General features: G+C 53.7%; 155 protein-coding genes and 16 pseudogenes. 96 read left to right on the top strand and 75 right to left on the bottom strand.

Going from position 1 to position 171,915, the window contains the following annotated elements; genetic code table 11:
* Positions 1-381, top strand: a 381-nt coding sequence (locus JMJ04_RS47220; RefSeq protein WP_236038572.1) for a hypothetical protein, incomplete at its 5' end; no start/stop codon positions are given.
* Between the two features lie 221 nt (positions 382-602).
* Here JMJ04_RS47220 and JMJ04_RS47215 read toward each other — a convergent pair.
* The 4 genes from JMJ04_RS47215 to JMJ04_RS32325 form a co-directional block, all read right to left on the bottom strand.
* Positions 603-1,592 (bottom strand): hypothetical protein, encoded by a 990-nt coding sequence (locus JMJ04_RS47215; protein ID WP_236038571.1) that lies wholly within the window; start codon positions 1,590-1,592, stop codon positions 603-605.
* A 94-nt stretch (positions 1,593-1,686) separates the two neighbouring features.
* Complete coding sequence (locus tag JMJ04_RS47210; RefSeq protein ID WP_236038570.1) at positions 1,687-2,229, bottom strand: hypothetical protein; 543 nt, start codon at positions 2,227-2,229, stop codon at positions 1,687-1,689.
* The gene (locus JMJ04_RS47205; RefSeq protein ID WP_236038569.1) at positions 2,163-2,510 is read right to left on the bottom strand and encodes a hypothetical protein; all 348 of its coding nucleotides are present in this window, start codon (positions 2,508-2,510) and stop codon (positions 2,163-2,165) included. Before JMJ04_RS47205 ends, JMJ04_RS47210 begins: the two co-directional genes overlap by 67 nt.
* Positions 2,511-2,651: 141 nt before the next feature.
* The gene (locus tag JMJ04_RS32325; RefSeq protein ID WP_201374448.1) at positions 2,652-3,254 is read right to left on the bottom strand and encodes a dihydrofolate reductase family protein; all 603 of its coding nucleotides are present in this window, start codon (positions 3,252-3,254) and stop codon (positions 2,652-2,654) included.
* Between the two features lie 429 nt (positions 3,255-3,683).
* Here JMJ04_RS32325 and JMJ04_RS32320 point away from each other — a divergent pair, with 429 nt between their 5' ends.
* Entirely contained in the window at positions 3,684-3,872 is a 189-nt protein-coding gene (locus JMJ04_RS32320) for a hypothetical protein (protein ID WP_236038568.1), read from the top strand.
* 7 nt (positions 3,873-3,879) lie between these two features.
* On the opposite strand, the gene JMJ04_RS32315 is transcribed toward JMJ04_RS32320, so the two are convergent.
* The 4 genes and pseudogenes from JMJ04_RS32315 to JMJ04_RS32300 all read right to left on the bottom strand — a co-directional run bounded on the left by JMJ04_RS32315 (position 3,880) and on the right by JMJ04_RS32300 (position 7,190).
* A complete protein-coding gene (locus JMJ04_RS32315) occupies positions 3,880-4,620 on the bottom strand; it encodes a hypothetical protein (protein WP_201374447.1) in 741 nt (246 codons plus the stop codon).
* A gap of 528 nt (positions 4,621-5,148) precedes the next feature.
* Positions 5,149-5,971, bottom strand: a pseudogene (locus JMJ04_RS32310) (IS6 family transposase).
* A gap of 130 nt (positions 5,972-6,101) precedes the next feature.
* Positions 6,102-6,617, bottom strand: a complete 516-nt coding sequence (locus JMJ04_RS32305) for an AAA family ATPase (protein WP_201374446.1) — start codon at positions 6,615-6,617, stop codon at positions 6,102-6,104.
* A 195-nt stretch (positions 6,618-6,812) separates the two neighbouring features.
* Positions 6,813-7,190: a hypothetical protein gene (locus tag JMJ04_RS32300; protein ID WP_201374445.1), complete on the bottom strand. Its 378-nt coding sequence runs from the start codon at positions 7,188-7,190 to the stop codon at positions 6,813-6,815.
* Positions 7,191-7,929: 739 nt separating this feature from the next.
* On the opposite strand from JMJ04_RS32300, the gene JMJ04_RS32295 reads away from it, so the two are divergent.
* The gene (locus JMJ04_RS32295; RefSeq protein ID WP_201374444.1) at positions 7,930-9,171 is read left to right on the top strand and encodes an MFS transporter; all 1,242 of its coding nucleotides are present in this window, start codon (positions 7,930-7,932) and stop codon (positions 9,169-9,171) included.
* A 151-nt stretch (positions 9,172-9,322) separates the two neighbouring features.
* On the opposite strand, the gene JMJ04_RS32290 is transcribed toward JMJ04_RS32295, so the two are convergent.
* Positions 9,323-10,687 carry an ATP-binding protein gene (locus JMJ04_RS32290; protein WP_201374443.1) on the bottom strand — a complete coding sequence of 455 codons (1,365 nt, stop codon included), beginning with the start codon at positions 10,685-10,687 and terminating at the stop codon, positions 9,323-9,325.
* Complete coding sequence (locus JMJ04_RS32285) at positions 10,687-11,043, bottom strand: hypothetical protein (protein ID WP_201374442.1); 357 nt, start codon at positions 11,041-11,043, stop codon at positions 10,687-10,689. Before JMJ04_RS32285 ends, JMJ04_RS32290 begins: the two co-directional genes overlap by 1 nt.
* A gap of 37 nt (positions 11,044-11,080) precedes the next feature.
* Here JMJ04_RS32285 and JMJ04_RS32280 point away from each other — a divergent pair, with 37 nt between their 5' ends.
* Positions 11,081-12,025: an IS630 family transposase gene (locus tag JMJ04_RS32280; protein WP_201374441.1), complete on the top strand. Its 945-nt coding sequence runs from the start codon at positions 11,081-11,083 to the stop codon at positions 12,023-12,025.
* Between the two features lie 484 nt (positions 12,026-12,509).
* Here JMJ04_RS32280 and JMJ04_RS32275 read toward each other — a convergent pair whose 3' ends face one another.
* Together JMJ04_RS32275 and JMJ04_RS32270 are read right to left on the bottom strand one after the other, a co-directional pair.
* Positions 12,510-14,051 carry a DHA2 family efflux MFS transporter permease subunit gene (locus tag JMJ04_RS32275; protein WP_236038567.1) on the bottom strand — a complete coding sequence of 514 codons (1,542 nt, stop codon included), beginning with the start codon at positions 14,049-14,051 and terminating at the stop codon, positions 12,510-12,512.
* Positions 14,052-14,645: 594 nt separating this feature from the next.
* Positions 14,646-16,451 (bottom strand): FAD-linked oxidase C-terminal domain-containing protein, encoded by a 1,806-nt coding sequence (locus JMJ04_RS32270; RefSeq protein WP_201374440.1) that lies wholly within the window; start codon positions 16,449-16,451, stop codon positions 14,646-14,648.
* Positions 16,452-16,730: 279 nt separating this feature from the next.
* On the opposite strand from JMJ04_RS32270, the gene JMJ04_RS32265 reads away from it, so the two are divergent.
* Positions 16,731-17,324, top strand: coding sequence for a TetR/AcrR family transcriptional regulator (locus tag JMJ04_RS32265; RefSeq protein WP_201374439.1), 594 nt, complete (start codon positions 16,731-16,733; stop codon positions 17,322-17,324).
* 402 nt (positions 17,325-17,726) lie between these two features.
* Positions 17,727-19,607 carry an ATP-binding protein gene (locus JMJ04_RS32260; RefSeq protein WP_201374438.1) on the top strand — a complete coding sequence of 627 codons (1,881 nt, stop codon included), beginning with the start codon at positions 17,727-17,729 and terminating at the stop codon, positions 19,605-19,607.
* 395 nt (positions 19,608-20,002) lie between these two features.
* Here the strand turns inward: JMJ04_RS32260 and JMJ04_RS32255 are convergent, their stop codons facing one another.
* The 5 genes from JMJ04_RS32255 to JMJ04_RS32235 form a co-directional block, all read right to left on the bottom strand.
* Positions 20,003-20,239 carry a hypothetical protein gene (locus JMJ04_RS32255; RefSeq protein ID WP_201374437.1) on the bottom strand — a complete coding sequence of 79 codons (237 nt, stop codon included), beginning with the start codon at positions 20,237-20,239 and terminating at the stop codon, positions 20,003-20,005.
* A 378-nt stretch (positions 20,240-20,617) separates the two neighbouring features.
* Positions 20,618-20,827 (bottom strand): CGNR zinc finger domain-containing protein, encoded by a 210-nt coding sequence (locus JMJ04_RS49060; protein WP_420799518.1) that lies wholly within the window; start codon positions 20,825-20,827, stop codon positions 20,618-20,620.
* Between the two features lie 231 nt (positions 20,828-21,058).
* A complete protein-coding gene (locus JMJ04_RS32245; protein ID WP_201374435.1) occupies positions 21,059-22,012 on the bottom strand; it encodes an LLM class flavin-dependent oxidoreductase in 954 nt (317 codons plus the stop codon).
* Positions 22,013-22,138: 126 nt separating this feature from the next.
* Positions 22,139-23,644: an MDR family MFS transporter gene (locus JMJ04_RS32240; protein WP_201374434.1), complete on the bottom strand. Its 1,506-nt coding sequence runs from the start codon at positions 23,642-23,644 to the stop codon at positions 22,139-22,141.
* Positions 23,645-23,721: 77 nt separating this feature from the next.
* Positions 23,722-24,357, bottom strand: a complete 636-nt coding sequence (locus JMJ04_RS32235; RefSeq protein ID WP_201374433.1) for a TetR/AcrR family transcriptional regulator — start codon at positions 24,355-24,357, stop codon at positions 23,722-23,724.
* A gap of 658 nt (positions 24,358-25,015) precedes the next feature.
* On the opposite strand from JMJ04_RS32235, the gene JMJ04_RS32230 reads away from it, so the two are divergent.
* The 6 genes from JMJ04_RS32230 to JMJ04_RS32205 all read left to right on the top strand — a co-directional run bounded on the left by JMJ04_RS32230 (position 25,016) and on the right by JMJ04_RS32205 (position 28,017).
* The gene (locus JMJ04_RS32230; RefSeq protein ID WP_201374432.1) at positions 25,016-25,153 is read left to right on the top strand and encodes a hypothetical protein; all 138 of its coding nucleotides are present in this window, start codon (positions 25,016-25,018) and stop codon (positions 25,151-25,153) included.
* Positions 25,154-25,176: 23 nt separating this feature from the next.
* A complete protein-coding gene (locus tag JMJ04_RS32225) occupies positions 25,177-26,145 on the top strand; it encodes a helix-turn-helix domain-containing protein (protein ID WP_201374431.1) in 969 nt (322 codons plus the stop codon).
* Between the two features lie 8 nt (positions 26,146-26,153).
* Complete coding sequence (locus JMJ04_RS32220; RefSeq protein ID WP_236038566.1) at positions 26,154-26,306, top strand: hypothetical protein; 153 nt, start codon at positions 26,154-26,156, stop codon at positions 26,304-26,306.
* Between the two features lie 83 nt (positions 26,307-26,389).
* The gene (locus tag JMJ04_RS32215) at positions 26,390-26,590 is read left to right on the top strand and encodes a hypothetical protein (RefSeq protein ID WP_201374430.1); all 201 of its coding nucleotides are present in this window, start codon (positions 26,390-26,392) and stop codon (positions 26,588-26,590) included.
* A gap of 58 nt (positions 26,591-26,648) precedes the next feature.
* A complete protein-coding gene (locus JMJ04_RS49055) occupies positions 26,649-26,906 on the top strand; it encodes a GNAT family N-acetyltransferase (RefSeq protein WP_201374429.1) in 258 nt (85 codons plus the stop codon).
* Positions 26,907-27,141: 235 nt separating this feature from the next.
* Complete coding sequence (locus tag JMJ04_RS32205) at positions 27,142-28,017, top strand: IS5 family transposase (RefSeq protein ID WP_201374428.1); 876 nt, start codon at positions 27,142-27,144, stop codon at positions 28,015-28,017.
* A 127-nt stretch (positions 28,018-28,144) separates the two neighbouring features.
* Here JMJ04_RS32205 and JMJ04_RS32200 read toward each other — a convergent pair whose 3' ends face one another.
* Positions 28,145-29,530 (bottom strand): serine hydrolase domain-containing protein, encoded by a 1,386-nt coding sequence (locus JMJ04_RS32200; RefSeq protein ID WP_201374427.1) that lies wholly within the window; start codon positions 29,528-29,530, stop codon positions 28,145-28,147.
* A gap of 163 nt (positions 29,531-29,693) precedes the next feature.
* Between JMJ04_RS32200 and JMJ04_RS49050 the strand changes: the two are divergent.
* From JMJ04_RS49050 to JMJ04_RS32180, 5 genes and pseudogenes are all read left to right on the top strand, one after another.
* Positions 29,694-29,921: pseudogene (locus JMJ04_RS49050) on the top strand (DUF899 domain-containing protein); the annotation flags it as partial.
* Positions 29,922-30,184: 263 nt separating this feature from the next.
* Entirely contained in the window at positions 30,185-30,817 is a 633-nt protein-coding gene (locus tag JMJ04_RS32195) for a TetR/AcrR family transcriptional regulator (RefSeq protein ID WP_201374426.1), read from the top strand.
* A 298-nt stretch (positions 30,818-31,115) separates the two neighbouring features.
* The gene (locus JMJ04_RS32190) at positions 31,116-31,868 is read left to right on the top strand and encodes an ABC transporter ATP-binding protein (protein WP_201374425.1); all 753 of its coding nucleotides are present in this window, start codon (positions 31,116-31,118) and stop codon (positions 31,866-31,868) included.
* Positions 31,853-33,787 (top strand): ABC transporter permease, encoded by a 1,935-nt coding sequence (locus JMJ04_RS32185; RefSeq protein WP_201374424.1) that lies wholly within the window; start codon positions 31,853-31,855, stop codon positions 33,785-33,787. The genes JMJ04_RS32190 and JMJ04_RS32185 overlap by 16 nt, the downstream gene beginning before the upstream one ends.
* A 1,002-nt stretch (positions 33,788-34,789) precedes the next feature.
* Positions 34,790-35,602, top strand: a complete 813-nt coding sequence (locus JMJ04_RS32180; protein ID WP_201374423.1) for a class I SAM-dependent methyltransferase — start codon at positions 34,790-34,792, stop codon at positions 35,600-35,602.
* A 78-nt stretch (positions 35,603-35,680) separates the two neighbouring features.
* Here JMJ04_RS32180 and JMJ04_RS32175 read toward each other — a convergent pair whose 3' ends face one another.
* A complete protein-coding gene (locus JMJ04_RS32175) occupies positions 35,681-36,247 on the bottom strand; it encodes a transposase (RefSeq protein WP_201374422.1) in 567 nt (188 codons plus the stop codon).
* A 6-nt stretch (positions 36,248-36,253) separates the two neighbouring features.
* Positions 36,254-36,994, bottom strand: a pseudogene (locus tag JMJ04_RS32170) (ISAzo13-like element transposase-related protein); the annotation flags it as partial.
* An 80-nt stretch (positions 36,995-37,074) separates the two neighbouring features.
* Between JMJ04_RS32170 and JMJ04_RS32165 the strand changes: the two are divergent.
* The 3 genes and pseudogenes from JMJ04_RS32165 to JMJ04_RS32155 form a co-directional block, all read left to right on the top strand.
* Positions 37,075-38,247 (top strand): annotated as a pseudogene (locus JMJ04_RS32165) (IS3 family transposase).
* Between the two features lie 194 nt (positions 38,248-38,441).
* Positions 38,442-38,912: a hypothetical protein gene (locus tag JMJ04_RS32160; protein ID WP_201374421.1), complete on the top strand. Its 471-nt coding sequence runs from the start codon at positions 38,442-38,444 to the stop codon at positions 38,910-38,912.
* 999 nt (positions 38,913-39,911) lie between these two features.
* Positions 39,912-40,508 (top strand): annotated as a pseudogene (locus JMJ04_RS32155) (Type 1 glutamine amidotransferase-like domain-containing protein); the annotation flags it as partial.
* Here JMJ04_RS32155 and JMJ04_RS49045 read toward each other — a convergent pair.
* Positions 40,506-40,604 (bottom strand): annotated as a pseudogene (locus JMJ04_RS49045) (IS5/IS1182 family transposase); the annotation flags it as partial. The pseudogenes JMJ04_RS32155 and JMJ04_RS49045 sit on opposite strands and share 3 nt — an antisense overlap.
* A gap of 129 nt (positions 40,605-40,733) precedes the next feature.
* Between JMJ04_RS49045 and JMJ04_RS32150 the strand changes: the two are divergent.
* Together JMJ04_RS32150 and JMJ04_RS32145 are read left to right on the top strand one after the other, a co-directional pair.
* Positions 40,734-41,138 (top strand): annotated as a pseudogene (locus JMJ04_RS32150) (transposase); the annotation flags it as partial.
* Between the two features lie 18 nt (positions 41,139-41,156).
* A pseudogene (locus JMJ04_RS32145) lies at positions 41,157-41,381 on the top strand (DDE-type integrase/transposase/recombinase); the annotation flags it as partial.
* A gap of 158 nt (positions 41,382-41,539) precedes the next feature.
* Here JMJ04_RS32145 and JMJ04_RS32140 read toward each other — a convergent pair.
* Both JMJ04_RS32140 and JMJ04_RS32135 read right to left on the bottom strand, forming a co-directional pair.
* A complete protein-coding gene (locus JMJ04_RS32140) occupies positions 41,540-42,073 on the bottom strand; it encodes a hypothetical protein (protein WP_201374419.1) in 534 nt (177 codons plus the stop codon).
* Between the two features lie 102 nt (positions 42,074-42,175).
* Entirely contained in the window at positions 42,176-42,826 is a 651-nt protein-coding gene (locus tag JMJ04_RS32135) for a TetR/AcrR family transcriptional regulator (RefSeq protein ID WP_201374418.1), read from the bottom strand.
* Between the two features lie 137 nt (positions 42,827-42,963).
* Between JMJ04_RS32135 and JMJ04_RS32130 the strand changes: the two genes are divergently transcribed.
* Positions 42,964-43,200 carry a hypothetical protein gene (locus JMJ04_RS32130; RefSeq protein ID WP_201374546.1) on the top strand — a complete coding sequence of 79 codons (237 nt, stop codon included), beginning with the start codon at positions 42,964-42,966 and terminating at the stop codon, positions 43,198-43,200.
* Here JMJ04_RS32130 and JMJ04_RS32125 read toward each other — a convergent pair.
* From JMJ04_RS32125 to JMJ04_RS47200, 3 genes and pseudogenes are all read right to left on the bottom strand, one after another.
* Positions 43,128-43,853, bottom strand: a pseudogene (locus JMJ04_RS32125) (ABC transporter ATP-binding protein); the annotation flags it as partial. The gene JMJ04_RS32130 and the pseudogene JMJ04_RS32125 sit on opposite strands and share 73 nt — an antisense overlap.
* Before the next feature lie 47 nt (positions 43,854-43,900).
* On the bottom strand, positions 43,901-44,515 hold the full coding sequence (locus JMJ04_RS32120; RefSeq protein ID WP_201374417.1) for a TetR/AcrR family transcriptional regulator: 615 nt from the start codon (positions 44,513-44,515) through the stop codon (positions 43,901-43,903).
* A 124-nt stretch (positions 44,516-44,639) separates the two neighbouring features.
* A pseudogene (locus JMJ04_RS47200) lies at positions 44,640-45,467 on the bottom strand (SDR family NAD(P)-dependent oxidoreductase).
* A 254-nt stretch (positions 45,468-45,721) separates the two neighbouring features.
* Between JMJ04_RS47200 and JMJ04_RS32105 the strand changes: the two are divergent.
* The 5 genes and pseudogenes from JMJ04_RS32105 to JMJ04_RS32090 form a co-directional block, all read left to right on the top strand.
* A complete protein-coding gene (locus tag JMJ04_RS32105; protein ID WP_201374415.1) occupies positions 45,722-46,696 on the top strand; it encodes an MFS transporter in 975 nt (324 codons plus the stop codon).
* A gap of 237 nt (positions 46,697-46,933) precedes the next feature.
* Complete coding sequence (locus tag JMJ04_RS32100) at positions 46,934-47,650, top strand: IS6 family transposase (protein ID WP_201374414.1); 717 nt, start codon at positions 46,934-46,936, stop codon at positions 47,648-47,650.
* 89 nt (positions 47,651-47,739) lie between these two features.
* Positions 47,740-47,871: pseudogene (locus JMJ04_RS49040) on the top strand (IS6 family transposase); the annotation flags it as partial.
* Between the two features lie 663 nt (positions 47,872-48,534).
* Positions 48,535-49,173 (top strand): HD domain-containing protein, encoded by a 639-nt coding sequence (locus JMJ04_RS32095; protein WP_201374531.1) that lies wholly within the window; start codon positions 48,535-48,537, stop codon positions 49,171-49,173.
* Positions 49,174-49,293: 120 nt separating this feature from the next.
* Positions 49,294-49,564 (top strand): annotated as a pseudogene (locus tag JMJ04_RS32090) (DDE-type integrase/transposase/recombinase); the annotation flags it as partial.
* On the opposite strand, the pseudogene JMJ04_RS32085 reads toward JMJ04_RS32090, so the two are convergent.
* The 3 genes and pseudogenes from JMJ04_RS32085 to JMJ04_RS48215 all read right to left on the bottom strand — a co-directional run.
* Positions 49,549-51,003, bottom strand: a pseudogene (locus JMJ04_RS32085) (PAS domain-containing sensor histidine kinase); the annotation flags it as partial. The pseudogenes JMJ04_RS32090 and JMJ04_RS32085 overlap by 16 nt on opposite strands.
* Positions 51,004-51,456: 453 nt before the next feature.
* On the bottom strand, positions 51,457-52,434 hold the full coding sequence (locus tag JMJ04_RS32080; RefSeq protein WP_236038654.1) for a GlxA family transcriptional regulator: 978 nt from the start codon (positions 52,432-52,434) through the stop codon (positions 51,457-51,459).
* 1,003 nt (positions 52,435-53,437) lie between these two features.
* Positions 53,438-53,566 (bottom strand): hypothetical protein, encoded by a 129-nt coding sequence (locus JMJ04_RS48215; protein WP_268887391.1) that lies wholly within the window; start codon positions 53,564-53,566, stop codon positions 53,438-53,440.
* 314 nt (positions 53,567-53,880) lie between these two features.
* Here JMJ04_RS48215 and JMJ04_RS32070 point away from each other — a divergent pair, with 314 nt between their 5' ends.
* Together JMJ04_RS32070 and JMJ04_RS32065 are read left to right on the top strand one after the other, a co-directional pair.
* The gene (locus JMJ04_RS32070; RefSeq protein ID WP_201374411.1) at positions 53,881-54,756 is read left to right on the top strand and encodes an NmrA/HSCARG family protein; all 876 of its coding nucleotides are present in this window, start codon (positions 53,881-53,883) and stop codon (positions 54,754-54,756) included.
* Between the two features lie 18 nt (positions 54,757-54,774).
* Positions 54,775-55,776, top strand: coding sequence for an LLM class flavin-dependent oxidoreductase (locus JMJ04_RS32065; RefSeq protein ID WP_201374410.1), 1,002 nt, complete (start codon positions 54,775-54,777; stop codon positions 55,774-55,776).
* Positions 55,777-56,145: 369 nt separating this feature from the next.
* Here JMJ04_RS32065 and JMJ04_RS32060 read toward each other — a convergent pair whose 3' ends face one another.
* Both JMJ04_RS32060 and JMJ04_RS32055 read right to left on the bottom strand, forming a co-directional pair.
* Positions 56,146-57,480 (bottom strand): MFS transporter, encoded by a 1,335-nt coding sequence (locus tag JMJ04_RS32060; RefSeq protein ID WP_236038561.1) that lies wholly within the window; start codon positions 57,478-57,480, stop codon positions 56,146-56,148.
* 18 nt (positions 57,481-57,498) lie between these two features.
* The gene (locus tag JMJ04_RS32055) at positions 57,499-58,263 is read right to left on the bottom strand and encodes a PIG-L deacetylase family protein (RefSeq protein WP_201374409.1); all 765 of its coding nucleotides are present in this window, start codon (positions 58,261-58,263) and stop codon (positions 57,499-57,501) included.
* A 524-nt stretch (positions 58,264-58,787) separates the two neighbouring features.
* Between JMJ04_RS32055 and JMJ04_RS32050 the strand changes: the two genes are divergently transcribed.
* The 4 genes from JMJ04_RS32050 (at position 58,788) to JMJ04_RS32035 (ending at position 64,762) form a co-directional block, all read left to right on the top strand.
* Positions 58,788-61,556, top strand: a complete 2,769-nt coding sequence (locus tag JMJ04_RS32050; protein ID WP_201374408.1) for a winged helix-turn-helix domain-containing protein — start codon at positions 58,788-58,790, stop codon at positions 61,554-61,556.
* 266 nt (positions 61,557-61,822) lie between these two features.
* A complete protein-coding gene (locus JMJ04_RS32045) occupies positions 61,823-62,041 on the top strand; it encodes a hypothetical protein (protein ID WP_201374407.1) in 219 nt (72 codons plus the stop codon).
* A 116-nt stretch (positions 62,042-62,157) separates the two neighbouring features.
* Positions 62,158-63,069, top strand: a complete 912-nt coding sequence (locus tag JMJ04_RS32040) for an alpha/beta fold hydrolase (RefSeq protein WP_201374406.1) — start codon at positions 62,158-62,160, stop codon at positions 63,067-63,069.
* Between the two features lie 166 nt (positions 63,070-63,235).
* Positions 63,236-64,762 (top strand): MFS transporter, encoded by a 1,527-nt coding sequence (locus JMJ04_RS32035; protein WP_201374405.1) that lies wholly within the window; start codon positions 63,236-63,238, stop codon positions 64,760-64,762.
* 315 nt (positions 64,763-65,077) lie between these two features.
* On the opposite strand, the gene JMJ04_RS32030 is transcribed toward JMJ04_RS32035, so the two are convergent.
* From JMJ04_RS32030 to JMJ04_RS32015, 4 genes are all read right to left on the bottom strand, one after another.
* Positions 65,078-65,620 (bottom strand): SRPBCC family protein, encoded by a 543-nt coding sequence (locus tag JMJ04_RS32030; RefSeq protein ID WP_201374404.1) that lies wholly within the window; start codon positions 65,618-65,620, stop codon positions 65,078-65,080.
* Positions 65,617-65,961 carry an ArsR/SmtB family transcription factor gene (locus JMJ04_RS32025; RefSeq protein ID WP_201374403.1) on the bottom strand — a complete coding sequence of 115 codons (345 nt, stop codon included), beginning with the start codon at positions 65,959-65,961 and terminating at the stop codon, positions 65,617-65,619. Before JMJ04_RS32025 ends, JMJ04_RS32030 begins: the two co-directional genes overlap by 4 nt.
* A gap of 240 nt (positions 65,962-66,201) precedes the next feature.
* Complete coding sequence (locus JMJ04_RS32020) at positions 66,202-66,594, bottom strand: VOC family protein (RefSeq protein ID WP_201374402.1); 393 nt, start codon at positions 66,592-66,594, stop codon at positions 66,202-66,204.
* 279 nt (positions 66,595-66,873) lie between these two features.
* Positions 66,874-67,326 carry an NUDIX hydrolase gene (locus JMJ04_RS32015; RefSeq protein WP_201374401.1) on the bottom strand — a complete coding sequence of 151 codons (453 nt, stop codon included), beginning with the start codon at positions 67,324-67,326 and terminating at the stop codon, positions 66,874-66,876.
* Between the two features lie 263 nt (positions 67,327-67,589).
* Here JMJ04_RS32015 and JMJ04_RS32010 point away from each other — a divergent pair, with 263 nt between their 5' ends.
* The 4 genes from JMJ04_RS32010 to JMJ04_RS31995 all read left to right on the top strand — a co-directional run bounded on the left by JMJ04_RS32010 (position 67,590) and on the right by JMJ04_RS31995 (position 71,443).
* The gene (locus JMJ04_RS32010; RefSeq protein ID WP_201374400.1) at positions 67,590-67,832 is read left to right on the top strand and encodes a hypothetical protein; all 243 of its coding nucleotides are present in this window, start codon (positions 67,590-67,592) and stop codon (positions 67,830-67,832) included.
* A gap of 215 nt (positions 67,833-68,047) precedes the next feature.
* Positions 68,048-69,430, top strand: coding sequence for an ABC transporter substrate-binding protein (locus tag JMJ04_RS32005; RefSeq protein WP_201374399.1), 1,383 nt, complete (start codon positions 68,048-68,050; stop codon positions 69,428-69,430).
* A 126-nt stretch (positions 69,431-69,556) separates the two neighbouring features.
* Entirely contained in the window at positions 69,557-70,504 is a 948-nt protein-coding gene (locus tag JMJ04_RS32000) for a carbohydrate ABC transporter permease (protein WP_201374398.1), read from the top strand.
* Positions 70,505-70,534: 30 nt separating this feature from the next.
* On the top strand, positions 70,535-71,443 hold the full coding sequence (locus JMJ04_RS31995) for a carbohydrate ABC transporter permease (protein WP_201374397.1): 909 nt from the start codon (positions 70,535-70,537) through the stop codon (positions 71,441-71,443).
* Positions 71,444-71,578: 135 nt separating this feature from the next.
* Here JMJ04_RS31995 and JMJ04_RS31990 read toward each other — a convergent pair whose 3' ends face one another.
* Complete coding sequence (locus JMJ04_RS31990; RefSeq protein WP_201374396.1) at positions 71,579-72,610, bottom strand: LacI family DNA-binding transcriptional regulator; 1,032 nt, start codon at positions 72,608-72,610, stop codon at positions 71,579-71,581.
* A 350-nt stretch (positions 72,611-72,960) separates the two neighbouring features.
* Between JMJ04_RS31990 and JMJ04_RS47195 the strand changes: the two genes are divergently transcribed.
* Positions 72,961-74,685: a helix-turn-helix transcriptional regulator gene (locus JMJ04_RS47195; protein WP_236038560.1), complete on the top strand. Its 1,725-nt coding sequence runs from the start codon at positions 72,961-72,963 to the stop codon at positions 74,683-74,685.
* 107 nt (positions 74,686-74,792) lie between these two features.
* Here JMJ04_RS47195 and JMJ04_RS31980 read toward each other — a convergent pair whose 3' ends face one another.
* The 3 genes from JMJ04_RS31980 to JMJ04_RS31970 form a co-directional block, all read right to left on the bottom strand.
* The gene (locus JMJ04_RS31980; protein WP_201374395.1) at positions 74,793-75,740 is read right to left on the bottom strand and encodes an LLM class F420-dependent oxidoreductase; all 948 of its coding nucleotides are present in this window, start codon (positions 75,738-75,740) and stop codon (positions 74,793-74,795) included.
* 148 nt (positions 75,741-75,888) lie between these two features.
* Positions 75,889-79,026: a winged helix-turn-helix domain-containing protein gene (locus JMJ04_RS31975; RefSeq protein WP_201374394.1), complete on the bottom strand. Its 3,138-nt coding sequence runs from the start codon at positions 79,024-79,026 to the stop codon at positions 75,889-75,891.
* A gap of 171 nt (positions 79,027-79,197) precedes the next feature.
* Entirely contained in the window at positions 79,198-79,947 is a 750-nt protein-coding gene (locus JMJ04_RS31970; protein ID WP_201374393.1) for an arylamine N-acetyltransferase family protein, read from the bottom strand.
* 224 nt (positions 79,948-80,171) lie between these two features.
* On the opposite strand from JMJ04_RS31970, the gene JMJ04_RS31965 reads away from it, so the two are divergent.
* Positions 80,172-83,375, top strand: a complete 3,204-nt coding sequence (locus tag JMJ04_RS31965; protein WP_201374392.1) for a winged helix-turn-helix domain-containing protein — start codon at positions 80,172-80,174, stop codon at positions 83,373-83,375.
* A gap of 238 nt (positions 83,376-83,613) precedes the next feature.
* Entirely contained in the window at positions 83,614-84,339 is a 726-nt protein-coding gene (locus tag JMJ04_RS31960; protein ID WP_201374391.1) for a VC0807 family protein, read from the top strand.
* Positions 84,340-84,455: 116 nt separating this feature from the next.
* On the opposite strand, the gene JMJ04_RS31955 is transcribed toward JMJ04_RS31960, so the two are convergent.
* Positions 84,456-85,394 (bottom strand): zinc-binding dehydrogenase, encoded by a 939-nt coding sequence (locus JMJ04_RS31955; protein ID WP_201374390.1) that lies wholly within the window; start codon positions 85,392-85,394, stop codon positions 84,456-84,458.
* A gap of 208 nt (positions 85,395-85,602) precedes the next feature.
* Between JMJ04_RS31955 and JMJ04_RS31950 the strand changes: the two genes are divergently transcribed.
* Entirely contained in the window at positions 85,603-86,427 is an 825-nt protein-coding gene (locus tag JMJ04_RS31950) for a helix-turn-helix transcriptional regulator (RefSeq protein WP_201374389.1), read from the top strand.
* Between the two features lie 102 nt (positions 86,428-86,529).
* On the opposite strand, the gene JMJ04_RS31945 is transcribed toward JMJ04_RS31950, so the two are convergent.
* Positions 86,530-86,823: an aminoglycoside phosphotransferase family protein gene (locus JMJ04_RS31945; RefSeq protein ID WP_201374388.1), complete on the bottom strand. Its 294-nt coding sequence runs from the start codon at positions 86,821-86,823 to the stop codon at positions 86,530-86,532.
* Between the two features lie 140 nt (positions 86,824-86,963).
* Here JMJ04_RS31945 and JMJ04_RS31940 point away from each other — a divergent pair, with 140 nt between their 5' ends.
* Positions 86,964-87,185: a hypothetical protein gene (locus tag JMJ04_RS31940; RefSeq protein ID WP_201374387.1), complete on the top strand. Its 222-nt coding sequence runs from the start codon at positions 86,964-86,966 to the stop codon at positions 87,183-87,185.
* Between the two features lie 173 nt (positions 87,186-87,358).
* Here the strand turns inward: JMJ04_RS31940 and JMJ04_RS31935 are convergent, their stop codons facing one another.
* Positions 87,359-88,399, bottom strand: coding sequence for an aldo/keto reductase (locus tag JMJ04_RS31935; protein WP_201374386.1), 1,041 nt, complete (start codon positions 88,397-88,399; stop codon positions 87,359-87,361).
* A gap of 185 nt (positions 88,400-88,584) precedes the next feature.
* On the opposite strand from JMJ04_RS31935, the gene JMJ04_RS31930 reads away from it, so the two are divergent.
* Positions 88,585-89,184, top strand: a complete 600-nt coding sequence (locus tag JMJ04_RS31930; RefSeq protein ID WP_201374385.1) for a TetR/AcrR family transcriptional regulator — start codon at positions 88,585-88,587, stop codon at positions 89,182-89,184.
* Between the two features lie 75 nt (positions 89,185-89,259).
* Here JMJ04_RS31930 and JMJ04_RS31925 read toward each other — a convergent pair whose 3' ends face one another.
* Entirely contained in the window at positions 89,260-90,123 is an 864-nt protein-coding gene (locus JMJ04_RS31925) for a helix-turn-helix transcriptional regulator (protein ID WP_201374384.1), read from the bottom strand.
* A 210-nt stretch (positions 90,124-90,333) separates the two neighbouring features.
* On the opposite strand from JMJ04_RS31925, the gene JMJ04_RS31920 reads away from it, so the two are divergent.
* The 3 genes from JMJ04_RS31920 to JMJ04_RS31910 all read left to right on the top strand — a co-directional run bounded on the left by JMJ04_RS31920 (position 90,334) and on the right by JMJ04_RS31910 (position 93,821).
* Entirely contained in the window at positions 90,334-91,227 is an 894-nt protein-coding gene (locus tag JMJ04_RS31920) for an oxidoreductase (RefSeq protein WP_201374383.1), read from the top strand.
* 237 nt (positions 91,228-91,464) lie between these two features.
* Positions 91,465-92,829 (top strand): M20/M25/M40 family metallo-hydrolase, encoded by a 1,365-nt coding sequence (locus tag JMJ04_RS31915; protein ID WP_201374382.1) that lies wholly within the window; start codon positions 91,465-91,467, stop codon positions 92,827-92,829.
* Between the two features lie 137 nt (positions 92,830-92,966).
* The gene (locus tag JMJ04_RS31910; protein WP_201374381.1) at positions 92,967-93,821 is read left to right on the top strand and encodes a hypothetical protein; all 855 of its coding nucleotides are present in this window, start codon (positions 92,967-92,969) and stop codon (positions 93,819-93,821) included.
* Between the two features lie 66 nt (positions 93,822-93,887).
* Here JMJ04_RS31910 and JMJ04_RS31905 read toward each other — a convergent pair.
* The 3 genes and pseudogenes from JMJ04_RS31905 to JMJ04_RS31895 all read right to left on the bottom strand — a co-directional run bounded on the left by JMJ04_RS31905 (position 93,888) and on the right by JMJ04_RS31895 (position 96,801).
* Positions 93,888-95,104, bottom strand: a pseudogene (locus tag JMJ04_RS31905) (cytochrome P450).
* Positions 95,105-95,421: 317 nt separating this feature from the next.
* Positions 95,422-96,207, bottom strand: a complete 786-nt coding sequence (locus JMJ04_RS31900; RefSeq protein WP_201374379.1) for an alpha/beta fold hydrolase — start codon at positions 96,205-96,207, stop codon at positions 95,422-95,424.
* A gap of 39 nt (positions 96,208-96,246) precedes the next feature.
* Entirely contained in the window at positions 96,247-96,801 is a 555-nt protein-coding gene (locus JMJ04_RS31895) for a TetR/AcrR family transcriptional regulator (RefSeq protein WP_201374378.1), read from the bottom strand.
* A 314-nt stretch (positions 96,802-97,115) separates the two neighbouring features.
* On the opposite strand from JMJ04_RS31895, the gene JMJ04_RS31890 reads away from it, so the two are divergent.
* The 4 genes from JMJ04_RS31890 (at position 97,116) to JMJ04_RS31875 (ending at position 100,557) form a co-directional block, all read left to right on the top strand.
* Entirely contained in the window at positions 97,116-97,697 is a 582-nt protein-coding gene (locus JMJ04_RS31890; RefSeq protein ID WP_201374377.1) for a TetR/AcrR family transcriptional regulator, read from the top strand.
* 157 nt (positions 97,698-97,854) lie between these two features.
* Positions 97,855-98,289, top strand: a complete 435-nt coding sequence (locus tag JMJ04_RS31885; RefSeq protein WP_201374376.1) for a VOC family protein — start codon at positions 97,855-97,857, stop codon at positions 98,287-98,289.
* A gap of 557 nt (positions 98,290-98,846) precedes the next feature.
* Positions 98,847-99,995, top strand: coding sequence for a YncE family protein (locus JMJ04_RS31880; RefSeq protein ID WP_201374375.1), 1,149 nt, complete (start codon positions 98,847-98,849; stop codon positions 99,993-99,995).
* A gap of 112 nt (positions 99,996-100,107) precedes the next feature.
* Complete coding sequence (locus JMJ04_RS31875; RefSeq protein WP_201374374.1) at positions 100,108-100,557, top strand: GNAT family N-acetyltransferase; 450 nt, start codon at positions 100,108-100,110, stop codon at positions 100,555-100,557.
* Between the two features lie 121 nt (positions 100,558-100,678).
* On the opposite strand, the gene JMJ04_RS31870 is transcribed toward JMJ04_RS31875, so the two are convergent.
* Complete coding sequence (locus JMJ04_RS31870) at positions 100,679-101,143, bottom strand: macro domain-containing protein (RefSeq protein ID WP_201374373.1); 465 nt, start codon at positions 101,141-101,143, stop codon at positions 100,679-100,681.
* A gap of 268 nt (positions 101,144-101,411) precedes the next feature.
* Here JMJ04_RS31870 and JMJ04_RS31865 point away from each other — a divergent pair, with 268 nt between their 5' ends.
* The 3 genes from JMJ04_RS31865 to JMJ04_RS31855 all read left to right on the top strand — a co-directional run bounded on the left by JMJ04_RS31865 (position 101,412) and on the right by JMJ04_RS31855 (position 104,152).
* Positions 101,412-102,083: a hypothetical protein gene (locus JMJ04_RS31865; protein ID WP_201374372.1), complete on the top strand. Its 672-nt coding sequence runs from the start codon at positions 101,412-101,414 to the stop codon at positions 102,081-102,083.
* Positions 102,084-102,277: 194 nt separating this feature from the next.
* Complete coding sequence (locus JMJ04_RS48210; RefSeq protein WP_201374371.1) at positions 102,278-102,913, top strand: hypothetical protein; 636 nt, start codon at positions 102,278-102,280, stop codon at positions 102,911-102,913.
* Between the two features lie 39 nt (positions 102,914-102,952).
* On the top strand, positions 102,953-104,152 hold the full coding sequence (locus tag JMJ04_RS31855) for an MFS transporter (protein WP_201374370.1): 1,200 nt from the start codon (positions 102,953-102,955) through the stop codon (positions 104,150-104,152).
* Between the two features lie 200 nt (positions 104,153-104,352).
* Here the strand turns inward: JMJ04_RS31855 and leuD are convergent, their stop codons facing one another.
* Both leuD and leuC read right to left on the bottom strand, forming a co-directional pair.
* Positions 104,353-104,988, bottom strand: a complete 636-nt coding sequence (leuD, locus tag JMJ04_RS31850; RefSeq protein ID WP_201374369.1) for a 3-isopropylmalate dehydratase small subunit — start codon at positions 104,986-104,988, stop codon at positions 104,353-104,355.
* A gap of 15 nt (positions 104,989-105,003) precedes the next feature.
* Complete coding sequence (gene leuC, locus JMJ04_RS31845; protein WP_201374368.1) at positions 105,004-106,431, bottom strand: 3-isopropylmalate dehydratase large subunit; 1,428 nt, start codon at positions 106,429-106,431, stop codon at positions 105,004-105,006.
* Between the two features lie 324 nt (positions 106,432-106,755).
* On the opposite strand from leuC, the gene JMJ04_RS31840 reads away from it, so the two are divergent.
* Both JMJ04_RS31840 and JMJ04_RS31835 read left to right on the top strand, forming a co-directional pair.
* Positions 106,756-107,448 (top strand): chromate transporter, encoded by a 693-nt coding sequence (locus JMJ04_RS31840; protein WP_201374367.1) that lies wholly within the window; start codon positions 106,756-106,758, stop codon positions 107,446-107,448.
* Positions 107,449-107,450: 2 nt separating this feature from the next.
* Positions 107,451-107,966: a chromate transporter gene (locus tag JMJ04_RS31835; protein WP_201374366.1), complete on the top strand. Its 516-nt coding sequence runs from the start codon at positions 107,451-107,453 to the stop codon at positions 107,964-107,966.
* 317 nt (positions 107,967-108,283) lie between these two features.
* Here the strand turns inward: JMJ04_RS31835 and JMJ04_RS31830 are convergent, their stop codons facing one another.
* Positions 108,284-109,003 carry a metal-dependent hydrolase gene (locus JMJ04_RS31830; RefSeq protein WP_201374365.1) on the bottom strand — a complete coding sequence of 240 codons (720 nt, stop codon included), beginning with the start codon at positions 109,001-109,003 and terminating at the stop codon, positions 108,284-108,286.
* Between the two features lie 381 nt (positions 109,004-109,384).
* Here JMJ04_RS31830 and JMJ04_RS31825 point away from each other — a divergent pair, with 381 nt between their 5' ends.
* The 6 genes from JMJ04_RS31825 (at position 109,385) to JMJ04_RS31800 (ending at position 114,783) form a co-directional block, all read left to right on the top strand.
* On the top strand, positions 109,385-109,690 hold the full coding sequence (locus JMJ04_RS31825; RefSeq protein ID WP_201374364.1) for a hypothetical protein: 306 nt from the start codon (positions 109,385-109,387) through the stop codon (positions 109,688-109,690).
* 327 nt (positions 109,691-110,017) lie between these two features.
* Positions 110,018-111,532 (top strand): carbohydrate binding domain-containing protein, encoded by a 1,515-nt coding sequence (locus JMJ04_RS47185; protein WP_236038558.1) that lies wholly within the window; start codon positions 110,018-110,020, stop codon positions 111,530-111,532.
* A gap of 49 nt (positions 111,533-111,581) precedes the next feature.
* A complete protein-coding gene (locus JMJ04_RS31815; protein ID WP_201374363.1) occupies positions 111,582-111,824 on the top strand; it encodes a hypothetical protein in 243 nt (80 codons plus the stop codon).
* Positions 111,821-112,756 carry an LLM class F420-dependent oxidoreductase gene (locus JMJ04_RS31810; RefSeq protein ID WP_201374362.1) on the top strand — a complete coding sequence of 312 codons (936 nt, stop codon included), beginning with the start codon at positions 111,821-111,823 and terminating at the stop codon, positions 112,754-112,756. Before JMJ04_RS31815 ends, JMJ04_RS31810 begins: the two co-directional genes overlap by 4 nt.
* 245 nt (positions 112,757-113,001) lie before the next feature.
* On the top strand, positions 113,002-113,826 hold the full coding sequence (locus tag JMJ04_RS31805; protein ID WP_201374361.1) for a MerR family transcriptional regulator: 825 nt from the start codon (positions 113,002-113,004) through the stop codon (positions 113,824-113,826).
* 27 nt (positions 113,827-113,853) lie between these two features.
* Positions 113,854-114,783: a BtrH N-terminal domain-containing protein gene (locus JMJ04_RS31800; RefSeq protein WP_201374360.1), complete on the top strand. Its 930-nt coding sequence runs from the start codon at positions 113,854-113,856 to the stop codon at positions 114,781-114,783.
* 160 nt (positions 114,784-114,943) lie between these two features.
* On the opposite strand, the gene JMJ04_RS31795 is transcribed toward JMJ04_RS31800, so the two are convergent.
* Together JMJ04_RS31795 and JMJ04_RS31790 are read right to left on the bottom strand one after the other, a co-directional pair.
* On the bottom strand, positions 114,944-115,963 hold the full coding sequence (locus JMJ04_RS31795; protein WP_201374359.1) for a zinc-dependent alcohol dehydrogenase family protein: 1,020 nt from the start codon (positions 115,961-115,963) through the stop codon (positions 114,944-114,946).
* A complete protein-coding gene (locus tag JMJ04_RS31790; protein WP_236038652.1) occupies positions 115,960-116,271 on the bottom strand; it encodes a hypothetical protein in 312 nt (103 codons plus the stop codon). The genes JMJ04_RS31795 and JMJ04_RS31790 overlap by 4 nt, the downstream gene beginning before the upstream one ends.
* Before the next feature lie 127 nt (positions 116,272-116,398).
* Between JMJ04_RS31790 and JMJ04_RS31785 the strand changes: the two genes are divergently transcribed.
* Complete coding sequence (locus tag JMJ04_RS31785) at positions 116,399-117,367, top strand: helix-turn-helix transcriptional regulator (protein WP_201374357.1); 969 nt, start codon at positions 116,399-116,401, stop codon at positions 117,365-117,367.
* Between the two features lie 85 nt (positions 117,368-117,452).
* On the opposite strand, the gene JMJ04_RS31780 is transcribed toward JMJ04_RS31785, so the two are convergent.
* Positions 117,453-118,340 (bottom strand): haloalkane dehalogenase, encoded by an 888-nt coding sequence (locus JMJ04_RS31780; RefSeq protein WP_201374356.1) that lies wholly within the window; start codon positions 118,338-118,340, stop codon positions 117,453-117,455.
* A gap of 108 nt (positions 118,341-118,448) precedes the next feature.
* Between JMJ04_RS31780 and JMJ04_RS31775 the strand changes: the two genes are divergently transcribed.
* The 6 genes from JMJ04_RS31775 to JMJ04_RS31750 all read left to right on the top strand — a co-directional run bounded on the left by JMJ04_RS31775 (position 118,449) and on the right by JMJ04_RS31750 (position 123,347).
* Entirely contained in the window at positions 118,449-118,802 is a 354-nt protein-coding gene (locus JMJ04_RS31775) for a hypothetical protein (protein WP_201374355.1), read from the top strand.
* Between the two features lie 145 nt (positions 118,803-118,947).
* The gene (locus tag JMJ04_RS31770; RefSeq protein ID WP_307811786.1) at positions 118,948-119,571 is read left to right on the top strand and encodes a PadR family transcriptional regulator; all 624 of its coding nucleotides are present in this window, start codon (positions 118,948-118,950) and stop codon (positions 119,569-119,571) included.
* 46 nt (positions 119,572-119,617) lie between these two features.
* Complete coding sequence (locus JMJ04_RS31765; RefSeq protein ID WP_201374353.1) at positions 119,618-120,310, top strand: WD40 repeat domain-containing protein; 693 nt, start codon at positions 119,618-119,620, stop codon at positions 120,308-120,310.
* Positions 120,294-120,752, top strand: coding sequence for a WD40 repeat domain-containing protein (locus JMJ04_RS31760; protein WP_201374352.1), 459 nt, complete (start codon positions 120,294-120,296; stop codon positions 120,750-120,752). Before JMJ04_RS31765 ends, JMJ04_RS31760 begins: the two co-directional genes overlap by 17 nt.
* A 277-nt stretch (positions 120,753-121,029) precedes the next feature.
* Complete coding sequence (locus JMJ04_RS31755) at positions 121,030-122,334, top strand: TolB family protein (protein ID WP_201374351.1); 1,305 nt, start codon at positions 121,030-121,032, stop codon at positions 122,332-122,334.
* Complete coding sequence (locus JMJ04_RS31750; RefSeq protein ID WP_201374350.1) at positions 122,331-123,347, top strand: D-alanyl-D-alanine carboxypeptidase family protein; 1,017 nt, start codon at positions 122,331-122,333, stop codon at positions 123,345-123,347. Before JMJ04_RS31755 ends, JMJ04_RS31750 begins: the two co-directional genes overlap by 4 nt.
* A gap of 64 nt (positions 123,348-123,411) precedes the next feature.
* Here the strand turns inward: JMJ04_RS31750 and JMJ04_RS31745 are convergent, their stop codons facing one another.
* Positions 123,412-124,209: an AlkZ-related protein gene (locus JMJ04_RS31745; RefSeq protein ID WP_201374349.1), complete on the bottom strand. Its 798-nt coding sequence runs from the start codon at positions 124,207-124,209 to the stop codon at positions 123,412-123,414.
* Positions 124,210-124,372: 163 nt separating this feature from the next.
* Between JMJ04_RS31745 and JMJ04_RS31740 the strand changes: the two genes are divergently transcribed.
* Both JMJ04_RS31740 and JMJ04_RS31735 read left to right on the top strand, forming a co-directional pair.
* On the top strand, positions 124,373-125,197 hold the full coding sequence (locus JMJ04_RS31740) for an AraC family transcriptional regulator (protein WP_201374348.1): 825 nt from the start codon (positions 124,373-124,375) through the stop codon (positions 125,195-125,197).
* Positions 125,198-125,296: 99 nt separating this feature from the next.
* Entirely contained in the window at positions 125,297-125,683 is a 387-nt protein-coding gene (locus JMJ04_RS31735) for a VOC family protein (protein WP_201374347.1), read from the top strand.
* Between the two features lie 130 nt (positions 125,684-125,813).
* On the opposite strand, the gene JMJ04_RS31730 is transcribed toward JMJ04_RS31735, so the two are convergent.
* Positions 125,814-127,103, bottom strand: coding sequence for a serine hydrolase domain-containing protein (locus JMJ04_RS31730; protein WP_201374346.1), 1,290 nt, complete (start codon positions 127,101-127,103; stop codon positions 125,814-125,816).
* Between the two features lie 238 nt (positions 127,104-127,341).
* Here JMJ04_RS31730 and JMJ04_RS31725 point away from each other — a divergent pair, with 238 nt between their 5' ends.
* The 5 genes from JMJ04_RS31725 to JMJ04_RS31705 all read left to right on the top strand — a co-directional run bounded on the left by JMJ04_RS31725 (position 127,342) and on the right by JMJ04_RS31705 (position 130,903).
* Complete coding sequence (locus tag JMJ04_RS31725) at positions 127,342-128,601, top strand: hypothetical protein (RefSeq protein ID WP_201374345.1); 1,260 nt, start codon at positions 127,342-127,344, stop codon at positions 128,599-128,601.
* On the top strand, positions 128,577-128,987 hold the full coding sequence (locus JMJ04_RS31720; RefSeq protein WP_201374344.1) for a hypothetical protein: 411 nt from the start codon (positions 128,577-128,579) through the stop codon (positions 128,985-128,987). The genes JMJ04_RS31725 and JMJ04_RS31720 overlap by 25 nt, the downstream gene beginning before the upstream one ends.
* Positions 128,988-129,172: 185 nt before the next feature.
* Entirely contained in the window at positions 129,173-129,715 is a 543-nt protein-coding gene (locus JMJ04_RS31715; RefSeq protein ID WP_201374343.1) for an NUDIX hydrolase, read from the top strand.
* A gap of 107 nt (positions 129,716-129,822) precedes the next feature.
* Positions 129,823-130,329 (top strand): SgcJ/EcaC family oxidoreductase, encoded by a 507-nt coding sequence (locus JMJ04_RS31710; protein WP_201374342.1) that lies wholly within the window; start codon positions 129,823-129,825, stop codon positions 130,327-130,329.
* Positions 130,304-130,903, top strand: coding sequence for a GNAT family N-acetyltransferase (locus JMJ04_RS31705; protein WP_201374341.1), 600 nt, complete (start codon positions 130,304-130,306; stop codon positions 130,901-130,903). The genes JMJ04_RS31710 and JMJ04_RS31705 overlap by 26 nt, the downstream gene beginning before the upstream one ends.
* On the opposite strand, the gene JMJ04_RS31700 is transcribed toward JMJ04_RS31705, so the two are convergent.
* Both JMJ04_RS31700 and JMJ04_RS31695 read right to left on the bottom strand, forming a co-directional pair.
* Positions 130,900-131,802 (bottom strand): NAD(P)-dependent oxidoreductase, encoded by a 903-nt coding sequence (locus JMJ04_RS31700; protein ID WP_201374340.1) that lies wholly within the window; start codon positions 131,800-131,802, stop codon positions 130,900-130,902. The two genes, JMJ04_RS31705 and JMJ04_RS31700, sit on opposite strands and share 4 nt — an antisense overlap.
* A gap of 123 nt (positions 131,803-131,925) precedes the next feature.
* Positions 131,926-132,873 carry an AraC family transcriptional regulator gene (locus JMJ04_RS31695; protein WP_201374339.1) on the bottom strand — a complete coding sequence of 316 codons (948 nt, stop codon included), beginning with the start codon at positions 132,871-132,873 and terminating at the stop codon, positions 131,926-131,928.
* 413 nt (positions 132,874-133,286) lie between these two features.
* Here JMJ04_RS31695 and JMJ04_RS31690 point away from each other — a divergent pair, with 413 nt between their 5' ends.
* From JMJ04_RS31690 to JMJ04_RS31680, 3 genes are all read left to right on the top strand, one after another.
* Complete coding sequence (locus tag JMJ04_RS31690) at positions 133,287-134,276, top strand: aldo/keto reductase (protein ID WP_201374338.1); 990 nt, start codon at positions 133,287-133,289, stop codon at positions 134,274-134,276.
* 353 nt (positions 134,277-134,629) lie between these two features.
* Entirely contained in the window at positions 134,630-135,037 is a 408-nt protein-coding gene (locus JMJ04_RS31685; RefSeq protein WP_201374527.1) for a DUF2255 family protein, read from the top strand.
* Positions 135,038-135,066: 29 nt separating this feature from the next.
* Positions 135,067-136,050 carry an aldo/keto reductase gene (locus JMJ04_RS31680; protein WP_201374337.1) on the top strand — a complete coding sequence of 328 codons (984 nt, stop codon included), beginning with the start codon at positions 135,067-135,069 and terminating at the stop codon, positions 136,048-136,050.
* 285 nt (positions 136,051-136,335) lie between these two features.
* On the opposite strand, the gene JMJ04_RS31675 is transcribed toward JMJ04_RS31680, so the two are convergent.
* A complete protein-coding gene (locus tag JMJ04_RS31675; RefSeq protein WP_201374336.1) occupies positions 136,336-138,675 on the bottom strand; it encodes an RICIN domain-containing protein in 2,340 nt (779 codons plus the stop codon).
* A 303-nt stretch (positions 138,676-138,978) separates the two neighbouring features.
* A complete protein-coding gene (locus tag JMJ04_RS31670) occupies positions 138,979-140,157 on the bottom strand; it encodes an MFS transporter (RefSeq protein ID WP_201374335.1) in 1,179 nt (392 codons plus the stop codon).
* A 539-nt stretch (positions 140,158-140,696) separates the two neighbouring features.
* Between JMJ04_RS31670 and JMJ04_RS31665 the strand changes: the two genes are divergently transcribed.
* Positions 140,697-141,506: a class I SAM-dependent methyltransferase gene (locus JMJ04_RS31665; RefSeq protein ID WP_201374334.1), complete on the top strand. Its 810-nt coding sequence runs from the start codon at positions 140,697-140,699 to the stop codon at positions 141,504-141,506.
* 80 nt (positions 141,507-141,586) lie between these two features.
* On the opposite strand, the gene JMJ04_RS31660 is transcribed toward JMJ04_RS31665, so the two are convergent.
* On the bottom strand, positions 141,587-141,946 hold the full coding sequence (locus JMJ04_RS31660; protein ID WP_201374333.1) for a hypothetical protein: 360 nt from the start codon (positions 141,944-141,946) through the stop codon (positions 141,587-141,589).
* Between the two features lie 341 nt (positions 141,947-142,287).
* On the opposite strand from JMJ04_RS31660, the gene JMJ04_RS31655 reads away from it, so the two are divergent.
* Positions 142,288-142,980 (top strand): hypothetical protein, encoded by a 693-nt coding sequence (locus JMJ04_RS31655; protein ID WP_201374332.1) that lies wholly within the window; start codon positions 142,288-142,290, stop codon positions 142,978-142,980.
* Positions 142,981-142,992: 12 nt separating this feature from the next.
* Here the strand turns inward: JMJ04_RS31655 and JMJ04_RS31650 are convergent.
* The 6 genes and pseudogenes from JMJ04_RS31650 to JMJ04_RS31625 all read right to left on the bottom strand — a co-directional run bounded on the left by JMJ04_RS31650 (position 142,993) and on the right by JMJ04_RS31625 (position 148,526).
* Positions 142,993-143,780: pseudogene (locus JMJ04_RS31650) on the bottom strand (SDR family NAD(P)-dependent oxidoreductase).
* 595 nt (positions 143,781-144,375) lie between these two features.
* The gene (locus JMJ04_RS31645) at positions 144,376-146,589 is read right to left on the bottom strand and encodes a xanthine dehydrogenase family protein molybdopterin-binding subunit (protein ID WP_201374331.1); all 2,214 of its coding nucleotides are present in this window, start codon (positions 146,587-146,589) and stop codon (positions 144,376-144,378) included.
* On the bottom strand, positions 146,586-147,569 hold the full coding sequence (locus tag JMJ04_RS31640; protein WP_201374330.1) for an FAD binding domain-containing protein: 984 nt from the start codon (positions 147,567-147,569) through the stop codon (positions 146,586-146,588). The genes JMJ04_RS31645 and JMJ04_RS31640 overlap by 4 nt, the downstream gene beginning before the upstream one ends.
* Positions 147,556-148,068 carry a (2Fe-2S)-binding protein gene (locus JMJ04_RS31635; protein WP_201374329.1) on the bottom strand — a complete coding sequence of 171 codons (513 nt, stop codon included), beginning with the start codon at positions 148,066-148,068 and terminating at the stop codon, positions 147,556-147,558. The genes JMJ04_RS31640 and JMJ04_RS31635 overlap by 14 nt, the downstream gene beginning before the upstream one ends.
* 26 nt (positions 148,069-148,094) lie before the next feature.
* On the bottom strand, positions 148,095-148,343 hold the full coding sequence (locus JMJ04_RS31630; protein WP_201374328.1) for a MerR family transcriptional regulator: 249 nt from the start codon (positions 148,341-148,343) through the stop codon (positions 148,095-148,097).
* A gap of 45 nt (positions 148,344-148,388) precedes the next feature.
* Positions 148,389-148,526 (bottom strand): MerR family DNA-binding transcriptional regulator, encoded by a 138-nt coding sequence (locus JMJ04_RS31625; RefSeq protein ID WP_201374327.1) that lies wholly within the window; start codon positions 148,524-148,526, stop codon positions 148,389-148,391.
* A gap of 122 nt (positions 148,527-148,648) precedes the next feature.
* Between JMJ04_RS31625 and JMJ04_RS31620 the strand changes: the two genes are divergently transcribed.
* Positions 148,649-149,218 carry a WD40 repeat domain-containing protein gene (locus JMJ04_RS31620; RefSeq protein WP_307811768.1) on the top strand — a complete coding sequence of 190 codons (570 nt, stop codon included), beginning with the start codon at positions 148,649-148,651 and terminating at the stop codon, positions 149,216-149,218.
* An 84-nt stretch (positions 149,219-149,302) separates the two neighbouring features.
* Here the strand turns inward: JMJ04_RS31620 and JMJ04_RS31615 are convergent, their stop codons facing one another.
* Positions 149,303-149,722, bottom strand: coding sequence for an Lrp/AsnC family transcriptional regulator (locus tag JMJ04_RS31615; protein WP_201374325.1), 420 nt, complete (start codon positions 149,720-149,722; stop codon positions 149,303-149,305).
* A 178-nt stretch (positions 149,723-149,900) separates the two neighbouring features.
* Here JMJ04_RS31615 and JMJ04_RS31610 point away from each other — a divergent pair, with 178 nt between their 5' ends.
* Positions 149,901-150,668, top strand: coding sequence for an MBL fold metallo-hydrolase (locus JMJ04_RS31610; protein ID WP_201374324.1), 768 nt, complete (start codon positions 149,901-149,903; stop codon positions 150,666-150,668).
* A gap of 139 nt (positions 150,669-150,807) precedes the next feature.
* Entirely contained in the window at positions 150,808-152,073 is a 1,266-nt protein-coding gene (locus JMJ04_RS31605; protein WP_201374323.1) for an MFS transporter, read from the top strand.
* Between the two features lie 8 nt (positions 152,074-152,081).
* Here JMJ04_RS31605 and JMJ04_RS31600 read toward each other — a convergent pair whose 3' ends face one another.
* A complete protein-coding gene (locus JMJ04_RS31600) occupies positions 152,082-152,642 on the bottom strand; it encodes a cupin domain-containing protein (protein ID WP_201374322.1) in 561 nt (186 codons plus the stop codon).
* 167 nt (positions 152,643-152,809) lie between these two features.
* Here JMJ04_RS31600 and JMJ04_RS31595 point away from each other — a divergent pair, with 167 nt between their 5' ends.
* Positions 152,810-153,370, top strand: a complete 561-nt coding sequence (locus tag JMJ04_RS31595; protein WP_201374321.1) for a TetR/AcrR family transcriptional regulator — start codon at positions 152,810-152,812, stop codon at positions 153,368-153,370.
* 13 nt (positions 153,371-153,383) lie between these two features.
* Here the strand turns inward: JMJ04_RS31595 and JMJ04_RS31590 are convergent, their stop codons facing one another.
* The 7 genes and pseudogenes from JMJ04_RS31590 to JMJ04_RS31555 all read right to left on the bottom strand — a co-directional run bounded on the left by JMJ04_RS31590 (position 153,384) and on the right by JMJ04_RS31555 (position 158,274).
* Complete coding sequence (locus JMJ04_RS31590; protein WP_201374320.1) at positions 153,384-153,938, bottom strand: GNAT family N-acetyltransferase; 555 nt, start codon at positions 153,936-153,938, stop codon at positions 153,384-153,386.
* A 205-nt stretch (positions 153,939-154,143) separates the two neighbouring features.
* Entirely contained in the window at positions 154,144-154,803 is a 660-nt protein-coding gene (locus JMJ04_RS31585; protein WP_201374319.1) for an alpha/beta hydrolase, read from the bottom strand.
* Between the two features lie 21 nt (positions 154,804-154,824).
* A pseudogene (locus JMJ04_RS31575) lies at positions 154,825-155,798 on the bottom strand (ring-cleaving dioxygenase).
* A 73-nt stretch (positions 155,799-155,871) separates the two neighbouring features.
* Positions 155,872-156,150 carry a ubiquitin carboxyl-terminal hydrolase 14 gene (locus JMJ04_RS31570; protein ID WP_201374316.1) on the bottom strand — a complete coding sequence of 93 codons (279 nt, stop codon included), beginning with the start codon at positions 156,148-156,150 and terminating at the stop codon, positions 155,872-155,874.
* A gap of 72 nt (positions 156,151-156,222) precedes the next feature.
* Entirely contained in the window at positions 156,223-156,849 is a 627-nt protein-coding gene (gene wrbA / locus JMJ04_RS31565; RefSeq protein ID WP_201374315.1) for an NAD(P)H:quinone oxidoreductase, read from the bottom strand.
* A gap of 179 nt (positions 156,850-157,028) precedes the next feature.
* On the bottom strand, positions 157,029-157,856 hold the full coding sequence (locus tag JMJ04_RS31560) for an alpha/beta fold hydrolase (RefSeq protein ID WP_201374314.1): 828 nt from the start codon (positions 157,854-157,856) through the stop codon (positions 157,029-157,031).
* 244 nt (positions 157,857-158,100) lie between these two features.
* Positions 158,101-158,274: an alpha/beta hydrolase gene (locus JMJ04_RS31555; protein WP_201374313.1), complete on the bottom strand. Its 174-nt coding sequence runs from the start codon at positions 158,272-158,274 to the stop codon at positions 158,101-158,103.
* Positions 158,275-159,203: 929 nt separating this feature from the next.
* On the opposite strand from JMJ04_RS31555, the gene JMJ04_RS31550 reads away from it, so the two are divergent.
* The 11 genes from JMJ04_RS31550 to JMJ04_RS31500 all read left to right on the top strand — a co-directional run bounded on the left by JMJ04_RS31550 (position 159,204) and on the right by JMJ04_RS31500 (position 171,895).
* Entirely contained in the window at positions 159,204-159,812 is a 609-nt protein-coding gene (locus JMJ04_RS31550; RefSeq protein WP_201374312.1) for an HD-GYP domain-containing protein, read from the top strand.
* A gap of 226 nt (positions 159,813-160,038) precedes the next feature.
* Complete coding sequence (locus JMJ04_RS31545) at positions 160,039-160,653, top strand: TetR/AcrR family transcriptional regulator (protein ID WP_201374311.1); 615 nt, start codon at positions 160,039-160,041, stop codon at positions 160,651-160,653.
* Between the two features lie 325 nt (positions 160,654-160,978).
* Positions 160,979-163,723, top strand: coding sequence for a helix-turn-helix domain-containing protein (locus tag JMJ04_RS31540; protein ID WP_201374310.1), 2,745 nt, complete (start codon positions 160,979-160,981; stop codon positions 163,721-163,723).
* Entirely contained in the window at positions 163,720-164,034 is a 315-nt protein-coding gene (locus JMJ04_RS31535) for a tetratricopeptide repeat protein (RefSeq protein WP_201374526.1), read from the top strand. Before JMJ04_RS31540 ends, JMJ04_RS31535 begins: the two co-directional genes overlap by 4 nt.
* A gap of 480 nt (positions 164,035-164,514) precedes the next feature.
* On the top strand, positions 164,515-165,465 hold the full coding sequence (locus JMJ04_RS31530) for a ring-cleaving dioxygenase (protein WP_236038554.1): 951 nt from the start codon (positions 164,515-164,517) through the stop codon (positions 165,463-165,465).
* Positions 165,466-165,476: 11 nt separating this feature from the next.
* Complete coding sequence (locus JMJ04_RS31525; protein ID WP_201374309.1) at positions 165,477-165,653, top strand: hypothetical protein; 177 nt, start codon at positions 165,477-165,479, stop codon at positions 165,651-165,653.
* Between the two features lie 437 nt (positions 165,654-166,090).
* Positions 166,091-167,572 carry an MFS transporter gene (locus tag JMJ04_RS31520; RefSeq protein WP_201374308.1) on the top strand — a complete coding sequence of 494 codons (1,482 nt, stop codon included), beginning with the start codon at positions 166,091-166,093 and terminating at the stop codon, positions 167,570-167,572.
* 308 nt (positions 167,573-167,880) lie between these two features.
* On the top strand, positions 167,881-169,014 hold the full coding sequence (locus tag JMJ04_RS31515) for a hypothetical protein (protein WP_201374307.1): 1,134 nt from the start codon (positions 167,881-167,883) through the stop codon (positions 169,012-169,014).
* Between the two features lie 66 nt (positions 169,015-169,080).
* On the top strand, positions 169,081-169,413 hold the full coding sequence (locus JMJ04_RS31510; protein ID WP_236038552.1) for a COG4315 family predicted lipoprotein: 333 nt from the start codon (positions 169,081-169,083) through the stop codon (positions 169,411-169,413).
* A 268-nt stretch (positions 169,414-169,681) separates the two neighbouring features.
* Positions 169,682-171,058 carry a substrate-binding domain-containing protein gene (locus JMJ04_RS31505; protein ID WP_201374306.1) on the top strand — a complete coding sequence of 459 codons (1,377 nt, stop codon included), beginning with the start codon at positions 169,682-169,684 and terminating at the stop codon, positions 171,056-171,058.
* A 204-nt stretch (positions 171,059-171,262) separates the two neighbouring features.
* The gene (locus tag JMJ04_RS31500; protein WP_201374305.1) at positions 171,263-171,895 is read left to right on the top strand and encodes a hypothetical protein; all 633 of its coding nucleotides are present in this window, start codon (positions 171,263-171,265) and stop codon (positions 171,893-171,895) included.
* The last annotated feature ends 20 nt before the right edge of the window (positions 171,896-171,915 follow it).

The raw sequence follows: 171,915 nt of genomic DNA, 5'->3' as shown, positions 1-171,915 counted from the left end.
GGAGTGCCACAGGCGGAGAGAATAGCAAGCAGGATAAGGCAAAGCGGAATACACATCAGTGAAATTTTACGTAACATAATTGTTTTTCCTCATTTTCCAAGGAAGAGGTTTTTACGGGCTCTGGCTTCTAGCATAAGAACCCATCAATTTTTTGTTTCTCACTATATCTATCGTCGGCTCTCTCCTTTTTGTTCCATAGAAACAGAGATATGTGAGCAAGTTCACAAAACAAGCCAGTATGAGCAAGAGATGTGTGCTTTGACATGGATCTTAACCAGTCCTTTGACGCAAAAGCTGACCAGCACTTGGCTCCTATCCTCGCTTCAGCGCTTTGCAGAATCGTTTTACGGTTCAGTTTTTGAAACATATCATAGCCAGTAGTTCAAAAAGAGAAGCATAACCTGGAACTCCCCACGAGTTGCGCAACGAGATTGTTGCAGAGCTAAAGCTGATCTGAGGAGCGAAAGTGGCTCAAAACCGGACGCTCAGCCTGCTAGAGAAGGCAGAAACAGGAGGATAGAGAGGAAAAAAAGGCCATGAGGCCCCACGCGGAGAAGCAAGCTTCTCCGAGAAGAGGGAACCCACCAGTTGTCAAGACGATGTTAAGCCGTCGCCAAACCGAGCGAGGTGGCAAAGCTTTCTGGGACACCAAAGAGTCTGATCGTCACTTGCCCAGCTATTGAAACGCGAGCATTGCGAGCCAGCCGCTCTTGCCATGGGAGACGATAGTGCGCGCGTTGTGCGCGGGACAGGATCGCTTCCGCCTCGCCTGGCGAAGTAGTGGTAGGAGATAGCAGGCTCACCTCGATGCGTTGGTGTCGCACGAGTTGCAGACAGGCGCGCCAGTGTGCTCTGCGGCTCCAATCCCGCCAGAGCAGCGGGGCAGAACCCACCTGGAGAGGATGCAAGAGGACGCTGACCTGGCGCGGCTTTGCCGTGGCGTTGCCATTCCACTGGCACTGCTCACGCAGCGGACAGGGACGACAACTGCGAATGCTGGCTCCATACACGACACGTAGGCTTCCATCGTCTTCTCTACGTTGCTCATGCGGGATCAGTTTCTGATTAGCAGGACAACGCAACGTCCCATCGGGCTGGAGAACAAAGTCTTGTCCTGAGAAGCGACCTGCTTTCCAGGGCAGGCCCACGTGAGGGGGAGCATAGCCCGAGGGGGGAGCCGTGTGCGGTGAAGAAGGTGGAAGAGCAGGAGCAAATTCGGTCGTGCGCACAGGCGTTGGCTCCAGTTGATGCCCCAGTTCGAGTCGGATATTCCAGACCCATTGGCTGATGATCTGCCAGGCTTCCTGCCCCCAGGCCGCGTGGCTGCACCACCTGTCGGGGTCCTGCTCGATGTCTTCATCTGAGAGGATCGGTTCAAAGGCCCCGCGATGCAGATACAACTCAACAACGTCAGAAGCGGTGAATGCCTGCTGCGGAAGGTTGGTGAAGAAGAGTTCATAGACGATGCCCGCACGCGTGACGCCAACGGGACTCTTCTTTTGGGAAGCTTGATGAGTTGCCACCACCACGCGGTACAGCACCCCCTCAGGTCCAACCGGTACCTCTGGGCAGTCGTAGAGGCTGCGCACCATCTGGCTTTCCGGGCGCTGTTGGATCTGATCGGGGGCAGGTACAAACGTGCCTGGACGAGAGGATGATCGAGCACCGCGTACTCCTTGCCGCGTGTCACAAAGGCGAAGCCAGCCAGGTCTGCAAGCACGGCCCCCATGCCATATTGTCCGTCGAGCCGAAGCAGGCAGCGTTCGCGCGGGAGCTGATGGAAAGCCTGGTAACGACTGATGGCGGCTTTGCCCTGCCGCAGTTCCTCCCGGTAGAGCCCGTTGCCTCGGTTGCCAAAGGAGCCGAGCCACTGGAAACTGTGGGCTTGGCTGATGACCGTGCGAGTCCGCACCACTTGCCCACGTTTGCGCCCTCGGTAACCAGGAGCACAGATCTCATCGAGCCGACGAGAGGCAGGGGCAGTTCTTCGGTTTGGGGCAAGGCGCGTTGACGAGCCGCCTCACGCGTGCCATCGATATCAAAGACCATCCACTCACCTCTCTCTCGATCCACCAGGCTTCCAGTGGGGTTCTCGTGCGAGAGCGGGCGGCTGAGGAGATCATCGAGAAAGAGTGTGCGCAGAGCTTCGATGGGTGCCTCAGTCAGCGCTGCCAAAAAGCGTGAGAGCGTTGAACGGGCGGGCAACTGAGCACGCTCAAAGAGGGCCATGAAAGGCCCTGCAAAGGGCTGAAGTCTCTGGTAGAACCCTTCCAGGGTGCGTTCCCCGCTGATGGCATAGCCGAGCCGAAAAGAACTGCGAGAAAGTCGATGACCTCGTAGTGCCCGAAACGACGGCGCGCAAAGTGTACCTCCTCGTTGATCTTAGTCAGGACACCGTTCTTGTGCAAGTGCTTGGCAATCAGCACGACTTCGCCAAACCAGGAGGGAATCGAGGGAACAGACTCAGATGAGGTCTGGACGATTACTGATCCATCAGCGATACTGGTCATATGTGCCTCCTTGAGGAAAGATGTTTGATTCTTCCTCTCAAAAAGGCACTTTTTTATCCCCGCTCGCTACGGGTTAGCCGCTCGTTGCGCATCGCGTAGGATCTTCAGCTTATCTGGAGAATTAGTAACAGGTTAGCCGCCTTAAGCTCCAACAGTACCTGTCTTGACTTCTCCGGCTCGCTCATAATTGGCGAAAATCGCACCATTTGGCGTAACCAAACTGTCTGTTAATGTAAAGGCTGCAGGAAGAGTGCCCTCACTAAACAAACGCTTGCCGTTGCCAAGCGTGACGGGGAAAGTCTTCAACCACAGCTCATCAACCAGATCATGTTTGAGCAGTGTCTGGATCAGGTTGCCGCTGCCGTGAACTTGGATATCAGAGCCTTCTGAATTCTTGAGCTTTTTGATGTCATAGGTGCTTTTCAGAAAAACTGAGTTTTTCCAATCTGATTTGTCCATGGTATTACTCATCACATATTTTGTGACGTCATTGATGCCAGGCCACATGTCTGCATGCTCAGGCCAGTAGGAAGCAAAAAACTCAAATGTTTTCCTGCCTAAAAGAAGATCTGCAGGCTTCATATATTTTGCCATGAACTCACCAGCCGCTTCGTCAGCTTCGGCAAAATACGGCGCAGTCCAACCGCCATATTTGAAGCCGTCGGAAGTGTCTTCGTCAGGTCTACCAGGAGCTTGCATGACGCCATCAAGCGTGAGGAACATGTGGACGATAATTTTTCTCATGAAAAGCACTCCTTATCAATTGTTGGGTGATGGGAGAAAGGCGATGCCGCCAGGTCTCTCCTCTGGATCTCGTGTTCATGTGTCCGCGACAAAGCTCTGCGCGTTTCTTCTCTGCTCGGCTCCGCATGACGAACGTTGCTCGCTTTCGCGAGCATAGCATGAGAGCATGAAAAAAACTTCTCTCATCTTGCTCTCTTCTCAAAGAGACGATCTTCCGCAGAGGTCTGGATGCGGACCGATGTATCGGCGATATCGTTCATAGGTACCTCGCTTCTCGACGAAGGATGGGGTTCTTGCTCACCACCGAGAGCGTGTTTCAAGGCTGTAGCGGCCTTTTTCTCAACGGGTCATTCCCTCGACACGCTCGTTGCGCAACTCGTGGGAAAAAGAACGGCTAACCAGCAACAAGCTTGCACGGACCAAGCTGAAATGCGCATTATCCCGTGCTGGCTGCCTACCAAGAGTCCCTGGCTCAACCGCATTGAGCCCAAATGGGTTCATGGCAAACGCGCCATTGTTGAACCGGCTCGGCTGCTGATGGCAAGCGAGCTCAAGCAGCGCGTCTGCGATTCCTTCGCGTGCGAGTTGCTTGAGTTGCTTCTACAGCAGGTCTCTTGACCCAATGCTAGCTTCCGACAGCTATGATGCTCTGCCAGGAATCGCCAGACCAACTCACCTCCAGAGAGTAACAACCGGCAGTGGAGAAAACGGGGAAGAGCCCCCATTCCGACCAGCTGGGACCTGATGAGCCATGTGGAATGTCTGGTACGCCGGATACGGAGCCGACATCCCCTGTATCTGTGAGCGGGTTCAGGATCAGCGTCTGAGTGGCAGCTCTGGGGGGAGTCTGGCCATCGGTCCACCAGGCCAGTCTTTTCGTCTGTCTATCTCGCAGGCGCAACGTGACTGGCAGAGAAGTGTTTGGACCGACTTCAACGACCCATTTCGTCATTGGCCATCTCTGATCAGGGCCAAACTGACTCAGGTGGAGAACATTCTGATAGAAGCCGTCATAGGTCCAGAACGCTCCACCCCCGACTAAACGCACATTGGTATTGGAGCCCAGGCTGTCGAGGTGCTTCTGCTGCGGTGGGGGCTTGGTGGTGCAATCCTGGGGAGGCGGAGCCAGAGGTGTCGTCACCGGCGCGAGGCTCGTGATTACTGTTGAGGTTAGCTGTGGAATGCTCGCGGGGGCGGTGGCAGTGATGTGTGGACTTCCCGATGCCTCTGTTGAAGTGGCGTTTGGAATGCCCGTGTTGGGGGAAGAGCAACTTATGAACAACAGTGCGATCAGCAAGCAAGCCCAACGTGTTGAAAAGAGGGACGAGAGTCCAGCGAGATGAGGATATGGATGTCGGAAACACATCTATTTCTCCTTCTTTCTTTGGTCAAAGCAAGGCTTTCTTACCCAGATTACCAGCTTTTCCTGAAAGAGATCTGAACGTTTTGATAAAGAGATCTGAACGTTTTGATATGGAAGAGCCAAACTGGAGCAGCGTCTCCGATGTGGCTGTGTTTTTGGGGAGTGGGATACCATTTCATCGTAACGTGAACACAATCCGTTGATCCAGCCACAAGCTCGTATGGATCAATCGTGAGTGGGTATCACCTTACGCTGGCTGCCAGCAGAGAGTTCGTGGTTTAACCATATTGAGCCAACGGTCTGATTCAGAGCAGCGAGATCAAACAGCACGTCTGCGATTCCTTTGACGCTGAGTTCCTTGAGCTACTTACACAGCAGGTCTCTTGAACCTGCACTAGCGATGTGGCTTCTTTCCACTACGCCAAGATCGAGCATCCCTGTAGCAAGGCAACAAAAAAGGGGGTTCTGTCAGAACTGAGAACACAGAAGCTCATCGTGGAAATCGAATGCTGAGGATATTGCGGTCTCTTGCTAGGAGGTTGCTTGTACCGATGTCTTCAAGGCTGTCAGCCGATCAAGGAAAGCTCGCCGCTGTTCTGAGCGTAAGGATGGTTCTCCCTTGGTGGAGCGAGGGCAGAGATAGTTCCTTAATTCGTCAAAGGCAGAGCAGAAACGAGCAGCCGAGTCAAAATTTCCGAAGCCATGCATGGGGTAATATCGTTGCTTGACTCCCCGATGGTCTTGCTCCAGGCGATTATTGAGATATTTGTTGGTTCGATGGAGCACATGAGCGCCCAGCGTTTCACGCACTGCTCGTGGGTAGGAGGCGTGCCCATCCGTTGTCACCCGTTCAGGGGTATGGCCAACAACGGCGAGTGCCTGCTTGAAAAACTGTTGGGCGGCCTCCATATCCCGTTTCTCGCTGAGACGTGAATCAACCAGGTTGCCATTTGCGTCAATGGCGCGATAGAGGTAACACCATTTTCCTTTCACTTTGACGTAGGTGCGCATCCACGTACCACGACTGTCCTGCTTGTCCGTGCCGTTTGGTCCGCAATTGCTCAGTAATAAGCGGGGCAAATCGCCTTTCCCACTCCCGAACGGTCTCATAGGTGAACGTCAAGCCTCGATCAAGAAACATTTCAGCGAGATCTCGCAGGCTCAACTTATACCGGAGCCACCACAGGACAATTAGAAGGACCACATCGGTGGGATATTCCAGGAAGTTGAACGGGGTTCCTGTCCGCTCGTTGAAGAGGTGCTTACAAGTAGAGCAACGGAACATCCGATAGCCGAGCGTGGTCTTCTGGGTTTGTTCTTTGGTCGTGACTGAGGCGCAGTGTGGGCAAGGCATGAAGCACTCCTTCTCCGGTCGGTAATGGTTCTTATCATACCTCGCAAACGATCTCCAGGACAAGCCTCTCTCTGAGTTCTGACAGAACCTGCCCTCCCATATGAGCACAAAGCGTTTCGGTCTTTCGGAATCAAGCCGAAACTCGGACATGGCGAAGGATTTCGTCCACGACGCTGACAAGCGGCGGTGTTGCATCTATTACGATACCACTGCTGGGTATGTCTTCTTTCGTTTGATGCAAGCGCGCAATGATTTCCCGTTCCTCTGGTTTTCCGCCCCAGTCAGTTGGGTCCAGTGCCACTCGCTCATCAATCCGCCGGAGACAGGTGTCAAGGTCGACCTCAAGAATAAACACGCCATCTAATAACTCGATGAATTTGGAAAAATTCCTCGACCCACCGCAGAAAAAGGTGACCGCCTCATCCTTGTTAGCGATTAAGGCTTGTACTTTCTCTATATCCCAAAGGGGGGACTTGTAGCGATCAGACGTGAAGATATCCGTTGGCGTACCCGTTTCCAGATCGCCCTGATACCTCAATTCCCGGTCACCATGAATGGCCTGGTAGCCACGACGCTGTAATTCTGTGCAGACCGACGTTTTGCCCGTGCCGGAGACTCCCTCGATAAGATAATTTCTCTTACCCATTGTTTGTCCTTTTCTTGATACGTTTGAGGAACAGTATACCTGATGGGGAGCGGTTTTTCCAGGAAACGCGTGTGAAAGTCGCTCATATGGGAGGGCAAGTGCGCGAGGTCGGAGGGCAAAACCTGCTCACGCGCGGACGTCATTTCCCATTTGGTGGAGCAAGATCCCTTCAAAAAGGCCTTGCACCTTTTCTTGTTATCCAGTCGCGCCAAACAAAGGCAATGGGAGTTGTTGCGCGAAAGCCGTGATCTTGCTCACTTTCTTGCGCGGACTTGGCTCTGGCCTCCTCAAAGCAAGTAACCATTCAGTGTCGGAGAGCTGCCACAGATCCATTTGGGGACTGCGAAAGTGTGTCTCCAGACGGCATGCACTCTTGACCTCGGTGATCTCCTTATTGTAGTTGTTCCACCACGTCTGATGCGCCTGTTGGATCTCCGCCCAGTTGCGCGCGTTGGAAAAAGCGTGGTCCGCGAGACGTTTTTGGATCGAGAACAAGGTTTCTGCATAGTTCTGCCAGGGTTTGCCAGGGTCGATGCTGTTGACTGACCGTAAATCTTCGTTTTTCAGAACCATATCTTTCGTCAGATTCAAGTAAATGGGCCTGGGAAGCCAGGATAGAGGATATGAGGAAGAAGAGACTCCGCACCATAAATTTTCCAGTCCCTTCAAAAGAAAGAAATACTTTTCTGCCTTGCCACGCCAGAAGAAAAAGCGCAGCATAACCTTTCGTGGGCTCTTGTGGTGAGGTGCTCTGTAAATCCCAAATTTGGTGAAGCAATTTCAGCACAAGTATCTGAAGCAATAGCCTTCAAATTGCCTCAGATACTTGTGCCCATTTCCTTTCACAGAATGCTGCGATTTACAAGTAGAAGGCAGACACACCTCTCGCTTGCACCCAATCCGCGTTGCCAGAATACCCATGATGCTTACGCGTTGTCAGCACGCGCACCGAGCCAGCCGAGTCTTCCCATCCCCTTGCGCATGGATGGGAAGAGCGGATGGGTGGGGTGAGCAGTATTCATTGACACCGATGCGATCTCCATGCTATCATCTGGCTGATGAGTAAAAGATATCTGTTCCCCTCAGGCGGTGTGAAACCGCTTTTGACCGCGTAAGCCCGGCACTTTTGGCTTACGTGGCTGTTTGTGAATAGCGCCCTCCTCACGCGCAGCGCTGATCGCGTTGGTGAGAGGATATGCGTTGTCTTCATCCTGCGATGTATCTCAGCCCCGTGTTGATTGGACCGCGCCTCGGTTGCCGGGCTCCTTTTGCTTCCCTTCTTGCAGAAACAAGTCGAACGAAAGGATGTTTCATGACCAACACGGAAGTCATTCCACCACAGCCCGTTTCCCTTTGGCGCAATCGTGACTATCTTTTGCTTTGGCTCGGCAACGCCGTCTCCTCGCTCGGCACTTCATGCACACAGTTTGCGTTTCCACTGCTCATTGTGGGACTGACGCGTTCTATCGCTGCTGCCTCCCTCGCGTATAGCCTGGGACAGCTTCCCTACGTCCTGTTGAGCCTCCCCGCCGGGTCGCTGGTGGATCGCTGGCCGCGCAAACGCGTGATGCTGCTCTCTACCTTCTGCTTGATGGTGTGCGTGGCAAGTATTCCCCTGGTGCTGAGCCTTTCCAGCGGACTACTGCGGCTGCTTCTCCTCTACGCCATCGCCTTTGGCCTGGGAGCCATTTCGCTTTTCTACGAGCTGGCCGGATTTGCAGCACTGGCATGGATCGTGCCAAAGAGCCAGCTTACCACAGCCGTCGCACAGAACGAGGTGATTGTTGGCTCCAGCGCGCTTGTCGGACCCGCCCTGGGTAGCTGGCTCTTTAGCATCAGCAGGCTGCTCCCGTTCGTCACCGACGCGCTTTCCTCTCTGATCTTGCTCGGCTCACTCTTCTCCATACGCTCGCCCATGCAAGATGAACGGAGGACGCAGCGTCACCACCTGCTCCAAGAAGTGCGCGAGGGGCTCACCTGGCTGCGGGAGCATATGGTCATACGCTCGATCTTCCTAATTTCCAGCTATGTCAACCTCACCATCACAGCCAGTATGCTTCTCGTCCTGGACATTGTGCAACAGCAGCATATCCCGTCGGTGCTCTATGGCCTGATCGGAGCATGTGGCGGCGTCGGGAACCTGCTTGGCGCGGCGCTCTGCCCGCCGTTGCAGCGGCGCATACGCTTTGGCCTCACGCTTCGCTGTGCCCTGGTCGTGTTCGTGGTGCTCTTCCCTCTCTATGGCTTCATCACGACGCCACTGCTGTTGGGAGCCGTCTTCGCTGCCATCGCTCTCTCCGACTCGATCCGTGCTATCTTCATGGACAGTTATCGCTTCGCTGTCGTCCCCGATGTCCTGCAAGGCCGCGTCAATGGCGTCTCTCGCCTGATCTTGTTCAGCGTCCAAACCCTCGGCTCCTTTGCACTCGGGCTGAGCCTGGAGCATCTGGGCGTGTTGCCGACCGTGGGCATCGTGTGGAGTGGCCTGCTTCTGATCACCGGATGGCTGTTTCTCTCTCGGCACATGCGGCAAGCGACATTCCCACACGAGTAAATCCCACCATGCTGCTGCTGATACTCATGTATAAATCGCAGCATTCTGTGAAAGGAAATGGGCACAAGTATCTGAGGCAATTTGAAGGCTATTGCTTCAGATACTTGTGCTGAAATTGCTTCACCAAATTTGGGATTTACAGGTGCTCCAATCACTCTTTTCGCCTTGCACCCGAAATAATTTCCCACCTGGTTTCGCCTTGCACCCACCGTCGCTCTGTCTGAAGCGTCTGTGTCTTTCGCCTCTCATGGGCAGGATAACGGAGAATCCCATTGCGGAGTTGAAGTTGACGCAATGCTGCACATTCAGGGCATTCTCCACGCGCCACTCCGCTGTCCTGAAAGCGTCCTGGATCGATATCTAGCACATCAGAAAAGATGCATCTTAGCGTGTTTGCCGACGGTGCCTGATTGCCCACTGGATCACGGACAGCCGCTCGCTCGACCGGGTTTCCTTTACGTTCCCGCCCTCCTCCATTTGCGGCAGGATTGACTGTCTGAACTGACTTCCTCTCGTTGGCATGAGTATCTACTAATTGCTGGAGTTCTTGTTCACTTTGCACTTTGGCTCGTGCCACTCGATGCTCTCCTGTTCGAGCTTCCATCTCTAAACGAGCCCGTTGGTCGGGCTGTAAGGCAGAGCTAGTGAGCGCATCCACCGTCAGAACCGTCTTGTTCTCGCTCCAAAGCGCATCCACGGTCTCGACGATCCAATCGCCTAACACTCCTACACATCCCATACTCCATTCCCCAAACCAACGCCAGTGAGAGAGCAGTGCTGGCACATCGACCGTCAGAGGCACGTTTTCGAGCAAGCTTTGGAGAGCACCGACAAATTCTTCACACTCTTTCTGATTATCCAGATGGTAGCGAGGAAAATGATGATCGCGCATTCTCCGTGTTGTTTGGCCGTTGAGATGGCAGTACTCGTACAAATCAAAGTTGCCCACCAGGACGTGCAGCATATTGGTACGATTCGCGAGCGCCTTGAGCCAATCTAACTGCGCAGTCGGCTTGCACTGAGGATCTGGGGCCAGCAAGTGCTGACCTTCATCCACAAAGACCACTTTTACCTGAAACAACCTCAGAGCATACTCGACCACATTGCGGACCTCCAGCCATTCAGCAGGATCATTGCTCTTTTTCCCTCGATTGATATAGAGCGGCAGATTTTTCGTCCGATCTCGGATGGCCGGATGGTGCTGAAACTGGTCAAGCACGTGCTGGTAATAATCAAGGCGCGCCGCCGATCCCACATCTTCTGGTGATGCCTGCACGATCACCGCCGGGACCACAGCGGGATCTGTTTCCGCATCGCGTAACTGACGCACGATCTGCTCCACAACGGTCGATTTGCCCACTCCCCCTGCTCCATAGAGATCCAGCAGGGTGTAGCTTCGGTGTCCAGAAATAGCTCGGAGCAGGAACCGCTCTACTTCTTCGAGACGCGGGTGTTTCACCTTCAAGGTTCTAAAGCTCTCAAGGCGACTTGTTGGAAGCATGTCTGGTGTGGGCATCAGTGGTACACCTCGTAACGTGGTAGGTTCGACAAATCTATTTCGATCGGGGCATCACTCCTGGTTTGATCTTCCTGTACAGGACGAGGCCCCGCGAGCAAAAGCGCCTCGCGCAGTGGTTGCTCTTCCAGATCATGTTGACGTTGGAGCAAACACGCCTCATCCTTTTCCAGTTTCAGTAAAAACTCTGCCAGGCGGGGACCATCCAGTGTCACGCGTTTCATCTGGTGCTGTCGCTGGTCTTCACGCCACTCGTCGAGAATCACATTCCATTCGCGTTCTGAGCGCCCATGCACCTGAAGAAAAGCATCGGCAACACATTCAACCCATTGATCATCAATGTAGGCATACAGCACTCTTCACAAAAGTTGGGCCTGATGACAAAATGAGAGCATGCGAGCATATTCTCAAGATTTACGCCAGCGTATCCTGCGCGTGGTTGACCAGGGGAAGCCACGTGCAGAAATTGCTAAAACGTTTGCGGTTTCCCAATCCACGATCAAACGCTACCTCAAGTTAAGACGCGAAACCGGCGATGTGAAGCCCAAGGCCATTCCAGGTCGCCCATCAAAAAAGGGAGCGGCTCTGCACGCTGGATTGCTTGCTCAACTCGAAGCACTCCCCGATGCGACGCTTATCGAGCATTGCCAGTTCTGGCAAACTACACACGGCATCCAGGTCAGCTCCGCAACCACGAGTCGTGCGATCCACCGTCTGAACTGGACCCGTAAGAAGAAAACCTTGCGAGCAAGTGAGCAGAATGAAGCCGACCGCGCTGCCTGGCGTGAGCAGGCAAAAACGTTAGATGCCAGCAAACTGGTGTTCATTGATGAATGCGGCTCGAACATCGCCTTAACCAGCCTGTATGCTCGTTCTCCTTTTGGAGAACGAGCGTATGGTGCGGTTCCACACAATAGGCGCGCCAATATCACGCTTCTGGCTTCGCTCTCGCTTCAAGGCATGGGCGAAGCGCTTCTCCTGGAAGACTCGGCGGATACCACCGTGTTTGAACTCTACATCGAACAGATTTTGGCTCCGAGTCTACAAGCGGGGCAAATTGTCATCCTGGATAATTTGAATACGCATACCGGAGAAAAAGTTCGGCAAGCCATCGAAGCGCAAGGATGTCAGCTTCTGTTTTTGCCATCCTACTCCCCCGACTTGTCACCGATTGAGGAGGCATTCTCCAAACTGAAAGCGTTTTTACGTCGGGTAAGGGCACGCACTCCAGAGGAATCGCAAGAGGCCATTGGACAGGCTCTTCTGACGATTACCATGCAGGATGCTCACGGGTGGTTCAGACATTGTGGCTATCGACCTGTCGATATGGCAGGGTAAGGACGCTCGCTCCTTCCACCAATCGGAATGAGGATCGCGCCATGTCGCCAGAGGTTCTGTATGCTTCAATCACAGATCGCCTGATAGGTCAGTGTGACAAAATCCTCACCAACTTGCGTGTAGAACGGGTTGGCACTTCCGACCTGAAGGAGTAGGGTTGCCATCAAATCCTCTTTCGGGTCCGCAATCCAGGTTGTCCCAAACGCTCCTGGCCAGCCAAAGGAGCTAACGCTTGGTCCAAGACCGACTTGTCTGGTCCTGACCGCGACTTTCTCTGAGGCTACGACTGGCGGAAACAGCCGGAGTCATGAGGATCGAACATCATACACCAATATCACAGAGAAGCGACTTGTTTCGTCATTTGGTCGAACCTTCAGGTCAGTTACCAGGAGGCGGTGGTGGTCCCAATTGTCAACAACAATCGGGACCACCACCGCCTCTCTGCTTAAAGAACGATGCTAGCGATCTGCTTGCGAACGGCGTTTTACTCGCCAATCGGCATTTGGACCTCCGCTTGCACAACTTCGCCATTAGCGCGAGCCTTTTTGGCTGCCTCAAGCGCCGGATCACGTCCGAGCGCCAGCGTGATGAATATGCAGATAACACATCCAATCAGGACAAGCCAGAAGGTATTGTTGAGTCCTATAACCGTGACATGCTGGGTCACACAATGCTTCAGTGCCTCGGCGCGTGCTCCCACGGTTGCCGCGCAAGTCACCGCTATACCGCTCTGTGGAATCTTCTGTACTCCTTGCTTTGCCATTGTCGCGTATGAAACGGCCTGCTGACTCAAATAGCTGGTCAGGACCGCGACGCCGATCGCCGAGAAGACCATACGCATGACGTTGACGAGCGAGGAAGCGCGTGCCATCGCCTTATTACTGACTGCCGAAAGCGCGACTGTTTGCAGAGAGGTGTTGGTCAATCCCAGTCCCAGGCCGCGTAGCATCAGCCAACTCTGCAACGCACCTCCTGAGGTTGAGACATTCAGTTGCGTCAATCCATACGTGCCAACAGCCAGCAGAATTAATCCCACGAAAGCCAGAGGACGTGGCCCGACCCGATTGTACAGTCGACCTCCGAGCACCATACCAACCGCCGTCGCGATACCCTGGGCCATGAGCCACAGACCTGCGGTGAGCGGCGTATTCCCCTGTACGTTCTCGAAAAAGAAGGGCAATAGGAACAGGCTCCCAAAGAGTACAGCGCTGACGACCCACAACAAGAGATTAGAAATGGCGAATGTATATTGCGCGAAGAGGCGCAGATTGATTACCGGATCGCTGGCGATGAAAAGCTCAACGATGGCAAACGCGATCAGGATGACGCCTCCCGCCACCATAAAGCTGATGACGATAGGATCGATCCACCCTCGTGTACCAGCTTCGGTGATGCCATACACCAGCGTGGTAAAGCCCAGCATCGAGAGGAGCAGCCCGGCAATATCAACTCGTTGCCCTTCGCTGGCATGCTCTTCGCCTGCTGCCGCGCGTTCCTGGGCGCGATTGCGCAGGATGAACAGGCCCAGCACAAACGCGATCAGTCCAAGAGGCAGGTTGATTGTGAAAATGGCGCTCCAGTCGAAGGCGGTTGTCAGATAGCCACCAATGGTTGGGCCGAAGGCCGGAGCCAGGAAGACCGGAATACCAACAGTGGCCGTTACTGGCCCGCGCTCGGTTGGTCCGAAGAGACGGTAGATGAGCGTGAAAGCCGTTGGCATCATCGCACCCCCACCGAGACCCTGGATTACGCGGAAGACAATCAGCAGTTCCTCGTTAGGAGCGAAGACGCAGAGGGCGGACCCAAGCGTGAAAAGCCCCAATGCCGTGAGATAGACCACTTTGGTACCCAGGCGGTCGCTCAGGTAGCCAATGATTGGAATGACCGCCGCCTGGGAAAGGAAGTAACCAGTAGAGATCCAGGTAACCGTGTCAAAGCTTGTGTGAAATGCCTTCTGGATCTGCGGCAGAGCCACGCTCACAATCGTGTTGTCCAGGACCGCCATGAAGAGTCCCAAAACCAGCACGATTGTCGCCTGTCAGCGGTAGTTCAGTCGCATGTGTTGTCTCCTTAGAGGTCATAACGCCATGAAGCACCAGCATGACAATCTGCGCGCGAGCTTGCGCGAGTGCTTCTGGCGAGGAAAAATCTCACTCTGGAAAGTGTATCTGGTAGCGAAGGATAGAGAGCGCGTGAAAGACACATATATTCAGCACATGCGCGACCAGCAGTACAGGATCAATCTCTGGGCGAATGATTCCTTGCTCGCGCGCCTTTTCCAGGAAGCTACTGACAGTTCCAGGATGGCTGCCTTTGCCACCTGCGAATCACGTTCACGCTTTCGTTTCTGTGTCAAACTCGATCACAAAGCAATTTGCTCTATTCCAACAAAGGCAGTTGGGCTCTTTGTGATGAGCGCATCCACATCTTCGCGTACCGTTTTCAGGTTTGGATACACTGACCTTTAAAATGGTGAGGAATAGGTTCTCCCCATCCCCCTTGTTTGTTCCCTCGGCGTCTGAACCGGGTAGACCAAAGTGGGTGCTTCCGGCCTACCCGGCGGCGATCATGCCTGGACAGAGAGCTTGAAGATCAGAGTCGTTATGGTGCCAAATGTGCCCTAGCTCCCAGTGAAAAGGCGTTTGACATCGTAGCCGGCCACGTCTTTCATGCTCTCGCTTCCAAAGCGTGCGTGGGCGTCATTGTCGGGAAGGACCACGTCGAGTCCGAGAAGGGCATTAAGTACTGCGATGCGCTCCGCGCCGGTTGCGGCAGCAACCAGCTCGCCCACCGTGCGCCCGTCGGGGGTGGCAGGCAGGGCTGGGCACTGCACCCCATGGTTGGCAAGGTGGTGGGCAAAATCGGCAAGGGAAACCTCGGAACCAACGATTACACTGAGGTTAGCGATATTGATGGCGATGTCTTTTCCGCTTGCGCTCTTCGTTGTTTCGGTTGTCTTCGACGGCATGGAAAGGACGGTATGAGTGCGGTAGCTGTCGAGAGCTCTGCGCAGGGCAGCTTCGAAGGCGGGCGCGTCTGGCTCGTCAGGGGAGAAGTCCGGGAGCAAGACCCCTGGGTTCAACAGCCCGTCGGGATCGAAGACCCTTTTGATGGCACGTTGGACAGCGATCTCCACGGGCGTAAAGCGCCTGTTCATAAACTGGCGTTTCTCTGTTCCGACGCCGTGTTCGCCTGTGATGGTGCCTCCCATGCTGAGAGCTGCATCAATGATTTCGTTGTTGGCCTCCTCTAACGCACGAGCACTCTTGGGATTGGCCGGATCAAAGAAGGAAGTCGGGTGTAGGTCACCATCCCCAGCGTGTCCGGTCACAGCAATGAAGGACAGGCCGTCGTGGTGCCGTTGGGCTGCGGCCTGGATGGCCTGCTGCATCTCAGGAATTCGTTGGCGAGGGACAGTGACGTAGCCGATGAAGAATGCCAGTCCACTGCGCAACACCGCGTCAGGGGCATGCAGGCGACCGTACCAGAGCCTCGAGCGGGTTTGCTCATCATCGGCACGCCGAACCTCGGTAGCCGTGCGGCGCAGGATCTGTTCAACGACCGCCATATCGTGGTTGACCTGCTCGGCAGTGCCATCGATGTCGATCAGCAGGATCGCGTCAACATCGGTCGGATACCCAGTGCTGGTAAACTGCTCTAATTCAGCGATGCCAGCGCGATCGAGCCACTCCAGCGCGGCAGGCACGACCCCGGTTTCGATGATGGCAGCGACGGTGGCTGCTGCATCATGAGCCGTGGCGAAACCACCCATGAGACTACGAGTAACTGGAGCAATGGGACGGAGTGCGAGCGTCGCCTCGGTCACGATCCCGAGTGTTCCCTCGGAGCCGATGAGAATCCCTAGCAGATCGGGGCCCTCGTCGTTCGCGGTGAGGGTGATCACGGTCCCGTCAGCCAGGACTACCTCTATGGAGAGGATGTGGTTGAACGTCACACCATACTTCAAGGCATGTGAGCCACCAGCGTTCTCAATGATGTTGCCGCCAATTGTTGATAGTGGTTGCGACACGGGATCGGGCGAGAAGCACAATCCATAGGGGGCAAGTTGCTGCTGGAGCGCGGCGTTGATAACCCCAGGCTGGACACGGGCGCGGCGGGCAGCAACATCGATGTCCAGAACACGGTTCATGTTTCCCAGATCGAGCAGGATACGATCCTGGTTGGGCATCATTCCTGCACTGCAATTTGATGCGCCTCCCCGGGGAACCACGGGAATCTGATGTTTGGTGGCCAGCCGCATGACTGCTGCAACTTCGTCACGAGAGCGAGGTCGTAACAACAATCCCGGTGCGCCACCAAAACCCCAGAAATTATGTCCTGCGGTAGTCATAACATCGGAATTAGTGATCACTGCCTCTGGCTCTGACAGCACACAAGCAAATTGTTCGATGAGAGTGGTGTTCATATTTGTCTCCTCTTCTTCATGCTCTGGAAAGGGCCAGGCTCATCAGCTCAAACGTTGTCGCTTGGCCCTTGCAGTTTCTCGATGACGGTGACTCCCCCTTTCAGCCAGGAAGAGCGTCGTTCTCGGAAGAGACTTGACAAGCCGTTTATTAATAGACATAATGTATAATAGTGGCTATGCTTGGTGAAGAGCAAAGGTGTCAAGGAGATCGCCTTGGAGGCAGAAATCCTGAACATATGATGTCTACTAGTAGACATGTCTAGAAATCGAGTAAGGAATATGGAGGATCGTCGCGTCCAACGAACCCGTCAGCTGCTTGAGCGTGCATTGCTGGAGTTAATCGAGGAACACAACTACGAGAGTATCACTGTACAACAGATTACTGACCGGGCGAATATGGGCCGGGCAACGTTCTACTTGCATTATCACGACAAAGAACAGCTCCTCTCGAGCACGCTCCAGAAGCTGCAAAAAGATCTGGCGCAACGGCTTGAGCCACTGCGGCCCTCAGACTTGCTCACTGAAGAGCAGACGTTAAGTGAAAAGGTCTTCGAGCATGTGGGCCATTACCGCCATCTTTACCAAGTGCTGCTGAGTGAACGGGGAGCTGCCCTCGCCAAGAAGCAGCTTATAGACTACATGACCCAGCAGGCAGAACACTTCATAGTGAACCCGCTGCTCGAAATAGTGAGCGAACCAGCCGTCCCAGCCGGTTTTCTCGCCACCTATTTAAGTGGGACCCTCTATACGGCGATCAGTTGGTGGCTCAACCACCAGCAGCAGAAAACCCCAGAAGAGATGGGACTCCTCATGCGCAAACTCACGGTACCAGCGATGTTCTCGGCCCTTGGCATTGATCCAACGAGAAAATAGCGGGAATGTTCGATGACTTTTGAGGTTTTCCACCGTTTTTTAAACTCTTCCCAGGAGGCTCCCAATGGTCCTGATTAGAGAGTGCGGTAGCAATTTGCGAAGATGTCAGCAAGTCTGGAAGCGCTGAGCAATCGTAAATAAAAATCGCGTCACCAGATTGTGACGATTGCTCCAGGTGAACATCGGTTGGTCGCTACACAAGCGGGGGGAACTCTACAGCGGTGTTCGCAAAGGTTGAGTTACCGCATTCTTCAGCCTGTCTTTCAAACCAGAGGGCTCGCCCTGCCAATCTGCGTGTGATGAGATTGCCATCTCTTCTCCACGACGCATACAATAACGGTATGCGGGTGCTCTTTTTCTCAGCTTGCAACATGATTGAGCATTTCTAAAAGGAGCTTTCAGGTGGGGAAAAGATTGCAACATGTCACACAGTGCAAACCGAAACGGGGTAGAACGCCTGGAGGGAAGCCCATTCCTCACGCTCGCCCTCTAGGGGAAGCACGCAAGCGACTCAACCAATTGGAAGCCATCTGGGAGTCTTTCCCGGAGGGTCTCATTGCGTGTGATCGCAACCAGAAGATTGTCCAGATCAATGCCACTGCTCGTAAGCTCTTTGAAGTGGGTTCCGAAGCTCAATGTCAAGGAAGAGACTACCAGCAGTTTCTCAAGCACTACATCCGCTCTGATGAGCAGCCACCATGTGCTCCCTCAGAGCAATGGCTGATGAACCTCGCTCTTGCCGGGACAACAGGAGCCAGTTTGCCAGAACAGACACTGCTGCTGGATCTGCCTTCCGGGCGCAAGATCTCGGTCACGGTTCACACTTTTCCCGTGAGTGCTCAAGAGCGCGATACAGAAGAAACCGTCTCGATCTTCCATTGTGGGGATGAAATCTCCTATCTCCAACGTGTCCACGAGTCAATGTTGGATCTGCTCACCGCGATCGCGCAGATTCCCGAGCAGATGGAATGCGTCTTGCCGGAAGAAACTTTCCTCCTCTCGTCTCCGGTGCTCTTCGTGGCCCAGCAGGTGGTGGATGTTATCCGGTCTGTCCTGGATTGTCACCGGGTGAAAATGCTCGCGCTCGGTCATCGAACGGGCCATCTGTATTATGTCGCAGGAAGTGGCTTGACCGCTGAACAAGAACAGTACTGGCGGGACATCGGGGGACACTTCCATCCCTCAGAAGTGCTTGACGATGCGGCATGCGCTCGCCTGTGCGCCAACCAGGAGGTCGTGCTTGCATATGATCAGTTGCACACCATTGCACATCTTGGGAAACAACTGCCTTTTCCGGCGTCTCTTTACCCCGTGTCTCCTGGCTCCGAGACCATCCTGATCGTTCCTCTGTTTCTGGAGCAGCAGTGGGTTGGTGCGCTGATGGTCATCAAAGCACGTTCGGAAGGAGCGTACACGCCAGAGGAGATCGCGCTCGTGAAAGCCATCACCGCGCAGACCATGCTGCTCATTGAGGGCATTCACGGTTTCTCTGCACAGGAAGGGAAAAAGAACAGAGCACTTGCCCAGCGCGAAGTGACTCGCCTGGCGGGCGAATTTCTGACTCTGGCTACCCATGAACTGCGCACCCCGCTGACGGGGATCATGGGCAATCTGCAATTAGCCCAGCGCCGCTTGCAGACCTTCAAAGGGCAGTTTGCTCCTCCACCTGTTCAGGTCCGCGAACCCCTTGCCCATGTTCAGCAACCCCTGGCAGCCGCCTCGCAGAGTGCCCAATTTCAGCAGCGTATCATCAATGACTTGATCGATGATGCGCGTATCCAGACCCACGCGTTCACGTTGTCCTTGAAGCCCGAGGATCTGCTCACACTGCTCAGAGAGGTGGTGGCCGGCCAGCAACACGCTGCGCCAGGGCACCCCATTATGCTGGATGTTCCTTCTAAAGAGCAAGGCGTGCCCATCCTCGCCGATGCTGGACGAATCAAGCACGTTCTCACCACCTACCTGACGAATGCATGCACCTATTCTCCCCCAGGACGGCCTGTGGTGGTGCAGTTACGCATTGCGAAGGCGCTCGCCCGTGTCTCAGTCCATAACGAGGGAGCAGGCATTGCGAGAGAAGATCTTGATCATATCTGGGAACGCTTCTATCGCGCCAAAGGGAGTGCCGTCCAGCATGAACTGGATCTGAGCTTCGGATTGGCCCTCTATTTGTGCCAGGTGTTCATGGAACGGCATGAGGGGAGCGTTGGGGTGCAGAGTGCTCCTGGCGAGGGCGCCACGTTCTGGTTTACCTTACCCATCACACCATCTCGAGGAAAATGATACAAAAAGACCTGTTCCCAGTGCATCAGAGAGGTTGCACTCAGATCGGTAAAAATCTGCTGCGAGGTAAGCATAGCCCAAAGCACATCGACCGTGAGATCCGGAGTCGCTTCAAGAAACGCTGCAACACTCATTCCAGGATAGACTTTGAGTGCATCGAGAACCTGCGCTTGCGCCTGTGATGTGAGCGGAAATGGGTGTATCCAGAAATCCCTGAGAATCTTGAGATTTTGAATGAAGAGCGGATGATATTCTTTGGAGGTACGCATACGGTAGGAAAGACCCAGTTCCCGTGCTGCCAACTCTCCGGGAGGGGATCTCCATCCTCCTGTGCCTGTAGGCTGATACCGTTCAGGCATTCGTTCGGCGAGCTTGTCCAGGGCATCTGCTGGTTTTCATTCTTCAAATGCCACGCTGTCCCGGCAGATGACAAGAAAGTCGGGGGTGTGCCAGGGGGAACTCTTGCGTCCGGAGCGGGCGTGGTAGTGAAGCTGAATACGTGGAGGCCCTACCTTGTACTTTTCGGGCAGGCTGAGAGGAGCGAACGCGAGCAATGGCCGTTTCTGTTGCTGGCGAAATGTGGTTGCGCTGGCACCAGATGCGAAACTCATCGTCTGTGAGCATGACATCATTCCCTCTCTTTGTTGAGAACCAGCTAATGAAGGGCTTCCTCATGAACTCTTTTCAAGCTGAGTATACCCAAGATTCAGCAAAGAAACAAGCTTCTGCTCCATAACTTTTCGTTTTTGCCGAATACCTTTTCGCAAGAGAGCGTTGCTGAAAGATTTGTTTGCGAGAGGCAAAAGGGACAAGGGCAAAGAAAAGATATGGTGCAGAATGCGAGCGTTTTCTCCCGTTCTCTACTGAAATGCCAAGACCGATTTATGGTTCAGGCAGGAAAAGATATTCAACAATTAACATTGAGTTCGGGAGGCTCAAACCAATAATTGACTCGATGTTGGTTGGTGGCAAATGGATTCGAGAAGGTTTCTTTCTATAAGGCCCTTGAGCTACTGCATGCTCTCATGCTCTTTGACTTGCTTGTATCGTCTCCGTGAGCGAGCACGATCCATACATTTCAGACAACACCACTGGCGGGTGGCACTACGGGTTCGGTCATAAAAGAAGAGATGACAGCGCGGATTGTGACATGTACGCAAGCGGCTCCTGGTTTCCTCGGTGAGCAGCCAGATGGCAGAACGAACGATCGGCAGGAACACCCGTGCCTGTGGCTAAGCATCAGGGGTATCTCTGAGACGAAAGGTTCCGGGTTCGGTCTGTTCCAGAACCTTGCGATCCAATTTTGGGGTGATAACATTTTTTCGTGCCATTTTTTCCGCTAAGGCTTTCCCAGTGTAGATCCCAGAATGAAGTGAGTCTGAATCTGTACAATGAAGCGGGCGGTTCCTCTTCGCTTGGAGGAGAGAACGCTCGCTTCATTTATCCAAGTATTAAATTTGACCAATCAAGCGAGCCAAGCGCTCTCGTTCATCTTTGGCATTCGCTACAACGATGGGCATCACCAGCAATTCATCCAGTCCAGATGCCAATAGCTTCTTGAAGTGCTCCGAAATCGCGGCGTCATCCCCTGCGACAACCAGGTTCTCAAGCAGCGCGTCACTGAGCTCACCCTCGGGCGAAACGGGGAAACCCGCCTCGGCAAACATGCTGACATAGGAGGGAAAATGCCCATAGTACCCCAATTGCTTGCGCGCCGCCACGTTCACCGCCTGCCGATCCCGGCTGAGGGCCACTGGAATATGTGCCACCAGAGGTGGGACCGGGCGTCCAGCCGACGCTGCCCCGGCTCGTAGCGCTGGCAAGGCCTTCTCAAGCAGGTAGGGAACCGGGCAAACCCAGGAGATCGCGCCATCGGTCAGCTCACCCGCCAGGCGAAAAGCCCTCTCGCGCAAGGCAGATATCAGAATCGGCGTATGCGGCACGCGTGGAAGTGTGCCTTTGGCCGTAAAGAAGCGCCCCTGATGCTCAACTTGACCATCCCAGAGCGCCGCACGCAAGATCGTCACATACTCACGCAGGTGCTCCCGTGGGCTCTGCAGAGGGAGACCATAGCCTCTCTCAATAATCGGCTTCTGGCCTGGACCCACACCGAGACGGAAACGCGATGGCGCGATGTCATTCAAGGCCAGGGCTTGCTGCGCCAGCGCCAGGGGATGACGTGGATACGTTGGGACGATAGACGTTCCCATGCGAACATGCTCCGTCTGCACCGCAGCGGCTGCGAAGATCGTGAGTGTATCGGGAGACAGTCCCCCTTGGTTCATCCAGACCTGGCGCACGCCAGCCTTTTCAGCCGCCACAATCGCGGCAATAGCCTCAGACGAGGTGGCGCCAGCTATCGACAACCCTATGCGCTCACGCGTGGTTTTCTCGTGTGTTGACATTCTCTGTATTTCCTTTCAAGCCTTGTCATCGTGTACATTTGGGAACTACGTTGGTGATGCTTTGCCATTCCTCTGTTGAAAGCATTTCTCCTTTTTCGCCTGTGGAGCTCGCCCTTTTCGACCACTTTATTCAGCCACGACGAGTCGCTCAGAAGCGGTGTTCTCTCCTTGCTCCTGCGGAACAGGTTTCGGAACCCGAAGAAAGCAGACGACGAGAAAGGCCAGGGCAAACGCTGCCAGCGAGAGCCAGAAGGCGTCCTGCACGGCCAGATCCAGTCCCTGCTGGCGAATGGCGGGCGAGATGGTTCTCACCTGGCTGGCCAGGGCGCTGACGTGCATACCCGCTCGGCTCTGAACGAAGGTCGCCAGCACCGCGATCCCCAGGGAGGTAAAGACGAAGCGTACGACGGTGTTGAGCGACGAAGCTTGTGTATACTGGTTCGGCGAGACCTTTGAAAGTGCCGAAACGGTTAACGGTTGGAGCACCAGGCCAGCCCCAAGCCCGCGTACGACAAAGACCAGAACAAGCCAGGGGTAGGAGGTCGTCAGCGTGATCTCGCCCAGTTGCCAGGTGGCGAGACACAGCAGAGCCAGACCCGGAAAGAGTGCCACGCGGGGACCAAAGCGATCAACCAGACGACCACCAATCAATGCGGCCAGCACTGAGGCAAAGGCCATAGGCAACGTGTACAGGCCAGACTCAAAGGCGTTGAGACCGCGCAGTTCCTGCATATAAATGGGCAGAAGAATCAGGCCACCGAAGAAACCAAAAGAGATCAAGGCGTTGGCAATATTGCTGCTGAGAAATGGCCCGTTGGCAAAAAGGGAGAGATCAACCAGCGGCCGCTTCCCACAGCTGCTGAGACGGAGTTCAACGCGAGCGAAGAGCGCCAGCAGGCCAAGACCACCAATCAGCGTCACAAGAACGGAGGGGGAACTCCAGCCGGAAATGCTGGCATTGGACAACGCGTAGAGCACGGCTGTCAGACCGCTCGCAACCAGGAGAAATCCTGGGAGATCGAAGGGGAAGTGGCCTGCGGCGGGACGTTTGCGCAAGAGCAGGAGCGCCAGAACGATGGCAACGATCCCCACTGGCACGTTGATAAAGAAGATCAGGGGCCAGCTGGCATAGGTCACCAGGTAACCGCCCAGGGTCGGGCCGACAGCGGGAGCCATCAGCGCCGAGACGCTCAGGACACCAGCGGCCAGACCACGCTGCTGGGGCGGGAATTCAGCGAAGAGGAACGAGATCGCCAGGGGGAAGAGCGTCGCGCCGCCAACAGCCTGTATGACCCGAAAGACAATGAGCGTTGGCAGGTTCCACGCGAAACCGCAGAGTGCGGAACCCAGGGTAAACAGGATGAGCGAGATGATGTAGAAGCGCTTCATGCCCAGGCGATTGGCAAAAAAGGCCGTCGTTGGCGTGATGACGCCCTGGGTAAGGGTATAGGCGGTGATCACCCATTGGAGGCTGTTGAAATCGACCGCGAAGGCACGCTGCAAATGCGGCAAAGCGTTGTTCACCACGGTCTGGTCCAGAATGCCCATAAACGAACCAAAAATGACGACGAGAACGACGATCCATTTGTAAGCCAATCGGTCAGATTGCTTGCGGTTGGTGGAAAATGGCATGGGAAAAGCTCCTTGCTCTTTGCCAAATGGGGCGAAAATTGTTAGTTACCGTAAACTAACTTAAAAGGTGAAATTTTTTAACCCTCGCGGGCACGGAGACCACGTAACCACACCCGGCTGATTTCTTCCTGAAGAGGGGCTGCGCGATTGGAAAGATTCAGCATCAAGGCATACTGGTTGGCCAGAATCATGCTCATGTAGCCCCAGGCCACGGCATCCAGATTGAGCGCCTCGTCGATATACCCTGCGGCTTGCGCCCGTCCAACCAGGTCGTGAATCATCTGGTAGATCGTCAGATTGTTTTTACTGACACCCTGGCTAATCTCGGGATCTGACGACTCAAGAACGGACTGAAAGAGCACGCGTTGCGTTTCCGGATCAACGCTGATCGTCTCACGAAAATCAAGAACTACATGTTCCAGCGCATCGAGAATATCTTTCTCTTCTCGCTCTGCCAGACGCTTTTGATAGAGTTCAAGAAACTGTGAGCTAAATTCTCTCAGAACAGCCAGAAACAGTCCCTTCTTACTGCCAAAATGCTTGTAGAGCATGGGCTCGGTGATCCCGCTCTCGCGTGCCAGTTCCCCAGTACTTGCTTCCACGTACGTCGAGCGGGCGAAGACCCGTTTGGCACAATGCAAGATGAGTTTGCGCCTTTCTTCACCGCTCATGCGGGAGCGTTTGACTGGTTGCGGCTGCTGTGTATCGGTCATGGTGCAAAGAACCCCTTTCTGTTAGTTACCGTAAACTAACTTGTGTGATAAGTATAATCCCTCCCTGGAAGCTTGTCAAGTGTTTCTCGTGTCTCCACCAATGCATCGCAAAAGTCCGAGGAGGTGAAAAGGAAGAGTCAATCCGCTAGCATGAACAAACCAAAACTGCTTTCATTCAAGGAGAGACTCCTCATTGTAGATCCCAGAATGAGCCGGGGAAAATGTGATTTGACTTGATTACTGGCGGATTTCTGCCAGAAAAAATGGCGTACATGGTCTGTACACCCGCTTGGAATCACGAATGACAGGAAGAACTGATTGACGCATAATATGGCGAGGTCCGATTTTGCAGAGAGAAGACGTACGCATCACTTCTTGTGAAAAAGCCTTGACAGACGATATGCGACAATTGCGCCAGGAAAGACGGCAGAACCAGTTAGTGCTCTGAAGGGGTCAGCGCATCTAAACCTTAGCGTACAGTTTTCAGGTTTAGATGCGCTGACCCCTCTGAAGAAGAGATCTCCCACTGAGATTCGCCTTTGAACCATCGAGGGCCTGAATGCGTGCTTCGACCCCGCAGCTTTTCATGGGAAGGCATGCTTACCTGATCCTTTTTCAGGCTGCCTTTCCGCACACTTCCGCACACAGGACACGTCAGATGAACCACTCCCAATTGGGTGACTTGATGAGCATCCAGGCCCACCACCAGTCCAGAGCCAGGACATTTCCCTACCGGTTTCATGGTGGCATGTTCCCCGACGGGATCACGCTGCGGCGTTCGCTCTCCAACCCGTGATGGGGAAGAGAAGGATTTCTTTGGTGCAGATGCACCCGTTCCGTTCAGCGCCTGTAATTGTTGCTGAGTCGTCGCTTGCCCTTTTTCGACTCGTTGTTCTCCTGCTCGTGCTTCCATTTCCAGGCGGACCCGCTGACCTAGCTGAAGGGCATGTGCTTCAAGCGCGTCACGGGTCAACACTGTCCTTCCCTCGGCAAGCCGAGGCAGGTATGGAAGATGACAAGCAGGGGAACCGTAACCTCGCCAAAGCGGAGGCAGCACGACGCCTGGCACGGATACGAGGAGGCGTCTTCTGGATTGGCACGGAAAAGACGCTGACCAGGGCGCGCCACTACAATCTGGTGTTCCTCCATGCCAGACGAAAAGCCTTTCCCGCCTTTGCTGACATCAGCGTCGCTGTCCAGGACGTCTGGCCCTGGGGAGAAGTTGCCAGTGTCGAGGAAGTCGAACATCGTCTTGCTGGAAAGTTTCCTGCCGCACTGGTAGAAGCAGCCATCTGGAAACTCGTGGCGAACAGTGCCGCAGCAGGACATCTGCTCGTGGATTTGGAGCACGTGACGCTTGATCGCAGGCTTCCCCTGGCCTTGCGTCTTCCTGAAGCGCCAGTCATTGTGCCTGCCTCGCTTCCAGAGACGCTGCTGGAAGATTCGGTGCAACACGGTGTCCCTCCTTTCCCTTCCGCTCTCGCATCTCCCTCCTCACCTGATTCCACGGCCTTGGTGAAAGGTCCGACCATTGATGCCTCGGCGCTCCCAGAGAAGCAACGCGCGCAGTTTCTCCGCAATCTGTACGCCGTGGAACAGGTGCTGGCTGGAGCCACACAAACCAGGGTCGCAGCCGAATCGGGTTTGTCACGTTCCACACTTTCTCGCCTGGTACAGCGGACACGCAAGAAAGGCCAGATTGCCTGTGTTCCACATAGAAGTTACCACAAACGGGTAATTGGGAACAGTCCATCGCGACATTTGGGGTTCCTCAATATAAGGAACTGACCGACCAGGTGAAGCTCCAACACGATCATCCGTTAGGGTTGTGTCTGATTGCCGCAGGGCGTGGGAACACCATTCCCTTGAAGGAAACCCTGGATCAGCCTGATCCCACCTGGCTGCAATTCCGCTGCCGCCTCGACAAACTGGAGCCGTTCCGCCGTTAACAATACTTTCTGCTCAAAGAGGGCTTGAAAAAAAACGTTTATTGTATTCTGCCCTTATCAAGCAAGCAAAGAAGGTCATGGGAATGAATATTCGTTTTCTCCAGGCAGAAGATGCATCTTCTTTTCGTCGGCTTCGTCTTGAGGAGGCAAAAGAGTTTTCTGGGGCTTTTAATCCCACCTATGAAGAAGAACAACAACAACAACAACAATCCCTCGAAATAACTCTCCAAAGAATCCTCCCGACCAATTCGTCTTGGGTGCATTTCTCTCATCAAATGAGTTAGTGGGAATTGCAGGGTTTTACCGAGAGTCAATGGCAAAAAAACGACACAAAGCCTGGATTTGGGGGTCTATGTCTCTCCGGTGGTTCGAGGACGGAAGATTGGGAAAGCACTCCTCTTCGAATTCCTGGAGCGTGCACGTGAGCTGAAAGATCTAGAACAAATTCAATTAAGTGTCACTACTGTGAGTTCTGCGGCGTATGCATTGTATCATTCTCTTGGGTTTCAAGAATATGGGTTAGAGCGACGAGCATTAAGAAATAATAATACATATTTAGATGAGCATCTGATGGTATTGTTTTTACAAACAATTCGCTAAAAGCTCTTCAAGGAGAAAAAGAGCATTTTGCGCTAGTAGTGTGCTTCAGAAAAGGTTAGTCATCTCGGTTCAGATAGGCGACGAGCAGCCGAATCACAGTGTACCAGATCCTGTCTCTCGCTGCTTTCCAAAACACGGTCTTAGATAGTGTTTGAAAGTGGTCATCTCGCCGAGAGGAAGAAGAAAGGGGTTGATGTAACGAGTCGAAGAAGCAGAAAGAAAGTGCAGAAGGCGTATGAAGGTGACACTGGGGAGGAAAGCCTATCCCTCCGATCTGACGGATGAGCAGTGGGAACTGTTGGAACCCCTGATCCCTCAACCATCCCTGCAGGGCCGCAAGCCGTTTGTCTCGCGACGCGAGGTCGTCAATGCAATTTTGTACGTTTTGCGCAGTGGATGTCCCTGGCGCATGCTGCCCCATGAATTTCCCGCGTGGCAAAGCGTCTATTACAATTTTCACCGCTGGGAGCGCGAAGGCGTTTGGGATCGTATTCTGCAAACCCTACGCATGCGGATGCGCACCAGGCAAGGCCGAGAGGAAGAGCCAAGTGCGGCGATCATCGACAGTCAATCCATCAAAACGAGTGCGGTTCGGGGTCCTGAAAAGGGCTACGACGTCGGAAAAAAAACGTGGGGCCGCAAGCGTCATGCATTCGTCGATACGCAGGGCAATCTGTTGGCTGTGAAGGTGACAGGAGCCCAGGCCTCTGATCACCAGGGCGGCACTGCCCTGCTCGAGCCACTCAAGAATGCGCTTCCCCGTCTGCAGCTCATTTGGGGCGATAGTCATTACGGCGGAACCTTTCTGACCTGGGTGAAAGAAACGCTGGGCTGGACGATTGAGACCATCCATGCAGTCACGCTCCCCAAACGAGGCCTGCTCGTGCCCGAAGGGGAGGAGGTGGACTGGGACGCATTGTTTCCCACAGGCTTGCGGCCTCAGCCCAAGCGATGGATCATTGAGCGCAGTTTCTCCTGGATCGTGCGCTGGAGGAGGCTTTGCCGCGATCACGAGGGGCTCCCACAGAGCAGTGAGGCCTTTATCAAGCTCTCTGCCAGCTACCGTATGCTCACCACGCTCGTGCCAGCTTTCCCATCGCGACCGTTTTAAAACACTATCTTAAAGAAGGGTGGAATTAAGGTCACTGTCACCAACCGCAAGGAAGGGACAGTGACCACCGAGAGGCTTCAAAGCGCCGCTTTTTTCTGGAAAGGAGCGGTACTTCTTTCTCCTGGACTTACTCGGAGGCGAGTGGAACCCGACTGAATAACCGGCCAGCGAGGTCTACTCCCACGACCACGCCACTCGTGTCGCGGGTGAAAAAGCCGCGTTGCCCCTTGAGTTCACCGCTGGTGATGATGTACTCGTCGGATGAGCCGGGCAACAAGCCGAAATCGGCAGGCTCGGGGTCCGGGGGCGGTGCGTTCTTGGAGGCCTTGCGGATCTCCGGCTTGATCCGAACCGCGAGCCTGAGCCCAGCCCCAACCGTGTCGATGGTGAACGTCATCATCTCATTCTCGTAGGTTCCGGCAATCTCTCTGGCCCGCGCCGCGTCAAACGGGATGGGCTCCTGGTCGCGGTCGACGAGTCCCAGATAGTGCTCAAGCGCGAATCTGACGATGGACTGGTTGAACGGGATACCATCTGGGCCAGCGTTGGTCAGCGAGATGACTGCGAAATTGCGTTCAGGAACGAGAAGCAACTCGGAGAACTGGCCGTTTGCCGAGCCGCCATGTCCAACGGTGCGCACGCCGTCCACGTCGCGCAGGAACCAGCAGAGACCAATGGCGTCGCCAAGGGTACTCGCTCGCAACTGAGCCGTGGGCTCCTTCATCTGCTGTAGCACGTGTGTGAGGAGGACCTGAATGCCGCTTTCTGTGCAACCGTCACTCAGATGGAACCGGCCCCAACGCAGCAGGTCTGCCACCGAGGAGGCGATGCCTCCACCAGGGGCATCGCCTCGCGAATGCCGCCACGGACGTGCAATGGACAGTACCCCGTCTTGAGCGCGGTCGTGTCCGACCGCGAAGCGCCGGGTCATGATATCATCGCGCGCGAAGAAACTGTGCGACAGCCCCAGTGGCTCGAAGAGGAGCTGCGCAACAGCCTGCTCAAATGCGACGCCCGTGACGTTCTCGATGAGGCGTCCGAGCAGGTTATATCCCGCTTGACTGTAGGAGACCCGGCTCCCAAGAGGGGCGATCAGATCAACTTCAGCCATCTTCGCCACGTAGCGTTGCAAGGCGTCGTCCCCTTCGCCGGTGTCGACGTTGACTCGCCAGTCGAGCCCGGAGGTGTGGTTGAGTAGGTTGAGTACCGTGATGTTCTCTGCAGCTTGTGGATCTTTCAACTGAAACTCTGGAAGATAGCGGCGGACTGGCGCGGAGAGTTCGACCTTTCCTTCTGCGACCAGATGTATCAGCGTGGTTGCGGTAAAAGACTTCGTAATCGAACCGAGAGCAAACAGGGTATTCTGATCGATGGGGAGTGGATTATCGACACTCGTCACTCCGTGGCAGGCAGAGATCTCCTTGCCATCAGCCCATACCCCTACGGCAACGCCTGGGATATTGAATTTCTTGAATGTCGTCTCGACAAAATCAGCGAACGTGATCTGCGACATTTCCCTTACCTTTTTGGTAGATGGACGCTAAAGTATTCCGCTTCCACAAACTCCCCCAAAAAGGCAAGAAACCACGGTGTTTCCCGAGAGCAGCAGTCGCGAACAATGTATTGACAAGTATATCACGCTCGCACTTCAGATGAGAAGCGGTTTCTCCAGATGCCCGTCGTTCGGACTGTTAGACATGACTGTGTATGGTCGGCAGGAGTTCTGGGAGGACTCGCCTGCTGGCTGGCCGCAACGATGGGGAGAAAACACCAGCGAACCAAACTCCTTCCGTATAAGCGGACGCCCCATCTCCCAATGGTCCCGTCTTGCCGCCGGACGCTCCAACGACCTTGGCACCGGGACTACCGCCACTGCCCCACACGGCTGCCAAAACGAGCTGTGACACGCGCGGGAAAGCAATGAGCTGGTGCACCGCCGAAGTTACTCTCCAGCTCGTTGCACCCTCTTGGGTCTCACTTTTCCAACATTTTTTGACACTCGGCCATTACCCCCATAAGGGAAAAATGAAGGACACCTTTACTGCTTCCTCGTTCTTACCGGAATCTATCGGGGGATTTATGTCGCGACCCCTAATACCCGCAATCTCTTCTGACACGACCATGAAAAAGGTTGACCGATGTTAGCTGAATGTGGTATTATTTGGCCATGCGGTTAAAGAATGCTACATATGGCCAACATCGGTCAACCTTTACGGAAGCGGCAAGACGAGCACAAATTATCGAATGCACCATCGAAACCCTTGCCGCTCTGGGGTATGCCCAGACATCGTTGGCACACATTGCCGAACGAGCAGGCATCAATAAAGGCTTGATCTCCTACTATTTCACCAGTAAGGAAGAGTTGATGCGCCAGGTGGTCACCCACATCTATACCGTTGGCGCCAGTGAGATGAGCCAAACGATTGAAGCAGTTCCACGCCGACCACGCGATCAACTGCATGCCTATATCCAGTCGAACTTACAGTTCATCTCCGGACACCCCAAAGAGGTCCGAGCACTGGGGGAAATTTTTCTCACTATGCGTCGCAAGAGCGGTGAACTGGCCTTTGGGCCAGAAGATGAGGAACCTGTGCTTCACGTGCTTGAGCAGATTTTCCGTGAGGGGCAGGCGACAGGTGAATTCCGCTTGTTTGATGCACGAATCATGGCGTTGAATCTGCGAGCGACGATCGATAAGTTCAGTTCACTGGTCGGTGTTGGTCGCGAGGTTGATCTGAAGAGCTACATTCGCGAGATGATTGAACTCTTCGGCCGCGCAACGTGCAAGACGCAGGAATAGTGCGGTGGCAGGCCGCGAAGGTGAAGACCAACGCACCTCGCGCGTCTCAAGCTCCAAAGGGAAAGGAGGATCCCCTGGCGGATCTTGGAAACAGGTACGGGATGTATATTCGCCCTTCTCAATGAGAAGGGGCGTGACCTGGTCTCCCACCCTGATCACCTCTTTTTCATCACCACAACGCTCGTTCATTGAAGATTGACGCCTCTACCCCTGGAGGAGTGGAGGGATGGAAGGAAATCACATGACCTCATCGATGCCGCAAGGCAGAAGCGCTCACCTTCCTGAGGGAAGTGAATCCATGCCAGCCTTATCCATTGCTGGTCTCCACAAAGTCTTTGGTGATATGGTAGCCGTCAACCATATTGATTTGACCGTGCCCCAGGGATCGTTCTTCGGGGTGGTTGGTCCGAATGGCGCGGGAAAAACCACTCTGCTCTCCATGTCCGTAGGCTTGCTGCGTCCGACCGCCGGACAGGTCAAGGTCTTTGGCATCGATGTTTGGGCGAAAGCCATCCGTGCCAAAACACTGCTGGGAGTGCTCCCAGATGGATTGGCTCTCCCCGAACGGCTGACCGGACGTGAGTTGCTGACGTTTCTTGGGCGCCTGCGAGGACTCGACCCAACGACGGTTGCCCAACGCAGTGAGGAATTATTGGCTGTCACAGGGTTAACGAAAGCGGAACGGACCCTGGTGATCGATTATTCCACGGGGATGCGCAAAAAGATCGGTCTGGCCACCGCGCTGTTACATAACCCGAAACTGCTTGTCCTGGATGAACCATTCGAGGCGGTCGATCCTGTCTCGGCCTCGACGCTCAAGACCATCTTACAGCGCTTCGTGGCTGCTGGTGGCACTGTGGTGCTCTCCAGTCATGTCATGGCCCTGGTCGAGCAGTTGTGCGATTCTGTGGCAGTCATTGCGAATGGGAGCGTGGCGGCGTTTGGCCCCTTGGATCAGGTACGCGCTGGACGGAGCCTGGAAGAGACCTTCATGCAACTTGTTGGCGTTGAGGTCAGTGGAGAGGAGCAGTTGTCGTGGTTGGCGTCCTGATTCGCATGAAGCTTGTGCTGCTACGGAACTCAATGACTGGTGAACGGGCAACAGGGATGATTCTTGGTGGACTTGGCGGATTGACTGCCGCCGCCATCACGCTTGCTCTGAGCATCTCTCTCTCTGCCCATCTCTCCGTAGCGGTTGATATCCTCGCTCTCGTGTACGCCATGTGGCTGCTCGGCTGGATACTTGGTCCAATCCTGGTAGGTGGCCAGCCAGCGCTTCGTGCGGATCACTTCCGCTTCTTGCCCATCCCTCGCCTGCGCTTGGCTACCGGGTTGCTGGGCACAGCCTTTGTCAGCATTGGGACGGCGGTCACGCTGCTCGCCTTTGTCAGCTTGGTGACCTTCGCCGTCCAACTTGGTGTGGGTCCAACCCTCGTTGCCATCCCGGCCACGGTCTTGCAACTCCTGTTTGTTCTGCTCTTCTCACGTGTAGCAACCAGCATCTTCAGTGCGGTCGTGCAATCCAGAGTAGGTGGCGCAATTGCCGGGCTCCTGCTGGCTACCATGCTCTTTGTTATCCAGGGCCAGTGGGTCATCATTGTTGGAATCATCCAATCAGGTGTCTTGCGAACGGGACTTCCTCCCGTGCTTTCTTCGATCATCCAGGTTCTCCCTTCAAGCTGGGCCTTGGTCGCTGTCGAAGCTGCCTCCCAATCCAACTGGCTGGGAGTTCTGGCCGCGCTGACGGGCCTGGTGGTAATCATAGCCATCTTGTTTGCCGTCTGGAGCCGACTGCTTGTCCTGCCAGGAGCAGCCCGCACCATTATTCGTGGATCGAGTGGGAACTTGGTTGGGGCCCGTCATACCTGGTGCTGGCGAGCGTTCTCAGGGGCAACCAGGGGGGTCATCAGCAAAGAGGTACGCACCTGGTGGAGAGATCCATCACATACGGTCAAAATCTTTTTGCCCATCGGCTGGGCACTCCTCTGGTGCCTCTCGCCCCTCACGTTTGGCTCGATATTGGCACTTCCTTTCACCGCACCAGCCCTTGCTCTGATGGCCATGACGAGTGCCGCCAACCTCTATGGGGAAGAAGGGACGGCGCTCTGGGTCACGCTGTTAACACCGGGAGCAGCTCGTCACGATGTTCGCGGTAAACAATGGGCCTGGTTGCTCATCTTTACACCGCTGACCATCCTTGCCACTCTGGTCTTCATTCCCCTCAGCGGACAGAACTGGGCATGGCCCTGGGTACTCGCCTCCACGCCAGCCTTGCTTGGAGGTGGCGTTGGTCTGCTGGTTCTGGTCTCGGTCATGGCGCTGGCCCCTGGACCTGATCCGCGCCAGGGGAGAGCAAACCCCCTGGAGCAAGGGAATAGCGGTGGTCAGGCTATCTACCTGTTCTTTCTGGGATTACTTCCACCTCTCCCCGCTCTGGCAGTTGTCCTGAGTGGGATGTTGTTAGAGAACAATCTGCTCTGCTGGACCGGGAGCCTTGTTGGCCTAGTCACTGGCATAGGGGTTGCCTGGTGGTTTGGCCATATCGCTGCTCAAAGGCTGGAAAAGCGCGGTCCAGAATTGCTCTCGCTGATGCGCCATGGAAAAAGTCAGGAAGTCAGAGAAACGACGCCTGAAAAAGCCGTTGGACGTTCCACCTTCCTGAATACCATGCCTCAGTGGAAGCAGTTTGTTTTCCTCATGCTTTGTCCAACCCTTGGCTCACTCATCTTCTTCGCCCAGGGGCTGGCACCGCTCATCATCCGTCTTTCAGGCAGTCATACCCGTGTCTGGTTTCTGGCTCTCTATCTTCCCACCGCCTGGCAGTGGCCGGTGATCGTCTTCATGCTTCTGCTGGGTTTGGGAATCCTCGGAGCGATGGTCCCCCTCTATCTGACGCACAAGAAAGTATGGCAGAGCCTCCAAACGGAAGAGGGGTTCACCGCAGCTTTGAGGAAGGATGTTTTTGAGTAGCAAGAGAATGGACTGAACTAATGGTGAGCCTTTGTGATCCGCTTCCACGAACATCTCAAGCGGCTCACAAAGGCTGTGGCAAGAAACCTCGCCACGACTTATTGGACAGAGACCTGTTGGATCTGTTAGATCAAAACAGCTTTTTCAAATTGCCCAACCCGCTCTCCAGGCCGATAGGCTGATGCCCAAACCCGATTTTTGATCTAATGATCAGGACAGGTCTCTGTCCATAAGATCATGGCGAGGTTTCGTGGCAAAAGGCAAATGGAGGTTTCAGCAGCAAAATGACTCCTGGTCCGGATCAGTCGTGAGACGAGACTGAGTAGGCGACGACACGTTCAATCATTGGAGCCCTTGTTGCAAGAAACGAACGATTTTGGCATAAACCGTTGAGCTTTTCTCAGGAACCCTTATCTTCCTTTTCTGAGCAAAACGAGCGAAGTGTTTAATGATCAGGGATCAATCGGATTTGGTATCATACGAAAGCAAAGCAGAATGCAAGGAGAATCTTGTATGCCTTTTCCTTTTTCTTTCGTTGATCTCTCTTCTTCTCCCGAGAAAGTGTGGACGACGGCTTTCAGTGAAAGCCGAGTGCACCGTTTCGGGGGGGTTATGCCCCCCGGATACGTGTTTTACAGGTGTAAATCCCAACATTATTCGGCTCTTACGCAACCTCGATACCGCTGGCGAATCCTCCTCAGGAGCATCAGGATGGCATTGTAAAGAGCGCATCTGGATCTTAATCACGCTGAAGATCTATGAGCCTTCAGCGTGATGCAGAAGAGATCAACAATTGCATCTTTTGCTGGTCATCTGCTTGGTTCATGAATGCTAGCCGCTCCGACAACATCCACAATGCACTTGTTACCTGGCTGCCTCATGGCTCTCTCCAAGGTTCGCCAGCGGTATCAACCTCGATGACGCGAAATGTGGTACGCTGAGAGTTGCATGTTGGGATTTACCGTGTTCATAAAACGAAAGGCAGATGGTACCATTTCCCCAATGACTACTATGAATGTCAATAACGAGGAATCCGGTCGCCGACGGGAGTCATTCGACTTTGTTGCCGACGACTACAACTTGTATCGTTCACCGTGCCCACAGGAGGTGGTCAATACGATCATCGCGTTGTCCCACCTTCACAAGGGAAACAGGGTTCTTGAGATCGGCTGTGGGACAGGACAGCTCAGTGTCCCGCTGGCCCAACATGGCATAGACCTGCTAGCGATAGAACTCGGCCCCCACCTTGCGGCTCTCGCCAGACAAAACCTCAAGCAGTTTCCCAATGCACAAGTTGAAGTAAGTTCGTTTGAAGAATGGGCTCTGCTGAGCCAGAAGTTTGACGCTGTGGTGAGTGCAAGTGCCTTCCACTGGCTCGACCCTGCTGTCCGCTTCTCAAAGTCCGCCGAGGCTCTCCGTCCAGGAGGATTCCTGGCGATCCTTCATGTCCACCATGTACAAGGAGGCACACCTGGCTTCTTTGCGGATACACAGCCCTATTATATAAAATGGGGCTTGAGCAACGATCCGTTCTTTCAGCCAACGACACCTGACAACGTCCCAACAATGTACCTGGAGTTGGACCAGTTGCCTGAGTTTCGCTCTGTCGAACGTCACTATTCTGAAATTCCCATGAGTTACTCAACCGCTTCTTACACAGGCTGGTTAAACACTGACTCCCTGGTGAATAGCCTCAATGACGAGTCGCGGCGTGGCTTCCTCCAGGACATCGAACGCCTGATTGAATCGAAATACAACGGAGAGGTCGTCCGAAACTTCGTCTATGAAATCATCGTCGCTCAAAGAGCTTCGTAGTACATGCCAGTGGAGTTGTTGATGCAAGGAAGGGAGCAACAACCCTTACTCGGTGTAAACCCCAACAGGAAATGGCTCTTACGCAACCCCCATGACGCCAAACGTGGTACGCTGAGAGTTGCATGTTTTTTCCACTCCAGATCTCCAGGAAGGAGAGCTTCTCGTCGTCTCTTGCGTTCGGAGATCCTTTTGAGGAGAGAAGAGCACGCGAATACGCAGGAGATCAAATTTGGCCCGACCATACATGCTTCGTTTGATCAGCTTAAGACGGGTAATATGGCCCTCAGTAGGGCCGTTGCTCTCTGCCCTTGTGAGACCCGCAAGAATAGCCTCTTTGTCCTCATACACACTGCTGGCAAAGGATTTTAAGTCGGTCAGAGGACTGGAGGCTACAGCTTCTAACCACGTATCAAGCTGCTCTCCAGTGAGCGTACGCAGCATCTGAACAAACTGCTGGGCCAGGACATAGGCCAGATCAAGTTCTGGATGAAGTTGTCGTAACCTGGGCACTGTGGCTTGCTCCTTTGCCGTGAGTTCCTCAGGATGGCACAAAAACAACCAACTGGCTTGCCGTGAGGATGGCAGTGCCTCTGTAGAGAGGGCACGCGCGCCTCGCTTGGTTCCTGCTTTCTGTAAGGGATGCAAGAATAATTAATCATCCCGGATAGTAGGCGAAGAACACTTGATATCCACGAACCATTTTTCCAGAGAAGGCAGCCGCTGAATCTGGCTTTCCATTGCCCCCATCGCTTCCTTAGTCAATTTGATGCCAGTCTGATAGATGGTGGTTACCAAGGCAACCACGGGAGATTTCCCTTTCCAAGTCATCGTCCTCGCGTACTGTATCACCGTATCTATGGTATCGAGCAAGGAACCATTCCAGTGCTGTTCGAGAATGCCCCAACACCGTTCAACCGGGTTGTATTTGCTATGATAGGGCGGATAATACGCGAGACGTATGGTCATCTGATACCGCTGAGCGAAATCGAGCAGACGCTGCATAAACTGCGTGCGCCGACTGTGGTTCTCTGGACCATTATCTAAATTGATGACGAGTGTCGCGATCTGGGAAAAGCGCTCTTTCACCGTCTCCCACCAGTCGACTAATCGATCTACGAGGCAGTCGCTGGTCACTTTGGACACCACTCCATAGAAAAAGATCTCGTCCGAGGAGGGCAAGAAAATGCCTACAGGGGTCACGGTCGCCATCGGCTCAAAGTCATGGTCAGCAGCTTTAGTTAGAACGCGACTCTTGCCTCCTCGGGCAAAAGGGCCCACCTTGACGATAGCCTTGGCGTCTATTGAGATCCGTAAGGTTTGCTCATCGGCATCAGCCTCCTCGTTGATCTGCCTTACTTGGGCAAAGATGGCATCGGTTTCGGGCAGTTTTTTTCTACGGTGAGATTGACCCAATTTGATAGAGTCCCTAAAGCTGAGATATACTCGAACTAGATCAGAAAGGGGTCCATCAAATGGGAAAGATCCAAAAGGTCTACACCAAAGAATTCAAAGAGGAAGCAGTACGACTTGCGCAAACATCCGGGAAGCCGATTGCACAGATTGCCCGCGAGCTGGGTATCTCCGATTCGGCCATTCATGGATGGCGCAAGGAATTGGCGGAGCAAGGGAAAGATGCATTTCCAGGCAAAGGGCACCAAACCGCCCTCGAAGAAGAAAATCGCCGCCTCAAACGTGAACTCGAAAGGGTCCAACAGGAGCGCGATATATTAAAAAAAGCAGTGAGCATCTTTTCACGGGAATCCAAATGAAGTATCAGTTTATCGACCAAAACAAACAGGAGTTTCCCGTCACCGTCATGTGCCGAGTGCTTGAGATCTCGGAAAGTGGCTTTTACGCCTGGCGCAAGCGTCCCACCTGTCAACGCCAGCGAGAAGATGCTCAGCTTACCCAAGAGATTCGGCAGGTCTTTGTCATGCACCGAGGCAGATATGGAAGTCCGCGCATCCACGTGGAATTGCGCGTACCAGGGGCGAAGCATCTCCCGCAAACGGGTGGCCCGACTCATGCATGAGGCAGGAATAAGTGCCAAGCGCAAACGGCGTCGCGTGATCGCCACCAGGAGAGATGATTCTCATCCAGTTGCCCCCAATGTTTTACATCGTGAGTTTACAGCAACAGAGCCGAACACCAAATGGGCGACAGATATCACATATATTCCTACGATGCAAGGCTGGCTCTACCTTGCTGTGATCCTGGACCTGTATTCACGGGCCGTGGTGGGATGGTCCATGTCGAGCTGTTGTGATGAAGAACTGATAGAAAACGCTTTGAAGATGGCTGTGCTCCGACGCCGCCCCAAAGCGGGACTGCTGCATCACAGTGATCGAGGCTGCCAATACACTTCACAAGCCTATCGTCTGAGGTGAGAGCAATTTGGGATCATGGTAAGCATGTCGCGTAAAGGCAATTGCTGGGATAATGCCGCGATGGAATCCTTCTTCGGTTCTCTCAAAGAGGAATGTGTGGGCAGCAGCATCTACTCGTCTCATGAGCAAGCCAGACGCTCGCTCTTTGAGTACCTGGAAGTCTACTATAATCGGCAAAGACGGCATTCGACTCTCGGCTATGTGAGTCCGCTCATGTACGAGCAACTTGGCAATCAGCAAACGTTCTGTAACGTTTGACGTATTACTATTTATTACGATAGAGTAAAAGCGCTAACGTTACGTAACGTAGAAACGTCTTCCATCCTCTCAGCTCTCATCGGTGGAGGCTCTACGAAAACGGGTCAAGGTCAAAGAGCCCATCACATGACAAAAAAGAAACGCCACTAGAGACTCCAAAACCATGCGCTCTCTGCGGGACGTCCGCCCCACTCATGAAGAGCCACATTATTCCCAAATTCGCAGCAGAATGGATCAAGAGAACCTCGGCAACCGGCTTTATGCGTCAAATGGAGCAACCAAATCTCCGCAGGCAAGACTTTCCCACATTCAGGCTTCTCTGCGCATCCTGCGAGGGAATCTTCGCGCGGTGGGAAAAGCAATTCGCAGAAGAGATCTTCATCCCCTATCAGGAGAAAAGACCAAAAAACATGCCCTACGGTGACTGGCTTCTCCGCTTCGCTATATCGCTCGCCTGGCGCACAACCGTCATATCGGCAGAAGACTTCCGCCAGGAATCGCCGGAGTTAGCGCCATATGTGGACAGGGCACTGCGCTCCTGGAAAACTTTTTTGTTGGGAGAAGACCAGAGATGGGGCACATACGCCCATCACCTCTTCTTCCTCGACGACATCGCTCCCTCAAGCACCATGCCAGTTCCGGAAAAGACTCACTGGTACCTATGAGAGGCGTAGCCGCGGCCATCGCTTCATCTGGCACTGAGGTGTTCGCGTACACGAAATTACCAGGGATGGTTTTCTGGTCTGGAATCCAGCCCAGAAAACCGAGAGGATGGGAAAATACACGTATCTGGCAAGCGGGTATCACCACGCCGGCAATACACCGAATTGAACAGAACGGATTCGGGGAGTTTCTCCTAAGTCGTGTCAAATACATTGCGGAGGCCAATCTCTCGGAACGGCAACAAAACCAGCTGCAACAAGCACTACAAAAAGACCCCGAACGCTCGCGCAACTCGCACTCCGCGCATGTATTCTTAACAGAACTGGACTGGAAGATACGGCAACGGCGACCATAGCAGACCCTGCGGGTAAACTGTCCGGTTTGGGAGAGGTTTCGCGCCCAGTATCAGTTGTATCCTCTTTTGCCATACTAGGTACAATGGTTGGGCCACCTGGTATGGCAAAAACAATACTCTGCTATCCCGCGACCGATCGCAACAAAGTCATCCATCTTGCCGAATTTATTGCTGCCTTCGCTGGCGCGCAGGAACGCTTCCCCTGACCACACACCATCTGCTTCTGCTTTCCGACCCATCTCTGGTTCATCTGGCTTCGCAATGCCTTCTCTTTGGCAAGCTTTTCTTTAGCATTCTCTCTCGATACCTATCCAGCCACCTTAGCAACAACAGCGGGAAGCAAGAGACGGTACGAGGAGGCGAGAGAAAAGCATCAGGGACGGGTTAAGGACGGGTTAGACTGAACTGCACTACAGTCGCACTTCTTTTTGATGGAGATAGCATCGACTCATTGATACGTATTGAACGTATCCATTAGAAAATTTGCCTCGCTTGTAATCTTTGAAGTGAAACCTTAAGGCCGGTTTATGCCCATTCCGCACATGGCTCGAAGCCGGGAAAGAGCAAGATAGAAGAAGTTTTTTTGCTTTGCAAGGCAGTAGAATGTCTTGCATGTAATAGGACTGGAAAAGACTTTCAGTTCTTCATGGATTGGAAAGGAACCATCATGAAATTGCTTCTCACCTCGGCTGGCATCAAAAACACGAGCATCCACAACGCGCTGGTCGACCTACTGGGCAAACCGATTGCCGAGTCCAGCGCCCTCTGCATCCCCACTGCGAACTACGCTCAGCGCGGTGGTGCCGTCCACGCATGGCGATTCATCAGCGGGCAAGAACCCGAAACCCCCATGTGCGAATTGGGATGGAAGTCCTTGGGAGTGCTGGAGCTCACCGCACTGCCCAGCATCGATAAAGAGCTCTGGGTCCCCATGGTCCGGGAGACTGACGTCCTGCTGGTGAACGGTGGCGATCCCCTGTATCTGTGCTACTGGATGCGGCAATCCGGACTGGCCGACCTCTTGCCGGAGCTTGGGCGCGAGACGGTCTATGTGGGACTGAGCGCCGGGAGCATGGTGATGACCCCCAACATCGGGGAGCATTTCGTCGGCTGGGAGCCGCCCACCGGTGGCGATAGAACGCTGGGGCTGGTTGATTTTGCGATTTTTCCGCACCTGGATAATCCCGATCTGCCGTACAATACCCTGGCCGACGCAGAAAGATGGGCCGCCGGCATGCCGGTGCCGTCCTACGCGATTGACGATCAAACCGCCATTAAAGTGATCGACGGAGCAGTCGAAGTGGTCTCCGAAGGCCATTGGAAACGGTTTACGCCCTAAGGAAATACTCGCCAGTAGGAGTGTTCGCCCAGGAGGCATCCTTCGATGCTTGTTTGTTGCGTCTTTTCCCTTTGTCAGGTATGCTTTTCTCAGATCGAGCGTCTCGTAGCGCCTTTACTCGCATGACGAATGGCAAGGTGGCATGTGCAGGGATTAACGCCTCGGTTTGGGGGATTTTTACCTACATTTCTTGATGCCTGGCGGTGGGGACAGGAACTCCAACTCCTCCATGCTCGTATCGCTCCCCATTTTGTCCGTCCAGAACCCCGTCGTCGGGCACTCGCCTACCTCAAAGGAATCATCAGTTCCATGCAGAGGAAAAACGGCTGGCAATTGGCAGAGCACGCCGGAGAAGCGCGCCCTGATGGGATGCAACGTTTGCTCAACCAGGTGGTCTGGAATACCAGTGGGGTGCGCGACGAGTTGCGTGCCTACATCCTGGAACGCCTGGGAGATCCTGGCGCGGTGGTCGTCATCGATGAGACCGGTTTTCGCAAGCGTGGTAAGAAGTCCGCTGGAGTTGGCTTGCAATACTAACGACGACTTGCTTGACGTTCAGTCAAATATCTCAACAACCTGATCGAACAAGACCATCGGTGTATCAAACGGTTGACCAAGCCTGGGATGGGCTTTTTCTCCTTCGAGACAGCCTGGCGAACACTGCAAGGATACGAGATGATGAACATGATGCGGAAAGGGCAAGTCAGAGGGGTGAGCAAAGGAGACATCAGCAAGCAGATCACCTTCATCGCCCACCTGTTTGGAGTGGCTGCCTAAACTGAACAGGAAGCGGAGTCACGCCTCTTGTTTTCCCAGAGTTTTTGCAACACAGCCAAAATGCGAGCTCTTGTTCCGAAAACATCTTTTTTCCCTCTTTCTCTCACTATTGCTCTACGAATATGTCTTGACAATGGCCGTTTCGCATCATACCTGCTCTACCCTTTACGCACGAAGGCCAGGATGAGGCCGACAATAAGGATCAGAGCGATCACGATCCCCGAACCAAGCCAATCCAACTTCAAGACCATCATGACAACGGCGCCCAACGCGGCCAGGCTCGGAATGGGTGCGTAAGCCCGTAGCACAGGATGAGCGATGGCCTTTCGTAGCGCGGGAGAGATCTCGCCCACGGGCGCGGCTAGCGCTGCCACGTGAATCGCCTTCATGCGAGGCCCGTTGATCACCGGTCCCAGGATACCCAGGAGAACGAGTAAACCCAGCGAAAACACAATCCAGGCGTGCTCCCACCCCCACCCCGTCCATGCTAGCGCGAGGCCACTGACGAGAATGAAGAAAGCAGAGGCTGGTAAAACCAGATCAATCACACGGCTGAGAGTGAGCCATTCATGGACATGCAGCGTCGTCTTCGCCGCATGTAGACGAGACACGATAATCACTTCCAGGCTGAGAGCGATAAACAGGCCGCACACACCGACAATGTGGAATAAAAGCAGATAAGGATAAAGCATGATGTCTCCTCCATGAGTATTGCTGCTTACCTTTGTTTATTTAATGACCTTTGGTAAATAAAAGCGACGGTTTTCCTCAGGTTCGCTACGGATGAAATGGACCTAGAGTGGAGCTCCATGTTCGGAAGGGGAAGCCGAGTGGACGGTATCCGTCTCGTGTTTCCAGGCCAGCATGCCTTGAATTGCTTGCTCGATTAATTGTGCTGCCTGCGCCTGTCCACCGCGAATGCGGTCTGCCAGCGTGAGCGTTACCAGCCCATGCGCGGTCCCCCAGAGGATATTCACCTGGTCAGCGAGGTGCTCTGTTGACCAGCCATGAAAATCAAGGACATCTTTGACGGTCAGTGTCACCACAGCCTCTATTTGTAGTCCCTCTTTCTCTGGCTCTGAGATGCTGAAAGTGACGCCGTCCAGACCATACATCAGGCGGTAGAGCTCGGGATAGCGCCAGGCGAATTCGAGATAGCCATGAGCGATGAGTCGCATCGCCTCCTCTGGATCATGAGCTTGAGCTCGGGCTCGCTTCAGATCTGCCTCCAGCAGACGAAAGCCCTCGTGCACGAGTTCTAAGAGAAGCACATCTTTGTTTTCAAAGTAGGCATAAATGGCGGCATGACTGTACTCAATGTGATCAGCGATCTTGCGCATCGTCACATTGCTCCACCCATCGGCCAGAGCAATGGTGCGCGCTGCCTCCAACACACTCTGTTTGAGCTCTTGCTGATCTCGCAGCCGTCGTTCTTTCCTACCCATAAACTTACCTTTGTTATTTTAATTTACCAGTGGTTACTAGTAGTAATAACAAAAAGAGAAAAGGATGTCAAGCCTTTTCTGAGCAGTTGCTCTGGAAGCTCATTTACAAGCTGTTACTGGAAGAAGCCAACTCGGGAGTGGTTTCTCCTGATTCTGAATCAGCAGTGCTCACTCTTCAGGGCAAGTGCTCACGTTTCAGGGCCCAACCTGCTCACTTGATAAGTCATTTACCACTTGCTCCAGGCGATTCCTGGCTCTACCAGGAACGTTCTCTGCTGCTCTCTCGTAGTGTGGGAGACACAACACCAGACAACTGGCTCAGGCCAGCCGGGGGGCGCTCCAGGACAGCGCTGATGGTCGTGCGTGTGCGCTAACGCATCTGGTCGAGCGTCCCGGTCTCGACGACGACGCCATCGCGAATGATGCTAATGCGATCCGCCAGCGCCTCGACTTCGCTCATAATATGGCTGGAGAGCAGGATGCTGCGGCCATTCGCCTTCTCACGGGCAATCTCCTCCTGAAAGACCGCCTCCATTAGTGGATCAAGTCCAGAGGTAGGCTCGTCAAGAATCAACAGCTCCACGTCCGAGGCGAGCGCGGCGACAATGGCCACTTTCTGGCGATTCCCCTTGGAGTACGTGTGGCCCTTTTTGGTTGGATCAAGTTCAAAACGTTTGAGCAGATTGGCACGCCGCTGCTGATTCAGGCCACCACGCAGTTTGCCCAGCAAATCGATGGCTTCCCCTCCGGTGAGCCCTGGCCAGAGGCTGACATCGCCCGGCACATACGCCAGACGCCGATGCAATGCGACTGCATCCCGCCACGGATTGCCGCCCAGCAGTTCAACGTGTCCCGAGCTTGCACGCAGCAGCCCCAGGAGTACTCGAATGGTGGTGGACTTGCCTGCCCCGTTTGGGCCGAGAAAGCCAAGCGTCTCACCGCTTGCAACATTCAAGTCAAGGCCGTTGAGCGCCTTGAAGGAGCCAAACGATTTGTAGAGCCCCTGGATGGAAATAACTGACTCCATAAAAAGCATACACTCCATTGTTTTTGATGATGGGGCCATTGAGAGCATTAACGCGCTTCAAGGCCCTTGAGAAGGGTCGTGGTCAGCAGCGTTGCCAGTTCGTGATGCGAGTAGTGAGCGACGGTCGGATCACTTATGATTTGACGGCGCAGGAGGAAACCAACCAGACAGCTAATCGTCATTTGGGCCTGAAACGTGGGATCAATCTGACTGCCAACATGCCTCAATTCCTGCTGGCGCGTGTAGTAGCCACGGAAAAAGTCAACTGCCTGGGTAATCCCCTGCGTGCGCAGAGGCTCAAAAACCTCCGCGTTATGGAGCCATTCTGGGAGGAAGATGCGCACCAGGTTCGCGATGGGTTCGCCCTCAAAGATCTCCAGCACTTGCGGGATCAAGAACGGAAGGAACTCGGCTGGTGGCATCTCCAGTGTCTCTGGGGGAAGGGAGCGCATCAGACTCAGGGGAGAACGGGTCTCCACGATGGCCTGGAGCATCTCTTCCTTGCTTTGAAAGTAATAATAGATTAAGCCGCTGGTAATGCCAGCTTCGCGTGCAATATCGCTATTAATCGTCTGACGAAAGCCTTTGCGAGCAAACACGCGGATCGCGGCATCGAGAATCTGCTCGCGCCGATCTTCGACGACTTTTGGGGTTCGTGCCATAGCAATCGTTCTCACTCTTTCTTCTCTCCAGGGATGCTCTTCTGAAAGTATCCCTGGAGAGAAGAAAGGGAGCAGACCGACAACCGCTGCCAGAGCAACGACGTTGCCACTCTCCTTCCCTGTTCTATTCAGCGCGTTCGTCCAACCCCATCTTTTTCTGGAGTATCTCAAGCATATGTGCTTGTCTTTCATTCGTGAGATAGGGACCTGGTGCGTAAAAACCACCATCCACCACAAGATCCGTCCCGGTGATATAGGAGGATTCATCACTGGCCAGGAATAAGGCGGCAAAGGCAATCTCATCAGCCGTTCCAATGCGTCGGAGCAGGACGGAATCGTTGATGGTTTTCTCGACCGCAGGATTGACGGTCATCTCTTTCGTCATGTCTGTTGCAATGAAGCCGGGCTGGATGGTATTGCATCTGATCCCCTAGCCAGCCAGGTTGTAGGCTGCCGATCCTGAGACCCCTCGAAGGGCCCATTTGGATGAGGAATAGGCGGTGGAAAAGTTCGCCGTCATGCCTCCGATGGATCCAATATTCACAATGGAACCACCACCGGATGCCCTCATCAGGGGAGCACAGGTCTCAATCCCCAGAAGCGTTCCTGTCACGTTGGTGGCAAAGACTTTGTTCCAGATGTCCATATCGACTTTGGGGAGAAGGGCGGGTGCATTGGTTCCTGCATTGTTGACCAGGATATGTAAGGCACCAAATTGCTCCTTCACCTGCTTGACGGCTTCTGCCCACTGTTCCTGCTCCGAGACGTCCAGTTGGACAAACAGCGCTGTTCCTCCATCCTCCATAATGTCATCCACCAGTTTCTTTCCCAGCTCTTCTTTTCTGGCAGCAATGACAACGAATGCTCCTTCTTTGGCAAACAGTTTGGCTTCTGCACGACCCATTCCACCAGTCGCACCAGTAATCAAGGCCACTTTCTTCTTCAGTCTCATATGTGACACTCCTACTTCTCTTTATTGACTTGGCAAATGCTTGTGCAATACCACCATGTATCGCCAGATGAACGTCTTGGCGAGCAAACACGCGACCAGCAGCATTGATACGACGCTCGCGCCGATCGCCGTCGTCTCCTGGCATCGATACCAGAGTGAGCTGTCGGAAGCGGTTTTGCGTTGTTGCGTTAATTAATTTTCATGTTAATTAAATAATACAGAGAGCCAGGGAAAAAGTCAAGCTGGATCGCTATGTGCCCAAGACAGAACAGATGCCAATTCTTACAGGAAACTGGTTCTTTTTCAGCAAGTATCCTGCTGAGAAACCAGAAGAATGGCCTCGACTTGTCCGTCATTGGTTCCACTTCAAAAATAGCATTTTTACGGTCTCGATTGTGATTACCATGATCACCAGCGCGGCCATGTTTGGCAGCATCTTTTTTCTGCCTCTGTTTGCGCAGGGGGTGCTGGGCGTTTCTGCCACCAACAGTGGTTTTTTACTCTCGCCCATGATGGTGACGCTGATCATCGGGAGCGTGATCGCAGGTCAACTGGTCGCTCGCTTTGGCCGATATAAATGGATCGCGATTCTGGGCACAAGCATCAGCGTCGTTGGCTCTCTACTCTTTCTGCGCCTGAATGTGGACTCCACCTCGAATGATTTGTGGCTCTCGATGATTGTGCTTGGCCTGGGCATGGGTTTCGGGATGTTGATCTACACCGTGATTATCCAGAATGCGCTGCCGACCAAAATTGGCCAAGCGACCTCGGCCATGACCTTCTTCCGCCAGATCGCCGCGACGATTGCTCTGGCAGCTATGGGTTCGCTGATGACCTCGGCCTATGTGCCCGCCTTTCATGCCGCGCTGCCCACTCAGACGACCACCTTCCTGACCACTCTCAAACAAGCCACCGGGAAAGACTTGCTGGGTGTCTTTGACAACCCGAACATCCTGCTCTCGGCATCTGCCCAGGCACAGATGTCACAGCTCTTCGGGCGCCTTCCTGGTGGGACGCAGGTCTACAATCAATTGCTCTCGGCGGTCAAGATTGGCTTGACGCAGGGCATTCACGAGGTATTAATCAGCAGTGTGTGCTTTGCCGTGGCTGGCTTCCTGCTGGTATTGTTCTTGAAAGAGATCCCTCTGCGGGGAGGCAAACAAAAGAACACATCAGCAGATGTCGCGGATGAGAAGGAAGAGGCGGGAACTGGCGGGCTCCTCGCGTAAGGGGTGAGAGCAAGATCATCCTGGCCTCCCTCACCCCTGTGGTCTGCTCTCCACAAAAAACACGACCTGGTGACGATGGAAAGACCATCTGGAAATGAAACACCTTCCATCGTCGCAGAGATCGTCCAGAATGGAGCATTGATGATGGGAGTGTTCGCTCGATGATCGAGAAAGCGTTGCCGCAAGAGGATATTGTCAACTTGGGAACGTTGCTGAACAATGTGCTAGAATAGCTTCATGAAAACACCTCTCACTGTTCCAAGCTACAAAGGCTTTCGCTTCCCACCTAAAATTATCAGCCACGCAGTTTGGCTGTATTTCCGCTTCTCGCTCAGCTTTCGTGACGTCGAAGAGCTTCTGGCACAGCGCGGAATTGTGGTGACGTATGAAACAGTGCGTCAGTGGTGCCATCGATTTGGACACATATATGCCAAAGAACTGCGTCGTCTTCGTCCGAAGACGGGAGACAAATGGCATATGGGCGAGGTGTACCTGAAAATCAATGGCAAAACCCATTATTTGTGGAGAGCTGTTGATCAGTATGGTAACATCCTCGATATCCTGGTGCAGAGCCGACGCAACAAGAACGCGGCCAAAAGGTTCTTCCGCAAGCTCCTCAAAAGGTTGCGATATGTCCCACGAGTGATCATTACCGATAAATTGAAGAGCTATAGTGCAGCGAAACGCGAGCTCCTGCCTGGCGTGGAGCATCGGCAGCACAAAGGATTGAACAATCGAGCGGAAAATTCCCACCAACCGACACGGCTACGGGAGAAGAAAATGCGGCGCTTCAAATCAGCCAAGCAAGCCCAACGCTTTCTCTCAGCCTTCGGACCCATCGCTGGGCATTTCCAGCCGCGCAGGCACCACCTGAGCTCCAGGGAATATCGTGCCATTTTACAGGGCAGATTCCTGGAGTGGAACGAGATAACCGCAGGGAAACGCATCGCATAACAGCCAAATCTTCCCTCTATTTCACTGTCTTCAGTATCTCTCCTCTTTATAACTCAGCAATAATCTACAAGCCGACAAATAAGTTGACAACGGCCTGGCGAACACTACAAGGATTCGAGATGATGAACATGATGCGAAAAGGACTGCTACAAGGGGTAAACAAAGGAGATGTGAAAGGTCTGGTTGCCTTGGTTACCAGGCTCTTTGGAGAGGTTGCCTAAACAGAACAAAGGGCGACATTCTCTGCTCATCTTATTTTCTTCATCATTCTTGCAACACAACCCCATTGTGTCGGCGTTTGCTCGTCGGCGCTTTGAATGTTCTTCATTGGAGTTTGTTTTCTCTGGGCGGGCACTTCTTCACCGACTCGCGATATCATCAGCCTTGATACATCCGCATCATTGCCTCATCTATTTCCTCTGCTACTATTTGAAGCTGGCAAGCTGGTTGGTGTAGAATTCGCGAACTGGACCACTTAAGGACTGGCTCTCTCCGAAGAGAGGAAGATCGAGAGTCCTTTCCACCATCAGGACTGGAAACAGTTTCCTGGGTCCTGGCGAGATTCGTCCTCATATACGCATGATTTGCCCCTGGTGAGGGCCTAAGAAGATAATTATACTGTGTCCATGTTTCCCTTGAAAGGGTTACGACAAAGGACAACCAGGGCAAAACCACATGTGGTCCTAATGTAACAGCTAAAGGACTACAGCTACGCGGTCTATCGCTACAACACAGGGTGTTGGCACCTTTGCCAAAGGATCTGTGGTCATTGCTCCTTATCTAAGTTGCCCCCTGAACAGATGCCAAGTAACTGAAATAAGGGGCGCTCGTGTCGCAGAGTGTTTCAGAAGAGTGTTTCCGAATTGAATAAGGAGTCTAATATGATACCGAAAAATATTGCTGGTATTGCCATTCCTGATAGTTCCCTGGCCAACGAAGCCGCAGAACTCCTGCGCGAACATGGGACCCCACTGCTTTGGAACCATTCACATCGCGTCTACCTCTTCGGAGCCCTGCAGGGGCACCAGGCGGGGTTACGCTATGATCCTGAACTGCTCTACATTAGTGCGCTCTTCCATGATCTCGGACTGACAGAGAAGTACCGTAGCCCAGACAAACGCTTCGAGGTAGATGGAGCCAATGCAGCACGAAGTTTCCTTGAACAACATGGCATTTCCAACGAGTCTACCCAGCTTGTGTGGGACGCGATTGCGCTCCATACTACAAGAGGAGTAGCTCAATACAAGGAGCCAGTGGTGGCACTTGTCTATCATGGTGTGGTTTTCGATGTTATAGGGGATCACTTTGAAGAACTTTCCGAGGAGACACGCTCTCAAGTCGTGTCAGCCTTCCCTCGTGAGGATTTCAAGAACAAGATTCTGCATGCGTTTCTCGATGGCTTTCGACACAAACCAGAGACAACGTATGGCAATATCAATTCCGACGTCTGTGAGCGCTACCTTCCCGGCTACAAACGTCCGAACTTTTGTGACTTCGTCCTTCAGTCCCCGTGGAATGAATAACAATGTGTTGCCTTTGCCGCGTATCATAATTTAATCCAACTCCAGGTCAGCTACTTTCAGCTGGTCTGGAGTTGGATATATGGAAATCCTTTGGAATTTTGCCTTCTTTCTTGTTGTCATCTTCTGGCCCAGAGCCACCGCGATAAGAAAGAAGGCAAAGCGATTTTTTCGCAAACTGCTTAAAGATTTGCACTGTGCGCTACGCGTGACCACCGCTGATCCGCTGAAGAGTTATGGGGCGGTTAAACGTGAAATTATCTTGCTTGGGGTGGAGCACCGTCAGCGCCAACGGTTGAACAATCGAGCAGAGAAATCGCATCAGCCGACGCGACTGAGCGAGAGGAAATTGCGGCGCTTCAAATCAGCACAACACGCTCAACGCTTTCTCTCCCTCTCCACCTCTGAGCTGAAAGTGACGCCACTTGTGAGTCTCTTGAGAGGAAGCGTCACATGAAAGGTTGATCCTTTCCCGACCTCACTCTCCACCTGTATCATGCCTCCATGATGCCTGACAATCTCCGCCACAATGTAGAGCCCCATCCCCAGCCCTGGGACCGCCCGCTGGCTCAGATCAGAGATACGATAGAAGCGTTCAAAGATTTTCTCGTGCAGTTCCTGCGGAATGCCAACGCCGTGATCACGCACACTGACCGTCACGGTCTCACTGGAAACACGGCGGTCAATCTCAATCGTTGTGGCACTAGGAGAATACGTGATCGCATTGCAGATCAGATTGGCGAAGACCTGTTCGAGCCGCCCTTTATCTCCGATGAGCGTGCATGGGGCAGTCCCACGCGCCACGATGGTATGGGTCGCACTCACTTGCTGCACATATTCCGCAACTTCAGAGAGTAATGCCTCCAGATCCACTGGCTCCTGAACGTATTCAAGCTTCCCCGCCTGGATCTTAGACCCATCAAGCAACTCTTTAACCAGGCGTTCAAGGAGCTTCACTGATCCCTCCGTCATTGAGAGCACTGCGGCCACTTCATGATGTCCTTGTTTCACCAGGCGTGTTTTCGCCAGTTGGATACACATTTTCACGGTGGTCAGCGGTGTCTTAAGTTCATGGCTTGCCATGCTCAGAAAGTTCTCTTTGCGCTGCTCTAGCTCTTTACGAGCGGAATTATCCAGCACAAAGTAGATACTTTGTGCTGGATCATGTGGTAAGATGGCACCCCCCACGAGCACGGGCAGGTAGCTGCCATCCTTACACACGTACTCTTTCTCATAAGGCTTCATCGACTGATATCGTGCGAGTTCCAGGTGTGCTTGCCGGGTACGATCAAGATCCTCTGGAGAGGTCATATCTACCCAGTTCATCTTCCGCTGGAGCAGATCTTCTCGGCTATATCCGGTCATACGCAAAAAAGTATCATTAGCGTCCAGGATCTCTTCCCCTTCGGCGACGATGATCCCGATAATATTTGAAGCCATCAGTGCATGCGTTCGCTCCTGGCTCTGACGTAAGGCTTCCTCTCTCCGTTTCTGCTTTTCGATATCGGTACTGATGCCGAACCAATGGGTGATCTGTCCTGCGGTATCACGCACCGGGAGAGCGCGAGCCAGAAACCAGCAATAGGTTCCTGTCTGACCATCCCTCAGCCGATATTCAGTCTCATAAGGCTCCCCTGTTTCAAACGAATGTTGTCGCCGAGCCAGCGTCCGTTCAAGATCCTCAGGATGTACGAACTGACGCCACCCAGAATCCTGTATCTGCTCAAAGCTGGCCTGCAACAAACGGCAATACCGAACATTGACGTAATCAACCCGACCATCTGGCTGTGCCGTCCATACCAGTTCTGGAATGGCCCCCAAGAGCGTCGAAAGGTCAAGAGGTGGTACGAGCGAGGCGCTCGCTGGAGATGTATCATCAAACATAGCGTGGTCTTGTCCCCTTTCACATGCCCAATCCCTTGTGCGAATGAAGCGTTCTTGCCCTGACTCTCAAATGGTGCGCTTCAACATTTTCTCCATCAGAGCCATTGTGGCGAGGCATGGTCATTGATGTGGAAAACAACGCTTATGAGAGAGAGGATACGAAAACTTATGAGAAAGACATCCTGAGCGGCTTGCTCTTTCCCCCAGGTCACCTAGAGAATGCAGGTCTCACAGAAAGTGCCAGCAGTCAGGTGCTTCTATCTGCGCTGGTTGTGTCCAGATAACAGGAAATAGCGTCAAGAGGAGAACCCCAACGGATTCCATTCCATCTCCGGCAAACAGAACGGGAATGTGGCTTGTCAGAGCTATGCTTCTTTTCCCCATTGTGCAAGGAGAATGCCCCTACGCCATGTGGTGCAAGGTACGGCTCAACGAGGGAGGCATACCAAATTGCCTTTGCCAGAGTCGGCGAAAGTGCCGCACGTCCTCAAACCCACATTGTATTGCGACATCCTCAACACGGAGGGTAGGATTAGCGAGCAATGTTGCCGCCAGTTCAAGGCGCAAACGCTGATGGTATTGAACTGGTGTCAGTCCCGTCGCCTCCTTAAAAGCACGATTCAATCCCCGAGAACTGACCTTTGCAATGTCGGCCAACTCATCGAGCGAAACATGCTCTGCAACATGACTGATCAGGTAATCTTGCGCACAGTGAACGCCAGAATGGAGATGTGTACGATATTCCAGGTAGATGCTCCTTTGTGGCTCGGACCCATTGCGCCGCATATACACAACCAGATGGCGCGCAACCTGGGCTGCAAACATCGGCCCCTGAGCATGTTCCAGAAATGCCAGCGCCAGATCAATACCGGAGGCAATTCCAGCACTGGTGGTAATCGTCCCATCATGGACAAACAACACATTATCGAGTACTCTAGCGCGAGGGAAGCGCACTTGCAGCAATTCCAACTGCGCCCAATGTGTCGTACATCGTCGACCATCAAGAAGCCCTGCTTCTCCCAGAGCAAAGGCACCTGTGCAGACGGATGCGATATGCGCTCCTGCCTGAGAGGCGGAACGAAGCCAATCGCGCGTCTCCTGATCAAGTAGAGCCGCTTCTAAGGAAAAGTGTTCCCACTCCATTCCTGGCACAATGATCAAATCGTCCCTCGTGACAGAAGCAAGAGGGGTAAGTTGGGCAACAACCATCCCCTGTGCACTTTCCTGTATCGCTTGCGGGGAACAATAGTGCAACGTATAAGGCGCTCCCGCTCGGAGAGCAGTATCAAACACCTGCGCAGGACCTGCTAAGTCAAGCAAATGCACATGAGGGGGCACGAAAAACACAATGCGTCGCGCCCTGCTGTCGGTTGACTCCATTGGGCTTTGATTCTGAAGGTGCATCTTCTCCATATCTCCCTTCGACGTAGATAAACCACGAGGAAAACATGTCTACATCAGTCTCCCTTTGGAAGGTATGGACAGAGTATATGTCGTATCTAGGGTCTTCGCCAGAGGCAAATTCTGCCAAAGAAAGGACGGATCTCGCCAGAAGCTATAGACGGCGGAGAAGGTAACGGAGTTTCTACGAGGTGAACGATGTTCGCGGTATTGTCAACTTAAAAATTTTTGTTAGTGAGCTTTCACCACTTCGATGCCACATCAACCAGAATTCTCTAGCAACTAAGGCAAGAAAAGGGCGCAATCCCCACTTTGAGGTCTGTTTCTCTTATATAAGCTCTACAATTTCCATTGAGTTGACAATATCGCTCAACAGGACAAGAGAACCAGAGCGGAGACAGACCCGCTCCGTGCATGAGGATCACCCTTACTTATCGCCTGGGCGACTCCAGTGGACTCAGCACTACCACTTGCCGATCCACAATCTCCATGCCTGGGCGCAACCGAATATCGTACGTCTGGCTGTTGATCTGGAAAGACAAAGCACAATACCTCTTGAAAAGGAGTGAGTTTATGGGTAGCTTTACCAATGGGGTTCTTGCGGGGCTCGGGCTCAGCTTGTTCTTTGCGCCAAAGAAGGGGGAAGAGATGCGGCATCTGGTAGGGGAACGCCTGTTATTATCTTCGATTCTTCCTCTCCACTGGTCTCCTCCCAGAGGTATTTCTTTAAGGCCGACAAACACCACCTCCCGAGGCTCTTAGCCACTGAAAGCTCCCCGCGCAAAAGCGACAGAGTTCCAAGGATTCGGCCCACACTTCCAGTCCTTCCCACCGAAGCAGGAAGGCTAGCTCTAGTGTGGTTGACCTGGACTTTCGAGCAGACGCGCTCCGGCGTAGAGTAGGTGGTCGGCGCGTTACCTGATATCAGGCAAGTTTCCAGACTCCCCTCTTGGAATAGCCTCCGCCGCTGCCACGACCCTGATTAGCTATCGGTATCGGTATCAGACTCTTCGACCTGGCCGTCCCGACCCTCAACACTGCCGCAAGCAAGAAGCTCATAAAAGAGGGGCCAGCCTGCTGCTACTCCTCTTCCTTCTCGCGGCGATGGCAACTATCCTCTTTCCCTTCCCAGTTAGACTCCAGCTCCCAAACCACCCACGCGCCAGCAGAGACAGGCCGAACCAAATGTACCACCGAATTCACGGTGTTTGACTCTTTCTCTCATGCGTTCCTCGTTGCTCCCCGCGCTTAGTCCTCTCGCTGAAACTATGACTTTCTAGACATATGATACAACACACTCCTGGTTAAAGTAGAGGCATCGCTTCATACTACCAGCAGAGAGCGAAGAGGATACGTGGGTGGGCAACATCAGTTACGTATCAAGGAGCAGAAAGCCAGTGTTTTGTGGAGAATCAGGAGAGGATTATGGATAGAACAGATAAAATTATACTCGTCACAGGTGCCACAGGTCGGCAAGGCGGCGCAACGGCCAGGCATCTGATGGCTGCGGGCTGGCATGTGAGGGTGCTCTCCCGCGACCGAAACTCGCCTGCTGCACGAGCGCTACAGCTGGCAGGTGCCGAAGTCGTCCAGGGCGATAACGACGACCGTGCTTCGTTGAAGGCAGCCATGAAGAGCGTCTATGGTATCTTCAGCATCCAGTTCGCCAGCTACGATGACGAGGTTCGTCAGGGGAAAAACGTGGCGGAGGTGGCCAAAGATGTTTCAGTCCAGCACTTTGTCTATGCCTCGACCGCTGGTGCGGAGGCCCAATCTCGCCTCCGCCCGTTTAGCAAGTGGGAGGTCGAGCAGCACATCCAGGCGCTTGAACTGCCAACGACGATTCTGCGTCCAACCGCGTTCATGGACTATATTATCGGTCCAACCTTCGGTGTGCCGCGTGGTACGTTTATGAGCTCGTTCAATCCAGATGTGGCAGTGCAGCTAATTGCCGTAGATGACATCGGCGCGTTTGTCGCCCTGGCGTTCGACCATCCGGATTTCTACGTTGGGAAAACCCTTGAGATCGCCGGAGATGCACTCACGCCGCCACAGATCGCTGCCGCAATCTCTCGTATGATCAGGCGCTCTCTTCCCTCTGTCCATATTCCCATTGAAACCCTTCGCCAGCAGCATGCGGATGCAGCCCTCGCGTACGACTTTGTCAACAGGGGAGGGTATCAAGCGGATATCCCTACACTGCGCAAGCTGCACCCTGGCCTGAGGGACTTTGCTACCTGGCTAGAGAAAGAAGGAAGGGCAAAATTCGAGGCCCTGGCGCCTCTGTCACGCAGAAGATAAAAGGAAGAGATGAAATTCATGCAACAGAAAGACAAGTTGAGCCAGCAGTTGCCATCAAACATGCTTCGAGCACGTTCGCTCCGTGACCGCGTTGGAGTCTACATTCAGGCAAGAGATACTGTGGACGCCATCGCCAGGATACGTGAAGCTGAACAGGCGGGCGTCCAACAAGCCTGGATGGCCATGGGAGGAGCAGGCTTCGCTGATATCTTAACCGTTCTTGCGGCGGCTGCCACCCAAACAGAACGGATCAAACTGGGAACGGCGATTGTGCCAGACTATCCACGTCATCCACTGGTGATGGCACAGCAGGCTCTCGCGGTGCATGACCTCGCCCCAGAGCGCTTGCGGTTAGGAATTGGTTCTGGTAATCGTTCGTTCCTTGAGAGTCGATATGGCTTGTTGCAGATCGCGCCTCTGAGATATCTCAAAGAGTACCTGGAGGTACTGCGCGGCGTGTTATGGCAAGGAAGGATTGATCACCAGGGTGAGTTTTTCCAGGTGGTGGATACCTTGCCACGCACAGCTCAGGTTCCCTTGCTCATCCCTGCATTGGGCTTGAAGGCGTTTCGGCTTGCGGGGGAAATTGCTGATGGCGCTCTTGCCTCGCTGTGTCCCGTTCCCTACTTGCTCAACCAGGCTCTGCCTGCCCTGCAAGTCGGAGCCGAGATAAGATCCCGCCCTGCTCCCCCTATCGTTGCGTGTTTACCGGTCGCTTTCAGTACGGATGAAGCAGCGGTACTCTTGGCAGTACGTCAGTTGATACAGCAACTAGCACAGACGAATACATACGCTCGTATGTTCGCGCAAGCCGGCTGGGCTTCCGCAGTCAATGGCAATGAGGCGGAGTTGAATGCCCTGGCGCGGACACTCGTGATCAGTGGTAATGAGGCGACGGTGCGAGACCGTGTACAAGAGCTTTTAGCTAGTGGTCTAGATGAACTGTTGCTCTTAGCTATCCCCATTGCTGATGAGGCAATGGAGCGACGACAAATGCTCCATCTGATTGGCTCCCTTTAAAGCCCACCCTCTGCCTGCTCGATACATTGAAGCAAGAAATCGCCTTTCCCAGATGTTGGAAGCGTCTTGCTTCAATGAGCCTGTTGAACGCTCGTGTCACAAAGACCCAGAGCGCTACTTACGTGCTCTGGAGGTGCAACTATCCCAGAGAAAAATGCAGTCCTAGTTTTTTCCAGCGTGTAGGATCGTGGCGAGCTTCTACACCGTCCTTTCCCTTGTGGAGCGTGCTGCCGGTCTTACACCAGGTCCGGTTTTGCTGCCAGGTGTAGCCTGCGCTCATGGATGCTATGGTTGTATGTTTCTTCGTGTTTCATTCTTTCACATTTCCACAGGACTGGGCAAGTGACCCACTAGGGGCCGTGATTAGCCTCAATCAGTTGGCATTATTGCCGGTTCGATCATAATCTGTGTTGGCTTGAGCCGGCTCTGATAGCTTCTCAGCATGACGATAGCTATCAGCAAGAAGCCTATTGGCAGGCCACCTAGTAGAATTCGGAAGCCGAGAATGGTGTTCGCATGTTGCTCTTTGAGATGCTCGTCATAACCGCTTACGACAAAGAAGATGGCCATAACGGCATATTGCAGAGACAGGCCGAGGCGAACAATAAAGCCATTCATGCCCAGGTACATGCCCTCGCGCCTGCGGCCGGTTAGCTCGGCGTCATAATCAATTACGTCGGCGAGCAGAATATTGAGCAGCACCAGGAAGCCAGCAATGGGGATGCCCAGGAACGCGCCGGTGATAATGACGCTGGTGGAATTCGTCTCAAAGAGAAAGGCCAGCGTAATCAGCAGATAGAGCAGCGTGCTGATCATGGCCGCACGAATCGTTGAGATGCGGGTTGCGATCCTGGCCCAGAGAAACGACATAGGGATAGCAACAATAAAGATACTGCCCAGGAATAGCGTGTTCTCCAAGGCATTCAACGAGACCACATATTTGGTATAAAAGGCAGAAACAGTCGTAAAGAGGGTTGTGGAGAACTGAATCAAAAAGTTCGCCACAACATAGGGGATAAAGCGCGGATTGCGAAACGTGGAGGTGACGGCCTCACGGAAGCTGAAGGACTGCTCACGGTAGGCGGGATTCTCAAAGCTGCCATAAACCGAGACATAGAGCGAGACCACACCAATCCCAGCAAAAACTAGGGCCATGGTCTGCCACCCCAGGGTCTGACCCAGGGACTTCGAGAGAGCCACACCCACCATCAGGCCAAGAATGGCAAATAGCTGCAAGAGCGCGCCAACATACAGCCGCGTCCGCTTTTCCTGATACATTTCAGGAAAGAGACTACCGAAATTGAGCGCAGTAATCGTAAAGCAAAGATCAAAAATGAAGGTCAGGACCAAGAAATAGATCAATAGCCCCTGGGGACCCAGGGCAGGCGGTGCAAAGATAAAGTAAAAGGTTACGCAAAAAGGAAGCGCGCCACCAATAATAAAGGGAAGGCGCCGCCCCCAGCGCGTATTGGTACGATCGCTGATATGGCCTGCCAGCAGGTTCAGGACCGCGTTGATAAGGCCATAGGCAATCAAACTGGCGGAGAGAATCGCGCCCGAGACATGCAGCTCTGTCACATAATAATAGACGGCAACCGTATTGAAGGCGTTCCAGAGCAAGTTGGAACCAAGCTGGTGCGTGCTATAGGCGATGCGCTTACGCACAGGCACCGGCTGAGCGGGAGTCGTTATCTCGTTCATCATCGAACCTCATTAAACTTCTTAGCTATAAAGTGCGGTGGGGAAGAAGTGCAGTTGTCGGACGGAGAGCAGCTTAAAGGCTTCGGCATAGCGTGCCTCGTCTATCCTGACTTCCGTATAACCAGCCTGGTAGAGTTGTTGGGCCTGGTAGGCAAAGAAATTGCTTAAGAGGGGCCATTCCGCGTTCTCAAACTGGCTCTTGTGCGCCAGGATGGCGGAGAGCTTGCGTTCCCAGTAAGGGGTCACATCGATATAGGTGTTGGGGTGACTGCTCGCGTAAAAGGCGATCTGAGGCACGGTATATGGCTCACCAACTCCACGCTGAGTCGCGTTGTTACCGGAGAAGAGCATGGCCTGCGCGACTGCGTGGCCAGTCTTTATATGATCAGGGTGGGCCTCATAGGGCATCCAGGGATCCACAGTCATGACCAGTTCGGGACGATGCTCGCGCAGGATAGGAATCAGGCGCTGAACAATCTTCTCCTCTGTATACTGGCCTGCGTCCGGAAAGCCCATTTCCAACTGCTCAGAGACACCAAGCAGTCTCCCAGCATTGAGCCTCTCTTCACGCCTGATCTCGACGATCTCCTCACGGGACATAGTGAGATTTGGCACGCCAGCTCCACCATCAGTGATGGTCACAAAAATGATCTTGCAACCACGTTCCGCGAGCGCCAGCAGCGTTCCTGCCGCTCCAACCTCATTGTCATCGGGATGCGGCTGTACGCACACGACAGAGCGCACATCTAACAAATCCGGGAGTCCTAAAAGCTTACGAATATTCAATAGATAAGACCTTTCATAGATAACAGCTTATCAAGAGCGCGATTATTGCTGCGCCAACAGCAACAAGTCATACTATGACTACGCTTCAGTAAAGTATTTATTCACGCCTCCTCCCTGCGGTATTATGGACTGGCACGACGCTGGGGACAAGACACCGTGAGCTCAAAGGCTCCATTTACTAATGCAAAATCCTCAATTGCTAATATAGGCTTTTGGTGCGTCATATAGCTGTCTTCAGGCTTTATACCACAACTTGTCTCTTATTAATAGATATACAAACTTCTATTCTTGCATCAGTGTCGTACCAGTCACGATCGCTGAAGAGGTGACCCCGGAGTGGGGTCTGTATGGTGATGTCATAGAAGCGACAAGCTAAGTATTTGTGATTGTCCAGAGTCTCCTCTAGCATCGAGAATCACGAGGCCCTGGCAACGATTCTTCCTATCTTGCTTCACAGACACTTTACATGTTATGCTCATCAGTATTAATTAATGAAAAGCTTGAGAACGGGAGAAAACTTTTTGATGCTTGAGCCTGACTTGCTGGTGACAAAGTTTACGGTTCCACCTGTTCGTTCGGGGTTGCTTCAACGTTCGCGCTTACTTACGTTCCTCAAGCAGAGCCGCCAGGTCCCTTTGACCCTTCTCTCAGCCTCCGCTGGCTTCGGGAAGACGACGCTGCTCTCAGCCTGGGCGGGCCAGAGCCAGTATAAGGGGCAGGTAGCATGGCTCGCGCTTGAGGAACAGGATAACGATCCAATACGCTTCTGGGCCTATGTGATTGCCGCCCTCAGGAAGGCGGGCGCCCCTGTAGGCGCGCCTGCGGAAGCGCTTCTGCATTCCTCTCAATCCGCCCTCCTGACGGGGGCAATCACTTCACTTATCAACGAACTGGCCGCTCTGGAGCAGGATATCGCTCTGATTCTGGATGACTATCATGTGATTCGCGAGCAGGCACTTCACGCCTCGCTCCAATTTATGCTTGAGCATCTCCCGCCTAATTTGCATCTTTTGCTAGCCAGTCGCGTTGATCCTACGCTTCCGCTGGCTCGTTTGCGGGCGCGTGGACAGATGCTGGAGATCCGCGAGACAGATCTACGTTTGCACGCTGAAGAGACCGGCCAATTTCTACGCCAGGTGATGGGCCTGACGCTCACAGAGGAAGAGATCGCTCTTCTGGAGACGCGTACAGAGGGATGGATTACCGGACTCCAACTGGCGGCACTCTCTCTGCGTAGGCATACTGACGCGTCGGCCTTTATCCAGGCCTTTACTGGTAGCCATCGCTTTATTCTGGATTATGTACAGGGAGAGATCCTTGAGCTTTTGCCGGAGAGTCAGCAGCGCTTCCTGTTGTATGTCTCGGTGCCGACCAGGATCAACGCCGAGATCTGCCAGGCACTTACCGGAGAAGCAGCCAGTCAACAGGCGCTAGAGGGACTGGAGCGAGAGAACCTCTTTCTGCTACCACTCGATGAAGAGCGACGTTGGTATCGCTTTCACACGCTCTTTCGAGAGGTGCTACTGGCACGCCTACAAACCAGCCAGCCTGAGCAGTTCTTGCGCCTGCACCGGGAGGCGGCTCTCTGGTACCAACGCCAGGGCTGGACTCATGAGGCCATCCCCCATGCCCTGGCCACACGTAACTATGTATTTGTGGCGGAGTTGTTGGAGGACTGTGTCGAGCGGCTATCACTCCAGGGAGAGCTGAAAACGTTGCTGACCTGGATCAAACAGCTTCCCACTGAGGTTTTGCGCGAGTATCCGCGCCTTGCTACGTCATATCTGTTAATCTTTAACCTGCTCTTCCCTTTCTCTCAGCAAGAGCAAGAGGAGAAGGCCTATCTTCAGCAACTTCAAGAGGGCGTGGAGTGGCTCTTACAGAGCGGTAATCATACCTCGCTCCCTGCCAGCGAGCAGGACCGGCTGCGCAAGCGGTTACTGATTCTGGACACATGGAAACTGGCAAAGAAGGCGCTCTCTTCTGGCAATATGGAGCAGCTGAGCAAGGTTGCCGAAGAGATGCAGCATCCGGAACTCGATGATGACGCTCTCTGGCAGTTGCATGGGCTGGCGCCATTCGCTATGTCCTGGCGCATGGCGGGAAATTTTTCACCCATGGTAGCTACGATTCAAAAGATCCGACACCGAGCCTGGATAGCACAGGATCGCTCTCAGGAGGTCCACATCCTCTGGGGGCTGATCGCCGCGCAGATCGCGCTGGGGCAGTTGCGAGAGGCACAAGATTGCTGTCAGGACTTACAACAACTCATCAATAGTCTAAAGATACCTCTCCCCCTGGCGGCCTATCCCACTTTATTTCAGGCCCAGCTAGCCTATGCCTGGGATCAACTTGATGTTGCGCATAGAGCCGCACGGCAGGCCATTGACAGGACACGCCCTTTACAGTACATGGATATCCTCATGGGAGCTTATGAGGTACTGGTGCGTGTCTGTCTGGCCCAGGGCGATCTGACCGGTGCGGAGCAGGCGTTGAGCGAGATGGAGCAGGTCAATCAAGCCGCTGGCATCCCGCTTTTCCGTCCCTGGATCGAGGGTCTGAAAGCTCACCTCTGGCTAGTCCAGGGCAACCTGGCTCAGGCGGTAGACTGGGCCGAGCACACACCCTATGGGCAGGAAGCTCTTACCTATAGCGTCTACAGCCGCGAAAGCACCTACCTGACACTGGCACGCATCTCCCTGGCGCAGCGAAACTATCCACAGGCCTTACAACTGCTCGCCGCACTTTTGAGCAGCGCCGAGAAAGTTTCGCGGGTAGGGAGTATCATCTCTATTCTGGCGTTACAAGTGGCTGCGCTTCAGGCGTCTGGTGCCAGACGAGAGGCGAAGCGCATACTCTCGCGCCTGCTCACCCTGGCAGAACCAGAGGGATATACCCGCGTCTTTCTTGACGCTGGGGAGCCAATGTACCAGGCGCTCCAGGCCTGGCTCGCTACAGAGCAGGAGCTTGCTTCTCCAGTCCTGGCGACCTACGCCCATGACATCTTAACCGCCTTTGCCGGGATGCCTGGCGAGGCAGTAGTACAGCCAGATATTCCCATGTCCTCTACAGCACCAGCTTACCCTGCTTCTCTTCTGCTTGAGCCTCTCACGCCGCGTGAGCAAGAGGTACTCTATCTACTTGCCGAGGGAGCAAGCAATCAGGTAATTGCCGAACGTCTGGTGGTTTCTCTCACCACCGTCAAGAAGCATGTCGGCAGCCTCTTCCTCAAGCTGGCCGCAGATAATAGAACCCACGTCGTGGCACGGGCGCGGGAGTTATCGCTGCTTTAGATGCACTACTTGCGTACGCGCCTACGCAGGTGGGGCATCTCCTCATTTCCTGAACGGACATGCGCCCCTTACCTTTACCAGGCAACAATCGTGTAGGCGCGTACGCAAGTAGCGTACCTCTCCCACATCACCGGGTGTCCTTTTGTCCCCTTCCGAGAGCATGCGCAGATGGTACTCGATAGTGTACTTTTGGCTCCTCTCTTCCACGTCGCAATACGGTATGCTTCTTCCATAGCAAACACGTTATGTGAATGGAGCGTAAACAGATGAGATACGTCATTCGGGTCAAAGGACACCTGGACCCCTTCTGGCAGGAGTGGTTTGAGCCTCTCTCGATCACGCACGAGAACAATGGCATAACCCGGCTAGCAGGCCTCATCCCTGACCAGGCAGCACTCTACGGCATCCTGCTCAGAATGTGCGATCTGGGTCTAACGCTGCTCTCACTCGAAGCCAGCACTCCCCAAGAGCCATCGGAGGGGTGAGCAGAGGCTGACAACAGATCGCAAGCAACTTCTCTCTTATGAACGACACAACATTTTTCTAGAAGATTTTCACCATCATATTCAAAGATTGAGCGACAAAAGAAAGGGCATCATCAGTGAATACAACTACTAACATCAACATCAGCAGTACACAGGCAGCCTACACCATCAGCTCTGTCATCTCAAAAGACGGCACCACCATCGGTTATCGCCAGATCGGTAATGGTCCTGGTCTGATCATGCTGCACGGTGCCAACGTATCAGGTTTGGACTTCACCCAACTCGCCGAGGCGCTTGCCGATAGCTTCACCATCTACCTGCCCGACCGCCGTGGTCGTGGTCTGAGTGGTCCATTCAGCAAGGATTACAGCATTCAGGAAGAGGTTGAAGATCTGACGGCGCTGGTCAACAAAACAGGGGCGCACCTGCTATATGGCGTCAGCGCAGGAGGCCTTATCAGTCTCCAGGCAGCACTCAGCCTGGCCAGCATTGAGAAAATAGCCCTCTATGAGCCAGCCATATTGACAGACGGCACAACCCACACAGCCTGGTTGACACGCTTTGACCAGGAAATGGCCGAGGGTAAAGTAGCCGCCGCGCTCGTCACCTGCATGAAAGGATTGGAACTGGGAGGACCAGTCATGAACGCCATGCCCAACTGGCTGATTGAGTCACTGACGAACGCGACGATAAAAAGCGAGGACAAGAAAGCGAAACCCGAAGATATCACCATGAGGAAGCTCGCGCCGACGCTTCACTACGATGGGCTACTGCTCGCTGAGATGAGCGGAAAACTGGAGAGCTTCCGGGCGGTGAACGCCGAGGTGCTGCTGCTAGGTGGAAGCAAGGGTCTGCCCTTCTTGAAGCCTTCCCTCGACGCCCTGGAAAAAACCTTGCCTCACGTCGCCAAACGCGTAGAGTTCCCCGGCCTTGAGCATGGTGGCTCAAATAATCCCACCCAGACCAATCGTGGCAGCAAGCCAGAGCTGGTCGCGCAAGAACTGCGCCAGTTCTTCGCCAAAGCGTAGGTTAGCGCTACTGACGTACGCGTCTCCGCGGGGTGCTAATATCTGCCCGGAGGCGAGGCACGTACGTCAGTAGCACCGATCGACTTTTATACTATCTTTAAAAATAGATATCGACAACAGGTCACACTGTTGTGTACGCACCTCTTTGTAATAAAGGGAAAATACATTGGATACAGCTACCATTCCATCTTCATTAGCACCAGAATATACGACCCATCGTATGCCTCGCCCCATACTTATAAGCATCATGATTGCCTTACTACTGACCGCGTTCCTGGAAGCGCTAGATAATCTGATCGTGACACCTGCCCTGCCACGCATTGCCAGCAGCTTACATGGTTTCGATCGCTATACCTGGGTCGTGACCGCGTATTTGCTGGCTACGACGGCGGTGGTGCCTCTGGCAGGCAAGCTCTCGGACCAGTTGGGGCGCAAACTATTCTTGTTCAGCGGGATAGCCATCTTTCTGCTAGGTTCAGGACTAGCTGGCGCCTCCCAGACAATGAACCAACTGATCCTCTTTCGAGCCATTCAGGGACTTGGCACCGGGATTGGTATCGGGCTCGTCGCCGCTGTAATTGGAGACCTCTTTCCTCCCGAGCAGCGTGCCAGCAAGCAAGGATTGATCGGCATCGTCTTTGGCATTTCTCAATTATGTGGCCCAACGCTGGGTGGCTGGATCACGGATCATGGTCCACTCCTCTCCGGTTTTGTCACCGATGCCACACGCTGGCGCTGGCTGTTTTACCTCAACCTGCCCATTGGCCTGCTCGCTCTACTCATACTCGTGATCTTCCTGCCTGCACAGTCAGCCAGGCAGAAGAGCGAACGTATTGTGCTGGCACGTCTTGACTGGTTGGGAGCGGCGCTACTTATGACTGCAACCTGTAGCCTGTTGCTCGGCCTGAACTTTGGCAGCGAGCAGCACACCTGGACCTCGCTCTTGGTGCTCACACTGTTGGTGGCCTCAATAGTGCTCTACACAGTCTTGCTGGTAGTCGAGCGCAAGGCCGCCGAACCCGTTCTTCCTCTCGAATTGTTTCGTAAGCCGATCTTTGCCATTGACGCGTTCCAGACGTTTGTTCAGGGCATGATCCTGATAGGAGTTTTTATCCCGCTCTCGTTGTTGTTGCAAGATGTACTGGCGCTTCCACCAACCAATGCAGGCGCCCTGATTACCGCGCTCTCGATCAGCCTGACCCTTGGGGCGGCGCTCGCCGGAATAAGCATTTCTCTCCGCAAACGTTACCAACTGACAGCCATTGTGGGGGCGACCATCATGACGATAGGGCTTTTCCTCCTCACACGCACAACACAGCAGAGTAGTCTTATGTTGATCGGATTTGCCCTGATCCTGGTCGGACTCGGCGCAGGTTCCTTCTTTACCATCCAGATAGTCGTGGCACAAAACGCTGTCCCGCAAACGCAGCTAGGCACAGGAACCAGCGTTATTCGTTACCTCGCTCAACTGGGTATGACACTGGGAGCGGCCCTGATGGGCATCGTTGTCAATGGGGCTCTCGCGGGAGAAACTGGCACAAGCCTTGCAAACTCCTCTGCCATACCGGCGCTCGCCGGAGTCCTCCAGAACGGCTTCCTGGTAGTGTTGGCACTCAGCGTGCTGCTTCTCCTAACCAGCTTCTTTCTGAAGAACGCACCCGCGACGCAGTCGTCTCCGCAGGGAGTGCAATAGAAGATGTACGCGCTGTCACTGGTAATAAGATCCGAAGAGTAGGCAGATTTTAGGGCGACGAGTGAGCAGTTCAACCATTGAATGCTTGAGAAGCTGCTCCTCATCTTGCTTCTTCCATCAACACCTTGAAAATGAGAGCAAGTTGGGAACCATCGCACACGCTGTGTGGTCTTACCCTTTAGAAGTCAGATGAAGCCGAACAGTTTCAGGCCGATCCGGAAAGGTGTTCGGCTTCGCCGGAATGATTTTCACAGGCAGTTAGCAGCGCTGGACAACACAATGGCAGGCAGCCTCAGGATTGGGCGACTTTGGGGGCTAGCGCGGAACTTCGATACCGAATTGCTGGGCGTACTCCGAATTGAGCCGAGGCCAACCGAACTTCATCGCCTCGCCAGCAACGATGCGGCCGACGGGAGTTCCGCTGAGAAGGTGATCCAGAACATCGAAACAAATGTGCCACCCGGCAGCACCCATTGAGATGAAGCGGCGGTCGATATTGTGCCACAACATCAGGCGCGTGCCGCCACCAAAGGCTTCGAGTTCCCACCGGATATCGTTGCCACCCCAGTTGTACTCAAGCACCTTGGGAGCGTCGGCTCGCGTCACTCTTGTTTCGGAAATCTGCGGCGTGGGCGCTCCCACGGTGGTGAGCTTCACCGTGGTTCCAACCGTATCCAGGCTTCCATCGGCTTCAAAGGGAGCCCACTCGCGCAGATGCGCCGGGTCGGTAAGCGCCTGCCAGACTTTTTCCGGCGGGTGGCGCAGTTCTCTGACGAGAATGAGCGTCCACTTCTCTCCGTTCTTTCTTATCTGCGCCCCGCTGGCCGGACCCGGTGTGTACTGCTCGCGATCGGTCATCTTCTTCTCCTTATCTTCCTTTTCGTTGGTGTTGATTGATCCATGTGGTCGAGGTGGCGTTCGAGAGCATCCACGCGAGCGGACCAGAACCGGCGGAACGGAGCCAGCCAGGCATCCACCTCCTGGAGCGGTTCTGGCCTCAGCCGGTAGAGACGACGCTGTGCGTCCACCCTGGATTCCACAAAACCAGCCTCGCGCAGCACTCGCAGGTGCTTTGACACGGTTGGCTGCGGCATATGAAGCTGACGCGCGATCTCTCCAACCGACTGTTGTGACGAGGCCAGGAGGCTCAATATCGCGCGGCGGTTCGGCTCCGCAATGATTTCGAACACAGATTCCATTATCTTGGTATACTCCACAGAGCATATGCTTGCCAAGGTATATACAGGCAGGGAGCCCAGGCAACGGCTTCAGTCAGTGTGCGGGATACACCGGCCGATGCGTTTTTGGCGGGTGCTATTCAGAGCGCTGCCCGCTCCGGCCGCTTCAGCGTTGAGGCGGGGACAAGGGCTGCCCCGCTGCTGCGTGCCGCCGAAGGGCATGCTGTCGCGTCACGCCCTGGCGCCTGTTGAACGGCCGCCTTAATAGCGTGCCAGCTGGGTAAGCTGAATGAGGTTGCCGCAGGTGTCGTTCAACATTGCAATGGTCGAGCCGGTCACATCGGTGGGTGGCATCGTGAACTCGGCGCCGCGGGCCTTGATCCGCTCGTAGTCGCCCTTGACATCGTCGGTGAAGAACATGGCCGCGGGCTGGCCCTGTTGAAAGATCGCCTGTTGATACGCTTTGGCCGCGGGGTTATCGTTCAGCGCCAACTGCAGCTCAGTGCCGTCCGGCTCCTCGGGCGAGGCTACGGTCAGCCAGCGAAATGGGCCCTGACTGAAATCGGCCTTCCTGGCAAAGCCCAGTACCTCCGTATAGAAGCTCAGAGCCTTGTCCTGGTCGTCCACGTATACGCTGGTCACTTTGATTTTCATTTCGTTACTCCTTTGTCACGTTCGCGGTTTGGGCCGCGTCGTTTTCTCCTTATCTTCCTTATCGCGCGGCGGTTCGGCTCCGCAATGATTTCGAACACAAGTTCTACTCACTTAGTATACTCCACAGAGCATATACGTGTCAAGGCATATACAGACAAGGGGGCCCAGGCAACGGTTTCAGTCAGGGTCCATTTCGTAAGAACCACTCTTCACGCTTACTACCAGTCACCAACAATCATCTCAGGTGACAGCGCGCACACATCATTAGCCATACGTATGTCACTTGATTCTTGTTGTATAAACAGCCCCGGCGCCCGCCTCGCCCGAGAGCCAACGGCGTAGGGGTTCACAATCGTACCAGATCTGCGCACTGAGGAGCGGCACGACCTCCGCTTCATCGACCCAGTGCGCAGACTGCACCAGGCCATCTGGGTCGGCAAACTGAAACTGGCCGCTGACCTCGCAGGCAAAATGGAAGCCAAAGCCAGCCTCTTGCAGGCCTTGTCCCGTCTCACGCTGGAGTTCAACGACGAAGGCCAGGTATGGCTGGCCTGTGATGTGCAGACCAGTCTCCTCAAGCATTTCCCGTAGCAGGGCTTCTAACAGCGTCTCCCCTGGCTCGACGACCCCACCGGGCAGCCACCAGGCGCTCTCCTCTGGCCCATGATGCTTCACCAACAAGAACTTTCCCTGGCTTCTTACAAGCGCCAGGACCGTGTTTTGACGACTCATTTTGCTTTTTCCTTCTTTCCCTTTTTATACTGCATATAAAGTAAGCATCAACCTGAGCAGATCTGTCAATCATGATGAATGGGGGGAATGAGTAAGCTTGGCAAGCGTACACTCCACCAAGCTTACTCATTTTCCCCCAACAAGTAATCCTTAAAATACTCCTTTTGGGTCCCCCGCTATGCAGAAGGGATAGGCTATGCTTGCTATGTGCATTCCCATCGCATGCCGCTGGGAGCGGTAAGTCATTCGCGGAAGGAGGAGCCATGCCAGCCTACCGGATTCGTCTCAAGGAGCAACTCGACCAGCGCTGGTCGTCCTGGTTGGGTGGACTGAAGATGATACATGAGGCGAACGGGGAAACCGTGCTTACAGGGGAAGTGGTCGATCAGGCCGCGCTACATGGATTGCTCAGTAAAGTGCGCGACCTCCATTTAACCTTGATCTCTATCTCTCCTCTAGAGGTGGATGCTCCAGCCAAAAAAGATGCAAAGGAGGATTCCCCGTGAGACATCCCAAAACACCTCTTCCCCCTTGAAAACGTACTTGAAATGTACTTGCGCCCTTTTTCCTCAAGCGTGTATTGCATCATGCTTTGCTGAAAATTAGTAGACATCGTAGTCTTTAGAGTCTTTGAGAACGACTCTAACAGTCATTATCTCAATAGTGATACTCTGACCCTCAGCTCACTTATCTGTCCCAAGACAAGGAGAAAAAAGGTAGTATGAGCACTTCTCAGAACAATCTGGTAAATGCGTTTCAGGCCGGAAGGATAGATCGCCGCTCTTTTATTCGCCGAGCGACGGCACTTGGTATTTCTCTTGCTGGCGTTGAGGCCATCGTGGCGGCCTGCACAACCAATGGCTCTGGTGGTGGAGGTTCCGGCAGTTCCATCAAGTGGTCGAACTGGGCCAACACCGGTGAGATCCAGCGCTTTAAGGATTTCACCGCGAACTACAACAAGACCCACAACACGAATGTCCAGTATAGCTTTATCCCCTCGGCCAATAACAATTATTTTTCCAAAATATTGACCGAACTCAATGGAGGTGTGGCCCCCGATTGCTTCTACGTAGGAGATGGCGATATTGGCAAGCTGGTCGCCAACAAGACCGTCATGCAGTTAAACGATCTGCTGGACAGCTCCAAGAGCAAAGCGAAGGCAAGCGATTATCTGCCGGGCCTCTGGGGCGCCTCCAAGACGCAGAGCGGCAAGATCTTTGGCGTCCCCGTCGACTGTAACCCCCTCCTGCTCTGGTACAACGAGAAGGTGCTACAGGATGCGGGTATCACCACCATGCCAGCCGATATGTATGAGCAGGGGAAGTGGACGCGTGATGCTTTCCAGGAGATGATGGACAAGATCAAGGCCAAGGGGAAGTATGGCTTTGTGCTGGACGCCTGGGATATGCAGTACTATTGCTGGGCCACCTCCAATGGCGGCAAGATCTATGACAAGGATGGCTATGGCGACTTCATCGCGCATGAAGATCCCAAGTCGGTCGATGCCTTCACCTGGTTGGCCGATAATACGAAGAAGAAAACCATTGTCTACGCTGGCAGCCTGCCCAAGGGCCAGGGCTCTGACCTCGCGCTGATTAGCGGCCAGACCGGATTTATCTCCGTTGGGCGCTGGGACCTCCCCGAGTTCCACGCTGCCAGTGGGATGAAATATGACTGTGTCCCCTTCCCCGCGCCCGGTGGTAAGGGCGGACCCACGCCCGTAGCCCTGGCATATATGGTCATCAATAATAAGACCAAGCTAAAGGACCAGGCCTTTGATTTCCTGACCAATTATGTCTCGGCCGAGGGCCAGAAGTTCCGCCTGCAAGGTGGCGGCAATGCCGTGCCATCCATCCAGTCATCCGAGACGGAAAAGGTGGTCACGGACGGCAATGATCCCGCCCACGCCCACTACCTGATCGATGCCCGCAATGCCGGCTATGGTCTCTTCCCCGCGGAAGGCAATGTCCCCGGCTTGACCGATGACATCAAGACGGCGCTTGACCCTGTCTGGTTGCAGGGGAAAGACGTCAAAACCGCCCTGAGCGGGATCGCCACTATGGCCAATCCTCGTATTCAGAAGGCCCAGCAGAACGCGCAGTAAACGCTTGTATATGTAGCGATAGAGTTTTGTTTGGAGTTGTGGGAAAGCTTCAGGTGCCAAGCCGAAAGCCTTCCCACACTACCTTCTCATCATGAAAATAAACGTAACAGAGGAGGGGTCATAGCTATGGATTTTCAAGTGCAATCACTAGACATACCTGGGGCTATCCCTGCTATTCCTAAAAAAGGCAGGCCAAGTGAGCGAGCCAGGAGAGATAGAGGCTGGGGGTACGTCTTTATCCTGCCACAGTTGATAGGGCTGCTCGTGTTCTCCTTGATTCCCCTTGTCTCGGTCTTCTATCTCAGCCTGGCAAGCTGGGATGGCCTGGGAGCAGTCAACTTTGTAGGCATACAGAACTACATCGACCAGTTCACAGGTGATGATCTACGCATCTCACTCCTACACACCATTTATTACACGGTCCTCGCAGTGCCCGGTGGGCTGATTCTGGCCCTAATCATCGCGCTTGGTCTCAATAATGTACGCGGCAAAAGCGCCTATCGCGTACTCTACTTTATGCCCTATATCACAGGTTCAGTGGCTGTCGGCGTGATGTGGGCCTGGTTGCTCAACAGCGACTTCGGCCTGATCAATACGCTCTTGCGTTCCTGGTTCCATGCCAGTGGTGTAGGCTGGCTCACAAACTCGAACTATGTCATTCCTTCGCTGGCCATGGTCGGCACCTGGCAGGGCCTGGGCTTCAATATGGTCATCCTCCTGGCGGCGCTCCAGGGCATTCCAGTCTCATACACTGAGGCGGCACGCATCGATGGCGCGAATCGGTTCCAGGTCTTCTGGAACGTCACCCTGCCTATGCTGACGCCAAGCCTCTTCTTTACGACGGTGATCTCTATCATCAATTCGTTCCAGGTCTTTGACCTCACCTTCGTCCTCACAGGTGGTGGACCAGGCAAAGACAGCTACACCATGGTATATGACCTGTATCACCTGGGCTTTGAGTCAGCTCAGTTTGGCCAGGCCAGCGCCGTTGCTGTCATCCTGTTTGTAATCCTACTGGTCGTGACCTTGATCCAGTTCCGGCTGCAAAGACGCTGGGTAAACTACGATGTGTAACGCGCGTAAAGAAGAAGGAGGAGCGAGCATATGTTACAAGAAACTCTAAACCCGGGAACAAGCGAAGTTAGTCAGAAGACAGTAGCGCGAGCCACGAGGAAGACAGGTAGAAGACCTTCAAGTATAGTCTTTGACGTGGTTCTCCACTTTATCCTGATCATTGGCGCTATCTTTATGGCGGCCCCATTTATCTGGATGCTTATCACGTCGCTAGAGAGCACAAGCCAGGCCTTTAGCGTTCCGCCCACCTGGATTCCCAATCCCTTTCTGTGGGGAAATTATCCACAATCGCTCAATGCCCTGCCCTTCAATCTGGCCTACATGAATAGCACCATCGTCGCTGTCAGCGTCACCTTCTTCCAGTTAATTACCTGCTCGATGGCTGGCTATGCTTTTGCGCGTATCGAGTTTCCCGGACGCAATATTATCTTCATTGCCTTCCTGGCGACAATGATGATTCCCTTCCAGCTCACCATCATTCCGATCTTCCTCACCATGAAAGAGCTGAACCTGCTTGATACCCTGCTCTCGCTTATCCTGCCGCCCGCGCTCTTCAGCGCCCTTGGCGTCTTCATGATGCGCCAGTTTATTCTCGGAATACCGATTGAACTGGAGGAGGCGGCAATCGTCGACGGCGCCAACCGCTGGAAAATTTTCTGGCAAGTCATTCTGCCCTTGCTCAAGGCCCCCCTCGCCGCGTGGGGAATCTTCGCCTTCCTGGGCCAATGGAATGACTTTCTCCGCCCCCTGATCATGCTCAACACGCCAGAGAACTTTACTGTTCCCCTAATGCTTAACCAGTTCCGTGGACAGTATGCCACGGAGTGGACGCTGGTCATGGCTGGCTCAGTGATCGCGGTCGTGCCTGTCCTGATCGTTTACATCCTGGCCCAGCGCCACATCATTCGCGGCATCGCGATGACAGGCTTAAAGGCGTAAGAGGAAATGACTTCTCGCCACGTAGTGGCTCGCCTGGTAAGGGTGTGTGGTGGCGCGCTGGCTCTTCCAGCGCGCCACCACACACCCTTACCCTATACGAAGCACCACAGGTGTGCTGAGAATGGGACGCCTCTTCTACGCAGGAGCGGGGGCCGTGGATTGGCGTATGACAAGTTGGGTGGAGATATTTAAGGGAATAACATCTTCCGTCCCGTCTAGCAGGCATATGAGGCGCTGCACTGCCCCTTGCCCAATAGTGGCGTTGTCCTGACGCATAGTCGTGAGGGGTGGATAGGTATACTGGCTGAATTCAACATCATCGAAGCCAATGAGCGATATATCCTCTGGAACACGCATCCCCTGTTCATTGAGGGCGCGAAGAACCCCCATGGCAATCATATCACTGGCGGCTACAATCGCTGTAAAGTCGCGCCGTTCGGCCAACAGGATCTTCGCGGCCTCATATGCCTCAGAGATGTTCCAGCCTGAGTGGCGCACCAGGCCGGGGTCGGGCTTGATCCCAGCGTGAATCAGGGCCTGCTGAAAGCCCTGGAGACGCTCCATCCCTGCCAGATCGGCCGTCTTTCCAGTCAACATGGCGATGTGTCTATGGCCCAGGGATAGCAGGTACGCGGTCGCCTGGCGTTCCCCATCTAAGTTATCCGACTTCACATAGGTTGCGCGCCTCCCCTGGGCGATGCGATCAACAAAGACCGTGGGAAGATTCGAATCGATCAAGGCCTGGATACGCTCCTCTGTCGCATGCAGCATAATGACGCCTGCCACGCGCCGTGTCTGCAAGCTCCGAATATAATGCTTTGGAGAATGCCCCAGGGGGCGCGAAGGTACAAGCAGATCATAGCCTACAGACCTGGCCTCGCGCTCAATATTCTTCAGGATATCCAGGTAGATATACTGCGAGGTTTGTCCAAGGTGCGCTAAGAACTTTTCGTTGTCATCCTCGGGGAAGAGGCTTATAGCCAGAACGTAGGAACGCTGGCGCACCAGGCTTTGAGCCACCACATCCGGCTCATAACCAAGCGCGGCGATAGCCGCCTGGATGCGCTCTCTTGTCTCTTCGCTCACATGTGCCGATCCATTCAGCGCACGCGAAACCGTCGCCCGTGAGACACCTGCTAATCGAGCAACCTGCTCGCTTGTGACCATAACATTAAATCCCTGCCTATGAGTAACGTGTGTTCATATTATTACAAGCACTATCTCATGTAGGACAGGCAATTGTCAATGGTTTATTGTCTGATAGGTTGATCCTTCCAATTCTCTCCTTACCTCTATCTCGGCTCGCTACGTACCCACAAGCGCGAAGGCTTCAAAAGAGACACATCCATTCCTTGACAGCGAAAAAGTAAGATGGTAGTATTCATACAAACGAATGTTACACGTGTTCATTGCCAAACGGGTAAATATATGTCACCCAACAATTGATCACGAAAGATCCACTACTCCCAGCAATGTTGCTGTTGGGTGACAACCCATGAAAGGCTAAAGGGGATGCAATGCCAAAGAAGGCACGCTACACCATCTTCTGGTCGTCATTGCGTCATGTATATGAGCTACATGAATACCAGAACAATGAAGTTCGCGATATCGCCAACGAGAAACATTTATGGTTGGCATGGATAAGCCAGGTCTCGTCGTTCGCGTTTCATGGGAGACATGGCTCATATACGGCGTGCAAAGAACGAAGGCAGCGTGGTGATGGCTACTGGTACGCCTATGCGCGTATCAAGGGCAAGGTAACTAAGCGCTACCTTGGGAGAGAAACCAACCTGAGCATTCCTCACCTGGAGGAGGTGGCTCAAGTCCTGGGACTCGATAAAGCGGAAGAAAAACATGCCAGGAATAGAGCCTCAATTGAGTCACAGACGAGCCTGACACCCTCATCAGCGCAGAGCCATCCTCTGCTCGCCACGAAATTTCATATGCCACGCCCACGCCCACACCTGGTGCATAGACCGCGATTGATTAACCGGCTCGAACAGGGTTTGCAACGCACGCTGACCCTTATCTCAGCGCCGGTTGGCTTCGGTAAGACCACCCTGCTCGCCAACTGGCTACACACCCATCCCTCCTCTGTCGCCTGGCTCTCGCTTGAGCCACAGGATAATGAGCCTGTACGCTTTGTCTCCTACCTGTTAGCAGCCTTGCAGCCCAACGATCCTCACCTGGATACATTCAGGCAGATGCAGCCAAATCTGCCCCCAATGGAGACGCTGTTGACACTGCTGATCAATGATTTGCTGATGCGTCGCGCCAATACACGAGAGCATGTCGTGCTTGTTCTGGATAACTACCAGGTCATCACCGATCCCTCAATTCATTATGCCCTCTCCTTCTTGCTCAAACATATGCCACCCCAGGTACACCTGGTTCTCGCTACACGTGAAGATCCACCTCTCCCATTGGCACACCTGCGTGGACAGGGCAACCTGCTGGAATTGCGTGCTACCGACCTGCGTTTTACGTCCGAGGAGGCCGCCACATTCCTGGCAGATGTAGCTGAGCTTTCGCTTACTAGGGAAGAGAGTTTACTCCTGCATACACGTACTGAAGGCTGGATTACAGGGCTACAACTCGCCGCCGTCTCCCTCCAGGGACGCGCTGACACTGAAACCTTTATCGCGGCTTTCAGCGGCAGTCATCACTATATCGTGGACTACCTCCTCGAAGAGGTTCTGCATCAGCAGAGCGAGACCGTGCAGGAGTTTTTATTACAGACGTGCATTCTGGAACGCTTAAGTGCGCCGCTCTGCGATGCAGTACGCGAGCAAGGGGGAAGCAAGGCCCTGCTCGAATTGTTAGAACACAATAATTTATTCCTGCTGGCACTCGATGACGAGGGCCAGTGGTATCGCTATCACCGACTCTTTGCCGAAGCCCTGCGCCAGCGGCTACAGCAGACCACGCCCGCATTGATTCCACAACTGCATGCACGCGCCAGCCACTGGTGGGAGCAGCAAGGATTACCCTCCGAGGGGGCGCCTCATACCCTGGAGGCATCACTTCCACAAGATCAGCCTCAGGAGCAGTCGCTCACAGCCCGCGAACGGGAGGTCTTGCAATTGCTCCTGGATGGCATTTCCAACCGCGAGATCGCGTATCGCCTCGTCCTGAGTACCAACACCGTCAAGAAACACGTCTCCAACATCTGTAGCAAACTACACGTTCGCAGCCGCACTCAGGCCATGGCAAAAGTCCAGGCCCTCCGCCTGCGCCTTTAATTCAGGCCAATATTCAGAGATATTTTTACATATAAAAGCATATGTAGACGTGTGTTTTAGCAGCGTCGGCCCGCACCTAGAATTCATGCACAAACACGAATCCCCTATTAGTCGATAAATGCCCTGGCAAACATGCGTATGCCCTCCAATTGTGGCATATCAAAGAAGCGTATCACCAGTTCCTGCACTCCGGCATCTTCATACGCCTTCAGGCGCTGGCGAATCGTATCAGGGCTACCGATCAGGGCAATGTCGATGCGGTCACCAAAGTTGGCCCGCACAACAGGCGGGATCTTCTCCAGCGCCTCTTCGTCGGTCGCGCCAATCGAGCAGAAGGTGGTAGTCGTACGGCGGATACTCTCATAGTCGCGCCCAACGGCTTCACAGTGTGCTTTAAGCACATCAAATTTATGCCCAATGGTCGCGAGATCGTTGCCGACATTGCAGGCATCTGCATACTGTGCCACCATCTTCAGCGTGACCTTCTCGCCATCTCCGCCAATCAGCAATGGAATGTGCGGCTTTTGTACACCTTTGGGCTGATTGATGGCCCCACGCACCTGGTAGTATTTGCCTTCGAAGTAGGCCTCTTCCTGGGTCCACATGGCGAGAATCACCTGCACCGCCTCGCGCACATAGCGCAGCCGCTCGGGCGCATCGGGATACTCATAGCCATAGGCGCGATACTCATGCTCATACCAGCCAGATCCAATACCAAAGTTTAGGCGCCCATGTGAGAGCACATCCACTGTGCTGGCCATCTTGGCCAGCAATGCGGGATTGCGATAGCCATTGCATGTTACCATCTGGCCGATGCGAATGCGCTTGGTATCGCGCGCCAGCGCTGCCGCCGCTGTCCAGCACTCGAATGTAAACTCCTGCGAAGGCTCTGGAATTGTATGAAAGTGATCGACCAGGTACGCAGCCTCAAAGCCCAACTCATCCGCTGTCTGCGCCACCTGGGTCATGGCCTCATATGCCTCAACAGGATCCTTGATGTCTACCAGGTCCATCGTCCAGCCCTGTGGTAGCAAAATGCCAAATTTCATAGCCATTTATGAAAACCTCTTTCTTGTTCTTTCGTATCAGCTCGCGTGGAGGTATCTTATGCCAACTCCATGTTGATTACAGTAACCTAAAGGATAAGAAGAGGGGGAGTAATTGTTGAATACAGCACCCATCAAGCAGATGGGTCCGACGCTGCTAAAGCATGCGTCGGGGAACCTCACGTACGCGAGCAATAGCCTGTGCTCTATTCTCGGCCCCCAGCTTGCTCAGAATGTTAGAGACATGTTTCTTCGCAGTTGCCAGCGAAACGACGAGCTGATCGGCAATCTCCTGATTCGTCTTGCCTTGTGCCAATAGACCTAAAACCTCCTGCTCACGTGCAGTGAGTGGCCAGGGCAGGACTAGCGAGACTACCTGGTCAGCCTGTTGCTCAAAAGCCGCCAGCAGGGTTTTGATCGCTACTTCGGAGGATAACGAATGCACATGTTGGGTGATCGTGGGGTTCAGGAGGCTCTGAAGTACCTGTCGTAGAGGCGTATCCGCGTCCAGGTACACACGCAGGTAGTCAGTTGGCTCAGCTAACTGGAGCAGCCGGAGCGTGACCTGCCTGGCCCGGTCATCTTCGCCAGAAGCCTGTAATGCTGCTGCCTGGAGCGCCAGGAGAGGCATGACCTGCCATATACTCTCGTTCTGCTCAGCACGCACGAGCATATGGTTCAGGAGGTGCAGAGCATCAGTATTCCTCCGTAACGTGAGAAAGACACGCACCAGGGCTATAGCTTCCGCATATTCTTCATCATGAATGTAGCTAAAAGTATGGGGCTTGACCTCGTTGTGAGTTGCCCAGGCAGAGGCCGAGGCGAGATCGCCTTGTGCAAGCCAGACCAGGGCGCGCCCAGCCATTACCAGGTTGCGATGATGTTTCCATTGGCTCTGCTGGCTCAAGTGCTCTGCCTCTTTCAAGGCCTGCTCTGCCTCTTCTCGTTGTCCCATTGCAAGGAACATACGTATAGATTGGTAACAACCTGTAAGCTGTATATCCACATGTTGCCAGGTTCGAGCGAATTGCAGCGCGGCATCGAGATGAGTTCGCGCCTCTGCAAGCTGGCTCCAGGTCCAATGCAATTCAGCCAGGTGCAGGTGAAGATAGCCAAACAGAGACCGGGCTTTCCCCATCTGCTGCAAACGCTGCAATGCCTCATTCGTGATCTGATAGGCTTGCCGCAATTGCCCCCTATCTCGATAGATGACACCGAGCCTCTCCATCATCCATATGGCCTCGTAGGGATGCTGTTCTCTTTCAGCTTGCTGCTTCAACTCGGACAGCAACGGAAGCAAAGCGACCGACTTCACTTCCCCGGCAACAAGATGATAGGTTGGAAGCATCTTCCACACCACATTCTCATCTCTGGCAAGTTCCTGCAAGCGGCTGCTCAGGAGGCGCATCTGCTCCCCATCCTTCTGGATAAGCACGTCCCTGCTCGCAATCCACCCGCGCAACAAGTCCAGGCGATTCTGGAGTATATGCCGTTCTACCTCTGGAATCTTATGGCTACGCAAATACATCTCTATACGCTTGAGGATCTGACCCGTCCCGCTCACCGCCTGGTTCCACTGTTCATCGGGATCATAAAGGGCCTGCAACAAAATCTGCAAAGTTGTTGTCAGAGCAAGGCCAGCATGAGCCAACAGTAGTGGATCGGGCAAACCTGTAATCCAGACATACAACTGCGCAATTTCTCCATTCAAGCACATGTGCTCTGCTGATTGCTCCATCAGGTCAGCGGCGAAGGCGCAATCGCTGCCCGCAATTGCATGAAGAATCGCCTCGCGTGTATTACCTTGTTGAGCATACCACCGGGCCGCTCGCTGGTGTAAAACAGGAACACGCTCTGGGAAGATAGCTTGCAGGCGCGCCTGGAGCATATCACGAAAGAGGCTATGAAAGCGATACCAGTGCCGCTCCTCATCGAGAGGGACGAGGAAGAGATTGGCTTTCTCCAGGGTGCGAAGCATTTGCTGGCAGGCTTGCGCACTGGTCCCCTCCATCACCGCCTGGCAGAGCGAGGCTTGTAGGCGAGTTAAGATGGCTGTGTGAAGGAGAAAATCCTGTACCTCCTGGGTCTGGTGCTCCAAAATCTCTTCCTGCATATATTCTAGAATGAAGCGCTGCCCACTATGCAATTGTTGGACAAATGTAGAATAATCTGCTCGCGCACGCATGGCAAGGGCCACCAGTTGTAGACCCGCGATCCAGCCCTCGACCCGTTGCTCTAGCACATCGATCTCTACCTCCGCCAGGGGGAGTTTCATAGTCTGGGTGAAGAAGTCTACGACTTCGGCACGCGTAAAGCGTAAATCTTGCTCACGTAGCTCGACGACCTGTCCCCGCACACGCAAACGTGGCAGAGCTAGCTGCGGATCATAGCGTCCAGCCACAACCAGGTGCAATCTGGGAGGAAGATGCTCTAGCAAGAATTGAAAGGAGCTAACAATGGCCGGGCCGTTGATGACATGATAGTCGTCCAATATCAGCACAGTCTCGACCTGGCAGGCAGCCAGGTCGTTAATGAGGGCTGTCAGGATCGTCGAGAGAAGCGGAGACCGTGGTGCTTGCAGCATGCTCAGAGCGGTTTCACCCACACCTGGTACATGGATACGCAAGGCGGCAATGACATAGCTCCAGAAGCGTAGAGGATCGTTATCCTGCTCCTCCAGTGATAGCCAGGCAATAGCCTGTGTAGAAGCACGCTTCCGCGCCGCCCACATGGAGAGTAGTGTCGTTTTTCCACTACCAGCGGCAGCGGAGAGGAGCACTAAACGATGAGAAGATGTCGCGTCCAGGTCTTTGAGCAAGCGTTTCCGTTCTACCAGCGAAGGCGGAAGTTGGGGCGGAGAGAGTTTTGTTGTGAGAAGCGAGGCGAGATCCTGCTTTACAGGGCTGAGCAATGCTTTCTGTGGCTCAGAAACAGCGACAGCACGCGCGGTCCGCACGGCTAGCTTTGCGCTGGTTCCATCTTTACCTATGAGGTTCGAGGCAGCCTGTTCTAAGCGCGCAAACGTGGCAGTTCGCCCTACGTAGCACTTGTGAGTGCGGCGAGCCTGCCTGCTATAGGCATACCAGTACCCCGCGCCTCGGGGGCGATCTTCCTTAATAATACTAAGATGACCACCGTAACCCTCAAAAGCAAACGAGGTCTGGTCCCCCAGCCAGGCAAGCCACTCTGACTCATCTTCCTGGCGAAAAGAGCGTTGGAATTGTCCACCTGTTGTCAGTTCATAACACTGCTGCTCTTCTGACCATGTGAGCACGTACAGCGATGGCTTTGGCATAGATCTTTTACTGCTTGCCCCCTTCAGGTGGCCTACCCCTTCAAGGGAGGTTGTGTATTTCCTCTTCAATCACCCAACACCCGATCACCCAACACCGCCAAGTATAGCAGGGATAAAAATGCCATGCAAGCAATAAAATAAAACTCGCCAAAGGCGCTATAGGCCAACAGGTCAGGCTTTGAGATAGACACCAAAATATGTGGCGAGGGCGGCACTATATTCTTCCTGGCTGGCTAGTATCTGCTCCTGACGCTCGCCATGAACTGTTGTGATCAGGCGTTGATTGCTGAGAGTGATACGCCCATCATTTCTGGCAAGCGAGCACACACGATTTTGCGTAAAGTGCGACTGGGGAGAGGTCTGCTGATAGTGGCACATAGCAGAGAAATCGCTTAGTATATGAGGCTGAAGGGTAAAACGATACTCTGGCTTCCAGTCGTCGTATTGCCGCTCCAGGACCCAATATTCATCCTCTTGCACCAGGCGATAGCTTCCCCAGGTCTGAGGCTGCATAAGCGCGGGCTGCATACGAAGGGGAAGGCGAAAACTATCGCCAAAGCCTACATCCGCCAGCCAATCCTCCTCTAGATGAACAAGCAAGGTGAGGTGGTCAAACTCTGGCCCAAAGCCCCCTGAGGAATGCCCCACACCAGCAGAGAGGAGATCAACTTGAAAACCCAGCGCTCGTAGGAGTGAGGCAAAAAGACCATTGAGTTCATAGCAGAATCCGCCACGCCTCTCCTCAATAACCTTCGTCCAGAGGGAGCGTTCATCCAGGCGAATCTCTCTTCCCAGGTGGATATCGAGGTTTTCAAAAGGAACCGAGAGCAGGTGTGCTTCATGCAGTGCGTTTAGGGTCTGGATATTTGGCTCAAGCGAGCCCTGGTAGTCAATGCGTCGCAGGTAAGCTTGTATGTCCATTTTCACCCTTGCAATTCTTTATTAGATATCCCCAAAGAATAGAATATCTTCTATTCTAGTACAAAATTGGTCATTGATGATCCGCCAAACGACCAGCGATTCTTCTGTACAAAGGGACAGAATGAGAATGCAGCAACTTGCATCTTCTTCTACAGTCATCTATACTTGGGTTTAGGTAACACAGCGTTAGGTAACATCACTAGGGATGAAAAAGGTGGGAGAGGATGCCAAGGGCAGCAGCATACATCCTATCCTGGTCAGAGGCACGCCAGGCATATATTCTCTGTGATCAGCACGCAGAGGTAAAAGAAATAGTGCTGGAGGCGGACGCTTCAGCATGGCAGGAGGTGCTGGCACAGGCAGCCTCGTTCGCCTTCCGAGGACGGCAGGGCACATATACAGCGCGCCGCGAGCAGGTGAAGCAGGGTGACTGGTACTGGTATGCCTATCAGCGCTCGCAGAAGCGGGTACGCAAGAAGTACCTGGGCAAAGGCGCGGTGCTCACACTTCAGCGACTGGAGGAGGTAGCTGGACTCTTCGCAGCAGACGTTGAAGACGACAAAAATGGAGGTGCAACCAAGCAAGCTACAACAGGCAAGGAGATACATAGCCTGGCACAGGAAGAGCTACTGGCGGCCAAGCTCCGCGTCCCCCTGACACCCCAGCACCTTGTCGAGCGCACGCGCCTCATTGAACGCCTGCACCAAGCACAGGCACGCTCCCTGACCCTGATCTGCGCTCCCGCTGGTTCTGGCAAGAGTACGCTGCTTAGTAGCTGGTTGCGCACCCAGACATCGCTCTCGGTCTGGGTCTCCCTCGACACAAGCGATAACGATACCACGTGCTTCTGGCCTTACCTCTTCACGGCTATAGATACCCTCTATCCCGGCGCGGGCACCTATGCCCTGCGTATGCTCCACACCCCTCAGCGTCCCACGATTGAGCGCATCCTGACGCTGCTACTCAATCTGCTGGAGAACGAGAAGTTCAGACCCCAGAAGTCAAACGGCGAGGCACTACTCGTACTGGATGACTATCATGTAATTAGCGACGAGTCCGTTCACCAGGGCCTGACCTTCCTGGTAGAGCATCTACCTGCACATCTACACATAGTTATCGCGGCACGCCATGATCCTCCTTTGCCGCTTGCGCGCCTTCGGGTTCGCCAACTTCTGCTTGAAATACGAGCCGACGACCTACGCTTTACGAGTGAGGAGACGCTAGCGTTTTTCGCACGCCACGGAAAAGCTCCTCTTACTCACACAGAGATCTCGCTATTGGAAGAGCGCACTGCTGGCTGGGCGGCGGGGCTGCAAATGGTCGCGCTCCTCTTGCATGATCAGCCGAAAGCGCCCAATTTCTTAGAGAGTCTCAAGGGCAGCCAGAGCTACATCGCCGAATACCTGGGACAGGAGGTACTGGCACACTTGCCCGAGCGGATCCAACAATTCCTCTTGCGAACCTCGATTCTCTCACAACTAGAGGCTCAACTCTGTGAGGCCGTTAGTGCACAACTCAATGGCGAGGAGACCCTGAACTGGCTCTATCAGGCCAATCTCTTCTTGACGCCTCTGGATGAGACACGCCACTGGTATCGCTATCACCAGGTCTTTGCCGACATGCTGCTCCAACGCTTACAGCAGAGTGCCGCCACACTGGTACCAGAATTGCATCGTCGCGCCTCTCTCTGGTATCGCGAGCAAGGAATGCTGGCCGAGGCCGTCGCCCATGCTCGCTCCGCTGGCGATTGGGAGAGCATCGCCAATATTGCAGAAGAGGCTGGAGTGGAACTTATCAGTCGCGGAAACGTTCAGATGGTGATGAACTGGGTGGCGATGCTGCCTCGCCTGATAGTCTTTTCACGCCTGCGCCTCTTTCTCTATGAGTGCTGGTGGCGCTGGTACGCTGGTCATGCCGCTGTCGTCGCTGAGATGATGCGCGAGTATATCCAGCAGCACGCATTACCCGACCTGGAGATAGAGGATGTCGCCACCCTGGAGCAGACAATCAGCGCACATGTTGATATGCTCTATCCTCGCTCGCGTTGGGGCGAGGAACAGAGAGCCAACCGGATCGCCGAGATGCTGGCTCTCTATGGAGTGTTGAATATGGAGCGCCCCGATGGAGCGGCTTTTAGCCAGGCTGTGTGTCGTCGCGCGGTTGTTCATGTAGCTGGCATGGCGCATCGTGCACGCATCGCACAACATCTGAGCACGGTCTCTATTCTGCGCGGCGACCTGTTCGAAGCTACTGCTACTCTGGAAGATGCGCTGGCCTCCGCCATTGCTGATGGTAGTGTTACCTGGATGACCAGCACCGGGTATCGCCTGGTAATGCTCTATGAGATGATGGGCCAGTTGCATGATGTAACGCGCATTTCCCAGGATATTCTTGAGTTAGCGAAAGGGAAGGCATTCCTCACCCAGGGGACCGCATACATCTTCCTCGGCAATATCGAGTATGAACGTAACAATCTGGAAATGGCGGAGCACTATTTCAGGTTAGCCATCGCATCGTGCGAGGAGATTGATCTCCTCACAGAATCTGATTCCGATGTCCATTTCCTTCTTGGACAATTGGGGCTGGCACGTATCCAATTCATCAGGAAAGACATAGCAGGCGTACGTTTGTGCCTTGAAGAGATTGCAGGCTTCCTCTCACAAAAATGGGTGGGGAATGAGGTGCTCCCCGCCGTGAAGGGCGAATACGCTCTGTTGATGCATGATTTAGGTGATGATGACACAGGCTATTACTGGTTGCAAGAATATGTTCTCCCCGAACATAGCGATCAATTAGTGCTACGCCAGTTCATCTCATTGAAGCACAACCACTACCGGCTCTACATAAAGTTGTTGCTTACCTACCAACGCTGGCAGGAAGCGGAACAGGTGTTGCAAAGCCAGCAGATGTTAGCAGAGCAACAGGGGAGAACCGGTAACCTGATCCAGTGGCTCACCCTGCGCGCCTTGCTCGAGGAGGCCCAGGGCAATGCGGGGCAGGCGCTCTCTTTCATCACTCGCGCCCTGAGCCTGGCGGAGCCCAGAGGCTACCTTCGCGTTTTTCTGGACGAAGGTGCGCCCTTGCTTACCCTTCTTTATCGTTTACGTGACGAACTGCGCAAGCAACGCACCACAGAAAATCCCGCTCCTGCATCTAGCTATCTCGATAGATTGATTCTGCTTTGCAAACAGGAGCAGCAAATAGGTGTGCCATCAGGTGAGCAAGCTGAACTGGTTGAGTCGCTGAGCGAGCGTGAGTGTGAAGTACTGCGACACATCAGCGAGGGGCGATCAAATGGGGAGATCGCCCGACAACTCGTCATAGCACTGAGCACTGTGAAATCGCATATCAGGGCCATCTATGCCAAACTGGGGGTTAAGAGCCGCACGCAGGCGTTGATCCAGGCTCGCCGACTCAATCTGCTCTAGCCTCCTCCTCTCCCAGGGCGACCGCTCATGCCTCTACGAAAGCCAAAGAACCGCCCACAATTCACCTCTCGTTCCTCCTTTTGGTGGAGGATTTCTGCTCATGATGAGATTATACTGGGGCATATCGGCTCTGTAGTTTTGTGGGCTATGGCAATTCCTACGTGAATTGCCCCGAATAAGGAACAGGATGCTCGCAAGGAAATATTTCAGAGCCGGGATATCTCAAGGAGTAAGTATCATGGAAATTACGGCATCATTACAAGCACAGCCAGAAACGACGCAAAAAGCAAGCCGAACAGCGAGCATAGGGAGCCTGGTAGGCAGCCTTCTGATCAACGGAGCGCTCCCTTTCATCATTTACACGCTTCTGAAAAGTTATACCAATACCTCGGACCTCCTGGCCCTCGTAGCTTCGGGCGTACCATCTCTGCTTGAGAGCATCATAGGGATTCTCCGCAGGAAACGCATTGATTTGCTTGCCGGTATCGCCCTGGCAGGGATTGCCGCTTCGCTCATCATCACTTTCCTGGGAGGTAGCCCCAAAGTCTATCTGATACGAGAGTCTTTTTTTACCGTCGTATTTGGGCTGGTATTCTTGCTATCCTTGTTTTTCTCCAGGCCTCTCATGTTCTATTTCTCTCGTCACTTCGCGACAGGCAACCATCCAAAAAATATTCCTTGGTTTGATTCACTCTGGCAGTATCGGGGCTTCCGCACCTCTATGCGCGTGATGACAACGGTCTGGGGTATTGGATTTCTGCTTGAAGCAGCGATACGTATCTACCTGGTCCTCGCCCTGAGCACCGAGCAATTCCTGATCATTTCCCCATTCATCATCTACGGCATTATAGGAATACTCGCGGTCTGGACGTTTTTTTATAGCCGGCAAGGCCGTAAAAAAAGCGATGCAATACGGCAGAGCATGATCGTACAGCAGAATGATCCCACTTCACCAGACGCATAACAATGCGAAGTACAAGAGGTCACCAGACAAACAAGGTGACCTCTCTTCAACAGGTATTGTCAACTTATTTGAAAAATTCGTGACCAAGGTTCAACAGGATCATGTGAGTTGTACCATCAGGAGACATACAGTATCGCCTTACCCGCGATACGACGGTCCAGAAGGCTCTGGGCAACCTCGGCAACTTTGGTCCAGGAAGCCTCCAGCCCAATTTGCGGATGCAACCGTTCCTCAGCGACCATTTGAGCCAATCTTCCCAGATCTTTCGCCGCATTTAACATGCGTTCGATTTCAGGAACGAGGAATGGTCCTTTTTTTGCTGCTTCCAATCGACTCTGCAACGTTGCTTCCGGGTCTCCTGCCGCTCCTACATTCACACAGACGCCATCTGTCTCCAGTAAAGTCAAAGCAGTACTTAAAGATTTGCCGCCTAATGTATCTATGACGATATCATAAGGGCCAAACGAGCGAGCCAGAGCAACGTCCTCTCCAACGACTACCTCATGCGCCCCTATTGCTCGGGCACTGGCCACACGCTCCACGCGCCGAACAAGGGCGACCACCGTAGCACCTCCCTGACGGGCCAGTTGGCAGGCAAAATGGCCCACACCACCCGAAGCCCCCGTGACCAGCACTTTCCGATTGAGTAGAAAGCCAGCTCTCTCCAGTCCATACAAAGCAGTCAGGCCCGCGACTGGCAACGTTGCTGCTTGAGCAAATGTGATACCATCAGGGATCGCTGCCAACGAAGCTGTAGGAACCGCGACAAGTTCCGCCCATGCTCCAGAATTAACCAGGCCAAAGACTCTGGCCCCAACGGATGGCCCCGATCCATCAGCAGCCGCTTGCTCCACCACCCCAGCCAGATCCCACCCTGGGCGCCATCCCGTTTCCGAGGTACGCAAAACCGCCGTACGTACCTCGCCCAGATTGAGCGAGATGGCAGAGACACGAACCAGTGCTTCTGATGACGCAGGCGATGGTGACTCAACCTCGTGTAACGCCAGGCGTCCTTTCACATCAGGGTCAACAACAATTGCGCGAATAGTATCCATAGTCAATCTCCTTCTCAATTTCTATCTTATTTTTCTTCTTAAATGCGGTTCCACTTTTTAAGGGGGTACTTGCCGCTGCCTTCTCACCAATACGATGGCTCCTTCCTTGACCTTCGATTTTCTCTTTGCTAGTATAGGCATGAGCTGATCGTATAACCAGCGTTTGATTATCGTATGATTAAAACTAGCAGGATAAGAAGCAGAAGAGATGGATGAAAGAGAACGCAGGGAAGCGCTGGCCGCTTTCTTACGCACACGACGAGCACGCATTCAGCCCGCAGAGGTGGGCTTGCCCGCTCGCAATCGTCGTCGTACACCGGGATTGCGGCGCGAGGAGGTTGCAGAGCTTGCCAACATAGGTATTTCCTGGTATACGCTGCTTGAACAGGGACAGGATATTCATCCCTCCAAACAGGTGCTCTCCAGCCTGTCAACGGCTCTCAGGCTTACTGCTGCTGAGGAGCGACATCTCTTCCTCCTGGCATATGGAGAAGTATCTGGAAAGAGAATGGAGGAGGAACAGGTGACGCCTGCGCTCCAACGCGTTGTCAATGCACTCAATCCTCACCCGGCTTTTATGATTGGGCGGTGCTGGAATGTGCTTACCTGGAACCGAGCAGCAGAGCTGTTATTTCGTTTTCACGAGCCATGTCCACCTCACTCGCACAATGTCATCTGGCGTTTTTTTCAACGTGAAAACAGTACCCTCTATCAAGAATGGGAGAAGCAGGCACAAAGCCTGGTGGCACAATTTCGTGCCGATTACGCTCGCTATCCGGGCGATGTCTCTTTTCGTGAAATCATCGAAGACCTGCAACAGGCCAGCCCACAATTTTGTCAGTGGTGGGAACAACAAAATGTACGCGGTTTGCCCGATGGGCCTCAAGTCGTGAAGCACCCGACGCTGGGATGGTTGGAATTTGACCATGTAACCTTCCAAACATCCTTTTCCCCTGATTTACGCGTGAAAGTCTACTCAGCCACGGAAGCTTCGATATCAAAATTGGAGCAGGCTCTCTCCGCATCCTTATAAGGGACGTAACCACACCGGAAGAAACAGGTCTCTAGCAAAAATCGGACCTTGAAGAAGGTCCGATTTTTACTAGAGACCGCAAGCGCTTTCATAGTTCTCAGCTTATGCGTTGCATGATAAGCCTTTAGTTACCTGCCAGATATGCAGAATAGGCGCGATAGGCAGCGAGGTCCTGGCCAGTTTGCGTGCGACATACGCTTCTTTGGGAAAATTTGAGGAGAGCATCTTGTCCAGATTGAAGCGTACAATATACTCTTGCTTCTCCACACGAAAGGAGAACACACGCGCCACCTGTCCGCCTTCGACTGGTGTCAAATCAAGGATCGGCGCGCTAAAATGCTGGCTCAAAAGAGTGAAGACCTGGGCAGTCGGAACCACTGGACGTAAATCAGGCATAAAAAATCTCCTTTTTCACTGTACATCTCTTCTCCCCCTGAGGGGAAAAAGGCGCAAGAATCCAACGCTATGCAAAGGGAGTTTTCACGTAAAAGGATGAGAGAGGGAGAGAGCGCCTGTATACAGGAAAGGAGGACACAATGCGCGCTAACCTGAACCGCATCTCTTGCTCAACATCCGCCACCAGCTTTTCCTCCAGGCTCGATCAGCCTTCCGCGCTCGTTCGTTGGCCAGTTCAGACGCAAATGATCACATGGAGTGCTATTGTCATGCCTGATAGCCAACACACACGGTCCCGCGAAGAAAGCGAGCAAGAGAAGATGGAGAAATCTATGCGGCTAGTGGAGATACTAGCAAGCTAAAGTCCAGGTCATCAGAGCACAAACCTTTCATCCACTTAAAGCAATATACAACATTTTTTAGTATAAATGGTCCAGGCTAATTATTCAAGTGTTTGATTACCAGCTACCTCTGATATCTCCCTGGGTACAGGATGTGGGCCACGCAACATACACCCCACATCCTTTAGCATCGCCTATCGCATACCCAAAGCCTGACGCACCATATGGTCACCTCCGCTTGCTTGCCATTTGTAGGGGTAGAGCGGCTTCGGTTCGGTAAGGGTATCAAGCGCCTCTATTTCCTCTGTTGTAAGGGATAGATTGGTCGCCGCCAGATTGTCAGCAAATTGCTCTGATTTGCTGGCTCCGATAATGACCGAAGAGACATAGGGTTTTGCCAGCAACCAGGCCAGGGCAACCTGGGCCGGGGTCGCATCCCTATGAGTGACCGCGATATCGCGCAATTTATCGACAACGACATAACCTTTTTCGCGATCAATCAAAAGGAGAGAGAGATAGTCAAATGAGGTCAGCCGTCCATCGCTGACTTTGGGCTGCTCTCTCGTATACTTCCCACTCAGGAACCCACCAGCGAGCGGACTCCAGACTAACAAGCCCAGGCCCTCATAGCGTAAGAATGGAGTCACTCCATACTCGATATCACGCCCTAAAAGCGAGTAGTACATCTGTGCGGAAACAAAGGGAGCATACTCATGCTGGCGCTGTGTTGCCAGAAAGGTCGCGGCCTGCCAATCACCGAGATTGGAATACCCCACATAGCGTACTAATCCGCGCTGTACCAGGTGATCTAGCGCGCGAGCTGTCTCCTCAAAGGGCGTCAGAGGATCAGGAACGTGAAGTTGCAAAAGGTCGATATAGTCTGTTCCCAGGCGTTTGAGGCTGGCTTCTGTCGAGGCAATAACATGACGATATGACAGACCTGCATCTGTAAGTGCTGGACCAGTACGCGCCCCGAGTTTCGTAGCGATGATAACGTCACTCCGCCGCGATCCAAGCGCACGACCAAGAAACTCTTCGGCGCGCCCCCCGCCATAATTGTTCGCGGTATCGAAGAGGTTAATACCAGCTTCGATGGCCTGAGAGACCATCCTGTTTGCGCGCTCTTGATTCACTGAATGTTCAAAGCCATGAGAAACTCCTTCGCCAAAGGTCATAGTCCCCAACGTGAGCCTGGATACGACCAACCCGGTCCTCCCCAAAGTCGTGTATTGCATTGCATTTTCTCCTTTTTTTACCCTTTTGAACATTAATTACCGGTTGTTTACTGAGTAACAGTTGTCTATAATACTAGAGCCTGAAAGCTCGACAATCAATCAGCAATTTCGCGCTTTTGTCGGGTAGGGAACAAACAGAGGGACTTGTTGAGTTACATATGCGCCCAGATAAAGGAGGATAGACTATGGCTACCCCACCAAAGAGCATGGAACGACGTGTGCAACGCACACATCAGCTATTACGACAGGCGGCCATTACGATCATGAAGGAAAAGGGCTTTATGGCGATGACCATTCAGGATATCGCTGACCAGGCCAATGTCAACCGAGGAACCTTTTACGCTCACTACCCCGACAAGTATGCCTTACTGGAAGAGCTTATCCATGACCAGTTTCAAGCGCTGTTGCAGCATAGCCTTCCACCAGAACCGCGCTGGAACAAACAGACACTGCATCTCCTTGTTAAAGTCGTGCTGGAACACTTCGAGGACGAGTATGGTCAGTGCGATCCAGCCGAGGTTGTTGACCCACTCATTGAACGTGCTACCAAAGATGCATTGGCAAGCCTTCTCTTAACGTGGTTACAGCAGGAGAAGAATACCGGGGCGCGCTGGCGTGTTCCAATTGAGACAATTGCCAGAGTCGTAAGCTGGACGATTTTGGGAGTGGCGGTTCACTGGTATCAGGAGGAAACCAGGCTCTCAGCGGAAAAAGTAGCCGATGATGTATTGCTTATCATAATGGAAGGCATAGCTCATCTGGCGCCTGATACAAAATTGGCGTAAAGGTGCCTCTAAAGCAAACGTCCAAAAATGCAGATGGCTCAGGCATTACCTGTATCGAGCAAGTACATATGCGACTCAGCGCACCAACGTGTGAACATGCCCTGTTTCGCCCATTGTCACAAGCTTGCTTGCTGTCTCTGGCGAGGAGGGCGTATAGGTTACCATGTGGAGTGGGGGAGTAATCGGCACTATAAACACGCTGCTTGAGAAGTGGAGATGGCCAACTTGCGGATGGTTCAAAATCTTCTCGTGATAAAGATCACAAGAGGCTTGCACATTATGCTTTGACCACAGTGTGCGGAACTCAGGGCTTTCCCGCTGTAAGTCTGCCAACAATTGTTCAAACCAGACATCGCCAATGTACTGGTCATAGGCAGAACGCAAATGCATAACGGCATGCTGAGCCGCCTCTTCCCAATCGACAAAAAGTTGGCGCGTCGCGGAATTGGTGAACATGTTCCAGATTCTATTTCGCTCTCTCTCCCCAAGCAGAGAGAAGTCGCCAAAGACGCGACAGGCGCCTTCATTCCAGGCCACCAGGTTAAAACGATGGTCAACCAGAATGGCGGGGGTTATGCCCAGGGCATCGAGCACGGCCTGAGTGCCGGGCGGAGGAGGAATAATTGCAGTCTGCTCGACCACGACGGGAACCATGCCACGCGCGAGGACAAAGAGATGCCGGCGCTCTTCACTCTCAAGTTGCAGCGTTTCAGCGAGTCGCTCAACAACCTGCTCGGAGACGGTGATATCTCGCCCTTGCTCCAGCCAGGTATACCAGGAGACGCCAACTCCAGCGAGTTGGGCCACTTCATCGCGTCTGAGTCCCGGAGTTCTGCGCCTACCAAAGGTCGATAGTCCAAGCTGCTCCGGTTGCAAGCGCGCACGCCGTGTGCGCAGAAAATCGCCGAGTTCGGCCCGCCTCTTTGTATTGTCTCTCATATGGTTCAACCCTCTTATTCGTGACTTCTCGCCACTGCGTGGCTCGCATGATTAGTGATGCTGGTGCTAGAGAACAATATATCATGTTACTTTCACACATATGATAACTACGCTCCTGGTTCCAATCATTCCTCGGCTCTACAATGCTTACTATCCAAAGGGATATTGGTCATTCGCTTCTCCACGGATTCTTCAAGAAAGGAACTATATATGTCAAAAGTCTGGTTGATTACGGGAAGCTCACGCGGCCTGGGCCGCAGCCTCGCTGAGGCTGTGTTGCAACACGGGGATCAGCTGGTTGCCACAGCACGTAAACCTGAGCAGCTCAGTGACCTAGCAGTAAAATATGGTAAGCAGATGCGTACCATCGCTCTCGACGTCACCAATCCCGAGCAGGCTCGCGCAGCGGTCGCGACCGCCATCGAAGCCTTTGGGCGGCTCGATGTCGTGGTCAACAATGCCGGATATGCTAACGTGACAACAATTGAGGATGCCTCCGAAGAAGAGTGGCACGCCCAACTTGAAGCCAATTTGTGGGGTGTAATCAATGTGACGCGAGCCGCGCTTCCGGTCCTGCGTCAGCAGCGCTCTGGTCACTTCCTCCAGGTCTCCTCAATTGGAGGACGCACGACCGCAGCAGGCCTGGGTCCCTACCAGACCGCGAAATGGGCGGTCGAAGGCTTCTCCGAAGTCCTCTCGCGCGAGGTCAAGCACCTCGGGATTAAGGTCACCCTGGTTGAGCCCGGCAGTTTTCGTACAGATTGGGGCGGTGCTTCCATGACCTTCATAGAGGCGAGCGAAGATTATAAGAGCATCCTTGACCCGATGGTGGCCTATAGGGAGGAAATTGCTGGTAAAGAGCCTGGTGACCCGGACAAAGCCGCTCAGGCACTCATTACCATTGTGAATGAAGCGAACCCACCACTTCGTTTGCCCCTGGGAAGAGACGCCTTTAAAACTGCGCGCCTGGTCGACCAGGCCAAACTCGCTGAGACAGAGCGCTGGGAGCACCTTATTACCTCGACCGACTACGATAACGTTGAGCGAGATCCTCTGGCGCATGGCATTGGATTACCACAATCGAGCCAGGAAAGCACAAAATAAAATCACCAAAAGCATTTCAACAGGTGAATACAGGCGAGCATCTTTTATAGGTGCTCGCCTGTATTCACCTGTTAACTGCATGCAGAATGCACAAGTCGCCATCCTGCCCTGAGGCCAAAAAGGAAAAGGTCATCCTTTTTGTGATACACTGCTAACTCCAACACCTTTAAAGAGCCTGCTAGCTTGCGATCATGCTGGTATTGTTAGAGACTCCGCTGACAGTGAAAGGGCGTATATATGCGAGACATACATATTGTTGACAGCACAGAGGAGCTGGCGGCAGAAGCCGTAAAACATCTACAGGCCTTGCTGCGTTGCGAGACGGTGAATCCACCCGGCAATGAAAGCACGGCTATCGAATATATTCGTTCCCAGTTTGAAGCAGAAGGAATCGAGTACCGCGTACTCGAGGTCGCTCCTGGTCGGGTAAATATCTGGGCGCGGATACGTGGAAATGGCACAAAGCGCCCGTTGCTGCTGCTCTCGCATGTGGATGTGGTCCCTGTTGAGCGCGAGCACTGGTCTGTGGATCCCTTTGGGGGTACCATCCACAATGGGTATATTTACGGGCGCGGGGCCGTGGACACGAAGAGCCTTACAGCCAAAGAATTGACGCTCTTTTTGCACGCCGCCCGCCAGGCCAAGGCGGGGGAGATGACGCTCAGCCGCGACCTGATTTTCCTGGCCGTAGCAGATGAGGAGCAAGGCGGCACATACGGCATGGGCTGGATTGTCAAAAACGCGCCCGAGCTTATAGATGTCGAGTATGCCCTCAATGAGGGAGGTGGATTTGCCGTCGAGGTTGGTGGCAAACGCATCTATGTCTGCTCAACCGCTGAAAAAGGCAGTGCTCTTATTAAGTTGCGGGCTACTGGCGACCCTGGCCATGGTTCTGTTCCCCATCAGCGAAACGCGATTTCGTGCCTGGCGAACGCGGTCCGCCGCGTCTCGCTGGCTCCGTTGCCACTGCATGTGACCGCAACGGCACGCGCCTTAATCGCCACCCTGGCCCAAACGCAGAAACAGCCACAGCAATCCCTTCTCCCCCTGGTACTCAAACCGCTGCTCTCTGAGTCGCTACTCGGGACGCTAGATACCTACATAGCCGATGCCCTGCGCGCCATGCTGCATAATACGGCTTCACCAACCCTCTTACAAGCTGGCTACGCCTCTAACGTGATTCCAGGCGAGGCCACGGCCACTCTGGATGGACGTTTACTCCCGGGACAGACGCCGGAGATGTTTGTGGCAGAGCTACGGCGGAGGATCGCCGACCCCAATGTCGCGGTTGAGGTTGAGGGCGTCACCTTCAATGGGCATGAATGCGAGCAAGACACGGAGCTATTCACGGCTATTCGTGATGCGCTCGCCATGCATGATCCGGAGGCTCTGGTCTCACCGTACCTGCTGCCAGCCATGACGGACTCGCGCTTCCTGGTACCACGAGGGATTATCGCCTATGGCTTTGACCCAATGATGCCGGAGCCCGGCTGGCCCTCGCCACAGCAGATGGCGCATGGACATGATGAGCGTATCTCAGTCGCAAACGTCGCCTTTGGCTTACGCGTGCTCCAGCGGGTCATCACACAGATCAGCGCCTAGAGTGGCCCGACGCTCATCCTATTCGTCTTATATTTCCTCCTTTTGGAGGAGGATTTTTCGCTGGGTTTTCGCTTACACTGAGCTTGAAGCACTTCAAATTTTTTTTCATTTCTTCATTATGTAAGGAGCAAGCAAAGATGGAAGCAAGGCTGGACGGTTCAGCGAAGGCGCAAGCCCAGACGACGACGACACGGATTGATTTGTTTACAGTGGCGGCGATTGGCGTCGTCGCTTATCTTCTCTCATCCATTACGCATGAGGCCCTCGGCCATGGACTGGCGGCCATTCTGCTGGGTCTACATCCCCAACATGTCTCCTCGGTTGATCTAGATGTAAGCTTTGCAGGTGTTCCAGACTGGAAGCGGCAGATCGTCGATGAGGCAGGCTGTGGCGCACAAATTGTGGTGGCGTTAATTACACTTGGCATCATGCCCTTGTTCAGGGGTAGCAAGGGAACCACACGATACTTCCTCTGGCTAATCTCGACGATCAACCTGATCATTCCTGGTGGCTACCTGATGGTCCTGACATTCGCGGGCTTTGGCGATTGGAACGACTTCGTACAGGGTCTTCCCGCACAACTGGCTTGGCGAACCGGCCTGACTATTCTAGGCATCATCATATCTCTACTGGGACTCTATCTTGGCGCGCGCAACCTGGAACCCTTCGCGGGTCGCGCCACAGAGGGTAGCGATAAACGTGGCAAGCGTCGCTTTATGCTGACTTATACGCCCTATCTGGCTGGCAGTGCCGCGCTGACCATCTCGGCAATCTTTAATCCCGTCAGCCCACTCCTCATCCTCATCTCGGGTGCGGCAGCCAGCTTTGGCGGCACGGCCTTTCTCATGCCAATCAACGGTATTATCAAGAAACCCCTCCCCAACACACCTGAAGAACCTCTAACGCCAACACGCGACTGGCTCTGGCTCTCCCTCGGCGTGGTCGCCCTGATCATCTACTTCTTTGTGCTGGGACCCGGCCTACCCAGGTAAAAATAAAGAGATATACCGCAATATGCGCGCGCGCATATTGCGGTATATCTCTTTATTGTGTAATAGTTATGCAGCCCGCCGATGGAGGGTCATCTTAAGACCGTATTTGGGGCGCAGAGTGACGGCGGGCTGGAAGGCGACACGTGCGCCGGGTGCGAGCCTGGCCTCCCAACGCTGCGCCAGGGTCGCCAGGAGTAGGATGCCCTCAGTCCAGGCGAAGGATTCGCCGATGCAGAGGCGCGGTCCCCCGCCAAAGGGGAAGTAGGCAAACTTGGGCCGCTCAGCCCTGGCCTCGGGCGTCCAGCGCTCGGGATCAAATCGCTCTGGCTCGGGATAGAAGCGTGGGTCATGCTGTACGACATACTGGCTGAGCACGACCTTGGAGCCCTTGGGGATGTGGATGCCGCGCAGGTTGACGTTCTCGATGGCGTTGCGGTCAATGGCCCAGATGGGGGGCGGATACGCATAGATTCCATCAAGATCTGCTCGGTATAAGGCAGACGAGGAAGGTCATCTATGCTTGCGGCCCGATCCGCCAGCACACTATCCACTTCTTGCTGGAGTCTGGAGAGAATCTCGGGATGCTGCGCCAGGAGGTACCAGGTCCAGGCCAGGGCGTTAGAGGTCGTCTCGTGGCCTGCCAGGAAGAGCGTCATGACCTCGTCGCGCAACTGCTGATCAGTCATGACCGAGCCATCTTCGTCCTGTGCCAGAAGCAGCATGGAGAGCAGGTCGCCCTGGTCTTTTCCCTGCTTACGATGCTCATCAATGATACGATAGACCACCGCATCAAGCTGCTCGCGTGCCTGGCGCAGGCGCGCGTTAATGGGGAGTGGCAGGCGCTCCACCAGCGCGCCCAGGGGCGACATGCTCAGTTTACGAAAGGCCTCCATCGAGGTCACCAGGGCCTGCTGGACGGTATCGGCCTCACGCGCCACGTCGGTATTAAATAGGGTCTTACCCACAATGATGAGGGTCAACTCCATCATTTCTTCCACCATGTCCACGGTCGCGCCATCTCGCCAGTTCCGCGCCTGCTCCTGCGCGGCCTCAACCATGGCCTGGGCATAGCCAGCAATGCGCTTGCGATGGAACGCGGGCTGTACCAGGCGCCGCTGCCGCTTATGTAGAGGGTCCTCGCTGGTCACTAGGCCCTGGCCAAGCATACGCGCAAGCTGCATCACGCCATCGCCCTTGTAAAACTTCTCGTGCTGCACAACCAGGAGTTCGCGGACATCGTCAGGATGATTGAGGAAAAAGACCTTCTGGCCTCCCGCTTCCATAAAAAATACATCCCCATACTTACGCGCCAGACGCAATGGAATGCCGAGAGGATCGCTATTGATGATCAGAGAGAGACCTTCGCGCCTCGTCAAGCGCGGGACAGCGCGCTCTGTAGGCGCTTTAATAACGTCTTGTGCCATGGCTATTACTCCTTTCTATCTTCAATCACATAGGCGCCCGATTTATCGCGCGCAAGGCGATTTATTGCAGCGGTACTGTATATTAGGCATTACTTCACAAAAGAATGGATTTTCATTTCATACATATTAGGTAGTGTAATTGATACAATTTGGTATTCGGGCGATAAATCGGGCGCCTATAGTAGGGAGATGTCCCCACTCTGCCCTTGATAGAAGTCTCCGATCTCCTGACCTTGGAAGAAGGCCAGCAACGCGCTATTAAAAACCTGCGGCTGGTCAAACATGCTAAAGTGATTGGAGCCTTCAAGGATCAATAGACGCGAGCCAGTAAGGTTAGCATGGAGCCGCTGACCTAGCGAGAGCGGGACCAGGTCATCCTGGTCGCCCCAGACCAGAAGCGTTGGGACCGCAACAGAGGAGATAACGGAGGCGGCGTCCAGGGCGATAATCTGCTTAGCCGCGCGCCGCACCATGGCACGCCCGGCTCGTAAATAGTCGTAGGCCATATAGGGCCAGAAAGCTGGGGTGGTCCGATAAATAGAACGCATGGCCATCGCCTCCAACTGGCTTACCATTGGTCCAAAGGGGATGCCAATAGAATCCACCAGCACCAGATGCTTGACCTTCTCCGGGCGCAGGGCCGCCAATTCCATACAGATATAGCCGCCCATGGAATGCCCAACCACGCGCACCTCCTCCAGTCCAAGCTCCCTCATCCACATATCCAGCCACGCGGCACAGCGCAATAGATCAAACTTCTTCGATAGATGCCGCATACTGCCAAAGCCTGGGAGATCCACGAGATAGACGCGATAGTGTTGCGCCAGGGTAGGCACATTGCGCAGCCACCAGCGCCACGAGCCAGAGAGGCCATGCACCAGGACTAGCGGCTCACCCTGGCCCACCACTGAGTAGTGCATCCGCTCTCCATCGAGCGTCATAACATGTCTTGCAAGCTTCAAGGTCTCATGCCTCCTTACTCTATTGGTTTATGCAAATAATCATTGAAAGATGGTAGCGAAGGCAGCGACGGACAGATCGCAGAGTTCGTCCAGGTCGATGTCGCGCTGGTTGAGCCAGGCGATGCTGGTGGCTTCAACAAAGCCCACCCAACCATTGATGGCGATGCGCTGCCTGGGTGTCAGCGGGCGTTCGCTAATAATATTCTCCATAATGCGCTGGATGTAGGACTGGCGCACACTATCGGTAATGGCTGCGACCTTAACGTCGACGCCGACGCCGCCTCTGAGCAGGGCCACATAGGCTTTGGCGTGCCGATCAACATAGCTAAAGTAGGCGTGCAGGCTGCTACGCAGGCGCTGTGCTGGCTCCAGATCAGGATCCGGCTCCGTCTCTTGCAACATCCCCTGCGCCGCGTGCTCTACAACCGCTACGTAAAAGTCATGCTTGGTAGGAAAGTAGTAGTAGAGCAACCCCTTCGAGATATCAGCGGCGGTGGCGATATCATCGATGGAGATCTCTTCATATGATCGATGTCCAAATAGGTCTAGCCCAATCTCAATCAGACGCTGACGTCGTGGAACTCTCTTTGACACCAGGCTGGTTTCCTTCATGTTCTTTTCTCGACCCTCTTCTTTTACACACATTTGTAATCTCTCTGATCGAATTTGCGTGCCTTGAGATGGAACACGAAGGAGAAATCGGGCCAGAGAGTGGAGTTCTGTTCCTGGGCATCCAGATATCAGGCAAAACTTTCTTCGTCACGAGCATAACATAAATTTGAACTAAATTCAATTCTGAATTTTATTCAAATTTAACAAAGAAAAATAATGTACTTTTAAGCCTATGGTGTGCTATGCTAAAAAAAGCGCTCATCAAGATTTCTATGCAGCCAGGGGAATAAGAAGATATGCACCAGAACGCGAAAAACACCAGGGTGGACCGCCGCGCAGAACTGCTTAAAGTCTCACGTGAGATCATGGCGGAGAAGGGCTATGAAGCGACAAAAATCTCGGAGATCGTGGCGAGGGCGGGCGTGGCTCAGGGAACCTTTTACTGGTATTTCCCATCCAAGGCCTCGATTGTTAAAATCCTCACGGTCGAGATGCAGAGCGAGGTCCAGACCGCGCTGACCAGCGCCTTCGCCGAGCCTGGACTATTGAAACAGAAGATCGAGAAAAGCATTACAGACACCTTCAACATTCTGAGTGCCTATCGCGATGTCCTTGCCCTGGCGCGCCTCGTGGAGTCCGCCTCGGAGCACGAGTTTGTCTTCTCGCCCTACCATCGCCTGATCTCGGACCTGCTACGCTACGAGCAGTCCCAGGGCACCATCAATTCAAGCATTGATCCCACAATCACGGCCACCCTCATTGTAGGCACGGTCTACTACGCTGCTGTGCAATGCTACATCTACAACGTGCCCATCCCCATTGAGCACTACATCAAGGAGACCACCCGCTTCGTCTGCCACGCCCTCGGGATTGGGTGAGGAAGAGAAGCGGTTGTGGCAGGTCATATATGCATAACCCACCCCAACCACTTCTCTTCTCCCTGGTCATATTTTTCGCCTATATTTACTTGACATTTTTTAGCAGATAAAGCCATACTTTAAAGATAATCAATACAGAAAAGAAATGAGGAGTGTCATGATTAAAGGAATAGGCCATATTGCCTTCAATATTAGTAACCTGGAGCGCTCGCTGGACTTCTATTGCCATAAGCTGGGCCTACGCGAGGCCTTCCGCCTGGACCGCGAGGGGACACCCTCGCCCTGGATCGTCTACCTCCAGATCGCCCCTGGGCACTTTATTGAACTCTTTCCGGGTGCGACCGGCGAGAACAAGTCCTCCCAGGTTGGTTACAACCATTTCTGCCTCCTTGTTGAGGATATGGCAACAACGCTCAAAGAGCTGGAGGCACGCGGCCTTCCCATCAGCGGCGAGCCTACCCGTGGTCTGGACAACAACTGGCAGTACTGGCTGACCGATCCCGATGGCAACCGCATCGAGCTCATGCAGATCGCACCCAACTCGCCCCACGCCGCCGCAGACAACAGCTGGACAACATCTGCTCGCCCTTGATCATAACCAGCAGAGACTAATACGCATCAAGTCAAATACCATATGGGCATGACGCTATTAAAGTACACGTCTACATATAACAAGCATATGTAGACGTGTACTTTAATAGCGTCATGCCTCTTGCCATCTTACAAAGGCTTATTGATATCGCTTTATTCCCCGGCTCATTATGCTGAAAGCAAGATATCTTTTCCTTATTGACACTCCGCCTGGATACATCCAGGGGATTCTTCCTTCATCCAGAGGGCAAGCCCTCTGAGGATCGCTCCTCAGAGTGTAGAGGTCCGCCTGTCCAGAAGCGTTGCAAGAACCGAAGTTCTCAGGTTTCCGTATGCCCTACGGTACCAACCACGTTTCTTGTGGTGTATGAAGCTCAACCAACCGTGAGGTGGGTATCGTGCCTCATCGTCTACAAGACGAATCTCTTTGCAATAGCTTCATTTGTAGTGATGAGTCTATCATAGGTTCTCATCAAAAGCAAGAGGGAAAGGCCATTCATCCCCTGGATACATCACAGGGGCTTTCTGGCCCTTGAATGTAAAGAGAGCTTTCAACTAATGCAAGCACAGTATTTAAAGGGCAGCAAGGTCCTTACCGTAGTTATATTCCTATCCATTCTTGGGCTACTCGCTCTACTCTGTCTCTCGCACTTCTTTATCCTCTCGAGGGCCATTAGCACGGTCCAGCCGACCCTTCCCAAAGTAGTCGCGCATAGGGCAAACAATTACAAGCAGATAAGCTCAATTGCGCTCCCCAATGCATCTTCGCTGGTCTTTGATGGAGCCTATCTCGACGAGGCCGAGTCGCGCTATTATCTCGCCGATCGCGACAATAAGAGCATCGATGTGCTCGATCTAAAAACGAATACATTTCTCTACAGTATTTCTGGTCCCTTCACAGGCGAGGAACATAATAAGAATGGTCCCAACCATGTGCTTCGCGTGGCTCCAGACCTGCTTGCGGTCTCCAATGGTGATGGCACAGTGGTTTTCCTCAGCACGCAGACGAAGCAGGTTGTGGGTATTACACCCAAATTGGGTGAGCTACGCGCGGATGCGATGGCTTTCGACGAGGCCGATCACCTTCTGGCGGTGGTCAATGGTGATGACGAGATTCCCGTGGTCTCCTTCATCGATACCAGTAAGGTGAGCCAGAATGAGTTTCCGATGACACGCCTGACCTTTCCTGAGGCCGCAACCACAGGTGATACACGCGGCCTGGATGATATCGAGTTCGCGGATGGGCGCTTCTTTCTCTCAGTCACGGGAGCTTCGACGCATCCCTATGGCGCAGTCTACGTGCTACAACATGATACGTCAACGAAGAAGACCACGCGTCGACGCGAGTATTCACTTCCCTATGTCTGTAATCCCAATGGCCTGGCGATGGGCGCTCATGCGCAGCTTGGGCTGGCTTGTAGCACAGGCAACTCTCAGATCCTGGATCTAAAGACCGGGAAGGCCGTCCTGGTTCCCAATACTGATAGCGGTGATTTCGTCGCCTACACCCATGAACATTTCTTCTTCGCCAATAGCAATGAGTTAAGCACAGACTCGGCCACGCTGGCCATTACCAAAGCGGATGGGCAGTTGATACAGCAGATCGCGCTCACAGATAAATCGCATAACGTGACCGCCAGTCCTACGACAGGCAAGATCTATGTACCTCAGCAAGGACTGGGCATCGTGATCTACGGGCAGCAGTAGTACCGGAACCTGATAGAAAGGGGGGAGAAGCTACCTGGGCGGCAAACGCCAGGGGTAGGGTGTGTTATATTAAAAACACTTCTATGCAAAAGACACCTCGAGAGGAAAGACAATGACATCTCACCATATAAGCGAACTGGAACACACCCTCGCACAACTAAACCTCCCAGAAGATATAGCGATTCGGGCCTGGCAGGAGCAGGATTTTCCAGCCATTCAACGCCTCTCAGAGGCCAAGGGATGGCCGACGCCAAGCCGACGACCAGAGGACGCGCTGGCAGGCTGGCGCAACTCCTGGCCCACGCTCGTCGCCGAAGCGGATGGCGAGGTAATCGGCTTCGTGCGTGCCTGGAGCGATAAGCATATCACAACCTATATTTTTGAACTCCTCATCGTTGAGCAGTGGCGTGGTCGCGGTGTGGGAAGCAGCCTGCTGGACGCGTGCCATGCCCTCTACCCACGCGCGCGCCTGGAGGTCTCCTCCACCGAACATTCCTCCAGTTTCTACCGCCGCTACGGCTTCCGTGACCTCGGCCTGACCCACCGCAAAAGCTATGTATAAAGCAGCGAAGCTCAACGCTGGGTGGCCATAAACGCCAGGACATGCCACTCTTTCTGCAAGGGGGAGGGGTAGTAGCCGCGTACACCAGTAGCGGGCCCGCTACTGGTGCACGCGGCTACTGTTAATACTCCCGATCTCCCTTATCAATATAAATAATGGTAGGGATGGGCAAGTGAGCAAGCGCCTGGGCCATCAGAGGACCAACCTCCTCCCAGGAGAGACCACCCTTGCCACAGCCAAGCTTAGGGAAGGCAATGCTCTCAATACCCTGCTGTTGATAATTGGCTATAAGACAATCTAGCCCCTGCTGGATGTAGATGAGGCGCGAGGGCTGGCGATAGTGATCCTTGGTGGGGAAGTTTAAGATCCAGGGCTGGCTTCCTGTGTAGAGTCGTGGCTGGCCAATCTTCAGCTCGCCACTCTCACATTGCTGCTGATAAACCCGGAACATCTTAGGGTAGCGCTGCTTGAAGGCCAGCGCCAGGCCCACCCCCATGATACCCCGGCAGTTGACGGGATTGGCAATGACCTGCTCTCTCGCCCGAAATAGATCGCCATCGACGATATACTGTATAGGTTGTGCCATTCTACCTTCTCATTCCTTCCCAAGAGATCCAACATGCTTGTCCAGAGAACAGTTAACTCATATATACATTACCTGCGTCAAGCCATCCAATAAATCATGTAAGGTCATCTGACTAAAAAATAGGGATTTCTCCTAATAGACAGGAGCGAGCGGCTCTTCTACACTATATGGTGCATTCGGCATGTTTTTTCTACGCCAATGATGCATAATACTTTCCATTCAGTTGGCAAGATAGCAAGAGTGGATCGGTGAAAGGTAGCTACATTTTATGCGCAAGCGCTTGATTATAAGCAGTCTGGGTGTGCTGGCAGCGCTCCTGCTGGCACTTATTCCCCTGTCTTCCGCCTCGGCACACGAGGTACGCCATGTGGGCAACTACACCTTTATCGTGGGCTTTCTCAACGAGCCAGCCTATGCGAATACCCAGAACGCAATCTCGCTAACCCTCTGTAATGGCAAGACTTGCCAAATCGCGGGTGGCGGCGATGATGGCCCCGTCTCCAATCCGCTTAATGATGCGGATAAGAGCTTGAAGGCCGAGGTAAGTACAGGTGGCTCCGCCCCCCTGGCCCTTACCCTGACACCGGTCGATGGCGCGCCCGGCAAGTATACCGCCGATTTCATTCCGACCAAGACCGGCGATTACACCTTCCATTTCACCGGGACCCTCAATGGGCAGAAGATCGACGAGAAGTTCACCAGTGGCCCCAATACTTTCAGCGAAGTGGAGCATATCGCTTCCTATCCCGCCAGCCAGGGCACAACATCCCAGCAAGGCAATAACGATCTACAAGCTCAGATTCAGGACGCGAAGAATACTGGCGTCCTCGTTGGCTCACTGGGCGCTCTGATAGGACTCATTGGTTTGGGAACAGCGGTCGTCGCGCTGCGCCGCCGTCCCGCCGCTAGCACCGGATCAGACGAAAGCCTGCGCGGGTAAAACTGTCGCTTATTGGCCGTTGGCCCGACGCTGCTGAAGCACGCGTCGGGCTGTGCTCTTTTTGAAACCTCTTAGTATATGGCCGATCTAGGCGTGCTTTTGTCGCATTCACGTGCGTTACTCTATTTAGCTGGCATCTCTTACTACCAAACAATACAAAATCCTGAATCAGCTAATTTCGGAGTATGATCACTATGAAAAAAGCTTTGCCTTTGCATCTTCTATTCGGCCTCGCTCTCTCCCTGCTTATCCTGCTGCTGGTCGCCTGTGAAGAGAATAATAATATCTCAGCCACGGCCACACCAAGGCCCACACCGGTACCCACAAGTGCTACAATCAGCCCAACCCCTACACCAACCACTAACAGCACGCCCACGCCGACCCCAACGCCTCAGGGTAAGGCGCTGGCCGATGGCGGCACGCAGAATTATCACAACAGCTATTTCGCCTTCAATTATCCCGCCAACTGGAACAAAACACAGGAGAGCGACGCCACTGTGCTGCTCACGGCCCCCAACAACCAGGAAACGACGATTGACGCGGAGAAGCTTGCGGGAATGCCCATTAGCGACTCATTGAAAAATAGTCTGCAAGAGGATACACTGGTTAAACAGGCGGCCAGCCCTGGCGCCATCAAGCAGCAGACGTTCAATAACATATCCTGGTGGACGACGCGCGTTCAGGTCTCCAGGGATGGCAAGGCGCTCTACTACGATATCGCCTATGGGCAGGACCAGGCCAGCCTCTATAAACTTGTGGTATGCGAGGGTTCAGGCGGGTATGATGGCCTCTTCGATACGGTGCTCGACTCCTTCCAGCCCAACGCATAGCCAGGGTATTTCTTATTACAATCAAAAGAAAGCTTTAGCATGCAAAACGCTGTATCCGTACCCTCCTCTCGGCGCTTCTCGATCTGGTTATCTTTCTTTGGTTTTATGCTTGTGGGCATCAGTAGCGGGGTAAGCGGCCCCATTCTGCCCAGCCTGAGCGCGTACTATCACGTGGGAGACGCCACAATTGGCTTGCTCTTGCTCGTCTCGCCCTTCGCCTATTTCCTCTCGTCCTTAAGTAGTGGTCTGCTCATTGAGAAGTTTGGGCTACGCTGGCTCTTGCTCATGGGGACAGCCATCTTTATCCTCGGTTTCGCGGGCTTTGGTTTGCGCCTGCCATTTCTCTGGCTCTTCGCGGCTCGCCTCTGCATTGGCCTGGGCGCGGGCATCATCGAAACAGGCTTTAATATCTATATCAGTACACAACCCAGGCAGGAGACGCTCCTGAACAACCTGCACGCCTTTTTCGGCGTGGGATCACTGCTTGGTCCCCTGCTCGTCAGCGCGCTCCTGACGCTTCTCTGGGACTGGAATATCGCGTACCTCTTCCTCGTCGTACTCTGCCTGCCCCTGGCACTCGGCCTGGGTCCACTCTTTAGCGTGCCTGCGAACATCCAGGATACTCAGAGAGACGAGCCAGCCAGGAAAGAGGGCATTTTTGGCGCGACGCTCAAACTCCCTGTGGTCTGGATTGCGACGCTCTTCCTGCTCGTCTATGTCGGTGTGGAAACCTGCGCGGGCAGCTGGGGCTACACATTCCTGCTCAATGAGCGCGCTCAGAGTCCGCTCATCGCGGGCTGGATCGTGAGTGGCTACTGGCTGGGTTTGACGCTGGGACGCTTCTTCTTACAGCGCCAGGCCGAACGCATGGGGATTAGCTCAACTGTTCTTGTCTATATCTGTCTGATCTGTATTGTGCTCAGCTCGCTCCTGGCCTGGCTCGTGCCCTCTGGCATTAGCGCGGCTCTGGCCTTCTGCCTTATGGGGCTGGGTGTGGCACCGCTCTACCCTCTCACGGTTGCCATCATGCCCAAGTTGGTTCCCGCCCACCTGGCGGCAAGCGCAATCAGCCTCCTGATTAGCGTCAGCATTATCGGCCTGGGCGTCTTCCCCTGGCTAGCTGGCCTGCTGGCCCAGGCCGTGGGCATCTGGACCCTCATGCCCTTTATCATCCTCCTGACTCTGGCGATGATTATCCTCTGGCGCATTTTGGCGAGACATATAGCTTCGCCCGCATAACAAGCCCGCTACTGGCGTACGCGGCTACTGACCTAGAGTAGCCGCGTACGCCAGTAGCGGGCTTGTTATGCGGGCCAATATCACCTCATCAGCTACTGATGGCGATGGTTTGACCGGATGCTATCTCGATAACTTCAATGCGCTGCTATGAGCTGGAACGTTGCGTGTCCCAACCAGGTAATAGTGTTTTTATGCATGAGCTATCTCCCTGTGCTTGCGATAGTGGTCTCGTACCAGGGCGTGCTCTCTTTGCGACTCGCCTCAAAGGCCGCGATGTCTTCCTGAAAACGTAATGTACGCGCAACAGCGTCCAACCCTTGCATGAGCACGTCTTTTCTAAAGGGATTGATGTCGAAGGAGTATACCTGCTCATCTGGTGTGACAACACGCTGTGAAGCCAGATCAATAGTCAGGGTATAGCCCGGCGTAGCCTCAACCGCGTCAAAAAGCGACTGAATCACGTTCTCTGGCAGACATACGGGCAAAATACCAACATTAAAGCAGTTGTTATAGAAGATATCAGCAAAACCAACAGCAATGATCGCCCGAAAACCATACTCATATAAGGCCCAGGGCGCGTGCTCACGCGACGAGCCACAACCAAAGTTGGTGCGCGACAGAATAACGCTTGCCTCTCGGTAACGCGGCATATTTAACACAAAGGTAGGATCAGGCTCCCTGGTCTTGCCCAAATAGCGCCAGTTGGTAAAGAGCCCCTCGGCATAACCTGTCCGGGTAACCATTTTCAGATAGCTCGCCGGAATGATGGCATCAGTATCTACATTCTCCCGATCCAGGGGCATCACAATACCTTGATGCTGTGTAAAAGCTTCCATACAGATACTCCTTTTCTACTCCCAGGTACGAATATCAACGAAGTGGCCAGCGATAGCAGCAGCGGCAGCCATTGCTGGACTGACGAGATGCGTGCGGCCTCCCATTCCCTGCCGCCCCTCGAAGTTGCGGTTCGAGGTGCTGGCACAGCGCTCGCCCTCGGCAAGGCGATCACCGTTCATACCCACACACATGCTGCATCCCGGCTCACGCCAATCGAAGCCGGCCTCTACAAAAATATAATCCAGACCCTCCGCTTCCGCCTGCTGTTTGATCAATCCGCTGCCTGGCACCACTATGGCTTTGACGCCTGCCGCGACATGCTTGCCTCTTACGAAAGAGGCAGCCAGGCGTAAATCCTCAATACGGCTATTGGTACAACTGCCGATGAAGACACGATCCAGGCGAATTTCACTCATCGGCGTTCCGGGTTCCAGTCCCATATAGGCTAGAGCGCGGCGTGCGGCAGGCTCGTCAGCGAAGTTTTCAGGCGCGGGAACCTGGCCCGTGACAGGGGCTACCATCATGGGCGAGGTTCCCCATGTCACCTGGGGCGAGATCGCGTCCGCTTGCAGAATCACAACGCGATCAAAATGCGCTCCCTCATCTGTCGCCAGTACTTCCCAGGATGCCACAGCCCGGTCCCATGCCTCACCCTGGGGAGCAAAGGGACGCCCGCTCAGATAGGCGAAGGTCGTCTCATCTGGCGCGATCATCCCGGCCCTGGCTCCAGCCTCAATCGCCATATTGCACAGCGTCATGCGTCCCTCCATGGAGAGCGAGCGAATAACCGAACCAGTAAACTCGATGCAATGCCCGGTACCACCATTAGTGCCAATTGAGCCAATGATGAAAAGTGCCAGGTCCTTCGCTGAGCAGCCCGACGGCAGGCTTCCCTCGACACGAATCTCCATCGTCTTTGGCTTGACCTGCCAGAGGCACTGGCTCGCCAGTATATGTTCAACCTCACTCGTTCCAATACCAAAGGCAAGCAGGCCGAAGGCTCCCAGCGTCGCGGTATGGCTATCACCACATACAATGGTCATCCCTGGTAGCGTAACCCCCTGTTCCGGTGCAGCCACGTGAACAATGCCGTTGCGCGGATCATCGACCGAGAAGAACTGCACACCAGCAGCGCGCGCGTTACGATCCATCATCTCGACCTGCACTGCTGCCTGCTTATCCAGAATGGGGACCTGGCTACGACGACCATAGGCGCGAACAGGAGTCGTGGGAATACTATGGTCAATCATGCCAAAGGTCAGATCGGGTCGGCGCACACTACGCCCCGCCGCTTTCAAAGCCGCGAACGGCTGTGGTGATGTAACCTCGTGGATAAGATGGCGATCAATATACAGAAGCGATCCCTGACCCTCAATTTCGCGTACCACATGAGATTGCCAGATCTTATCAAACATCGTTTGTGTTCTCGTTGCTTGTGGCATAGAAACTGTCCCTTTCACAGCATGATGACAAGACATACGTGTTACTAAAATTCTGTAACACAGGCAAGTCAGCCTTTACAAGCAGTATAACCATCAGCAGGTGATATGTCTAATACTTATTTTGTAGAAACTTGATAACTTAAAGGCATCACCTATCCAGCTTTTTTCCTCCGGTAGTGATGCTTTTTTGTTATCAAAGTTTAAATAAATAAGTATTAGACATATCACCTGGCGCAAGCTATACTCATGAACAAATGAAACATATGCAAGTTTTGCTTATTCAGCTCTTTATACCTGGCAAGCTACGTGATAGGAGATTGTCTTATGCATCCACAAATGTCTGATACAGAGGAGAAGGCATCTATATGCGCTCTAGAAAGCGAGCAGCAGACGACTCTGAAGCAGTCCCTTAATAAACCATCCTTTTGGGTTGTATTCACTACCTGGTTCAAAATTGGTGTCATGTCGTTTGGTGGTGGATCGGCGACATTGCTATTGATTCAGCGCAAATGCGTAGAGCAGATGAAATGGGCCACGGAAGAGGAGTATAGTCGCTACTGGAGCTTAAGTCAGATTTCACCGGGTATCGTCATGTTCGCGACAATGATTCTAATGTTTCGCAAGATCGGCGGTTGGAAGAATGTCATTGCTGCATTCGCCGGGCTACTTATACCCAGCGCGCTCATTACACTGCTCTTTTCTGCCGGTTTTAAGTCTGTACAGAACCTGCCAGCAGTGCAGGCCATGCTTCAGGGGGTTATTCCAGCTACGGCTGGAATTATGCTTACCTTATCGATTAAGTTTGCCCAGCCACTGGTAAAGAAGAGCTATAAGGCCGATAGATTGAGCCTCATTGAATGCCTGGTCATCATTCTAAGCAGCGCCAGCGCATTGATCTTCTGGCATATAGACGTCGTACTGGTTATGCTGGGCGCGGCCCTGTTGAGTGTCGGATTTTTTCTTCCTCTGCGCACCTGGCTTGCTCCAAGACAAGCAGCAGTCCAAAGGAGGCCATAGACATGAATCCATTTATTTACTTTCTACTCTTCTTCAAGGCTTCGCTCTTCTCTTTCGGCTCAGTGGGCAACCTTGCTAGTTTGCATCGCGATCTGCTGAGTAAGGGGTGGGCGAGAGAAGCTAACTTTGGCGAGGCGCTGGCAATTGGGCAATTTAGCCCAGGCTCCAATGGTCTCTGGACGGTCAGCCTGGGCTACCTGACATATGGCCTCCCTGGAGCAGGCCTGGCGCTGCTCTCCCTGGTGCTTCCCCCGCTACTCATCCTTCCGCTGGAGGCAGCATACCACCGCATTGAGCACCAGGCCTGGGCACAGGCGGTTATCCGTAGCCTCTCATTGGTCTCGATTGGCATCCTGCTGAGCGCAGCATGGTCTATCCTGGATGGACGGACCATCGATATTGGAAGTGTTCTGATTTGCCTGGCAGCCTGCGCACTCTGTATGAACCGCCGCATCGGATCGTTCCTGACCCTGCTTCTAGCCATGGGAGCAGGCTACCTCCTCTATGGCCTCCACTAAAAGAGTCCGCTACTGGCGTACGCGGCTACTCTGTTAGATCAGGAGTAGCCGCGTACGCCAGTAGCGGACCTATCCAATCAATGCCAGGAGTTCACGCGATGAATCCACGATAATATCGGCAGCATCAGAGGGAAGATCTTTGGGCCGTGGAAGGGAACAGCGCAACCAGGCAGTTCTCATCCCGACGGCTCTAATAGGGTAAGCGCATACATCCCTCCGGTCGAGTGAACTATTGCAGGGTCAGACGAAACAAAGAAATATAAATAAGTAGAGGGCGACTTGTGGGTCAAGAGGCATGTAATATCATTCCTTCTAGGTCAGCCACCAATAGAGATGGTCTGGCCAGGAGTCATTTCAATAACCTCAACCTTCTCGAGATTGGCCGCACGCAAAGCCTCGCGGAAAGTCTGGGGCGTGCCAGTCAAGACAGGAAAGGTACCATAGTGCATAGGAATAACCTGGGTGACCCCAAGGAGTTTTGTCGCTAGGGCCGCTCCCCGTACACCCATCGTAAAGCGATCCCCAATAGGAAGAATGGCAATATCGGGTGCATGAAGCTCACGTATTAAAGCCATATCACCAAAGACATCGGTATCTCCAGCGCAGTAGATGGTAGGCCCTTGCTCAATACGCAGAACATAACCGGCTGGTTCACCTGCATAGAGTAACTGATCGTCAATAGTGTATGTAGATGTGTGATGGGCACGAGTCATGGTAACAGTTACGTCGCCCAGAGTCACGGAACCACCCATGTTGATATTCTCTATATTCTCGACGCCTTGTTTTTCTAGCCATACCGCCAGTTCACCAATAGTGACAACAGTAGGATGATGATCCTTGGCAATCGCAACTGCATCCATTGTATGGTCAGCGTGCCCATGTGTTAAGAGAAGCACATCTACTTTTTCTATCTGCTCACGCTTGATAGGGCATGTCGGATTATCAGTCAGCCAAGGATCAAGCACGATAGATGTGCCTTGGGCGGTTGTGAACTGAAAGGTGGCGTGTCCTAGCCAGGTAATAGTATTTTTAGGCATAAATTATCTCCTTGCGCTCGCTATAGCGGCTTCATATCAGGGGGCGCTCTCTTTACGCCAAGCTCCAAAGGCTACAATATCATCTTGAAGTTGCGATGTGCGTCCGACAGCATCCAGCCTTTGCACAAACACATCTTTCCTGAAGGGATCAATTTCGAAGAGATACACTTGCTTGCCCGGGGTAACAATATGCACTGGAAAGGCAAATCAATGGACAGAGCATAGCCTGGTGTAGCCTCAACCGTTCCAAATAAGAATTTTATCACAGTCTCCACCAGGGCGTACAGATCCAGCTGTTCAAGACATGTGTACACTGCTGTAGTAGCCAGTTTTTCCCCACATACGTTACAATGCATAGAAATTTGATATAAGAGGAGTCCTATGGCAGAGCATAGTAATGATATAGAAGAACTCATAGCCCTACGCGAGGATGAGAAGCGTTGCATACGCATTCTGGCCGCGTGCCGCCGCTTCGCGGTCAATCTCGGCGGCGACGCGGGCTATTATGCGACCTTCGCCCAGAACGAAGAGGTGCTGCTCGACTCCTTCCAGCAGGTTCTCGCTGCCCACCAGGACTATGATCAGCTCTTCGCCCAGCGCTGCCAACGCGCCGGTCTAACCCCCGCCGACGTCCAACGCCTGAAAGACCGTCTGCAATTCTGGCTCTCTTCCCAGGAAGATGTTTGACTTCAAGAACAATACTCCCATCAAACTGTAGGGTCCATGCTGGCATGGACTCGCCCGGCCAACAGGCCAATACCCAGCCACTGAGACATTACCTCGCTCGCAGTCCATGCCAGCATGGACCCTACAATATGCCAATAAAATACAACTAGTGGTCTAGACGTCTTGACAAGAACGCGTTTCAACAGTACAGTTATAAGTATGTATCAGCTTTGTGAAGAAAGGATCTCTTCCAGGCGCCTGGTACACCAACCCCTTTGTAGAGGCAACGCGTGAAACGCCTTCTTTTGTTTCAATCGCTGTTGCCAGGTTTTCAAGGAGGAAAGCTGCATGAATCGTTCACGCAGGATGCTTTTTGTGCTCGTGGCAGGCTTTTTACTGCTCACCAGTGCGGTGACAGCCGGGCTGATGCAGATCGGCAACACCGGTCAGGCCCATGCCGCCACGTCTTTTCCCACTTCGTATTTCGCCCCCTATCAGGATGTCACCATTGGTGCCTCGCTACAGTCGGTTGCCCAGGCAACCGGACAAAAGTATTACACACTGGCCTTTATTACGGGCAATGGCTGCAACGCTGACTGGGCTGGTACGATCCCGCTGAATCAGACCAGTATCTACTTACCCAACCTGGATAGCGATATCAGCTACCTGCGCGCTCAGGGCGGCGATATCATTATCTCCTTTGGCGGCGAGGCCGGACAGGAACTGGCGCAGACCTGTAGCACCGTCAGTTCCTTGCAGGCACAATACCAGGCCGTCATCAACCAGTATCATGCAACGCATCTCGATTTCGATATCGAGGGCGGCGAGCAGGGCGACTCGACGACCTACACACGTCGCAATACGGCCCTGGCAGCGTTGCAGACCGCTAATCCTGGCCTGACCATCTCGTTCACGCTCCCATCCGCGACTACCGGCCTGCTCAGCGATAGCCTGGGCCTGCTGAATAACGCGGTCTCGCATGGCGTCAACTTCAACATTGTCAACCTTATGACAATGGACTACGGCTCGCCCGATAGTCAGATGGGGCAGGAGTCCATTAACGCGGCCAATGGTCTCCATTCCGAGCTACAGAGCATCTTCCCCTCGAAAAGCTCCAGCCAGCTCTGGGCCATGGTCGGCATCACACCCATGATCGGGCAGAACGATTCTGGGGGCGAAGTCTTTAGCCTGAGCAATGCCTCGCAGGTGCTCTCATTCGCCCAGACAAATAAGATTGGCGAGTTGGCCTTCTGGGAGGTTCCACGCGATAACGGCAACTGCGCCGGTTCGACGACCGCCTCCGATACCTGTAGCGGTATCTCACAGAGCGCCTACGCCTTCACCAATCTCTGGAAGCCCTTCACCAGCGGTAGCAGCGGTGGCGGAAGCACACCTACACCTACTCCCACCCAGACAAAGACGCCCACACCAACGCCTACCCAGACCCAGACGCCTACTCCCACTCCCACACCTCCAACTGGCGGAAACCTGGTCAGTAACCCCGGCTTTGAGACGGGCAGCCTCTCCAGCTGGACCTGCCAGGCGGGCGATAGCGTGGTGAGCAGCCCGGCCCACAGCGGCTCGCATGCCCTGGCTATGGTCCCGAGCAGCTCAACCACGGGCGAGTGTGACCAGACCATCAGCGTTCAACCCAACCACACTTACACCCTGAGCGCCTATGTGGATGGACCATATGCCTATCTGGGGGTACAAAATGGCACCAGCACCTGGACCAGTAGCAGCAGTTACACGCGCTTAAGTGTGACCTTCACAACGAGCGCTTCGCAGAGCAGTGCTACCATCTACATTCACGGCTGGTACGCCCAGGGCAGCGTCTATGTGGATGACGTCTCCCTTAGTTAGACTATAGAAAACAAAATCTCGCCACGCTATGGTGAGCAGAAAAAGGTGTGTGGTGGCGATCTGGCAGAGCCAGATCGCCACCACACACCTTTTTCAACTTTGTATTTCTTCTGACATATTGGTTGGTAGCCTGAATAAACTGCTGACGTTGAGTCTCGGCCTGATGTTGGGTTATAATCAAAGGGGGCCAGTTGTAGGCTGGCGCGAGAGGGAGTGGTGGAAGTTGGGTAAAAACTCCCCTATCCATATTGATATTCTTCTATATTTTGCGATGAAAAGAGGTTATGCATGAAATACGGTATCTCGCTTCCCAATGGCTGGACGATGAGCCTGGTGGGTATTAAGGATCCCGTTGAGGCATATGAGACGATGACCAATGTGGCAAAGGCCGCAGATGAGACAGGCTTTGAGGCGGTGTGGATGGTGGATCACTTCCACACGGTTCCCACGCCAACACAGGAGGTCACCTTTGAGAGTTGGATGTCGCTGGCGGCTATCGCCCGCGATACCAAGCGCGTGCGCATCGGGCAGATCGTGACCTGCAATAGCTACCGTAATCCCGCCCTGCTGGCCAAGATGGCGAGTACACTGGATGTCCTGAGCCATGGCCGTTTGAACTTCGGCATTGGCGCGGGCTGGTATGAGCACGAGTATAAGGCGTATGGCTATCCCTATCCCGACGCGCCTGAGCGCCTGCGGATGCTGCGCGAGGCTCTCCAGGTTATTCACGCCATGTGGGAGCAGGAAGAGGCCCATTTCGAGGGCAAGTACTACCAGGTACGCGGCGCGATCAACCAGCCCAAGGGCGTGCAGAAGCCGCATATCCCTATCCTGGTTGGCGGCGGCGGCGAGAAGGTGACGCTCAAGTTGGTAGCCCAGTATGGCGACGCCTGCAATGTGGGCGGCGACCTGGCAACCATCAAGCACAAGCTTGGAGTGCTCAAGCAACACTGCGAGACGGTGGGACGCGATTATAGCAGCATCTATAACACGACTGGCTCATTTTGCTCCATCGCCGATACTGACGAGGAGGCCCTGGCCCTGGTCCCCGAAAAGTCCAGGGGCAATCTCAGAGATACCTCCCTCGTGGGTAGCCCCGAGACCATTCGCCAGCGCATCGCGGCCCTGGAGGAGTTGGGCATTCACGAAATCATTATCGATTTCCCCAGCGCGACCGACCTGACAACGCTTCACCGCTTCGCGCAGGAGTTTATCGCTAAGTAAACCCGCTACTGGCGTACGCGGCTACTTCTCCAGGGGAGATAGCCGCGTATCAGGTACAACGTCCCCATACATCATCTTTCCCGCTATCCTATATACCATCTTTCCCTCTATCCTATACATCATCTTTCCCGCTATATACTATGAAGTAATTTCTTTAGCCACATCAAAAGATAGTTCACTTTTCCCTTGACTCTCCCCTAAGGGGAGGATGTAAGCTCTCTTTAGAAGCGGAGGAAGAGAAGGTTATGCTCAAGATTGGAGAATTTGCGCGTCTCAGTCAGGTATCGATAAAAACGTTGCGACACTATGACGCACTGAACGTGCTGCGGCCAGCGCGGATCTATCCAGAGAGCGGCTACCGCTTGTATGAAATCGGGCAACTGGTCGATATGGTGCGTATTCTGGCGCTCAAAGACTGCGGCTTTACGCTGGAAGAAATCGCACGGTTGCTGCAAACCTACGACACGAAGACGGTCGAGGCACTGCTGCACCAGCGGATAGCGGCTCAGGAGCAACTCGTTGCGGATGAGCAGGCGCGTCTCCAGCGCATGATTGCACGCACACAGCAACTGGCCGACGCTGACCGTGTTCCGCTGTACGATGTCGCGCTCAAACAGACCGAGCCGCTTACGCTGGTTGGTCTCCGCCAGTGCGTCGCGACAACCGCAGAGATTGGCCCTTTCGCACAAATGGTCATGCGCCATTGCGAGCAACACGGGGTAGTCTCAAGTGGCCCTCTGATCCATCTCTATTATGATGAGAGTCAACTGGATGAAGGATTTGATCTTTTTGTGGGCATGTCAGTCACTGCTTTGCCTCCTTCCCTGGCCGATCTCTGCTGTGAAAGGCTTGCGGGCGGGGAGCAGGTCGCGTGCGTCATTTATCGCGGTGATTATAGAAACATCAGCAGCGCTTATAGCGCGCTGGATCGCTGGCTCTCGACAAGCAGCTATCGCATAGCGGGACCATGCCGCGAGATTTATCACCTCAATCCAACGCACACAGACGATCCGGCGTCCTACATTACCGAAATCCAGTATCCTCTGCGGCCCGCTTGCGATGTGAGCTAACGTATTCCAGAAACAGGAGAGATTACGATGACACTTCCACTGGTTCCCTTTGAGGGACGAATGAGCTATTGTCTGATAAAAAGTTTACAGATGGTTCTGGCCCATCAGGGGCATACGTATCCTGTTGAGTGGTTGGAATGTGTAAGTGGCGAACCATTCGGTTTTGTGTATATTCGCGATAAGCAGAGCCTTTTTGCCGTCGATGGCTATGTATATCATCGCGCAGGCGAACACCTGCTACGTACTTTGAATTATAGCTACACCTATACGAGTTCCCCGAATGACGCTGCCGCGCTGGCCAGCCTGGAGGACGCGCTGAAGTCGGGTCCGGTCGTGGCTGGCATGCTCGATATGGGATATCTCACGTACATACCTAATCATACCCAACTCTATAGCAGCGACCATGCCATTGTGGTACTGGCTTTGCAGTCCGACGCGGTGATTGTCCACGATCCAGCAGGCTATGTGGCTACCCCCCTCCCGTTGAGCGACTTTCTGGCTGCCTGGCAGCGCGACATCTACACGGGCAAACCCTACGGTTTATGGCAAATCGGAGCACAGGGGAAGCCGCCAACTGAGGAAGAGATCTGGGAAAAGACGCTGGCCCGCGCCCGCGAGAACGTTGAGTGCGAGGCAGGAGAACTGTTTCCCGGTGGACCCACGGCCTTCTATGGTCCCACCGCTATGCGTACCCTGGCAGGCGATCTCCAGGCATGGCCAGAGATTGGCCTGGGGCCATTGCCATACTTTAGCTGGCAAGTATCGGCACAACGCTGTCTGGATAGCGCCTTCTTCCTTCGTGAAAAGCTTCCCACAGCCGCAGCCATCCGTTGGGAAGAGTGCCAGCTCTATGGCCAGCTCCAGCACGCATCCGTAGCCAACAAACGAGCTTTCTTGCCTGAATTGCTGGAACACCTGGCGGAGCGTGAGGAGAAGTTTATCGCCGCGCTTGCTTGAGCATGGTTGGAGCTCGGGAAGTTCATGCGAACCAGCCAACGATGAGCATGAACACAGAACAATGGTGCCAAGAATAATAATGAGGATGCGGGTTGATAGCTCTAGAGCTATCAACCCGCATCCTCATTATCAACAAACAGCGGATGTTCAGTAAAAAGCCTTAACTCAGGCTAATAATTACTTTGCCGAAGGGCTGGACTTCGCTGTAATACTGATAGGCGGCTTTCGCCTCCGCGAAAGGAAACACGCGGTCGATGACTGGCCTCATACCATTGGCGGCGATGGCGCGGTTCATGGCGAGAAACTGCGCACGGCTGCCAAGGGAGATACCTCGCAGGGTAGCGGTCCCCATGAAGACGGAGCGGTGAATTCCTCTATCGTCTGTGTTGTCGCGCGCCACCGATCCGATCACGGCAATCTCTCCCGCGATCCTGGTCGCACTGATCGACTTGACGATTGTACCGGGCCCGCCGACCTCGACCACGTGATCGACACCTCGCCCACCCGTTAATTCGCGCACCGCGAGATGCCAATCAGGCGTCGTGCGGTAGTTGATCACGTGATCCGCCCCCAGCGCCTTGAGCCGCTCGGCCTTCTCCGCACTCGAAGTGGTCGCTATGACCCGTGCGCCAGCGATTTTGGCGAGTTGGAGGGCAAAGAGCGAGACTCCTCCTGATCCCAAGGTGAGCACACTGTCGCCAACCTGGAGTCCCATCCCACCAGTGAGAGCATTCCAGGCGGTGAGCGCGGCACAGGGAAGGGACGCCGCTTCCTCAAAAGAGAGATGATCCGGGATGGGAACGACTCCATCCTCTGACAAAAGGGCGTATTCCGTCAGCATGCCATCCAGCGAACCACCAAGCTGGTCGGCGACCTCCGCCTGAAAGCGACCGTCAATCCAACGAGGGAAGACAACGCCAGCCACGCGGTCACCTACCTTGACACTCTTCACACCCTCACCGATGGCTACGACCTCTCCAGCACCATCGGAGACCGGGATCACATCTGGTCGCACAGGCAAGGGATAGTAGCCAAGCAGCAGGATCAGCAGTTCTCGTGCATTGAGTGAGCAGGCTCGCACTCTCACCAGTACTTCGCGCGAGCCAGGTACTGGTACTTCTTGTTCCCTCATTACAAGCCCCTCAAGGCCTGCGCCCATGTTTATATGATAGCTTTTCATGAGATACTCTTTTCTCCTGCAGCTTCTTTTTGCTGATAGAGTAGAAGCTTGCCCAGACCTACAATCTCAGCTGGTCCCTCAGCCAGGGGGAAGAGATGCTTCCCGGCCCATGCGAAGGCCTTTCTATTGCCTTCTTCGGCCGCCTCCTGCGTCTCAAAGATGCTGATACTCACCGCCTCACCCTCTCCAACCTGAACCACAATAAACTCAATAAACCCTGGCTCATTCTTGAGAACTGGCACAAAGACGTCCCTTGTCTTTTGCGTCAGCGTGTCTATCAAATGTGGCTGGACCTTGATTTTTCGCATCACAGCATACATATATATCTTCCTGTTCCTTTCTGATACAGCATTTATCCTCTACATGCTTGATTGTAGCCTGATAAGCTGATAGAATCGTTCCTAATTAAAGGCACTTTGAGATAGGAGCAGGAAATTGGTCTATCGCCCAACGGCTCGCGTGCTGACGGTCTTAGAACTTCTTCAGGCGCATGGACGCATGACCGGCGCGGAGCTGGCGCGTCGGCTGGAGGTGGATGTCCGCACGGTTCGCAACTATATTGAGACCCTGGTTGACCTGGGCATTCCTGTGGAGGCTGAACGGGGGCGCTATGGAGCCTACCGCCTGCGAGCTGGCTACAAACTCCCACCACTAATCTTTACAGAGGATGAGGCCCTGGCATTGACGCTCTCGTTGCTGGTGGCTCGTCAATCGGGGCTATCAAGGAGTGTTCCCTCTTTTGAGGGGGTGCTGGCCAAGGTTGAGCGCGTCCTACCGAGCGAGACCCGCTCACGCATCCAGGCAGTCGCGCAGACAGTGGCCTTCGAGAGCGGAGCCACATCGGAGGCACCCTCGGGCCTGGCGGTAATGGTCCTCAGTTCAGCAATTCAGGAAGGGCGACGGGTACACCTGCACTATCGCTCGCCGCGTTCGGAGGTAACGGAACGAGACTTTGATCCCTATGGAGTCGCCTATCACAGGGGCTTCTGGTACACCATCGGCTATTGCCACTTGCGTGAAGGTGAACGCCTCTTTCGCCTGGACCGGATCGAGCATATCGAGATGACTACTGAAACCTTTCCCCCACGGATCAACTTTCCCGCCCTAGAAGCGGTGCAACAGGCACTTGCCTCAGTACCGAGGGTATGGCAGATCGAGGTAAGATTGGAGGCAACCCTAGATGAGGCCCAACGGCAGACACACATCCCAAAAGCCTTCTTTACGGAGGTAGCGGGCGGAGTTCTCTTGCGAGTCGAGGTCGAAGATCTGCCCTGGATGGCCCGCCTGCTGGCAGGCCTGGACATGTCTTTCACCATCCAGCGCCCACCTGAGTTATGCGAGGTCCTGCGCCAGCATGCCCACAAACTGGTTAGTTACACAGAGAGTGAGGAGATGCGCTACTGACGTACGCGCCTACGCTGGGCGCACGCACATGGGCTGGGGAGCGTAGGTGCGTACGTCAGTAGCGCATCTCGCCTCTATTACATCTTTACCCGGCAATAAACTCGTTAATGATGCGGGCGAGATCGGGGCCTTTGTCTTCTTGCAGAAAGTGGCCTGCGTTGGTAATAGTGGTATGAGGCTGACCCTTGGCACTGGGGATGAGAGCCTGCAAGACCGCGTCTCCGCCACGTGTGATGGGATCGCTATCGCTAAAAGCTGTCAGGAAGGGTTTCTCCCAGCGGCGCAGGACCTCCCAGGCGGCGCGATTGGCCTCGGTGGCAGGGTCATCAGGCTTTGTAGGCACGAGCAGCGGGAACTGAAGCGCCCCTGCCATATAGCTCTCATCGGGGAAGGGAGCGTCATAGGCGGCAACCTCCTCGGGCGCAAGGGGCGTCACGCAACCGCCCTTGACGACACGGCCCGCTTGAAAGCCCTGGAAGGTCTGCGACATGCGCTGCCAGTGCAGGAAGGCCTCGCTGGGCGGCTGGTCGCCTGTGGGCAGGAAGGTATTGGCGGCGATAACGCGGGCGAAGCGCTCCGGTTGCTCTCCCACGAGGCGCAAGCCAATCAACCCGCCCCAGTCCTGGCAGAAGAGCGTTACCTGGCGCAGATCGAGCGCGTTCAAGACACCGTGCATCCAGTCGACATGACGCTTATAGGTATAGTCCTCGCGCTGCGTGGGCTTATCCGAGCGACCAAAGCCGACAAGATCGGGAGCGATAACACGATGTCCAGCGGCGGACAGCAAGGGAACCATCTTGCGGTACAAATACGACCAAGAAGGCTCACCATGCAGCAAAAGAACCGACGCAGCCTCGCGCGGCCCCTCATCGATATAGTGAACGCGCAGGCCATCCACCTCCAGGTAGTGCGGCTCAAAGGGATAATCAGGCAGGTTGATGAAGCGCTCGTCCGGCGTGCGAAGTACTTCCATAGTTCCTTCTTTCTTCGTGCGATAAGTGGTATACTATCTTCTACCAAATGTAGCACTTCTCGCGCACGAAGAAAAGGGACACAAAGTTGTGTCTGGAGGGATACCGCAATGCCTGATACACTTCTACTCCTCATCATGGTAGGCATACTGGGTGTCTGCCTGCTGCTCGCCAACTATGGGAAGCGCTACCGCATTCGGCGTACAGGCAGGCGTGTCCTGGTCAGGGTTGTCCAGGTCAACTACTATCAAGCAACGAAACAAGTGCAAGATATCCCACTCTATAACATACCAACTGCGGTCGGTCGCTGGCGCTACGAGGTCATCGCCGAATGGAACGACCAGGCCAGCGGGAACGCGCTGCGCATCTCCAGCGGTCTCAAGAACGGCCTTCCCCGCTGCCAGCGCGGCGACTACCTCTGCGCCTACATTAGCCCCAAAGGCAGCTACCTGGAGAGCGCCTAGCCTGCTAGAGTGCTAAAGACAAGCTGTTAAAAAAGCTCAAACCTAATGATTAGCGCCACTAAATAAGGTCGCTAGTTGCGAAGGACCGGGTCACCGTTCGCGGTGACCCGGTCCTTCTACCTTCCCGCTTCTCTTTTCTCCTCCAATATGCTATTATTCCAATATTGAAATAATAGCATATTGGAGGAGAAAGATTATCACGACTCTAGGCTACGCTCTTCTGGCACTTCTCGCTCGCCAGGAGTCCTCTGGCTATGACCTGGCTCAACGCCTTAAACGACCTATTGGTTTCTTCTGGACCGCTCATTCCAGCCACATCTACAGTGAGTTGGCACGCCTGGAAGAGGAGGGATTTATTACCGCGCAAGTGGTCGCACAACCTACTCGCCCGGCCAAGAGGCTGTTCTCCGTGACAGAGAGTGGTCTCGCAGCCTTACGCACATGGGTAACCTCACCCATTGAACCATCTCCACCGCGCGACGAGCTTGTGCTCAAAGCTTACGCCATCTGGCTAGCTGATCCCACGCAGGCTATCGCGTTGTTTCGGCAACAGCAGGAGTTACACGCTGCACGCCTGGCTGAGTATGAACACATCCTGACCCGAATCAAGCACGAGCATGGCGAGCAACTGGATATTACGCTGCCCGATTTTGGCAATTATGCGACTCTCCATGCGGGCGTGTACGCGGAGCAAGCCTCAGTCGACTGGTGCCGTTGGATGGTAGAGCAGTTGACAAACCATTCTCGACAGGAAGCAGAGCAGGGATAGCCACGTACTTACTCACATAACGAGTATACAGGGAGGTTCTTTTTTTATGAAACAGGATGGTTTCCTTCACATACACTCAAGCAGAGCAAAGCCCTTCTTCCAGCCAGTATATTCCAGGCGTCACTTCTGCTCTCTGGCAACGATGAGCATCCTCGTCTCCGCTTGCCAGTCCCCCGCGCCTGTAAAAATTCCAACAACACCGACACCACGCCCAACGCTCAAGCCTATCATCGCCTCCAATGCCCACAATCTGGCACAAATCGGCGTCCTGGAGAATTTGCAGGACAAGGTGCGCGGACTCTGCTGGTCGCCTGATGGAAGCTTCCTGGCCGTGGCTCCAGGCGAACACATTCAGATCTGGCAGAGCGCCTCCTTGAAACAGGTTGCCACATTACAAGGAAAAACAGGTAGCATCAATGGGATGGCCTGGTCATCCGATGGCACCTCTCTGGCAGCTGCTGGCGACAAAGGCATAGTGCAGATCTGGCAAACCGCCAACAGACAGACCCAGAGACTATTGAACTGGCAAACAACATCGACGCATCCTCGACCAGAACTATTGAGCGTGGCATGGTCCCCTACATCAAAGCAACTGGTAGCGGGGAATGCCGATGGCGCGCTTCTTCTCTGGGATACCACAAACGGAAAAAATCTTGGGCTTTGGGAGGGAACCCGGCCAGTCTGTAAGCTCAGGCGGACGCTATCCTTATGCGGTCTGGGGTGTGGCCTGGTCCCCTGATGGGCGCCATATCGTCTCGAATCGCTATGATAAATACACATTTATGTGGGATACCCAAAGTCGTAAGATTATCCACCAGCTCCCACCCCAGGACCAGCCCAATGGCGTCGCTTACTCGCCAGATGGACAGTTTGTTGCTACATCAAACGACGCTGGAACTGTCCAGGTCTGGGACGCACAAGGCAAACTTGTACGTGTTCTAACCGGTCATACAGATGCGGGCTGGGCATATCCCATCATGTGGTCGCCTGATGCCTCTCTCCTGGCGACCGCACGCGCCTATGGCCTGGTACAGCTCTGGGAAGTGCAAAACGGACAAGAGTTGGCCACCATTCAGGGACACAACTCAGGTATATTTACAGGGAGCTGGTCGCCTTCGGGTACCATTATTGCTACTGGCAGCGACGATGCAACGGTTCGTCTCTGGGGAGTAACGCAGTAAAGTCCTTATCTGGCACCGCTCAAGCAGGTGAAACTCTGGGTTTACGAAAAAGAATACCTTATTCACAGTTGGAGGTGCTACCCCTCTTCCTCCTGCTCTATGCCTCTCTGAAGAGAGGGGCTAAGAAACGCGACAAATACACCTATTTCACCATAGGCCTGGTACTTTGGTATATCCAGGCCTGCTTGTATGTTATAGAATCGCTCCTCTAGCGACACCATAAGTGACAGCCAGACATCACTCCCTGCGCTTTTGCTCTCGCTAGAAAGAAACCCGTATGCACAAACTTCGATGGAAACCGCACTGCTCCATCATTGTTGCGCTCATGTGTATTGTCTTACTTGGGCTAATCATTGAAATAACAATATATGTTCGCGTTACGCCGACACAACGCTCATTTGCAGCCCAGGCAGATCAACAGAGAACGACGAAGAGATCTACTCCTCCCAGTAGGCATACAACCCTGAGCAGCTGCCCCCCAGAGGGGCAAGCACGAAGCGCCGCTGTTGCACCATTAGCTCATGGACAGCTACCACATATTCTCTACCTGCAAACAAACGACATATTGAATGGCCCCTCAAGTGTGATCGATTTTGATGTACTACACAATGATAGCTCTGAAATAACGCGTGGGGAAATCAAGAAGGGCCTTGTCTCCGCAAATGGAACATGGCTACTTACGCTTGTTCATAGTAATGGACATGATGAGGTCCGTATCCTACACCTTGATGGAAAAGACGAGCAGACCCTGTATTGTTCGCCCAATGGCGCACAACTGGAGAGCGTACAATGGTCGCCTGATCAAAGCTATATTGCCTGGAGCCTGATCCCGGCAATTGATAGGCTTCCAGACCTCTACCTGCTCAATCTTCACAGCGGGCAGATCACGAGGGTCGCGCAGGCAACTCGTGATAAAGGATATCAGCCTGGAAGTTGGCTCAATGTAGGGCAACTCCTTGTAAAGGATAGCTTAAAGGATGGATCATCACAGGCACTCTATGTGTTGGATATCACAAAAAAGCCTCTTCCAGGGCTTCGGCAAATATTTCAGCCCCAGACACCCCAATGTTGGGACTATGTAGCAAGCGGCGATGGAAAGACACTGTACATAAGTGAGTGCGCTGGCGGAAATAGCATTTATCGGGGACCCAGCACCATCAGTGCGCTCCATCTTGCAAGCAACAAGACAGAAGAGATCTGGCACTCTAACACTATGGCCATTACAGCCCTGCGCTTTGCCGCGAAGAGTGACAAGCAACTACTAGCCATCATTGGAAACAGCGCTCCAGGAATGCAGGTTCCCACTGAACTTAACGGGCTCTGGATGATCTCGACTTCTGGAGAAGACAGCACAATTGCGGTCACAAACAGGTATGGAGAATATAGCACCTTCGCAGACACTTCACGCGATCCCTGGTCAAATATTTCACGCGATGGCACTATGTATGTGTTACGCACATCATCCAATGAAGGACAGGGAGATAAGCTTTACTATGGCGTCTTAGGCGGAGGCATACCCGCCCAGTTCGCAGATATAGCAGAGGGAGGAACCCTGGAAATGATAGGCTGGACAGAAGAATGAGAGAGAAGAGAGCTACGACCAGGCAACGCCTGCTGGCACTTGCGTTTGCCATCCTATCTGGACTGACAACGTTGAGTATCGTACTCTTTGCCTGCAGATCCACCAGAATAATCCCCTTGGGCACAACCAATACGCATGCAGCACCAGGGACGGTAACACCTAGCCCAACGCCAGAGCCTACGCCTATCCCCCCGTCTGTCCTGACAGTGATGGGAGGCGCGCCACCAATCAACGCCAAAGCGGCCTACCTTCTGGATACTGATACTGGCAATGTACTGGATGACCAGAACGCGGAGCAGCCCTTACCCATGGCTAGCACGACCAAAATCATGACGGCCCTGGTCGTCATTGAAGCCGCAAATCTCAAAAAGGAAGCCACAGTTTCTCCAGATATACCTCAATATGTCTTGCAGCATAATGGCAGTAATGCCAAACTGGTGCCTGGAGATACCCTGACAGTCAATGACCTGTTATATGCCTTGATGTTGCCGTCTGGTGATGATGCCGCCATAGTCCTGGCTCGCGCTGTCGCGGGAAACTCAGACGCCTTTGTCGGGATGATGAACCGCTTTGCCCTGCGCCATCACCTTTTCCAAACACACTTTATCAACCCCGATGGATTGACATACTACAATGCGAATGGCAATCCCCTCCCCGGACACTATTCAAGCGCACGCGATTTAGCGCGCCTCACAACGTATGCCTTGAGCAATCCCCTCTTCGCCAAAATTGTCAGCACCAGGCAGTATGACCTTGCATGGTCGCCAAAACATGGAGCCTACCATTGGTCGAATACCAACGACCTGTTCAACCTGTATCCAGCAACCACGGGTGTCAAGACCGGTTTCACCAACGAGGCGGGCTACTGCCTGGTCTTCTCCGCGACACGTAATCATCATCACCTGGTCGGCACCGTACTCTTTAGCTCCGACACGGATACCAATCAGCGCTTTCGCGACGCCAAAACGCTCCTCGAATGGGGCTTTGGCCTGCCTATGTTGCCAGCTTATTAGCTATCCATGAAAGAATTTAAGTAGCCCGACGCGTGCCAAAGCACGCGTCAGGCTACTTTTTGCTCTATGTCCAAAGGAAGAGGCGATTCTCTAGTTGGGAAGTTGGTTCAATGCCGAACTCACGGAGTTGTCCACGAATATTGCTGCGGGCAGCCGTGGGCGAGGTCTGGCGCGCATCGGTAAAGGCCTCGGGGCAGAAGCGCTCCGCGAGATCCCAGACATATGAGTATGTGCCGCGTGTGCGCCCCGTCAGGTCGACTTTGCAGATCAGGAAGCGGCGTTGCAGTTCCACAAGTGCGCGTTCGGTCGCCAGCTTCATGGATTTCTCTCCCAGCCTGGCGCCGCGCCTCAGCTCGCGCGAGGGCTGAGCGCCATACTCGTCCAGGTATTCATAGATCATTTTGGCTTCCCCTGAGAGCCTGCCAGCGAAATAGAGCCGATTTACATCTCGCTCCTGCTCCTGGCCACGCCCAGCCAGGGCCGCGATAAAATCGGGGAGATACTCAGGCGCGATAAAGCTGGGCTGGCCCTGGATAATCTTGCCATAGTAGAGCTGTCGCGAGAAATGCAGATCATCCTTCCAGAACCAGGTGCGGTCCAGAACCGAGGTCGCGGTCTCCCCCATGGCCTCGGCCAGATTAGGAAATGGCAGGCGCGGCAGCGGTCCCCAGGTGCAAAAGCCGCACCCCTCCACAAACGTAATCGCCTCCTCTGGCCCGGTGATTTGACCAGGAATAAATGAACGCCACTTTACAGCCTCCTGCATCTTGCCTACCCTTCTAGCACCATCATCGATGCTGTTTAAAATATGTCCGCCTCTATCGTACTTCTTCCCCTGCCCCACTGCAAGTAGGGAAAGCATCTCCTCCTCGCTCGTAAGCTCACATCGGAAGAGGGTATGTTGGGTGCGAAGCACTATAGGCACCAAAGGCCTTGCTTTTAGCATAAACATGGAGTACGCTTTCTACATGACTATGGTTTGGCGTTTGAGGATACGTTCGCCTGTTTGTTCAGGGAGACTGCTTTTGGTTACCCATCACACCTTTTATCCCCGGCCACCACTCTCAGCGTTCATAAAAGGCTTCTGGTCTTACCAGGGCAAGCGACCATCACATACCAGGGAGCGCCGCTTGCCAGATGGATCAGTATCCCTGGTTATCAATCTCCACGAAGACCTGACGCGGATCTATGATTCATATAATCCCAACCAATTTCAAGATTATCGTGGCGGTGTTATCAGTGGCGCCCATTCAGAATTTGTGCTCATCGATACACTCAGCCTCACTTCAGTAATTGGGGTTGATTTCAAAGCGGGTGGTGCCTTACCTTTTCTCCCACTGCCTGCCAGCGAGTTGCATAACCAGGTCATCTCGCTAGAGATGATATGGGGTCCAGAAGCGCTCTCACTGCGAGAACATCTATTAGAAGCTGGGGCACCACAACACCAGTTCTCTCTCCTGGAGCAGTTTTTGTTATCCAGACTAATTGGTGGACGAGAGGCGCATCCTGTTGTTACATTTGCCACACAGGCTATGCATGACATATCATCTGGACAAACAATCTCTTCCATTATTGAGCTGATCGGCATCAGTCAAACACGCTTCCTCCAGGTCTTTCGCGAGGCCGTGGGCCTGACACCAAAGCAATTTTATCGTATCCTGCGTTTCCAGGAGGCACTCCGTCGTCTAGAACAAGAGCCACCAGAACGTCTGAGCAAGCTTGCCATAGATTGTGGCTACTACGATCAGGCTCATTTTATCCACGATTTCCAGGATTTTGGCGGTCTCTCGCCACGCTCCTACCAGGCACAGCGTGGCAAGTACCGTAACCATATCCCCCTACACAATTAAAGTGTGATTTTTTACAATACAAATGCCCTCCTTCCTGGTATATTCTCCTTGTAAGCGAATTCACATCTAAATTACATCTTTTGAAGGAGAATAATATCAATGAGTAGCTTAAACACTTACACCAGGCATGGCTTTGGCACAGTGCGTCCATATCTCTATGGCAATTCTGCCGTCCTGGATTTTTTACGAGGGACATTCAAGGCGGAGGAACTGGAACGAAACCAAACAAGAGGCGGATTCCATATAGAGGCGAAGATCGGCGACTCCGTTGTCATCCTGGAAATTGGTGAGTTTGAGGCTACAGCGCCTCGTTCCCAGGTCTATATCTATGTACAGGATGTAGATGCGACCTACCAGCGAGCACTCCAGGCGGGCGCCACCTCAGTAGACGAACCAGGAGATAAGCCCTATCAAGAACGGGGCGCGGGCGTTAAGGATAGCTTTGGCAATACCTGGTGGTTTGCCACCTATACAGGCTCGAACTAAAGAAGCCTGCGATGCGCTTTTTTTGGCGTGACACCCCGCGCCTACGGCGCTCGCACGTGATAGGAGGTGTGGTGCGTTCTGGCAACCGCAGGTTGCCAGAACGCACCACACCTCCTATCACGAGAAAAGGCTATCCTTGCTTCCTGCTGGCAGTAAAGGTGCGGTAGATGGGAATACGCAGGGTCAGCGTGTTGTAGACGCCCGCCTGCTCCTCAGAGAAATGGAGCTCGAACTCGTTGTCCTCGCTGGTATAATACGTCTCCTCGCTCATGGGTAGCAAGCTGTCATTAATAAAACCTTGTGTGGTGAGCCTCTCTCCGTCGCGCCTCACTTCTAGCAAGAAGCCATTTTCGCCAACATATGCCCCCACCGCTTTATCGAGCGTAGCTTCACTCAGTGTCACAGATGTGCGCACTACGGGGGGAAGTTCAAAGATGTAGCGGGCTATCTTGCGCGTGATGCGCTCAACATTTATCTCTGGGGCGTTCGCCAGCACAACGATCATGGCCTGGTCATCGACAAAGCGCGCGATAAAGGTATGGAAGCCAGGAATGCCGCCACCATGTCCGATGAGACGATGTCCCGCATATTCGGTGACGCGGAAGCCCAGACCGTACTCCTCAAGCCGTCCATCGGCCAGCCGCGTCGGCGTATACATCCGTTCTAGCGTGGCTGTATCTAGCAGGCGTTCCTCGCGTAACGCGGCATCCCAGCGTACTAGGTCCTCAACCGTTGCACCAAGTGCACCTGCCGCGTAGGGAATACTCGTATTGAGATATTCAGCATGCCGATACATCTCTCCAACGCGCTCGTAGCCGCTGGCTCGGCGCGGAACGATTGTCTCGTTATGCATATAATAGGAGCGGTTCATCTCCAGCGGTTGAAAGATATGTTGCTGGATAAACTGCTCATAGCCCATACTTGTTATCTTCTCAATAATCAGGCCGAGCAGGTGATAGCCTGAATTATTGTATGAGTAGCGCGTTCCAGGCTCAAATTCGAGTGGCAGATCTTTGAAATAAGCAACTACGTCACCGGGCAACATATCTTTCTTTGAGATTTCCTGAAAGAAATTATCTAATGAGGTATAACTCTTGATGCCAGAGGTATGGTTCAGCAAATTAGTAATCGTAATCGTCCGACCATGTGTTGGATAATCAGGCAAATAGGTGGTGATTGAGTCATCGAGGCGTAGCTTCCCCTGCTTCTCCAACAGCATAATCGCCACAGCCGTAAACTGCTTGGTAACGGAAGCCAGGCGAAAGACGGTATCAGGCTCAATAGGACAGCTCCACTCCAGGTTCGCAAATCCATAACCAGCGCTATGGATCATTTTGCCATCCTTCACGACAGCTATGGCGACTCCCGGCCCCTGAAGATCAATCTCCGCAGCTACAATCCGGTCAATCTCGCTCAGCATTTCAAATTCCCTTTCATTCCGGCGCTTACAGAGCTTTATGCTGTGATACCACTAAACAGGCATTACACCTTGGTCCGCGGCCGTACAATAGCATTCGAGGCAGGTCTTAACAATTACTACATTTTAGGCCTCATCCATCTATTTACTCTCAAGTAGGAATAAGTGTATACTCTACCAAGCCAATTTTTTGAGGAGTGGCGCCAGAGATCGTACCGCTCGCGATTGAAAGGACTCATCGATGCAGCACAACAAAGACCAGGAAGAGGGAAGCGCTCAGGACATAGAGGTGCTGATCGAGGCACTGAGAGATAAGGATAGTGGGGTACGCAAGCAAGCCTCAGAGGCTTTAAATCAGCTTGGCTGGCAGCCCGTGAATGAGACGCAATCTGCATTGCTGGCAATTGCCCAGCAGGACTGGGACAGAGTAGTCAGCTTAGGCTCGGCCGCAGTAGAATCGCTGATCGATGTGCTCGGGGACAGCGATTCTGATGTAAGCGAGTCCGCAACTAGAGTACTGGAGCAGATTGGTGATCGCCGAGGTGCAGACGCGATCCTCGAACATAGATTTTCAGATAACTCAGTGCAAGCGCCTCCCCCTCCTACTTTCTTTCTCTCGGAAATCTCCGATCCGCGAGGATCTATCCCTCCTAAAATAATTTTTGATCCCTATGCTCCTAGAACGCATTCAGGGGGGATGAGGCCTCCTCCGAAGCTAGAAAATTCTTCTGCCCTTCCCCTCAGAAAGTGGCTAGCGTTCATTATTGCAATCCCAATTCTTGTCCTCCTGGCCTCTATAGTTGCTACAATTGTCATAAAGACCACACGAGTTGAGCATTTACCACCTACTGCCGGCCTATGGGATGTACTCCTGTTTGTCTGTCAGATGATACTGTTAACAATCGCTGTCTGTTTCACGCCCACTTTTGTGGCGTTCTTCTTCTATAGAAGCGGGCGCATAGTATCTTTGCTTATAGAGATTGTTGCCTATATCGTCATCTTCCTGGGTTTTGCTTTCTGGTTTCTTGGTGCAAGTGCACTAGGCATCTGGCTCTTCTATGCAATTGCTTTGGTCCTCTTGATCGATATTGGCAGTCACTATATTGAGTGGTATAAGGATAATACGCTTAAGCGCATCAAAAATGCAGTATTATACCAGTCTATTGAAATTGATGTCAAAGCACTTGAAAAGATGAAGCATGATGAAGTAGCACTATATGTACCTGTTCCTGTTGGACTTGCCCTTGGCACGATTATAGGGCTGGTTCTCCGTCAGACTACCGTGCAAATACTTGCGCTTTGTCTGCAAATCGTTCTGTTGCTATCCTCCTTCGTCCTCCTCTATTTTCTCATCGTTGGTTTTCTGCGTATGGCTGATCCTCTGTTCAAAACAATTCCCAAATTCTTGCCAGCATTAACAAAATCCAGGCAGAAGGGCAGGGGAAAGCTAAGACCGCACAGGTATCACAAGAGACATTGGATCAACACTACATTGATTTAGCTTGTGATGTTAACGGATTACGTATGGTGTATAAGTATGATGCACTCCATAATACGATCTTGCTTGTCGCCTTTCTCCTCATTGTGATGAAGGTTTGGCTTTTTCCAATAGATATAAAGTGGCTGATTGTAAGCCTTCTCTTTGCCACACTGATATTTTGCGAACTTCCTTATGCTGTTGGTCAATATCTGCTTCACACAAAAATTTTGGCGCAGTATACAGGAGGAAAATATGTAGAAATGGAGAAAAAACTTCAGGAATATGCCCCTATATTTCCTCCCTGGGCCTTTCTAGGAGCGTTGTTGACTAGCGGCACCGCAGGGAGTATCCTCTATGCATTGCTCAACCAAATGATACAAAATACCTTTACTGACTTTCTCAAATAACAAATAATGTTAGCGTGTTAAAGAATGCGTTCTTGGTCGCTAAGGCACTGCGACTAAACAGGCATTTTCCTCCGCACCTATTTCTGCATCCAAATTGGGTCAGGGTGTGGTGCCGAGAATGACGAGAAATCCGACGAGAAATTATAATGGGGCTATACATAAAAGTATATAGCAGGGAGGCTCAGATGAGCATAGAATTGGCACAGGCACTTCAGAGCGCCACTCTTGTGGCAGAAGAGGACGCGTTATGGGGCGAGGGAACAATTCCTCTGAAAGTTATGAGCTATCTCAGCCAGGAACTGCCGCCCATGGAGCTAATTACCTCGGTTCGCGCGTTGGTAACGCGGGAAGATAAGGTGCTGGTCATCCGCGATCCCTTGAACCATCATCTCCTCCCCGGTGGACAGCGCCAGGATGGCGAGACTCTGATGCAGACCCTGCGACGTGAACTGCTGGAAGAGACTGGCTGGTCCCTGGCGAGCACGCGCCTGCTAGGTTTCAAGCACTTCCGCTATCTGGGTCCACGCCTGGAAACGTTTCGGACATATCCCGATTTCCTCCAGGTTATCTATCACGCCACTCCCGAGGTCTTTCATCCCGAGGCCCGCGAGCAGGATGGCTATGAACTAGAGGCCGTCTTCCGCCCACCAGTCGAACTGGCTACCCTGAAGCTCTCAACATCAGACAAGGCCTTCCTGAATGCTATATATGAACTCGAAAGCGCGTAGGTACTACTGGTGTACTGGCGCACACACCAATGTCAGTTCCGTTTTCGCGCTCCACATTTGGAAGCAGAAGAGAGGATATTTAGTATAAATTCCAGGAGGAAACCCATATGACTAAAAGAATGTTTCAAACACCAGACGAACAGGCCGCCAATGAGCGCGAAGTCAGAGAACTCTACAGCAAATTATTGGAGAGCTGGGATAAACACGATGCAAAAGCTTTCGCTGCACTCTTCAATGAAGATGGCGAGTCCATCGGCTTCGATGGAAGTCAGCTTATAGGGCAAGCAGAGATCTTCTCAACGCTAAAAACTATTTTTGACCATCATCCCACGCCACCCTACATCTACAAAATCAAAAATGTGCGTTTCTTACAGCCTGATATCGCCACCCTCCGCGCCATCGTTGGCATGGTCCCGCCTGGCAAGACTGAGATAGATCCCTCACTAAATTCTATTCAGACTATCGTTGCCACCAGGCACAATGGCAAGTGGCACATCGCCTCCCTTCAGAATACCCCGGCCCAACTGCATGGAAGACCCGAACTGGTCCAGCAGATGACAGAAGAACTGCGAGAAGTAAGCGCGCGCAATGACCACCAATCAAGGAACGTATAGCATAGGAGACCGGGCGGGTCTCCTATGGACATGGTGGAAGGGCGATGCACTGCCTGTCTTGCCACCACTGCCTGATTTTTCGGTGGAGAGAGCCGCAAATCTTGAGGAACTGGCGTTCATGATGGAGACGACTCAAGATGAAGTCTTGAAGCTGAGGCAAGTAGGCCATGAGCCTTATCTTGCGCGCATAGGTGCGCACGCCGTCGCCGTCGGGTGGTCCGCCACTGGCAAGGCAGCCTTTGGCGGTGGGCTTATCACCTTTCAGGTGCCACCACAGAACCGCTACCTCTACTACTTTATCACGCTTCCGGCGTGGCGGGGTCACGGCATTTATCCGCGTTTGCTTCAATATATCCTGCGCCATGAATGCGCCACAAATGAGCGCTTCTGGATCATTCACCAGGCAGCCAACCTGGCATCGCAACGTGGCATCGAACGCGCAGGCTTCCAGCTTACCAGCGCGGTCCACTTCTTAGACACCGGAGGCCTGGGACTGCTCACCACAAAAGAGAACAAAGAGCGAGCGCTGACTGGAGCAGCCCTCTTTGGCCTCCCACTTATCGAAAGTCGTTAATTATCTTGCTCGGGCTTGACCTGCTTCGGCAAGGCGGCTGCCAGAATCTCAGTCACCTCTTCCAGCGTCTGGCCGCACTGGCGTTGCTCCGGCTTCTCAAGGCCTAATTCGGTGCCTTCGACGAACTGATAAAGGGCTGCGGCCCCCTCCAGCATTTGTGGAGGAAGTCCCAGGTCCGCAAAGGTGCGTGCGATTTCTTGCATCTCACCCACCCAGCGATAGGCTTTGGGCGGCATGCCAGGTACCGAGCGCTTGATGGAGCGAAAGGCGGGCAAATCCTGTAATTCGCTAATCAGCGTGTCCTGTAGACCCAGGGCGCGACCGGCGGTCAGGGCTTCTGTCGCCAGAGCCGTCAGACCTTTCGTGACCGAGGCATAGCACATTTTGAGGCCAGACGCCTGGCCGCTCTGCGCGCCCACTACACGCACATCCAGGCCGTACTCGCTCAAGTGGACGATATCCGCCGCTCGCGTGCCAGAGACATATATATGCGGTCCCTCTTCGTCAGGCCGAGGCGGACCACCAATAATGCCTGCATCCACAAAGTCTGCTCCCGCCTCCGTCAATAACTGATCGAGAGCCAATGCTGTGCGCGGAGCAATGGCGTTACAATCTACAAAAAGTAGCTCGGTCTTCACATGGCGCAAGGTTGAGGCGATACGCTCTCCAAAAGTGTACGCGCTGGCTGGTGGCATGATCGAGAGCAGGATATCAGCCTCGCGCACAAGGGTCTCATCATCAGGAACATCCTGCATTCCAGCGGCCTGCGCCAGGGCCTGCGTTCGCGCACTACGCCCTCGCAGGCTGGTGATGACGTGCAGGCCATGCTGGTGAAGGACTGCGCCAATCGCATGCCCCATATCACCCGGACTCAGGATAGCAACAGTGCGAATCTCCACTTCTTCTCCTCGCTTCTAGACATCTCCAACAAGAACCCAAACCTGCCAGGCTGCTTTACACGGTCAGCCCCTCTGGGGCAGTGGTCTGTTGCGTGAGAACGATGGTCGGATGGGCCTTCTGGCTCACCCGCCTGCGCTTTGCAGAGCCCCTTCCCGCAGGCGTTGCACGTCGCGTATGGGTGGGACGCCAAAGAGGCTTTTGTACTCCCGATTGAAGTGGGAGGCATCCTGGTACCCCACGCGATAGGCGGCGCTCGCCGCGTCGAGGGCTTCGCTCAGCATCAGACGGCGGGCTTCCTGCAGCCGCAGCCGTTTCTGAAATTGTAAGGGGCTCATCGCGGTGACAGCCTTGAAATGGTGTTGCAAACTCGAGACGCTCATGCCCAGCTCTCGCGCCAGGGTCTCAATGCGAAGGGGCTGGTCGAAGTTTTGACGCAGTCGCTTGACCGCTGTAGCGATGTGGGGAGTGTAGCCTCCCTCCATCACCAGGTGACGGAGCCGAGCGCCTTGCTCTCCCATCAGGAGCCGATAGATAATCTCCCGTGTGATCAGCGGCATCAAGACCTGCGCTTCATCAGGGGAATCCAGGAGCCGGACGAGACGCACGAAGGCGTCGAGCAGGTTGCCATCCACCGGGCTGACATCAATAGCCCTCACCTCGGCATGCTCTCTGGGTAAGGAGCGAGAGGCTTCAACCATGACCGCGCTGACGAGGGAGGGAGCGAGTTCCAGGCGCACAGCGAGATAGGGCCGCTCCTTGGATGCTTCGAGGACCTGGCTGACGCGGGGCAGATCGACAGTGGTGAGCAAATAGCGTGAGGGGTCATAGAGGTAGCGGTTGTCACCCAGCAGGACCTCTTTGCTGCCCTGGGCAATCACGGCCACCGATGGCTCTACCACGCTGTGAACCCGCTTGAGAGGCACCGAGGCGCGGGAGAGATGAAGCCCTGTGAGCGGCTGAAGGGTCCCATCTTCGCGGATGGCCTGCGCAATGCGCCAAGCCAGTTCCTCGCGGTTGGCGCGCATACGTTGTGCCTCGCGTTGTGCCTGCTGACCATTGTTCATCTCCATAGGGACCTCTTCTTTCGTCATCGCTCATCGTGAAGATTTGCAGAAATTGCCAATCATTTTCCGCAATCATTCTATCACCCTGTGTGTGAGGGCATCTATAATACTCTCCAGACAAAGCACATGCCTCTAGACTTGTGCCGCGTAAGCTGGACTCTTCTGCAAGAAAAGACAACGCTGCACTGATATGTTGGTCTGTCGAGTCGTCATTGGCTTGTACAAAAATGCGGACATGCGTGTACATGCCCTTCGCCTATGACGCACATCGCAATTCAGGAACAGCTCTAAGGCAAGGTCGTTGACTGGATGGAACTGGTCAGCGACGAACAATACCTGGGCTGATCGTAAAGGCAAGAACGTTCCGATCTGGAACGCAAAGACAGAAGACAAGACAAATAAAAAGAGGAGGTCAGCAAATGCAGAAGCGCACACTTGGAAACAATAACCTGGAAGTCTCGGCCCTTGGGCTCGGTTGCATGAGAATGAGCCATGATGAAAGCCCGATTCCCGACAAGCAGGAGATGATCCGACTTCTCCGGTCGGCAGTCGAACGCGGCATTACCTTTTTCGACACCGCCCAGGTCTACGGCCCGTTCACCAATGAAGAACTGGTGGGCGAAGCGCTTGCTCCCTTGCGCGAGCAGGTGGTGATCGCCACCAAATTCGGCTTCAAATTGGGTCCCACTGGGGAGCTGCTGGGCAAGGATTGGCGGCCAGAGCATATCAAGCAGGGCGCTGAGGGCTCGCTCAAGCGACTCAGGGTCGAGACCATCGATCTGTTCTATCAGCACCGTGTGGACCCGGACGTGCCCATCGAGGATGTGGCGGGAGTGGTGAAGGAACTGATTGAGGAAGGGAAGGTGAAACACTTCGGCCTTTCTGAAGCGGGAGCGCAAACGATCCGTCGCGCTCACGCGGTCCAGCCAGTCACGGCAGTTCAGAGCGAATACTCGCTGTGGTGGAGAACCGTTGAGGAGGAAGTGCTGCCTGCATGCGAGGAACTCGGTATCGGCTTCGTTCCATACAGCCCCCTGGGCAGGGGCTATCTCACGGGAAAGATCGACGAAAACACGGCCTTCGCCAGTGTTGATATCCGCAGCCGCCTCCCTCGCTATACGCCGGAGGCGCGGAAAGCAAACCGGGCGGTCATTGATCTGCTGGCCAGGATCGGAGAACAAAAGGGAGCAACACCGGCTCAGATCGCGCTCGCTTGGCTGCTCGCTCAGAAGCCGTGGATCGTTCCCATACCGGGCTCCCGCAAGCTCGAGCGCCTAGATGAGAATATCGGCGCACTTGCCGTCGAACTTAAGCCCGACGATCTGCGGGAGATCAAAAGTGCCATTTCAAAGATCACGATCCAGGGAGCCCGGTATCCCGAACATCTAGAGCGAATGACCGGTCTCTGAGCAAAAAAAAGGTGGTAGAGTCATTACGAAAGCTGCAATATTCAAGGGAAAGGGCACTATTGAGCATGGCGAGCGACCAGGCCCTACCATCAAAGAGCCGACTGACGCTGTCGTTCGCGTCGTGCTGGCATGCGTCAGTGGTTCTGACCTCTGGTACTTTCGTGGGGCCCGGCACCAGCGCGAACCTACATTCCTGAGCTTCTTGATGATGTTTTAGAAAACCACATCAATTCTGGACGTGTTTTTGACTTCACGACTGACCTGGATGGCATCGCGCAAGCCTACGCTGCCATGGACGCACGCCGTGCGATCAAGTCACTGGTCAAAGTAGGAACGGTCTAACCAGGTCAGGAATAGCGCATCAATGTATCAAGAGAATACGAGGGAGGCTCTGCAATGACCTCGAACGAATTGGAGCGGCATATGAACTACAACTTGCATCCTTGAAGAAGGATGGCACGCTGCGAAAGCCCGTCACGATCTGGGTCGTTCGCGTTGGTGATGATCTGTACGTGCGATCCTACCCTGGCCACGAAGGCGCCTGGTTCCGTCAAATACAACGGCGACACGAGGGACGCATTTCAGCTGGCGGGGTGACGAAGGACGTGACGTTTGTGGATGTCAGCGATGATGAGGAGCTCAATAACGAGATCGATGCCGCCTTTCAATCGAAGTACAAGAGATACAGCTCAACGTATTTTGGCCCTATGATCGCCCCGCAAGCGCGTGCAACAACACTAAAGCTGGTGCCATCTGCGTAAAGAAGCAGAAGGAAAGAAAGGAAGATCACATGGAATACACGAAGCTAGGAAACACCGGAATGGATGTGTCTCGAATCTGCCTCGGTTGCATGGGGTTCGGGGACGCGGAACGTTGGACTCACAAATGGGTGCTTAACGAAGAAAACAGCCGACCGATCATCAAGAAAGCCCTAGAGCTGGGGATCAATTTCTTCGATACCGCCAACGTCTATTCCATTGGGAAGAGTGAGGAGATCCTCGGACGCGCTTTGAAGGACTTCGCGAATTGGGACGAGATCGTCATCGCCACCAAGGTACATGGCAAAATGCATGACGGACCGAATGGCGCCGGGCTATCGCGCAAGGCAATTTTGAGCGAGATCGACAAAAGCCTGAAGCGGCTTGGGACGGATTACGTGGACCTCTACCAGATCCATCGCTGGGATTACCAAACCCCAATCGAGGAGACAATGGAAGCGCTGCATGACGTGGTGAGGTCTGGCAAGGCCCGATATATCGGTGCCTCCGCCATGTTCGCATGGCAGTTCCAGAAGGCGCTGCACGTCGCCGAGAAGCATGGGTGGACCCGCTTCGTCTCGATGCAGGATCACCTGAACCTCATCTACCGCGAAGAGGAGCGGGAGATGCTGCCGCTCTGCCGCGAGGAGAAGATCGGGGTGATCCCGTATAGTCCACTCGCATCCGGGAGATTGACGCGTGACTGGTCTTCGGAAAGCACGCTTCGTTCCGAAACCGATCAAATCGCGAAAAGCAAGTACGATGCGACAGCCGAAACCGATCGACAGGTCGTGAAGCGGGTCGCGGAAATCGCGGAAAAGCATGAGGTTCCGCGCGTTCATATCGCGCTTGCCTGGCTGTTACAGAAGAAGCCGGTGACGGCGCCTATCATCGGGGCAACGAAGATCACTCATCTGGAAGATGCTGTCGGCGCTCTGTCCGTGAAACTGACTCAGGAAGAGGTCACATACCTGGAAGAGTCGTATGTGCCCCATCCCATCGTCGGTCATCAATAAGATGACAGCCGTCAAATGAACCTATGCCGCGGACCGGCTAACTAGGCCCGGCGGAGTTGGCAGGCCACCCACCAAGCAGCAGTGTAATCTATTAGCCGGGCAGTATGCGGGAGAACGAGCGCTAGGGCCGCTCTCGCATTCACCCAATTTAGGAGGACCAGGAGACGTGGTTTTCCACGTCTCCTGGTCCTCCCTCAAACGACGGTATCTCAGAGGACGAACCTAATAGCAGGAAGGGCTGTGTCCTCACAAGGGAAGAAGCGTTACCCCTCTGAACCTATTTACTCAGACAGACAGCACCTGCCACTGCTGGTTAGCACCGCCATTATATGTATACTGGATGACTGAGCCGCCATTGCTGGTGGATTGGGCACTTACATCGAGCACCTTACCGCTGTTGCGGTTGACGATCTTGACATACCCTCCACCAACATCTACCAGTTGCCATTGCTGATTGGTCCCGCCGCTGTCCGTGTACTGGATGACTGATGCACCATCAGCGGTAGAGCCTTGAGAGACATCTACGAGCTTGCCGCTATTGCGACTCACGATCTTGACATAACCGCCACCAGCATCCACCAGTTGCCATTGCTGATTAGCACCGCCCCAGTAATCCCACTGCTCCAATAGCGCACTATCACTGGTGGATTGACCAGTCACGTCGAGAGCCTTCCCACTATTGCGGTTCACAATCTTCACGTAACCAGTGGCCACGGGATCTATCTCTACACGATCAAGCGCGGGCCAGACATTCGTGCTCTGGGGATTTTTACGCCCGGTCACGCTCAATTTGAAAGTGTGAGTACCAGAGCTCAGCGCGGGACTTTCCCAGAGGAACTGGTTGCCAGCTCGCTGGGCTGCGTAGAAATCGACTTCATGGGTTGGCCCATTATCGATAGAGACCAGGCCAATTCCCTCATTGGTATCCTTGACACCATAGAGGCGGATGCGCGAGCCAGTAAATTGCAGGCTGACAGAGTCGCCGGCCTGTCCATCCCAGCTATCACTGCCATTATAGAGATTGCTGCCACAATTGGTACAATGCCCCCAACCGCTTCCTTGATAATTGAACTGGTTGGTCCCACTGCCCTGAACGGAGTCGTCAACCTCGGTCACAGCGTTTGTGCCAGTATAGCTCACGTTAGGAATGACAAACGTTGTGATCGATTGGCCAGGGAGCGATGCGGTAAACGACTTGTTTGAGATACTCATATTCGCCAGTTGAGCCAGGTTCGCGCTCGCCGTTGTCTGATAGGGGGTCGCAGTTCCACCTACACTGGTGAAATTTGAGAGGTTGTACGTAACAGCATTGCTACTGGAGCCGCTATTGGTAGCTACAAGCACAAGGGTATGCGATCCAGCATCATAGGCACTGAACGTGCTACCATCACTATTACCTATCATCTTATACCCGGGACGAATAAACTTGGTATAGTTCCCAAAACCATAGTAGCGCGATGGGTAGATGATATTGCCATTGCTGTCTGTACTGGCCAGGCCCCAGAGATCATCGTTGGCACCAGCATTGCCAGATCCTCCGGCCCCAAAGTAATTGTCGGCCGCCTGCCAGATTACCCACGCCGCTGGATGCAGGTGTTGCTCATCATCCAGGATATGCTGGGACAGAGTAATAGCTGAGGCGATCTGACTTCCCTGCGAGCCCGCGCCCCATTCTGACATCCACAGGCGCTTGTTGCCGCCCTGCCCAATGGTGCTATAGGCATAATCCCGGTCGCTATCGCTGCCACCATAGGTATGCGTATTGTATTGTACGACGTAGCCTTTGGCCGTGCTATCGTAAGCATTGTAGTCCGTGTTTGACCGGTTCACCGCCGTATCATCAGGAGCCGAGACCACCGAGTAGGCCGAGACGCCAGTCGTGTCAAGCCTGGCACCAACTTTCTTGACGATTGTATTCTGGGTAGCGGTGGAGACATTGGTGCCTTCCTGGTCGCCCTGATAATTCCAGTAACCAGGAGTTGGCTCGTTAAATGGCTCAAGCGTCTGGAGCGTCAGCCCCCAGCTATCATGAAAGTGCTGAGCAATCGTCGCCAGGTAGCTGGCATAATCATCATAGTGCGCGCTACTCAGATTCTCGGCATTGCCGCTCGCTCCCGAGGTGCAACTATTCGTAAGCATCCAGGCAGGAGGAGAGTTCACAAATCCTTCGAAGAGATTGGCACCTCGATTCTGAGCGGCCTGGAGGACCCAGCGTTGGTTCGCATCCTGCGTCCAATCATAGGTACCGGCAGATAGCTCATAGGTAGGGATATTGGTATAAATCCCTGCTTTGCCTGAAGCAATAGAGTTATGACAGACATTGCCTGGACCATCCGCCCCAAAATTGTAGCGTAAGACATTGAGGCCAATACCCTTATTGGGATCAAAGAGAGCATCGGCCAGGGCATTGCGCTGGCTATCGCTCAAGCCACCTGCCCAGTTAGCCCACCAGGCCATGCTAGAACCCCAACCTTGAAGGGTTTGATACTGCTGAGAAGGATTAATAGTGACGGTAGAGGCCGCATGGGCCACGTCAAAGGGTCCCTCCGCCAGGAAGGCAAACAGGACAAACATACAAAGTGCGATGAGACGAGGAGCAAAGTGAAGACTAAAACGACGAAGCATAAGAGGGTCCTCCTTGAGACACAGACACCTTCATAGTGTCTTCTCACGCTTTTCAGGGATGGTAGTCAAATAACTACCATCCCCGGTCACCGATGACCATTTGACGCCTTTAGAATGAACGGTTCCAGGAGCAGTTCATTCTTGCATAGGAGAGGGGGTTACTAGATAATACTCTTTATCATAGTAGCATACTTTTAAGAAGTTTGTAGCTACTGACCGACGCTGCTAAAGCACACGTCTACATATGAAGGCAAGATCGACTCCGTACCTTTATATGTAGACGTGTGCTCCCCAGCAGCAGCGTCAGGCCACTTCTGCAACCTCACGCTCCTGCTGGGGAGCACGTGCGAGCGTGGGAGCCAGCAATACAATGACCAGGCCGAGAAGCGCCAACAGGCCAAGCGCATAAGGCAGGGATATGAGTTCCGCGATCTGGCCAATCACAGGAGGACCAACCAGTGAACCGGTGTAGGACATTGTCGCCACGGCGGCCAGGGCGAGGCCAGGAGCCAGGTTAGGCGTACGGCTCGCGGTGCTAAAGACAAGCGGAGCCATGCAGGCAAGCCCTGCTCCCACACAGGCAAAGCCCACAAGCGCAAGAATGGGCTGTTGGAAAAGCAGAGCCAGGCCCAGACCCAGAGCTGCCAGCAGGCCACCCAGACGCACATGGGGCACTGATCCGATACGTTTTGTAATAGAATCACCCAACAGACGCGCAACAGTCATAGCGAGCGAGTAAACGGCAAAAGCCAGCGCGGCCAATCCCGCACTGGTACCCAGCGAGCGATGTAGGTAGACACCGCTCCAATCCGCCATCGCGCCTTCACTCATAAAGGAGCAGAAGCCAATGATGCCTAGCCCCAGCAAGGCCTTTGTTGGGCGTGCGAAGACTGGCGTTTTCTCACTGGGCTTGGCTGTAGTTGGCAAGAGCCAGCGACTGGCAAGCAAGACCACCAGAAGGAGCAGCCCAGAGACAAGCAAGAAATGGAACAAAGGCATAATATTGAGCCAGGCCATGAGGCTGCCACCACTGGCCCCAACCAGGGCGCCAACGCTCCAGAGCCCATGAAAAGATGACATAATTGGTCTGTGATAGCTCTCTTCCAAAGAGGCGGCCTGGGCATTCATCGACACATCCATGACACTATTGCCCATACCTAACAGCATGAGTGAGAGCCATAAGAGTGGCAGGTTAGGCGCGAGAGACGGAAGCACCAGACTACAACAGCACACAATAGCCGCAATGGTCGTAGTCAAACGACTCCCCAGGTGAACAATGAGCCATCCCACGTAGGAAAAGGCCACGAGCGACCCCACCGCCAACCCCCAGAGGGCAATACCCAGCGGGCCTGGATCTAACTGCAACTGCTGTTGTATCGTAGGAATGCGCGCCGCCCAGCTTGCCAGGAGCATCCCATTGGCGAAAAACATAAGAGAAATAGCATAACGTGCCGTTCGCAACGCCATCGGCTGTGTGGACAAAAGACGACTCCTTCGTATTGGTAATGGCCTCCCTTTCCGCAGAGCAAGAAGCCAGGGACTTCTGGCAACTGTACCACGCGAACCTGCCCTATTTCAAGAGTATGCTCGCCCGACCTCTTGTTTTTCAAGCAAGCACTATGTTATACTACACCCCATAAAAGATTGTTTCGTTAGTAAAGGGGAGATGTCCATCGTGGGAAACACATGCTGCAGGCCAAGAAGAAGCGCATCTGCTGTTAAGAGCCTGTAGTGATTGAACATCAACATCTCCAATCACGTTCCTCTTCTCTTTTTCCTCACATCGCTTGACACTTTCCAGCGAAGGAGAGCGGGGCCAGGCTCAGCAGCCGATAGAGCTGTCTGAGGTGGTACGCTATTCGCTTGGGTCGACACACATCTCGTCTCTACGCACACCGCTTCCACCATCTGCCTGATAGCTCTTCCCCCGTTTCTCCCGACCCGTAGCACCGTGCTCTAACCTCGTGGTTACATCTATCTTCTTTTGCGAAACCCAGGTTTCAAGCGAAAGGAAAAGAGCGGTGCGATATAGACAAACAACAGCCAGAGGCACATCACCTGGACAGAGAATAAGAACTAGTTGGGATGCACATACAGAATGGTATGATGGCTGGGTCGGCAAGGATGGCAGCACACTGCATCGTGAGCTGGCGATCCCCGCCACGCTGGAATTGCTGGACCCCCAGCGTGGTGAGCGTATCCTGGATATTGGCGCGGGCCAGGGCGTCCTGGCACCTCATATCACACACACGGGTGCCTCCTATGTCGGCATTGATGCCAGCGCAAGGCTACTCCAGCGCGCCCGCGCCCATCATGGACGCATAGGCACCTTCCTGCAAGGAGATGCCAGTCGCCTTGATCTGATTTCAGAGATAGAACAAGCAACATTTGATGGCATAGTCTTTCTGCTCAGTATTCAGGATATGGACCCTCTGAGTTCAGTATTAGAGGGGGCAGCCTGGGCATTACGCGGCGGTGGGAGACTTGTAATTGTGATGATTCACCCCTGTTTTCGTGTGCCGCGTCAAAGTGGCTGGGGCTGGCAGAAGGAACGCCAACTACAATATCGGCGCATTGATCGCTATCTGACCCCGCTGGCCGTTCCCATGAAGGAATATGCCAATGGGCGCCAGGGGCAGAGCCTCTGCTTTCATCGCCCCTTGCAACAGTACATTAATGATCTCGCCTCCAGTGGGCTCGTGCTTGACCAGATGCGCGAGCTATGTACCTATAGGACATCCAGTGGACCACACGCCAGGGCAGAGAACAGGGCCTACCAGGAAATTCCCCTGTTTATGGGCCTACGCGCCCGTAAGCTTCCATCAAGATAATACCCATTAGTGATACACAGGATCAAGATATGAAGGCAGGTTGGCGAAGCCAACCTGCCTTCATATCTTGATCCCTCTATTTAAAGCGCAGCTCCATGCAGGAGCAGGCGCATAGGATACTCCTCACCTGAACCAGAGAGACGGTTGTAGCGAAACTCAAGGAACTGTCCGCAGAAGCTTGCCAGCACCTCGACCGTTCCTGTCGCCAGAAATAAGCTCTCGCTTAATATTGGCGCGTCCGTTCCCAAAAGCCTGACGCTCACATCTGCCGTAAGCTGCAAGGTAACACGTTCTACCTGCGCTTCAGCGATGATTCGCTCTTCCTGTAACTGAGAAAGTAGCGTTGAAGGCGCGACCTGGGCCAGAGAGCGCGGCAAGGCTTGCAGCGCTTCGGCTGATACAGAGGATGTCTGTGGCTGGAGAGGCGACGAAAAAGACATGCAAAACCTCACTTTTACATACTACACCGACCCGAGAGACAGTGAAAAATCTTGGAAAATCTAAAGTTAGGAGACTGGAAAGCTCCCCACCTTATATAACCTCTTCACACGCGAATTACTTCCCGCTTGCCTTCTGAACCAGAAATTGAATAGAAATAACATCAGCGAAGAACAACTAGCCCGGCGCTACTGACATACGCGCCGGGCTTTTGGTTTATCCTTCCTTATTGTACAAGATACGTCAAGAATATACATCCGCCCTTTGGACAATGTTTTTGCACAAATACTTATGTATACTCTCAACAAACGCTATAGACAGCTAGCTTGGGAGGAAATATCTGATGCCAACACAAAGCGACATTGCGCAAGCGCTCTCACATGTTCTATGGATTGCCGGTTCCCCCTGCTCAGGAAAATCCACGATCAGCCATACCATCACCCGGATCTATGTCTTCCTCGATTATCATGTCGACGCGTTTGCAAGTCATCATTTTGCGCGACGTATAGCCGCTGGCGACGTTGAGGCGCAGAAGTTTCTAAGTATGAGCATAGACCAGCGCTGGATACAGCGCCCAGTTGAAGAAGTGTTTCAGGAAACCATTGAATCATGGACCAGGAACTTTGCGCTGGTCATCGAAGATCTCCTGGCTCTGCCCAGAGAGAACTTTATTGTCGCCGAGGGGAACTTCTTTCCAGAGTGCGTCGCCCCCTATCTCTCCAGTCCCCAGCAAGCGATCTGGCTGGTTCCCACTGCTACCTTCTGCGACCAGGCTCGACGCCGCAAGCAGGCTGAACTGGTCAGGCGCCAGAAACGGCATGGCGTCTATAACGAAGGCAGCAACCCCGAGCAACGCCTGCGCAACCTCATCACCCGCGACTGCCAGCTTGCTCGCTATGTCAAGCAGCAGGCGGAAACCCTCTCGCTTTCAGTCGTTGAGGTAGACGGAAGCCACCCCAGCGAGGAAATGACGGAACTGGTCGAGAGACACTTCGACCCATATCTCATCGAATACTTTAGGCGAACAAAAGAGTAGCCAATCCGAAACTTAGAAAACACTGCGTACCAGGCCTCCTTCCGCGCGTAGCGCAGCTCCATCGACGACCCCAGCAAGTGGGCTACAGATCAGGGTGACCAGCGCCGCCACTTCTTCAGGCTGAATCAGGCGCTCGATCAAAGAGGTAGGGCGATTCTCCTGCATAAATTTGCGCTCGGCCACCTCTGGCTTTTCGCCAGGGAACAGTGATTGAATAAATTCACTAACACCCTCGGTCCTCGTTGGACCCGGCAAAACGCTATTAACCGTCACATTTGTGCCTTTGGCGATCTCGGCCAGGCTACGAGCGATTGCTAACTGCATGGTCTTGGTTGCGCTATAGTGAGCCATCTCGGGCGCGGGCGAGACGCCAGACTCGCTGGATATAAAGACAATGCGCCCCAGCGTTTCTCCATCATACGCTTGAGATAGTGGCGACAGAGGCGGACTCCGCTCATAATATTTATATCAAAGATCTTCTGCCACTGCTCATCACTGGTCTCAAAGAAGTCCGACGCCTCAAAGATTCCCAAGTTGTTTACCAGAATATCGACCTCTGGCTGTTCTTGAATAGCCTGCTGACAGCCTTCGTTCGTACCTAAATCAGCCACGATGGTCGCAAACCGTCCCTGTGGAATACTGGCCTGAAGCTCCTGCAAGGACTTCTGTACATTTTGCGCTGAGCGTCCATTAAGAATAACAAAGGCCCCTTCGCGGGCGAGAGCGACTGCGATAGCCTTGCCGATCCCCATTGACGAACCCGTCACAAGCGCCTTTTTGTCTTTCAACTGTAAATCCATCACCTGGCTCCAATCTCTCTATATGTACGGACTATGTTCAGTATACAAGCGTCAGGAACGGCCCATGACAGCGTTTACGAAGCACTTGCGCCTATGTAACTAACGCCTTTTTCAGGGTAGCACCTCCATTGTGCCAGACCTGGGGAGTGATCCCGTTTCCTCATGCTTTAGAGTAAAAAAATCCAAGGTGGACTTCTATTTCTACCTCCTTAGAGTAATTGAGAGAGGGGAAAACGGAGAGACTCCGTCTTTGACTCCTTCAAGCCCTTCGAGAACTGCGATACGTTGGCCCTTGAGTATGAACCGAGCGGGAAACAATGTTAGAGTTGTTTCCCGCTCGGTTCATACTCAAGGGCCGTGACTCACAGCATGCAGCTGGACCTCTACTCTCCTCACCATCGCCGAAATCTGACCTCTTCTCTTTTATCCTTTAAGAGCACTCCAGAGCGCCACGCTTTTCTTCTCCCAGCTTGTGATACTGGGCAGGAGGCATGCCCGTTTCTCGCTTGAAAGCTTTGCGGATGATCTGGTTGTAAATGAGATCGCTCTGCGAATTTTGTCATTTACAAGCCCTCGGCCCTTGTTCTCTCAACTTCTATAAAAGGTTGTCCATGGTAATCGGCAGGTCGCGCACACGGCGGCCTGTGGCATGGTAGATAGCGTTGGCGATGGCCGGCGCAATACCGACGATGGCGACTTCGCCGACGCCCTTGACGCCGAGCGGATTGAGTTCCAGGTCGGGCTCTTCGACAAAGAGCACTTCGAGCGGGGGAATATCCGCGTGGACCGGGATGGCGTAGTCGGCAAAGTTGGCGTTGACGATGCGGCCTGTTGTCTCGTCCATGCGGGTCTGTTCCAGCAGGGCCATGCCAATGCCGCCAACGGTACCACCGATAACCTGACTGCGCGCAGTTTTCGGGTTGAGAATACGGCCAGCCGCGATGACCGAGAGCACTCTACTCACACGAATCCTGCCCAGCTCGGCGTCTACGCGCACCTCGACAAATTTCGCTCCGAAGATGCCCGTGCCAAACCGCTGGGCCTCGTCGCCAGGGGCAGCTCGGCCTGTGGACTCAAGCAGATCCAGGCCATGGCGTTGGAGAATGGCGGTATAGCTCTCGCGGCGTGTGGGATCGCTTTTGAGCGCGATATATCCGTCTCCGGTCAGTATCATCTTCCGGCTTGCCCCGCACAATGGCGAATACTCGTCTTCCTGAACGAGCGCGAGTGTCTGTTCCAGCAGCGTGGCAGCGGTCGCGTGGACCGCCGAGCCGGCGCTGGCGGCGAGCATAGAGCCGCCCTGGTTGGGCGAGACGGGAGAGTTGCTGTCGCCCAGCTCGCAGCGAATCCTTGCCAGGGGCAGGCCGAGTGCATCCGAGGCAATCTGAGCCAGAATGGTAGCGGTGCCGGGGCCGATGTCGGTCGCGCTGGTCTGGATCAGCACGCTGCCATCGGCCAGCAAGCGCACACGGGCTTCTGCCGGCTGGCGATTGTAGGGATAGTAGCTGCCAGACACGCCCCAGCCGATCAGTTCATGACCGTCGCGCAGAGAGCGCGGAGCGCGTGGGCGACGTTCCCAGCCAAAGGCTTGAGCGCCCAGTTCAAAGCATTCGCGCAGCTTCCGGCTTGACCACGGTTGGCCGCTCTGGGGATGGACCGGCGTGTCATTGCGCAGGCGCAGTTCAAGCGGATCAATGTCCAGGGCGTACGCCAGTTCGTCCAACGCGCTTTCAAGCGCGAAAAGGCCGGTCGATTCACCAGGGCCACGCATCCAGGTGGGTACAGCGACGTTGAGACGCACCTGACGATAGGCGGTGCGCAGGTGAGGGCTGGCGTAAAGCAGAGCGGTCGCGCGCGTCAGGCCTTCGCGAAAGTCGTCATTCATTGCCACTGGCTCGGTGCCCTCGTGGATTGTAGCGAGAAGCTGGCCCTTGCGGGTCGCGCCGAGGGCTACACGCTGTACACTGCGCGGACGGTAGCCAGTGGTTGTGTACATCTGCTCGCGGGTGAGCACCAGTTTGACCGGGCGGCCTACCTGACGGGCCGAGATAGCGGCCAGAACCACGTGTGGCCAGGGGCGCAGTCCGCTGCCGAACGCGCCGCCGATGAAGGGAGCCAGCACACGTACATGCGTTATCTCCAGGCCGAGCATCATTGCCAATTGAGCGCGGGTATTGTAGACTCCCTGCGTCGAATCGTGGAGCGTTAACGTCTCACCGTCCCAACTGGCGATAGTCGCAGCCGGCGCCAGCGGATTGTGGTGCTGTGTCGGGGTAGTGTAAGTTGCTTCCACGCGTACCGGAGCCCTGGCTAGAGCAGCTTCGGGCTCGCCACGCACTACGTCGGGAAAAGCGTTGTCGAGCACCTGCGCGTGCGGATCATCGAGTCGGAGCAGCGGCGTTTCCTCCTGGTAATCGACCGTGATCAAAGTCGCGGCAAAAGTGGCTTGCTCAAGCGTTTCTGCTACTACCACAGCGATATGCTGGCCATGATAAGAGATGTGTTGGGCTTGGAGAGGCGGCGGCGGCGCTGACCCCACCACAAAGCTGGGGGGGCTGGAGTGCAAGCGCGGCGCGTTGAGATGCGTCAGCACCGCGAGCACACCTGGAGCGGCTTCCGCCGCAGCTGTCTCGACCGTTTTAATGCTACCGCGCGCGATGGTGCTCTGCACAATAACCGCATGCGCCATGCGCTCAAAGGGAAATTCCGCGGGATAGCGGGCCTGGCCTGTTACCTTGAGCAGCCCATCGACGCGGTCAACCGGCTGGCCTACGCTGGGCGAGGAGGTTTGTGGAGCGCTTTGAGTCATGCGATGCCTCCTACCATGGTCAGGGCGCGTATCAGTGTACGCCGGGTGAGTTCAATCTTGAACGCGTTATCGCGTTGGGGGATAGCCCCTGTCAGGGCCGCTTCCGCGGCGGCGGCGCAGGTTTCTCTGGCGAGAGGCGCATTCTGGAGCAGTGCTTCCGCGGCGCGTACCCGCCAGGGGATTGTTCCCACTCCACCCAGCGCGATCCGCGCCGCGCGGATAGTTGAACCGTCCAGTTCCAGAGCCACAGCGGCTGAAACCAGGGCGAACTCGTAGGAGGCGCGATCGCGCACCTTGAGATAGGTCGAGCGAGAGGCATTGAACGTCGTCGGAATTTCCAGCGCGGCAATCAGCTCACCGGGTTTGAGAACATGTTCACGTTCTGGCGTTGTGCCAGGCAGGAGATAAAAATGGGCCAGCGGAATGCGCCGCGAGCCGTTTGGTCCGTGCACTTCCAGCGCAGCATCCAACGAGATCAGGGCCACGGCGAGATCAGAGCCGTGGGTTGCGATACAGTTCTCGCTGGTACCGAAAATGGCGTGCACGCGGTTTTCGCCAACCAGCGCGGCACAGCCGGAGCCAGGCATGCGTTTATTGCAGGCAAAGACGGGATCGCGGAAGTAGGAGCAGCGCGTGCGCTGGAGCAGATTGCCGCCGAGCGTTGCCATATTGCGTAGTTGTTGTGACGCGCTGGCCAGCAGCGCTTGCGTGATAAGCGGATAGCGCTCGCGGAGCAGCGCGTTATGCACCGCCTCGCTCATGGTAGTCAGCGCGCCAATCAATATCGCGTCTTCGGTGACTTCAATACCCCGCAGAGGGAGGTGTGTAATATCTACCAGCAGATTGGGATGGAGCACATCATCCTTCATCAGGTCCAGCAGCGTCGTGCCGCCAGCGATGTACGCTGCCCCGGGGTGGGCTGTCAGGTGCGCAATGGCGCCCGCCTCGTTTTCGGCGCGCCAGTAGCTAAAAGGCTGCATCTTTTTCCCCCTCTACCACGCTCCAGATCGCGGCCACAATATTGGAGTAAGCGCCACAGCGGCAGAGATTGCCACTCATAAACTCGCGGATCTCTTCCTGAGAAGTCGTGTGCCCCTCGTTGAGCAGAGCCACGGCGGACATAATCTGTCCCGAAGTACAATAGCCGCACTGAAAGCCATCGTGAGCGATAAAGGCTGCCTGCATGGGGTGAAGCTCTTCTCCATTGGCCAGGCCTTCAATCGTCGTAATCTCTCGCCCGTCGCACATCGAGGCGAGGGTGAGGCAGGAGAGAATACGCTGGTTATCGGCCAGGACCGTGCAAGCGCCGCAGGCTCCGTGGTCACAGCCCTTTTTTGTGCCCGTCAGTCCAAGATGTTCGCGCAGCGCGTCAAGCAGTGTCACGCGTGTATCCAGGAGCAGCGCGTGCTTTGTGCCATTGACACGCAACGTCACAGCAATCAGTTGAGCATCTAGGGAGGTCTCTGTGGAAGTAGCCATAATATCTTTTCCTATAGATTCTATCGTTAAATAACGGTATCCGTGGGTTCATCTTGAAGTGTCGCGTAGACCTGGGCGACTGCCGCGTTATTGCGTTCTTCAACCTCGCGCATGTGCGTGATCTTCCGTCGCAGCGCGGCCATATGCTGCTCTAACTTGTGCATATGTTCTTCCAGAACGTGTTGGTGTTCTTCCAGGATCAACCGGCGCTCGGTCGCAGTGGCATCACCCTGGCGACGCAGCGCTGCAAAATGAATCATCTGCGCCAGCGGCATATCCGTCTCGCACAGGCGAATCAGCGTCTGGAGCCAGGAGATATCTTACTGACTATAACGGCGATGGCCGTTTGGCGCTCTCCGTACCGGCTCAATCAGCCCGATGCGTTCATAGTAGCGCAGCGTATCGCTGCTCAGTCCGGTCTGCTGAGCAACCTGTTGAATCGAAAAATTTGTTTCCATGCCCCAACTATACAACCTGGAGTGAACTCCAGGTCAAGAGGTTGGAGTGACTTTTTCTGTCCAGGAGGGGTCCCAACATTTTTTCCCTGCGTTTTTCCCGCTAAGCAAGCAACAATACCTGTATGAGAAGACAAAGAAGTATTTCGAGATGGATGCTGAGTCGAAAAATACCAAGTAGCTGGCGTGAGCCCTCCATTTCGCGTAGCAAAACCTTTTTTTCCTATTTCTCTAGAGCCCAAAGAGGTTTTCAAGGGAGCATAAGCCTCACCTACGAGGGCCATAGAGATGTAGTGAATGCGGTGGCCTGGTCTCCCGACGGCAGGCGTGTCGCATCAGGAGGAAACATGGATCATACCGTACAGGTCTGGGATGTCATCAATAGCCATAAATACCTGACGTATAGGGGTCATACTGACCAGATCAACACAGTGGCCTGGTCCCCCAATGGCAAGTATATCGCGTCGGGCAGCGATGATCATACCATGCAGATCTGGGACGCAACTACAAAAAAGACTGTCTTCACCTCTACAAACAATCTCACTAACTATTTCGCCGTGACCAAATCCGTGGCCTGGTCTCCTGATGGCAAGCTTATCGCTTCCGGCAGCAGTGATTCCACTGTACGATTCTGGGCGACCCCATACCCCCCCTTGCTTGGACTTTATTTTTCTATAGAAGAATTCGCCTCATGACCTCCGTCATTTTCTCGTCATTGTTCTTCTTTTGACCATTGAGATATCTTTGGCCAGCTTTGCTAGAGGGAGGTAGAGTCATCGCTATGGTTTGATGGTCGAGGCAATAACAACATTGAGACTATAATTGGCATAGGGGAGTAGGATATCTAAAAATTCATTGAGCGTGCCTTGATCGATCACTTCCAGTTTCAACAGATAACAGACATTCCCGCCAGCAATACGATGGCACTCACGTACCTCTTCCCTGCCCTCAATAAGCTGGAGAAAGCTCTGGTGATGATTCGTTTTCATATGCACATTTACATATGCTAGCATCCTGGGAGCGATTTTCTGCTCATCCACACGAATAGTGTAGCCGGTAATTACCCCTTCTTCTTCCAGGCGACGCACACGCTCAGCCACGGCTGGCGCGCTCATATGAACCAGCATAGCAAGCTTACGCATAGATAGGCGGCTATCTTCTCGCAAAGCCTGAACAATAGCAATATCCGTTGTGTCCATAATCATCCCATAACAACTGTTTAGCAACCATGCTCTCTTTCCTTACAAAGGGAAAGCAAAAGGTTCGCTTACTTTCCATATTTTATGTACAGAGGGCTTGAAATATCCTATTATTTTATCACAAGAGCTGTTAAACGATAGATTCGTTAGATAGATTAGCCTGAAGGAGAGGAACATAATGCAAATCCACTTTCTGCGCCACGCTACCCTGGTACTGACCATTCATAATCTCAAGATCCTGGTCGATCCAATGCTCAGCCCTCAGGGAACCATAGATCCCATTCCCAACGCAGGCAATCAGATACGCAATCCGATGGTGCCGCTACCACTCTCCGATGAGGAGTTACAACAGGCAATCAACAACCTGGACGCTGTTTTAATAACTCATACGCATCGTGACCACTGGGACCCAGCCGCACAGAACTTGCTCCCCAAAGATTTACCTCTACTCTGTCAGCCAGCAGACCAGGCTAAGCTAGAGCAGGCAGGCTTCACCCAGGTTATGCCGATAAGTGAACGCTTGAGATGGTGTGGGCTTGAGATCGACCGCACTGGAGGACAGCATGGAACAGGCGAGCTAGGTAAAATGATGGGTCCTGTCTCTGGCTTTGTATTGAAGGCCGAGGGGGAGCCAGCACTCTATATTGCGGGCGATACAATCTGGTGCTCAGACGTTGAACAGGTCCTCACACAGCACAAACCAGACGTGGTCGTTCTTAACGCCGGTGCTCCAACCTTTGTCACCGGTGGCGGCCCCATCACCATGGACGAGAACGATGTGTGCCAGGTATGCCGCAGCATTCCTGAGGCAAACATCGTAGCGGTACACATGGAAACGATCAATCACTGTCGCCTCACGCGTGCCGCATTGAGAGACAAGCTAGAGGCAGAAGAGCTGGAGAAACAAGTCTCGATTCCTCAGGACGGAGAGATCCTTACCTTCTAAATACAGTCCACCTGATGAGAGAGGGATGTAGCGATGGGGACGAGTCGTTTCCATCGCTACATCCCTCTCATTCTCTTCTTTACGCGCTTGCCCTTTGCATGATAAAGTGAGCATCAGTTGTGGAAGAAAGGACGCTCAGATGCCATTAAACATGCCAAAGAAACGCGCAGCCCTCTGGCGGAACCGCGACTACCTCTTGCTGTGGAGTGGGCAGGGCTTATCTTCTCTAGGGGACGTACTGCAAGATGTCCCCCTCCCTTTGCTCATCCTGGCGCTGACGCACTCTCCCGCCCAGGCTGGCATCGTGGCGACGCTGCAAAAGCTCCCTTTTCCTTTTCTGAGCCTACCCGCTGGCGTGCTGATTGACCGCTGGGACCGTAAGCGCGTGATGGTCATTTGTGATATCGGACGAGCGCTGGCAACGGGAAGCGTCTTCCTGGCCTACTGGCTGGGACACCTGAGCATGCCTCATATCTATCTTATGGCCCTGGTCTGTGGCGCCCTGGCAACCTTCTTCACCCTGGCCGAAACGGCCTCGCTGCCCAATGTTGTCAGCAAAGAGCACTTGCCTACTGCAATGGGACAAAATTACGCAACCTCCATTGTCACAGGCATCATCGGCGCGCCCCTGGGTGGACTGCTCTACGCGCTTTACGCGGCCCTGCCCTTTCTGCTGAATGCCCTCTCCTATCTTATTTCCGTTCTCTCGCTCTCCGCGATCAGGATACAGTTTCAGCAGGTGCGGCAGACGATGCCGCGCAACTTCCGCCAGGAAATTCAGGAGGGCGTCGCCTGGATCTGGCAGCAACCGCTGGTGCGCTTCCTGGCCTTTCGCGTCAGCGCAGGCAATATAGCCTATGGAGGGAGCACGCTCATCCTGATTGTGCTCGCACAGAACTTACATGCCTCTGCCTTCGAGATCGGCATTATCCTTACCATAGATGCCCTGGGAGGGATCGCGGCCTCCTTCTTGATCGAACCTCTACAACGACGCCTGAGCTTTACCCACATCACTATCGGCCTTGGGTGGGTTGCAGCACTCCTCTTTCCGCTCTACGCGCTCGCCCCCAATATCTTCTTGTTAGGACTCATCGGCGCCCTGATGAGCTTCGCCCTCGTCATTTTCGATGTCACGCAGTTGAGTTACCGGGCCTCGATCATTCCCGACAATATTTTCGGCCGTGTCACCAGCAGCATCCGCCTGCTGACGGTTGGTGCCATGTCGCTGGGAGCAGCCATCGCGGGCATCATGCTCCAGTTGCTTGGACCCATTAACACCGTCTATAGCTTCTCAGCTTACTTATTCGTGCTCGCCTTGCTAACAACTCTGAACAAAGATATTCGCCAGGCAGGCTCCCTAAGCGAGACAGAGATGACCCTGGAAGAAGACACGCAAGCTGGATAATATAACTCTCAATCGCGCTCATGCGTTGCCGGGGTATAGACGCCATGATAGCCACGCAAATGCCCAATAAAGGCCAGGAGCCCAAAGAGTATTCTCTGCACGATGAGTGGCGGCTTGACGAAGTGAAACTCGCGACGATATTGCCACATAATCACGGCTGCCTGTAAAAGATTGGGTATCCCCTCCGGGTTGGTCTTGCCATCCTGGGCAAGACCCAGAGTAATTTCGAGAAATTCATCTGTGTGCAGTGCTGGCCTCGTTTGCCAGATCACGCGAGTCTCGCTCGTGCCACCATTCCACATCTCATGGGTGGTACCTGCGGGAACATGAAAGATCTCGCCAGCTTGATAGGTTTTCTTTTCGCCAGCAATGATCGTGTTGATGCTCCCCTCCAGGACCTCAAAGCGCTCCTCCTGTTGGGGATGAACATGGGTTGCAGGCTTCGTTGAAGACGGGTGATAGACAGCCTCTACCTCAACCAGTTCACCTCGCGTCTCCTTCGCCGTCTTGCGAAATATAATTTTTTGTTTGCGAATAGGGTCAAAAATCATTTCCCCCACACGAACCATATCTATACGCTTCCTTTCTCTCAACTATGACAACCAACACGAACGCTGTTCACCTTACACAAGCAATATACATCCATCAATGCTTCCTTGTCAAGATGTACACTGTTAGTTATATGAGATAGGAAAAAGCTTGACATGCCATGTACAAAAAATGTACACTGTTAGTTATGGCATATACAAAGAAGATCGATCATCAAGAGCTGGTGGCCTGTGCGTGCAAGCTGGTGGAGCAGGAGGGTGTTGAGGCGCTCTCAATGCGCCGCCTGGCTCAGATATTGGACGTACAGGCCTCCTCGCTCTATAACCACTTTGCCGATAAGTCGGCACTCCTGGCTGAGGTGGCGGAAAGGGGACTCTATCGCTTGGCTGAGAAGTTGGAGCATGCCTCCGCCCTCGCACGCCCGAACCCGCGCCATCAAATAGAAGCTATGGGGCTGACCTATCGCGAGTGGGCGCTTCAACATTCTCACATTTACACTCTGCTATTCATGGGCGCGCCACCCCTGGAGGGCGATGCCCCTCCCTCTGCGGCTGCGACCTTCGCGCCTATGCTCGCAGCCACAGCCCAGTTGGTAGGAGAAGACCAGGCAGAGGCCGCGACGCAGGCCGTCTGGGCCTTTATCCACGGCTTCGTCACACTTGAACTGACGGGGCACATGCAGCGCTGCCTCCCGGCCGAAGGCTTTACGCTTGGGCTAACTTGCCTCGTTCAAGGCCTGGGACGCTAATCACACCTCTTTCTTAAGACTTCCACGCGCCCACGAGCATGCCATACACGATCATGTCATGCGCCTTGCCATTAAGCCATTCGGCCTGGCGCAGAATTCCCTCTTGCGCGAAACCAAGCCTCTCTGGCACGGCCCGACTCTTCTTGTTACCAGCGGCGGCATGAATTTCAACCTTGTTGAGACCATACTCCTCGAAGGCATAGGTGGTAAGCGCCTTCACAGCCCTGGTGATAATTCCCTTGCCCTGCATATCTTTATCCAGCCAGTAGCCAATCTCCGCCACGCGCCTCTCCCAGCTCATCCTGGGGAAACCGATTGAACCAACCATTTGCCCCCTATACCAGAGGTTGGTTGGCAGCCCTACTCCACCCGCGAACTGCTGCATGCTGCCTCGCATATATGAACTTATGACTTCAGGCGTCTGCTTGAAGGCCGCCCAGGGCATCCACTCCCGCAAGTGCTCGATGTTGCGCACCACCAGGGCATGATACTCATCCACATACCGCTGCTCATTCAAGCGTAACTCGATTTCATCATCCACACGAATACAGAGAGAGAGTTTACTCATTCTTTTTCCTTTTTATCTATATAGCCAGGCCATGAGCAGGGTGTTTGCTTGACTCCTCGCACCTGCGACGCTCGCCCTGGTGAGTAGTATGGTGTGCCTGGACAGCCTCAGGCTGTCCAGGCACACCATACTACTCTCAAGCATACCATATCATTACAGGACAAGGGCAATCGCATCTTCATGAGTCTCTTCCCTTCTCCTTTTCTCAAATTGCCGCCATCATGGCTTGCACAACGTGTATCTCATCCTGGTTGATGGTATGGCCCATGTTGGGATACAAGTGTGCCGTTACCTGTCCTCCCATCCGTTGCAGCACTTGAGCGGAATATTCAACCCGTTCTTTGGGAATATGGAAATCCCTATCACTACAGCCGAGAAACATGGGGGTCCCATCGAACGAGCCGAGATAGTTTCGCGGCGCGCCATCCGGCCCGATGAGTCCACCACTCAAGCCCGCCACACCACCATAGCGCCTGGCATTACGGGCCGCAAACTCAAGGGCCAGACAGGCACCTTGTGAAAAACCTAAGAGGATGGTCCGTTCAGGTTTAATGCCTGCATCCGCTACTTGAGTCAGCAGAGATGCAATGGCTGCCAGGGCGGAAGTAAGACCAGGCTCATTGCTGGCAAGAGGTGCAAGAAAACTATTGGGATACCACGAATAACCAGCGGCCTGTGGTGCAAGATAGCTAAAACCAGGCTGGTGTAGCTCGCTCGTCAGACTCAGGATATCTTCTGCTGATGCACCACGTCCATGGAGCATGATCATAACTGCTTTTGCCTGCTTAAGCGGCAAACCCGCAACAAGTACAGGCTGCCCCTGGTGTGGCCCGGTCACGTTATTCAAATGATGAAGCTGCTCCATTCAATATCTCCTTCCACCCGATTACTCGTTATTGCTCCTGCCAGCATTCTCCACTGGCACATGAAGCGGGGGCAATACATTCTCGATCTGTGAACGACTTGATTCTAACCAGGGGGGAAGCTTGAGGTGCGTTCCGAGCTGCTCGATCGACTCATCAATGGCAAAGCCGGGAGGATCAGTCGCAATTTCAAACAGGACGCCCCCTGGTTCGTGAAAGTAGATCGAGCGGAAGTACTGGCGGTCCAACACTGGCGTCACATCGCCGTCCTGACCTAACAGATGCTCTCGCCAGGCAAGTTGATGGGCGTCATCCTCGGTGCGCCAGGCCACATGATGCACGGTGCCCACTGCTATTCTCCCGCGTGGCTGATTGGACAACTCCAACACATCGACGCGGGTGCCTGGGCCGCCTGGGCCGACTTCGTATCTGAAGCGGTTCCCTTCTTGTTGCAAGGGACGAAAACCGAGCGCTTCAGTGAGCAGAGTGGCTGTTGGCTCGGATGGGCCTCTGCCAGTGTAATACTGGCGAAGCCTCGAATGGCATACGCTTGTGGAACGGGCCCATGTCTCCAGCCGTGGCGGAGGTTCGCCTCGCGGGAGGCTACCAACTCCAGGGAGAGGCCGTGTGGATCAAGAAAGGAAATCACCTGCTCCTGGAAACGAGCGGCTTGCCCCGTGATCGTCACCCCCTGGTGAGATAAACGGCCGATCCAATAGTCGAGCGCATCTGCCGGGATAGCCAGGGAAATGTCTACAATCTGGCCAGTTCCTCTGCGCCCTCGCGGCGCTTCCGGCCAGGGAAAGAACGTCAGAATCGTGCCAGGTGTTCCTGTTTCATCTCCATAGTAGAGATGATAGGTGCCTGGATCATCAAAATTCACCGTTTGCTTGACCAGGCGTTGTCCCAACACATGAGTATAAAAATCCACATTTGCCTGGGGATCTCCCACGATGGCTGTGAGATGATGAATGCCCGTCAGAACGTTGTGTTCCATATGTTCCTCCCAAATGCCCTGCTACCTGACATTAGGTAACCGAGAGCTCTGCTCTTCATGATGTTACGTCTGATCATTCTTCTGCGTCCGCGAATTCGAAAACCACCTCGTCGACATAACACCAACCCCAATTCTCTCCCGGTTCGAGCGACGCAATGAGTGGATGGGTTGTGGTGTGAAAGTGCCTGGTCGCATGTTTATTTTTTGAGGAATCACAGCAACCAACATGTCCACACGAAAGGCAGAGGCGCAGATGCACCCATGTGTCTCCCGTTTTCAAACACTCCTCACATCCATTTGCACTCGGTGTGACTTCCTGTATTTGCTCCAAATGTGTACACTGCTTTGCCATATGCTTGCCTTCTCCAGTTCATTTTTCAGCGATGCTACAAAGGACGATCAGCACTAGATGCCTTCTACTTTCTCAGTGAGCAACTAGAGCCAGGCCACTTGCAAAATGCGCCGCAACCTCAGCAACGCGCCGGCCCTGGAAGCGGGCGGCCGCTAGCGCTATCTCATCAGGTGGTACTGAGCCATTATTCGAGGTATACGAAACCCCATAGGGATTGCCAACCTGGAACTGCACAGGATCAAGATAGCCGGGAGAAACGATAATCGCACCCCAGTGGTAGAAAACATTATTCAGGGCGGTAATGGTTGTTTCCTGTCCACCATGCGCGGTGCCTGAACTACTGAAGCTCGACGCGATCTTGTTAGCGAGTTTGCCCTGTGACCAGAGCTTACCTGTGCGATCAATAAACTGTTTCAACTGAGCGGCAGGCAGACCAAAACGGGTTGGCGTGCCAAATATGATGGCATCAGCCCACTCGAGGTCCGCAAGCGTTGCCGTCGCGATATGCTGCGTCATTTTTCGATGTGCGGCCCAGCCCTGGTTTGTTGCAATCGCCTCTTTCGGAGCCAGTTCCTCGACTTCTCGTAGACGTGTGTGGGCACCTGCGCCTTTTGCGCCTTCTTCCACAGCCAGAGCCAACTGGTAGGTTGACCCGGTCGCGCTATAGTAAATGATTGCTACCTTGACCTCCGTTGACATGGACATTTTCCTCCTTGTTGTATGCCAAATGCAAGAGTCGGTTGTATTGGCCAGTTTGCTTAATTGGTTCATACCATCGTTGAACTCAGATGGGTTTTCGCATCCTTGAGATGCTCATGTGAGATACAAGCACCAGAGGTATGCCAGTTAGCAATCAACCGGCATACCCCTATCTTTACTTAGGACTTCAAGAAGCCTAACAGGTCGGTATTGAATTTCTCTTTATGCGTGGTGGTAAGACCATGACTCGCGCCTGGGTAGACCTTAAGGGTTGCGCCCTTGACAAGCTTTGAGGAGAGAAGAGCAGAGTCTGCGATTGGTACGATCTGGTCATCATCCCCGTGAATAATCAGGGTCGGTACGTCAATCTTCTTGAGGTCCTCCGTGAGATCTGTCTCGGAGAAAGCCTTGATGCAGTCAAATGCTGCCTTGAGGCCAACCTGCATCGACCAGAGCCAGAACATGTCACGCACACCCTGCGAAACCTGGGAGCCTGATCGATTGGCTCCATAGAAGGCCGCGCTGAGATCCTTGTAGAATTGTGAGCGGTCCGTGACGACGCCAGTGCGAATTTGATTAAACACTTCGATGGGCAGGCCGCCTGGATTGGCTTCTGTCTTGAGCATCAGTGGCGGTACCGCGCCAACAAGCACGACCTTGGCGACGCGCGAGGTGCCATGCCGACCAACGTAGTGAGTGATCTCGCCACCACCGGTGGAATGCCCGACCAACACCACGTCTTTGAGATCGAGCGTCTCGATGAGCTCGGCCAGGTCGTCAGCGTAGGTATCCATGTTATTACCATCCCAGGGCTGGCTGGAGCGTCCATGGCCGCGACGATCATGGGCGATGGCGCGATAGCCATGGGAGGCCACGAAGAGCAGCTGGTCGTCCCAGGCATCGGCGTTCAGAGGCCAGCCATGACTAAAGACGACGGGCTGACCCGTGCCCCAATCCTTGTAAAAGATAGTAGTGCCATCTTTTGTGGTGATCGTGTTCGTACTCATAGCGTGAATTTCTCCTTAATCGTGTTGGAAAATGACATATTTCATATCTATTTCAACTGCCTCCTGGCTCCACAACGTCGTTCATTGAATGCCGCTCACAGTGTGGCATTCAACAATGCAAAGAATCTCTACTGATAGATTCATTTCGGACATAAGCACGCATTGCAAGCGGACAGGCATCGTTTTTCTGGCTTACTTCGTAGCCGCGCCAGCCTTCGCCGTGGCCTGAATCAGCTGGAACAGATCAAAAGGAATGAGAGACGATTGACACATAGCTTGAGACGACCGAAATGGTCGTGGCCTTCATACGATTGGCGAGCATCTGTTGCGTCTCTGGCGGGATGATGCGATCGTTCTGCGAGAGCAGATACCATGTTGGCAGGCTCTTCCAGGCCACAGCGGCCGTTTTAAAGAGCACGCCGGCGGCTCGCTTTGATGGCTGCAAACGACAGGGGCAACATACCTTTGGGTGGCGCCGGGTGGAAGCTAGGTAAGGTAGCCTCGCGGCTCGAAATAGCTGATTAGCTTTCCCCAACTTCGTGGTGCCAACCAAGCGCCATGCACGAAGACAATTGTGTCACCCATGCGATTTTTCTCCTTCCTATGGTTCTTATTTGCTGGAGGCACATCTGGCATCCCTCATTTCTACAATGAAGAGCATACCTGATTGCTGAGCATTTTTATCGATCTTCATAGATCGCTTAGCAGTCGTTTTACCTGTGTAGGGAGGCGACCTGCATGTTATGCAGTCAATACACAAAAGTTCTTCTTTGCAACTTCATGGTTAGTGAGATATATTCAGGTGCCACAATGCATATTGATGAGGTGGCGATTAAAGAGTATGAGGGAAAGCGCGGTTTCGTTAGCATTCTTGTTGAATTTTCATAATGCAGAGATGCAATTTTTTATATGTTCACTCAGAAAGCAGGTTCTAGGCGCCAAAAGCAATCCTGGACGTGGTATCCTGTGAAAAAGTTATTTTTGCTTCTTTCCTCCCCTGCTTTTTCTTTTTAGAAAAGCTCTTCTATTATCGATAAATTGACAATACCCTTCACAAGCAGTTTTTTTGGCGCTGAGCACCCTCTTACCCGCAATACGCGCGAAAAGCTACAAACTGTGCTACAAGCGTTAGCTTCAACAGAAAATAACTGAGCAGCAGAATTGTCTTAGAATGAACTATATGCCGAGCTATGAGCGTGTTGGAAAAGAGTTAGACAAGAGAGGTGTCGCCATATGATGGTCACGCGATGGCTACTCGATAGGTAACGATCTCTGATAGGCGCACTTTTTCACGTACCATATGAAGGAACTCACAATCACGTGTGAAGAAAAAGGAAAAACAGCACCATGCATATACTCACGACCCAGCCTCCTCTTAGGAGAGGGCAACTCAATAGACAAGATGTATCTCGCCTCTCTCTCAAAGTGCTTCACTGGTATCAGGGCGCGTTGGCTGGACACTCCTATCGGGCAAAGTTCCTGGCGGAAGCTGTGGCCCGCCAGTTGCGGCGAAATGAACGCGAGATATATCTGCTCGGTGTAGCCGCACTGCTACATGATATAGGGAAAATCGCCATCCCCTCTGCTCTACTTAACAAGCCTGGTTCACTCACAGAACAGGAATGGGCAATTATGCGACTCCATCCCATGATTGGCTCTTGCTTGCTAGAGAAGGCGGGAGGGATCTGGTCATCGATTGCCCCGTTTGTACTGGCCCATCACGAGCGCTGGGACGGGTTAGGCTATCCTTATGGATTAGCGGGAGAAGCTATTCCCCTGGAGGCGCGCATTCTTGCTGTTGTAGATTCCTATACCGCTATGACGGAGCAGAGGCCCTATCGATCAGCGCTTTCACCAGCCGAAGCTCGGGCGGAAATAAGACGTTGTACTGGTAGAGCATACGACCCTCGGGTGGCTAACGTCTTTCTTGCTCTTCTCCCCCAGGATGATGCTTAAGTGCTCCCGAATTATTTACTAAGTCGGCGGGACCAATCCCGGATCCTATGAAGAAGCGCCAGGATAACGGGTGGATTGAGACACATTTCTGGAAAGCGAACCCAAGAGAAGCATTCAGTCAATATTCATCCTTCAGCGGAAGAAATTCAGGTCATCAGGGCCCTACAATGGGCTGTTTGCACCAATCCATGGAAGATAGCTTGGCAGACATACCAGGAGAGAACATATGGAAGCACCTTCTGAAACGCGAGTACGCATTCTAACCGCTTTTTTAAAGCTCAGCGCCGAGCGGGGTATAGAAGCTACTACGACCCGTGCGATTGCAGCTGAGGCTGACGTCAATGAGGTGACAATCTTTCGCCTCTTTAAGGATAAGGCGACGCTGATTCACGCAGTCTATCAACACTTTGCACCTGGACGCCGCATTGCTGCCTATCGCGTTGCTATTGATGCATCTCATACTACACGGGCCGCCACGGGATTGCGGACGTGCCTGACCTTTGTATGGGATTGCCTGGATGAGTATCCCCAGTTGTGGCTTATCGGAATAGGTGCGTATTGGTGTTATCCCACGTTGCGTGAAGAACTGGCATTTCATCCCCAGGCAGCTCGTAACCTCATTGAGCAGGCTTTAAGCCAGGCTGAGCCCATGCTACGTTCCGAGGTCGATCTACCAACCACGGCAATGAGTTTACTGGGACTCCTCCAAGGAATGATCTCCTGGCGATATTATGGTTGGCTCGCTCTAACAGCAGAGGAGCGCCAGCGTAGACTCGAAGCAGCAATTCAGCCATTATTCCAGGACCCATCAACGTTTGCGACACATACCGAAGAGAGGTAAGCGCCTCTCTTTTCTCTCCTTTCCCCCCAAAAACTCTTCTCGCAAGAAATTGCTTCTCCCATGCTGCCCAGGCTTAGGAAGCCCCTCTGTGATGCAAGTATACGCTTGCTTCTCTGGTTGGACTTGTGGTACGATACTTTAGAGAAAAATACAGAGAAGCGCCCCACACATTCCCCAGGTACTTTTGAAGATCTGTCCCTACTCCATAGGTGTGAAACCAGAACAATGACGTTCTTTCTCAAAAGAGGCCAGGCCAACGCAGCTTGTTTTGTTCACGATACATATACTCTGGATAGCTGAAGGAAGAAGGCGAGGAGGAGACTCCATGGCAAGAAATGAGCGTTTACGGCGGCAGCGCATTCTGCGCAATTGGCGACAGCAAGACGTAGCAGACGAGTTAGGAACGGCAGTGATCACGATTCAGCGCTGGGAACGTGGTATTCAGCAACCGAGCGCCTATTACAGTGTCAGGCTTTGTTCCCTCTTTGGCCTGAGTGCTCAGGAACTGGGACTCGTGGAAGAGGATGCATCGTCTTCGGAGCCTGAGATCGTGGAGGCCTCACCTTCAGAGAAGACGCCCGTCAGCGACTTGGCGATCTGGACGGTTCCCTATGCCCGCAATCCTCATTTTACTGGGCGGGAGGATCTGCTCAGCACCCTGGAGCAGCGCTTCGCCCTTCCAGGAGCCGATCGTTCCACGGGTCTGCGGCACGTCGCGTTGACGCAAGCCCAGGCGATCAAGGGATTGGGAGGCATCGGCAAAACGCAAACGGCCATCGAATATGCCTATCGCTCGCGCCAGCAGGGACGGTACCACGATGTCCTCTGGATCACGGCAGTCAGCGAAGAAACCCTTCTGACCAGTTTTGTCGAATTGGGCCGCCTCTTACCAGAGGTGGTCAGTGCGGAGGAAACGGATCAACGCAAGATTGTCTCGGCCATTCTGCGCTGGCTGGAACAACGCACGCAGCCCTGGTTAATGATCTTTGATAACGCGGACGATCTGGAGATGGCGCACCCCTATTTCCCGCGTCAGGGCCAGGGGCATCTGCTGATCACCACACGGGCCAGCGCGGTCGGAGCCTTTGACTCTTCGCTCGAAGTCGAAACCATGGGAACCATTGAAGGGGCTTCACTCTTGCTGCGCCGGACGCATCTGTTGGAGTCGGCGACGCCTGAGGAGATGGACGAGGCCATGAATATTGTGATTGCGCTCGGGCATTTCCCTCTGGCTATTGATCAGGCCGGGGCATATATTGAAGAGGCTGGTTGCGGGCTTCAGTCCTATCTCCAGATTTACCAGACTCATCGCCATGCCTTGCTCAAACAACGGGGAAAGCAGATGACGGGCTATCCTGATTCGGTGGCCACCACCTGGTCGCTCTCCTTTGAGCAGGTTGCACGCACCCATCCAGCAGCGACTGAACTGTTGCAGTTATGCGCTGTTCTGGCTCCTGATCACATTCCAGAAGAACTGCTGCGGGAAGGCGCTCCCTACTGGCCTGAACAGTTGCGCGAGGCCGCGTCTGATCTCTTCTCCTTCAATCAGCTCCTGAAAACTTTGCTGGACTTTTCCCTGATCAAACGGCTCTCGAAAGATCGCATAGTGAGCGTCCATCGCCTGGTTCAGGCGGTCCAGTGGGATCGCATGGACACACAGACGCAACGGGATTGGAGTGAACGGGTGGTCAAAGCGGTCGAGATGATCTTTCCTCAGGACCCGACCAGAGTGGAATTCTGGCCTCAATGTCAGCGCTACCTGGAACAGGTGCAGGCTTGTGACGCACTGGTCCAGCAACAGAACCTGCAACTCCCAGAAGCAGCGGATGTGCTGTTGCGCGCGGGGAGCTATTTCTTTGAACACCAAATGTTTAGTCAGGCAGAAATCCAGTACCAGCGAGCGCTCACCCTGCGCGAAAGTTACTGGGGAGCAGAACATTTCCTCACCGGCTACAACCTGGAATATATGGCGGTCCTGCAACGCAATAATGGCAATTACGCGCAAGCGGAAGTGTTATTTGAGCGGGCGCTGGCTATTCGCGAGCACCAGTTGGGACCAGACCCTCTGGAAGATGCGGCCAGCCTATGCAGGTTGGCCGAGTTCTGCCTAGCCCAGCAAAAATATCCCCTGGGGGAAACGCTGGCTCGCCAGGCTCTGGTCATCTATGAACGGCAATGGGGAGCAGACCATCTCGACACCACTAACGCCAGGCACACGCTGGCCAGCTTGATTGAGCGACAGGGACATTACGATAAAACAGAAGCCATGCATCGCCAAAACCTGGCTATTCGCGAGCGCGAGCTTGGGCCAGAACATCCTCTGACTACCAGAGTTCTGAATAATCTGGGCATTCTTTATTCTCACCAAGGACGCGACGAAGAGGCAGAACTGTGTTATAAGCGGGTGCTGGCTAGCCGCCAGAAACAACTGGGTCCATCCCATTTTCAGACAGCAACGGCTATCTTTAATCTCTCGTGCGTGTACATCGATCAAGGCCGTTATCAGGAGGCAGAGCCATTTGCCCGGCAAGCCCTAGCCCTCTATGAGCAGCATCTTGGACGGCAACATATGCAAACGGCGGATTGTTTAAGCGCGCTGGCTACGGTCTTGCTACACCAGGGCTCCCTGGAGCAGGCAGAGGCCTTGCTTCAGGAAGCTTTGGAACTCCATGAAAAACATCTGGGTCCTGTTTTTCCTCATGTGGGGGATGATCTCACCACGCTAGGTATTCTCTACCGCAAACAGGACAGGTATGCCGAGGCTGAGCCTCTCTTTCAGCGAGCCCTGGAGATTAACGCGCAAACGTTTGCAGACGTGGACCCCCAGGTCGCCAGAAATCTCTATCAGTTCGCGCTCTTGCAAGAAGCTCAAGGAAAGGATGAACAGGCATATAATCTCTATACACAGGCACTGGATGGCTGCATCCAGGGTGGGCGCTTCACCCATGCCCTCACGCTTGATATTCGCCAGCACTTGGTGGCCCTGCTCATGAAATATGGAGAAGCCGAAGCCCTTCATATCCTGGAGGAACAGCTTGGGCCTGAACATGTTGATATGGCAAGACTCTGAACCATCTTGCGAACCTCTACAATAATCAAGGAAGATATGTAGAAGCCGAGCCTCTCTACCTGCGCGCCTTGCGTATTCGTGAGCAACAATTGGGACCTGAGAGTGAAGGCATCGCTCAGATCCTGCACGATTTTGCCGGATTCTGGCAAGTTCAGGGGCATCTCCAGGAGGCGGTACGTCTGTATCAACAGGCCTTGCTTATCCGTGAGCACGTGCTTGGGGCAGATCATCCTATGACTGTCGTGACCTGTAACTATCTCCAGGAGGAGCTGCTCGCATTACATCAGTTAAAAGGCGCTACCATGCAATAAACCCTATGCTTGCATTTATGGTAGGACATCACTAAACGGTGGAGGAGCATAAGATCCCCTTTCATCACGAAAAAAGATGAGACGAGGTATTGTCGACTTGGTCAAAAGATGTAGAGCTTATATGCGAGAAAAAGGATCTCAAAGCAGGAATTGCGCCCTTTTTTAGGCTCTGGTTGCTGAAGAAGCGTGGCTCAACTGGTCTAGAAGTGGAGATAGCTTTTATCAACAGAATTGTTTAAGTTGACAAACCTGGTTTTTCGCATGCTTTCAGGATAAACGGGCAAAGCGCTGCATGCTCCTGCTAAAACGATAGCTAGACGATAGGTAATGTTCTTTAAGAAAGAAACATCTGAAGATATACTCTCTATAGTAAGAGAAAGGCATTCGGAATCGGCTTTAGAACCGATATGGCTCTTCTCCAGAGAGAAAGAATCGAGTAATCTCCCTGAGATATTTCATACCCGAAAAGTGCAGGAAAAAATGATGCAAAACAGTCTTCTCGGTATCCATCATGTCACAGCGATTACGAGCAATGCCCAACGCAATATCGATTTCTATACTGGCTTCCTTGGATTACGGCTGATCAAAGTGACCGTCAATTTTGATGATCCCAGTGCTTATCACCTGTACTATGGAGATAGTGTGGGACACCCGGGTACGATCATAACCTTCTTTGCCTGGCCTGGAGCCCCCCGTGGGCGGCAAGGAACAGGACAGATTAACGCTACTGCTTTCGCGATTCCTCGGTCTTCTCTCGGCTATTGGATTGGTCGCTTGATCGAATATGGCATTCAGTATAAAGGACCCACCACTCGCTTTGATGAACAGGTAATCTCACTCCGTGATCCAGATGGATTGGTTGTGGAACTCGTCGCACGTCCTGATATTCAGGAATGTCTCGGTTGGGAGAGTCAGGCGATCCCTGCCGAACATTCTATTCGCGGTTTCGCGGGAGTCACGATCTGGGAAGATGATTATGAGCAGACGAATCATGTCTTGAGCGACATTCTAGGCTTTCGATTGATTGCTGAAAAACAGAATGTGTTTCGCTACGAATTTGGAGCAGAGGCAAACAGAGCGAGACTCGATGTGCGTCATACCGCAGGCTTCTGGCGTGGGGAGGTTGCAGCGGGAACGGTGCACCATGTCGCACTACGTGTTGCGACGGATGAAGGCCAGCAAGCATGGCACGACATGCTCATTGGAAACGATCTCAACGTTACATCTATACGGGATCGTAAGTATTTCCACTCCATATACTTTCCTGAACCTGGTGGTGTGCTCTTTGAGATCGCTACCGATCTCCCAGGCTTTACCATTGATGAGTCGGCTGAGCGCCTGGGAACGCAACTCCAGCTACCGTCCTGGCTCGAGGCTCAACGTTCAGAGATAGAACGTGTATTACCACCACTCCATTGGCCATCAGCATAAGGAGAAGCGGCATGGCCAGAGAGATTGAGGTTTTGGACAGAGGGCTAGAGTTCGCCCTGTCCGATCCCTTTGTAGCTGAGGAAGAGAATTGCGACGAGGATGAACGCGAGCAGGACGCCAAGCAGGCCAATGGCGATGTTGCCAATATCTATGTTGTCGATGCCGCCCCAAATGAAGATCAGGCATAGGACAGATCCCAGGACGAGCACGCGAGCGGTGCGGAGTTTCACAATGCTTCCTCTTCTTCTCATGCGGAAACCGACCCTCATTCTACAGGCATGTCCTCATTCGACTGCGGCACCGCTCTTGTAGCTGACACTCGGATTAACTTTTCGATACGCCGACATGTCGACATGCCGACACAGCCCTTTTTTAGGCAAAAGCGCGTCAAGTTGCCATGATAGCAAAATCGACATTCTCTTACTGTGACGCATTTCACATTTTTACATAAAAATGTTACAACTACTCCTATCTTCTTGCCGAAGCCGTTCTCAGCACCTGCCACCCTTCTCTTTATACTGAAATAAGCATAGCCCCTGATATGCTAAATACAAGCGTCTGTGTAAGGTATCTTTGTAATGCGTAGATGTTATCGTTCATTCATTTTTGAAAGAGCAATGGCGCTATGGAGACAATGCAGAGTAAAACTAAAGCGGTAAAGACCGATGTCCCCGCCAGGATGGATCGCCTCCCATGGAGTCGCTGGCACTGGCTCGTGGTCGTCTCGCTGGGCATCACCTGGATTCTGGATGGTCTTGAAGTCACCATCGTTGGCTCTATCGCCAGCGTGCTGAGCAAGCCTCAGACCCTTCATCTCTCGACGGTGGAGGCCTCCAGCGCTGGCACAGTCTATCTCATTGGTGCGGTCCTCGGTGCTCTGGTATTTGGCCGGATGACCGATCAGCTGGGCCGCAAGAAGCTCTTTATGATTACCTTGCTGGTCTACTTGAGCGCGACCATCGCAACCGCCTTCTCCTTTAACTTCTACTGGTTCGCTGCCTGCCGCTTCATTACGGGCACGGGTATCGGTGGCGAATACGCGGCCATCAACTCGGCTATTGACGAGCTTATTCCGGCACGGGCGCGTGGCTGGACCGACCTCGTGATCAATGGCACCTGGTGGATTGGGACAGCCTTTGGCGCGGCCATGACTGGCGTACTGCTCAATCCCAATCTCTTCCCCATCAATGTAGGCTGGCGCCTCTCCTTCGCTCTGGGCGCGGTTCTGGGCCTGGCCGTCCTGCTGGTACGCCGTTATGTACCCGAGAGTCCACGCTGGCTGATGATGCATGGCCACTTTGAGGAGGCCAACAAGGTGGTAGCGGAAATTGAGCATGAGGTACAGAGGGAAAATGGCGGGAAGCCGCTACCTGAGCCAGAAGGCTCCATTTATATCCGCCCTCGCGGCGCCATTGGCTTCGGCGAAATCGCGAAGACCATGGTCAGGCTCTATCCCAAGCGCACAATTCTGGGCCTCTCGTTGATGGCCGCACAGGCATTTTTCTACAATGCCATCTTCTTTACCTACGCCCTGGTGCTGACGACCTTCTTCCACCTGCCAGCCGAGAGCGTGCCACTGTATCAGATTCCCTTCGCTATAGGCAATGTGATTGGCCCCCTGACCATCGGTCGTCTGTTTGATACGATTGGGCGTCGCAAGATGATCAGCTTCACCTATATCATCTCTGGTATATTGCTGGCAATTACCAGCTGGCTCTTCGCCCAGGGTATGCTCAACGTAGTCACGATCACCATCTGCTGGTCGATCATCTTCTTCTTTGCCTCTACCGGCTCCAGTTCGGCCTACCTGACCGTCAGCGAGGTCTTCCCTCTGGAGATGCGCGCGATGGTCATCGCTCTCTTCTACGCCATTGGAACAGGCGTTGGCGGCGCCTTCGCCCCCTTCATCTTTGGTCTACTTATCCAGACCAACCAGCCAGTCATCCTCTCCTACGGCTACTATGCGGGCGCGCTATTCATGGCGGCTGCGGGTGTTGTAGCCATCTTCTTCGGTGTCGACGCCGAGCGCAAGTCCCTGGAGAGCATCGCCAAACCCTTCTCGCAGGCGGACGACGAGGAAGGCCCCCATACAGCTCAGGCCAGTTAAACTATAAGAAAAGCGGATACAGTGGGCGCGAATGTCGCGCCCACTGTATCCGCTTTTCTTATTATGTTTTGCTTTTGAAGAAATGCTATCGCTTACGTCTTCTATAGTGTAAAATAAAACTCTTCAATATAATTACAAGAAGACGTAGTGAGGTCCACTCGTATGTTGTTGCAACTAACTATTATCGCCTGTAGCCTAATTTTATCAACGATTGCTGGCTGCCTGATGGCTATTTCCACTACGCAGCCGCCCTCTCTGATACACACACATGGGCATCTACCCTGGTAAGTTATATTATAGGTTTCTTCGTGCTGCTGGTTATTAGCGGCATCATGATTGCATTGAATGACGATCTTTATCACTCAAGTTTAAGTCAGCTCATCGAAGCGTATTTTATCAATTCATCTATTATTACAATCTGGCTTCTTGCATTTAGTACAGTCCTAGCGACCGATCCCCTGGCACTGCATACTTTTCATATCAATGACCTGCCAGAAGACAAATACAGGAGAGCCTATCTTTACAACTACCTCTTTCCACAGACGCTCATATTTCTTCCCAGCCTCTATATCCTGGGAGGAATGGTCTGGATAAGCAAGCAATTAGGCCTTAACACAGATGCCATTCCGCCCATTGTACAGCTAGCACCTTTTATTTTACTTCTTTTGTCAGGCGACATCTTCGCGCTTCAGCATGAGAAGTGCAGGGCCATACTTCAACCAATTGAAAGCACCCGCTGGGCCTATTTGGAGCCAAGGATCGCCGCCTGGTGCAGGCTCGCCAGCATTCAGTTCGCCTCCATCCAGGTAGCCCATGATATCGTCGGTAGACATACAGTACGCGTCGTTGGCATGGGGCGGCATCCGGTGCTGATTATCAGCGAAGCGCTGTTGAGGGCTACGGACTGGCGGCAGAAGGACGCGCTGATCTACCTGGGCATCGCCATGCAACAAAAACGCCTGGCCCGCAAGGTATTCCAGCGCCACCTCTGGCTGGTCGGGATCTTTCTAGCCTGGATAACCTGGGGCGCGACAATGCAACCCTTCCCACGTACAGCGGTTCATATTGCAACTTCGCTGGGTATGCTCATAGGCCTGCCCATCCTGGCTCTCATTATACTGATGTGTTATCCGCATAGGGCCTATCGTGACCTGGACCTCCTCGCCGCCCTGCTCACAGGCGACCCACTCGCGCTCATCGCCGTCCAGCACCTTATCGCCGCGCTCAACGGTTTCAAATTTGACAGGTCACAACGCTTCTCGCCCTCCGCAGCTGATCGCATCGAAGCCCTGATCAAACTATCCAAATCGACCAGTACTCGCGCCCCCTACGCCGCCGACCCTGTGCCCGCCATCTTACATATAACCGTCAACGGCACTCAGGTCAGCGTCCCCCTCGACCAGGCCACGCCGCCCACGTCCGGCCCGGAAGTGGCTTATTGAGTGGGATTGCCCTATTTTCTCACCTCCTCGTCCCCACACTTTGAAGCCCAGAGAGGGAGAGAAGCAATGGGAAGCACGTTCCCCGTTCTGACAACCCTTAAAGGCATAACGTTGTATGTTCATGAGTGGCAGGGAACGAGTGGCTTTACCTGTGATGGATCATGCGCCAAAACCTGGCAGCCTCTGGTCTACAAGGGTACTACAACACCTACCTCGACTACCAAGCTACCTGGTAAACTAAGTGTGGGTACCGACGCTCAGGGCCGCAAAGTCGTCTTCTACCAGGGGTATCCCCTCTACACCTATGTTGACGATAAGAAACCCGGCGACTTCAATGCTCCCCTGGCTGATAACTCGCCCTGGCAGCCCGCCACCCCTGACCTCCCTACTGGCCTGTAACCAGTCGTTTTAGACAAAAATGAGTGGACTCTCATGTGGACTATTTCGCCAGAGAGTCCACATGACACTCTCAAATGCGCACGACCACTTTCCTTCTCCATGCGATCTGTACCGTGCGACCACTCCCTCCAATTACTACAACTCCCAAGAGGCCGTCATGATCCGTTTACCCTAGCATTGACAAGTTTCACCTAAATCATGTATTATTTACTTGAATTACGTAAGTTTTACTTGAGCATCAGCACATCAACATATTAGGAGCAGCAGCATGCCAGTGCAATGGAACCTGAAGCAGTGGCTAGCAGTCAACCATCATATTTATCGACCCACTGAGTTGCAGACATTGCTTGAGGAGAAAGCTAACACCCAGCTTTCTTTGCAGGCTATTTCCTCGCTACTGAATAACGTTCCCAACGCTTTACGCCTCTCCACTATTCAGGCATTGTGCAACGCACTCAATTGTACGCTGAGCGACTTTTGCGAAGTCCTTCCCGACCAGCCTGCTCCACACAAACAGCATACTGAGGATCGGAGACGAGCAGAGAGCGAGAGTCAGCATATTCATCCCTCTATGTTTCCTCCCATTACCAATGCGACTACCTCGCAAGCGAGCGTTGAAACCGCCATCCGCGACATTGTAATGCAAACACTCGCAGAGCAGGGTCTTATTTCGCAAAAGCAGGAAGCACACCCTTCCACAATCAGTGTCCTCATTCCTGGCTGGGTCTGGTCAGTCATTCCCGATCTTACGCGAGGTGTGGTCGAGACGATATCAGAGAGTCCGTATGATCTCGCACTCTATAGCATCAGTGACGAAGAACCAAAGAATAGCGAACAGGCGCTCATTGAGCGTTTTCTAGCGACTCCGCTGAGTGCCGGGCTGGTGGCTATTTTCCCTGGACGCCTCTCTTCACGACTAACCCAACTCTCACGACAGGGATTTCCAGTGGTAGTGATTGATGATCAAGAGACCCAGGTGGTTCCCTGGATTGGTGTAGATAATACGACAGGTGCATACATGGCCGTGCGTCATCTGCTTCGTCTCGGACATCGGCGCATCGCCCATATTAAAGGCCCCGCTCACTACCTGGTCTCCTATGCTCGCTATCAAGGATATTGCCAGGCACTTCTCGAAGCCGGGCTTTTCCCGGACGCCGACCTTATTCTTGAGGGAGATTTTCTCCCTCCAAGTGGTCGAGCCTGTGCTACTACGCTCTTTGAGCTTCCGCACGCGAAACGACCAACAGCGATCTTTGCCGCCAGTGATCAAATGGCGTATGGAGTGCTCACAGCCGCAGAAGAGTATGGCCTCTCTGTCCCCAGGGATATCGCCCTTGTTGGCTTCGATGGAGACCGTCCCTCGGCCTATACACGTCCTCCATTGACAACAGTGAGACAACCATACTTCGAAATGGGGCAGCGCGGTGTCTCCCTGTTGCTCTCACTGCTACAACAGCCAGGCTTATTGAATAATGAGACGCTGCACCGGGCAACTTTATATCTCGGAAAGAATGACAAGAACACATTCACCTCTCAGCAACAACCAATCCACATCCAACTCCCGGCTGAACTTGTGGTGCGTGAATCCTGCGGAGCCAACTTTCGCAGTCCCGTCGCATCACCTTCAGAACCGTTGCTTCCATAAAGCGTACCATTTCCTTGACCTAATCGTTCTCACTATTATGCAAATGCGAAAGGAGGCTTCTTTAGAGAACAGAAAACTCAGAAACCTTCAGCAAGGATGCAAGCTTCTCTTGTTGTGCTCACCATGTTTCTGCGCTAGTAACTCTTGTGGCTTTTCGCTGCTGAATTGTGTATACGTATCACTATCGCATGAAAGGATGAAAACATGTCAGCACGTACACTTCTCCGCACGTCATCTATGATCGCATTAACCCTTGTATTGATTACTGCGCTAGGAGCGATGACGGCTGCGCATGCCGCCTCCAGCCAGGCGAGCGCCAACCATAAGTATGTACCCAGTGGAGATGGCAAGCAAAAGAGTGTGACCACCGTTGTGACCTGGTATGGATATAACGATAATTCCGGCGCGACCGAGAACCAGCATGGATCAGCCGATATCGCTTATCCCAAATCCGATGGCTATCCCACCATTCACAATCATGCCACCGAGGGTACAGGCACCTACAACGATCCCGTAACATTCGCTGCCCCCAATAAAGATCTAAAAACGACCTTCCCCATTGGTAGTATCATCTACGTCCCCCTGGTCAAGAAATATTTTGTTATGGAAGACCAGTGCGGCGATACCGATCCCCAGGGATGCCAGAATGGCTCCAACCACGCGGACCTTTGGATGGGGCCAGCCAAGGAAATGAATGGTACAAAACTTGATGACTGCGAGGGTAATGCCACTCCAAACTCTGCGGTAAAGGTGACCATCAACCCGAGCTCCACATTATCTGTGGATACAACCACCATGTACACCACAGGCAATAAATGCACTATCCATCTCTATTAGTTTTTAACATATAAGGCAGG

Origin of the sequence: Ktedonobacter robiniae (assembly GCF_016587375.1) — a bacterium.
GTDB classification, from domain to species: Bacteria; Chloroflexota; Ktedonobacteria; order Ktedonobacterales; family Ktedonobacteraceae; genus Ktedonobacter; species Ktedonobacter robiniae.
Note: the sequence above shows the minus strand (reverse complement) of the source record. Positions and strands in the feature narration are given on the sequence as shown.

Bases quoted from the DNA above. Each gene is read 5' to 3' on its own strand.
- JMJ04_RS47215 (WP_236038571.1), bottom strand. From the start codon at position 1,592: ATGGTGCGCAGCCTCTACGACTGCCCAGAGGTACCGGTTGGACCTGAG.
- JMJ04_RS47210 (WP_236038570.1), bottom strand. From the start codon at position 2,229: ATGGCCCTCTTTGAGCGTGCTCAGTTGCCCGCCCGTTCAACGCTCTCA.
- JMJ04_RS47205 (WP_236038569.1), bottom strand. From the start codon at position 2,510: ATGACCAGTATCGCTGATGGATCAGTAATCGTCCAGACCTCATCTGAG.
- JMJ04_RS32325 (WP_201374448.1), bottom strand. From the start codon at position 3,254: ATGAGAAAAATTATCGTCCACATGTTCCTCACGCTTGATGGCGTCATG.
- JMJ04_RS32320 (WP_236038568.1), top strand. From the start codon at position 3,684: ATGCGCATTATCCCGTGCTGGCTGCCTACCAAGAGTCCCTGGCTCAAC.
- JMJ04_RS32315 (WP_201374447.1), bottom strand. From the start codon at position 4,620: ATGTGTTTCCGACATCCATATCCTCATCTCGCTGGACTCTCGTCCCTC.
- JMJ04_RS32305 (WP_201374446.1), bottom strand. From the start codon at position 6,617: ATGGGTAAGAGAAATTATCTTATCGAGGGAGTCTCCGGCACGGGCAAA.
- JMJ04_RS32300 (WP_201374445.1), bottom strand. From the start codon at position 7,190: ATGGTTCTGAAAAACGAAGATTTACGGTCAGTCAACAGCATCGACCCT.
- JMJ04_RS32295 (WP_201374444.1), top strand. From the start codon at position 7,930: ATGACCAACACGGAAGTCATTCCACCACAGCCCGTTTCCCTTTGGCGC.
- JMJ04_RS32290 (WP_201374443.1), bottom strand. From the start codon at position 10,687: ATGCCCACACCAGACATGCTTCCAACAAGTCGCCTTGAGAGCTTTAGA.
- JMJ04_RS32280 (WP_201374441.1), top strand. From the start codon at position 11,081: ATGCGAGCATATTCTCAAGATTTACGCCAGCGTATCCTGCGCGTGGTT.
- JMJ04_RS32270 (WP_201374440.1), bottom strand. From the start codon at position 16,451: ATGAACACCACTCTCATCGAACAATTTGCTTGTGTGCTGTCAGAGCCA.
- JMJ04_RS32265 (WP_201374439.1), top strand. From the start codon at position 16,731: ATGGAGGATCGTCGCGTCCAACGAACCCGTCAGCTGCTTGAGCGTGCA.
- JMJ04_RS32255 (WP_201374437.1), bottom strand. From the start codon at position 20,239: ATGATGTCATGCTCACAGACGATGAGTTTCGCATCTGGTGCCAGCGCA.
- JMJ04_RS32245 (WP_201374435.1), bottom strand. From the start codon at position 22,012: ATGTCAACACACGAGAAAACCACGCGTGAGCGCATAGGGTTGTCGATA.
- JMJ04_RS32240 (WP_201374434.1), bottom strand. From the start codon at position 23,644: ATGCCATTTTCCACCAACCGCAAGCAATCTGACCGATTGGCTTACAAA.
- JMJ04_RS32235 (WP_201374433.1), bottom strand. From the start codon at position 24,357: ATGACCGATACACAGCAGCCGCAACCAGTCAAACGCTCCCGCATGAGC.
- JMJ04_RS32230 (WP_201374432.1), top strand. From the start codon at position 25,016: ATGAACCACTCCCAATTGGGTGACTTGATGAGCATCCAGGCCCACCAC.
- JMJ04_RS32215 (WP_201374430.1), top strand. From the start codon at position 26,390: ATGAATATTCGTTTTCTCCAGGCAGAAGATGCATCTTCTTTTCGTCGG.
- JMJ04_RS32205 (WP_201374428.1), top strand. From the start codon at position 27,142: ATGAAGGTGACACTGGGGAGGAAAGCCTATCCCTCCGATCTGACGGAT.
- JMJ04_RS32200 (WP_201374427.1), bottom strand. From the start codon at position 29,530: ATGTCGCAGATCACGTTCGCTGATTTTGTCGAGACGACATTCAAGAAA.
- JMJ04_RS32195 (WP_201374426.1), top strand. From the start codon at position 30,185: ATGCGGTTAAAGAATGCTACATATGGCCAACATCGGTCAACCTTTACG.
- JMJ04_RS32190 (WP_201374425.1), top strand. From the start codon at position 31,116: ATGCCAGCCTTATCCATTGCTGGTCTCCACAAAGTCTTTGGTGATATG.
- JMJ04_RS32180 (WP_201374423.1), top strand. From the start codon at position 34,790: ATGACTACTATGAATGTCAATAACGAGGAATCCGGTCGCCGACGGGAG.
- JMJ04_RS32160 (WP_201374421.1), top strand. From the start codon at position 38,442: ATGAAGAGCCACATTATTCCCAAATTCGCAGCAGAATGGATCAAGAGA.
- JMJ04_RS32140 (WP_201374419.1), bottom strand. From the start codon at position 42,073: ATGCTTTATCCTTATCTGCTTTTATTCCACATTGTCGGTGTGTGCGGC.
- JMJ04_RS32135 (WP_201374418.1), bottom strand. From the start codon at position 42,826: ATGGGTAGGAAAGAACGACGGCTGCGAGATCAGCAAGAGCTCAAACAG.
- JMJ04_RS32120 (WP_201374417.1), bottom strand. From the start codon at position 44,515: ATGGCACGAACCCCAAAAGTCGTCGAAGATCGGCGCGAGCAGATTCTC.
- JMJ04_RS32100 (WP_201374414.1), top strand. From the start codon at position 46,934: ATGAAAACACCTCTCACTGTTCCAAGCTACAAAGGCTTTCGCTTCCCA.
- JMJ04_RS32080 (WP_236038654.1), bottom strand. From the start codon at position 52,434: ATGGAGTCAACCGACAGCAGGGCGCGACGCATTGTGTTTTTCGTGCCC.
- JMJ04_RS32070 (WP_201374411.1), top strand. From the start codon at position 53,881: ATGGATAGAACAGATAAAATTATACTCGTCACAGGTGCCACAGGTCGG.
- JMJ04_RS32065 (WP_201374410.1), top strand. From the start codon at position 54,775: ATGCAACAGAAAGACAAGTTGAGCCAGCAGTTGCCATCAAACATGCTT.
- JMJ04_RS32060 (WP_236038561.1), bottom strand. From the start codon at position 57,480: ATGATGAACGAGATAACGACTCCCGCTCAGCCGGTGCCTGTGCGTAAG.
- JMJ04_RS32050 (WP_201374408.1), top strand. From the start codon at position 58,788: ATGCTTGAGCCTGACTTGCTGGTGACAAAGTTTACGGTTCCACCTGTT.
- JMJ04_RS32045 (WP_201374407.1), top strand. From the start codon at position 61,823: ATGAGATACGTCATTCGGGTCAAAGGACACCTGGACCCCTTCTGGCAG.
- JMJ04_RS32030 (WP_201374404.1), bottom strand. From the start codon at position 65,620: ATGACCGATCGCGAGCAGTACACACCGGGTCCGGCCAGCGGGGCGCAG.
- JMJ04_RS32025 (WP_201374403.1), bottom strand. From the start codon at position 65,961: ATGGAATCTGTGTTCGAAATCATTGCGGAGCCGAACCGCCGCGCGATA.
- JMJ04_RS32020 (WP_201374402.1), bottom strand. From the start codon at position 66,594: ATGAAAATCAAAGTGACCAGCGTATACGTGGACGACCAGGACAAGGCT.
- JMJ04_RS32015 (WP_201374401.1), bottom strand. From the start codon at position 67,326: ATGAGTCGTCAAAACACGGTCCTGGCGCTTGTAAGAAGCCAGGGAAAG.
- JMJ04_RS32010 (WP_201374400.1), top strand. From the start codon at position 67,590: ATGCCAGCCTACCGGATTCGTCTCAAGGAGCAACTCGACCAGCGCTGG.
- JMJ04_RS32005 (WP_201374399.1), top strand. From the start codon at position 68,048: ATGAGCACTTCTCAGAACAATCTGGTAAATGCGTTTCAGGCCGGAAGG.
- JMJ04_RS32000 (WP_201374398.1), top strand. From the start codon at position 69,557: ATGGATTTTCAAGTGCAATCACTAGACATACCTGGGGCTATCCCTGCT.
- JMJ04_RS31995 (WP_201374397.1), top strand. From the start codon at position 70,535: ATGTTACAAGAAACTCTAAACCCGGGAACAAGCGAAGTTAGTCAGAAG.
- JMJ04_RS31990 (WP_201374396.1), bottom strand. From the start codon at position 72,610: ATGGTCACAAGCGAGCAGGTTGCTCGATTAGCAGGTGTCTCACGGGCG.
- JMJ04_RS47195 (WP_236038560.1), top strand. From the start codon at position 72,961: ATGCCAAAGAAGGCACGCTACACCATCTTCTGGTCGTCATTGCGTCAT.
- JMJ04_RS31980 (WP_201374395.1), bottom strand. From the start codon at position 75,740: ATGGCTATGAAATTTGGCATTTTGCTACCACAGGGCTGGACGATGGAC.
- JMJ04_RS31975 (WP_201374394.1), bottom strand. From the start codon at position 79,026: ATGCCAAAGCCATCGCTGTACGTGCTCACATGGTCAGAAGAGCAGCAG.
- JMJ04_RS31970 (WP_201374393.1), bottom strand. From the start codon at position 79,947: ATGGACATACAAGCTTACCTGCGACGCATTGACTACCAGGGCTCGCTT.
- JMJ04_RS31965 (WP_201374392.1), top strand. From the start codon at position 80,172: ATGCCAAGGGCAGCAGCATACATCCTATCCTGGTCAGAGGCACGCCAG.
- JMJ04_RS31960 (WP_201374391.1), top strand. From the start codon at position 83,614: ATGGAAATTACGGCATCATTACAAGCACAGCCAGAAACGACGCAAAAA.
- JMJ04_RS31955 (WP_201374390.1), bottom strand. From the start codon at position 85,394: ATGGATACTATTCGCGCAATTGTTGTTGACCCTGATGTGAAAGGACGC.
- JMJ04_RS31950 (WP_201374389.1), top strand. From the start codon at position 85,603: ATGGATGAAAGAGAACGCAGGGAAGCGCTGGCCGCTTTCTTACGCACA.
- JMJ04_RS31945 (WP_201374388.1), bottom strand. From the start codon at position 86,823: ATGCCTGATTTACGTCCAGTGGTTCCGACTGCCCAGGTCTTCACTCTT.
- JMJ04_RS31940 (WP_201374387.1), top strand. From the start codon at position 86,964: ATGCGCGCTAACCTGAACCGCATCTCTTGCTCAACATCCGCCACCAGC.
- JMJ04_RS31935 (WP_201374386.1), bottom strand. From the start codon at position 88,399: ATGCAATACACGACTTTGGGGAGGACCGGGTTGGTCGTATCCAGGCTC.
- JMJ04_RS31930 (WP_201374385.1), top strand. From the start codon at position 88,585: ATGGCTACCCCACCAAAGAGCATGGAACGACGTGTGCAACGCACACAT.
- JMJ04_RS31925 (WP_201374384.1), bottom strand. From the start codon at position 90,123: ATGAGAGACAATACAAAGAGGCGGGCCGAACTCGGCGATTTTCTGCGC.
- JMJ04_RS31920 (WP_201374383.1), top strand. From the start codon at position 90,334: ATGTCAAAAGTCTGGTTGATTACGGGAAGCTCACGCGGCCTGGGCCGC.
- JMJ04_RS31915 (WP_201374382.1), top strand. From the start codon at position 91,465: ATGCGAGACATACATATTGTTGACAGCACAGAGGAGCTGGCGGCAGAA.
- JMJ04_RS31910 (WP_201374381.1), top strand. From the start codon at position 92,967: ATGGAAGCAAGGCTGGACGGTTCAGCGAAGGCGCAAGCCCAGACGACG.
- JMJ04_RS31890 (WP_201374377.1), top strand. From the start codon at position 97,116: ATGCACCAGAACGCGAAAAACACCAGGGTGGACCGCCGCGCAGAACTG.
- JMJ04_RS31885 (WP_201374376.1), top strand. From the start codon at position 97,855: ATGATTAAAGGAATAGGCCATATTGCCTTCAATATTAGTAACCTGGAG.
- JMJ04_RS31880 (WP_201374375.1), top strand. From the start codon at position 98,847: ATGCAAGCACAGTATTTAAAGGGCAGCAAGGTCCTTACCGTAGTTATA.
- JMJ04_RS31875 (WP_201374374.1), top strand. From the start codon at position 100,108: ATGACATCTCACCATATAAGCGAACTGGAACACACCCTCGCACAACTA.
- JMJ04_RS31870 (WP_201374373.1), bottom strand. From the start codon at position 101,143: ATGGCACAACCTATACAGTATATCGTCGATGGCGATCTATTTCGGGCG.
- JMJ04_RS31865 (WP_201374372.1), top strand. From the start codon at position 101,412: ATGCGCAAGCGCTTGATTATAAGCAGTCTGGGTGTGCTGGCAGCGCTC.
- JMJ04_RS48210 (WP_201374371.1), top strand. From the start codon at position 102,278: ATGAAAAAAGCTTTGCCTTTGCATCTTCTATTCGGCCTCGCTCTCTCC.
- JMJ04_RS31855 (WP_201374370.1), top strand. From the start codon at position 102,953: ATGCAAAACGCTGTATCCGTACCCTCCTCTCGGCGCTTCTCGATCTGG.
- leuD (WP_201374369.1), bottom strand. From the start codon at position 104,988: ATGGAAGCTTTTACACAGCATCAAGGTATTGTGATGCCCCTGGATCGG.
- leuC (WP_201374368.1), bottom strand. From the start codon at position 106,431: ATGCCACAAGCAACGAGAACACAAACGATGTTTGATAAGATCTGGCAA.
- JMJ04_RS31840 (WP_201374367.1), top strand. From the start codon at position 106,756: ATGCATCCACAAATGTCTGATACAGAGGAGAAGGCATCTATATGCGCT.
- JMJ04_RS31835 (WP_201374366.1), top strand. From the start codon at position 107,451: ATGAATCCATTTATTTACTTTCTACTCTTCTTCAAGGCTTCGCTCTTC.
- JMJ04_RS31830 (WP_201374365.1), bottom strand. From the start codon at position 109,003: ATGCCTAAAAATACTATTACCTGGCTAGGACACGCCACCTTTCAGTTC.
- JMJ04_RS31825 (WP_201374364.1), top strand. From the start codon at position 109,385: ATGGCAGAGCATAGTAATGATATAGAAGAACTCATAGCCCTACGCGAG.
- JMJ04_RS47185 (WP_236038558.1), top strand. From the start codon at position 110,018: ATGAATCGTTCACGCAGGATGCTTTTTGTGCTCGTGGCAGGCTTTTTA.
- JMJ04_RS31810 (WP_201374362.1), top strand. From the start codon at position 111,821: ATGAAATACGGTATCTCGCTTCCCAATGGCTGGACGATGAGCCTGGTG.
- JMJ04_RS31805 (WP_201374361.1), top strand. From the start codon at position 113,002: ATGCTCAAGATTGGAGAATTTGCGCGTCTCAGTCAGGTATCGATAAAA.
- JMJ04_RS31800 (WP_201374360.1), top strand. From the start codon at position 113,854: ATGACACTTCCACTGGTTCCCTTTGAGGGACGAATGAGCTATTGTCTG.
- JMJ04_RS31795 (WP_201374359.1), bottom strand. From the start codon at position 115,963: ATGAAAAGCTATCATATAAACATGGGCGCAGGCCTTGAGGGGCTTGTA.
- JMJ04_RS31790 (WP_236038652.1), bottom strand. From the start codon at position 116,271: ATGCGAAAAATCAAGGTCCAGCCACATTTGATAGACACGCTGACGCAA.
- JMJ04_RS31780 (WP_201374356.1), bottom strand. From the start codon at position 118,340: ATGGAAGTACTTCGCACGCCGGACGAGCGCTTCATCAACCTGCCTGAT.
- JMJ04_RS31775 (WP_201374355.1), top strand. From the start codon at position 118,449: ATGCCTGATACACTTCTACTCCTCATCATGGTAGGCATACTGGGTGTC.
- JMJ04_RS31765 (WP_201374353.1), top strand. From the start codon at position 119,618: ATGAAACAGGATGGTTTCCTTCACATACACTCAAGCAGAGCAAAGCCC.
- JMJ04_RS31755 (WP_201374351.1), top strand. From the start codon at position 121,030: ATGCACAAACTTCGATGGAAACCGCACTGCTCCATCATTGTTGCGCTC.
- JMJ04_RS31750 (WP_201374350.1), top strand. From the start codon at position 122,331: ATGAGAGAGAAGAGAGCTACGACCAGGCAACGCCTGCTGGCACTTGCG.
- JMJ04_RS31745 (WP_201374349.1), bottom strand. From the start codon at position 124,209: ATGCTTTCCCTACTTGCAGTGGGGCAGGGGAAGAAGTACGATAGAGGC.
- JMJ04_RS31735 (WP_201374347.1), top strand. From the start codon at position 125,297: ATGAGTAGCTTAAACACTTACACCAGGCATGGCTTTGGCACAGTGCGT.
- JMJ04_RS31730 (WP_201374346.1), bottom strand. From the start codon at position 127,103: ATGCTGAGCGAGATTGACCGGATTGTAGCTGCGGAGATTGATCTTCAG.
- JMJ04_RS31725 (WP_201374345.1), top strand. From the start codon at position 127,342: ATGCAGCACAACAAAGACCAGGAAGAGGGAAGCGCTCAGGACATAGAG.
- JMJ04_RS31715 (WP_201374343.1), top strand. From the start codon at position 129,173: ATGAGCATAGAATTGGCACAGGCACTTCAGAGCGCCACTCTTGTGGCA.
- JMJ04_RS31710 (WP_201374342.1), top strand. From the start codon at position 129,823: ATGACTAAAAGAATGTTTCAAACACCAGACGAACAGGCCGCCAATGAG.
- JMJ04_RS31705 (WP_201374341.1), top strand. From the start codon at position 130,304: ATGACCACCAATCAAGGAACGTATAGCATAGGAGACCGGGCGGGTCTC.
- JMJ04_RS31695 (WP_201374339.1), bottom strand. From the start codon at position 132,873: ATGGAGATGAACAATGGTCAGCAGGCACAACGCGAGGCACAACGTATG.
- JMJ04_RS31690 (WP_201374338.1), top strand. From the start codon at position 133,287: ATGCAGAAGCGCACACTTGGAAACAATAACCTGGAAGTCTCGGCCCTT.
- JMJ04_RS31680 (WP_201374337.1), top strand. From the start codon at position 135,067: ATGGAATACACGAAGCTAGGAAACACCGGAATGGATGTGTCTCGAATC.
- JMJ04_RS31675 (WP_201374336.1), bottom strand. From the start codon at position 138,675: ATGCTTCGTCGTTTTAGTCTTCACTTTGCTCCTCGTCTCATCGCACTT.
- JMJ04_RS31660 (WP_201374333.1), bottom strand. From the start codon at position 141,946: ATGTCTTTTTCGTCGCCTCTCCAGCCACAGACATCCTCTGTATCAGCC.
- JMJ04_RS31655 (WP_201374332.1), top strand. From the start codon at position 142,288: ATGCCAACACAAAGCGACATTGCGCAAGCGCTCTCACATGTTCTATGG.
- JMJ04_RS31645 (WP_201374331.1), bottom strand. From the start codon at position 146,589: ATGACTCAAAGCGCTCCACAAACCTCCTCGCCCAGCGTAGGCCAGCCG.
- JMJ04_RS31640 (WP_201374330.1), bottom strand. From the start codon at position 147,569: ATGCAGCCTTTTAGCTACTGGCGCGCCGAAAACGAGGCGGGCGCCATT.
- JMJ04_RS31635 (WP_201374329.1), bottom strand. From the start codon at position 148,068: ATGGCTACTTCCACAGAGACCTCCCTAGATGCTCAACTGATTGCTGTG.
- JMJ04_RS31630 (WP_201374328.1), bottom strand. From the start codon at position 148,343: ATGCCGCTGGCGCAGATGATTCATTTTGCAGCGCTGCGTCGCCAGGGT.
- JMJ04_RS31625 (WP_201374327.1), bottom strand. From the start codon at position 148,526: ATGGAAACAAATTTTTCGATTCAACAGGTTGCTCAGCAGACCGGACTG.
- JMJ04_RS31620 (WP_307811768.1), top strand. From the start codon at position 148,649: ATGAGAAGACAAAGAAGTATTTCGAGATGGATGCTGAGTCGAAAAATA.
- JMJ04_RS31615 (WP_201374325.1), bottom strand. From the start codon at position 149,722: ATGGACACAACGGATATTGCTATTGTTCAGGCTTTGCGAGAAGATAGC.
- JMJ04_RS31610 (WP_201374324.1), top strand. From the start codon at position 149,901: ATGCAAATCCACTTTCTGCGCCACGCTACCCTGGTACTGACCATTCAT.
- JMJ04_RS31605 (WP_201374323.1), top strand. From the start codon at position 150,808: ATGCCATTAAACATGCCAAAGAAACGCGCAGCCCTCTGGCGGAACCGC.
- JMJ04_RS31600 (WP_201374322.1), bottom strand. From the start codon at position 152,642: ATGGTTCGTGTGGGGGAAATGATTTTTGACCCTATTCGCAAACAAAAA.
- JMJ04_RS31595 (WP_201374321.1), top strand. From the start codon at position 152,810: ATGGCATATACAAAGAAGATCGATCATCAAGAGCTGGTGGCCTGTGCG.
- JMJ04_RS31590 (WP_201374320.1), bottom strand. From the start codon at position 153,938: ATGAGTAAACTCTCTCTCTGTATTCGTGTGGATGATGAAATCGAGTTA.
- JMJ04_RS31585 (WP_201374319.1), bottom strand. From the start codon at position 154,803: ATGGAGCAGCTTCATCATTTGAATAACGTGACCGGGCCACACCAGGGG.
- JMJ04_RS31570 (WP_201374316.1), bottom strand. From the start codon at position 156,150: ATGGCAAAGCAGTGTACACATTTGGAGCAAATACAGGAAGTCACACCG.
- wrbA (WP_201374315.1), bottom strand. From the start codon at position 156,849: ATGTCAACGGAGGTCAAGGTAGCAATCATTTACTATAGCGCGACCGGG.
- JMJ04_RS31560 (WP_201374314.1), bottom strand. From the start codon at position 157,856: ATGAGTACGAACACGATCACCACAAAAGATGGCACTACTATCTTTTAC.
- JMJ04_RS31550 (WP_201374312.1), top strand. From the start codon at position 159,204: ATGCATATACTCACGACCCAGCCTCCTCTTAGGAGAGGGCAACTCAAT.
- JMJ04_RS31545 (WP_201374311.1), top strand. From the start codon at position 160,039: ATGGAAGCACCTTCTGAAACGCGAGTACGCATTCTAACCGCTTTTTTA.
- JMJ04_RS31540 (WP_201374310.1), top strand. From the start codon at position 160,979: ATGGCAAGAAATGAGCGTTTACGGCGGCAGCGCATTCTGCGCAATTGG.
- JMJ04_RS31530 (WP_236038554.1), top strand. From the start codon at position 164,515: ATGATGCAAAACAGTCTTCTCGGTATCCATCATGTCACAGCGATTACG.
- JMJ04_RS31525 (WP_201374309.1), top strand. From the start codon at position 165,477: ATGGCCAGAGAGATTGAGGTTTTGGACAGAGGGCTAGAGTTCGCCCTG.
- JMJ04_RS31520 (WP_201374308.1), top strand. From the start codon at position 166,091: ATGGAGACAATGCAGAGTAAAACTAAAGCGGTAAAGACCGATGTCCCC.
- JMJ04_RS31510 (WP_236038552.1), top strand. From the start codon at position 169,081: ATGGGAAGCACGTTCCCCGTTCTGACAACCCTTAAAGGCATAACGTTG.
- JMJ04_RS31505 (WP_201374306.1), top strand. From the start codon at position 169,682: ATGCCAGTGCAATGGAACCTGAAGCAGTGGCTAGCAGTCAACCATCAT.
- JMJ04_RS31500 (WP_201374305.1), top strand. From the start codon at position 171,263: ATGTCAGCACGTACACTTCTCCGCACGTCATCTATGATCGCATTAACC.